Here is a 207,020-nt window from a genome sequence, read left to right as displayed (position 1 = left end):
CTGGCCCATTATTGCATCGCGGCGGGCATGCGATTCCCAGCCATGGCGTGTTCCTGGCATAGTCTGGGCCCGTTCGGACAGGTCGATCGGAAGGAAGCGCACATGTCGTCGGGAAAGGTGGCCAGCTGGGCCCATGGCGAGGAGTTCCTCGACGAGGCGCTCCTCTTCTCCGACGACGGCGTCCTCGCCCGCGCCCGGGAGCGGGGCGGCGAGCTGGGCGCGACCCCGGTCCTGCCCGGGGCCGGGGCGCTGATGCGGGTGCTCGCCGCGGCGGTGCAGGCCCGCTCGGCCGTCGAGATCGGCACCGGCAGCGGCGTCGGTTCCCTCTACCTGCTTGCGGGCATGCACCCCGACGGGGTGCTGACCACCATCGACCCGGAGGTCGAGAACCAGCGCGCCGCCCGGGTGTCCTTCGCCGAGGCCCAGATCCGGTCCCCCCGGGTGCGGACCATCGCCGGCAGCCCGCGCGACGTCATCGGCCGGCTCACCGATCACGCGTACGACCTGGTGAGCTTCCCGGCCCAGGCCCCGCACGCCCTGGACCTGCTCGAGCACGCCCGGCGCCTGCTGCGCCCCGGTGGGGTGCTGGTGGTCCCCCACGCCCTGTACCACGACCGGGTCGCCGACCCCACGGCACGCGATGAGCGGACCCGTGCGGTGCGGGAGGTGCTGCGGGCGGTCACCGCGACGGAGGACCTGGTCCCGGCGCTCACCGGCAGCGGCGACGGGGTGCTCGCCGCGGTGCTGCGGCCCGCCCGGCGCTGACGGCGCGGTCGACGCAGAACAGCCCCGCACCGACGCGGTGCGGGGCTGTCCCACGGGTGCCGTTCAACGGATCAGGACGGGATCACGCCCTTCAGCGCGTCATGAAGCTCCACGGCCTCCGACGCGGCGATCTCGACGACCAGACGGCCGCCCCCCTCGAGCGGGACGCGCATGATGATGCTTCGCCCCTCCTCCACGACCTCGAGCGGACCGTCCCCGGTGCGCGGCTTCATAGCAGCCATGGCGTGCCTCCTTGATGGTGTCGCTGCCTGCGAGGTGCTCCCCCGGACGGGGCCTCGGACAGCGCGCGTACGGTGGCTATTATCTCAGGTTCCGCGAGCGGTTCGTACGTCGGCGTCTCCGGGGGCGCTGCGGGGCCTCGATCCCGTCGCCGATCCGACCCTGGGCGAGCACCACCATGAGCACCGCGACGACGGCTGCGACCAGCAGCAGGAGCAGCACGATGGGGCTGACGGCGGTCATCGGTGCGCAGCCTCGCGGAGCACGCCGAGCGCCTCCTCGGCGGTGTCGACGACCCGCAGCAGGTCGACGTCGACGGCGTTGATCGTCCCGCCCTCGAGGACGGCGCCGCCCAGCCAGTCGAGCAGGCCCTGCCAGTAGGCGCGCCCGACCAGCACCACGGGGAACAGGTCGATCTTGTGCGTCTGCATCAGGCACAGCGCCTCGAACAGCTCGTCGAAGGTTCCGAAGCCGCCCGGCATCACCACGAAGCCGCTGGAGTACTTCACGAACATGGTCTTGCGGGCGAAGAAGTACCGGAAGTCGACCCCGAGGTCGACATATTCGTTCATCCCGTCTTCATGGGGCAGTTCGATCCCGAGGCCGACGGAGACGCCGCCCGCCTCCTGGGCGCCGCGGTTGCCGGCCTCCATGATGCCGGGGCCGCCCCCGGTGATCACGGCGTAGCCGAGGTCGACCACGCCGTGGGCGATCTCGACGGCGCATCGGTAGTAGGGATGCTCCGGTCCCAGGCGGGCGGAGCCGAAGATCGAGATGGCCGGCCCCAGCTCGGCGAGCGCCCCGAAGCCCTCGACGAACTCGGCCTGGATGCGCATCACCCGCCACGGATCGGCGTGGACCCAGTCCCCGGGCCCGGACTCCTCCAGCAGCCGCTGGTCGGTGGTGCGCTCGGGGCGCTGGGCGCCGCGCAGCGTGACGGGCCCCTTGCGATGGCGTGCTCGTTCCTCGGGCGTCATCGGCCGAGCGTATCGGCTGTGCCGGCGCTCGGCCGGCGCAGGAGCAGCACGGCGAAGCCCAGGAGGGCCCAGATGGCGCCGACGATCAGCGCCACCGGGCTGGAGGAGACCAGCACGACGATCAGCAGACCGGCGCCGAGCACGGGGATCACCAGGTGCCGCACCGGGCGCACCGCTCCCCCGCGCCGGCGCACCACGAAGTAGCCGATCACGGAGGCGTGCACGAGCACGAAGCCGGTGATGGCGCCGACGTCGACCATCGAGGAGACCAGGTTCAGGCCGTCCCCGCGGGTCGAGGCCCAGCCGGCGACGAGGACGTTGCCGGCGGAGGCCACGAGCACACCGACCACGGGCACGCCCGTGCGGGTCGACAGACGGGAGAAGACGTGCGGCAGGGAGCCGGAGCGTCCCATGTCCCAGATGATGCGGCTGGCGGCGGCCTGTCCCACCAGGGCGCTGAAGATCGCGCCGATGCCCTTGGCCAGCGACAGCAGGGCGTGCAGCAGCGGGGAGATCTCGGAGTCGACCATGGCGTAGTAGGCATCGCCCTGCAGCGAGGGGTCGGCCTGCAGCTCCGCGGTGGTCTGCGGGGACAGCAGCGCCCCGACGTAGGACTGGAGGATGAACAGGAAGCCGGCCACGACGAGGCAGACCAGCGTGGCGCGTCCGACGACCTTCGCACCCCCGCGGGTCTCCTCGGCGAAGGTGGCCAGGGCGTCGAAGCCGAGATAGGAGAGCACGGCGATGCTGACGGCGCCGAGCACGAGACCCGCGTCCAGCCCGGCCGCCCCGCCGGTGAGCGGGTCGAGCCAGCCGCGGAGCGGGCCGATGGTCGCCAGCACCCAGATCCCGACGGCGAGGACGGCGGCCAGGACCACCACCTCGACCATCACCACCACGGTGGAGACCCAGGCCGTCACGGTGACCCCGGCGAGGTTCAGCCCGGTGGAGATCACGACCGCGGCGATCACGAACACCCACACCGGGACCTGCGGGACCAGCGAGTGCAGGGCGATGCCGCTGAAGAGGTAGGCGACCGAGGGGATGAGCAGGTAGTCCAGCAGCATCATCCAGCCGCCCATGTGGCCGGTACGGCGGCCGATGCCCTCGGACGCGTAGGCGAAGACGCTGCCGGCGCGCGGCACCTCCGCGGACATCAGCGCGTAGCTGGAGGCGGTCAGCGCCATGACGATCGTGGCCACCAGGTAGACCACGGGCACCACGCCGCCCGAGACCGCATCCAGCGTGCCCCAGACGCCGACCGCGGCGGCCGGTCCGATGAAGACCAGGCCGTAGGCGAGCAGCTGCGGCAGGCCGAGGCTGCGGCGGAGGGCGCCCTCGGTGCTCGTCACCGGGAGATCTCCAGCCAGCGCCGCAGAGCCTCGAGGGCCGAGCGGAGGTCCTCGAGCGGCACGTGCTCGTCGTCGGTGTGGGCGAGCAGCGCGTCCCCGGGTCCGAAGTTCACCGCCGGGGTCCCCAGGGCGGCGAAGCGGGCCACATCGGTCCAGCCCTGCTTGGCGGCGAGGGTGACGCCCTGGCCCAGGGCGGCCAGGAAGTCGGCGGCGGCCGGGTCGGAGAGCCCGGGCAGCGCGCCCGCGGAAGAGTCGGTGACCGTGATCTCGAGGTCGAGGCCGGCCAGCACCTCGCGCACATGCGCCTCGGCCTGGTCGACGGAGGTGTCGGGCGCGAAGCGGTAGTTCAGCAGCGCGGTGGCACGATCGGGGATCACGTTGCCGGCGATGCCGCCGGAGATCCCCACGGCGTTCAGGCACTCGCGGTACTCGAGCCCGTCGATCACGGCGCGGCGCGCCTCGTAGGAGGCCAGACGCTCGAGCACCGGCGCGAGGTGGTGGATCGCGTTGTCCCCCACCCAGTCGCGGGCCGAGTGGGCGGCGATGCCGCGCGCGGTGACCGCGAGCTTCATGGTGCCCTTGCAGCCGCCCTCGACACCGGCCGAGGTCGGCTCGCCGAGGATCGCGAAGTCCGCCGCGAGGTACTCGGGGTGCTCGGCGGCGATGCGGGTCAGGGAGTTGTCCGCCGCGGCGACCTCCTCGTGGTCGTAGAACACCCAGGTGAGGTCGACGGGGGCGGTGACCGCCTCGACGGCGAGCTTCAGGAACACCGCGACACCGCCCTTCATGTCGCAGCTGCCGCGCCCGACGAGCTCCTCGCGCCCGTCGCGGGTGCGCCGGGACGAGGGCAGGTTCTCCGCCACCGGGACGGTGTCGAGGTGCCCGGCCAGCAGCACTCGTCGGTCCAGGCCGCGATGGGTGCGGGCGATGACGGTGTCTCCGTCGCGGATCACCTCCAGGTGATCGGCGTGGGTGCGCAGCGCGGCCTCGACCGCATCGGCGAGCGCCGTCTCGTTCCCGGAGACGGATTCGATGTCGACGATCGCGGCGGTGAGCTCGACGATGTCGGCGTGGGGATCCAGGACGGGCGCGGGAGCATTGTGCATGGGGCCATCGTGCCACCGTCGGCCGCTCGCCCGCGGATCACGGATCGCCCAGTGCTCCCCCGGCCCGGGCCAGGCGCAGGGCGACCGCCTCGGCGTGGCGCAGCAGCTGGGCGGACGTGCCGGGTTCGGCGGTGATCGCCGAGCCGGGCTGCGCGGTGGAGACCGGGACCCCCACCAGCAGACGCCGGTCGTAGACCGTCTCGTCCGACCCCACGGGGGCGTAGAGCCCGTCCACGGCGATGGAGCCGGTCAGCATCCGTCGGCGGCTGCCGCGGGAGGCCCAGGAATCCTTCTGGACCTCCCCCCGCTCGCGCCACGCCCCGATCAGGGCGCTGCGATAGGCGGGCAGGTCCACCGGCGGCAGGTGCGCTTCGAGCACGCCGTCGCACAGGATGGCCGGGCCGTCGGCCCCGCGCGCCGCGAAGCGTCCGGCGTCGTCGTCGATGTCCAGGTGCATGCGCGGTCCGAGGAACTGCACCAGCCCTGCTTCCTCGAGGGCGAGCAGCTGGCGCACCCGCAGCACCGGCGGGCCGGAGGCCCAGGAGGCGAAGGCGTTGCGCAGGTGCCCGTCGATGTCGCGGCGCACGGACTCGGTCGTGTAGGCCCCCAGGTCGATGAGCCGGCCCACCTGGGTGCGCATGGCGATCAGCACCCGGTAGACGAGCACCCAGGCGGGGTCGGGGTCGGTGGCCGCGTGCAGAGAGCCGCGCAGCACGTCGCGGGTGCGTCGGTGGGCTTCGGCCGTCTCGCCGCCGCGCCGGCCGAAGGGGAACAGCCAGCGGATCAGCGCCTCGTCGGTGGCGAGCCCGGCGAAGCCGGCCCCGGCGAGCGCCCGGCGCAGCTCGGCGAGGATCAGCGGCATCACCTCCCGCTCGTGGTCGACGCCGGCCGAGCGCACCGCCAGCTCCAGGACCCGCTCGCCGGTGAGGACCTGCGGTGAGTACGGGGCGGGCAGCTCGGGGCCGAGATCGGGCTTGGGGCGGTAGACCATGCCGGAGCGGGAGCCGACGACGAGCCGCGGCTCGCCGCCGCCGGGCAGGTAGCGCAGCCCCGAGGGCGCGCGGTCGTCGGGCACGAAGCGGCCCCCGGCGACGGCGGTGAGCATGCCGATCGCGTCGTAGAAGTTCAGGCCGAGGCCCTGCACGGCGATCGACTCGCGGCCCAGCAGCGCGGCGTAGTCGACCTCGAGCGGGTTGGCGGGACCGAGGTGGACCAGGCCATGACGGGCGGCGGCGTCGGCAAGCTGCTGGGAGCGGGGGCCGAGCGCGGTGGGCAGGTGGCCGAGGGCGAGGGCGACGGCGTCGGCCCGCAGCACGCGGCTGTCGCTGAGCCGCACCCGCTGGATCCCGTCGGCGGAGCCGGTGACGTCCACCGCCTCGGCCTCGTGGCGGACGATCCGCAGGCGGGCGGGGTCCGCGTCGGCCTCGGCGGTCTCGAGCACGCGGGCGAGGTAGCGGCCGTGAGCGGCACGGGAGGCGAAGTCGCCGGGACCCAGGCCCTCCGCGGCGAGGTGGTCGGCGAGGGTGTCGGTGTGCAGGGACGGCATCACCGCGTGGCAGCTGGCGTCCGGATACATCGTGGTCTGGCAGGTGGTGGTGTTCATCAGCAGCACCTCGGACTGGTCGTGCCGCCAGACCCTGCCGCCGCGGCCGACGAAGGGATCCACCAGGTGCACGGTCAGCGGTCCGTGCCAGCCGGGATCGTGGGAGGCGGCGACCAGGCGCTCGATGATCGCCGTCCCCCGCGGCCCCGCCCCGATCACGGCGACGGTGCGGGCGAGATCGGGGGCGGCGACGGTCATCCCCCCAGTATGGCGCGGACGGATCGCCCTTCCGCGCGGGCGGGGTTCTGGGACCATGGGGGCATGACCACCACGCCCCCGCCGCCGCGGCACCTCCCCCACGGTGCGCCCGACGCCCCGGGAGGGCTGCTCGCCGGGAGACGGGCCGCGCGGATCCGCGCGATCGCGAACTCGAGCCAGCTGCCCGAGGAGCGGGCGCTCGCCGATTCGATGGTGATGACGGCATGGCTGACGGCCGCCCAGCGCGCCCGCTACGCCGTGTCCCTGCGCGCGGGGTCCCAGGTCGAGGACTTCATGGAGCGCCTGGCGGATGAGCGCCGGGTGGTGCTCGAGGAGGGCGCGGATCCGGTCGAGGACGAGCTCGCCTCCGCCGCCGAGGCCGAGCGCGCCGCCCGACAGCTCCCGCTGCGGGTCCTCGAGGGCGCGCTGCTGCTGGTGGCTCTGGGCCTCGCCATCGCCCTGGTCGTCCTGGGTCTGCGGGCCGACGACCTCAGCCGCTCCTCCCTGCCGCCGTCCGCGGGGCCGTTCCTGATCGGGATCGCCGCCCTGGTGATCGTCGCGGCGGTGATCGGGACGCTCGCGAGCCGCCGCAGGGACCGGTCCCTCCTGGACTGGGCCGTGGACCGGCCGGGTCAGCTCGGACGAGGCCTGCCGATGCGTCGCCCGCTGCAGGGCGGATCGGCCGGACCCGCGATCCTGAGCTCGCTGGGCCCGGCCGTGATGGTGGGGCTGGGGATCATCGCGATCTGCGTGGGGGCCGCCGTGCTGCTGATCACGCTGCTGAGCCCGGATGCGGCCACCATGACCACGGCGGCGCTGTGGTCGCTCGGCGGAGGGGTGCTCGCGCTGCTGCTGGCGGTCCTCGCCGTCCAGCTGCGCGGTCGTCGGCTGGAGCAGGTCGTGCGGCGGGAGCGGGCCGCGGAGTGGTTCGGTGATCGTCCGCCCGCGGACGATTCCTGATCCCGGGGCTCTGTCTCCTCACTCGCCCGCGGCGAGCCCTTCGGTCCGCGCAGAGCGAGATCACACGGTACCGCCGCATCAACCGCGATGAGCACGGAAGCGACCGGGACGGGGATCCGGATTCGGACGGCGAACAGCCCGCCGAGAGCAGCGGCACAGCTCAGAACGGTGGCGGCTGATCCTCGAGTCCTCGAGCTGGTGACGCTTCACGGGTGCCGGCGCGGTCGTCCAGCAGGGGGTCGGTGGGTCCGTCCTCGCGGGCGAATCGTTCGAGTTCCCCGGCGATGACCATCGCGGTGATGTCTCGCTCGAACTCGTACTGCTCCCAGCGCGCTTGGAGGACAGCGGCCAGCTCGGGCGTGAGCAGGTCGGTGTTCGGCGCCACCGAGGCATGTGCCCCGGAGCGGGTCTTCCAGTGGGTGATCGCCCCGTCGGGACCGCGGACCGGGTCGATCAGGCCGCGAGTCTTCAGCCGGTGATGCATCCAGCACAGGTCGTGGAGGTTCTCCGGGGTGGTCTGCCCGCCCGCGGCGGGATCCGCGTGGTCATATTCCTGGATGTGGTCCGATTCCGAGCAGGTGGAGGTGGCCCGACCGCACCCGGGGACCGCGCACACGGGATCGCGCAGTCGCAGGTGCTCGCGCATCGCCTCCGGCGGCCGGTACCGCTGCGCAGCGGTGGGGAGGAAGGTCCCGTCGACCGGGTCGGTGAGCACGCGGAACCACATGCTCTCCTCCGCGGCGATCATGCGGGCCATCGAGGCGGGGATCGGGATTCGCCCATCGAGCAGGGCCGGAGCGTCCGACTCGCCCATCAGGGACATCACAGGGACCACCACGCTGAGGCGGAATGGCTCGCGCGGGACCTCGGTGCCGCCCGTGTCGAGAACCGAACGAGTCATCACCGCGTAGCGCAGGGAGCGCAGGGGCAGCGGCCGCGCGGTCGTGGCCGCCGCCGCCTCGAGGTCGAAGGGCACCGGGGCACCGTCGTCGAGGGCATGGCGCTGGGTGGTCTGCACCGCGCGGGCGGCCGCGTCGAGGCGGCGAGAGAGCGCGAGGATCTCCGGGATGGGTCCGGTCAGGCGCAGGCAGGCGGTGCCGTCGGCGACCGTGGGCAGCTCGAGGGCGACGTCGCGCTGCTCCTGCGGGGCGACCTCCGGGGCCGGGGACTGGAACCAGGCCAACAGCAGGTGCAGCGACCGGCGGTAGCTGTCCACCGGCAGGGAGTCGAGGTCCCAGGTGGAGACCCGCTCGTCGATCTGGGCGCGCTGGACGGGGGTCAGGTCCCGCAGCGCCCGCACCAGGCGGTCGAACCACTCCACGGGCATGTCGCCCGAGGCCAGGCGCGCGAAGGTCGCGGGCACCTCGGTGACCGCCATGTGGGCATCGCGCAGCAGGGTCCCGGCCCGGGCGGTCGTGGTGCGCAGCGCGAGGGCGACGGCGACGTCGGATTCCTCGCGGTCATCGCGCAGGTCCTCGTCCTCCCGCGGAACCCACAGCGCGGCGATGTCACGCAGACGCTCGGCATGGTCGCGGGAGGCGCGACGGCCCCGGGCGAGAAGCCGGGTGGCAGCACCGTGGGCGGCCGATCCCTGCTCGAGGTCGCCGCGATCGGCGAGCGAGGCCGCATCGAGGTCACGTCGCGCACGCCCGAGGGGACGCGGAGGCTCTGCCCCGCGCGGAACTGCGGCCGGCGTCATCGTCTGCGACATGCTCCCCACCTCCGCGTCCGTCACCATGACAGGAGCCCCGAGAACCAGGTTCTCCATCTCCTCCGAGCGTAGACAGAGGGTCCGACACACGACAGACGGAAGGGTCGATGGTGGACGAGCAGACCCTGGGGAGGAAGGCCCTCGCACCGTGGGGAGGAAGGCCCTCGCACCCTGAGAAGGAAAGACCCCGCACCCTGGGGAGGAAAGGTCCCGCACAGCGACCCGACCCCGCCCCTCACTCCCCGACTGCCAACCCCTCCTGACGGGCGTAGGTCTCCCACCGCGGCGCGGTGGGGATCCGGCGCAGATCCGGCCCCAGCAGCCCCACCAGCCCTCCGAGGGCCAGGACCACCGCGAAGACGAGCATGGTGGGCAGGGTGCCGACGGTGTCCAGCCCCCACCCGGCGACCGCCGGAGCCAGCGGCATCAGCGCCGAGGAGACCAGGCGCATCAGCGAGCTGACCCGTCCCTGCATCGCGATCGGCGTGATGTGGGTGAAGAAGCCCTGGCTGGAGGCGTTGATCGCGGGCAGCCCTATCCCCAGGACGCCATAGGCCGCGCCGATCCAGAGCATGCCGGGGGCGAAGGCGAGGAAGATCCCGACCCCCGCCATCAGCAGCACCGGGACGATCGCCAGCGCACCGGTCGGGACGGTGTCCACCAGGCGCGGCGCGAGGACGGCACCGAGCAGGATCGCCGCGGCCAGCACCGTGTTCAGCAGGCCGATCCTCGTCGCCGGCACCCCGTCGGACGCGAGGTCCAGCAGCACGGCGAAGATCAGGCCGTTGGCTCCGAGGTTCACGGCGGACGCGAGAGCCAGCACCTGCAGACGGATGGGCTGCGAGATCATCCAGGCGAGCGCCTCGCGCAGGTCCTCGGCCACCGACGTGCGCTCGGCGCCCTCGGTCCGCGGGAAGTATCTGCGGCGCATGGTGAGGGTCGCGGCGACCGAGCCGAGGTTGCCCAGCAGCTGGGCCAATGGCGGGAACACGAGCGACAGGCCCAGCAGCGCGCCACCGACGGGCCCGGAGGCCATCTCGACCGCGGCCTCTCGTCCCTGGTTGACCGAGACCGCCCGGGGCAGCTGGGTGGTCGGCACGATCTGCTTGAGCATGGCGTGGGAGGCGCTGCCCAGCAGCGTCTCGCGGAACCTGTCCGCGAACGCCAGCACGGCGAGCACCACGGCGCCGGCCACACCCGTCGCCAGCACGAGAACCAGCATCGCCTGGACGATCGCCCCGACCACCCCGGCCAGCAGTCGCAGTCGTCGCCTCTCGACGCGATCGGCGAGCAGCCCGCCCGGGATCAGCCCGACCAGCGCGCCGGCGCCCTGGACCAGCGCCACCAGGCCGGTGGTGCCCAGGTCATCGGTGACCATGAAGGTCACCAGGGGGAAGGCGAAGGCCCCGATGCCCGTGCCGATGTCGAGGAGGAGATCCCCCATCAGCCAGCGGAGGTACTCGGGACTACGCCGCAGCGGCGTCGTCGCCGCAGGCACGCTCATCCGCGCCCGATCCCGGGCGCCGATGTGCCGTTCGCCCCCACCGGTGCGCCCAGCGTGACCTGGAGCCACCGCACTTCGTAGACTCGGCGCATGACCACGACGACACCTGACTCCCCCGCCGTTCGGGCCTGGGGCATCGCGCTCACCACCCTTGGCGCCGACGGCTCCGTCCTGGATGCATGGTATCCCTCACCACAGCTCGGCGAGGCTGATTCCGCAGCTCTGAGCCATCCGCTGCACGCGCAGCTGACCGCCGCCGCTCGGGCCGACGACGTGCGCGGCACCACGCAGGAGGTCGTGGTGCGCGAGATCGAGCTGGCCGCCGCCCCGGCCGATGCCGCCGACGCCTACCTGCGCCTGCACCTGCTCTCCCACCGGCTGGTCCAGCCCAATGCACAGAACCTCGAGGGTCTGTTCGGCACGCTCACCAATGTGGTGTGGACCTCCGAGGGCCCCTGCGCCGTGCCCGGCTTCGAGGAGACCCGGCTGCGCCTGATCGCGGCGGGTCGCCGGCCCACCGTGCTCAGCGTCGACAAGTTCCCGCGGATGGTGGACTACGTGATGCCCACCGGCGTGCGCATCGGCGACGCCGACCGCGTGCGCCTGGGCGCGCACCTGGCCGAGGGCAGCACCGTCATGCACGAGGGCTTCGTGAACTTCAACGCCGGCACCCTGGGCTCCTCGATGATCGAAGGACGCATCTCCCAGGGCGTCGTCGTGGGCGACGGGTCCGACGTGGGCGGCGGCGCCTCGACCATGGGTACCCTCTCCGGCGGCGGCACCGAGCGCGTGAGCATCGGCCGACGCTCCCTGGTCGGGGCCGAGGCCGGGGTCGGCATCGCCCTCGGCGACGACTGCGTGGTCGAGGCCGGGCTCTATGTCACGGCCGGCACGAAGGTGGAGCTCGTGGGCGAGGCAGGTGCGCAGGCGCACGTGGTCAAGGCCCGGGACCTCTCCGGCGTGAACAATCTGCTGTTCCGTCGCAACTCGCTGACCGGTGCGGTCCAGGCGGTGGCCCGCGAAGGTCAGACCGTCGCCCTGAACGCCGCGCTGCACGCGAACTGATCGACAGCACGGACACGAGATGGCGCGCACCAGGGGCCGGCCGGGTTCGACTGCTCGTCACCTCGTGATCCCCCTGGTCATGGTGCTGATCTTCGCCGGGATAGCGGGCGGTTCCTATCTCGCCCTGCAGCGGTACGGGTCCCCCGCCCATGCGGGCACCTGCACCGCCAGCGGATTGGGCACGAGCCACCGCTATTCCACCGACCGCGCCGCGAACGCCGCGCTGATCAGCGCTGTCGCCATGGACCGGGGCCTGCCGCCGCGCGCAGCCTCGATCGCGCTGACCACCGCGTACCAGGAGTCGCAGCTGCGCAACCTCGACCACGGCGACCGCGACTCGCTGGGGCTGTTCCAGCAGCGTCCATCCCAGGGCTGGGGCAGCGAGGAGCAGATCATGGATCCGATCTACTCCACCAACGCCTTCTACGACGAGCTGGAGAAGATCGAGGGGTACCCCGCTGCGGACATCAACGACGTCGCTCAGCGGGTCCAGCGCAGCGGTCATCCGGAGGCGTACCGGGACCACGAGACCGAGGGACGGCTGTACGCCTCGGCGCTGACCGGGCAGAGCGGGGCGAACCTGGTGTGCACGCTCGGCCCCGTCGGCGCGACCGTCTCGCCCGGGCAGCTCCGCTCCGAGCTGACCCGCCAGTTCCCGCGGCTGACGGAGGCGGGAGACATCAGCTCCTCGCTGACCGCAGCCTCCCAGGCGGCGCCGCAGCTGCCGGTCGACGCGGGCGCGACCGCGCTGGTCATCGACCCCCAGGGCGACACGCGTCTCGGGTGGGCGCTCGCGAACTGGGCGGTCGCGCGAGCGGCGGACGACGGCGTGGTCCAGGTGTCCTACCAGGGTCGGGTCTGGGACCGCTCGCTGCGGGGCAAGGACGCCGCCGTCTGGTCCTCCCTCGACGGCGGCGACCCCGAGAACGTCGTCGTGCTGGTCAGCGGGCAATAGATCCCCGGGAGCCCGATGACGCCCGGGGCATCTGCTCAGTGGTCCAGTCGGTGCTCCTTGGCGAGCTGCTCCTGGTGCGCACGGCGCTCCTCGTCCAGCTCCGTCGCGAGCTGCTCGAGGCGCAGCTCGGTGGTGCCGGTGCGGGTCTCCATCGGCACGTACTCGCGCTCGGCGTGCCCGGTGTAGATCTGCCGCGGGCGGCCGATCTTCGTCTCCGGGTCGTGGACCATCTCCTGCCACTGGGCGATCCAGCCCGGCAGGCGACCGATGGCGAACAGCACGGTGAACATGTGGGTGGGGAACCCGATGGCCTTGTAGATCAGGCCGGTGTAGAAGTCGACGTTCGGGTAGAGCTTGCGCTCGACGAAGTAGTCGTCCTGCAGCGCGATCTCCTCGAGCTCCATGGCCAGCTCCAGCTGCTCGTCGTGCACCCCGAGGCGCTCGAGGACGTCGTCGGCGATCTTCTTGACGAACTTCGCGCGGGGGTCGTAGTTCTTGTAGACCCGGTGCCCGAAGCCCATCAGGCGGATGCCGTCCTCCTTGTTCTTCACCTTCTCCATGAAGGCCTTCGGGTCCAGGTCCCGGGTCCTGATCTCGTCGAGCATCTCCATCACGGCCGCGTTGGCGCCGCCGTGGGCGGGACCCGAGAGGGCGCCGATGCCGGCGGAGATCGAGGTGAACAGATTCGCCTGGGCGGAGCCGACCAGGCGCACCGCGGAGGTGGAGCAGTTCTGCTCGTGATCGGCGTGGAGGATCAGCAGCTGCTCCATGGCACGGACGACGACCGGGTCGGCCACGTATTCCTCGACGGGGAAGCCGAAGGTCAGGCGCAGGAAGTTCTCGATCAGCGAGAGCCGGTTGTCCGGGTACAGCAGGGCGTGGCCCTGAGCGATGCGGTGGGCGTAGGCGGCCATCGTCGGCACCTTCGCCAGCAGCCGCACGGTCGACAGCCGGGTCTGCTCCATGTCGAAGGGGTCCAGGGAGTCCTGGTAGAAGGTCGACAGGCCCGAGACCCCGGCCTGCAGCACCGCCATCGGATGGGCGTCGCGCGGGTAGCCGTCGAACATCCGCTTGAAGCGCTCGTCGAGCAGGGTGCGCCGCTCCACCTGGGCCTCGAAGTTCTCCAGCTGGCCCTTGGTGGGCAGCTCGCCGTTGATCAGCAGGTAGCTGACCTCGAGGAAGGAGGACTTCTCGGCCAGCTGCTCGATGGGGTACCCGCGGTAGCGCAGGATGCCCGCTTCGCCGTCGATGTAGGTGATCGCGGACTTGGCGTTCGCGGTGTTCATGAAACCGGGGTCGTAGGTGACGTCCCCGGTCTCCGTGCGCAGCGGCCCGATCGTGATGCCGGAGTTGCCCTCGACGGCGGGGATGATCGGGAGGTCGAGGGACTTCTCCCGGACCGTGAGCTGTGCAGTCGACGTCGCGTGATCCATGGGCTCTCCGTTGTGCAGTGTCGGATCGGTGGGCGCGCGCAGGGCGCGGGTCTCAGGGGCGCGCGAGGCGCCGGGCGGCGGCAGTGATCCGCTCGTCGGTCGCGGTGAGGGCGACGCGGACGAAGTTCCCGCCCCCCTCACCATAGAACATCCCCGGGGCGACCAGGATCCCGAGGTCGGCGAGGCGATCGACCGTGGCCATCGCGTCCTCGCCGAAGGTCGTCCAGAGGTACAGGCCGGCCTGGGAGCCGTGGATCGTGCCCCCTGCCGCGCGCAGGGCGGGCTCGAGGACCTCGCGGCGCCCTCGGTAGATCGCTCGCTGGCCGGTGGCCGCGGCGTCGTCCCCGAGGGCGACGGTCATCGCCTCCTGGACGGGGCCGGGGAGCATCATCCCGGCCTGCTTGCGCACCGCGAGCAGCTCTCCCACCAACGCGGGATCCCCGGCGACGAAGGCCGCCCGGTAGCCGGCGAGGTTGGACTGCTTGGACAGCGAGTACGCGCACAGCACGCCCTCCAGGGAGCCGGCGTTCACACGCGGGTCCAGCACGGAGGGGACCTCGTCGACGGTCCACGGCAGCAGGGCGTAGCACTCGTCGGACGCGACGATGATCTCCCGGGCGCGGGCCCAGTCGACGATCGCGGCCATCTGCTCGGCGTCGAGCACGTCACCGGTGGGGTTCGACGGGGAGTTCAGCCACAGCAGGCGGATCCGCGAGGCGGCCGACGGATCGGGCAGCGCGGCGTCGCCCTCGGAGGCGAGCTCGGCCAGGTCCAGCGGCAGTGCCTCGGCGCCGACGAAGCGGGCGCCCATGTCGTAGGTCGGGTAGGCGATCGCGGGGAAGGCGACGATCTCGCCGGGGCCGATGCCGAGCTGGAAGGGCAGGTGGGCGACCAGCTCCTTGGAGCCGACGGTGGGCAGCACGCCGTCGACGTCGAGCGTGTCAGGGGCGGCGCGGTGGCGACCGGCGAAGTCCACCAGGGCCTCGCGCAGCGCAGGGGTGCCGACCGTGGTCGGGTACCCCGGGCGGTCCGCGGCGGCGGCGAGCGCGGTCTGCACGGAGGCGGGTGTCGGGTCGACGGGGGTGCCGACGGAGAGGTCGACGAGGCCGTCCCCGTGCGCGGCGGCGCGCTGCTTCGCTCCGGTCAGGGCGTCCCAGGGGAAGGCGGGCAGGCGGGCGGCGAGTCCGCGGCGGGCGGTGGTGGGCAGGGTGGCGGCCACGGCTCAGGCCAGGGGGTTGGGCTGGATCGGCAGGGCCTCGATGATCGGGTGGTCCTTGTCGATCACGCCCATCTTGGCGGCGCCGCCGGGCGCCCCCAGGTCATCGAAGAACTCGACGTTGGCCTTGTAGTACTCGGCCCACTGGTCCGGGGTGTCGTCCTCGTAGAAGATCGCCTCGACGGGGCAGACCGGCTCGCAGGCCCCGCAGTCCACGCACTCGTCGGGCTGGATGTACAGCATCCGGTTCCCCTCGTAGATGCAGTCCACGGGGCACTCATCGACGCAGGCGCGATCCTTCACGTCGACGCAGGGCAGGGCGATGACGTACGTCATGATGCAGCATCCTTCCGTCCGGGAGACGTCCCCATCCTCTCATCCCCGCGCCGGAGGGGACCTGCCCTGCGCCGGCCCGCGCAGCGGACGTGATGCGAGGAACATCGGGCGCGGGCACCAGCCGCTGCCCGATAGCCTCGAGGGATGACGATCCGCGATGAGCACCGCCGGCGCGCCGGCTGGGCACCCTTCCTCCGCGCCGGGACCCGCGTGGTCCTGCGCTACGCGATCGATCGCGAGGCCTCCCCGCACGGGGAGTCGATGACCGATGCGCTGGGGACGATCCAGACGGCCGATGAGACCGAGGTGCGGGTGATGACCCGCCGTGGTCAGGTGCGCGTGCCGCGGAGACTGGTCATCGCGGCGAAGGAGGTCCCTCCCCCGCCGACGCGACCCGCGGAGCGCGCGACGCCCTGAGGATGTAGTCCCCGCCCGAGAGCACGTGCAGACCCACCGCGGTCCACACCAGCACCTGTACGGCACCGACCAGCCCCGGAGCCCAGGCCGCCGCGGCGACCAGCAGGAAGACCGAGGTCACCAGGACCGCGGTGCGGACCTTGCCGAGGATCGAGACCTCGATGCGACCGCCGAGCGCGGCCCCGGTGGCCAGCACCGTGGTGGCGAGATCGACGACGAGGATGATCACCAGCGCCGCCCAGGGCAGCAGGTCGACCAGGACGAGGGTCGCCGCGATCGCCGCCAGACCCAGGCGGTCGGCGATCGGGTCGATGATCGCTCCGGTCCGGCTGGTCTGGCCCAGGGCGCGGGCGAGCAGCCCGTCGATCCAGTCCGTGCTCGCCCACACCAGCAGCAGGACGACGGCGAGAGTGCCCGCGCCGTCCCACAGCAGCACGCACACCGGGGCGAGCAGGGCGAAGCGGGCGAGGGTGACCAGGTTCGGGATCGTCGCCCAGTCGGGCCGGCCCCGGGAGCTCGTCATCCGGGAGCTCATCGCCGCCGCTGTCGCCAGGCCCGGCCCACGGTGACGACCAGGGCGGCCAGGAAGGGGATGCCGATCCCGAGCCCCTGCACGATCCAGCCGGCGAGCTGGAGCTGACCGGCGATCTCGGCGGGCATCAGCACGCCGCCGCCGGCGCCGTGGCCGAGGAACGGCAGGGCCACCAGCCCCCACAGGGAACCGACCACGATCAGCGGCAGCCGGGATCCGGTGGCCGCATACAGGAACACGCAGGTGACGATCTGGAACGCGCCGCCGAAGATCAGGCCCACGGGCAGGTCCACCCCGCCGAGGGGCAGCTGCATCCGATGCGTGGTGAGCATCAGCAGCACCGAGAGCACGGTGAGGACGACCCCTAGGACGCCCTGGGTGATCCGGGCGCCCGGGGAGGCCGTCTCCACCACGGTCCCGCGGTGGCGCGTGTCCGTCACCGGGTCACTTCCCGGACTTGGCCTTCGAGCGAGCACGATGACGCTCGGTGGCATCGAGGATGACCTTGCGGATGCGCACGATCTCGGGAGTGACCTCGACGCACTCGTCCTCGGCCGTGAACTCGAGGGACTCCTCGAGGGTCAGCCGACGCGGCGGGACGAGGTTCTCGAACGACTCCGAGGAGGCTGCGCGCATGTTCGTCAGCTTCTTCTCCTTGGTGATGTTCACGTCCATGTCCTCGTTGCGCGAGTTCTCGCCGACGATCTGGCCGGCGTAGACCTCGGACGTGGGCTCGACGAAGAACGAGCCGCGCTCCTGGAGGTTGATCATCGCGAACGGCGTGACACTGCCGGCGCGGTCGGCGACCAGGGAGCCGGTGGACCGGAACTCGATCCGCCCCATCCAGGGCTCGAAGCCGTCGGCGTAGGAGGCGGCGATGCCGTTGCCGCGGGTCTCGGTCATGAACCGGGTCCGGAAGCCGATCAGCCCGCGCGCGGGCACCGTGAACTCCATGCGCACCCAGCCGGAGCCGTGGTTGCTCATGGTCTCCATGCGGCCCTTGCGGGAGGCCATCAGCTGGGTGACGGTGCCGAGGTACTCCTCGGGGACGTCGATCGTCATCCGCTCGACGGGCTCGTGGATCGTGCCGTCGATCTCGCGGGTGAGCACCTTGGGCTTGCCCACGGTCAGCTCGAAGCCCTCGCGCCGCATCTGCTCGACCAGGATCGACAGCGCCAGCTCGCCGCGGCCCTGGACCTCCCAGGCGTCGGGGCGCTCGGTGGGCAGCACCTTCAGCGAGACGTTGCCGACGAGCTCCTGGTCCAGACGGTCCTTGACCTGGCGGGCGGTGAGCTTGTGGCCCTTGGCGTTCTTGCCGGCCAGCGGCGAGGTGTTGATGCCGATGGTCATCGAGATCGCCGGGTCGTCGATGGTGATCAGCGGCAGGGGACGCGGGTCCGCGAGGTCGGCGAGGGTCTCGCCGATCATGATCTCGGGAATGCCGGCGACGGCGACGATGTCGCCCGGGCGGGCGGCGTCGGTCATCGGCTCGCGGGAGAGCCCCTTGGTCTCCAGCAGCTCGGTGATCTTGACCTGCTTGGTCTCGCCGTCGCGGGTGCACCAGGCGACCTGCTGGCCCTTGCGCAGCTCGCCGTTCTTGATCCGCAGCAGCGCCAGGCGACCCAGGAACGGGGAGGCATCGAGGTTGGTGACGTGGGCCTGCAGCGGCATCTCGTCGTCGTAGCTCGGCGCCGGGATCGACTCGAGGATGGTCTTGAACAGCGGCTCGACGTTCTCCTCCTCCGGGAGCTCGCCGTCGGCCGGCTGGGTGGTCGACGCGCGGCCGGCCTTGCCGGAGGCGTAGACGACCGGGACGTCGAGGACGGCGTCGAGGTCGATGTCGTCGATCTCCTCGGCCAGGTCGGAGGCCAGGCCCAGCAGGAGGTCGGTGGAATCGCTGACGACGTCCTCGATCCGGGCGTCGGGGCGGTCGACCTTGTTGACCACGAGGATCACGGGCAGCTTCGCGGCCAGCGCCTTGCGCAGCACGAAGCGGGTCTGCGGCAGAGGTCCCTCCGAGGAGTCCACCAGCAGCACGACCCCGTCGACCATGGACAGCCCGCGCTCGACCTCGCCGCCGAAGTCGGCGTGGCCGGGGGTGTCGATGACGTTGATGGTGATGCCGTCCGGCTCCCCCGCCTCGGCGGCCGACGGCCCGGTGTACCGGATCGCCGTGTTCTTCGCGAGGATGGTGATGCCCTTCTCGCGCTCCAGCTCTCCGGAGTCCATGGCCCGCTCGTCGTGCGTGTCGTGGTCGCCGAAAGCACCGCCCTGGGTGAGCATGGCGTCGACGAGGGTGGTCTTCCCGTGGTCGACGTGGGCGACGATGGCGACGTTTCGCAGGTCGGTGCGGAGGCGGGGAGTCATACGCAGGTGCTCGTTTCAGGTTGCGCGGCGGGTCGTGGACCGAGCAGCGCCCGGCCGCACGCAGGGTGCGGCCCGCTCCAGGGCCCCCGTGAGTCTATCCGCCGGGGCGGCCTCGGTCAGCGGAGTGCCGGTGAGACCTTCGACGCCTTGCCCGTCAGCCCTCCGCGCCCAGGGTGATGCCGCGGCCGGGGATCGCCTCCAGCAGGCGCCGGGTGTACTCCTGCTGCGGGTCGGTGAACACCTGCTCCGTGCGAGCGTGCTCGACGACCTTCCCGTGGTCCATCACCATCACGTCGTCGGCGATCTGGCGCACGACGGCGAGATCATGGGTGATGAAGATGTAGGACAGGTCGAGCTCGGCCTGGAGGTCGCTGAGCAGCTGGAGCACCTGGTCCTGGACCAGGACGTCGAGTGCCGAGACGGCCTCGTCGAGCACCAGCACCTCGGGCCGCAGGGCGAGCGCGCGGGCGACCGCGATGCGCTGCCGCTGTCCCCCGGAGAGCTCGTTGGGGTAGCGCTGCATGGTCGCCGCGGGCAGCGAGACCTGGTCCAGCAGCTGGCGGACCCGGGCCTCCCGCTCGGCATGCTTGGTGACGCCGTGCAGCCGCAGGGGCTCCTCGACCGTGCGGAAGATCGAGTAGGTGGGGTCGATCGAACCGTAGGGGTTCTGGAACACCGGCTGCAGGCGACGTCGCAGATTCTTGAGCTCGGCGCCCTGATAGGTCGTGATGTCCTTGCCCTCGAACAGCACCCGCCCGGACGTGGGTTGGAGGAGCTTGAGGACCATCTGGGCGACGGTGGACTTGCCGGACCCCGACTCCCCCACGATCGCCGTGGTGGTCCCGCGCTTCAGGTCGAAGGAGACCGAGTCGACGGCGGTGAACGGGGTGCTCCGCCAGGGCACGGAACCCCGGATGTCGAACACCTTGGTGAGATCCTGGACCTGGATCACCGCGTCCTCGTCGACCTCGCCGTTCCCGCGCTCCGCGGCGGCATCCCCCGTCGTCCGCTCCGGAGCCTGCTCGCGCACCTCGGCGCGCTCGGAGCGTGAGGTCAGCCGCTGGGACGCCAGCGACGGCGCCGCGCTGATCAGGCGCTTGGTGTACGGGTGCTGGGGGTTCTGGAGGATCTCCAGCGCCGGGCCGGACTCCACCACGCGTCCGCGGTACATGACCACCACGTGCTGGGCCCGCTCGGCGGCCAGGCCCAGGTCGTGGGTGATCAGCAGGACGGCGACGCCGAGCTGGCCGGTGAGCACGTCGAGGTGGTCCAGGATCTGGCGCTGGACCGTCACGTCCAGGGCGCTGGTGGGCTCGTCGGCGATCAGCAGGGACGGGCGCGCCGCGAGGCCCATGGCGATCAGGGCGCGCTGGCGCATGCCGCCGGAGAACTCGTGCGGGTACTGCTTCGCCCGCCGCTGGGCGTCCGGCAGGCCGGCTTCCTCGAGCAGCTCGACGACCCGACGGTCGGCCTCCTTGCCCTTGGCGACCTTGTTGGCGGTCAGCCCTTCCTTGACCTGGAAGCCGATCTTCCACAGCGGGTTCAGGTTCGACATCGGGTCCTGGGGGACCATGCCGATCTCGTCGCCCCGCAGCTGGCGGATGCGCTTGCCGGAGGCTCGGGAGATGTCCTCGTCCTGGAAGGAGATGCTCCCGGAGCTGACGCGGCCGTTGGAGGCCAGCAGCCCGGCGACCGCCATCGCGGTGGTGGTCTTGCCGGAGCCTGACTCGCCGACGATCGCCACGGTCTGGCCGGGATACACGGTCAGGTTCGCGCCGCGGACCGCCGGCACGTCGCCGCCGGATGTCGAGAAAGTGATGTCGAGGTCGCTGATCTCGAGCAGCGGGCGGTCCCGGTCCCAGTCGTGGACGACGCCGGCGGCACCGCCCTCGGCGGGATGGATCTGCTCGAGGTCCACCGCCGCGGCCGCGTCGTCGTCCGCCGTGCGCGGATCGACCGGAGCCGTGCGCTGCTCGTCGACGGCGTCGCCGTCGGTGTGCGGGAAGTTCGGGTCGTAGCTCATCGCTTCTTCGTCTTCGGGTCGAGGGCATCGCGCACGGCGTCTCCCAGCATGATGAAGCTGAGGATCGTGATGGCGAGTGCTCCGGAGGGGTAGAACAGCAGTTCGGGACGCACCCTCAGCGCGCCCTGCGCGGTGGAGATGTCCGTGCCCCACGAGATCGTGGAGGCCGGGAGACCGACCCCCAGGAACGACAGGGTCGCCTCGAGGACGATGTAGACGCCGAGGTTGACCATCGCGGTGACGATCACGGGTGCGATCGCGTTGGGCACGACGTGGCGGAACAGGTTCTGGGCGGAGGTGGCTCCCAGCGCCTTGGAGGCGGTGATGAACTCGGAGTTCATCACGCTCATGACACTGCCGCGGGCGATGCGGGCGATCGCGGTCCAGCCGAAGGCGACCAGGATCAGCGACAGTGTGATGGCGTTGAGCTCGAAGACCTGGCCGACGACGATCGCGGCCAGGATCAGCGGGATGGCGAAGAAGATGTCCGTCAGGCGGGAGAGGATCGCGTCGATCCACCCACCGAACCAGCCGGCCACGGACCCGATCAGACCGCCCACGACGAAGACGCCGATGGTGGTGACGACGCCGACGATGACCGAGGGACGCGCACCGAAGATGACGCGGGAGTACACGTCGCAGCCCTGCCGGTCGAACCCGAAGGGATGGCCGGGCTCCGGTCCGCCGTAGTTGTCGGCCAGGTTGCAGGCGCCCTGGGAATAGGGGTCCAGGTCGGTGAACAGGCGGGGGAAGACGGCGACGGTCACCACCAGGGCGATGAGGACCGCCGAGACGATGAACATCGGGTTGCGCCGCAGATCGCGCCAGGCCTGCGACCAGAGGGAGCGGGGCTTGACGTCGGTGTTGAGGGTGTCGACCGCGAGGAGCGGGGTCTCGTCGACCGGAGCGACGAAATGCTCCTGGCCGCGGCGCACCGTGGCGCCGCTGGTGTCACGTGCGTGCGTCATAGCGGATCCTCGGGTCGAGAAGTGCGTACAGCAGATCGATGATCAGGTTCGAGACGATGAAGATGATGACCAGCAGCGTCACCATCGAGACCATCTTCGTGCTCTCGCCGCGCTGGATCGCGTCGAAGAGGTGGAAGCCGAGCCCGGGGATGTTGAAGATCCCCTCCGTCACGATCGCTCCGCCCATCAGCTGTCCCAGGTCGACGCCGAGGAAGGTGACGACGGGGATCAGCGAGTTGCGCAGGATGTGGACGTTGATGACGCGCGGACGGGACAGGCCCTTGGCCGTGGCCGTGCGGACGTGGTCCGCGGTCATCGTCTCGGTGATCTGGGTGCGTGTCAGCCGCAGCACGTAGGCGAAGCTGACCGCGCCCAGCACCATGCCGGGCAGCAGCAGCGTCCCCCAGCTGACGTTCGCCCCGACGTTGATCGTCACCCATCCCAGCTTCACGCCGAAGACGAACTGGGCGACGAAGCCGATCACGAAGGTCGGGACGGCGATCACCAGGATGGAGGTGACCAGCAGGGTCGAATCGATCCAGGTGCCCTTGCGCAGCCCGGAGACGACGCCGCCGAGGATCCCCAGGACGGCTTCGAAGACGATCGCGATGACGGCGAGCCGCGCGGTCACCGGGAAGGCGCTGCGGATGTCGTCGATGACGGGCCGACCCGCGAAGGTCGTGCCGAAGTCGCCCTGGATCAGCCCCTGCAGGTAGAGGAAGTACTGGGTGAGGAGGGGTTCGTCGAGGTTGTACTCCGCGCGGAGACGGTCCTGCACCGCGGGCGAGAGCGGCTTGTTGCCGCCGAGCGCCGCGATGGGGTCTCCGGGCATCGAGAACACCAGGAAGTACACCAGGAACGTCGCGCCGAAGAAGACGGGGATCATCTGCAGCACGCGCCGGATGACATACCAGGCCATGCGTTGCACCTTTGCGTGGTTCGGGCGCGCCGGGACGGGCAGTGCCGTGCGGCGCGCGGGGTAATCCGGGCCACCCTAGTGCGGAGGAGCGCGCACGGCGCTCTCAGACTCCGGGGCGTCCCGGGCGGTCCCGGCACGGAGCGGGGGCGCGGTGTCGCACCGCACCCCCGCTCCGGCGAGGTAGGACGTCCTGGTCAGGCCGTCTTGGTGATCTCGTGGTACTGCGGCTGGCTGTCCCAGCCGAAGGTGACGTTCTCCACGGTCTCCGCGGAGCCGCCGGTGACGTTGTCGTTCCACAGCGGGATCGCCGGGAGGTCGCGGAACAGCAGCTCCTCGGCCGCCTGCGCCTTCGCGAAGGCGGTCTCCTCGTCGGTGGCCGCGAGGCCCTCGGCCAACAGCTGGTCGAACTCGTCGTTCATGTAGTCGCCGTCGTTGGAGCCGCGCCCCTCTGCCGCGGCCGAGCCGTACAGCGGGCCGAGGAAGTTGAACACGGAGGGATAGTCCGCCTGCCAGCCGGAGCGGAAGGCACCGGTGATCGTGCGGTTCAGGACCTCGTCGCGCAGCGCCGCGAAGGTCGGGTACGACTTGCCGCTGGCCTCGATGCCGAGGTTGTTCAGCAGCTGGTTGGTGACGGCGTCGACCCAGGCGGCGTGGTCGCCGTCGGCGTTGTAGGCGAGGGTGAACGGCCCTTCGAAGGGCTGGATCCCTTCGGCCTCGTCCCAGAGCTGCTTGGCCTTCTCCGGATCGAACTGGAGGACCTCGCTGCCCGGGATGGAGTCCGAGTAGCCGTTGACCACGGGGCTGGAGAAGTCCGTGGCCGGGGACGAGGTGCCCTGGAAGATGGCGTCGCAGATCGTCTGGCGATCGATCGCCAGCGACAGCGCCTGGCGACGCAGGCTGCCCGCCTCACCGCTGAAGTTCGGGTCCTCCATGTGGATGGTGAAGGACTGGAAGACCGCGGCCGGCTGGTTGATGGCGCGGTCTCCGAGCTCGTCCTCGAAGGTGGTCAGCGCGCTGGCCGGGATGTTGTCGATGACGTCGACGCCCGCGGAGAGCAGATCGTTGTACGCGGTCTCGAAGTCCTGGTAGAAGGTGAAGCGCACTCCCTCGTTGGCGGGCTTGCGGTTGCCGGCGTAGTCCGGGTTCACCGCGAGCTCGGCGGAGACCTCGTGCTCCCAGGAGGTCAGCGTGTACGGGCCGTTGCCGATCGGCTTCTCCCCGAAGCCCTCCGGGTCGTCGAAGAAGGCCTTCGGCAAGGGCGAGAAGGCGGCGTAGCCCAGCCGGATCGGGAAGTCGGCCTGCGGAGAGACCAGCTTGACGACGAGCGTGAGGTCGTCCTCCGCCGTCAGGCCGGTCAGCGTCGCATCGGCGGCGACGTCCTCGCCCTGCAGATCCTCGTAGCCCTCGATGGGCTCGAAGAAGTACCCGGACAGCTGAGCGTTGGAGGCGTTGGCACCGTAGTTCCACGCGTCGACGAAGCTCTGCGCGGTCACGTCGGTGCCGTCCGAGAAGGTCCACCCCTCGTTGAGGGTGATCGTGTAGGTCTGGCTGTCCTCCGTCTCGATGGACGCCGCGACCTCGTTGCTCTGGGTGCCCTCGGCATCGTAGGAGACCAGGCCCGCGAAGACGTTCTGGACGATGCGTCCGCCGCCGACCTCATTGGTGTTGGTCGGGATCAGAGGGTTCTGCGGCTCGGTCCCGTTGGCCAGGATCGGGTTGCCGCCCTCGCCGCCTCCGTCGCTGCCGCCGCCGCTGCCTCCGTCCTCGCCGCCGTTGCCGCACGCAGCAAGTGCCAGTGCGGAGACGCCGCCTGCCGCGGAGCCGAGCATCATTGATCGTCGCGAAATCGCCATGGGGTTCTCCTGTGGGTGCAATAAAGGGCACCCGGATTGCGGGTGCGCCATGATCGTAGGGCCAGTCTGCACCGTCCGGTCGCTCAGGACGCGCTCCACCGGGTCACGTTTCGATCACCAGAGCTCGGCGGACCGAGTGGCCGACGTGCTCCCGGAGGGCCACAATGGCCGTATGACTGCTCCGATCTCCCCTGCCGCCCCCGTCGACCCGACGACCACCGACGCCTGGTCAGCGCTCGAGGCGCATCACCTCGAGCAGAGCACCTCGCTGCGCGAGTGGTTCTCCGCGGATCCGCAGCGCGCCGAGCGCTTCAGCCACACCGCCGCGGACCTCCACGTCGACCTCTCGAAGAATCTCGTGACCGCCGAGACCATGGAGCTGCTGCAGCAGCTCGCCCGCGAGGTCGGGGTCGGGGAGCGCCGCGATGCGATGTTCGCCGGCGCCCACATCAACACCACCGAGGACCGCGCCGTCCTCCACACCGCGCTGCGTCGGCCCGCCGGCGCCTCCCCCGCCCTCGAGGTGGACGGCCAGCAGATCGACGCCGACGTCCAGGAGACCCTCCGGCGCGTGTACGCCTTCGCCGACACGGTGCGTTCCGGGGAGTGGACCGGCATGACCGGCCGACGGATCGAGACCATCGTGAACATCGGCATCGGCGGCTCCGACCTCGGTCCCGTGATGGTCCACGAGGCGCTGAAGCCGTGGGCCCAGGAGGGCCTGTCGGCCCGCTTCGTCTCGAACATCGATCCCACCGACGCCTACGAGTCCACCAAGGACCTCGACCCCGAGACCACGCTGGTGATCGTCGCCTCGAAGACCTTCACGACGCTGGAGACCCTCACCAACGCGCGCCTGGTGCGCGAATGGATGCTGCAGGGACTGCGGGAGAACGCGGCACTGACGCCGGAGCAGGAGAAGGAGGCCGTCGCCAAGCATTTCGTGGCCGTCTCGACCGCGCTGGACAAGGTGGCGGACTTCGGCATCGACCCCGACAACGCCTTCGGCTTCTGGGACTGGGTGGGCGGCCGGTACTCCGTCGACTCCGCGATCGGCACCGTGCTGGCCACCGTGCTGGGACCGGACGCCTTCGAGGAGCTGCTGGCCGGCTTCCACGCGATGGACGAGCACTTCGCCACCGCTCCCGCCGAGCAGAACGTGCCCCTGCTGATGGGGCTGCTGAACGTGTGGAACGTGAACTTCCTGGAGGCGGAGACCCACGCCGTGCTCCCCTACTCCCAGTACCTCCACCGCTTCCCCGCCTACCTCCAGCAGCTGACCATGGAGTCCAACGGCAAGGCGGTGCGCTGGGACGGGTCGCTCGCCGCCACCGACACCGGTGAGGTGTTCTGGGGCGAGCCCGGAACCAACGGCCAGCACGCCTTCTACCAGCTGATCCACCAGGGCACCCGGATCATCCCGGCGGACTTCATCGCCTTCGCCACCCCGAACCATGCCCTCGCCGACGGCGAGCAGGACGTCCACGAGCTGTTCCTGGCGAACTTCTTCGCCCAGACCAAGGCGCTGGCCTTCGGCAAGACCGCCGAGGAGGTGCGCGCCGAGGGCACCGAGGGCGATCTGGTCGCGGCCCGCGCGTTCTCCGGAGACCGCCCCACCACCTCGATCATGGCCCCGAAGCTCACGCCCTCGGTGCTGGGCCAGCTGATCGCGCTGTACGAGCACATCACCTTCGTCCAGGGCGTGGTGTGGGGCATCAACTCCTTCGACCAGTGGGGCGTGGAGCTGGGCAAGCAGCTCGCGAAGGACCTCGCGGGCGCCGTCGCGGGCGAGGAGTCCGCGATCGCCGCCGAGGACGCCTCGACCGCTGCGCTGATCCGCTACTACCGCGAGCACCGGCAGCGCTGATCGAGACCGGGGAGCGGGCCGCGGGGCGGATGCTCAGGCCAGGTAGTCCACCTCGCGGGTCTCCGTGCCCACCAGCAGCGCCATCAGCGTGATCCCCGCGGCGAGGGCGAGATAGGCACCGACCAGCCACAGCGAGCCGCCGAGCGCCTGCCACAGCGCGATCAGCGCGTACGGGGCGGGGGCGGCCCCGATCACGGAGGCGAGGTTGTAGCTGACGGCGCTGCCGGTGTAGCGGACGTCGGCCCGGAACATCTCCGGCAGGAACGCGGCCATCGGCCCGAAGGTCAGCCCCATCAGGGTGAACCCGACGATCAGTGCGGCCATGACCCCGACGGTGCCGGAGCTCATCAGCGGTTCGATGAGCATCCCGAACACGGCGATCGCGACGGTGACGACCAGCAGCAGCGGCCGGCGCCCGACGCGGTCGGCGAGCGGGCCGGAGACCACGGTGAAGATCCCGAAGAACACCACGCCGATGATCAGCATGGTCAGGAACTGCGGACGGTCGTAGCCGAGCCCCGGCACGAAGGAGGCCGGATCGAAGGAGTTCCCGGCGGCCTCGGCCGCGGCCCGCGCGGAGTTCTCATCGGCCGGTCGAGTGCCGACCACCATCAGGAAGGCCGTCATGAGGTAGAAGAGCACGTAGGTCGCGACCATCGCGAGGGTGGCGAGGATCAGCGGCCGCCAGGCGGTGCGGACGATGCGGGCGATCGGGACCGCGGCGACCCTCTCCTCGTCGATGACCTTCTGGAAGGCCGGGGACTCCATGAGCTTCAAGCGCACCCACAGCCCGACGGCGACCAGGATCGCCGAGAGCAGGAAGGGCACGCGCCAGCCCCAGGAGACGAACTGCTCCGGGGTGAGCCGCAGGCTGAGCACCACGAAGATCACGTTGGACAGGATGAAGCCGAGCGGGGCGCCCAGCTGCGGGAAGGTGCCGTACAGGGCGCGCTTCCCGGGCGGGGCGTTCTCGGTGGCCAGCAGTGCGGCCCCGGACCACTCGCCGCCCAGGCCCACACCCTGGCAGAAGCGCAGCAGCACCAGGATCGCCGGCGCGAGGACGGAGAAGCCCGGCGTCGAGGCGCTGGGCAGGACCCCGATCAGGACCGTGGCGATGCCCATGACCAGCAGGCTCGCCACGAGGGTGGTCTTGCGACCGACGCGGTCGCCGAAGTGGCCGAAGATCAGCGAGCCCAGCGGGCGGGCCACGAAGGCCACGCCGAAGACGGCGAAGGAGCTCAGCAGCTGGTTCGCCGGGGTCTGAGCGGGGAAGAACAGGGCCGGGAAGACCAGCGAGGCCGCGGTCGCGTAGGCGTAGAAATCGAAGAACTCGATCGTCGTGCCGACCATCGAGGCCGTGATGACGCGGCCGCGGGTGTTGGCGGGCGAGGCCGCGGGGGCGTCGGGGATCGTCTCTGGTGCAGTGCTCACGAGGGACGACCCTAGACCCGTGATCCCATCATACGGACGTGGAGGACGCATCGTGAGACGCCCTCTGATCCACGGCTCGTCCCCGCGGCTGCGCTCAGAAGTCCCCGGGCAGGCGGGTCGCGCCGATCTCGCCGAGCAGCGCCTTGGCGTAGGAGGCGTGGACGGATTCCTCGTCGGAGGGGTGGTACATCCCGGCGCGCACATCGCGCGAGAGCCGTTCGAGCTCGCTGCGCCGGGAGAACTGGGACCCGCCGCTGGCCCGCAGCACCTGGTCCACGGAACGCAGCGCTGACTCGGTGGCGCGGGCCTTGACGCCGGAGAAGTGCAGGTACCAGCGCGGGCCGTGATCGGTGATCCCGGGGCCGGTCTCCCCCGCCCCCAGCGCGTCGAGGTCCGCCAGCACCTTCTCGAGCTGGAGCACGACGCCGTCCACGCCGATCGCGGCATCGGCCAGGCGCCACCGGATGTCGGGGTCGTCGGCGTGGACGATGCCCTTGGTGAGATTGCGACGGGTGGCGGCGATGTCCGCACCGACGGCGATCGCCCGCTCGGCGATCCCGGTGTAGACGGAGGCGATCAGCAGCTCGAAGGCGCCGAAGACCCCCATCGCGAAGGGGTCCGTGTTGGGCCCGACGGGGGTCTGGGTGATGACGCGCTCGGGCTCGATCCGGGCGCCGTGCAGGCGGGTGGTGCAGGACTGGGTGGCGCGCATGCCGTGGGTGTCCCAGTCATGGCGCGTCTCGACCTCGTCGCTGCGCTCGAGCACCCCGAAGACCAGTCGCGGGGCGGTCTCGCTGGCCACGGCGACGCGCCCGTGGACCACCAGGCGGTCCCAGACCGGGGCGAGGGAGGTGAAGATCTTGGTGCCGGTCATCCGGTACCCACCACCGCCGAGGACCTCCGCGCTGGTCGAGGAGTCGAAGAGCATGGCGTCGTTGCCGGCCTCGGAGATCCCGAAGGCGAACAGGTGGCCCCGCGCCGCATCCTCCAGGATCGTGGACACGGCGCTCACGCCGAGCCGATGGGCGTGCAGGGCGGCGCCGGTGACCACCAGATGCATGTTCATCGCCAGCGCCGTCGCGGGGGCGGCCTGGGCGAGGCGGCGCTGGACCCGGGAGGCTTCCAGCAGGCTCGCGCCGAGCCCTCCGAACTCGGTGGGCACCAGCAGACGCAGGTATCCCAGCTCGCGCAGGTCGGCGAGGTCGTCGGCGGGAAAGGTGTTGTCCCGGTCGTGGACCACAGCACGTTCGCGGACGGTCCGCAGCCACGGCTCGGGGAGGAAGGTCGCGGGCTCGAGGGGGTTCATGGCCCCACGATAGAGGAGCTCTGCGGCAGGCGGATGCTCGCCACCACGCCCCGGTGGTCCGAGGCGTGGCTGCGGCCCACCTCGAGGGCCTCCACCCGGGCCCCGTCGTGCACCCAGACGGAGTCCAGGCGCCGCAGCGGCAGGCGGGAGGGGAAGGTGGCCCGCAGCGGCCGGCCGGGCAGGGCCGCGACGAGGCGCGTCACGAGGGGCCGACCGGCAAGGGGGCCGACGAGCTCCGCGGCGGCCTCCCGCCATCCGCCCGTTGCGAGGGCGACGAGCTCCGGGGCGGCAGGGTCCGTGTTCAGGTCGCCGAGCAGCACCCGGGGACCCTCCAACGCCTCGGCGGTGTCGAGGATCGCCTGCACCTGGGCGGCGCGGTGGTGCCGGTGCGCGGGGTCCAGATGGGTGACCAGCACGGTCAGGTCCGCGCCCTGCGGCGAGCGCAGGCGCACGCTCAGCAGGCCGCGCGGTTCGTGGGCCGACGGTCGCCGCGGGTCGCCGGGCAGGAGCCGCATCTCGTGGGTGAGGATCTGGCCGCGGGTCAGCAGCGCGAGGCCGTAGCGCGCGCGAGCACCGCCGGCCGACGCGGGGCGGTCGAGGGTCGCACCGAAGCATCCCTGGTACCCCAGCAGCTCGGCGAGCCGTGCCGGCTGGTCCTCGTGCGCGGACCTCGTCCCGAAGCCGACGTCGACCTCCTGGACGCCGATGACGTCGGCGTCCAGGGCGGCGAGCGCGGCGGCGGTGCGCGGCAGATCCCCCCGATCCCGGCCGTCGGCCCCGTGGTGGATGTTGTACGTCGCGACCCGCAGCGCGGTCATGGGGTCACTGCAGGCAGCCCGGGCCCAGCAACGTCTTCAGCGAGGCGTACAGCGCGGCCGACGGGGCGACCGACAGCCGCTTGTCCAGCTGCATCAGCGTGGACCGGCCCGGCTCCTGCAGACGCAGTCGCACCTCGCTGGGGCCGGGGTTGTCCTCCAGCACGCCGCGCAGCTGCTGAGCGACCTTGGTGGTGGCGCGCATCGCGGGCAGGGCGATGGTGACCGGGCCGTCGGGCCCTCCCCCGGTCTCCGGGATGGTCATCTCCATGACCTTCAGCTCCGGCATGCCCTTGGAGGTGTCCACCCGGCCCTTCATCGAGACGACGAGGTCCTCCGCGAGCTCGGTGGCGACGGTCTGGTAGGTGGAGGGGAACAGGAGGCAGTCGATCGAGCCCTCCAGGTCCTCGACCGTGGCGATCGCCCACATGTCGCCCTTCTTCGTGGTCTTGCGCTGCAGGGACGTGATCAGACCCGCGATGGTGACCATGGCGCCGTCCTCGACGGCGCCGTCGTCGGCCAGCGCGCTGATCGCGGTCGAGGAGTTCTGGGCGATGACGTGCTCGAGCCCGTACAGGGGATGGTCGGAGACGTACAGGCCCAGCATGTTCCGCTCGAAGGCGAGCTTCTCCTTGCGGTCCCATTCCGGCAGGTCGGGGACCACGATGGTGGCCGCGGAGCCGGTCGCGACGTCCTCGCCGCCTCCCCCGCCGCTGAAGACGTCGCCGAACAGGTCGTACTGGCCCTGGGCCTCCTTGCGCTTGACGTCGACCACGGAGTCGACCGCGTCCTCGTGGATGAGCACCAGGGAGCGACGGTTCGCGCCGAGGGAGTCGAAGGCCCCGCCCTTGATGAGCGACTCGATCGTGCGCTTGTTGCACACGGTCAGCGGCACCTTGTCCAGGAAGTCGGTGAAGGAGGTGAAGGCGCCCTTCTCCTCGCGGGTGGTGATGATCTCCTTCACCACGTGGGCGCCGACGTTGCGGATCGCCGACAGCCCGAAGCGGATGTCGTCGCCGACGGCGGAGAAGTACAGGTCGGACTCGTTGACGTCGGGCGGCAGCACGGTGATGCCGCGGTGGCGGCAGTCGCCGAGGTACAGGCCCAGACGGTCGCGATTCTCCTGGGTGGAGGTCAGCAGCGCCGCCATGTACTCGGTGGGGTGGTTCGCCTTGAGGTAACCGGTCCAGTAGGAGACCACGCCGTAGGCCGCGGAGTGCGACTTGTTGAAGGCGTAGTCGGCGAAGGGCAGCAGCGTCTCCCACAGCGCCTGCACGGCGGAGTCGGAGTACCCGTTGCCCTTCATCCCGGCCTCGAAGGAGACGTACTGCTTGTCCAGCTCGGCCTTCTTCTTCTTGCCCATCGCGCGGCGCAGGATGTCGGCCTCGCCGAGGCTGTACCCGGCGACCGTCTGCGCGGTCTGCATGACCTGCTCCTGGTAGACCAGCACGCCGTAGGTCTCGTCCAGGATGTGGGCGAGGGGCTCTTCGAGCTCCGGGTGGATCGGGGTGATCTCCTGCAGCCCGTTCTTGCGCAGCGCGTAGTTGGTGTGCGAGCCCATGCCCATCGGGCCGGGGCGGTACAGCGCGGAGACCGCGGTGATGTCCGCGAAGTGGTCGGGCTTCATCTGCCGCAGCAGGGTGCGCATGCCGGAGCCGTCCAGCTGGAAAACGCCCAGGGTGTCGCCACGCTGGAGGAGCTCGTAGGTCTTCTCGTCGTCGAAGGGCAGCGTCTCCAGGTCCGGCGGCGTCTTGCCGTTGCGCGCCATGTTGTCCACGGCGTCGGAGAGCACGGTGAGGTTGCGCAGCCCCAGGAAGTCCATCTTCAGCAGGCCGAGCGTCTCCAGGGTGGGGTACTCGAACTGGGTGATGATCTGGCCGTCCGAGGGGCGGCGCATCATCGGGACGATGTCGATCAGCGGGTCGCTAGACATGATCACGGCGCAGGCGTGGACGCCCCAGCCGCGGGTCAGGCCCTCCACGCCCTTCGCGATCTCGACGACCTTCTGGACGTCGGGGTCCTCGTCGTGGAGCCGGCGGAACTCCCCGGCCTCCGCGTAGCGCTTGTCCTCGGGGTCGAAGATGCCCTTGACCGAGATGTCCTTGCCCATCACCGTCGGCGGGAGCGCCTTGGAGAGCCTGTCGCCCATCGCGTAGGGGTAGTCCAGCACGCGGGCGGCGTCCTTGAGGGAGTTCTTCGTCTTCATGACGCCGTAGGTGATGACCTGGGCGATGCGGTCGTCGCCGTACTTGCGCTCGACGTACTCGATGACCTCGCCGCGGCGGCGATCATCGAAGTCGACGTCGAAGTCGGGCATCGAGACGCGGTCGGGGTTCAGGAATCGCTCGAACAGCAGACCGTGCTCAAGGGGATCGAGATCGGTGATGCGCATGGCGTAGGCGACCATCGAACCGGCGCCGGAACCACGGCCGGGACCCACCCGGATCCCCTGCTCCTTGGCCCACTTGATGTAGTCGGAGACCACCAGGAAGTACCCGGGGAAACCCATCTGCAAGATGATGCCGACCTCGTAGTCGGCGCGCTGCTGGACGGCATCCGGGATCCCCGCGGGGTAGCGGTACTCCAGACCCCGCTGGATCTCCTTGATGAACCAGGACTCCTCGTCCTCCCCCGCCGGGGTGGGGAAGTTGGGCATGTAGTTGGCGCCGTCGTCGGTGGTGCGGAACTCCACCTCGCACATCTCGGCGATGCGCAGGGTGTTGTCGCAGGCCTCGGGGAACTCGCGGAACAGCTCGCGCATCTGCGCGGCGGACTTCAGGAAGTAGCCGGAGCCGCCGAACTTGAAGCGGTCGGGGTCGTTCAGGCGGGAGCCGGAGTTGATGCACAGCAGGACGTCCTGGATCTGGGCGTCCTGCTCGGTGACGTAGTGGAGATCGTTGGTGGCCACCAGCGGCGCGCCGACGGCCTTGGAGACCTCCAGCAGGTCCTTGGTCACGCGCTTCTCGATGTCGAGCCCGTGGTCCATCAGCTCGATGAAGTAGTTCTCCTTGCCGAACATGTCCTGGTACTCGCCCGCGGCCCGGACCGCCTCGTCGAACTGTCCCAGGCGCAACCGGGTCTGCACCTCGCCGGAGGGACAGCCGGAGGTGGCGATCAGTCCGTCGGAGTAGGTCGAGAGGATCTCGCGGTCCATCCGGGGCCACTTGCCCATCTGGCCCTCGAGGGAGGCGTAGGAGCCCAGGCGGAACAGGTTGTGCATGCCCGCCGTGGTGCGCGAGAGGAGAGTGAGGTGGGTGTAGGCCCCGCGGGCGGAGACGTCGTCGCCGGCGAGCTGCTGCTCCCGGGTCCCCCACTGCTGGCGGGTGCGGTCATGGCGGCTGGTCCCCGGGGTCACGTAGGCCTCGATGCCGACGATCGGCTTGATGCCGGCGGCGGTGGCGGTCCGGTAGAACTCGTAGGCGCCGAACAGGTAGCCGTGGTCCGTGATGGCCACGGCCTTCTGGCCCTGTCGCACGGTCTCGTCGACCAGTTTGTCGATCTTCGAGGCCCCGTCCAGGAGCGAGTAATCGGTGTGGACGTGGAGGTGGACGAAGTCATCGGAGTCCGCGGGAGCCATACCCTCCAGCGTAGCCAGTCGGAGGTCTCGACGCGCCGCCGGCACGGGGTCGGTGAGGTCACCTCGGCGCGCCCGGCGTGTCGGGCGGACGGGATCCCCCGCGATGCCCGCCTACTCCTCCGCCTCCTGCTCGCGGCGCATGTCGGCCAGCAGCGTGTTCATGTAGTCGTGGACGTCCTCGTAGCTCAGCGAGCGCTCGTCACGGCGCGGGGGGATGCCGCCGACGAAGGCGCCGCCGTGCCAGGACATCGAATCGTCCGGCAGGGACGGGTCGTCATCGCGCCACAGGTCGATCGGGATCGCGTGGGCGGCCAGGTCGCGGGCGATCTCCGCAGCCTGGGCGGGATCCCCGGAACGCTGCAGCACGGAGACCAGCAGCGACTGCGCGGCCCAGGCGATGGCGTCGTCCCGGCTCTCCGCGCCGGGGTCGACGGACTCCTGGACGAGGGCGATGTAGCTGGCGGCGAGCTCGTCGGCCCCGTCCTCGTAGTGGTCCTTCGCCACCCGCAGCGCGACCTGCGGCACCAGGTCGCGGGCCTCCCACAGCACGGCCGCGCCGACCAGGGCCATGCCGACGCCGGTCGGGAAGTCGGGGTCCAGCCCCATCGCGGACTCCGGCGCGCGACCGGCGCGGCGGGCGTCGTCGGCCTCCAGGAACTCGCCCACCGTGCGGGCGATCGCCGTCCGGGCCCGGTCGTCGTCGCGCAGCGCCACCTCCGCCTCGGCGGGATCGATGCCGAGGCGGCGCGCGACGCGCGTGAAGGGGAAGTCGGGGCGGGCCAGGGCTGCGTCGCGCGTGGGGCTCAGCGCCGTGGAGGTCTGCTCGTCGCTCATGCCTCGACGCTACCGCCTGCCGGGCCCGGGGCGCGCCCGGGTCAGTCGCGCAGCGCGTCGAGCGCGGCCCCGAGGTCTCGGGGGTACTGCGAGGTGAAGGTCACCTCGCGCCCGGTGGCGGGATGGAGGAACGTCAGCTCCATCGCGTGCAGCCACTGCCGGATCAGGCCGATGCGCGCGGCGAGGGTGGGGTCGGCGCCGTAGAGCGGGTCGCCGACCAGCGGGTGGTGCAGGGCTGCCAGGTGCACGCGGATCTGGTGGGTGCGGCCGGTCTCCAGGCGCACCTTCAGCAGGGTCGCGCCGTGCAGGGCCTCGAGGGTCTCGTAGTGGGTCACCGAGTGCTTGCCGTCCCGGCGCACCGCGAACTTGTAGTCGTGGTTCGGCGAGCGGCCGATCGCCGCCTCGATGGTCCCCTCGGGCTGGTCCGGGGTGCCCTGGCAGACGGCGTGGTACACCTTGCCGACCTCCCGGGCGCGGAAGGCGTCCTTCAGCGTGGTGTAGGCGCGCTCGGTGCGGGCGATGACCATCAGCCCGCTGGTGCCGACGTCCAGGCGGCTGACGATGCCCTGGCGGTCCGGGTCGCCGCTGGTGCGGATGCTGACGCCGGCCGCGGCGAGGTGGCCGAGCACGGTGGGCCCTGACCAACCGGCGCTGGGGTGGGCGGCGACGCCGACGGGCTTGTCGATCACCACGATGTCCTCGTCCTGGTGGACCAGGCTCATGCCCGCGGCGATCTGGGGCCGCGCCTCGGCGGCGGGCCGCTCGTCGGGCAGCTGGACGTCGACCGTCGCACCGGGCTCGAGACGGGTGGAGCGGGCCGGCATCTGGCCGTCCACCTGTACGTTCCCGGCCATGACGAGGTCCGCGGCGCGGGTGCGGGACAGTCCCAGCATCCTCGAGATGCCGACGTCCACGCGCTCCCCGGCGAGCCCGTCGGGGACCAGGAGGGTGCGGGAGGTGCTCACCGGGCGTCTCCGTCCTGCGCCTGCTCCCCGTCCTGCGCCTGCTCCGTCGCCGCGGCCCCCGCGGCCCGCTCGGCTGCGTCCGCGACGGGATCGGGCGCGTGGCCGATGATCCCCAGCAGCACGACGAGGATCGCCCCGCCGACGACGGCCATGTCGGCCACGTTGAACACGGGCCAGTGCGGCAGCTCGAGGAAATCGACGACCTCGCCGTGGAACGGGCCGGGCGGACGCAGCAGGCGGTCGTGGATGTTGCCCAGCGCCCCGCCCAGGATCAGGCCGAAGGCCAGGGTGTACCAGAGCGAGCGCACGGCACGCAGGGCGAAGACGATCACGCCGAGCACGATCAGGATCTGCACCCCGGTGACCACCGGGGTGATCTCCGCGCCCAGCCCCCAGGCCGCCCCCGAGTTGTACAGCAGGGTCAGCTGCAGGAACTCGCCGAGGAAGGGCTGGGGGTCCAGCAGCGGAAGGGTCGCCTCGGCCCAGTTCTTGGTCAGCTGGTCGGCGACGGCGATCACCGCGCCGACGGCCGCCATGCCGCCGAGGACGGTGAGACGGCCCGGACGGCGACGAGCGCCGGACCCTGTGGGCCCGGCGCTCGTCGAGGAGGGATCAGCGGGGTTCACAGACCGAAGTTCGCCTGCTTGTCCTGCGTCTCGCTGGTGTCGAGATCACGCAGCTGGTTCTCGAGGTAGTTGCGCAGCCGGTTGCGGTAGTCGCGCTCGAAGTTGCGCAGCCCCTCGATGGTCTTGTCGAGCTCGGCCTTCTTGGTCTCGAGATCGGCCAAGGTGGTGCGGGACTTCTCCTCCGCCTCGCCGACGATGCGCTTGTGCTCGTCGTTGGCCTCGGTGATCATCCGGTCGCGCTCGTCCTCGCCGTTCTTGACGTGCTCGTCGTGCAGACGGTTCGCCAGGGCGATGATGCCGGCTGCGGACTGGTCCGGGCTCTCTGCCACGGCGGGAGCGACGGCCGGGGCGGCGCCGGGCTCCTCCTCGGCCGGGACGTCGTCGACGGCGGCCTGCTGGGCCGTGACGTCCTCGTCCTGCGCGGGCGTCGTCGAGACGGCGGACGTCGTCGAGACCGGGGTCTCGTCGATGACCTCTTCCGACGCGGTCTCCTCCGCCTCGTCCGGGGCGGCAGCGGCGGGCGCCGACTCGACCTCGGCGAGGCGGTTGTGCGCCTCCTCGAGCTCCTTGGTCAGTCGGTTGTTCTCGTCGATCAGCTCTTGGAGGCGCGGCAGGATGTCGTTGTCGAGGTAGTTGTCCACCTCGTCCATGTCATAGCCCTCGGAGAACCGAACCGGGGTGAACCGCTTGGACAGCAGGTCATCGGGCATCAGAGCCATGGGTCACCTTCTCGTCAGTCTGGGATCGAAATGCGCGGTGAAGCGCGGTGCCGACAGCCTAGCGGATGTCGGGGGCGCCCCACGACGCACCGGGGGCGCGATCACCCTCAGAAGGTGAAGGCGGAGAGCACGGACAGCAGGATCCAGCCCACGACGAGCAGGATCATGAGGCTCAGGTCGAGGACCACGGCACCCAGGCGCAGCGGGGGGATGATCCGTCGCAGTCCCTTCACGGGCGGATCGGTCAGCGTGTAGACGACCTCGAACAGCACCAGCACGAGCCCGCTGGGGCGGTACTCGCGGGCGAAGGACTGGATCCACTCCAGGACCAGGCGCGCGATGAGCACGATCAGATACAGCAGGACTGCGAGGTACAGCACCCCTGCGACGATCTGCACGAGAACGCTCAGCTCTGGTTGTAGAAGCTGCCCTCGTCGGCAGAGGTGTCTCCGTCGACCTGGACGAACTCCGGGGAGAGCAGGAACACCTTGGAGGTGACTCGCTCGATGGTGCCGCGCAGACCGAAGATCAGACCGGCGCAGAAGTCGACCATGCGCTTGGCGTCGCCGTCCTGCATGTCCGAGAGGTTCACGATGACGGGGACCCCGTCACGGAAGGACTCGCCGATCGCCTTCGCGTCGTTGTAGGAACGTGGATGGATCGTGGTGATGCGCTGCATCGACTCCTCCACTGCCGGGGCCATGGACACGACGTTCGACCGCTGTCGGATCGGGGTCACCTGGGCCTCCCGTTCGGGAGCGGGCTCGGGGCCGCGCTCGGTGCGGCGAGCAGGAGCGGCCGCCTCGTCCTGACGGAGCCGCTCGTCCTCGTAGTACTCGTCGTCGACCTCGTTGGCGAGGCCGAGTGCGACCATGGCGTTGCGCCAGTTGCCCATCGCAGTTCTCCCAGCTTGTTGTTCGCGCTGACCTGGGCCCCGGGGAAGCACGGGGAGTGCGCGGGAGCCCTTGCACGTTGAAAGTACCCCAGGGTTTTCCGTGACCCCGGGAGGCGGTCGGCGTGTCGTGGTCGTGTCGCACCGCTCAGGTCCGACGGATCACCCCGGCGAACCGCCCGGTGCTCGCCTGTCGGCGGTACGAGAACAGGCTCTCGTCCTCGCGGGTGCAGGGGTGCTCGGCGTCGATCGCGGCCGGTGGGACCCCGGCGGACCGCAGCACGCTGATCGCCCCGGCGCGCAGATCGAGGGCCGGGATGCCCCAGCGGGTGCGGGCGCGGGTGGCGGGCAGGCGGGTGGCGGCCTCCTCGCGCATCGCCGCGGGGACCTCGTAGCAGGCCCCGCAGATGGAGGGGCCGATGCTGGCGGTGAGGTCCTCGGGTCGGGACCCCAGCGCGCGCATCTCGGAGATCGTGGCCTCCAGCACCCCGTCCAGCAGCCCGGCACGGCCGGCATGGGCGGCGCCGACCACTCCCGCGACCGGGTCGGCCAGCAGCACCGGCAGGCAGTCCGCGACCATGATCGCCAGCGCCACGTCCGCGCGCCGGGTGACCAGGGCGTCGGCCGAGACGACGGGGACCTCTCCCGCGTCGTGGCCCCCGGTGGGGCCGGCCACGACGTGGACCTCGGCGGAGTGCACCTGGTCGACGAACACCAGGGGCGCCCCGATCGCCGCGGCCACCCGCTGCCGGTTGCGCTCGACGGCGTCCGGGTCGTCCCCGACGTGACGGGCGAGGTTCAGCGCGGCGCGATCCCCGGTGCTCACTCCCCCGGCGCGCCCCGTGAACAGGGCACGGGCCCCGCTCAGTCGCGGGGCCCGTGCCGGGAGAGTGCTCGTCACTTGAGGAAGGACGGCAGGTCGAGGTCGTCGTCGTCCGACGGCGGCTCCTCGATCCGCGGGGGCCGCGCCGGCTGCGGCTCGGGGGCGCGCGGGGCCGGCTGCGGCGGGAACTGCGCCTGCTGCGGTGCGCCCTGGGCCGGCTGCTCCTGATCTGCCTCGGTGGGCTCCATCACCTCGGTCTCCGGCTCGGCGGAGGCCTGACCCTGGCGCGACGGCGAGAAGGTCTGCTGCGGCAGCCCCCAGGCGCCCGGGGCGGCGGCCGCACCGGCGCCTGCCCCGGCGGGGCGCTGCTCCGCCGGGGCAGGAGCGGGACGCGGTGCCGGGGTGGGCTCGGGGCGCGGGGCCGGACGCTGCTGCGGGCTGACGTCCTGGCGCGGGGCCGGGCCGCCCCCCTCGAAGCCGGCGGCGATGACCGTGACGCGCACCTCGTCGCCGAGAGCGTCGTCGATCACGGAGCCGAAGATGATGTTCGCGTCCGGGTGGGCGGCCTCCTGGACCAGACGGGCCGCCTCGGAGACCTCGTACAGACCCAGGTCGCTGCCGCCCTGGATGGACAGCAGCACGCCGTAGGCACCGTCGATCGAGGCCTCCAGCAGCGGGCTGGAGACCGCGAGCTCGGCGGCCTGCAGGGCACGGTCGTCACCCCGGGCGGAGCCGATGCCCATCAAGGCGCTGCCGGCTCCCTGCATCACGGACTTCACGTCGGCGAAGTCGAGGTTGATCAGCCCGGGCGTGGTGATCAGGTCCGTGATGCCCTGGACGCCGGAGAGCAGCACCTGGTCGGCGCTCTTGAAGGCGTCGAGCATGGAGACCTGCTTGTCCGCGATGGAGAGCAGACGGTCGTTGGGGATGACGATGAGCGTGTCGACCTCGGCCTGGAGGCCGGCGATGCCCGACTCGGCCTGCGTGGAGCGGCGACGCCCCTCGAAGGTGAACGGGCGGGTGACCACGCCGATGGTCAGCGCGCCGAGGCTGCGGGCGATCTTGGCGACCACGGGGGCGCCGCCGGTCCCGGTGCCGCCGCCTTCGCCGGCGGTGACGAAGACCATGTCCGCGCCCTGGATCACCTCTTCGATCTCCTCGGCGTGGTCCTCGGCGGCCCGCTTGCCGACCTCGGGGTCGGCGCCGGCCCCGAGTCCCCGGGTGATGTCCTTGCCGACGTCGAGCTTGACATCCGCGTCGGACATCAGCAGCGCCTGCGCATCGGTGTTGATCGCGATGAATTCGACGCCCTTCATCCCGGACTCGATCATGCGGTTGACAGCATTGACACCGCCGCCGCCGACGCCGACGACCTTGATGACTGCGAGGGAGATCTGGGTTCCGGCCACGTTTGGGGTCCTTGCTCTTGTCGTTCGATGGGGAAAAGGGGCCTGCGTCGTGCCTGGTCATCGACTGCCAAAACCCTCAACCTCGAGTTGAGGTTAAGACTTCGGGGCGCCTCTTCTTTCCTTTGACGCTAGGGACGGGAGCACGCCCACGCAAATACAAAGGGCGCGTGTCGGCCGTGCAGGATCGGCAGGGTCGGGAGCGTCACGATCCGGCGGAGAAGGCGGCGCGAGAATCCCGTCACCGGGTCACGGGGGCCATCGGGGAGGAGACGTCGATCTCCGAGCCGGGCTCGGCGAGCAGGGCCTGGACCACCTCGGCCTTCAGCTCGGCGTCGGCGGCGTCGCCCCACACGACCGTGCGGGCGCCGCCGTCCTCGAGGGCGAGGGCGAAGCGGACGTCGCTCCTGCTCGAGGCGGTCACCGTCTGCACCGAGCCGCGCAGGTCCGCGGGCATGCTCGCCAGCACCTCGCTCATGGCGACCGCCGCCCCTTCGGGATCCGCGGCGCCGGGGTCGACCGTCAGCGGCACCAGATCCGCCCCGTCGGCCGCGGCCTCGGGCAGCTCCTGCCCCTGCGCGTCGACCACGGCGGTGGAGCCGTCGGGCCGTGTCAGCACCCCGACGGGCTCTGCCTCGGTGACGCTCACTCGGACGCCGTCGGGCCAGGAGCGGTCCACCTCGGCGTCGCGGACGCCGGGCACCGCGGTGACGTCCGCGGCGATGTCGGAGATCCCCAGCAGCAGCACGCTGTCGCCGCGGTAGGGCTCCACCGCGGCGAGCACCTCGTCCTCCTCGACGTAGCCGAGTCCCGAGACGGCCACCTGCTGGAGCTGGAGGGCCGGGAGGAAGATCGCCGCGGAGAGGGCGGCGAGGAGAATCAGCGCCGTGGCGGCGGCGGTCGCGAGGATCGCGCGGCGACGGCGGCGCCAGGGGCGGCCGGCGACCAGTTCGCGGAAGCGGCCGGCGGCCTGGACCACGCGGCCGCCGCCCCCCTCCGGCGCAGGGTCGGCCGGGGGCGTGGCCTCGGCGCGCGACGGGGCGGGGCTCGAGCGGCCCACGGGGGTGCTCCGCCGCGCCGCGGGGCGAGTCCTCGGCGCGGGGCCCGGGCTCGCGGGAGAGGCCGCCGGGGTCGGCGTCGGGGCGGAGGGAGCCGACGGCGCGGGGCGCCGTGGTCCGGGAGCAGCGGGGCGCCGGGCACCCGTCCGGGGGCGCGGGGCCGTGGGGCGGCGGGCCATCACCCCTGCTCCCGCGGGGTGTTCAGGACGGCCATCACCTCGGGGGTCGTCTCCACGACGTCCCCGGCGCCGAGCATGAGCAGCAGGTCGCCGGGGCGGGCGGCCTCGCGCACCGCGGCGGGGACCTGGTCCCGGTCGGTCAGGGGCCGGACCCGGTCATCGGTGAGGTGGTCGGTGATGGTGCGGGCGTCGGTGCTCGGATCAGGATCCTCGCGGGCGGCGTAGACGGGCATCACCCAGGCACGGTCCGCGCTCGCGAGCGCCGTGGCGAAGTCCGCCGCGAAGTCGCGGGTGCGGGAGAACAGGTGGGGCTGGAAGACCGCCAGCACCCGTCCCCCGCGCTGCTGCGCCTCGACGATGCCACGGGCGGCGGCGAGGGTCGCGGAGACCTCCCGCGGATGGTGGGCGTAATCGTCGACGACGGTGACGTCCCCGGCCACGCCGGCCACGTCGAAGCGACGGGCGGCGCCGGTGAACGCGGACAGGCCCGCGGCCAGCGCGCCGAGGTCCGCCTGCGGGGCGACGGCGCTGGTCGCGGCGAGCGCGCCGAGGGCGTTGAGCACGTTGTGGTGGCCGGCGACGGACAGCTCGAGGCGCAGGCGGCCGTGCGGGGTCTCGAGCTCGGTCTCGGTGCCCCCGGCGCCCCCGCGCTCGTCCAGGATCCGCCAGTCGGCCGCCGCGTCGGCGCCGTACGTGGTCACGGCGACCCCGTCGGCCGCGGCCCGCTCCCCCAGGCTGCGGGCACCGGTGTCGTCCGTGCAGACCACCAGGGTCCCGCCGGGCCGGAGCCGGGCGACCGCCGCGTCGAAGGCGGCGGTGAGGGCGGCGGCGTCGCCGTGGAAGTCGAGATGGTCGGGTTCGAGGTTGGTGACCACGAGGGAGGCCGGGGTGAAGGCGAGGAAGGAGCCGTCGGACTCGTCGGCCTCGATCACCGCGGTTCCCGCGGCGGCGGGCTGCTGCCCGAGCTCCGCGGCGGCCGAGAAGCCGGCATTGCGCCCCAGGTCCGGGACCGCGGCACCGAGCGCCCAGGCAGGATCCTCGCCGGCACCGCGCAGCGCCATGACGGCCATGCCGGTGGTGGAGGTCTTGCCGTGCGTGCCGGCGACGGCGACCAGCTCGCGGTCGGCGAGCAGACCGGCCAGGGCGGCGGCACGGTGGACGACGGGGACCCCGCGCTCGCGGGCGGCGCGGACCTCGGGGTTGTCCCCGCGCACCGCGGTGGAGACCACCACGACGTCGACGTCGTCGGCGAGAGCGGCGGCGTCGAAACCGATCGTGATGCGGGCGCCGGCGTCGCGCAGCGGGGCGATGAACTGGCCGTCCTGGGAATCGGAGCCGCTGACGGTCAGTCCGGCCTCGAGGGCGAGGCGGCCGACGGCGGACATGCCGGCACCGCCGATGCGGATGACGTGGACGGAGCGGACCTCGCCCTCGGTGGGCCAGTCGGCCCGGGAGATGACGGCCCCGGGGTGCAGGATCGTGCGCGGCGTGCGCGGCGCGGAGGGGCCGGTCGAAGGTGCGTCGGAGGTCATGGGATCACCGTAGTCCGCCGGGTTCGGCATCCTGATCAGGCTCGGCGTGCGACGCCGGTCACGACGTCCGCCATCACCTCGGCGGCGTCCGTGATGCCGAAGGCGCGGGCGGCCTCGGCCATCGCGAGCCGGCGTGGTTCGTCCTGCAGCAACGGGAGCACCTTGCCACGCAGGTGGGCGGCGTCGAGCTCGGCGTCGGGCACCATCAGGGCGCCGCCGGCGGCCACGACCTCCTGGCCGTTCAGCGCCTGCTCGCCGTTGCCGATCGGCAGCGGGACCAGCACCGCGGGCAGGCCCACGGCGGTCAGCTCGCTGACGGTGCCGGCGCCGGAGCGGGTCAGGGCGAGATCGGCGGCGGCGTAGGCGTCCTCCATCGCGCCGACGTACTCCACCACCCGATAGCCGGGGTGCTCCCGGACCCCGTCGGCCTTGCCGCGGCCGGTGACGTGGAGGATCTGGGCTCCTCCGGCGGTGAAGGCCTCGGCGGCCGCGGAGACCGCGGCGTTGAGCCGCTGGGCGCCGAGGGAGCCGCCGGTGGCCAGCAGCACGGGTCGGGCGGGGTCGAGCCCGAAGCGCGCCACGGCCTCCTCGCGGTGACTCGCGCGATCGAGATGGGCGATGCCCTCGCGCATCGGCATGCCGATGCGGCGCGCCCGGGGCAGGGGGGTGCCTTCGAAGGCCGTGAGCACGGCGGCGGCGCGGCGGGCACCCAGCCGGTTGGCCAGGCCGGGACGGCGGTTGGCCTCGTGGACCACGACGGGCAGTCGCGCCGAGGCGGCGGCGAGGTAGGCGGGCGGGCACACGTAGCCGCCGAAGCCGGCCACCACGTCGATGCCGCGCCCGCGCAGCAGGGAGCGGACGTGGCGGAGGGTGCCGCCGAAGCGCCCGGGGAAGCGCAGCGCGGCGGCGTCGGGGCGGCGCGGGAAGGGGACCTTCTCGATCGTGGTCAGCTCGTAGCCGGCGGCCGGGACGAGGTCCGTCTCCAGGCCGTCCGGGGTGCCCAGGACGAGCACCTCGGCCTCGGGGCTGCGGCGGGTGATCTGGGCGGCGGTGGCGAGCAGCGGGGAGACGTGTCCGGCGCTGCCGCCCCCGGCGAGCAGGATGCGGGGCGGGGGCTGGGTGGTCATCGGGTCCTTCGGGACGAGGAGGACGAGGCGGACGAGGAGGACGACGCCGAGGATCGACCCGTCCGACGGGTCGAGCGCTTCGACCCCCTCGCGCGCTTCGGGCGGTTCGATCCGGGGGCGCGCTTCGTGCCCTTGGCGCGGCTCGCGCGGCGGGGACGCGAGGAGGACGCGGCGTCCCGGGGGGCGGGCAGCACGCTGATGGAGCGGCGCACCGATCCCAGGCGGGCGCTGATCGCCTCCGGGGCACCGGGCTCACGGCGGGCGAAGGAGATCAGCACTCCCAGCGCCGTCATGGAGGCGAGCAGGGCGGAGCCCCCGGAGGAGATGAACGGCAGCGGCACACCGATCACGGGCAGGAGGCCGGTGACCACCATCATGTTCACGAAGGCCTGACCGAGCAGCCAGGCGCTGATGCCGGCGATGGTGATCTGCAGGAAGTGGTCGTCGATGCGGGTGATCATGCGGAACATGAGCAGCGCCAGCACCGTGAACAGGGCGAGCACCCCGAGGGTGCCGATCAGCCCGAGCTCCTCGCCGATGATGGCGAAGATGTAGTCGTCCTCGGCGGCGGGCAGGCGCCCCCACTTCTGGCGGGACTCCCCGAGGCCGACGCCCCACCAGCCGCCCTCGGCCAGGCCCATCAGCCCCTGGTCGGACTGGTAGCAGGAATCGCCCTCGCAGACCCCGTGGAGCCAGTTGCCGATGCGGGCCATGCGGTTCGCGCTGGTGACGGTCATCGCGACGATCCCGAGGGCCCCCGCCACGCCGGCCGCCATGAACCAGCGCCGCGGGACGCCGGACACCCAGACGGCGCTCGCGACGAGCATCGCCATGATCATCATGGTGCCGAGGTCATGGCCGGCCATCACCAGGCCGAGTGCGAGGACCACCCCCGGGAGCAGCGGGAAGAGCAGGTGGCCGGGCTTGTGCAGCAGCGGACGTTTGGTGGACAGCAGCGCTCCCAGCCACACGGCGAGGGCGAGCTTGAGGAACTCGGAGGGCTGCAGGGTCTGCCCGCCGATGCTGACCCAGTTGCGGTTGCCGTCCACGGCCACGCCCAGTCCGGGGACGAACACCAGGCACTGCAGCGCGAGGCCGATCCCGAACAACGGCCAGGCCGCCTTGCGGTAGAAGCCCGGGGGCAGGCAGGCGGCGACGACCAGCAGCACGAGCCCCATGGCGGCGAAGGTGCCCTGGCGCAGCAGTCCCGCATAGCCGGAGTTGCCCTTGGCGATGTTCAGCACCGCGGTCGAGGACAGCACCATCACGAGCCCGACGCTGATCAACAGGGCTCCGATGACGATCAGGCCGTAGAAGTCCAGGGCCGGGGACCTCAGCCAGGACCCGACCCCCTCGCGCATGCGGGAGCTGATGTTGCCCAGCGGCTGGTCCTCGTCGGGGCGGACGACACCGGTGGACCGTCGGCCATCCCGCCGGGTCTCCTCGATCGTCATGAGCTCGCTCCTGGCCCTCGGGTCACGGCCGCCGCGAACAGATCCCCCCGTTCCGCATAGTCACGGAACTGATCGATGGAGGCTGCGGCCGGTGCCAGCAGCACCACGTCCCCGGCCGAGGCGAGGGATCGTGCGGCCCGCACCGCGTCCTCCATGAGTCGGGAGCGCCCGGCGACGTCGTCAGTGTCACCCGGATCGACCCGGCGGACGGGGACCTCGGGGGCGTGTCGCGTCAGGGCAGCGGTGAACGGCCGCTCGTCGGCCCCCAGCAGGACCACCCCGACCAGCCGGTCGCGGACCTGGCCGACGAGCTCGTCGAGGTCCGCGCCCTTGGTGTCGCCGCCGGCGATCCACACGATCCGCTCGGCCGCGCGCAGCGAGGCGGAGGCGGCCGCGGGGTTGGTGGCCTTGGTGTCATCGACGTAGCTGATGCCCTCGATCGTGGCCAGCAGCTGGGCGCGGTGGCTGCCCATCCGGTAGGCCCGCAGCCCGTCGCGGATCGCGATCGCCTGGATGCCGTGGGCGCGGGCCAGGGCCGCGGCGGCGAGGGCGTCGAGCACGACGTGGGGGCCGGCGCCCTGCGGGCCCAGGTGCGCGAGGTCCTCGAGGGTCGCGAGCTCCGCCGCGGACGTGCGCCGCTGGGTGAGGAACGCCCGGTCGACGAGCATGCCGTCGACGACCCCGAGCTCGGAGAGCCCCGGGGATCCCAGCGTGAGGCCGACGGCGCGGGCGCCCTCGCGGACGTCGGCGTCCTCGACCAGCTCCCGGGTGATCACGTCGGCCGTGTTGTAGACGCAGGCGGTGCTCACACCCTCGAAGATCCGGCCCTTGGCGCGGGCGTACTCCGCGGCACCGCCGTGCCAGTCCAGATGGTCGGGGCTGACGTTCAGCACGGCTGCCGCCTCGCAGTCCAGGTGCTCGGTCCAGTGCAGCTGGAAGCTGGAGAGCTCGATGGCGAGCACGTCGAAGCCCTCGGGGTCCAGGGCCGCCTCGATCACGGGAAGGCCCACGTTGCCGCAGGCGACGGCGCGCAGTCCCGCCTGCTGGAGGATCGATTCGAGCATGGTGACCGTGGTGGTCTTGCCGTTGGTGCCGGTGACGGCCAGCCAGTCGGGGCCGTCGGCGCTCTGCATGCGCCGGGCCAGCTCGACCTCGCTCCAGATCGGGATCCCCGCTGCGGCCGCGGCGGCCAGCAAGGGCTGGTCGGGGCGCCAGCCGGGCGAGGTGACCACGAGGTCGACGGCGCGGTCGCTCGGCAGGACGAGGGCGTGCTCGCCGCCCAGACGGACCTCGACGCCGAGGACCTCGAGGACCTCGGCACGCTCGCGGATCTCAGGGGTCTCGGCGCCGTCGACGACGAGCACGTCGGCGCCGCGCTGCATGGTCTGGTCGGCCACCGCGTAGCCGGAGACGCCGAACCCGGCGACCAGGATCGACACCCCGGAGACGTCGAGTCCGGGCCAGGGACGATCCGCGACGGGCGCGCTCATGAGGTGAGCCTCGGCAGGGCGTCGAGGTAGAAGATGCCCAGGCCGACGCCGGCGAGGATGCCGGCGACGATCCAGAAGCGCACCACGATGGTGACCTCGTTCCAGCCCTTGAGCTCGAAGTGGTGCTGCAGCGGTGCCATCCGGAACACGCGCTTGCCGGTCATCTTGAAGCTGCCGACCTGGATGATCACCGACAGCGAGATGAGGACGAACAGGCCGCCGATGATGGCGCCGAGGACCTCGGTGCGCGAGACGATGGTCAGTCCGGCGATCGCGCCGCCGAGCGCGAGGGAGCCGGTGTCGCCCATGAAGATCTTCGCGGGCGAGGTGTTCCACCACAGGAAGCCGACGCAGGCCCCGATGATCGCGGCGCACAGGACGGCGACGTCCAGCGGATCGCGGGAGGCGTAGCAGTGCACCACTCCCCCGGCGTCGAGGTCGACGTTGCACACCTGGCGCCACTGCCAGAAGGAGATGACGAGATAGGCGGCGGTGAAGATGATGGTCGCCCCGCTGGCCAGACCGTCGAGCCCGTCGGTGAGGTTCACGCCGTTGGACCACGCGGCGACCAGGAAGTTCGCCCAGATGGCGAAGAGGATGAAACCGACCACGGTCCCGGCGAAGGCGAGGTCGAGCCACTCGATGTCGCGGACGAAGGAGATCTGCGTGGAGGCCGGGGTGTTCCCGGTGCCGTCGGGGAACAGCAGGGCGAGCACGGCGAAGGCCGTGGCGACCAGGAACTGGCCGAGCAGCTTCGCGCGGGGGCGGAGCCCCAGGCTGCGCTGCTGGGCGATCTTGAGGTAGTCGTCGAGGAAGCCGACGACGCCGAGACCCACCATGAGGAACAGCACCAGCAGCACCGAGACGCTCGGCCAGGTCTGGGTGAGCAGGTGGGAGAGGCCGTAGGCGAGCAAGGTGGCCAGGATGATGGCGACACCGCCCATGGTGGGCGTGCCGCGCTTGGTGGCGTGGGAGGTGGGGCCGTCGTCGCGGACGAACTGGCCGTAGCTCTTCTTGACCAGCAGCTTGATGAACAGCGGGGTGCCGAGGATGGACAGGGCGAGAGAGGCGGCTCCCGCGATGATGATCGCGATCATGCGTCGTCCCCTCCGTCCGCCCGTCCCTCGGGCGTCTCACATCGTCCCAGATGGTCGATGAGAGGGCGGGCGATCTGCCGGAGGCCGGCGTCCCGGGAGGACTTCAGGAGCACCACGTCGCCGGGCGCCAGGGTCTCCTTCAGCACGGTGATCGCGTCGTCCGCGGTGTCGAGGTACTCGGACTCCCCGCCGAAGCTGCCCTCGAGGCTGGCGCCGTGGTGGATAGGGGCCGCGCCGTCGCCGATCACGTACAGCTGGCCGATGTTCAGCCGCACCGCGAGACGGCCGATCTCGTCGTGCAGAGCGATGGTGTCCGGACCCATCTCCAGCATCTCGCCGAGCACGGCGATGGTGCGGCGACCGCGTCCGAGGTGGGCGAGGGTCTTCAGCGCCTGGCGCATCGAATCGGGATTGGCGTTGTAGGCGTCGTTGATCACCAGCACCCCGCCGGCGCGCAGGGCCTCCATCCGCTGGCCGGAGGCGAGCTTGGCCCCGTCGAGCGCGGCCGCGGCCGCGCCGGGGTCGACGCCGGCGCTCAGCGCGGCGGCCAGGGCGGCCAGGACGTTCGCGGCCTGGTGCTCGCCCATCAGATCGGGCCGGACGGCGAAGCGGCCGGCCGTGATCGGCGTCCCGCCCAGGGTCCGCAGGCCCTCGGGGACGACGAGGGTGAAGGCGACGCGGGCGTCGTCGTCCAGCGTGAGCTCCTGTCCGCGCACCTCACCGGTGGTGAAGCCCCATGTGAGGACGGGGGCGCTGCTGCGCTCGGCCATGGCGGCGACCAGGCGGTCCTCGGCGTTCAGGACGGCGCGGCCCGCAGGGGTCAGCGCCTCGACCAGCTCGCCCTTGGCGCGCGCGATTCCCTCGACACTGCCGAACTCCCCGAGGTGGGCGCTGCCGACGTTGAGGACCAGGGAGATGTCGGGGCGGGCGATGGCGGTCAGCTGGGCGACGTGGCCGATGCCGCGCGCGCCCATCTCGAGGACCAGGAAGCGGGTGCTCGCGGTGAGGCGCAGCACCGTCAGCGGCAGACCGAGCTCGTTGTTGAAGCTGCCGGCCGGGGCGATCGTCTCGCCGGCCGTGCGCAGGATCGTGCCGAGCAGGTCCTTGGTGCCGGTCTTGCCGGCGCTGCCGGTGATCGCGAGGACCACCAGCTCGGGGTTCTCGCCCCGGGCGCGCTCCAGCTGGGCGTGGGCGAGATCCCACAGGGCCGTGCGGACGTCCTGGACCAGCACCGCCGGGGCGGCGGTCTCCCGGGAGACCAGGGCCAGCGCGGCCCCGGCCTGCTGCGCGGCGGCGGCGTACCCGTGCCCGTCGACGTGCTCCCCGGGGAAGGCGGCGAAGAGGTCTCCGCCGACGACCTCGCGGGAGTCGATCCGGGCCGTCCCGGTGACGAGCTCGTCCCCGGTGGCTCCGGCCACCAGGCGACCGCCGGTGATGTCGGCGATCTCCCGTGCCGTGATCTGCAGCATGGTCAGCGTTCTCCGTCCGTGTCGTCGTCGCCCGTGCCGCCAGGGCCGGCCAACGCGGTGCGCAGGCGGAGACGGTCATCGAACGGATGGACGATACCGCCGATCTGCTGCCCCGTCTCGGCGCCCTTGCCGGCGACCAGGATGGTGTCGGACACGTCGGCCAGGTCGGCGGCCAGCTCGATCGCGGGCCCGCGTCCGTCGACCTCGTGGACCTGCGCATTCGCCGTGGCGGGAATGCCCGCGCGGACGGCTCGGCGGATCTCCGCGGGGTCCTCCGTGCGGGGGTTGTCGTCCGTGATGATGACCACGTCGGCCAGGCGAGCGGCGGCCTCTCCCATGGCGGGCCGCTTGCCCCGGTCGCGGTCGCCGCCGGCGCCCATGACGACGATCAGCCGGCGGGTGCCGGGCACGGCGCGCAGGGTGGTCAGGGCCTGCTCGAGAGCAGCGGCGGTGTGGGAGTAGTCGACCACGCCGCGGATCGGGGCGCGGACGACCAGCTCCATGCGGCCGGGGACCGTCCCGGCCTCACCGAGGGCACGGGCGACCTCGGGGCCGTGCCGGCCGATACCGGCCAGCAGCAGCTCGGCGGCGAGGGTGTTGGCGACGTAGTGGCGTCCGGGCAGCGCGGCGTGCAGCGTCCGCGTCCCCTCCGGGCCCTCGACGGTGAAGGTGCTGCCGTAGCCCTCGGGGACGATCTCGCGGACCCTGTGGTCGGCCACGGCGTCGGGCGCCGTGGCGTAGGTGGTGACGGGGACCCGCGCCTCGCGGGCCAGGCGCCGGCCCCACTCGTCGTCGACGCAGACGATGCCGCGGCGCGAGTGCTCCGGGGTGAACAGGCGTCGCTTGGCCTCGTAGTAGGCCTCCATGGTGCCGTGGAAGTCGAGATGGTCCTGGGTGAGGTTGGTGAAGCAGGCGACGTCGAAGACGACTTCGTCGGCCCGGTGCAGGACCAGCGCGTGGCTGGAGACCTCCATGGAGGCCACCTGGACCCGGTCCTCGAGCATGCGAGCGAGGATGCCGTGCAGCTCGGGGGACTCCGGGGTGGTGCGGACGGTCGCGATGGCGTGATCACTGCCGGCCTCGTCGCGGTAGGTGGTGCCGCTGGTGCCGATCATGCCGGCGGCGACGCCGAGGGCGTCCAGGGAGCGGGTGACGACCGTGGTCACGGAGGTCTTCCCGTTGGTGCCGGTCACTCCGAGGGTGGCCAGGCGCTCGGCGGGTCGGCCCTGGACCAGGGCCGCGGCCCGGGCGGTGGCCTCGCGCGGGTCGGCGACGACGAGGGTGGGCAGACCGGCGTCGCGGCAGCGCCCGGCCCCGGTGGGATCGGTGAGCGCCAGCACCGCTCCGCGAGCGCTCGCCTGGGCCGCGAAGTCGGCGCCGTGGGCGTTGGCCCCCGGCAGCGCGCACCAGAGCTCCCCGGGGGCGACGCTGCGGGAGTCCAGCGTGACCCCGGTGACGGTCAGGTCGGTCGAGGGGGCCTCGGCCCCGAGGGCGGCGGCGAGGGCTGCCGCGGTCGCGCCGAGGGGGCGGCGCGGCCGGGGCGGCTCGGGGGCGGGATCGCGCTGCGCGGTCATGAGGCGCTCACCACTCGTTCTCGAGTTCACGACCGGGGACCCCGGTCGGCGGGATGCCCTGGTTCTGCAGGGTGAAGGTCATCAGCTCGGAGAACGCCGGGGAGGCGGCGCGGCTGCCGGAGATGAACGAGTTCAGGCCGAAGACGAACACGCCGATGACGATGTCGGGGTCGTCCGCCGGGGCGTAGCCGATGAAGGACGCGGTGTAGGTGCCGTCGGCGACCTGCGCGGTGCCGGTCTTGCCGGCCGTGGCGTAGCCGCTCACGGCGGCGCGGTCCTTCTCCTCGTCGACGTCGTTGTCCATCATCGTGCGCATGGTCGCGGCGGTCTCGGAGGAGATCACCCGGGTGCTCTCGGGCTGGCCCACCGGCCGCACGGTGCCGTCGTCCTGCCGGACCCCGGAGACGAGGGAGGGCTGGACGCGCACCCCGTCGTTGGCGAACGTGCCGACGGCGGAGACCATCTGCAGGGCGTTGACGTTGTAGCCCTGCCCGAAGGCGGTGGTGTACCGGGTGCGGCCGTTCCAGTCCTCCGGCGGGTGCACGGTGCCGGCGGACTCGCCGGGCAGCTGCACGCCGGTCGGCTCGCCGAGCCCGAAGGCCCGCAGGTAGTCGTAGCGGACCTGCGGGGACATCTCCTCGGCGATCTGCACGGTGCCGACGTTCGAGCTGTGCTTGAGCACGCCCGCGAGGGTGAGCTGCTGGTCCGGATGGTAGTGGGAGTCCTTGATGCGCTCCCCCTCGAAGTACTGCTCGTAAGGGACCTCGTACTCGGAGTCCGGGGTCGCCGTGCCCTCCTCGAGGGCGGCGGCGAGCGTGAACAGCTTGCCCGTCGAGCCGGGTTCGAAGACGTTCGAGATCGACCGATTGCCGAGGTACTCGTCCTCCTGGGGGGCGTTGGGGTCGTAGGAGGGGTACTCGGCCAGGGCCAGGACCTCACCACTGTGCGAGTTCAGCACGACGGCGCTGCCGCCCTCGGCGCCCCACTTGTCCACGGCCCCGGCGACGATCTGCTGCGCCTTCCACTGCAGGTCGCGGTCGATGGTCAGCAGCAGATCGCTGCCGTCGACCGCAGGGGTGGTGTGCTGCTCGCCGGTCGGGATGATCTGGCCGCCGGCGCCACGCTCATAGGTCCGCTCGCCGTCGGTGCCGCTGAGCGTGTCGTCGTAGGAGTACTCGACGCCGGCCAGGGGCGTTCCGTCGGCGCCGACGAAGCCGAGGACGTTGCCGCCCACCGAGCCGGAGGGGTAGATGCGGTCGGCGACCCGGTCCGCGCCGATGCCCGGGATCTTCAGGGCGAGGGCCGCATCGCGCACCTTGGGCTCGACGTTCTTGGAGAGGTAGACGAAACCGCGGTCGCCGGTCAGCGCCTTCTCGGTGTCGCTGATCGACCAGCCGAGCACGGGGGCGAGCTCCTGGGCGGCGGCCTCGATGCCGGTGGGGCCCTCGTCGGCGCCCTGGCGGTACTGGTCGACCTGCAGCTGGTTCACCCAGAGGTCGTACCGTTCCACGGAGCTGGCCATGGTGGTGCCGTCGCGGTCCAGGATGTCTCCGCGCAGGGCGGGGATCGAGCGGGTGACGGTGCGCTGCTCGATGGCCTCCTGGGCGCGGGCGCTGGCATCGAGGCCCTGGACCCAGACCAGTCGTCCGGAGATCATCAGCACGGCGACGAGGATCATGCAGATCAGCAGGCGGTGGCGGACGCGCGGCGCCCCGATCCGGGACGTCGCCGCCCGGGTGCCGCTGCCGTCGCGCGTGCTGCCGCCGCGTGGGCGGCGCGTGCCCCCGGCGGACCGGGTCGTGCGGGACCGCGCCATGGTCAGGCTCCCTCGTTGCCCATGCCGTGGTAGGTGGTGGGCTCGTCGTAGATCTCAGCCGGCGGAACGGCCTTCTCGGCCGGGACGTCCGCCAGCTCCGGGTTGACCTCAGTCTGCTGTGCCGGAGAGGTCTCGCCGAGGATCTCGCCCGTGTCGAGGTCGATATAGGCCGGATCGGTGACCGGGACCATGCCGAGCTCCCGCGCCTGGCGCTCGAGCGACTGCGGGGTGCCCAGGCGCTCGTTGGTCTCCGAGAGCGCCTGCTTCTCCTCGGTCAGCCGCTGCGACTGGCTCTGGAGCCGGGTGATCTCGTAGCTGGTGTCGGACATCTGGATGTTCAGGTACAGCAGCGCGGCCAGCGTCGAGACCACGATCAGGGTGCACAGGAGGGTGAACGGCATCGTGCCGCCGGTGGTCCGCGGCGCCGCGACGACGGTCAGGCGCGGGCGAGGGGCGGCAGAGGATCGCGGTCCGCGAGCGGGGCGGACCGCCGGGGCGTGAACGGCTGACGTGCTGGCCATATCAGTGACCTCTCCGGGCGGATCGGGTACGGGTGAGGGCCCGCAGCCGCACGGAGGCGGCGCGGGAGTTGGTGTCCCGTTCGGCGTCGTCGGCCTTCAGGGCTCCCCGCACGAGCGGGGTGAACGTCGGGAGGTGCTCGTCGAGCTCGACCGGCAGTCCGGGCGGGGCCGAGGAGTGGGTCCGCCGCGCGAAGGCGGTCTTGACCAGGCGATCCTCACCCGAGTGGTAGGACTCCACGACGATGCGTCCGCCGACGTGCAGGCAGTCGAGGGCCGATTCGAGCGCAGAGGCGAGGATCTCGAGCTCCTGGTTCACGGCGATCCGCAGCGCCTGGAAGGTCCGCTTGGCGGGATGGCCGCCGCCGGCCTTGGAGGCGCCGGGGATCGCCCGGTCCAGCAGGGCGACCAGCTCGCCGCTGCGCTCCAGCGGCGCGGTCTCGCGCTGCTGAACGATGCGGCGCGCGATGCGGCGGGCGAAGCGCTCGTCACCGAGGTCGTGGAGGATCCGGGAGATCTCCGCCTCAGGCAGCTCCCGCAGGAGGTCCGCGGCCGTGGGGCCGTCGGAGGCGGTGTCCATGCGCATGTCCAGCGGGGCGTCGGCCGCGTAGGAGAAGCCGCGATCCGTGGTGTCGATCTGGAAGCTGGACAGGCCCAGATCCATCATCACGGCGTGGGCGCCGGACAGGTCGAGCTCCGTCAGCACGTCGGGGATCTCGTCGTAGGTGGCATGGACGAGGGTGGCGCGGTCGCCCACGCCCTCGCCGTCCAGCCGCCGCCGGGCCAGCTCGAGCGCCTGGGGGTCACGGTCGATGCCCACCAGCTGCGCCTGCGGGGCGGCGCGGAGCACGGCGGCGGCGTGCCCGCCCATTCCCAGGGTGGCGTCGACGTAGATCGCGCCCGGCTCCTGGAGCGCGGGCACGAGCAGCTCGACCGACGTGGCGAGCAGGACCGGGAGGTGTCGGTCCCGGGCCGGCGGGCCGTCCGTCGTCTCGTCCATGTCCCCCCCTGTCCTGGGTCGTTCGTGTGCTGCGGGCGAGGACCGGGTCCCCCTGCTCCTCTCGGCTCCGCCGTCCGGTCGCGCGGTGCCGTCCTGTCAGATTCCCCGTCGTTCCCGACCCGCCACCGGGGAAGTTGCATCGGGGCGGGAACGACGAGAGGTCTCACGGGACGGATGTCCGTCCGGCCGAGCTCAGAACAAGCCGGGGACCACCTCCTCGGAGGTCTCGGCGAAGCCTTCCTCCTTCTGCTCGAGATAGGTCTCCCAGGCCGGGAGCGACCAGATCTCGAGTCGATCGAGCGCGCCGATGACGGCGCATTCCCGGTCCAGGTCCGCGTACCCGCGAAGGTGGCCCGGGATGGTGATGCGGCCCTGCTTGTCCGGGATGACGTCCTCCGCTCCGGACAGCAGCACACGCAGGTAGTCGCGGGTGCGCCGGTCGGTGGTGGGCGCCCGACGGGCCTCCTCGAGCTTCTGGCGGAACTCGGCGAGCGGGTACACGGCGATGCAGTGCTCCTGCCCACGAGTCATGACCAGTCCCGAGGCGAGCTCGTCGCGGAACTTGGCCGGGAAGATCAGGCGACCCTTGTCGTCGAGCTTGGGCGTGAAGGTGCCGAGGAACATCCAGGCCCTCCTTCACTCGCCGAGACTCGCGATCCGACACCCATCTCCTCCCAACGCGCTCCACTTTACCCCACTAATCCCCACGTCGTGCTATCAGAACGGCGAAAAGACCCCTCATGGCGAGCATCACTACAGGTCAACAGGGTGGTGGGAAGTGGGGGGAATATGGCGCACGGCGCGTCGCCGGCGGAGCTCGGTCGGCGCGATGTGCCGCGCTTCCCCACCCCTCCCCCCACGGCACCCCAGGAATCTCGCAGGTCACAGCCACTCACGGCCTCTCGGAGGCCGAACGAGGGCGATGGTGGAGGGCCGGGGAGGGCTGCGGTGGAGCGAAGTGGGGGTCCCCGGGGACGATGCACCGGGGCGACCCGCGCAGCAGACCCGACGGCGCCGGATCACCGCACGGACCGCGCGGTCGGCCAGAGGCCCGTGCTGCCGGGGCCGACCGCGGATCGCCCGTGTCCGAGGGGCGGGTCACCCCCGGTTCCGGTCAGGGATCGCGAGCAGGCGGCGGGAAGGTCACCCAGGTCCGGGCACGACGAAGCCCCGGCTCGTGGGAGCCGGGGCTTCAGGGGTCGTGGTGCGGCGCGCGGGGGCGCGTCGGGGAGCTCGTCTCAGAGGCGGGGGTCGTCCCCGGAGCGCTTCTCCCATCGCGCCTCGAGCTTGCTCATGAAGTTTCCGCCGTCCGAGCCGCGCGGGGTGCTGGGGCCGCTGCCCCCGCCACCGCCGCCGTCGGAATCGGTGGGGCCCTCCTGGGAGGACGAGCTCGGGGTGGTCACCGCGAAGACGGCGCCGGCGAGCATCCCCATGAAGGCGATGACGCCCAGCCAGATCGCGGGCAACGAGACGGCCAGGACCAGCACGGCGAGGCCGACGACGACGCCGCCGAGCCCGATCGCGATCCGTCGCCCGCTGCGACGACGGTTCCTGGCCGGCGCGAACGCCTTCGCGAGATGTGGGTCGTCAGCGAAGAGCTGACGCTCCATCTCGTCGAGCATCTTCTGCTCATGGTCAGACAGCGGCATGATTCCCGCTCCTTGTCCCCGGTCCTCTCGCGCTGGTGGGCGCACCGACCGCCGATCGTGGTCCGGAGCCTCCATCGGCGTTTCCCCCAGTTTAGAGCCAGTTCCTGAGTTATGGGAACTCCGGCCGCGACGCATCACACGGACAGGCGGCTTTCAGGGCCGATCCTGGTCGGGAGAGGCCGGGGAGCCGACCCGCGGCGCCTCCTCCGGGGCCCTCTGAAGGGTGGACCCGCGGCTGAGGCTGGTGGTCCCGAACCGGTCCACGGCGCGGTCCATCGCCGCCTCGAGATCCCTCCATTGTCCCGACCGGGCGGTCAGCTCGTGCTGGTACGGGGTCGAGGCCTCGGGCTCGAGATGGGTGGCGCGCACCCCGGCCAGGCGGATGCGGTGCAGCCGGTGGCTCTCCCGCTCCCACAGCGCCACCACGTGCTCGCGCAACCGCTCCCCGCTGGCCGTCGGCTGGTCCAGGGTCGCCGAGCGGGTGATGGTGGTCCCGTCCGGGCTGCGCAGCTTGAGCACGACGGTGCGCGCGACGAGTTCCCCGCGGCGCAGCTGCCGGGCGACGTCGTCCGCCATCACCGTGATGCGGCGGCGCACCTGATCGGCGTCCGTGAGGTCCTCGTCCCAGGTGCGTTCGGTCCCCACGGACTTGTCCCGCACGCGACGGCCCAGGCCCGTGCGGTCGCTGCCCGCGGCGAGGCGAGCGATCTCCGGCGCGCGGGGACCGAGAGCGCGGGCCAGGGCGGACGGAGGGATCTCACGGATCTGGCCGATGGTGCGGACCCCGATCCGCTCGAGGGAGGCGACGGCCTTGGGGCCGATCCCGGAGACCACGGAGACCGGCAGCGGGGCCAGGAAGTCGGCCGTTCCCGCCGCCGGCACGATCAGCTGGCCATCGGGCTTCGCCCGGGCCGAGGCGATCTTGGCGACCGCGCGGGAGACCGAGCCGCCCACGGAGCTGGGCAGGTCCAGCTCCTCGCGGATCGTCCGGCGCAACAGGGCGGCGATCTGCTGGGGCTCGCCGAACAGTCGGCGTGCCCCGCGCACGTCGAGGAACGCCTCGTCGATGCTGATCTGCTCCACCTCGGCGACCACGGACCCGAGGATCTCCATCACCCGGGCGGAGGCCTCGCGATAGCGGGCGATCCGGGGAGGGACGATGACCAGGTCCGGGGCGAGGCGTCGTGCCGTGGCCATCGGCATCGCCGAGCGGATCCCGCGGGTGCGGGCAGGGTAGCTGGCGGCGGCGACCACGCCGCGGGTACCGGCTCCTCCCACCACGACCGGCAGGCCCTGCAGTCCCGGGTCGTCGCGCACTTCGACGGAGGCGAAGAAGGCATCCATGTCCAGGTGAAGGATCCCGGGGATCTCCGATGACGACTCCGCGCCCGTCCGTGCGTGCATCGGCACCTCCTTCGTGCAGGCACTGTACCCGGCGCCGGGCGGGGCGTCGCAGCGGCGGAACGGGTCATCCGGCCAGGGAGGCGACGTGGTCCGGAAGGTCGGCGAGCAGTCGGCGGGAGACCTCGTCGAGGTGCTCCGCCGTGCCCTGCAGGTGCTCGCCGAGCAGCTGCGGATCGGGGCGTGCTGACGGGTCGCGGTCCAGGCGCGCCCGCTCCGCCACCAGCGGTGGCAGGGCGCTCGCCCGCTCGGCCTCCGCGCCGCCGAGCTTCTCCAGCGCGGTCCAGACGTTCAGCGGGAGCCGGCGCCGCCGGTCGCGGTTGGCCCGGGCGACCAGGATGCCCGCTCCGCGCAGCGCGGCCCGGTGCACGAGCTCGAAGGCCTCGCGCGGATCGTCGGCGGCATCGTTCGCCTGACGCAGCAGGTCGCGGGCCCGGTCGAGGTCCGCCTGGTCCTGGTCGAGGTGCGCGAGCCGCAGGCGGAGGCTGCGGCCGTCGGCCGGGAGCTCCCGGGCCCGCCCTCGGCGGCGGGACGTGGTGGTGGCCATCGCTGCTCCTCCTTCCCTGGGTCCCGTCGCCCGCACGAGCTCGGAACCGCCTCGACTGCTGATGTCCATCACGCTAGGGGCGGGGTCCGACAGACGGCCGGGGCGAGGCCCCGATGGGGACGACCAGGTGGTGGGGAGGGCGGTCGCGGCCCGCTCCCCCGCCGACGCGTCTCGGGCCGCAGGGCGCCTTCGCCGGGAGCAGGACGTCTTCTAGAGTGGGGCGATGCCCCGTCGCGAGCGTGTGCGCCACGCCCCCTTCGAGCACCTCGGTCCGCTCGGTGCCGCCCTCCCGATCTCCACGGGGACCGCCCGCCTCACCCTCGAGAACGACGGGTCCGTCCTGCTCGAGGTCAACGGAGTGCCCTCCTCGCAGCTGCACCCCGACCCCGAGCACCTCGTCTTCGAGTACATGCGGTGGATGCTGATCGCCATCGACGCGCATCTCGGACCCGTCGAGCCCGGCCCGTCGGCGGGAGGACGCTCCCGTCCCCAGCTCGCCCATCTCGGCGGGGGCGGCTGCTCGCTGCCCCGGGCGATCGCCGCGGGCCGACCCCGCTCCCGGCAGATCGTGGTCGAGCTCGACGAGCTGCTCGTCGACCAGGTGCGCGTCTGGTTCGACCTGCCGCGCTCGCCCCAGCTGCGACTGCGGATCGACGACGCCCTCGGCGCTCTGACCTCCTGGCGGGAGGACCGCTTCGACGTCCTGGTGCGCGACGTGTTCGCGGGGGCGACGACGCCGCCACCGCTGATCTCCCGCGAGGCCGCCGAGCACGCCGCCCGGGTCCTGAAGCCCGGCGGGCTCTACCTCGCCAACTGCGCCGCTCCTGCGGGGACGGGGCTGATGGCCGACGAGGTCGCCACCCTCAGCACCGTCTTCGCCCACGTCGGAGTGATCGCCGAGCCGGCGCACCTGTCCGGCAAGCGTCGGGGCAACTGCGTACTCCTGGCCTCCGACGGGCCGCTGCCGGAGGGCATCGACCGTGGCCTGCGCTCGGACGCGGTCTCGGTGCGGCTCGCGCAGCCCTCCCAGGTCCAGGCCCTGGCACGGGCGGGCAGAGTGCTGACCGAGCACTGAGCTCCGCGGCCGCCGCCGCTCGCCCGCCGCCCGCACGGCGACGGGCCGGGCAGGAGCATTTGCTCCTGCCCGGCCCGTGAGATCTCGGGTAACCCGGAATCAGAGGGGGCGGACCTGCTCGGCCTGCGGACCCTTGTCTCCCTGGCTGACCTCGAACTCCACACGCTGACCCTCGTCGAGGGCGCGGTAGCCGTCCATGTCGATCTTGCTGTGATGCACGAAGACGTCAGCGCCGCCTCCGTCGATCTCGATGAATCCGTAGCCCTTTTCAGCGTTGAACCACTTGACCGAGCCCTGTGCCATACCTGTCACCTTCTGTGTCGTCCATCAACGATCGCAGTACGCGATCGCGGCGCCGCGTGAAGCCGTCCCCCGCCGAGGCGGGTGGCGTCAGGTGCAAGCCGTACTGCTGTGCCGAGGCACCTTCGACGGACTGTCCTGCTGGACCTGCATCACCGCAACGCCGTCATTCTCTCACGACAGTGTCCTCGTTCACACACCGATCGGCGATCAGCGGTCACGAAGCAGTAACAACTCGTCGCGCGACGCGCCGCCGAGGCGGTCCCCCGGGGCCTATGGCGAGCGGGGATCGTCCGGGCCGTCGCCCTCGTGGTCGGCCAGGAATCGCTCGAAGTGCTCGCCGATCTCGTCGGCCGTCGGCAGGTCCATGGTGGTCGCGAGCGCCGAGGCGTCCCCGCCCTCGCTCAGGGAGTCGTACTGCTCCTCCAGGGCGGTGACGATCTGACGCACCTCGCTGTTCTGCGCGAGGGTCCCCTGCAGGGCGACGGTCGCCGCATCGGTGAGGTCACCGAGGTGGACCAGCGGCAGGTCGAGCCCGGCCGCGTCGCTGACCCGGCGCAGCAGGGCGAGGGCGCCGGCCGGGAAGTCGGTCCGTGTGAGGTAGTGCGGGATCTGCGCCGCATAGCCCATCGCCGGATGGTCCGCGCGGCCCAGCTCATGCTCCACCATGGCCCCGAAGGCGGCCGGCACCACGACCTCGGAGGCCTCCTCTCCGTCCTCCGACGGACCGGTGCCCGGAGCCGGCGTGGGGCGGGTGCCGGGGCGCCCCAGCAGGGAGGGGTCGTTGGCATGGGCGATCAGCCCGATCGGGCGGGTGTGCGGAACCGCCATGGGCACGGCCTGCATGCCCACCACGCGCTCGACGTCGAAGAACTCGACCAGGTCGATGAGCGCTTCGGACAGACGCCGCCACTGCAGATCCGGCTCCGGGCCGTCCAGGAACAGGAACGGGCGGTCGGCCTCGTCGTACATGAGCGACAGGGTGAGCTCGGGGATGTCGACGCTCGCATAGGACGTGCCGTCGAACACCGCCTGCGGGCGGGATCCGCGGTAGTCCAGCAGCTCGTCCATGTCGAAGGTGACCAGGCGCAGGTGCCGCAGCTCGTCCCGGAGATAGGTGGAGGCGATCCGGCAGGCGTTGCCGGCGTCGACCAGGCCTGGCAGGGCGTGGACCAGCGTCAGCCCCGTGCGCGGGACCGCGGCCAGCACCTCGGCGTCCTCGAACCGGTACAGGTCACGTGGGTCACGCATCGGTGTCTCCTCCCTCGTGGCCGGCCAGATGTCGGGGTCCGGATGACACGCGCACCCAGGCCTGTCCACCATAATGGACCACCGTGCTTCGCCGACCCCGGGTGTTTCCTGGGCGGCGGCAGGATCAACCGTCGAAGGGGGCAGGTCCGTGGACGATGCGGAAGAGCAGATCGCCCGGGAGATCGCGCGCGAGCAGGCCTACGCCGACCGACTCTATGCTCGGCTCGACGAGCTCATCGCGCAGGTCGAGGGGAACCTGGAGGGCATCCAGGCCTCCCAGCACGCCTCCACCCACCAGAACCGGTCCGAGAGGGACTCGTTCATGGCGCTGTACGAGGACCGTCTGGCCCTGCTGCGCTCCGTGGCCCGCAGCGTCGTCTTCGGCCGACTGGACACCGATGAGGCCGCCCGGCACTACATCGGCCGCATCGGTCTGTTCACCGCCGATCGCGAGCAGCTCCTGGTGGACTGGCGGGCTCCCGCCGCCGCCGCCTTCTACCAGGCCACCAGCACCGACCGCCAGGACGTGCGCCTGCGCCGCCACCTGATCAGTCGGGGACGCACGGTGATCGGGCTCGAGGACGACGTCCTGGACCAGTCGGTGCTCGAGGGCGACCAGCACGACGTCGTCCTGCAGGGTGAGGGTGCCCTGCTCGCAGCGGTCTCCGGGCAGCGCACCGGGCGCATGGGCGACATCGTCGCGACGATCCAGGCCGAGCAGGATCGCATCATCCGCTCGTCGAACCGCGGGGTGCTCGTGGTCCAGGGCGGCCCCGGCACGGGCAAGACGGCCGTCGCGCTGCACCGGGCGGCCTACCTGCTCTACACCCATCGCCGGCGGCTCGAGCACACGGGCGTGCTGATCATGGCTCCCACCTCGGGCTTCCTGCGGTACATCGAACGCGTGCTGCCGAGCCTCGGCGAGTCCGGGGTGGTCATGCTCACTCCGGGAGAGCTCTTCCCCGGCATCGAGACCTTCCTGCACGACGTCGACGACGTCGCCCGTGTCAAAGGCGATGCGTCGATGGCCGACCTCCTCGCCCGTGCGGTCAAGCAGCGTCAGCTCATCCCGGCGGAAGACATCGAGCTGCGGATCGACGGCACCCCGGTCACGCTGACCCGCGACGCGCTCCGCGGGGCCCGACGGGAAGCCCGCGCCACGCACAAGCCGCACAACGCCGCGCGCACCGTGTTCGTCCGGGCGGCGATGGACCGCCTGGTCGAGGCGTACGAGAAGGCGCTGGTCGCACAGGGTCGCACCGTGGTGCCGGAGGACCGCCCCGATCTGCTGTCCGACCTCCGCCACGACAGCGAGGTCAAGCGTCGGCTGAACCTGGCCTGGCTGCCCTACACCCCGCAGGGCTTCCTGCGGATCCTGCTGTCACGTCCGGACCGTCTGCGCGCCGCGGCACCGCCGGCCCTCACCCGGCAGCTCGAGCTGCTGGTCCGCGCGAAGGACTCCGCCTGGACCGTGGAGGACGTCCCGCTCCTGGACGAGGTGGCCGAGCTGCTGGGCGAGGACGCCGCTCCGGCCGAGGCCCGGGCACGGGAGGCGGCCGACCGTCGGGAGGCCGACGTCGACTACGCACGCCGGGTGATCGAGAACATCGACACCTCGGGCATCGTGCGTGCCGAGGACCTCGCCGACCAGGTCAGCCAGGTCCGTGACGGCCGCACCCTCGCCGAGCGCGCCTCGGCCGAGCGCAGCTGGACCTACGGACACGTCGTGGTCGACGAGGCCCAGGAGCACTCCCCCATGAGCTGGCGGGCCCTGATGCGGCGCGCCCCCACCAAATCCTTCACCGTGGTCGGGGACGTCGCCCAGACCTCCTCGGCCGGGGGCACCTCGTCCTGGACCGATGCGCTGGGTCCCTACATCCAGGATCGCCTGCAGGTCGAGCACCTGACCGTCAACTACCGCACCCCGAGCCGCATCATGGACCGGGCCGTGGCCATGGCCAAGGCCCATCAGCTGCCGGTCACCGAGGTGAGCTCGGTGCGCGAGGGTGATCGGGACCCGTTGATCGAGCGCGACGAGGAGACCGGGCTCGTCGACCGCACGGCCGCATCAGTGGCCGCCGCGCACGCCGCCGGCACGGGCCGTCTGGCCGTGATCACGGTGACCGAGCGCGTGGACGCCGTGCTCGCGCGGCTGCGCGATCATCCGGACCTGCCCCGGGCGGGTGCGGGCTCCGCCGGCGTGGACGACGAGATCGCCGTGATGACCGCGCAGGACGCGAAAGGGCTGGAGTTCGACGGGGTGATCATCCTGGAGCCGGCCGAGCTGATCGACGCCCACGGCGCCGGCGATCTGTACGTCGCGATGACCCGGGCGACGCGGCACCTCGGCGTGGTCCACGCGCGGGATCTGCCGGAGGGGATCGGCCCGGCCTGAGACGGGGATCGGCGGCCGCGGCTTCCCCTCCGCGACCGCCGATCGGTCGTGCACTGCGAGAGTGCACGAGGGACATCTTATGCACAGCCGGCGGATGCTTCGAACCGATCGGGGCAGAATTCCCGAAACCCGCACGCTATGCCGGGATCGTCCCGGCGGCCGTCCTCAGGCCGGTGCGGAGGCCGCCTCGGCGCGAAGCCGGGCGATCTCGCTCTCGAAGTCCTCGAGCGAGTCGAAGTCCTGGTAGACGCTCGCGAACCGGAGGTAGGCGACCAGATCGAGCTCCTGCAGCGGCTGCAGGATCGACAGACCGACCTGGTGCGCATCGATCTCCGCCTGGCCGCTGGAGCGGATGGTCTCCTCGACCCGCTGGGCGAGCATCGCCAGCTGGTCGTCGCTGACCGGGCGACCCTGGCAGGCCTTGCGCACCCCGGAGATCACCTTCGCCCGGCTGAACGGCTCGCTGACCCCGGAGCGCTTGAGCACGGACAGCGAGGCCGTCTCGGAGGTCGAGAAGCGCCGCGAGCAGTTCGGGCACTGACGACGGCGTCGGATGGTCGCGCCATCATCGGACGTGCGCGAATCCACGACCCGGGAGTCAGGATGGCGGCAGAACGGACAGTGCATCCGGTCAGGATAGCGGCACGCCGGAGGCTCAGGGGGTGAGGGACCCCGCGGCCGGCAGCTCGATCTGCTGACCGGCGGTGACGCGACCGGTGGGCAACTGGTTCAGGGTGCGCACCTCGGCGATGTACTCCCTCTCGCTCATCTGCGCCGGTGCGTACTGCTCGGCGTAGCCCCACAGGGTGTCGCCGGCCTCGACGGTGATGGTCGTCGGCGGTTCCGGCTCGGGGCCCGCCAGGGCGGTGGACACGTCGAACACCAGCAGCAGGGCGCCGGCGACGAGGAGCCCGAGCAGGAAGGCGATCAGCGTCAGCAGAGCGCGGCCCCGCCGCGTGGGCTCGAGTCGAACGTCCGCTCGAGATTCTTGGACGTCGTGCTGGTCGTGATGCTGCGGGAAGGGAAGGACCGTCGCGGTCTGCGTAGCCATGTCCGAACTCCTGTTCGATCGAATCTCTGTGCGACTGTAGCCGGGAGGCGGCGCGACACGCAAGAGGAATCTCGAACACCTGTTTGGCATCCGATGCGCGCCGCCCTAGGCTGGGTGACAGGACAACGGAACCGCGAGGGTCCGACAGACGAAGCCAGGAGGCCGCACGATGACGCCGAGCACCCCCCAGCCGATCCGGTCCCGCGGCGACGCCCCGGCGGATCCCGCCACGGCCGGGCTCACCCGTCGCCAGCGCCTCGTCCTGGAGACCATCAACGACGCCGTCGCCGCTCGCGGGTACCCACCCACGATGCGCGAGATCGGCGACGCCGTCGGGCTGACCTCGTCCTCCTCGGTGTCCCATCAGCTCCAGGCGCTCGAGCGCAAGGGCTTCCTGCGCCGGGATCCGAAGCGTCCGCGGGCGATGGAGGTCGTGATGCCCGAGGACGACGGCGCCCCCGCAGCCGTGCCGCTCCCGGACATCACCCCCGAGTCGGTCACGGTGCCGCTGGTCGGCCGGATCGCGGCTGGCGTGCCGATCACCGCCGAGGAGCAGGTCGAGGACGTCTTCAGCCTCCCCTCGCGCCTGGTCGGCGACGGGAACCTCTTCCTGCTGCAGGTCGTCGGCGACTCCATGATCGACGCCGCCATCTGCGACGGCGACTGGGTGGTGGTGCGCAGTCAGCGCTCGGCCGAGAAGGGCGAGATCGTCGCCGCCATGATCGACGGGGAAGCCACCGTGAAGACCTTCGTCCAGCGCGACGACCACGTCTGGCTCATGCCCCACAACCCCGCCTTCGCCCCGATCCTGGGCGACCACGCCGAGATCCTCGGCAAGGTCGTCGCGGTGCTGCGCGCCGTCTGAGCGCCCTCCGACCCGCGGACGCCGACCCTCAGGTCCGCGGCGGCGGGGTCAGGAATCGGCGAGACGGCGCAGAGCGCCGAGCGCGACCTCGGGATCGGCCGTCGGCCACAGCGGCGGCATCGCCTCGCGCAGGAAGCCCCCGTAGCGCGCGGTGGCCAGGCGCGGATCCAGCACGGCCACCATGCCCCGGTCCTCCCGCGAGCGGATCAGGCGCCCCGCCCCCTGGGCCAGCAGCAGCGCGGCATGCTGGGCGGAGACCGCCATGAAGCCGTTGCCGCCGTGGCGGGCGATCCGTTCCTGGCGGGCGGAGGTCAGCGGGTCGTCGGGCCGCGGGAACGGGATCCGGTCGATGGTGACCAGACGCAGCGACCGCCCCGAGACGTCCACCCCCTGCCACAGCGTGAGGGTGCCGAACAGGGACGCGTCCTCGTCCTCGCGGAAGTTTCGCACCAGGTTCGCCATCGAGTCCTCCCCCTGCACCTCGATCGTGAGGTCGAGGCGGGCACGGACGTGTTCGGCCGCCAGCTCCGCGCCGCGGCGCGAGGAGAACAGGCACAGCGCTCCCCCGCGGGAGGCCTCCACGAGATCGGTCAGGTGATCGAGCATTGCCTGTGAGGGCCCCTCCCGCCCGGGCTGCGGCAGGTGCCGGGCGGTGTAGAGGATCCCCTGGCTCCGATAGGCGAAGGGGCTGCCCACGTCCAGGCCCGCCCAGGCCCCGCTGTCCTCCCCGGGCGGCAACTCGTCCACCTCGGTGCGGCCGGCCCGGCCCAGGCCCACATCCCCGGCAGCGGGGTCGAAGCGGCCGCCGAGGGCGAGGGTCGCCGAGGTGAGCACGGCGGTGCGGTCCTCCAGGATCGCCCCGCGCATCGCCGCGGCGACGCTGAGCGGGGCCACCTGGATGCTCGAGCGCCCGGTGGCCTGGGAGTGGGAGACGGAGACCACGTCGTCCTCCCCCGGCGCACCGAGCCGCTCGCAGACGTCGATGATCTCCTGCAGGTTCGCCCGGACCGTCTTGCGGGTCCCGGCCGTGGCCGCGGAACCGTCGTCGCCGGCGTCCTTCGCGTCGGAGTGGGCGGTGCGGGCCTGGATGCGCAGCTGCTGGACGGCATCGGCCAGGCGGTCGGGCAGGTCGCCGAGCACCCGGCCGTCCGGTGCGAGCTCGAGGGACTCGCGCAGCTCCTCGGCGGCGTCGTCGAGAGCGGTCGCCCCGACCCCCAGCCCGCGCAGCTCGCGCACCGCGCCCCGCAGCATGCCGGGGCTGAGGACCTCGGTCACGGCTCCCGTGACGCGGCCGGTGAGGTCGTGGGCCTCGTCGAAGACGACGACGTCGTGGTCGGGGATGATGCCGTGATGGTCGAAGGAGTCGATCGCCAGCAGGGCATGGTTGGTCACCACGATGTCGACCTCGCGGGCGAGCTCCCGACTGCGCTCGGCGAAGCAGGACTCGATCATCGGACAGGTGCCGCCCAGGCATTGGGAGCCGGTGACGGAGACCTGCCTCCAGGCGCGGTCGGAGACCGGGTCCTCGAGCGAGTCGCGGTCGCCGCTGTCGGTCTCCTCAGACCACTCCCGCAGGCGACGCACCTGATCGCCCAGGCGTTCGCCGCCCCCGCGGCCGGGGTCCGCCGAGGCCTCGGCGAACAGCGCGCCGGGATCGATGTCCACGGGATAGCCGCCGTCGATCTTGTGGCGGCACAGGTAGTTCGCCCGGCCCTTCAGCAGCGCGAAGGTCGGGGTGCGCGGCAGATGCGGAGAGAGCGCCTCGACCAGGTACGGCAGATCCTTGCGCACGATCTGCGTCTGCAGCGCGATGGTCGCGGTGGAGATCACCACGGGCCGACGGCTGACCAGCGCATGGCGCAGCGCCGGCACCAGATAGGCGAGCGACTTTCCGGTGCCGGTGCCCGCCTGGACCAGCAGATGGCGCCCGCCGGTCATGGCCGTCTCCACGGCCTCCGCCATGGCCTGCTGTCCGGGGCGCTGGGTGCCGCCGATGGCCGTGACCGCCGCGTCCATGAGGGTCGACAGTTGGATCTCGGCGGCCGCCGGAGCGGCCTCGTGAGCGGTGGCGGTGGTCATCGGATCAGGATATCCGTGCCACCGTTCCCGCCCCGTCAGGCCGCGCCGTGCAGCTCTGCGGCGAGCGCCTCGTCCACGCGGGCATGGAGGTGGGTGCCCTCCATGACGTGCTCCTCGGCGATGACCTCTCCGCTGCTGTGCACGCGCGAGACGAGATCGCCGCGGGAGTACGGCACGACCACGTCGATCTCGACCGCGGGCCGCGGCAGGCGCTCCGCGATCAGATCGCGCAGCTCCGCCGCGCCCATCCCGGTGCGGGCGGAGACGACGATCGCCTCGCCGACCTGGCTGCGCAGGCGCGCGATCGTCTCGGGCTCCGCGATGTCCGCCTTGTTGAGCACGACGATCTCGGGGACGTCGAAGCCCTCGAGCTCGCCGAGCACGGTGCGCACAGCCCGGATCTGCCCTTCGGGATCCGGGTGGGAGGCATCGACCACATGCAGCAGGAGGTCGGCGTCCCCGACCTCCTCGAGGGTGGAGCGGAACGCCTCCACCAGCTGGGTGGGCAGGTGCCGCACGAAACCGACGGTGTCGGCATAGGTGAACTCCCGGCCGTCGGGCGTCCTCGAGCGCCGGACCGTCGGATCGAGGGTCGCGAACAGAGCGTTCTCGACCAGCGCACCAGCACCGGTGAGCCGGTTCAGCAGGGAGGACTTGCCGGCGTTGGTGTACCCGGCGATGGCGACCGCGGGCACCTGATTGCGCTTGCGGTCGGCGCGCTGGGTGTCCCGGCCCGGGGTCATCGCCGCGATCTGGCGACGCAGCTTGGCCATGCGGTCGCGGATGCGACGCCGGTCCAGCTCGATCTTCGTCTCGCCGGGGCCGCGCGAGCCCATACCGGCACCGGCACCGCCCACCTGGCCGCCGGCCTGGCGGGACATCGATTCGCCCCAGCCGCGCAGACGCGGCATCAGGTACTCGAGCTGGGCGAGCTCCACCTGCGCCTTGCCCTCGCGGGACTTGGCGTGCTGGGCGAAGATGTCCAGGATCAGAGCGGTGCGATCGATGACCTTGACCTTGACGATGTCCTCGAGCGCACGGCGCTGGCCGGGGCCGAGCTCGCCGTCGGTGATCACGGTGTCGGCACCGTGCTCCGCGACGACCTCCGCCAGCTCCGCGGCCTTGCCCTTGCCCAGGAAGGTGGCCGGGTCGGGGTGGGCACGGCGCTGGAGCACACCGTCGAGCACCGTGGAGCCGGCGGTCTCCGCGAGCGCCGCGAGCTCGTGCAGACTGGTCTCCGCCTCGGCGGTGCCACCGGAGGTGTACAGCCCGGCCAGCACGACCCGCTCCAGGCGGAGCTGGCGATACTCGACCTCGGTGACGTCCTCGAGTTCGGTGGACAGCCCCGCTACGCGCCGCAGGGCCTGGCGGTCGGCGAGGTCGTACTGCGCGCCGTCGGCCTCGGAGTCGTAGGTGACGGCGGAGACCGAGGCATCGCCGCGGGAGAGGATCCGCTCGGTCAGCGGGTCCCGGCGGGACGGGGTGGTCGCGGCGTCCGTGGTCTCGGTGCGCGCCGCGGCCCCGGTCCCTCCCGTGGTGGTCCCGTCGACGTCCGTGTCGGATTCGGGTTCGGGATGGAAAGCGATGGGCACGATCGGAGCGCTCCTTGGGGTCGGGGACGAGCTGTGCTTCCAGAATCCCACGTCGTGTCGCCGCGGTCGAGCGATTTTGCGCTGGGCGGAGCAGGGGCGAGGATCCCGCGGCGGGGTCCGTATCCTGCTGGGGTGGACGAGCACTACTTCACCCCTTCCCCGGCGACCGACGACCGACGCTTCCCGCTGCCCGTGCGGCTGGCGGGCAGGGATCTCGACCTGGTCTCCAGCGCCTCGGTGTTCAGCGGGCACGGCCTGGACAAGGCCACCGCGGTGCTGCTGGCTCGGCTCGACACGCTCACCGAGCCTCCCGCCGGTGCGAGGATCCTGGACCTGGGCTGCGGCTGGGGGCCGATCGCCCTGACGGCAGCGCTGGAGCACCCCGACGCGGAGGTGTGGGCGGTGGACGTCAGCGAGCGGGCCCGGGAGCTGACCGCCGAGAACGCGGTGCGCGCCGCGGCCGGGACCGTGCACGTGGCAGCCCCCGAGGACGTGCCCGACGAGATGATGTTCGACGCGATCTGGTCGAATCCGCCGATCCGGATCGGGAAGCAGGCCCTGCACGAGCTGCTGCTGCGGTGGACGGCGCGGCTCACGCCGCAGGGCACCGCCGCCCTGGTGGTCGGCAAGAATCTGGGGGCGGATCCGCTGGCCCGCTGGCTCGCCGAGCAGCTCGACGGCCGCGACGTCGCCAAGGTGGCCAGCGCCAAGGGCTTCCGGGTGCTCGAGATCGGGCCGCGCCGCTGAGATCGGCTGCGCCCGGGGCACCCGGCCGGGCCCGCTCAGCCGCGCATGACCCCGTCGGCCACGAGCACGGCCGGGCCGGTGAGGGTGACGTCGCCCGCGGCGCTCCAGCCGACCTGGAGCCGTCCTCCCGGGACGTCGACCGTCCAGGGCTCCCCGGTCTCGTCGCCGGCGCGATGGGCCGCGGCGACGGCGACGGCGGCCACGCCCGTCCCGCAGGAGCGGGTCTCCCCCACCCCGCGCTCGAGGACCCGCATCGCGACGTGGCGGTCGCCGCGCGCCGCCACGAGCTCGATGTTGGCGCCGCCGGCGGGTGCCGGATCGAGGGTCGGGGGCCGACGCATCAGGTCGAGATCCGTCAGGTCGAGGTCCGCGGGCAGGAAGGCGACGGCGTGGGGGTTGCCCATGTCGACGTCGGTCGCCTCGAGCCGATGCCCGTCGATCTCGACGGTGCGCGCCGCGGGGACGAGATCGCTCGCGCCCATCCCCACCCGCACCGACCAGGAGGCCCCCTGGCGGGCGGGGTGCTCGAGGATCTCGACGGTGCGCACCCCGGCCCGGGTCCAGATCGCGAAGCCGTCCTCGCGGACATGACCGGCGCGCCGCAGGTGGGCGGCGAGCACCCGGACCCCGTTCCCGCACATCTCGGCGAGGGAGCCGTCGGCGTTGCGGTAGTCCATGAACCATTCGGGGGCGTCCGACGGGGCGTCGATCCCCGCCCGCCGGGTGCGGACGGCCCGGATCACGCCGTCACCGCCGATGCCGGCCCGACGGTCGGCGAGGGCGACGACCTGCTCAGGACCCAGGTCCAGCCGGCCCTCGGGGTCGTCGAGCAGCACGAAGTCGTTCTCGGTGCCGTGCCCCTTGGTGAAACGCACGCTCTCGGTCATGGCTCGAGCCTAGGGCCCCGAGCCTGGTCGGAGGGATCCGCCGTGATGCCCGCCTCGATCTCGGCCAGGGCGCTGCCGACCGTGCGACGCCGTCCGGCCGCCGGGTCCGTCGGGGCGTCGATCCAGCGCACGCGGTGATCGCGGCGGAACCAGGTGTCCTGCTTGCGCACCAGGCGGCGGGTGCCGGCGATGGTGGAATCGATGGCGTCGGGGCAGCTCATGCGGCCCTCGAGCACCGCCAGTGCCTGCTCGTAGCCGATCGCCCGACGGGCGGTCGCACCCCGGCCGAGCCCGCGGCGGCGCAGCTCGCGGACCTCCTCGAGCAGGCCGAGGTCCACCATGCGGTGCACGCGGCGGGCGATGCGGGCGTGCAGATCGGCGCGGTCGAGGCGGAGGCCGATCTGGACGGTCCGCTGCTGGACGTACTGCGGACGGGGCAGGAAAGCGGTGAAGGAGCGCCCGGTCAGCTGCCCCACCTCGAGAGCGCGCACGATGCGCCGGGTGTCCCGGGCTCCGATCGCGGCGGCGGCCTCGGGGTCGGTGCGGGTCAGCTGCGCATGCAGCACCTGGGGCCCCTCCTGCTCGGCGCGGGCCTCCAGACGGGCGCGTGTGGCGGCGTCGGTGGGCGGGAACTCGATGTCATCGAGCACGGCTCGCACGTACAGCCCGGAGCCGCCGGCCAGGATCGGGGTGCGGCCCCGGGCACGGATCGCCGCGATCGCCTCCCGTGCGGCACGCTGATAGGCGGAGACGCTCGCCTCCTCGGTCACCTCGAGCACGTCGACGAGGTGATGGGGGACGCCTTCGCGCTCGGCCGGGGGGACCTTGGCGGTGCCGATGTCCATGCCGCGGTAGAGCTGGAGGGCGTCGGCGCCCACGACCTCGCCGTCCAGGTGTCGGGCCAGGGCGATGGCGAGGTCGGACTTCCCGGTGGCGGTGGCGCCGACGATCGCGATCAGCGGCGCGGAGCCGGTTGGTGGTCCGCCACCGGGGTCCGAGGGGTCGTCCATACCCGCATCCTACCTGCGCACTCACCCAGGGTCAGGCGGATCACTCCTGGTGAGGGGCCGAATACCAGGGGGAGGGAGTAGGGTGAGCCGCGGTCCGGGTCCCCGGGCCGTCCTCATCTCCTAGTGCGATACCTGAGGTTGGAAGTGACTGCACCGAACGAGTCCTCCGCGCTGCCGGACTCGGCCGCTTCTCTGGCTCCGATGTCCCTGACGAGGGTCGAGGAGAGTCTCACCCGTCACGGGTACGCCTTCGTCGAGGACGAGGAGCACCCCGAGATCCTCCGCGCCCGGTTCGACGACTACCGCTTCCAGTTCATGCTCTCCGGCGAGGACCACGCCGTGATGCAGACGCGTGGTCGCTGGAACCACTCCGTGGACATCTCCCGCAAGGTGGAGATGGTCAAGCTGTGCAACGAGTGGAACATGAACCGCGTCTGGCCCAAGGTCTACGTGCGCCGGGAGTCCGAGGGGCTGCTGGGTGTCTACGGCGAGCTCGCCGCCGACTTCCGCGCCGGTGCCCTGGATTCCCAGGTCGACAGCGCGATCAAGTGCGGGCTGAGCACGGTGATCGCCTTCTTCCACAGTCTCGAGGAGAGGCTGGGCCCGGAGCTCGACGAGCTCGACGGCTGACGCCGGCCCCCTCCCCGTCCACGCCGCGGCCGGTGCCCTCCCGGGTACCGGCCGCTGCGCTGTCCGGGCAGGTCAGGCCCGGCGCAGGCTCGGTATCCCGAGAGTGACAGGACCCGCCGTCGCCGCGCCGCCGTGGCCGGTGCCGCAGGCGGGCCCGCTGTCGGTCCCCTGCACGCCGGCCTCCCAGGCATCCCCCGAGCGCGTGCGACGCACCGAGAACTGCTCCCGCGTCGGGGAGGCGCCGGGGGCCGGCTCGAGGGCGCTGTCGGCGATCAGGTAGTGCGGGGCGGCGCGGGTGACCGTCGCGGTCACCAGGTCGCCGGGGCGAGGGCGCCGGGACTCCGGCAGCTCGGTCGGCAGGGACAGGTGGACCAGGCGATGGTCCCGGGAGCGTCCGGAGAGGCGATGGGTGACCGCGTCACGCTCCCCCTCCCCCTCGGCGACCAGGACCTCGACGGTGCTGCCCTCGAGCTTGCGGTTCTCCTCGTAGGTGATCCGGTCCTGCAGGGCGATCAGCCGCTCGTAGCGCTCCTGGACGACGTCCTGGGGGATCTGATCGTCCATCGCCGCCGCCGGGGTGCCCGGGCGGATCGAGTACTGGAAGGTGAAGGCGCTGGAGAAGCGGGAGGCCTCGACCACGTCGAGGGTGCGCTGGAAGTCGTCCTCGGTCTCGCCGGGGAAGCCGACGATGATGTCCGTGGTGATGGCCGCGTCCGGTATGCGCTCGCGCACCCGCTCGAGGATGCCGAGGAACTTCTTGGACCGATAGGAGCGCTTCATGCGGCGCAGGACGTCATCGGACCCGGATTGCAGCGGCATGTGCAACTGGGGCATGACGTTGGGGGTCTCGGCCATCGCATCGATCACGTCGTCGGTGAACATCGCCGGGTGCGGGGAGGTGAAGCGGACCCGCTCCAGGGAGTCGATCTCGCCGCAGGCGCGCAGCAGCTTCGCGAAGGCGCCGCGGTCGCCGAACTCGACACCGTAGGAGTTCACGTTCTGGCCCAGCAGGGTCACCTCGGTGGCCCCGGTCTCGACGACGTCGCGCACCTCGGCGAGGACGTCGCCGGGACGGCGGTCCTTCTCCGTGCCGCGCAGGGAGGGCACGATGCAGAAGGTGCAGGTGTTGTTGCAGCCGACGCTGATGGAGACCCAGGCGGCGTAGACGGACTCGCGGCGGGTGGGCAGCGTGGAGGGGAAGACGTCGAGCGACTCCAGGATCTCCACCTGGGCCTCGGAGTTGTGCCGGGCACGATCCAGCAGCACGGGCAGGGAGCCGATGTTGTGGGTGCCGAAGACGACGTCGACCCAGGGGGCGCGCTCGACGATGGCCTCGCGGTCCTTCTGGGCGAGGCAGCCGCCGACGGCGATCTGCATGCCGGGGTGGACGTCCTTGCCCGGTCGCAGACCGCCGAGCGTGCCGTAGAGCTTGTTGTCGGCGTTCTCGCGCACTGCACAGGTGTTGAACACGACGACGTCGACCTCGCCGCGGCGGGCCTCCGCCTCCGGCGGGGCGGCGACGTAGCCGGACTCCTCGAGCAGGCCCGTCAGGCGTTCGGAGTCGTGGACGTTCATCTGGCACCCGAAGGTGCGCACCTGGTACGTGCCGCGGGACGCGGCTCCGCCCTCCGCGGGCGGTGCGGAGTCGGTGGGCAGGGAGCTGAGGGACATAGTGCCTCCAGAATACGGTGCGCGCCGGTCTCAGCGCAGCGCGGGATCTGCGGCCTCGCGCAGTTCGGAGGCGATGACGTGGACCGCCAGCGAGCCCGGGTAGCCCTTGCGGGTCAGCAGCGCATCGAGCCGCCGGGAGAGGCGGCGGCGGTGGCTGCCGTCGCCCTCCGCGCGCAGCCGCTGCCGGTCCCGGTGACCGATCCGGGAGCGGACCAGGTCCCGGCACCGCGTCTCCTCATCGCTCCGGCCCGTGGTCAGAGCGGATTCGATGTGCGCGGGCTCTACCGCTCGATCGCGGAGTTCTCGGCGCAGCGCCTCGTCGCCGAGTGCGCGCAGCGCGCGCCGCTGGGCGACCCAGTCCCGGGCGAATGCGGCGTCATCGATCAGTCCGGCCCGGTCGATGCGCGCCATCACCTCGTGGGCGATGTCGGTCGACACCTCACGTCGGGCCAGGCGGGTGCGCATCTCCCCCTCCGACCGCCGCCGCATCGCCAGCAGGCGCATCAGGTAGCGGCACTCGTGCACGACGGCCTTCTCGCGCTCGCGGGCTCCGGGAGCGACCGGGTCGCGGGGGGCCTCCAGGATCTCCTGGGTGCGCCGGCCGAGGTCGGTGCGGACCTCGGCGGCGGTCGGGAGGTGGCCCGGGGCGCCGGGAGCGGCTGCGGGCGCGCTGTCGCTCCCGGCGGGGCGGAGATCCGCCATGGGTCAGATGGTGGCAGGGACGTCCTCGTCGAGGAACTCGTCCTCGCCGAGCGCGTCCTCCGCGGGCGCAGCCTCCGGGGTCTCCTGCTCGGCGGCGTACTTGCCCACGCCGAGGGTGCGCAGGATCTTCTCCTCGATCTCGACGGCCAGGTCCGGGTTGTCCTTGAGGAACTGGCGGGCGTTCTCCTTGCCCTGGCCCAGCTGATCACCCTCATAGGTGAACCAGGCACCGGACTTGCGGACCACCCCGTGCTCGACCCCGAGGTCGATCAGGCCGCCCTCGCGGGAGATGCCCTCGCCGTACAGGATGTCGAACTCGGCCTGCTTGAAGGGCGGAGCCATCTTGTTCTTGACGACCTTGACGCGGGTGCGGTTGCCCACGGAGTCCGTACCGGACTTGAGGGTCTCGATGCGACGGATGTCCATGCGCACGGAGGCGTAGAACTTCAGCGCCTTGCCGCCGGTGGTGGTCTCGGGGCTGCCGAAGAAGACGCCGATCTTCTCGCGCAGCTGGTTGATGAAGATCGCGGTGGTGCCCGAGGAGGACAGCGCACCGGTGAGCTTGCGCAGAGCCTGGGACATCAGGCGGGCCTGGAGACCGACGTGGGAATCTCCCATCTCGCCCTCGATCTCGGCCTTGGGGACGAGGGCCGCGACGGAATCGACAACGACCACGTCCAGCGCCCCGGAACGGATCAGCATGTCCGTGATCTCCAGGGCCTGCTCACCGGTGTCCGGCTGGGACACCAGCAGGGCGTCGGTGTCCACGCCGAGCTTCTTGGCGTAGTCGGGGTCCATGGCGTGCTCGGCGTCGATGAAGGCGGCGATGCCGCCGTTGCGCTGGGCATTGGCGACCGCGTGCAGGGCGAGCGTGGTCTTGCCGGAGGACTCGGGGCCATAGATCTCGACGATGCGGCCACGGGGCAGGCCGCCGACGCCGAGCGCGGCGTCCAGCGCCACGGAGCCGGTGGGGATGACCTCGACCGGCGGGCGGGTGTCATCGCCCAGTCGCATGATCGATCCCTTGCCGAACTGGCGGTCGATCTGCGCGAGCGCATTGTCGAGGGAGGACCCGCGATCCTTCGCGGTGGACTTGGGGGCAGCGGACTTCGGTGCAGGCATGTGCTTCGTTCCTTCCGGGTGGCCGGGTGGGCCGACGTTGTGACCGTGCGGCCACACTAAGCCGGGCCCCCGACATTCGTCGCCGCCCCGTTCCCGATGTGGATGGCCGGGCGGTGGGGAGGATCGACGAGGTGGTGGACGTCGTGCCGGGGAGACCGTCGGACCCCACTGTACCGAACAGGCGTTCGAACACTCGACAGCGAGGGCTCCTGGCGGCGTGTCGCATGTCGCGTCCGCGGCTGCCCGGCGCGGACGCACCGGCGCCGTGCCCGATCCGAGCGGTCATCGGCCCGCCCGGCGGCGTCAGCGGCCTCAGCGACGTCGCTGCGCGAGAGGGATCTCCCAGCGTCGCTGCTCGGGAACGTCCATCGCCTCGCACAGGGCGGTCCACACCGCACGCACGGGGACCCCGTGCTCGAGGGCCTGCTCGGCGGTCATGCCGCCGACGTCCACGAGCACGAGGTCCCGGACATAGGTGCGAGCCAGGGTCGGGCCGAACACGTGGTCGGCCAGCTCCGCGAATTCGCTGCGGCGCACCTCAGTGCGCGCCGACCAGCGGGCTCGCGTCGTCGGCGAGGCCCTCGGGCACGGTGTCGGGGATGGTGACGCGCTCGGCGAGGGCGATGCGGTCGGACACCTCGCGCAGGACGAAGGACAGCGGGAGGCCCAGAGCCTCCGTCACGGAGACCAGCAGCTCGCTGGAGGCCTCCTTCTGTCCCCGCTCGATCTCGCTGAGGTACCCCAGGGACACGCGGGCGTCGGAGGACACCTGCCGCAGGGTGCGACCCTGTGAGCGGCGCGCGTCGCGCAGCACGTCTCCGAGCTCCTGACGGAACAGCACCATGGCCTTGCCTCCCTTCCTCTGATGGAACTGGTGGAACACCTCGGGGGTGCGGTGCATCGAAGTCATCATGGCGACCACAACGCCCCGGCCGCCCGGTGTGTTCCCCAGAGTCTAGTAGCTCCTCGCTCACACCTGACCGGGAGGTGTGCACGACGAGGCGCCGGAGGGCGGCACCGCCCGTGCGACGCTGACCAGCGCACCAGGTCAGAGATCGAGCGCCGCCGCCAGCTCGTCGATCGCCGCAGCGACCGTCGCGGCCCGGATGCGGGCCCTCCCGCCGGTGAGATGGAGTTCACGCGTGCGCGGGGCGCGGCCGGATCGGGCCAGCCCCAGATGGACGGTCCCGGCGGGGACGCCGCGCGCGTCGGGCCCCGGGCCGGCGACCCCCGTGGTCGCGATCGCGAGGTCGGCGGCGTACAGACCGAGCGCTCCCTCCGCCATCGCGGCGGCGATCTCGGCGGTCACCGCACCCGTCTCCTCCAGGAGCTCGGCGTCCACCCCCAGCACGCGGGTCTTCGCGGAGCAGGAGTAGCAGGCCGCTCCCCCGGCGACCACGGCGCTCGCCCCGGGGACGTCCACCAGACGGGCCACGACGGCACCGGCGGTCAGGGACTCGGCCGTGGCGAGGGTGAGCCCGCGCTCCGCCGCCCGGGCGATGACCGCAGCAGGGTCCGTGCTCACGACGTGGGGCCGGCGAGAGCCTCACGGCGCAGGCGCAGGCCGTCCTTGAGATTCACCAGGCCGGACCAGACGGTCAGGACCACGGCGAGCAGCACCAGGGCGAGGCCGATCCAGCGGGCCGGCTCCCACCACAGCTCGAACGGGATCAGACAGAACGTGATCGCGATCGTCTGCACCATCGTCTTGGCCTTCCCGGCCATGTTCGCCGGCAGCGCCCCGTACTTCAGGATCGTGAAGCGCATGACGGTGATCCCGATCTCGCGCACCAGGATCAGCACGGTCATCCACCACGGCACGTACTCCCACACCGACAGCATGATCAGGGCCGCCCCGGTCATCGCCTTGTCGGCGATGGGGTCGACGATCTTGCCGAAGTCGGTGATCAGGTTCCGGCTGCGGGCCAGGTGGCCGTCCAGGAAGTCGGTGATCATCGCCAGGACGAACACTCCGGCGACCACCAGCCGGCCCGGGACCGTGTCCGGGTACAGGATGGCGAGCACCACGAGCAGCGGGACCATCGCGCACCGCACCATGGTCAGGATGTTGGCGATGTTCCAGAGCGGGACCGGCTCCGTGCGCGGTGTGGTCATCGGTGCTCCTGCGGTGGGTGGTGGAAAGGGGTGACGTCCGCTGCGGCCGGGGCTGCTCAGCGGGCCCGGGCGCTCAGCGGCCGGTCAGGCTCCAGGCGTCCTCGCTGTCCTCGTCGTCGTCCTCGTCGAAGTAGTCGGTGGCGGGCTCGGAGCCGTCGTCGGCCAGCGGATCGCTGCCGTAGCGGTCCTCCGTCCCGTCGGACCCGTCGGTCGCCTCGGGCGCCGGCGCGCCTCCCGGGGCGTCGCCGAGCTCGACGGCCTGGTCCGCACCGTACGCCTGGTCGCCCTCGGCGACCTCCTCGCCGCGGATGCGGGCGAGCGCAGTGCCGAGCTCGTCGGGATGGACCATCACGTCCCGGGCCTTGGACCCCTCCGAGGGCCCGACGATCTCGCGGGATTCGAGCAGATCCATCAGGCGACCCGCCTTCGCGAAGCCCACGCGCAGCTTCCGCTGGAGCATCGAGGTGGAGCCGAACTGTGTGGTGACCACCAGCTCGGCCGCCTGCAGGAGCACGTCGAGGTCGTCGCCGATGTCCTCGTCGATCTGTTTCTTGGCCGCGACGACCTGCACGTCCTCGCGGTAGTTGGGCTTCATCTGGGTCTTGACGTGGTCGACGACCTTGTGGATCTCCGACTCATTGACCCACGCGCCCTGCACGCGCATGGGTTTGGCCTTGCCCATCGGATGGAACAGGGCATCGCCCTGGCCGATCAGCTTCTCCGCGCCGACGGCGTCGAGGATGACGCGCGAGTCCTGCAGGGAGGAGGTCGAGAAGGCCAGACGGCTGGGCACATTGGCCTTGATGATGCCGGTGACGACGTCGACCGACGGGCGCTGCGTGGCGAGGATCAGGTGGATCCCCGCGGCGCGTGCCAGCTGCGTGATGCGCTGGATGGACGCCTCCACGTCGCGCGGGGCGACCATCATGAGATCCGCGAGCTCGTCGACCACGACCAGCAGGTACGGGTACGGGGCCAGTCGGCGCTCGCTGCCCGGGGGCACCTGCACCTCCCCTGCGCGCACCGCCTTGTTGAAGTCGTCGATGTGCTTGTACCCGAAGGTGGCGAGGTCGTCGTAGCGCGCGTCCATCTCCTTGACCACCCACTCCAGGGCCTCGGCGGCCTTCTTGGGGTTCGTGATGATCGGGGTGATCAGGTGCGGGATGCCCTCGTAGATGCTGAGCTCGACGCGCTTGGGGTCGACCAGCACCATGCGCACCTCCTCGGGCGTGGCGCGCATCAGGATCGAGGTGATCATCGAGTTCACGAAGACCGACTTGCCGGCGCCGGTGGCGCCAGCCACGAGCAGGTGCGGCATCTTGGAGAGGTTCGCGACCACGTAGCCGCCCTCGACGTCCTTGCCCACACCCATCACCAGCGGGTGTTCGGTGCGGCGTGCGACGGAGCTGCGCAGCACATCGCCGAGGACGACGGTCTCGCGGTCGGTGTTCGGGATCTCGATGCCGATCGCCTTCTTGCCGGGGATCGGCGAGAGGATGCGCACGTCGGAGCTGGCCACGGCGTAGGAGATGTTCTTGTCCAGGGCCGTGACCTTCTCGACCTTGGTGCCCGGGGCGAGCTCGACCTCGTAGCGCGTGACCGTCGGCCCGCGGGAGAAGTCGACCACCTTGGCATTGACGTTGAACTGCTCGAAGACCTCCTCGAGCGCAGCGACGACCTGGTCGTTGACCTCGGAGCGGGTCTTGTGGGGCGGCCCTTCCAGCAGGTAGGAGGATTCCGGCAGCGTGTAGACGACGTCACCGGCCAGTTCGAGCTGCTCCCCGGCTCGCGGGAGGTCGCCCATCGGCGGCGGCACCAGCTCGGGCTTCTCCTCGGCGGCCGCCGAGCTCGGGGTCGCCTGGGTGGGCGCCGGCTTGGTGGGTCGCCCCCCCTTCGCGGCGGTGGGCATCGGGGTGGTCGCCCCGGCGGCGCCGGCCGAAGCCTCGGCGGCGGCCCCGGTGCCGGGGAAGGTCTTGGCCCGGGAGTTCTCGCCCTCCACGGCGTCGAGAGCCTGGGTGGAGTCGGTGGGTGCGCCGCGCTTCGGACCCTTCGTGCGGTTCTTCTTCGGCGTGGCCGTGGCGCCCTCCCCCTCGGCCACGCCCTGCTCGAAGGCCTCGTCGCCGGCGTAGCCGAAGTTCTCGTGATCGCGCTGGGCCGCGTCCTCGGCCTTCTCCTTGCGGCTGCGGCGGCGCGGGCGACCGGCCGGCTGCGCCTCGGTGGCCTGGTCATGGACGGCAGGGTCCGGCCGACGGGAGCGCAGACCGAGCGCGACGCGCTCGGCGTCCTCCTCCTCGCTGGTGCCGACCATCACGTCGTAGACGCCGCGCAGGCGCGCGGGGATCGACTCCACCGGGGTCGCGGTGAGCACGAGGATCCCGAAGGCGATCACGACGGCATGGAGGACGACCACGGCGACAGGGGGCACCAGGGCCTGCAGCGGGGCGGCGGCGAGGAAGCCGAGCACGCCGCCGCCGCGGGCCAGGGCGTCGATGCCGTCGGCCGGTGCGGGAAGGCGAGCGGAGACGGAGGCGATCGCCGAGATCGCGGTGAGCAGCAGGGCGATGCCGATCGCGATGCGGGTGTTGGCCCGCACGTGGTCGGGCCGACGGAACATGCGCATCGCCCAGCCGGCGGCGAGCAGCGGGATCACCATGGAGGAGATGCCGAAGGTGCCGGCGACCACGGTGTGCACGGCCCCGAAGACGGGACCGGCGGACTGCCACCACTCCACGACGGCCACCAGGGCCGCGATCAGCAGCAGGAACAGCGCGTAGCCGTCGCGCCTCTGCTCCGGGCCGACCTCCCAGCGCGCCACGCCGATGGAGCGGATGAATCCGCCGACCATGCGGGCGATCGCGAGATAGCCGGAGCGCACTGCGCGCACCGGCAGAGGGAGCGTCGACGGGTCGTGGTTCGCGGAGCCGGAGGTGCGGGACGTGCCGGCAGCCGAGGTCCGCGACGAGCCTTTCGACGCACGTGCGGGGGAAGACGTACGTGTCGCCATGGACCCCAGGGTACCGCTCCCCTCCCCTCAGCCCGAGGAGGCGGCGCGCTGCGGCCGGTCGCAGCGGGCGCATCTCACGCCCGCGCCGGACTCAGGCGTCGCTCACCTGCCAGATCTCCTACCGCTCGTCCCTCGCAGCACGTCGATCAGACGTCGCTCACCTGCCAGATCCCCTACCGCTCGTCCCTCGCAGCACGTCGATCAGGCTTCGATGACGATCGGGATGATCATCGGGCGGCGGCGCAGGCGCTGGGACACGTAACGACCGATCACCCGGCGCATGACCTGCTGCAGCTGATGGGTGTCGCGACGGGTGGGCTGGTCGGCGACGGCCTGTTCGAGGGCCGAGACGATCTCCGGGCGGATCCTCTCGAACACCGCATCGTCCTCCGCCACGCCGCGGGCGTGGATCTCGGGGCCCGCGATGAGCGCGCCGGTCTCGGAGTTGACCACGGCGAACAGGGAGATGAAGCCCTCGTCGCCGAGGATGCGGCGGTCCTTCAGATCGGCCTCGGAGATCTCGCCGACGCTGGAGCCGTCCACGTACACGTACCCGTTGGGCACCTCGCCGACGACCGCCGCCACCCCGTCCCGGAGGTCGACGACATGGCCGTCCTGGGCATGGACGATGCGCTCCGGTGGGACGCCGGTGGCTTCGGCGAGGCGCCCGTTGGCGATCAGGTGGCGCACCTCGCCGTGGATGGGCATCACGTTCCTGGGGCGCACGATGTTGTAGCAGTACAGCAGTTCGCCGGCGCTCGCGTGCCCGGAGGTGTGGACTTTCGCGTTGCCCTTGTGGACCACCTCGGCGCCGAGCGCCATCAGCCCGTTGACCACGCGGAACACGGCGTTCTCGTTGCCGGGGATCAGGGAGGAGGCCAGCACGACCAGGTCTCCCGGGCCCACGCTGACGCGGTGGTCGCGGTTGGCGATGCGGCTGAGGGCGGCCATCGGTTCTCCCTGGCTGCCCGTGCACATGATCACCACCTGCTCGTCGGGCAGGTCACCGACCTTCTTGGCGTCGATGAGGGTGTTCGGGGGGACGTCGAGGTATCCCATCTCGGCGGCGATGCCCATGTTGCGCACCATGGAGCGGCCGACGAAGGCGACCCGGCGCCCGTGGGCCGCGGCCGCGTCGAGGACCTGCTGGACCCGGTGGACATGGCTCGAGAACGAGGCCACCACGATCTTCTGCCGGGCTTTGGCGAAGATCGCGTCCAGCGTCGGGCCGATCTCCTGCTCCCCGACGGTGAACCCCGGGACCTCGGCATTGGTGGAGTCGGTCATGAACAGATCCACGCCGGCCTCGCCGAGTCGGGCGAAGGCGCGAAGGTCGGTGATCCGGCCGTCCAGCGGCAGCTGGTCCATCTTGAAGTCCCCGGTGTGCAGCACCGTCCCCGCCGGGGTCGAGACATGGACCGCCAGGGCGTCGGGAATCGAATGGTTCACGGCGATGAACTCGCAGTCGAAGGGCCCGAAGCTCTCGGTCCGCCCCTCCGCGACCGCGTGGGTGACGGGCCTGATCCGGTGCTCGCGGAGCTTCGCCTCGATGAACGCGAGGGTGAGCGCGCTGCCGACCAGGGGGATGTCCGGCCTCATGCGCAGCAGGTAGGGCACCGCCCCGATGTGGTCCTCGTGCCCGTGGGTCAGCACGATCGCCGCGATGTCGTCGAGGCGGTCTCGGAGGAGGTCGAAGTCCGGGAGGATCAGGTCCACGCCGGGCTGTGCGTCCTCGGGGAAGAGCACGCCGCAGTCGATGATCAGCAGGCGGCCCTCGATCTCGAACACGGTCATGTTCCGGCCGACGTCGCCGAGTCCGCCCAGCGGCGTGATGCGCAGCGAGCCGCTGCGCAGTTTCGGCGCCTGATGCAGTCGCTGGGAGAAGGCGGTGGTCACAGGGGTCTCCGAGCCGGGTCGCAGGAGGGGATGCCGTCCACCGCCTCCAGCGCCTCGGCCAGCGCCCGCAGCTGATCGACGTCGGCGGGGACGTGGGGACCACGCATGGCGGCGTGGGGCAGCACCCCCTGCAGGGCGAGGGCGGCCTTGGCGGCGACGGCCCCGGGGATGCGATTCATGATGGCCTCGACGATGGGGACGAGGCCGTGATGGGCGTCCCGGGCGGCGGCGAGGTCGGAGCGGTCTACGGCATCGACCATCTTCCGCTCCAGGTCACCGGCGACCTGGCCGACCACGGACACCATGCCGGAGGCGCCGATCGCCAGCCACGCCAGGTTCAGGGCGTCCTCGCCGGAGTAGTACGTCAGGTCCGTCTGCTCCATCACCAGGGAAGCCTGCTGGAGGTTCGCCTTGGCATCCTTGATCGCCAGGACCTTCTCGTGCTCGCCCAGGCGCAGCAGCGTCTCGTAGGCGAGCGGGGTACCGGTGCGGCCGGGGATGTCGTACAGCATCAGGGGCAGGTCGGTGGAGTCGGCGATCGCGGAGACGTGCGCGACGATCCCGGCCTGGGTGGGCTTGGAGTAGTACGGGGTCACGACCAGCAGGCCGTCGAGCCCGAGCTTCGCATGCTCGCGGGCGAGGTCGATCGAGTGCGCGGTGTCGTAGGTGCCCACGCCGGCGATGACCTTGATCTCGGGGCCGACGGCCGCACGGACCGCCCGCGCGAGCTCCAGCTTCTCGACGTCGGTCAGGGTGGGGGCTTCTCCGGTGGTGCCGGAGACGACGATCATGTCGTTGCCGTGCTCGGTGACGTGCACCGCGAGCTCCTGGGCGGCATCGAGGTCGATCTCGTGGGCGTCCTCGGTCATCGGTGTGACCATGGCGGTCCCCACCGTGCCGAACGGCCGGGCGGGTCGCGGGGCGGTGCTGGTCATGGTCTCCTCCCGAGAAAGATCTGTTGCACGGAGCCTAGTCCAGCCCCGTCCGCTCTCAACGCTGTGACGCGGCGCCGAGATCGACCAGGATCGCGAGCGGGGTGCGCTGGCGGCCCTGACCGAGGGGATTGTCGGCGAACGTCGCCTCGAGCCGCTCGTGCGGGACGGAGACGTCCGAGCCCAGCACGTTGCGTCCGATGTCGTTGGCGTCCATGACGACCGTGCCCACGAAGCTGTCGCGCAGCGCCACCGGGATGTCGGCCCCGCGGATCGCCGCCGAGAGCGAGGCGGACACGGCGTCGGGATCCTTCGGGGGCAGCTTCGCGGAGACGTTCGAGGGGAACGCCGAGTACGGCGTCGGCCCGTCGATCGCGCGCACGTTCGCGCCGACCACCTCGTAGAACAGCCCCTTCCTGCCGATCACCTTGCCGACCGCGCCGGCCGCGGAGGCCGCCACCACCCGCGGCAGACCGACCTCGCGGATGGCCAGCTCCATGGTGGTCGGGTCTCCCAGGCCGATGCCGGCCGGGGTGCGGGTCACGAAGCGGCTGAGCACCTTCGCGGCGGGACGCGGCGCGATCTCCCAGGTGAACCACGAGCGGCCCTGCGTGATCGCGATGATCTTCTCGCTGATCACGAAGTACCACGGGGACCCCTCGGGCACGACGTCGGCGGGCAGGGAGGCGGCGAAGCGCTCGACCCGCTCGCGCACCAGCGCCTGGAGGTCGTCGCCGCGGGCCACCAGTGCGGTCTGCAGGGGCAGTCGGCGCCAGGTGTGGCGATCGGTGTCGGAGACCAGGTCCAGCTGCTTGTCCGGGTTGGCGACGTAGTCGCTCTTGGGCTCCTCGGCCTCGGCACCCGCGGTCCCCGCTGCGGCGGTCCTGGTCTCCTCGGGCGCGGAGCTCTCGCCCGCGGCGGCGAGGGCCGCGCGCTCGTCGGCGGCGGCCTCGTCCCCCAGGGCCCGCGTGGAGCCCTCGGTGTCGTCGAAGAAGGTGCGCATCCACAGCTCGACGTTCAGCAGGCGCCAGAACATCATCGTGCCGTGATTGCCGGGGTGGGCGATGTAGTCCTCGAACAGGGCGATGACGCTGGGGGCGTCGAAGTAGGGGCGGCTCGCGAAGGACTCGGAGGCGAAGATCTCCATCAGCTCCGGGGCGATGGTGCGGAACCATTCCCCCTCCGGCGTGGTGAAGCCGATCTTGTTGCGCCGCTTGGAGATCGCGTCGGGCAGGATCCCGTCCATCGACTCGCGCAGGATCCGCTTGTTCCAGCCGTCATGGATGATCGCGGACTCGTCGAGGGAGAACAGGAACTTCAGCAGTTCCTTGTCCACGAACGGCACGCGGCCCTCGATGCTGAAGCGCATCGTGTTCTTGTCCTCGTAGCGCAGCAGCGAGGGCAGTGAGGAGCGGAAGGTGTCCTCGAGCAGACGCTCCTTGAGGTCGTCCTGGACGGATGTGACCTTCTCGGCGCTGTGCTCGGCGACGAAGCTCGAGTTCAGCAGCGCCTCGACCGGGACCGAGGTGCGCCCGGAGTACTTCGTGCGGGCGAGCTTGCGCAGGATGTCGCGCGAGCCGACGACCTCGCTCGCGAGCTCCTTGAACCGCTTCTGGCGGCGCAGCTGGCGCAGGTAGACGTAGAAGTAGGGGTTGTACCCGGCCATCATCTCGTCGGCGCCCTGGCCGTCCAGCAGCACGGTGACGTGCTCGCTCGCCGCACGCATCACCGCGTACTGCGCGTAGGGCCCGGTGGAGATGATCGGCTCCTCCTGGGTGCGCACGAAGTCGCGCACGTCCTCGAGGAAGGTCTCCGGCTGCGGATGGATCTTGTGGGAGGTGATCTGGCCGGCGTTCTCCTCCAGCAGCGCATCGACGTACCGCTCCTCGTCGTTCGAGGAGTCGGGGAACACCGCGGAGAAGGTGTTCTGCCGTGCGCCCACGGCGCTGAAGCTCTCGTCCTGGGGCTGTTCGCGCAGGTGACGGGCGATGACGGCGGCGACCGCGGAGGAATCCAGACCGCCGGAGAGCGAGGTGCCGACCGGCACCTCGGACTGCAGGCGCAGCCGCACCGCCTCACCGAAGCGCTCGCGGTACTCGTCGACCACCTCGGCGCTGTACGGGCGGCTGGGACGCGCCGCGATCTCGCGCAGCTCCTGCTGCAGGGAGGTGAAGGCCGTGATCGAGGTGCCGTCCGCGCTGATCTCGAGGACCTGTCCGGGCATCAGGCGGCGCACGCCGCGGAAGAACGTCCGGGAGTCGTCGTCCTGCACGCGGTACTTCAGGTAGCGGTAGACGGCACGATCGTCGGGCGCCGCCTCGAAGCGCTGCGCAGCCAGCAGGGCTCGGATCTCGGAGCCGAACAGCACCTGGGGGCCGTCTCCGCCGGATCCCGCGGTCTCGTCGATCCAGTAGTAGAGGGGCTTGATGCCGAAGTGATCGCGGGCGACGGTGACCGTGCCGGTGGACGCATCGTGGATCGCGAAGGCGAACATGCCGTTGAAACGGTCGTAGGCCGCGGTGCCCCATTCGGCGTGCGCCTGCAGCAGCACCTCGGTGTCGGAGGCGGTGCGGAAGGTGCGCCCGAGCCCCTCGAGCTCGGCGCGCAGCTCGAGGTAGTTGTAGGTCTCGCCGTTGTACACGATCGTGAAGCGGCCGTCGGCCGTGGTCATCGGCTGGGCGCCGTGCTCACGGTCGATGATGGACAGGCGACGGTGCGCCAGGGACGCCTGGCCGTGCGTGAACAGGCCTTCACCGTCGGGGCCGCGGTGGGCCAGGGCGCTGTTCATCTGCCGGGCGATGCCCTCGGCGTCGGCGCCGAATCCGTAGCTGCCGGAGATTCCGCACATGAGGCGAGTCCTTTCGAGGGGGCTGCTCCGATCCGCGATGACAACGCCACAGGTCGACGCAGGATCCAGGATCGGCCGCCTGAGCCTATCAACGCCGCCGCCCCCGAGAGCCCAGGCGCGACGTGACGTTCAGCTACCGCGGCGGGCCAGCACGAGGTCCTCGCCGTCGACGCGGATCTCCAGGTCGTCGAGCGAGGTGACCAGGGCGTCCGCCAGCGGGGCCAGCTCCGCGGCCGGCGTGGTGCTCGTCACGGCGACCGTGCGGGCCCCCGCCTCGGCCCCCGAGACCAGGCCGCCGACGGAATCCTCCAGGACGACGGTCTCCCCCGGCGCGATGCCCAGGCGCTCGGCGCCGAGCAGGTACGGCGCTGGGTCGGGCTTGCCCCGTCGGACCTGGTCCGCGGTGACCAGCTGGGCGGGCTCGGCCAGCCCCGTCCGGCCCCAGCGGGCCGCGAACAGCGGTGCGGTGCAGGAGGTCACGATCGCCCACGTGTCCCGGCCCAGCTGCCGGGCGGCCGCGTCGAGCTCCCGCAGGAGGCGCTCGGTGCCCGGCAGCGTCACGATGGAGTCGACGTCGGCGATCTCGAGCTGCTCGACGCGCGCATGCGCGGCGTCGAGCTCCTCCGCGTCGAGGCCGGGCAGCAGCTCGGCGAGCACCTGGCGCGCGGGGCGGCCGTGCTGGGCGTGCCCGAACTCGAGGTCGGTGCCGAGCTCGCGCAGCAGCGTGTTCCAGGCCCGCTCGACCGCCGGTCCGGAGTCGATCAGGGTGCCGTCCATGTCCAGCAGGAGAGCTCGGGCGCGCAACGGGAGCGCAGCGGTGGGCCGGGGCGCGTCGGAGGTGTCCTGGGAGGCCGTCATGGTTCTACGATCTCACACCACCCGGCGGACGCGACGACGGTGTCCGCCCAGGTGACCGTACCGTGAGGGTCATCATGTCCACCGCTTCCCAGCCCCTCGGGCGCCGCCCCCACGAGACCCCGGACCGCGTGCGCAGCGTGCGCCGCACCGGCTTCTCGATCGGGCTCGCGACCGGCCTGTACGGCATCTCCTACGGGGCGCTCGCCACCGCCTCCGGACTCGACGTCTGGCAGGCGATGGTGCTCTCGGCGGTGATGTTCACCGGTGGCAGCCAGTTCGCCTTCGTCGGGGTGCTCGGCGGGGGCGGATCCGCGCTCGGCGCAGCGCTCGCCGCGCTCCTGCTGGGCGTGCGCAACACCCTGTACGGACTGATCCTGGCCCCGAACCTCCCCCGCCGCGGGTGGAGGGCGCTGGCGCGGGTCCAGCTGACGATCGACGAGTCCGCCGCGCTCGCGGCGACCGGCGCGGACGAGGAGTCGCGGCGGGCGGGCTTCTGGTCCGCGGGGGTCTGGGTCTACGTCTTCTGGAACCTGTTCTCGCTGCTCGGTGCGCTCGGGGGCCGGCACATCGCGGACCCGGCCGCGTGGGGGCTCGACGCCGCCGCGGCCGCCGCCTTCCTCGCCCTGCTGTGGCCGCGTCTGCGGTCCCGGGACGCGGTCGCGATCGCGGTGGCGGCGGCCTTCGTGGCCCTGGTGACCACCCCGGCGCTGCCGGCCGGACTGCCGGTGCTGGCGGCGGCGCTGGTGGCGGTCGGCGCCGGTCTGATCCCGGTGCGGCGGCGCGCTGTCCGGGCCGAGGCGGATGCAGCGACCGGGGCGGATGCCGAGCGCGGAGGCGATGCCCCGCACCGAGCCGGCGAGGAGGAGATCTCATGAGCGTGCTGTGGATCGTGGTGATCGCGGCCTCGCTGCTGTCCTTCGCCCAGAAATGGATCGGCTACCAGGCACCGCCCGACGTGCTCGAGCGTCCGCGGGTCGCGCGGATCACCACGATGCTGCCGATCGCCCTGCTGGGGGCGCTGGTCGCGACGCAGGCAGCGACCAGCGGGCCCGAGATCGTGCTCGACGCCCGTCTGGCCGCGCTCGGAGTGGCCGCCGGGCTGCTCGCGCTGCGTGCCCCGTTCCTGGTGGTCGTGATCGGTGCGGCCCTGGTCGCGGCCGGTCTGCGAGCTCTCGGATGGGGGTGAGACGCGGACGCCGCGACGCTCAGCGCCGCGCGGCGTCGATCGCCCGCCGGGTCGCTCGCCGCGCCCCCGCTCGATCACGCAGGGCGTCGTAGGCCAGCGCCAGGCGGTACCAGGCGGTCCAGTCCGCCTCGCCGCTGTCCTGGACCGCGGTCCGGGCGGCCTCGAACTCGGCCCGCGGATCGCCGGGAACGGCATCGGGGGGCACCTGGTAGCGGCGCGAGAGGTCGCCCGCATGCACGCCGAAGAGGACCTCCCGCCAGATCACCCAGACGCTCAGCGCCAGCAGGATCGCGATGCCCAGGGCGAGTCCGTACCCTAGGGCGCTGCCGACGCGCAGGAAGCCCCAGGCGATCCAACCCAGGCCCCAGCAATACGCCGCGGTGATCAGCACGAGCGCGGCGACGAAGATCTTCGATCGCATCTGTCCCGCCGGCCTCAGCCGAGATCCATGTAGCCGTCCAGGCCCACGGTGAGGCCGGGGTGCGCGGCGACCTCGCGCACGCCCAGCAGCACCCCGGGCATGAAGCTCGCACGGTCGAAGGAGTCGTGACGCAGTTGGAACTGCTCCCCGGGTCCGCCGAACTGGACCACCTCGTGGGCGACGAGGCCGCGCTGGCGCACCGCGTGGACGTGGATGCCGTCGACGACCGCTCCACGGGCTCCGTCGGGGTCCTTCTCGGTGGCGTCCGGGACGGGACCGAGGCCGCCGGCGGCCCGACCGCGGGCGATGGCGGCCGCCGTGTGGCGGGCGGTGCCGGAGGGGGCGTCGAGCTTGTTCGGGTGATGCATCTCGATCACCTCGGCGCTGTCGTAGTACCGGGCGGCGATCTCGGCGAAGCGCATGGCCAGCACGGCCCCGAGGGCGAAGTTCGGGGCGATCAGCACCCCGACCCCGTCGGCCCCCTCGAGCTGGGAGCGCAGCGGGTCGAGGGACTGCTCGGTCCACCCGGTGGTACCGACCACGGCGTGGATGCCGTGCTCGACGAGCCAGCTGACGTTCTCGGCGGTGACGGCGGGGACGGTGAGGTCGACGGCGACCTGTGCGCCGGCCTCGGCGATCCTCCCGAGGGGGTCCTCGCGACCGATCCGGGCCACCAGCTCCAGGTCCGCGGCCTCCTCGACGGCGCGGCAGGCTTCGGAGCCCATGCGGCCTCCGGCGCCGAGGACGGCGACGCGCAGCGGGGTGGTGTCGGTGGGGGTCATGATGCTCTCCTGAGTGCTCGCGGTATGGGGTGGGGTGCGGTGGCCGGTGCGCTCAGGCGTCGGGGCCGATCTCGACGCGTGTGCTGAAGGACTGCCCGAGACGGCCGGCCAGCTCGCGCACCGCGGCGACATCGACCCGGGAGATCTTCGCCAGGGTCTCGTCGACGCTGGTGTACCGCCCGTGGACCAGTTCGATCGTGCCCAGGCGGCCCATGCGGCTGCTGGTGTCCTCGAGGCCGAGGGCGAAGGTCCCGGTGATCTGGCCCTTCGCCCGCGTCAGCTCGTCCTCGCCGATGCCGTACGTGCCCATCCGTGCGAGCTCGGCGGCGAGCAGCTCGACGACCTGCTCGGTGCGACCGGGGCGGCAGGCGGCGTACATGCCGAAAAGGCCGACGTCGCGGTAGCCGGCCGTGAAGGAGTACACGGAGTAGGCCAGTCCGCGCTGCTCGCGGATGTTCTGGAACAGGCGGGAGGACATGCCGCCGCCGAGGACGGACATGAGCACCGACATGGTGTGCCGGTCCTCGCTGACGGCGCTGATGCCCGGTCCGCCGAGGAAGATGTGGTTCTGCTCGGTGGGGCGGATCAGTCGGTGGGGGGAGATCGCGGCGACGTCGGTGGTCGGGTCGGGCCCGGCCAGGAGGTCACCGTCCGCGTCGGGCCGACGACGGGGAAGCGTCCCCGTCTCCAGCTCCCAGCCGCCGCGGCGCAGTCCCTCGACCAGCAGCTCGGTGAGCTCGTCGTGGTCGATGTCGCCGACGGCGGTGACGACCAGGTTCTCGGGGCGGTAGTGCTCGCGGCAGTGGGCGCGCACGTCCTCGATGTCCAGCGCGGCGACGCTCCGGGCGGTGCCGCCGACGGGCCGGCCGACGGCGGTGTCCGCGCCGAGCACGTCGGCGAGGAAGGTCTCGTAGCCGATGTCGGTGGGGTCGTCCTCGGCCATGGCGAGCTCTTCGAGGATCACCTGACGCTCGGTCTCCAGGGCCTCCGGGGTGAGGAGGCTCGCGGTGATCATGTCCGTGAGCACGTCGATGGCGCGCGGCACGTCCGAGGAGCGCACCCGGCCGTAGTAGAGGGTGTGCTCCTTGGCGGTGACGGCGTTGGAGTCCCCGCCGACCTCGTCGAAGGCGGTGGCGATGTCCATCGCGGTGCGGCGCTCGGTGCCCTTGAACAGCAGGTGCTCGAGGGCGTGGGTGGACCCGGCGTGTTCGGGGCGCTCGTCGCGCGAGCCCACCGGCAGCCACAGTCCGATGGACGCGCTGCGCACGCTGCGATCGGTCTGGGTCAGCAGGCGGACGCCTCCGGGAAGGATGCTGCGCCGCACGCCGGTGGCGGCATCGAGCATCACGTCGGAGGCGGGATCGTCGTAGGTCAGGAGGGAAGGCATCGACTGATTGTTCCACGCCGTGCGGCATGGTGATCGCGGGGTTCGTCACCGGCGGACGCCCCCGATCGGGAGACCGCCGAGGACCTCCGCGCAGCAGGACGGGGAGGCACCGTGCGGTGCCTCCCCGTCCTGGGGTGGGCGGCTCTCAGGCCGCCGCAAGGATCACTTCGCCACGGAGGAGTCCTCCTCGGCGGGCTTCTCCTCGTCCTCGCTCACGGCCAGGGAGATCTTGCCGCGCGAGTCGATCTCGCGGATCTCGACCTCGAGCTTCTGGCCGACCTGGGCGACGTCCTCGACGTTCTCGACCCGCTTGCCGCCGTTCAGCTTGCGCAGCTGGGTGACGTGGAGCAGGCCGTCCTTGCCGGGGGTGAGCGACACGAACGCGCCGAAGTCGACCACGCGCACCACGGTGCCGAGGTAGCGCTCGCCGACCTCGGGGACCATCGGGTTGGCGATGGCGTTGACCGCGGAGCGGGCGGCCTCGGCCGAGGGTCCGTCGGTCGCGCCGATGTAGACGGTGCCGTCGTCCTCGATGGTGATGTCGGCACCCGTGTCGTCCTGGATCTGATTGATGATCTGGCCCTTCGGGCCGATGACCGCTCCGATCTTGTCGACGGGGACGGTGACCGCGAGCACGCGCGGGGCGTGCGGGCTCATCTCGTCGGGCGCGTCGATCGCCTCGTGCATCACGCCGAGGATCGCCAGACGCGCCTCCTTGGCCTGCGACAGGGCACTGGCCAGCACGGAGGCGGGGATGCCGTCGAGCTTCGTGTCCAGCTGGATCGCGGTGATGAACTCGCTGGTCCCGGCGACCTTGAAGTCCATGTCGCCGAAGGCGTCCTCGGCGCCGAGGATGTCGGTCAGCGCCGCGTAGCGGGTCTCACCGTCGACGGTGTCCGAGATCAGGCCCATGGCGATGCCGGCGACCGGGGCGCGCAGCGGCACACCGGCGTTCATCAGCGCCAGGGTCGAGGCGCACACGGAACCCATCGAGGTCGAGCCGTTGGACCCGAGGGCCTCGGAGACCTGACGGATCGCGTAGGGGAACTCCTCGCGGCTGGGCAGCACCGGCACCAGGGCGCGCTCGGCGAGCATGCCGTGGCCGATCTCGCGACGCTTCGGGGAGCCGACGCGACCGGTCTCACCGGTGGAGTAGGGCGGGAAGTTGTAGTGGTGGAGGTAGCGCTTGTGCCGGACCGGCGAGAGCGAATCCAGATGCTGCTCCATCTTGAGCATGTTCAGCGTGGTCACGCCCAGGATCTGGGTCTCACCGCGCTGGAACAGCGCCGAGCCGTGCACCCTCGGGAGCACCTCGACCTCGGCGGAGAGCGCCCGGATGTCCCGCAGGCCCCGGCCGTCGATGCGGATGCCGTCGGTGAGCACCTTCTGGCGCACGACCTGCTTGGACAGGGCGCGGAACGCCCCGCCGACCTCCTTCTCGCGGCCCTCGAGCTGCTTGCCCTCTCCGGCGAGCTCCTCGGTGACCTCGGCCTGCAGCTGGTCGGTGCGCTCCTCCCGCTCGGTCTTGGCGGCGATCGACATGACCTCCGCGAGCCGGTCGGTCGCGGCCGCGGCGACGATCTCGTAGGCGTCGTCCTGATGGTCCAGGAACAGCGGGAACTCGCGGACCGGCTTGGCGGCGGCCGCGGCCAGCTCCTGCTGGGCCACGCACAGGCTGCGGACGAAGACCTTCGCGGCCTCGAGGCCCTCGGCGACGATCTCCTCGGTGGGGGCGATCGCGCCCTGCTCCTTGACGAGGTTCCAGGAATTGTCGGTGGCCTCGGCCTCGACCATCATGATCGCGACGTCGGCCTGGTCGCCCTCGCCGACGATGCGGCCGGCGACGACCATGGAGAACACGGCCTCCTCGAGCTGCGAGAAGGTCGGGAACGCGACCCACTGGCCGCCCTGGGCGGTCGGCAGCAGCGCGATGCGCACGGCGCCGATCGGGCCGGAGAAAGGCAGGCCGGAGATCTGGGTGGAGGCCGAGGCGCCGTTGATGCCGACGACGTCGTAGGCGTCGTCCGGGCCGTTGGCCATGACCGTCAGCACGACCTGGACCTCGTTGCGCAGACCCTTGACGAAGGCCGGGCGCAGCGGGCGGTCGGTGAGGCGGGCGGCGAGGATCGCGTCGGTGCTGGGGCGGCCCTCGCGGCGGAAGAACGCTCCGGGGATGCGCCCGGCCGCGTACATCCGCTCCTCGACATCTATCGTGAGCGGGAAGAAGTCGAACTGGTCCTTGGGACGGTTCGAGACGGCGGTGGCCGACAGGATCATGGTGTCGTCGTCGAGGTAGACGGAGACGGCGCCGGCGGCCTGCTGCGCGAGGCGCCCGGTCTCGAAGCGGACCTCGCGACGGCCGAAGGAGCCGTTGTCGATGACCGCGGTCGTGGTGGTGACGTCAGGGCCTTCCATGGCCATGGGGTATCTCCTTGTTCAGGGGGTGCCCCTGCCGGTGCGGCCTTCGCCAGTCACGCGCGGTGCGGTCGGGATCTTCCGACGACCGGACCGCAGGTCACTGCCGAGGACCGAACCTGGTCGGGGGCGGGGTCTGGTCCCCCGCCGGGAGGCGGGCAGACGCAACCGCCGCCCGCCCCGAGGGCGAGCGGCGGCGGGTGTCAGCGGCGGATGCCGAGGCGCTGGATCAGCGCACGGTACCGCGTGATGTCGGAGGCCTGCAGGTACTTCAGCAGGCGCTTGCGCTGACCGACCAGCAGCATCAGACCACGGCGCGTGTGGTGATCGTGCTTGTGGGTCTTCAGGTGCTCGGTCAGGTACTTGATGCGGTGGGTCAGGAGCGCGGCCTGGACCTCGGGCGAGCCGGTGTCGCCCTCGGCGGTCGCGTACTCCTTGATGATCTCCTGCTTGGTGGCGGTGTCGAAGGCCATGGCTCTCCTGGGTCGTTGCGCGGCGCACCGGGACCTGATGTCCCGGGCTCTCTGGACGAGCGTCGCCCCGTCGTGGACCGCTCGCGTCCGGGACGCGGGCAGCAGGAGGGGCGGACGAACTCTCCGCGGCCGATATTCACGGCCTGCGCAGGATATCAGTCGGTCAGGGCCGGACGGGAGCGCTCCGCGCCGAGAGTGCGGCGGGTCACCTCGACATCGCGCTGCATCTCCTGGACCAGGGTCTCGACCGAGTCGAACGTCAGGGTGGGGCGCTGGAAGGCCACGAACTCGAGCCGGACCCGGTCCCCGTAGAGATCGAGGTCGTGATCACCATGGACGTAGGCCTCGACGGTCCGTCGCGGGGCGCCGTCGACCTCGAAGGTCGGGTTCGTCCCGATCGAGATGGTCGCGGGCGCCCCGGTCAGCGGCGGGACGCCCGCGTGGGCGCGGTCCTGCTCGACGACGGTGAGGCGGCCGGCGTAGACGCCGTCGGCGGGGATCAGCCCCTCGGGCGTCGGCCCCAGGTTCGCGGTCGGGAAGCCGAGCTCGCGGCCGCGTCGATGGCCGTGGTGGACGGTGTCGGTGACGGTGTGCGGTCGCCCCAGACCCTCCGCCGCGATCTCGACGTCACCGGCGAGCAGGCTGTCGCGGATCCTCGAGGAGGAGATGCGTCCGGTGCCCTCCCCCTCCGGTCCGAGCTCCGTGACGGTGACCACCTCGAAGCCGTACCGCCTCCCGAGCTCGCGCATCGTCTCGATGTCCCCCGAGTTCCCCCTCCCGAACAGGGCGTCCTGACCGAGCACCACGCACCGGGCGTGCAGACCCTCGACGAGGAAGATCCGCACGAAGTCCTCCGGGGAGTACTGGGCGAACTCGAGGGTGTACTCGAGGTCCAGCACTCCGGTGACCCCGGCCAGCAGCAGGAGGCGATCCCGGTCGGCGTGCCCGGTGATCAGCGGAGGCTCGGCGACGCCGCGCATGACGTGGCGGGGGTGCGGCCAGAAGGTGAGGGCGACCGGGGTCAGCGAGCGGGACTCGGCGTGGCGCAGCAGCTGGTCGAGCACGAAGCGGTGGCCGCGGTGGATCCCGTCGTAGTTGCCGATCGAGACGGCCGTCGCCCCGAGATCGGCGGGCACGTCCTGCAGGGTGTGCCAGATGGGGGTGCGGGTCACGGCGCGGTCATGTCCTTCCGGGGCCGGGTGCTCTCGGGCACCCACGGGTGGCGCGGCGGTCGCACACGCGCTGCGGAGGCTGCGGTGTCAGCACGCCGCAGAACACTGTAACGCCCGCGGCGGCACGCTCGAGACCCGTGGCGTGACCGAGCTGTGACGAAGGTCGGTGCGGCGGACAACCCGCCCCGCCCGTCCTCTCCGTTACCCTGAAGGGCAATGCGGCGCCGGGGAGGGACCCCTGTGCCCTCCCGCGTTTCATGCGGGGGCTGACACGACGGCCGCTGAGAACGGATCGATGACTCATGACGAACGTGACCGAGCAGGCCGCGATGGGCGGCCCGTCCCGACCCTCCGACCGCCGCGGCCGTCGACGGGCGCTGATCATCCTGGGCGCCATCATCGCCGTCCTCGCCGTCGTCCTCACCAGCGGCGCGCTCGCCTATGCCAAGCAGTACGAGGGCAAGGCCCTGCCGGGCACCACGGTGCTCGGTCAGGACGTGTCCGGCAAGACGCCGGAGCAGATCGCCGCTCTCGTCGCCGAGCAGGCGAAGTCCGTGACCGTCACGGTCACCGCTGGTGATCAGGAGCGCGAGGTCTCGCTCGCCGATCTCGGGGTGTCCGTCGATGCCGATGCCACCGCGCAGGCGGCCGTCGACGCCGAGGAGTCCTTCGGGGATATCATCTCCTCCACCTGGTCCGGCGAGAACCCGGTCGATCCCGTGGTCACGGTCGACGAGGCCGCGGTCGCGGACTTCGCCACCGGGCTCATCCCCGAGGACAGGACCCAGCCGGTCGATGCGGGGGTCACCTTCGACGAGGACGCGCAGAGCTGGAAGGTCGTGCCCGGCACCAAGGGCCAGGGCATGGATCCGCAGGTGCTGGTGGACTCGGTGACGCAGAAGGCGCCGTCGCTGGAGGACTTCAGCGTCGAGCAGCCGGTCGAGGAGATCGCCCCGGCGATCACCACGGCCGAGGCCGAGGAGACGGTCGGCGCGCTGTCCTCCCTGCTCGAGCAGCCGATGTCGATCGAGGGTGCCGACGGTGAGACCCACGAGGTCTCGCCGGAGCGTCGCAGCGGCTGGCTCGCGGTCACCCCGGACGACTCCGGCAAGGCCCTGACGATCTCGGTCGACGAGGATGCGGTGCGCGAGTGGGTCTCCGCCCAGGCCGATCAGGACTCCGTCGAGGTCAAGGACGGCATCGAGCAGGTCGACGAGAAGGGTGAGGTCGTCAAGGTCGTCGCCGAGAAGCAGGACGGGCTGAAGATCACCAACGCCGACGCGGTCGCCGAGGAGCTGATCGCGGCGCTGAACGGCACCACGCCCCTCGAAGCGGCCTTCGAGACCAAGACGGTCAAGGCCGAGGTCGAAGAGGTCGACGCGCCGTCCACGGACGACGAGAAGGACGCCGACAAGAAGGACTCCGAGAAGAAGGGCACGGAGGAGAAGGGCACCGAGGAGGAGTCCGAGCAGGCGGCGGAGCCCACGGGCGAGAAGTGGATCGACGTCGACCTGACCAACAAGACGGTCACCGCCTATGTCGGTGACACCCCGGTGTGGGGCCCTCGCTCGATGGTCGACGGCAAGGAGGGCAATGAGACGCCCACCGGCACCTATGAGATCTACCTGCGCTACGACCAGCAGGACATGACCAACGCCGCCTACTACCCCGAAGGGCATCCGAAGTACTACCTCACCGAGGACGTGCCCTGGGTGCAGTACTTCCACAACGGCTACGGTTTCCACGGCGCGCCGTGGCGCTCGTCCTTCGGGTACTCGGGATCGCACGGCTGCATCAACATGCCGGTCTCCGATGCCAAGTGGCTGTACGACTGGGCGTCGATGGGCACCCGGGTCGAGGTCCACACCTGACCTCCCGCGTCTGATCCCGGTGGTCGAAGGCCCCTCCCGAATGCGCGGGAGGGGCCTTCGCCGTCAGGGCGAGCGCGGCTCGACGGCGGGCCGGACCCGCTGATGGCGGCTCAGCTGCGGGCGTCGGCCGGGACGACCAGCACGGGCTGCCAGTGCTCGCCCCGGGGGCGGAGCACGGCGCACAGGACGCCGTCGGGGCCGAGGGCGGCGACGAGCTCGCGTTCCTCGCTCCCGCCGCGCGGATCCGTCCGCAGACCCTCGGGGGCCGGCGAGGGCTCCGCGCGGCGCGGGATGCGCCGGCCGTCGGCGAGGTCGCGGGAGCTCTGCTCGTCCACGTCGAGGGTGGCCAGCACGCGGGCGGCGCTGTCCCCCAGCCCGTGCAGCGGCAGCTCGACGTCGTCGCCCTCGCCGCGGGCAGGGACGGGTGACCCCTCCTGCACGGCGAACGGGCCGATGCTGGTGCGGCGCAGCTCGGTCAGATGCCCCCCGACGCCGAGGGCCGCGCCGAGATCGCGGGCCAGGGCGCGCACATAGGTGCCCGAGGAGCAGGTGATCACGGCGTCGAGGTCGAGGTACGGGCCCTCGGCGCGACGCGCGGTGATCTCGAAGCGGGAGATCCGCACCGGGCGGGCCGCCAGCTCGATGTCCTCCCCGGCCCGTGCCCGGGCGTAGGCACGGCGGCCGTCGACCTTGATGGCGCTGACGGTGGAGGGAACCTGCTCGATGTCACCGCGCAGCGGGGCGACCTGCTCAGCGATCGCGGCGTCCTCGAGCCTGCTCGCCTCCACGACCTCGCCGAGGTCTTCGCCCTCCCGGTCATCCGTGGTGGTGGCGCGGCCCAGGCGGATCGTGGCTTCGTAGGTCTTGTCCAGGCCCACCAGGTGCGTGAGCAGCCGGGTGCCCTGCCCGATGCCGAGGATCAGCAGTCCGGTGGCCATCGGGTCCAGGGTGCCGGCGTGACCCACTTTCTTGGTGCCCAGCAACCAGCGGACCCGGGCGACGACGTCGTGGCTGGTGCGGCCCGGCGCCTTGTCGACCAGCAGGATCCCGTGCGGGGCGCTCACGCGTCCTCGCGGCCGCGCCCGTCGGTGCCGGGCGATTCGTCATCGCCGGCGAGATCGTCATCGGCCGGCTCCTCGTGCGGGGTGCGGTAGGGGTCTGCCTCCCCGGCGTAGGCGGCGCCCTCCTTCGAGCGGGCGAGCTCGGCATCGCGGCCACGGGCCTCGGTCAGGAGGTCCTCGATGACGCGCGCGTTCTCGGGGATCGCATCGGCGATGAACTCGAGCGTCGGGGTGAGGCGGACCCCGGTCTGACGGCCCACCTCGCGGCGCAGCATCCCGGTGGCGCTGACGAGCGCGGCGGCGGTGCCCTCCCGCTCCTCGCCGGTGCCGAAGACGGTGTAGAACACCGTGGCGTGCTGGAGGTCGCCGCTCACGCGCACGTCGGTGATGGTCACGAACCCGAGCCGCGGGTCCTTGACCCGGGTGTCGAGCATGGTCGCGACGATGACCTTGATGCGGTCGGCGAGCTTGAGGGCACGGGGGTTGTCGTTCATGGTCGGTCAGTCTCCTGGTCGGCGTCGAGAGCTGCGAGCTGCTCGAGCTGGGGGTGGTCGGTGGGGACCGCGAGCAGGACGTCGCGGTCGATGGCGTGGTCCACGCGGTGGCGGAAGGCGCCGTCGCGGCTGAGGAGCCGGAAGCCGGCGGCGGCGAGCACCTCGTCGGCGGCCTCATGGTCGAGAGTGCGCCGATTGACGGCGAGGGCGAGGCCTCCGCCGTCGCGCAGCAGGCGACGCCACCCGTCGGCGGCGCGGCGCAGCACCTCGCGCGGAGATCGCTGCCAGGCGCCGTCGGCGCGGGCGCCGTGCTGGACGCCGTAGGGAAGATCCGCCACCAGCGCGTCGACGGAGCGGGCCGGCAGCAGCTCCCCGAGGCGGGTGGTGTCGCAGCCGAGCATGGTCAGGGTCTGGCCGCGCCCCGCGCGCAGGGTCTGCTTGTCGGCGGCGAGCTCGACGTCGAGGCGGGGGCCGAGCCGCTCCCCGTGCACGGTGAGCTTCGTGGCCGAGACGGTGTGCTTGTAGCGGTGATCGCGCAGCCAGGTGGACAGGAAGGCCCGATAGGCCTCGTGGTCCGTGCGGTCGAGGTCCGCACCGATCGGGCTGAGACCGAGGCGCAGCGCCCGGTTCAGGGTGGTGCCCCGGCCGCACAAGGGATCGAGCAGGGACAGCGAGCCGTCGAACAGGCCGGACCGGCGCGAGCTCAGCGCGGCGGCGAGATTCACCAGCAACGCGGTGAACTGCTCATTGGTCTTGCCCGGGTATCTGAGGATCGTCTCCAGGTCGGAAGGATGTCGGAAAGGATCCGGCAGGGTCCGCGGTCGCAGCAACGGGGTCTCGGGATCGTCCTCGACGAGGTCGAGCACCCCGAGGGTCGTCGAGAGCGATCCCAGCAGGCGAGCACTCTCGTCGGAGGCGAGCGCGGACGCGTGGATCTCCAGGGCGTCCATCCCTCCGATGCGGCGCTCGCGCACCCGAGGGGAACTGCCGAGACGGGCGCCGAGGACCCAGCGGGCCTCGGCGCGGGCGAGCGGCCCGGCCGCCGCCGTGTAGACACGGTTGGTCGAGGGGGCGCGGAGGAGGAGGGACGTCGTCTCCATGCGTCGCTCCTCCCCCGCGACGACGCTCGGGCGAGCGGGGTCGCCCGGGCGTCGTCGGATCAGCTGCGGGGCTTCTCCTGCATCTCGTACGTCGTGATGGTGTCACCGGTCTGCAGGTCATTGAAGGACCCCAGGTTGATGCCGCACTCGAAGCCCTCCCGGACCTCGGTCACATCGTCCTTGTAACGACGCAGCCCGGCGATCTCGAGGCTCTCCGTGATCACCACGCCGTCTCGCGTGATGCGAGCCTTGGCGCCGCGCTTGATGAGGCCGCTGCGCACGATCGAACCGGCGATGTTGCCGAACTTGGAGGAGCGGAAGATCTCGCGGATCTCCGCCGAGCCCAGCTCGACCTCCTCGTACTCCGGCTTGAGCATGCCCTTGAGCGCCTGCTCGATCTCGTCGATCGCGTTGTAGATCACGCTGTAGTACTTGATCTCCACGCCCTCGCGGTCGGCGTACTGCGCGTTCGGACCCTCGGCCCGCACGTTGTAGCCGACGATGATCGCGTCCGAGGCGACGGCGAGGTTGATGTTGTTCATCGTGATGGCGCCGACGCCGCGGTCGATGATGCGCAGGTCCACGCCCTCGCCGACATCGATGCCCAGCAGCGACTCCTCCAGGGCCTCCACCGCACCGGCGGCGTCACCCTTGAGGATGAGGTTGAGGGTCTCGACCTTGCCCTCGGCCATCGACTTGGTGATGTCCTCGAGGCTGATGCGCTTGCGGGCCTTGGACAGCGACGCGGCACGCTTGGCGGCCTCGCGCTTCTCGGCGATCTGTCGGGCGGTGCGCTCGTCCTGGGCGACCAGGAACGAGTCGCCGGCACCGGGGACCGAGGTCAGGCCGAGCACCTGGACCGGACGGGACGGGCCCGCCTCGCGGACGGTGTCGCCGTTCTCGTCGAGCATCGCACGGACACGGCCGTGGCCGACGCCGCACACGATGGCATCGCCGACGTGCAACGTGCCCTGCTGGACCAGCACCGTGGCGACCGGGCCGCGGCCGCGGTCCAGGTTCGCCTCGATGGCCACACCGCGGGCGTCCTTGTCGGCGTTCGCGGAGAGCTCGAGGGCGGCGTCCGCGGTCAGCAGGACCGCCTCGAGCAGCGCCTCGATGTTCTGGTTCTCCCGGGCGGAGACGTCGACGAACATCGTCTCGCCGCCGTACTCCTCGGCGATCAGGTTGTACTCGGTCAGCTGCTGACGGATCTTCTGCGGATTCGCCTCGGGCTTGTCGATCTTGTTCACCGCGACCACGATCGGCACGTTCGCCGCCTGGGCGTGGTTGAGCGCCTCGATGGTCTGCGGCATGACGCCGTCATCGGCCGCGACCACGAGGATCGCGATGTCGGTGACGTCCGCGCCACGGGCACGCATGGCGGTGAACGCCTCGTGGCCCGGGGTATCGATGAACGTCAGGGAACGCTCCTGATCCTCGTGCTCCACCGGCACCTGGTAGGCACCGATGTGCTGGGTGATCCCTCCGGCCTCGCCGGCACCGACCGTCTCCTTCCGGATCGTGTCCAGCAGGCGGGTCTTGCCGTGGTCGACGTGGCCCATGACGGTCACGACCGGCGGGCGCGGGACACGGTCCTCCTCGCTCTCCTCGGCGAGCTCGGCATCCAGATCGATGTCGAACTGCTCCAGCAGCTCGCGCTCCTCGTCCTCCGGGGAGACGATCTCGATCTTGTAGCCCAGCTCGGCGCCGAGCAGATCGAAGGTCTCCTCGTCCAGCGACTGGGTGGCCGTGGCCATCTCACCCATCGCGAACAGCACCGTGATCAGCGAGGCGGGATTGACGTCGATGCGGTCGGCGAAGTCGGTCAGCGAGGCACCGCGGCGCAGACGGATCGGGGTCTCGCCGTCACCGCGCGGGATCGCGACGCCACCGGGCGCGGGTGCCTGGTGCTGCTGCTCGAACTCCTGGCGCTTGGCGCGCTTCGACTTGCGCGAGCGGGCGGGCTTGCCGCCACGGCCGAAAGCACCCTGGGTGCTGCCGCGGCCGCCGCGACCGCGGGGGCCGCCGGCGGGACGACCGGGGCCGCCCGTCCCACCACCGCCGCCGGGACCGGGACGTCCGCCGCGGCCGCGGCCGCCGCCGGAGCCGCCGCCCGGGCGGGCATCGGCGAGGCCGCCATGCGAGTGCTGCCGCATGATGCCGGGGGTCGGCATCCCGGGGCGGGGACCGCCGGACCCGGAGCCGGCGCCCTCGCGGGGCGGACGGCCGGAGCCGGACTGCTCGCCGCCCTGGCCCGGCTTGCGAGCACCGGGACGGGGCATGCCCTGCGAGGTGGCGAAGGGATTGTTGCCCGGACGGGGACCACCCGGACGCGGACCGCCCTCACGCGGAGGGCGACCGCCGCCGCCCTGGTCCTGCTTGCGGGAGCCGGGGCGAGGCATGCCCTGCGAGCTGGCGAACGGATTGTTGCCCGGGCGTGCGCCACCGGGCTTCGGGGCGCCCGGGCGCTCGCCACCGGGCTTCGGGGCGGTCGGACGCGCGCCACCGGGCTTCGGGGCACCGGGACGGGACTCCTCCGCCGCCGGGGCCGGATCGGCCGGGGCCTGCTCAGGCGCGGGATCGGCCGGCTTCTCCGACGGCTCCGGCCGCTCAGCGGCCGGCTTCCCGCCCGCCGGTGCGGGAGCGGCGGGCTTCTCCTCGGCCGACGCGGCGGCCGGCGCGGGCTTCGCTCCCGGCTTGGGCGCGCTGCCGGGCTTGGGGGCACCACCGGGCTTGCGCGCCGGGGACGCCTCACCGGAGCCGGTCGTGCCGGAGGCGCTCTTGCCGGAGCTGCTCCTGGAGGAGGCGTCGTCCCGGCTCTTGGCGGGGAGCTCCTCTCGCAGACGGCGGGCGACGGGCGCCTCGATGGTCGATGAGGCGGAGCGCACGAATTCGCCCATGTCCTGCAGCTTCTGCAGAACGGCCTTGCTGGGGTGTCCGAGCTCCTTGGCGAGCTCGTGGACGCGGACCTTAGCCACTTTTCTCCTGTCTCGGTCCGGCCGACAAGAGGGCGCGGACCATTAATTCCTGAGGGTGCTCATGGGTGAGTACTCATCGGATGTCCATGGGTTCTTCTACCTGTTCCACGTTCGGGTGAAATCGGGGTTCTCGAGGTCCCGGGCCAGGAGCCCGGTGTCGACCGCGCCGCGGAAGGACCGGGCGAAGCCGCCTCGCCGCAGGGCGAGGTCGAGACATGACGCGTCGGGATGGAGCCACGCGCCGCGGCCGCTGGCCGATCCGGTGGGATCGGGACGGACTCGCGGGGCGGCGCCGTCGGGAGCGGGCTCCCGGACCAGACGCACCAGCTGATCGCGCGCAACCACCTGACGGCAGCCGACGCACGTGCGTTCGGGACGGGAGGCCGAACGGTGGATGACCACGCCTCCACCTCCGTTCCGAGCACTCTCGTCGGGGCGGACACGGGACCGCGGACGGCCGGCGGAGCGCCTCGACGAACAGCCTCCCCAGTGTAGCGGACCGCCGCGACGCCCGCTCCTGCGGGAGGCGTGAGCCACACCTCAGGCGCTATTGGGCGCCTTGGCCGCCGTCGACCACCGTGCCGGCGTCCGGATCTCCCTCGGGCCTGATGTCGATCTTCCATCCGGTGAGCTTCGCGGCGAGTCGGGCGTTCTGCCCGTCCTTGCCGATCGCGAGCGAGAACTGCGCCTCGGGGACGATCGCACGGACCGCCCTGCCCACCTCGTCGATCACCGTCACGCTGGAGACCTTCGAGGGCGAGAGGGCGTTGGCGACGAAGGTCGCGGGATCCTCGTCGTGGTCGACGATGTCGATCTTCTCCCCCGCCAGCTCGTTCATCACGGCACGGACGCGCGCACCCATCGGGCCGATGCACGATCCCTTGGCGTTGACCCCGGGCACGGTCGCGTGCACCGCCATCTTGGTCCGGTGCCCGGCCTCGCGGGCCAGCCCCGTGATCTCGACGGTGCCGTCGGCGACCTCCGGCACCTCGAGGGCGAACAGGCGACGCACCAGGTTCGGATGCGAGCGCGAGAGCGTGATCTGCGGACCCTTGGGGCCGCGGCGCGCCTCGGTGACGTAGGCGCGCAGCCGGCGTCCGTGCGAGTAGTCCTCCCCCGGCACCCGTTCGTGCGGCGGCAGGACGGCCTCGACCTCCCCGAGGTCCACCAGCACCATGCGCGGGTCACGGCCCTGCTGGATGATCCCCGAGACGATGTCGTCGGCCCGGTCGGCGTACTCGCCCAGCACCGCGTCGTCCTCCAGGTCGCGGATGCGCTGGAAGATCACCTGACGCGCCGTGGAGGCCGCCACCCGCCCGAAGTTCTCGGGGGTGTCGTCCCATTGCTCGAGGACGGTGCCGTCCCCGTCGCGCTCCCGGGCGAGGACGGCGACCTCGCCCGTGGATTCGTCGATGATCACCTCGGAGTCCCGCACAGGGTGGTCGGTGTGCAGGTAGGCGGCGTGCAGAGCCGAGCGGATCGCGTCCAGCAGGACGGGCAGGCGGATGTCCCGCTCGCGTTCGAGGGCCCGCAGGGCACCCATGTCGATGTCCATCTCAGCTCTCCTTCGTGGTGGCGGTGTGGTCCGATGCGGTGTTCTCGGCGTCAGCGGTCAGCTGCGCGAGATCGGCGGGCGGGTCGAACTCGATCTCCACGCGGGCGGAGACGATATCGGCCCGCGGGATCTCGAGCCTCTCGGGGGTGCCCGCGGGGCGGCGGCGGGGACGCCCGCGGTCGTCGCGGCCGGGTTCCTGGCGCAGCAAAAGGACGTCCCCGGCGGTGAGAGCGAGCAGACGAGCCCGGTACCGGGTGCCGTCGGCGACGGTCAGCGTCAGCAGGCGCCCGCGGGCGCGGCGGACGTGGCGAGCGGCGGTGAGCTCACGCTCCACTCCGGGGGTGGTGATCTCGAGGACGGCCGGATCCGGTCCGAGCAGGGTGTCGTCGGCGTCGATCCGTGCGCTGAGCTCCCGCGAGGCCGCGGTGACGGTGTCGAGATCGACGCTGCCCAGGCTGTCCTCGGGCAGATCCACGACCAGTCGCACCTCGGGGCGCGTCCGGGGGCCCGCCACCACGATCTCCTCGAGCACGAGGCCATGGGGCGCCAGGACCTCGGTCGCCGCGTCCCGCAGGGCGGTGTGTGCCGGATGATCGCCAGGATCGCTCATCGCTCGCTCACCTCCTCCTGCCTATGAATGCTTGTGCCCACCGGGGGCGATGCCCCGCGGTGCACCCCCAGGATAGTGGCCCCGGGCCGCCGGTGCCTCCTCAGGGGGTCCCGATGCGAGAATCCTCCTGTGCACCGTCCCGTTCGCCCGTCCTTCCCGGCCCGCCCGGTCAGCCGGCGCCGCCTGCTGAGCGTGGGCACGATCGGCGTGCTCGCCCTGCCCGCCGCGCTGTCCGGCTGCGGCCCGATCCGCCTCGGCGGGCCCGAGCAGTACACGCCTCCACCCCCGGGGATCGACGACCTCTACCGCTCCGACCTGCTGACTCTGATCGAGCGGGCCGAGGCCGGACGGAACCTGCTGGCCCAGCGGGCCGATGCCGGGAGCGGAGCATCCTCCGCCCTCGACGCGGCGCTCGGGGATCTCGGCTCCGCTCTTCCCGTCCAGCGCACCGCGCTGCTGACCGGGGCGCAGTACGAGCGGGAGCAGGACGCGGCATCGGATCCCGCCGTGGCATCCACTCCCCCGCCCCCGGAGGCGCCCGAGGACGCGGCGGCACTGGTCGCCGTGCTCGTCGACCTGCGACGGACCGCGGCCGACGCCGCCCGTCAGGTCTCCGGCTCCCTCGCTCGGCCGGTGGTCGCGATCGCGGCACGGACCGCCTGGAGCGTGCACGTCCTGCAGCAGGCGGCGGAGGCGGGCGAGGTGCCCGCCCTGCGCACGAGCGAGGAGATCCGGCCGCGCCGCGAGGTCCCCGAGACGGATCCGCCGTCGATCGGGGCGGAGGTCGACTACCACTCCACGCTCGAGCAGGCCCAGCAGGAGGAGTGGTACACGGGATACGTCCACGAGGTGCTCGCGGCACGCACCAGCGGTGATGTGCGCGAGGGCCACCTCGTCCTCCGCGACCGCCACCGGCAGCGGGCCGAGACCCTCACGGCGGTCGCCGAGGAGGACGGCGGGCCGGTGGTGCCTCGGCAGGCGGTGTACGCCCTGCCGGACGGCGCGCTCGAGGAGGGGTCTGCCGCGCGCCTGCCCGCACAGCTCGCCCGCGCTCTCATGGTCGACCACGTCGCCCTGGTCGGGGCGGCGCCGTTCGCCCGTCGTCCCCTGTCCATCGTCGCCGCGATGCAGGAGGCGGAGACGCTGGTGGGCCGCGCCGGGCAGATGCGGCCGCTGCCGAGCCTGGAGGCCGAGGACCCGCCGCCGGGCGACGCGACCTGACTCAGCCGGCGCGGACCGCCGCGAGCACGGCCTCGATCGCCTCCTGATGCGGCACCTCGTCGATCGCCCCGCTCGCGCGGTCGCGGACCTCGACGATGCCGGTCGCCAGCCCCTTGCCGACCACCACGGAGGTGGGCACGCCGAGCAGCTCGGCATCCTTGAACTTCACCCCCGGGGAGACCTTCGGGCGGTCGTCGAAGAGCACCTCGAGGCCCCGGGCCTCGAGCTCGGACGCGATCCGCTCGGCCTCGTCATGCACCTCCTGGTCCTTGCCGGTGGCCATGATGTGGACGTCGGCCGGAGCGATCTGGCGGGGCCACACGAGGCCCTTGTCGTCATGGTTCAGCTCGGCGATCGCGGCCACCGCGCGGGTGACCCCGATCCCGTAGGACCCCATGGTCACCACGACGGACTTGCCGTTCACGTCGAGCACCCGCAGGTCCAGGGCCTCGGCGTACGTGCGGCCGAGCTGGAAGATGTGCCCCATCTCCATGCCGCGGGTCAGGTGCAGGGGGCCGGAGCCGTCCGGCGCCGGATCTCCCTCGCGCACCTCAGCGGCCTCGATGTACCCGTCCGGGACGAAGTCGCGCCCGGGCACCACGTCGAGCGTGTGCACGTCCGGGGCCAGGCCGCCGACCACCCAGCGGGTCCCGTCGGCGGCGCGCGGATCGATCAGCACCTTCACGCCCGAGTCGGAGTCCTCCCCCAGCCCGACCGGGCCGATGAATCCCTTGGTGAGCACGGGGTGCGCCGCGAAGTCCTCCTCGGTGAAGGGCACGGCGGTGGCGGGGGCGAGGGCGGCCTCGAGCCGCTTGGGGTCGGCGTCGCGATCGCCCGGGATCATCACCAGCAGCGGCTGGGTGGAGCCGTCGGGGTGGTGGAGCTGGTACACGAGCGCCTTGAGGGTGTCGGTGCGGTCCCAGTCCCGGCCGTCCTGACGCGGCTCGTGGCCGTTGAGGTGGTCCACGAGACTCGCGATGGTGCCCGTGCCGGGCGTGGTCACGTCCCGGGAGGGCGGCAGCGCGGCCATCGCCGCGGCGTCCAGCGGCGCGGGGCCGACGGTGGTGACGGCCTCGACGTTCGCGGCGAAGCCGCCGTCGGAGACCACGAAGGTGTCCTCGCCGACCAGCGTGGGGTGGAGGAACTCCTCCGAGCGGGAACCGCCCATCGCGCCGGCGTCGGCCCGGCAGATCACGGTGGGCAGTCCGAGCCGGTCGAAGGTGCGCTGGTAGGCGCCGCGCTGCTTCTCGTAGGAGGCGTCCAGGCCGGCGTCGTCCACGTCGAAGGAGTAGGCGTCCTTCATGATGAACTCGCGCGTGCGCAGAAGTCCCGCCCGGGGACGCGCCTCGTCGCGATACTTGGTCTGGATCTGGTACAGCATCGTCGGCAGATCCTTGTAGGAGCTGAAGAGGTCCTTCACCGTCAGGGTGAACATCTCCTCGTGGGTGGGCGCGAGCAGGTAGTCGCCCTCCCGCCGGTCCTGCAGACGGAACAGGAGGGGCCCGTACTCCTCCCAGCGTCCCGTCGCCTCGTAGGGCTCCCGCGGCTGCAGCGCGGAGAAGACCAGTTCCTGACCACCGATGCGGTCCTGCTCCTCGCGCACGATCCGCTCGACCTTGCGCAGCACCTTCAGTCCCAGCGGCAGCCAGGTGTAGACCCCCGGCGCGCTGCGGCGGATGTACCCGGCGCGCACGAGCAGCCGATGGCTGGCGACCTCGGCGTCGGCCGGGTCCTCCCGCAGGGTGCGGACGAACGACGACGACATACGGATCATGGCAGGACGGCCTCTCATCGTGGGCAGGAGCTCCAGGGAGGATCCTATCGGCGAACCGAGCGGTGCGCGCCCTTCCGCCCACCGCGCGCCGGTGGCAGGGTGGCCGACATGAGCGAGAAGACCCCTGCCCTCACCCCCGCCGAGATCGACGCAGCCGATCTCGCCGACTTCGGCCGGCCCACCCCCGTGCTCACGGCCAGCTACCGCACGAAGGACTTCGCCGCCGCGCTGGCCCTCGTGACCGAGATCGGGGCGGCCGCGGAGGAGGCGAATCACCACCCTGACCTGACGCTCGGCTACGGCTCCGTCGGCGTCACCCTGACCAGCCACGACGTCGGCGGGATCACGCAGCGCGACCTCGCGATGGCGCGGCGGATCAGCGAGCTGGCCGCCGCGGCCGGGGCCGTCGCCGAGAGCGACTGACCGACCGTCGCGGACCCGAGCACGCCACCGGCCCCGCAGTACCCTGGAGGGATGCATCGGCCAGGCCACCGGCGGACGCCCCGCTCCTCCGTCCCGGACCCCTCGACGGGGACGGAGGAGGACGCTGCGGTTCCCGAGGCCCCGTCCCGCCGTCGCGTCCTGCGCGGTGCCGGGACGCTGGCCGTCCTCGGAGCGGCCGGGGCCGGGGCCTATACGCTCAGCCGTCGACTCTCGCCTCCGGTCGATCCGCGCACGGTCGTCCCGCTGTTCTCGACCACGGTGGCCTACGACGCCTCCGGGTCCCGGCAGCTGGTAGGGGCCGACGGGGCACCGGACCGGAGGGGTTCCCCGAAACCTGGGACCCGGGTGCTGGAGACGGTCCCGGAGCAGGCACCGGTCCGCGAGCGCGCCGCGGCGTTCCTGGCCGGCGCCGCCGCGTGGACGGACCGTCTCGCCTCCGGCTCCGGCTCTCCCGCCGCACCCCCCGCGCTGCGCGAGCTCGGGTCCTCGGCGCTGGCCGACCTGTGGGTGCTCACCGATGAGCTCCCCGCCCCGGTCGCGGGCTGGAGCCGCAACTGGCGCTTCATCTGGCCGCGGGACGCGGCCTTCGCCGCGGTGGCCCTCGCCCGTATCGGGCTTCTTGACCGAGCTCTGGACGTCCTGACCCATCTGCAGTCCCTGCAGGCCGCCGATGGCTGGTACGAGGCGCGGTACGTGCCAGGGACGGGCCGGGCGCCCGATGACCGCGCCCGCCAGTTCGACGGGACCGGTCTGGTGCTCTGGGCCGCCGCGGAGGTGGCCCGCACGGCACCCGAGGATTCCCGCGCCGAGCTCGTGGACCGTCTCACCGTGCTGATCAGCACGTCCCAGCGGGTGCTGCTGGCCTCGACCGGGGACGGCACGGTGATGCCGCCGGTCTCCCCCGACTACTGGGAGGTCCATGAGCGCTCCGTGACGCTCGGCATCATGGCCGCCACGCTCGCGGGCCTGCGAGCGGGGGCGGAGCTGACCGGCCAGGACCGCGCGCGACGCGCAGCGGTGGCATTCGAGTCCCTGCTGACGGAGACCTTCGGGGCGCACGGATACCAGCGCCACCGGCGCGGCGGGGGCGCGGACTCGGCCCTGGCGTTCCTGGACGCCACCGGCTGCCACGACATCGCGCCGACCGACCGGCTCCTCTCCCTGCGTCAGGAGCTGGCCCGCCCGGCCGGCGGGATCGCCCCCGGCGCGTCCTGGAAGGCCGACGGGATCAGCTGGACACCGTCGACGAGCCTGCTCGCCCTCGCGTTCGCCCGGTCCGGGCGGACGGCGGAGGCCGAGGAGATCCTGACCTGGCTCGCCGAGCACCGCACCGGAGCCGGCTCTCTGCCCGAGAAGGTGCTCTTCGACGGGCGGCCCGCCGCGGTCGCGCCGCTGGCGTGGACGGCGGCGAACGTGCTGCTGGCGCTGGATGCGCTCAGCGGGAAGTGAGCGGACACGGGCCCGAGCAGAACCGGTGCTGAGCCGGTGCTGAACCGGTGCTGATCGACGATCGGGGTCCGGGGCTGCGCCGTCACGGCCGGTGGGCCCACGAGCAGGAACACCCGGGCCCCGATCGTGCTATCAGGGGCGGGTCCCTGGTCCGGGGATGTGCTCATCGAGGCATCGTAGACGCCCGGCCCCGGTCAGAACAGGATCGTGGACAGCTCCCCGACCTGGTGGAATCCGGAGGCGGCGTAGGCCCGCCGGGCCGGCTCGTTGAAGTCGTTGACGTAGAGGGAGACCTGCGGCGCGTGATCGCGGCGCACCTGCCGCACCAGGTCCGCCATGGCGGTCCGGCCCAGGCCGTGGCCGCGGTGGTCAGGACGCACCCACACGCCGTGGATCTGGGCGACAGGGCCGAACAGGGAACCGACGTCGGCCTTGAAGAGCACTTGGCCGTCCTCGATGACGACATAGGTGCGGCCGAGGCGGATCAGCTCCTTGATCCGAGTTCGATAGGAGCGCCCGCCGTCGCCCAGCAGGGGATCGATCCCGACCTCCTCCCGGAACATCGCGACCGCGGCCGGGAAGACCGCGCCCTCCTCCCCGGGCAGCGCGGGGCGCAGCCGGGACGCCCCGAGGCTCCCGGCCTCGCCGGCCACCAGCAGCGGCTGGCTCCAGCGGTACTCGCGCACGGCCGGGCCCCAGACGTCGGCCAGCGGTTCCCACAGGGTCTCGACCGCGCGGCGTCGGCCCACCACCGAGCTGGCCCGGCGGGAGCGAGCGGCCACGTGGCGGCCGAATTCGTCCAGCGCCTCCTCGGTCGCCGAGAGCGGCGAGACGTTCACGCCGTGCCACAGCAGACCGCTGGGCTCCTTCTCGTCGCCGATGGAGGAGAACTCCTGGGAGACGGCGGGATGGTGCCCCACCTCCCGCAGCCGAGCGCCCGCGAGAGCATTGGCCACCGGGTCCTGCAGGGCGAGCGCGAGCGCGGCATCGAGACCGCTGGGGCGGACCGGCCGGACCCGGCCACCGCGCCGGAACATCGCCCCTCAGCCTGCCGAGACCGAGACGGCACCGTGAGAGACGACCACCTCGCCCTCCGGGTCGGCCGCGGGGCACGGGGCCGCCGGCAGCGCCGTCGGCGCGGCGGGGATGCCCGGGCTCACGGAAGTCACGTCCCCATTATGGCCGTCTCGTCCTGGCGATGTGCTCATGCCGGCGGAGGTCAGGGGAACAGCGTGATGGGTTCGACGATGTCGGCGTACAGCAGCAGCACCGTCATCAGCACGAAGACGATCGCGACCGCATTGGTCAGCGGCAGCAGGCGCGACATGTCCACCGGACCCGGATCCGCTCTCCCGCGCAGACGGGCCAGGAACCGTCGCACCCCCTCGACCAGCGCTCCGGCCACATGGCCGCCGTCCAGGGGCAGCAGCGGCACCAGGTTGAACACGAACAGCGCCATGTTCAGCGAGGCCAGCATCGAGATCATGGTGCCGACCTTCTCGCGCAGCTCGAATCCGGGCTGATCGGCGGCGGCGACCTCCCCGGCCAGGCGCGAGACGCCGACCACGCCGAGCGGACCGTTCGGGTCGCGCTCGGCGCTGCCGAACGCGGCCTGGCCGACCTCGTACAGCCGCACGGGCAGGGTGAGGACCAGCTCGCCGGTCCGCGAGAAGGTGGTCCAGGCCAGCTCCGGCACGACGGCCGGGGACCGGGGCACCAGGTCGGGCGTGCCCGAGACCCCGAGGAAGCCGACCTGCTCGGTGACCAGGTCGCCCTCGGCATCGCGGACGACGGCCCCGTCCTCGTCGAGCACCGGACGGGCGTCGACGATCGGGGTCGCCTGAAGCCGCAGCGTCTCGCCGTCGCGCTCGACGACGACGGGAACGGTGCGGTCGCCGCTGGCACGGATCGCGGTGGTCACATCGGACCAGGTGCTGATCTCGTGGCCGTCGATGGACCGCAGGGTGTCCCCCGGCCGGATCCCGGCGGCGAGCGCGGGGGGGGGCCGCTCCCCCTCGCAGCTCGCGTCGGCGGGAGCCCCGGCCGGCAGCACGCACTCGGAGACCGCCTGCACCGTCGGGGTCACCGCCGGCATCCCGATGCCGCTGACCATCACCGTCATCAGCACCAGGGAGATCAGCAGGTTCATCGTCGGGCCGCCGAGCATCACGACGAGCTTCTTGGGCACCGACAGCGCCACGAAGGTGCGATGCGCGTCCTCGGCACCGTACTGCGAGGACTCGTAGGCCTTGGCGTCCTCGGACATCTCGGTCATCTGCTGGAGCAGACCGGTGGAATCCTCACGGATGGTGCCCTCGGGCTCGCCCCGGTGCGGCGGGAACATGCCGATCATGCGGATGTAGCCGCCGAGGGGGAAGGCCTTGACGCCGTACTCGGTCTCCCCCCGCGTGCGGGACCAGACCGTCGGTCCGAAGCCGATCATGTACTGGGTGACCCGGACGCCGAAGAGCTTCGCCGGGACCAGGTGCCCGATCTCGTGCAGGGCGATCGAGACCGCCAGGCCCGCGGCCACGACCAGGACGCCGAGGACGAACAGGGCCGCGCTCATCGCGCCGACCCGTCGCCGACGACGGCGTCGGCGTCGATCACGGCACGGAGGCCATCACGTCCGCGACGTGGTCCAGGTAGACGTCGACCACGGCCTCGCGGTAGCCCTCGGCCCCGCGACGGCGCCGGAAGGCGGAGCGCCGCACATCGTCGACGCTCATCGGCAGCCCGTCCGTGAAGTAGGCGACCAGCTGATCGCACAGCGCGTCGACGTCGGCCTTGTCGTAGGACGGCTCTCCCTGCGAGGCCGGGGCGAATCGGTCCCCGGCGGGACGCTCGAGGCGCTCCTTGAGGCTCTCGGCGCGCTCGGTGAGCTGGGCGACCCAGACATCCTCGCCCGTCGACGCGATGGCGTCGTCCCGGGCCTGCAGGGCGAAGGCGTCGGAGAGGCGGTCCAGCGCCTCGTCGACCACCCGCATGTCATAGCCCCCGCGCTCGGTCCCGAAGCTGGCCGACGTGATGTCCGCCCCGGAGAATTCGGGGTCGCGCCCCTCATAGGAGGTGCGGGCGCGCGCGAGGAAGTCGTCGACCTCGCGCATGTCGTATCCGACGCTGAAGCGAGAGACGCGCTCGAACGATGTGCTCACCAGTGGATCCTTCCTCGGTGCTGTCGGGGTCCCACTGTAGCGGGGTGGGAGGCGGGGTTCGGGGAGGCGGGGGTCGGGGAGGCGGACGGCACCATCAGTCGACCGCTCCGGCGACGGCCTCGACGCGCGCGATCCGCGCCTCGCGGTCCTCGCGGTGCTCATCGGTCTCGATGACCTCGGCCGCGAGCTGGCCGCAGGCGCCGTCGATGTCGGAGCCGCGGGTGTCGCGGATGGTCGCGGAGATGCCGGCATCGCGCAGCGTCCGGACGAACTGCTTCTCGACGAAGGGGTCCGACGCGGTCCACTTCGAGCCCTTGACCGGGTTCAGCGGGATCGGGTTGACGTGGATCCAGTGGGCCCCACCCTTGGCGATCAGACGGTCGGCGAGCAGCTGGGCCCGATGCGCCTGGTCGTTGATGTCGCGGATCAGGGCGTACTCGATGCTCACGCGGCGGCCGGTCGCCTCGAAGTACTCCCAAGCCGCGTCGAGGATCTCGTCGATGTCGAAGCGGGTGTTGATCGGCACCAGCTCGTTGCGCAGCGCGTCGTCGGGGGCGTGCAGGGAGACCGCGAGGGTGACCGGGATCCTCTCGGCGGTCAGCTTGCGCACGGCGGCGGCCAGCCCCACCGTCGAGACGGTGATGTGGCGGGCGCCCATGCCGAAGCCCTCGGGCGCGGGGGCGTTCAGCCGCTTGCACACGGTGGCCACGGGCCGGTAGTTCGCCAGCGGCTCGCCCATCCCCATGAACACGACGTTGGAGACGCGACCGGGGCCACCGGGCAGCTCGCCGTCGGCCAGCAGCTTATTGGCGATGCGGACCTGCTCGAGGATCTCGGCGGCCGAGAGGTTGCGGGTCAGGCCCATCTGCCCGGTGGCGCAGAAGGGACAGTTCATGCCGCAGCCGGCTTCGGAGGAGATGCACAGGGTGACGCGGTCGCTGTAGCGCATCAGCACCGACTCGACCATCGGGCCGTCGAACAGCTTCCACAGGAACTTCTGGGTCGCGCCGTGGTCCGCGGACTGCCGGGAGACGATGCTCAGCAGCGGCGGGAAGAAGCGGTCCGTGAGCTCCTGCCGACGGTCCTTCGGCAGGTCGGTGAGATCCTCGGGGTCCGTGGTGAAGTGCTCGAAGTAGTGCACGGACAGCTGCTTGGCGCGGTACCCCGGCAGACCCATCTCCTCGACCGCGGCGATCCGCTCGTCCAGGGTGAGGTCCGCCAGATGCGCCGGCGGCTTGCCGCGCCGGGCCGGGCGCAGCTGCAGCTGGCCGGGGGCGAGGGCGACCTTCTCGCCGGGTACGGCCTCCCGGGAGAGATCGGGCAGCTCCGCCCGGGTGGCGGGAGCGGTCCTCTCCGCGCGGCCGGCGGGGCCGGAGGACGAGGAGCGGCCGGCGGGGCGGTCGGCAGGGTGGTTCATGGCAGCAGGACCTCCAGCATGATGTAGGTGGTGGGCGCGGCGATCAGGATCGAGTCCACTCGGTCGAGCACTCCGCCGTGGCCCGGGAGCAGATGACCCATGTCCTTGATCCCGAGGTCCCGCTTCAGGAGCGATTCGGACAGGTCGCCGCAGGTGGAGACGATCACGAGGACCACGCCGAGGAGCACGCCGATCCACCAGGGCAGGTCGAGGGCGAGCACGCCCACGGTGGTGACGGCGGCGACGCCCATGATCAGGGAACCGGCGAACCCTTCCCAGCTCTTCTTGGGGCTGATCCCCGGTGCCATCGGGTGGGAGCCGAACAGCACCCCGGCCACGTAGCCGCCGATGTCATTGCCGACGGAGCCGAGCACCGCCAGCAGCACCAGCATCGGCCCCTGCTCGAGCCCGAACAGCAGCAGGGTGAAGCATCCCAGGAACGCCACCCAGGCCAGGCAGAACACGCCCCCGGCGACGTCCCGCAGAGCAGTCAGCCCCATGGATTCGGAGACCCGCCACAGGATCAGCACGCAGACGGCGACGGCGGTGGCCACCAGCAGGCCCTCCGTGTCGAAGACGACCGTCGAGACGGCCATGCCGATCACGCCGACCAGGAGCGGGACGGGCGGCACCTCCAGGCCGCCCTGGGCCAGCGCCCGGGTGAGCTCGAGCACCGCCAGCACCATCACGACGGCCACCAGCACGGGGAACGCCTGCGGGAGCAGGAACAGCGTGCACAGCACCACGCCGCCCAGGCCCGCTCCCACGGCGATGGCCGCCGGGAGGTTGCGGCCCGGGCCCCGTCGCTTGGCGTGCGCCGGCGCACCCGCGTCGACGACCGCCTCGACGGGGGTCGAGGCGGTCGTCGACGGCGGGGAGTCCGGGGCGATACTCACGGGGCGCGGTCAGGAGTCGGCCGAGAGGTCAGAACGTCTCGAGCTCGGTCTCCTTGAGGGCCAGGGCCTCATCGATCTGCTCGTTGGCCGTCCTGGTCAGCGACTCCAGCTCCTTCTCCGCGCGGGAGCCCTCGTCCTCGCCGATCTCGCCGTCCTTGACCAGCTTCTCGAGCGCCTTCTTCGCGTTGCCGCGGGAGCCACGCACCGCGACGTGGCCTTCTTCGGCCTTGCTCTTGGCGAGCTTGACGTAGTCCCGGCGACGCTCCTCCGTCAGCGCGGGCAGGACCACGCGGAGGGTGTCGCCGTTGTTGGTCGGGTTCACGCCCAGGTCGGAGTCCCGGAGCGCGGACTCCACCTGCGCCATGGCGGACTTGTCGTACGGGGTGACGATGACCGTGCGCGCCTCGGGGAACTGGAGCGAGGCGAGCTGGTTCAGCGGCGTCGGCGCACCGTAGTACTCGACCGTGATGCCCTGGAACATCGCGGCGGAGGCCCGTCCCGTGCGGATGGCGGTGAACTCCTCCTTGGTGACCTCGACGGACTTGGACATCTTGGCCTTGGCGTCCTTCAGGATGCTGGCGGGGTCGTCGCTCACGACTGCTCCTCGATTCTCGGGGTGTGGTGGGTCCATTGTCCCGCACCGTCAAGCCGGTGCGGGCGGGCGCGGGGCAGGTCCGGGGCCGACCGACGGCGCCGGGCGGCGATGTCGGCCGACGGCGTCGGACCGAGGGACGGTCAGTCGTGCGTGACGACCGTGCCGATCCGGTCGCCGCGCATGGCCCGGGTGATGTTGCCGGGCGCGTCGAGGCCGAACACCATCATCTGCTGCGCATTGTCCATGCACAGGCTGAAAGCGGTGGAGTCGACCACCTTGAGACCGCGCTGGAGGGCGTCGTTGTAGGTCACGTGGTCCAGCTTCACGGCGTCGGGGTGGGTGCGTGGATCCGCGTCGTAGACGCCGTCGACCCCGTTCTTGCCCATCAGGACCTCTTCGCAGCCGATCTCCAGAGCGCGCTGGACCGCGACGGTGTCCGTCGAGAAGTAGGGCATGCCGGCACCGGCGCCGAAGATGACCACGCGACCCTTCTCCAGGTGCCGCACGGCGCGCAGCGGGATGTAGGGCTCGGCGACCTGTCCCATCTCGATGGCGGTCTGCACACGGGTGGAGACCCCGCGCTGCTCGAGGAAGTCCTGCAGCGCCAGGCAGTTCATGACGGTGCCGAGCATCCCCATGTAATCGGCACGCCGACGGTCCATGCCGCGCTGGGACAGCTCGGCGCCGCGGAAGAAGTTGCCGCCGCCGACGACGATGGCGCACTCGACGCCCTCGGCCACCCCTTCGGCGATCTCCGCCGCGATGCGGGAGACCACGTCGGGATCGACCCCGACGGCACCTCCCCCGAAGGCTTCGCCGGACAGCTTCAGGAGGACTCGGCGTCCGTCCTGCTTCCGGGGGAGAACAGGGATGGGCGACGTGAACGTCTGGGTCATGAGGGTCCTTCCGCACTGGGTCCTCGGCGATGATACCGGCGCGGCCCCGCACCGATGGTGCGGGGCCGCGGGTCGGTGGCCACGCTCACGCGGGGCCGGGGGCGCCGGGCCGGGAGGTCCGGCTCCCCGAGGCGGTCTCAGCCGCCGACGCGGAAGCGGACGAATCCGCTCAGGGAGCCTCCGGCGGCCTCGACGACCGCACCGACGCTCTGCTTCGGGTCCTTGGCGAACGCCTGGTCGAGCAGGACGTTCTCCTTGTAGTAACCGTTCAGACGGCCCTCGACGATCTTCGGGATCGCCTTCTCGGGCTTGTTCTCGTTCTCGGCGGTCTCCTGAGCGATCCGGCGCTCGTTGGCGACGATCTCCTCGGGGACCTCCTCGCGCGTGAGGTAGGCCGGGGAGAACGCGGCGATGTGCATCGCGACGTCGCGCGCGACCTCGGCACCGGCCGCATCGGAGGCGACCAGCACACCGACCTGCGGGGGCAGGTCCTTGTTGGTGCGGTGCATGTAGGAGGTGATCGCCTCACCGGAGACGCGGCCGATGCGGCGCACCAGGATCTTCTCGCCCATGGTGGCGCCCGCGTTGGTCAGAGCCTCGCCGAAAGCGGTCTCGGAGAGATCCTCGGGCTGCTCGGCGCCGGAGTCGACCGCCGCGGCCACGGCCTCGTCGCCCAGGGCGACGAACTTGTCGTTCTTGGCCACGAAGTCGGTCTCGCAGTTGAGCTCCACGAGGGTGCCGGTCCGGCCGCCTTCGCTGTCGCGGATGTCGACGGCGATGAGGCCCTCGGAGGCGGTGCGCGCCTCACGCTTGGCGATGCCCTTGAGGCCCTTGACGCGGATGACCTCGATGGCCTTGGCCTTCTCGCCGTCGGCCTCGTCGAGGGCCTTCTTGACGTCGAGCATTCCCGCGCCGGTGATCTCCCGGATCTCCTTGATGTCTGCTGCCGTGTAATTGGCCATGTATGTCTCCCTCGGGGACGTGAAGTGTCGGGTCAGGCGAAACGTGCCGGAACCGGGCGGGCCCAGGGCCCGTCCGGTTCCGGACGATCACTCGGCGGAGGTGGGCTCGTCGGCCTCGGCGGACTCGGCGGCCTTCGCCTCGGCGGCGGCCGGCGCGTTCTCGGCCGGGGCAGAGCTGCCGGGAACCTCAGCGGCCGCGGGGGCCGCCGACTCGTCCGCTGCCTGTGCGGCCTCGGTGGCCTCGGCGGCGACCGACTCCTCGGCGGGTGCGTCCTGCTGCTGGACCTCGGACTGCTTCAGCAGCTCCTGCTCCCACTCGGCCAGCGGCTCGGCGGCGACGGCGGAGACGTTCTTCTCGCCCCCGTCGGCACCGGATGCCTTGGCGTGACGCTCCTGCAGGCCGGCGGCGACGGCGTCGGCCACGACCCGCGTCAGCAGGGTGACGGAGCGGATCGCGTCATCGTTGCCGGGGATCGGGTAGGTGATCTCGTCGGGGTCGCAGTTGGTGTCCAGGATCGCGACGACGGGGATGCTCAGCTTCTGCGCCTCGTCGACGGCCAGGTGCTCCTTGTTGGTGTCCACGATCCACACGGCCGACGGGGCCTTGGGCATGTCGCGGATACCGCCCAGGGTGCGCTCGAGCTTGTCCTTCTCGCGGCGCATCATCAGCAGCTCCTTCTTGGTGCGGCCGGAGGAGGCCACATCCTCGAAGTCGATCTGCTCGAGCTCCTTGAGACGGTTCACGCGCGCGGAGACCGTCTGCAGGTTGGTGAGCATGCCGCCCAGCCAGCGCTGGTTCACGTAGGGCATGCCCACGCGGGTGGCCTGCTCCTGGATGGACTCCTGAGCCTGCTTCTTGGTGCCGACGAACAGGATGGTGCCGCCGTGGGCGACCGTCTGCTTGACGAAGTCGAAGGCCTTGTCGATGTACGACAGGGTCTGCATGAGGTCGACGATGTAGATGCCGTTGCGCTCCGTGAAGATGAAGCGACGGACCTTCGGGTTCCAGCGGCGGGTCTGGTGACCGAAGTGGACGCCGCTCTCCAGGAGCTGGCGCATGGTGACGACTGCCATGGTGGTGTCCTCTGTTCTGGGCCTGGGCTCACACGACTCGCCCGGAGGCGTCCGTGGTCATCGCGCAGGACCTGTTCTCTCAGTTCTCCCCCGACACCGGTCGGTGCGGGGCCTGGTGCCCGGGTGCCGGCCGCCCCGACGATGCTCGCACCGAGGTGCGATGCGGCCGAGGACCGAGGGCCGACGAGCCCTGATGGGCACGCGAAGTCATCCGGACGGACCGGATGCTGGGGAGAGTCTAGCCGACGTCGACGCATCCCCCGGTGCTGGATGCGTCACGCCGGATACGGTGCGCCGGCGCGCTCTCGCATCCACGGGCGCCTTACGTGCACGCACCGCCCTATACCGCCCTATACGCGGCACCTTGCTCGCATTCCGCCAGTGGATGCGCATCGGCCCGACGACAGGACCGGACGGAGAACGGGCGGGGCGAGGGACGGGAACGGGTGCCGGGCGGGCCGGGCGGGGACGGGGCGGGAGGCGAACGTGAGTCGGGTGCGGGGCCGGGGCGCACGGGGATGGGGGTTGGTCGAGGAGCGCGATGCGCGAGGTCGACCGTCCTCCCCAACACCCCTGCGTCCACCGCGACGGCCCTGCCCGGGTCAGGGCTGCCGCCGCCGGGGAGGATGCCTGGATGGTTCCCCGTCATCCGTCCGCGATCACGCCGCCCCCACGCCCGGTTGTCCCGCGCGTGCTGCGCATCGTGCTGATCGTGCTGTGTGTGCTGCTCGCCCTGGCTGTCCCTGCCCCAGCAAGGGCTGAGGGGCCGGCCGGTGCCGAAGGCCCGGCGGGGGCCGAGGGGCCGCGCTGGCGATGGCCGGTCCCAGGACCGCATCCGGTGGTCCATCCCTTCGACGCCCCGGAGGATCCCTACGGGCCCGGCCATCGCGGCATCGACGTGGCCGTGCCGGGCGGCGGGACGCCCGTCCGCGCCGTCGAGGCGGGCACGGTGCGATTCAGCGGGAGCGTGGCCGGGCGCGGTGTGGTCTCGGTGCTGCACGCCGACGGGCTGATCTCGACCTACGAACCCGTCGCCGGAACGCTGGCGGAGGGCACAAAGGTCCGGGCCGGCGAGATGTTGGGCGTGGTCGCCGAGAGCGAGGCCTCCCACTGCTCGGGCCGGATGTGTCTGCATCTGGGGGCGCGTCGGGGCCAGGGATACCTTGATCCGGAGGTGCTGCTCGGGGCGCGAGGCCCCAGCGTGCTGCTGCCGTGGTCATCGGACGGACGGGCGACGGCCAGGGGCGCGGTGGCGGGGCGCACGGTCACGGAGGAGCGGGCGACGACCGAGGGACGAGCCGTCGCGGAGGAGACAGAAGCGAGGTCGGATTCGCTCTCGCACCCGCCGGTCTCCCGTCCACCGCCCCGCATCCCGCCGCGGAGCACGGACCGCGCGGCGACGACGGGTGCCGGGGCCGGTGTGCGGATCGCGCTGGCGAGATGAAGGGCACCTTCCGCTCCGGGGTCTCGGCGGTGTCCGTCAGGCGCGGGGGTGGGCCTGGTCGATCGTCCGCCGCAGGCGGTCCGCGCTGACGTGCGTGTAGATCTGTGTGGTCGCCAGCGAGGAGTGCCCGAGGAAGTCCTGGACGCTGCGCAGGTCCGCCCCGCCCTCGACGAGATGGGTGGCCGCGCTGTGGCGCAGGGTGTGCGGGGTGATGTGCTTGGCGATGCCGGCCCGGGTCGCGTAGCGATCGATCAGAGTGCGCACCGCGCGGTCCCCGAGTCGGCCGCCGCGCACGCCCAGGAACAGAGCCCCCCTCGGGTCCGGTGTCCCGCGGTTCCGTGCCACGGTCCGAGCCCGGCCGGCGAGGACGGGACGGCCCTCGAGCTCCCACCGCTGTACGGCCTCGAGCGCGGGAATCCCGACCGGGACGACGCGCTCCTTGTCCCCCTTGCCGCGCACCCGCACGGTCCGCTGGGTGCTGTCGACGCCCCGGGTGTCCAGCGCGACCAGTTCCGACACGCGCAGTCCCGAGGAGTACAGCAGCTCGAGCACCGCCGCATCGCGCAGCGCGATCGCGTGCTGCACGGGGTCCTCGCCCGGGACGGTCGCCTCCGTCGTGCCGTGGCCGCGGTGCGGATCACGATCCGGATCGCGGGCCTCCGACGGATCAGGAGCGTGGCTCGGGTCGGAGGATAGCGGTGCCTCGATCGGGTCAGGGGGCGCGTTCCCGTCGGGTGGGGCGGGGCGCTCGGGGGCGGCGGTGACCCCGTCCAGCAGGTCCGCGGCCTGGTCCCCCGAGAGCACGACCGGCAGATGACGGCCCCGGCGCGGTGCCTTCAGGCGCCCCCCGACATCCTGTGGGATGCGGCCGGTGGTCGCGAGCCAGGTGGTGAAGGTGCGCGCTGCGGCCGCCGAGCGGGCGAGCGTGCTGGCCGCCGCACCGGTCTCCGAGCGTGCCGCCAGCCAGGAGCGCAGCGCGGCCACGTCGAGCTCGACCAGATCGACGCGCTCGACGGCGGCCAGATGCTCGAGAAGGCTCGTGGCCTCCCGGCAGTAAGCCCGCACGGTGTGCTCCGAGCGCCCCCGCTCGAGACGGAGATGCTCGGCGAAGGCGGAGACCACGGCCTCGAGGGCGGGCTCCGCCTGCCCGGAAGGCTTCACCTCTCCGGAGGACTCCGACGCGGCTGTCATGGCCCCATGGTCCCTCATCCCGAGGCCGGAGCTCTCGTCACCTGCGAGGTCGGGCGCGTCGCGCACGGTCCCCCAGCGTCTCCACGAGTCCCAGCAGGGCCAGGCGTGCCAGCGCGGCGTCGACCTCCGCCTGCCCGAAACCGACCTCGCGGGCGATGCGGGCGATGGCGAGGCTCGAGCGCGGGGGCACCGCATCCAGGACCCGCCGATCGGCAGGGCTGAGCAGATCGAGCTCGTCCTGGACCGCGAAGCTCCCGTCCCCGGCGGCGGGGCCGCCGGGGAGCAGGTCCAGCAGCTCGGACGGTTCGGTGACCAGCACGGCTCCTCGCTCGCGGATGACGCGGTGGCATCCGGCGCTCGCCGCGGAGGTGATCGGTCCGGGCACGGCGCCGACCGGGCGCGAGAGCTGATCCGCGAGGCGCGCGGTGGACAGCGCCCCGGAGCGCCAGGAGGCCTCGACCACCAGCACGGCCTGGCCCAATGCCGCGATCAGGCGGTTGCGGGCCAGGAAGCGCCACCGGGTGGGGGCGGTCCCCGGCGGGGCCTCGCTGAGCACGAGGTGGTCGTCCCGGATGCGTTCGAGCAGGTCGGTGTTCCCCCCGGGATAGAGACGGTCGAGCCCGCCGGCGAGCACGGCGACCGTCGCCCCATCGGGTGCCGCGAGCGCCCCGCGATGGGCGGCGGCGTCGATCCCGTAGGCGCCGCCGGAGACGACGGTGCCACCGCGGGCGGCGAGCTCCGCCCCGAAGCCAGTGGCGGCGTCCTCCCCGTAGGGGGTCGAGGCGCGGGAGCCGACGATCGCGGCGCAGCGGGACGCGATCAGCTCGTCGAGCCGCCCCGGGCCCTGCACCCACAGGCAATGGGGGCTGGTCTCCTGCAGGTCCGCCAGGGGCGCGGGCCACTCCGGGTCCGCCGGGGTGAGGATCCGGATCCGACGGCGCCCGGCGTCCTCGAGGACCGCATCGAGGTCGATCTCGGCCCAGCGGGAGCGCCAGCGGGCCAGGGCGCGCCGGGACCGCTCGTGAGGGGCACCTGGCTCGGCGGCGTCGGCCGGGAGCTCGCCGCCGAGCCGCGTGGTCAGTTCCGTGTCGGTTCCCTCCCGGGCGAGGGTCAGGGCCTCGACAGGGCCGAGGAGGCTGCGGGCCAGCAGGGCGACGGGATCCGAGGGCTCGGCGATCAGGGACCAGGTGATCCTGGCGAGGCGGTCGGCAGGGTCATCGGCCGGTGCGGGGGTCGAGGTCGAGGGGGTCATCGCGGTTCTCCTTCGCGCAGGGTGAGGGCGAGGCCGATGTGCTCGGCGTCGGGCCGGTCCGACTCGTCGAGATCGGCCAGGGTCCAGGCCAGACGCAGGACCCGGTCGTGGCCGCGCAGAGTCAGCCGACCCTGGGCGACGGCATGGTCCAGGAGGCGGCGCTCGGGCAACCGGGGTGAGAACTCCCGGCGCAGCCGGGGCCCGGGCAGCTGGGCGTTGGTGCGCCAGGGCAGGCCCGCGAACCGCTGGCGCTGGCGCCGACGTGCCGCGGCCACCCGCTGGGCGATCACGGCCGTGGGCTCGGCCTCCGTCTCGCTGGTGCGGCGGATGTCCACCGGGCCCACCTGCACGCGCATGTCGATGCGGTCCAGCACCGGTCCGGAAAGGCGTGCTGCGTACCGCCGTTTCTGCATCGCGGTGCAGGAGCATCCTGCACCCTTGCCGAAGGCTTGGCCGCAGGGGCACGGGTTGGCCGCCAGGACCAGCTGGAAGCGCGCCGGGTATCGGGTCACCGCGCGGGCGCGGTGGAGGGTGATGTCCCCGGTCTCGAGCGGTTCGCGCAGCGCCTCGAGCACGCGGGAGGAGAACTCGGGGGCCTCGTCGAGGAAGAGGACCCCGGCATGGGCGCGGGAGATCGCTCCGGGACGGGCCAGCCCGGACCCTCCCCCGACGATCGCCGCGGTGCTGGAGGTGTGATGCGGACTCTCGAACGGGGGCGTCCGACAGAGCCCGTCGTCGGCATCGAAACGGCCGCCGAGCGAGTGGATCGCCGAGACCGTCAAGGAGTCGTCGATCTCGAGCTCGGGGAGGATCCCCGGGATGCGGGAGGCGATCATCGTCTTGCCGGCCCCCGGTGGCCCCGTCAGCAGCAGGTGGTGCCCTCCCGCGGCGGCGACCTCGGCAGCGCGGCGTGCCTGGGCCTGGCCGAGGACGTCGGCGAAGTCCGGGGGTGCGGCGGGGCCGGGTCGATCCATCGCCCCCGGACGCGGTGCGGTCAGCTGCAGGCTCTGGCGCACCGGGGAGGACGGGACGTCGGCCCCGAAGCGGTGCAGGAGGTCGGTGAGATCCTCGGCGCCGTCGACCTCGAGCCCGTCGACCAGCCGCGCCTCGGTCAGGTTCTGCTGCGGGACCACTGCCCGGGAGATCCCCAGGCCGCGCGCCGCCAGCAGCGCCGGCAGCACCCCGGGGATCGGGCGGACGCGCCCATCCAGCCCCAGTTCTCCCAGCAGCACCGTGTCGCCGGGGACGTGGACGAGGAGGTCGCCCTGGGCGTCCACGACCGCCATCGCGATGGCGAGGTCGAACCCGGACCCGCGTTTGGGCCGCCAGGCCGGTGTCATGTTCACGGTGATCCGGCGGGCGGCCAGAGGGACGCCGCTGTGGGCGGTGGCGGCCCTCACCCGCTCCCTCGCCTGCAGCGTGGAGGAATCCGGCAGCCCCACGAGGGTGAAGGCCGGCAGTCCCGGGGAGACGTCGGCCTCGACCTCGACGAGCGTCCCGTCGAGACCGGAGAGGCTGACCGAGAGCGTGCGTGCGTGGCCCATCCTCACACCGCTTCGAGATGCTCGAGGGAGAAGGTCCCGTCGAGGTGCGCATGGACACCGATCACGTCGACGCGCACGTCCCGATGCGGGGTGGACCGCTCCATGAGGTACTCCCCCGCCAGTCGTCGCAGACGTCGCAGCTTCGCGGTGGTGACAGCGGCCTGCGGCACTCCGGTGACGAACGTGCGGCGTGTCTTGACCTCGACGAAGACGAGGGTCGTGTGCGCGAGGGCGACGATGTCGAGCTCACCCTGGGAGAGCTGGAGGTTGCGCTCGATGATCTGCCATCCGCAGGCCACCAGGTGCTCGGCGGCGAGGTCCTCCCCCGCCCGTCCCAGCTCCGCGGTGGTCATCTCCCGGACCCTGCGACGCCCCGGCGGGGCGGAGGGCCCGGCGACCGGCGGATGTCCCGCCTCGCCCACCACAGGAGCCTCTTCCGACGGCGGGACCGTGCCGTCGGCGGGGCGGGGAGGACGAGGTGGAGGACTGTCGGTCGCGGGTCGCGGGGTGGAGGCGAGGGAGTTCATGCCCGCCAGCGTGGATGGATCCCGCTCGCGGCACAGCCCCGGCCGCCCGTTCTGTGGACGAGCACCCTCTGGGGAGGAAGGGCGGAGCAGACCGGCGCCGACCGGCGCTGGGCCGCCCGCCCCGAGGTCGAGGCGGTGGTCAGGGCAAGGAGATGTCCGGCTTGTTGAGCTCCTCGATGTTGACGTCCTTGAACGTCACCACGCGCACCGAGCGCACGAAGCGGTTGGAGCGGTAGATGTCCCAGACCCACACGTCGGCCAGACGCAGCTCGTAGAACACCTCGCCGCCGCCGGAGCGGACCTGGAGGTCGACCTGGTTGGCGAGGTAGAAGCGCCGCTCCGTCTCGACCACGTAGGTGAACAGGCTGACCACGTCGCGGTATTCGCGGAACAGCTGGAGTTCGAGGTCGGACTCGTAGTTCTCGAGATCCTGCGCGCTCACCGACGCTCCTCCTTGTGCTGCAGGGGCCACTGGTCGCTCCACAGTACGCCAGCGGGGCTGGGAGCAGGTGCGGGCACGGAGGTGGGCACCACCGGTGCCGCGGAGGCCGCCGGTTCCTCCGCAGCCGCGGGGGCCGGACCCACCGCGGTCAGCGCCGCCACCGGGGCCCCGGGGGCGGAGCCGAGCCGCCAGCTGCGACGGTGGTGCTCGTGGACTCCGAGCCGGTCGATGGCCTCCCGATGCGCGGCCGAGCCGTACCCCTTGTTCGACGCCCAGCAGTACTCCGGGGCGAGGCCGTCGAGCTCGACCATGTGCGCATCGCGGGCGACCTTCGCCAGCACGCTGGCGGCGGAGACGCTCGCGCAGTCCCGGTCGGCCGCGACCCGCAGCTCGACCACGGGCGCCGGTCTGTCCGGACGGACCAGCGCGGCGGAGAGCACGTCGGCGTCGCCGTCCAGCAGGATCGCATCGGGCTCGACGCCGAGACCCTCGAGGGCGCGCAGGCCGGCCCGGGTCAGTGCCCCCACGATGCCGAACTCGTCGATCTCGGCGGGACCCGCCCATCCGACCGCCCCGGCATGGACCGCCTTCAGGATCGGCTCCACCAGCGCCTCCCGGCGTCGCGGGCTGAGCTTCTTCGAGTCCCGCACGCCCTCGGGCAGGGCGGGGGTCCGTCCGTCGACGATCTCGAGCGCGCAGGCGCCCATGGCGACGGGGCCCGCCAGCGCGCCGCGACCGACCTCGTCGAGGCCGACGACGAGGCGCCGTCCCGGTCCGCAGCGGGCGGCCAGGGCGAGCTCGAGGTCGAGGGTGGGCAGTGTGACGGTCACGGCTGGTCGGGGACGTCGGTGAAGCTGTCGCGGCCGTCGCCCAGACCGCCCCACCGGGAGACGGGCCAGAAGACGACCTCGGCCTTGCCGGTGATGTTCGACTCGGGGACGAAACCGTTCTCGCCCTGGGACTCGTGCCAGGCGGAGTCCGCGGAGGCATGGCGGTTGTCGCCCATCACCCACACCCGGTCCTCGGGCACGGTGACGTCGAAGGCGACCTGGCAGGGCGAGGTGGCCTGATTGGTGTAGGGCTCGTCGAGCTCGACGCCGTTGACCGTCAGCGGTCCGCCCTGCTCCTCGCACTCGACGTGATCGCCGGGCAGCCCGATGAGCCGCTTGACCAGATGGTCCTGGGAGGGATCGGGGGCGAGGCCGACGAGGCTGAGCACCATCATCACCCGCACCCGGGGGGTGGGGTTCTCGGTCGCATCCCCGGGGATCCAGTTGTCCGGGTCCTCGAAGACGATGACGTCGCCCCGGTGCAGGTCGAACACGCCCGGGGTCAGCTTCGAGACCAGGATCTTGTCGTTCTCGAGCAGCGTGGGGTTCATCGACGCCGACGGGATGTAGAACGGCTGGATCAGGAACGTCTTGACCAGCACCGCGATGAGCAGGGCGACGACCATGGTGACCACCGTGTCCAGCCACAGCGGCATCCGGGCACGGCGGCCGGGGCGCTGAGTCGCCCGGTGCCTCCCGGGGGCATCCTCCTCCGGTGCGGCGTCCTGGGAATGGGACTCGGCACGGTGGGGCTCTTCGGACGCGTTCATCGCGGCGATACTATCCGCACAACCTGCGTGTCAGACCGTACCGCGACGCGTGAGAGGCCACACGATGCGATCGACGTCGCCCACGACCCGGTCAACAGGGATCATCCCGCCCCCCGGCGCCCCCAGCAGATGCCGCGAATCCGTGGAGTCCGAGCGGTTGTCGCCGAGCACGAACATGCGCCCGGGGGGAACGCGCAGATCGAACTCGATCTCGCTGGGAGCCGTGCCCGGGGCCAGGTAGGGCTCCTGGAGCGGTTCGCCGTCGATGGTGATCGCGCCGTCCGGGTCGCAGCAGCGCACCCGGTCGCCGCCGACGCCGATCACGCGCTTGACCCAGTACCGGCCCCCGTCCTCGGCCGACGGGGCGAAGTATCCGGTGCCGTCGAAGACGACGACGTCCCCGCGTGTCGCGGTCCCCCGCGTGGAGCGATCGGCGAGGATCACGTCTCCCGCGACGAGCGCGGGCTCCATGGATGCCGACGGCACCCGGAAGGGGCGGACCACGACATGCCGCACCGTCCCGGCTGCGACCAGGAGCAGCACGACGCAGACGGCGGCGGCCACCACCGGGTGGGGCCGCCGCCGTCCGCGCACGGGATCGCGATGCATTCCTGGATCAGGAGTGGGTGCGCTTCTCCTTGATGCGGGCCTTCTTGCCCGTGAGGTTGCGCAGGTAGTACAGCTTCGCGCGACGCACGTCACCGCGGGTGACGACTTCGATCTTGTCGACGGTCGGGGCGTGCACGGGGAACACGCGCTCGACGCCGACGCCGAAGGAGATCTTGCGGACGCGGAAGGTCTCGCCCACGCCGTGGCCCTGGCGACCGATGACGTAGCCCTGGAAGACCTGGATACGAGAGCGGTTGCCCTCGATGACCTTCACGTGCACCTTGACGTTGTCGCCGGCGCGGAAATCGGGGACGTCCTCGCGCAGGGACGCCTGGTCGAGCTCATCGAGCTTCTGCATGGTGTATCTCCAGCCCTCCGCCTCAGGTCGGACGGCGTGTTCGTCGGACGCCCCGAGATGGTCGGGGTCCGTCATGAACCGTCGATCCGGCGAGGAGCGAACTCCCCTCCCGGTGTGCTGGGCCTCTGGCGGCGACTCCCATCGCCACGGATCTGCCCGACCGCATGCTGCGTCCCTCCCCTGAGGCAGAGGAACGCACGGTGCGCACAAGGGGACATTCTGCCAGCGCAGGAACTCCTCGGCAAGCCTCGCTCCTGCCGATGACCCAGGTCAGCGCGATCCCGCGATGTCGGATCCGTCACGGCACGGCACGTCCTCCCCGGAGCTCAGTGCGGGGCATCGGGCCCGTCGGCCTCCCCGCCCGTCGGTCCGAGCAGATCGGGACGTCGCTCCCCGGTGCGCTGCACGGACCGTTCGCGGCGCCAGGCCGCGATCCTCCCGTGGTCGCCGGAGAGCAGGATCGACGGCGCCTCGCGCACGACGCCGGCGGGGTCCCTCCAGGTGGCGGGGCGGGTGTACAGCGGGTACTCGAGCAGCCCGTCGGAGTGGGATTCCTCGACCAGGGACTCAGCATTGCCGACGACGCCGGGCACCAGGCGCACCACGGCCTCGGTGATCGCGAGCACGGCGACCTCTCCGCCGTTGAGCACGTAGTCGCCGAGGGAGGCGAGAGCGACCTCGTAGCCGGTATCGGCCAGATGCTCGTAGACCCGCTCGTCGATGCCCTCGTAGCGCCCGCAGGCAAAGATGATCCACTCGCGGTGCGACCATTCCTGGGCGGTGGCCTGGGCGAACGGGGCGCCGGCCGGGTTGGGGAAGACGACCAGTGGTTCCACGTCGCCGAGCGCCTCCTGCCCGGCGGCGCGGACGCCCGCGAAGGCCTCCGCCCAGGGCTCGGGCTTCATCACCATGCCGGCGCCGCCCCCCAGCGGGGTGTCGTCCACGGTGCGGTGACGGTCGTGGGTCCAATCGCGCAGGTCGTGGACCTGCAGGTCGACGCGGCCATCGCGTCGGGCCCTGCCGATCAGGGAGAGCTCGAGCGGGGCGAGGTACTCGGGGAAGAGGGTGAGGACGTCGATGCGCATCGCGGCCTCAGCCCCGCGGGCGCTCGGGCGGCGCGGAGGTCTCGGGCTCGGGTCCCTGCTCGTCCTCGGGCAGGGCGTCGAAGAGACCGCCGGGCGGGTTCGCGAGGACGATGCCGGCCTCGAGGTCCACCTCGGGCACCAGCTGCTCGACCAACGGGAGCTGGACGCGTCGGCGGTCCGTGGCGCGCACCACCAGCAGGTCCTGCGCCGGGTAGTGCTCCACCCCCTGCACGGTGCCGAGCTCGCGACCGTCGACGTGGCGCACGGTCAGGCCTGTGAGCTGGCTCGGGTACCAGGCGTCCGGGTCCTCGGCGGCCTCGTCCTCGGCGTCCACGGCCAGCACGAGCTCCACGCCGCGCAGCGACTCGGCATCGGTGCGGTCGGAGACCTCGTCGAAGGAGACGTACCAGCGCTCCTGCTGCCTGCGGGTGCTCCGCACGGTGAGGGACCGCGGACCGGCCCCGGTGGAGACCTCGAAGCGCGCCCCTCGGCCGAGGCGCTCCTCGGGCTGGTCGGTGCGCAGGATCAGCGCGATCTCCCCACGCAGTCCGTGGGCGCGCCCGATCGTGGCGACGGTGACGTCCAGGGTGTTCATACCAGTCCTTCGCTGTCCTCGGCGGGCTCGCCGCCATCGGTCTCGCCGAGCTCGGGAGCGGCGTACCCGGCCGCGTCGCAGGCGGTGCTGAGTTCGGTCAGGGGATCCTGCAGGCCCTCGGACCAGGTGTCCCCGTCCAGGGCGTCCTGGAACGGGGCGCGCACCTGGATCAGGGCCTCGCGCACGGCCTCGTCGTCGACCGCAGCGATCTCGGTGGAGAGCAGATCGGCGGTGTCCTGCACGTCCTCCATGCGATCGGCGGGGACCGTGCGGGGAGCGCGGCCGACGAGCTTGAACATGTTCGAGGTCAGCACGTTCGCATTGGCGAAGTGGGTCAGGGTGCCCGGGGTGTCGAACACGTCCGCGCAGGTCAGTGCAGCGGGTTTCGTGCCGTCTTCGCCGGGGCCCAGGGCCCAGGTGGCGGCGAGGGAGCTGTCCGCACAGGCACCGGCCACGCCGTCCCAGGCGGCGGCGAAGGCGTCGAGGTCGGCGTCCGGCCCACGCTCGGGCTCGCTGCGGAACCAGTCCGCCAGATCGGTCGCCGCGGCCTGCGCGTCCGCGGGAGCCTCGGCGAAGGTGGTCTCCACCTCATCGCCGGTGGTGGCGTAGAAGAAGGGGTCCGACGGGCCCGCCTCGGGGGCGGTGGCGGCCCGGTCGAGCACGACGCGGGACAACGGCGCGGTGTAGTCGGGATCGCCCCAGAACTGCTGGCAGGCGGCGGCGAGCTCGGGCTCCGCCGTGGTGGTCGCATCGGCGGCGGCCGGCCCGGACTCGCCAGGAGCCGCGGTCGAGGTCTCCTCGGGGTCTCCTCCGCCGGCGACGCTGCATCCGGCCAGCAGCAGGGACGCACCGAGCAGGACGCCCGTCGTGCGCGCAGTGCGCCGGAGAGGCCTGGACGACCAGGAGCGGCACTGCCGGATCAGGACGGTGACGTCCGTCCTGTCGGCAGTGCCGCTCCCAGAGGTCGTACGAGGCACCTCAGCGCCGGTCGACGTCGACGATGTCGACGCGCACGTCGTCCTCGGACAGGGCCGCGGTGACCGTGCGCAGGGCACGGGCGGTGCGGCCGGAACGCCCGATGACGCGTCCCAGGTCGTCGGCACCGACCCGGACCTCGAGCAAGGGCCCTCGGCGCGTGGACTTCTCGTTCACGCTCACGGCCTCGGGGTCGTCGACGATGCCGCGGACGAGGTGGTCGAGGGCTTCGGCGCGGGCGCTCATCTCAGGCCTCGTCGGTCGTCGCGGCCTCGGCGTCCTCGGTGGACTCGCCCGCGGCCGGGGCCTCCTCGGAGCCGGGCTCGACCGCGGCGTCCGCGGCGGAGGGCTCCTCGGCCTTGGCCTTCTTGGCGCTCTCCCGGGAGGCGGAGGCAGCCTTGGAGGTCTCGGCGACGAGGTCCTCGGCGGACTGCTTGTCGGCGCGGGTCTTCAGCGTGCCGGCGACATCGCCCTCGCCCGTGTGCTTCGCCCAGTCACCGGTGACCTTGAGGATCGCGGCGACCTGCGGGCTCGGCTGAGCCCCGACGCCGAGCCAGTACTGCGCGCGCTCGGAGTCGACCTCGATGAACGAGGGCTCCTCGGTCGGGTGGTACTGGCCGATCTGCTCGATCACGGCACCGTCGCGCTTCTTGCGCGAATCGGCCACGACGATGCGGTAGTGCGGTGCACGGACCTTGCCCATGCGCTTCAGGCGGATCTTGACAGCCACGTGGGTGGACTCTCCTTCAATGATGTTCGGGTGAGTCCCGCCGCAGCCTGTGGGGTCATGCGGGCGCTGACGGTTCTCGGGGTGACGTGCCCGGGCGGGTAGAGGGCCGGCCCGGACGCATACAGGGAGAGATTATGCCAGGGATCCGCGCTCCGGCACCACCCGCGCCGATGTGCACCGGGGCACAACCGGCACCCGGACCCGCCGCGGGTGTGCCGAGGTGCTGCCGACGGGACGCGGGGACGCTCAGGAACCGGTGATCGCGCCGATCAGCTGCTGGATGCCCAGGACGATGAACAGCACCGCGACGACCACCAGGATCGCGTTCAGCACCCACCCGTTGCGCCACCTCTTCGGCATGTGCCGGGAGTTCAGCAGGAACAGGAGCGTCAGCGCCAGGAACGGCATGAACAACGAGCCCAGCACCCCGTAGGCGATGATCACCTGCACCGGTTTGCCCAGCAGGAGCAGGAGCATCGGCGGGAAGGTGAGCCACAGGATGTACCCGCGGTAGTACCGTCCGCCGATGCCTCGCCCGGGGTGCTCCTCGGGCAGCCCGCGCAGGTTGCCCCAGAAGTCCGCGAACATGATCGAGACGCCGTTCCACACCCCCAGCACCGAGCTGAAGGACGAGGCCCAGAAGCCCAGCAGGAACACGTACCGCATGACCGAGCCGTAGCGCTCCTCCAGCACACCGGAGAGCTCGACGAGGCCTTCGTCCCCGTCGGTGATCGCGATCTGGGCGGAGTACAGCAGCTCGGCGCCGACGATCAGCATCGAGATCACGAAGATGCCGGAGATGACGTAGGCGACGGAGTTGTCGATCCGCATGACCTTCATCCAGCGCGGGCTCGACCAGCCCTTCTCCCTCAGCCAGTACCCGTAGGCGGCCAGGGTGATCGTCCCGCCGACTCCCCCGGCGAGGCTCAGCGTGTACACGAGTCCCCCCTCGGGGATCCGCGGGACCAGCCCGGCGAGGATCTCGGGGAGATTCGGCACGGTGACGACGGCCGCGCCGACGACGGTCACGAACATCACGCCGACCAGGACCGCGATCATCTTCTCGAAGGCGCGGTAGCGACCGCTCCACACCAGGGCGGCCCCGATCAGGCCCGTCAGGATCGCCCAGACGATGAACGGCACCTGCGGGAACACGGTGTAGACGGGCAGGGCCGTCGAGCTCATGGCGGTGGCGCCGTAGACGAATCCCCACAGCAGGATGTACGGACCGAAGTAGACCGACGTCCACCGGCCCACGCGCTGCCAGCCCTGGAAGATGGTGCGACCGGTGGCCAGCGACCAGCGTCCTGCCCCCTCGACCAGGAAGATCTTGATGACGACGCCGAGGACCGCGGCCCACAGCAGGGCGTAGCCGTACTGCGATCCGGCCACCAGCGTGGCGATCAGGTCCCCGGCGCCGATGCCGGTGGCGGCCACGGCGAGGCCGGGGCCGATGAGCTTCCATCGTGCCGGAGCGTTCTGCGTTTCCCTCGGAGGTGGTTCCATAGCTGGCGATCCTAGGGTGGTCACGGACACCTTCGGCGGATGCCGTCGGGTCGGACGGCGCGTCGCGCGTATTCCTTGTCGCACCGTCCGCGTCGCGTGCCGCCCCCTACTCCTCGGCGACGACGCGTCCGCGCAGCACCACGGCCGACCGTTCGCGCAGAGCCTGATGGTCGGCGCGGGGGTCCCGGGGCAGGACCAGAAGATCGGCCGGAGCGCCGTCCTCGAGCCCGGGCGCACCGAGGAAGCGCCGGGGGGCCCAGGCGGCGGCCTCGAGGATCTCCGTGGCGCCGAGCCCGGCGAGGGCCAGCTCGTCGAGCTCGTCATGGATGATGCCGTGGCCCAGCACTCCCCCGGCGTCGGTGCCCACCAGCAGTGGGACCCCGGCGTCGTGGGCATCGCGCGTGCGCTCGAATCGGGAGGCGCGCAACCGTCGCATATGGGCCGCATAGGTGGGGAACTTGGCCTCGCCCTGGCTCGCGTAGGTCTCGAACTCGTCGACGTTCACGAGGGTGGTGACCACCGGGATGCCCGCCTCGGCGACCCGCCGGATCGTCTCATCGGTCAGGCCGGTCGCGTGCTCGAGGCAGTCGAAGCCGGCATCCAGGACGAGCGGGAGCGTCTCCTCGTCGAAGGTGTGCGTGGTGATGCGGGCCCCGGCCGTGTGCGCGGCACGGGCGGCCGCTGCGAAGTCGTCGCCGCTCCAGCAGGGGGCGAGGTCCCCGGCCCGGCGGTCGATCCAGTCGCCCACGAGCTTGACCCAGCCATCGCTCCGCTCCGCTTCGGCGGTGACGGCTGCCGGGAGGTCCTCGGGCTCCAGCTCGTGGGCGTAGCCGCGCAGGTATCGGCGGGTCCGGGCGAGATGTCTGCCGCAGCGGAACAGCTGCGGAAGGTCACCCTGCTGCTGCAGCGGGGAGTTGTCGATGATCGACCCGGCGTCACGGATCAGCAGCACCCCGGTCGCGCGGTCGGTGAGCGCCTGCTCGCGGGCTGTCGCCAGGGTGGTGCCCGCGCCGTCGTCGCCGATTCCGAGGTGGCAGTGCAGGTCCGCGAGCCCCGGGACCACGAATCCGTCGAGCGCGCGGATCTCGGCCCCGGCCGGCAGATCAGGCCGCTCGTGGAGGATCCGGCCGCCGGCGACCCAGGCCTCGGAGATCTCCTGCTCCGGGCCGAGGAGGATCGGTCCCGTGAGGTGCAGGACGGGCGCGGAGTGGTCGGAAGCGGAGTCGACGGTCTCGGCTCCGGTGGTCGCGGTCGTCATGACGGGAGCCTACCGACGCCGATGCGAGGACCCGTGGGGGCATGCCGTGTCGGCGCGGCTGGTGGCGGGAGGAGGGCCTGCCCCGGAGCACGGCAAGGGGCACGCGCAGGACCGGGGCGCGGACGCACAGGTCCCGCCGTCGCGCCCCGCGTCACTTGCCGCCGAAGAGCTTCTGCATCTCCGGGGGCAGCTGCTTGGGGTCGAAGTCGGCGGCATCCGGCGCGTTCTCGGTCGACGAGCCGCCGAAGGCGGAGCCGCCCTTCTTCTGCCCCTCGCCGGCCGCGGCCTTCCGGGCGGCCTCGGCCTGTTCGCGCGCGGCCTTCGCGGGATTCTTCGAGGCCTTCGACTTCTTGCCCTGCTTCGGCGCCTGCTGACGGCCACGGGACTTCTTGCCCATGCCCATGCCGGGGCCGCCGGGCATGCCCGGCATCCCGCCGCCACCGCCGGCCATGCCCGAACCCATGCTGCGCATCATCTGCTGCGCCTGCTTGAAGCGCTCGAGCAGCTGGTTGATCTGCTGGACCGTGGTGCCGGAGCCCTTGGCGATGCGACCGCGGCGCGAGCCGTTGATGACCTTGGGGTTGTTGCGCTCCTCGGGCGTCATCGAGCGGATGATCGCCTCGATGCGACCGATCTCGCCCTCGTCGAAGCTCTCCAGTGCCTCCCGGTGCTGACCCATGTTCGGCAGCATCCCGAGCATCTTCTTGATGTTGCCCATGTTCTTGAGCTGCTGCATCTGGTTCAGGAAGTCATCGAGGGTGAAGTCCTCGCCGGAGGCGAGCTTCGCGGCCGCCTTCTCCGCTTCCTGCTGATCGAACGCCTTCTCGGCCTGCTCGATGAGGGTGAGCACGTCCCCCATGTCGAGGATGCGGTTGGCCATGCGATCCGGGTGGAACCGCTCGAAGTCCTGGAGGCCCTCACCGGTGGATGCGAAGAGGATCGGTCGCCGGGTGACGCCGGTGATCGACAGCGCGGCGCCGCCGCGGGCGTCGCCGTCGAGCTTGGAGAGCACCACGCCGGTGAAGCCGACCCCGTCGCGGAAGGCCTCGGCGACGCGGGCGGCGTCCTGGCCGATCATCGCGTCGACCACGAACAGGGTCTCGTGAGGATTGACGGCGTCGCGGATGTCCCGCGCCTGCTGCATCATCTCCTCGTCGACGCCGAGACGACCGGCGGTGTCGACGATGACCACGTCGTGCTGCTGGAACTGGGCGGTGGAGACGCCGTTCATGGCGACCAGCACCGGATTGCCCACGCCGTTGCCGGGCTCGGGCGCGAACACCGGGACGCCCGCGCGCTCGCCGACGATCTGCAACTGGTTCACGGCATTGGGCCGCTGGAGGTCCGCCGCGACGAGCAGCGGGGTGTGCCCCTCGGACTTCATCCAGGTCGCGAGCTTGCCGGCGAGGGTGGTCTTGCCGGCACCCTGGAGACCGGCCAGCATGATGACCGTCGGCGGATTCTTGGCCCACTGCAGCTCACCCGTGGCACCGCCGAGGACCTCGACCAGCTCGTCGTTGACGATCTTGACGACCTGCTGAGCAGGGTTGAGGGCCTTGGAGACCTCTTCGCCCAGCGCTCGCTCGCGCACCCGGCCGGTGAACTCGCGCACCACGGAGACGGCGACGTCGGCGTCGAGCAGCGCACGACGGATCTCGCGGATCGTCTTGTCGACGTCCGCCTCGGACAACCGGCCGTGGCCGCGCAGCCCCTTCAGCGACGCTGTGATGCGATCGGAGAGATTGTTGAACACGAAGCGCTTCCCCTTGGTCGGACGGACCGCATCAGTGTAGTGGCCGCCCCTGGACTGAGCACGCCGGAGCGACGCCGTCGAGGCGAAGGGCACGCGGCCGGTCCGGTCCCGACGCCCGCTCGGGCTCCGGCCCCGCCTCGGTCTCCGGCTCCGGCTCCGGCTCCGGCTCCGGCTCCGGCCCCGTGATCGCCGTTCTCGTCGTCCTCAGGTCGCCGCGGCATCCATCAGCGCGGAGACGATCCTGCCCGTCGTCGGAGGGTCGAGCACACGCCCGTGCTGATCGGTCAGGTACAGCACGTCCACGGCTCGCCGGCCGAGGGTCAGCATGTGGGCGCTGCGCACCTGCAGGCCGTGCTCGGTGATCGCCGCGGCGACGTCGGCCAGCAGACTGGGGCGGTTGCGGGCGTTGACCTGGATGACGGTCGCCTCGCGGGACGCGTCGGGCAGGACGGTCACCACAGGGGTGTCCTCGGTGGTGCGCGGCGGCGGCGCCGGCGGGAGCTCGAGCACCCGGGCGTCGGGGCGGTCCCGATGGGCGAGCTCCCGATCCAGCGCGCTGCGCAGCACGGAGGGGTGCGGCAGGTCCGACGGTGCGGCCGCGACCCACCACGTGTTCAGGGCGACGCCATGCCGACTGAGGACGACGGCGCTGTGGACGTCCAGGCGCAGCCGCACCAGCACGCGGGCCATGGCGGCGAACACCCCGTCCCCGTCAGGTGCTCCCGCGCAGATCTGGGAGATGGGCTCGTCCTCGGTGTGCGCCGGATAGATCACCTGGGCGCTGCCGCTGTCGCGCACCGCGGCGAGCACCGCGTCGGCCACGCCGCGCTGCGGGGTCAGCACGGTGCGCGGCGCGGGGGCGGTGCCGCGAAGGGCATCGCGGGCCAGATCGGTGAGGTGGTCGACGAGGTCGGCGCGCCAGGTGGACCAGGCGGCGGGGCCGGCAGCGAGCGCGTCCGCCTCGGTCAGGGCGCGCAGGAGCTCGAGGGTGTCGGCGTCATGCCCCACGGCGGTCAGCAGGTCGTGCAGGGTCGCGGGGTCGGCGAGGTCGCGTCCGGTGGCCAGGGAGATCAAGGTCAGGTGCTCGCGCACGAGCAGGCCGACCGCCCGGACGTCCGGCTCTCCGAAGCCCAGCCGGCGGGCGGCCGTCTCGGCGAGCGGGGCGCCCTCGGCGGCGTGGTCGCGCCGATCGGCCCGCTTCCCGAGGTCATGCAGCAGCGCCGCGATCAGCAGCAGGTCGGGTCGGCTGACGCGGGACAGGAAGCGCTGGGCCTCGAGCACGGTCTGGACCTGATGCCGGTCCACGGTGAAGCGGTGCACGGTCGAACGCTGGGGACGATTGCGCACCTCCGCCCACCCCGGGATCCAGCGAGCGAAGATGCCGCTGACGTCGAGCGCCTCGTAGGCGGCGGCGAAGTGCTCCCCCGCCAGCGCGTCGACCAGCACGTCGCGCTGGGCGGGCGTCAGCGGCGCGGCCTCGCTCGAGGCCATGCGGGCGAGCGTCGCATCGGCGAGCGGCAGGCCCGTCGCGGCCGCATGGCGCACTGCCGCGAGGTCCCGGAGTCGGTCGGGCGAACCCGGATCGACCGTCACCTCGCCCGAGGCCACCAGCACGCCGTGGGGCAGACGGGTCAGAGCGGGGCGACGCTCGGTGCCGGTGCCCCGGGTGGCGCTGCGGGCACCGGCGGCCTCGGCGGCGCGGACGGCCCGATGCAGCTGCCAGGTCACGGCCCGGGCCGCCTCGGCGAGCACGGTGTGGTGGTCGTCGGCCGTGGCGTGCCCGGTCAGCGCAGCGACGGCGTCCTGATCGGCCCGGCCCAGTCGGGTGCCGGCGGTCCCGGTGACCGCCTGCAGGGCATCGCGGGCATCGGCCAGGGTGCGCGCCGCCGCGTCGACGATCCCGTGGTCGTGATCGGCCAGCCAGCTCTCGGCGAGGGCGCGGATGACGGTCACGTCCCGCAGACCGCCGCGGTCGGACTTGAGATTCGGCTCGGTGGAGTGGGCGAGGGAGCCGTAGCGACCGGAGCGGTCGGCGGCGAGCACGACGAGATCCCCGAGGCGCCGCCGGGCCTCCCGACGCCATTGGGCGCGCACGCGCCGGGCCGTGTCCGCGACCAGGTCGGGGTCTCCGGCGACGGGGCGCAGATCCAGCAGCGAGATCGCCGCCAGCAGATCCTCCCGGGCCACGTCCTCGCATTCGACCGGAGTGCGCACGGCGTGATCGAGGGAGGTCCCGGAGTCCCAGATCGGGTACCACAGGGCGCTCGCGAGACGCTGCGCCCCGTCCGCATCGACGGCGTCGGGGTCCAGCAGCAGCACCAGATCGAGATCGCTGCCCGGCCCGAGGTCGCGCCGGCCCAGCGAGCCGATCGCGGCGAGCGCCGCTCCGGACGCGGGCGCATCGACCGTCTCCCACAGCCCGGTCAGCCAGTCGTCGACGAGCTCGGCCTGGGCCAGGCGGCGACGGGGTCCGGCGGCGGGGTCCGCGAAACCCTCGTGGAGCACCTGGCTGATCCGGCGCGAGGGCAACGGGTCAGAGGGCATCCGCGTCGCGTTCTCCGGTGCGCACCCTCACGACGGTGCCGACGTCCGTGGTCCAGACCTTGCCGTCCCCGATCCGCCCGCTGCGGGAGGAGGCGACGACGAGATCCAGGATCGCGGCCTCGTCGGCGTCCTCGGCGAGCACCTCGACCTTGATCTTCGGGATCGTGTCGATGGTGTACTCGGCACCTCGGTAGACCTCGGTGTGCCCGCCCTGGCGCCCGTATCCGGCGACCTCGGTGATGGTCAGGCCGCTGACCCCGTACTCGCGCAGGGAGTCGGTGACGTCCTGCAGGGCGTGCGGCTGGATGATGGCGGTGATGAGCTTCATCGCGGCTCTCCTGTGGTGATGGGCCGAGTGACGGGCTGGGTGCCCGCCGCGGCGCTCCGGGGGTCCGACGGGGCCCCCGGGTCCGGGGCCGCGTTCCGCGGCTCCGTCGCGGCGGATGCCCCGGTCGACGGGTCCCTCCTCGGGGCGATCGCGCGGTCCCGACGGGCGGACGGGGCCCCGGCCAGATCGTATCCGGCCTCCGCGTGGTGGGTGAGGTCGATGCCGCTGCGCTCGTCGGCCGCGCTGATCCTCCAGCCCATCGTGTACTTCAGCGCCAGGGCGATCACGGCGGTGAGGGCGCCGGAGAGGATCATCGCCGCGGCAGCGACCAGGACCTGGACGATCAGGAGGCGCACTCCGCCGCCGAGCAGCAGCCCCCCGTCCGTGGCGAGGAATCCGATGCCGACGGTGCCGACCAGGCCGCCCACGAGGTGGACTCCGACGACATCGAGGGAGTCGTCTATCCCGAATCGGTACTTGAGCCCGACGGCGAGGGCACAGGCCGCACCGGCCGCGAGGCCGAGGACGATGGCGGTCAGCGGGGAGAGTGCGGCGGCGGCCGGGGTGATGGCGACCAGGCCCGCGACGACCCCGGAGGCCATGCCGAGGGAGGTGACGTGGCGGTCGCGGAGTCGTTCGATCGCCGCCCAGCCCAGCATCGCCCCGGCGGTGGCGACGGTGGTGTTCACCCAGGCCAGACCCGCGGTCCGGTCGGCGGTGCCGGCGGACCCGGCGTTGAAGCCGAACCACCCGAACCACAGCAGGGCGGCGCCGAGCATGACCAGCGGCAGGTTGTGCGGCTTCATCGCCTCCTTGCCGAAGCCCTTGCGCGCCCCGACCACGAGGGCGAGGACCAGCCCGGCGATACCGGCATTGATGTGCACGACGGTGCCGCCGGCGAAGTCGACCGGCTCGGCGATCGCCGCGAAGGGGCCGTCCGCGCCGAGCAGGCCGCCGCCCCAGACCATGTGCGCCAGCGGTGCGTAGACGATGAGGACCCACAGCAGGGAGAAGACCATCCAGGTGCCGAGCTTGACGCGGTCGGCGATGGCCCCGGAGATCAGGGCGGTGGAGATGATCGCGAAGGTCATCTGGAACCCAGCGGCGACGAGGAAGGGCACGCCGCTGTCGACGAGGATCGACTGCTCATCGGTCCCGGCGAGTCCGAGATGCTCCGTGGGGTTGCCGATCAGCCCGCCGATGTCGGTGCCGAAGGCGATGGAGTAGCCGGCGACCGTCCAGGCGATCGCGACGACGGCCATGGCGCTGAAGGACATCAGCATCATGTTCAGCACGGTGCGGGCACGCACCATGCCGCCGTAGAAGAGGGACAGGCCGGGGGTCATCAGCAGCACGAGGGCGGCGCTGATCAGGATCCAGGCCGTCGCCCCCGTATCGAGGGTGAAGGGCTCCATGTCGTCTCCGAACAGGAAGGGGGCCGGCCCCGGCCCGCCTCGGCGACCCGGGATCCGCGCGGCCCGACGGGTCGCGCTCACATCGTGCGACCACGGCGGCCCCTCACCGAGGCCGTGATGCCCCCGTGATCATTCCGTGATCTCACGTCCCACCGGGTGGACGCCGGGGTCCACGGGCGTGAGGTGCGCGTGGGGGCCCGACGAGCAGGCGGTGTCCGAAGCGCGGGGAGTGCCCCGGCTCGTCAGTCCCCCAGCAGCGAGTCGACGAAGCCGTGCGGGTCGAAGGGGGTCAGGTCGTCCATCCCCTCACCGAGGCCGACCATCTTGACGGGCACGCCGAGCTCGCGCTGGACGTTGACGACGATGCCGCCCTTGGCGGTCCCGTCGAGCTTGGTCAGGACGATGCCGGTGATGGCGACGGCTTCGGAGAAGACCCGCGCCTGCTGCATGCCGTTCTGGCCCGTCGTGGCGTCGATGACCAGCAGCACCTCGGCGACCTGGTCCCCGTGCAGGCCCTTCTCGGCGACGCGTCGGACCTTGCCGAGCTCGTCCATCAGGCCCTTCTTGTTCTGCAGGCGACCGGCGGTGTCGATGATGACCACGTCGACCTCCTGCTCGATGCCGGTCCTCACGGCGTCGTAGGCGACGGCGGCGGGGTCGGCCCCCTCGCGGTCCGAGCGCACCGTGTCGACGCCGACGCGGGATCCCCAGGTGGTCAGCTGCTCGGCGGCGGCGGCGCGGAAGGTGTCGGCCGCGCCGAGGACGACGCTGCGATCGGCGGCGACCAGCACGCGGGCGAGCTTGCCGACGGTGGTGGTCTTGCCGGTGCCGTTGACCCCCACCATGAGCATCACGGAGGGGAGCACGGTGCCGTCCGGGGCGTCACGCCGGGTGGCGGCCAGGCGGCGGTCGAGGGAGGGGTCGACGAGCGTCAGCAGCTCCTCGCGGAGCGCGTCGTGGACAGCCGCGGTGTCCTCGGTGCCGAGGACCTGGATGCGCCGGCGGAGGTTCTCCAGCAGCTCGTCGGTCGCGTCGGGGCCGAGGTCGGCCAGCAGCAGGGTCTCCTCGATCTCGTCCCAGGTCTCCTCGTCGACGCTGCCGCGGGTGAGCAGGCCGAGGATGCCGCGACCCAGGGCTCCGGAGCGGGAGAGGCGCTCGCGCAGGCGCACCATCCGGTCGGCGGGGGCCTCGGGCGTCTCCAGGGCGGGCGCGTCCGAGCCGGTCCCGGCGGACTCCGCCGGAGCGGTGGTGGATCCTGTGGGTGCTGAGGCGGGCTCCGCGGGAGCCGTGGCGGGCTCCGCGGGAGCGGTGGCGGGCTCCGCGGGGGCCGTCGCGTCCGACGCCGGTTCCGCGGCCGTCCCGGACTCCTCGGCAGTGCCGGGCTCCATCGTGGCAGCGGTGTCGGCCCCGGACGCTCGAGCGCCCTCGGGGGCCTCGGCCGTCGATCCGGTGCGCGCGTCGTCGCCCGTCCCGGTCGGCGCGGTCTCCGCCGCCGGCCGCTCGGCGGTCTCGGGCGCCGTGGACGCGGACGTGTCCTCCGCCGACGTCGTCGGCGGGGCCGAGAGGGTGTCGGCCCAGGTGGGCGCGGCCGGTCGGTCCTTGACGGCGGTCGAGCTCCGCGATCCCGCGGCCCTGCTCGCCGAGTCCGTTCCGTCCCGCGACGTGCCCTCGTCGGAGGACTTCTTCCTGCCGCGGCTGCGCACGTAGGCCCAGGCGCCTGCACCGATCACGAGGACGCTGCCGCCGCCTCCGGCGATCAGGGCAAGGATGTCATTGGGGTCCACGGGTCACCTCCGGGGTCGGGGAAGCCGACTATGCGGCGCGGCCATCGGTCAGTCTAGGACGCCGCGATGGGCCCCTTCTGACGGAGCCGCGTCGCGGCGACGTGTGCTCGAGGTGCAGGGCATCCTGCGAGCAGCCGGAAGATCGCCCCGGTCAGCGGCCGGTGCGTGAGGAGTGGCGGCGGGAGCGATCCGTGGTCGGCTCCTCGTCGTCCCCGCGCCCGCGCAGGTGCGGCAGCGCGACGAGGACCAGGATCCCGAGCCCGACCAGCAGGGCGATCCCCAGGAAGAGGACGGTGACGATGGGCAGTGCCATGACCACAGTGTGCACGCCGCAGATCGGGATCGGCTGGATCCTGCCCTGCGACGCGCCTCACGCGCCGGCAACCGGTAGGTCAGTCGATCTCGGGGAACCAGATGCCGATCTCGCGCGTGGAGGATTCCTCGGAGTCCGAGCCGTGCACGAGGTTCTGGATGACCGGGAGGTCGTCCTCGCAGGCGAGGTCGCCGCGGATCGTGCCAGGAGCGGCCTCGGTGGGGTTGGTGGCACCGGCCAGGGAGCGGAAGCCCGGGATCACACCGACGCCTTCGGCGACGAGCGCGACCAGCGGGGAGGCGCTCATGTACTCGACGAGTCCGGGGTAGAAGGGCTTGCCCTCGTGCTCGGCGTAGTGGGCGGCGAGCTCCTGGGCGCTCGCGGTGCGCTGGGCCAGGGCGACGATGTCGTACCCCTTGGCCTCGATCCGGCGGATGATCTCCCCGCGCAGGCCGCGCTGGACGGCGTCGGGCTTGAGCAGGACGAGGGTGCGCTGTGCGGTCATGGCACCAGGGTACCCATGACCTGCGCCGGGGCCGAACCGCATCGAGAGGGCGCCGGATCAGACGTCGTCCGGTGCTGCGGGGGCCTCTCCCTGCGCCGCGCGCACGCGGGCATCGACCGTGTCCTTCTCCCGGTCCAGCTGGTGGCCTTTGAACGCCCCGTAGACGAACAGGGCCGCGAAGGCGAGAGCGACCACCCACATCGCACCCACCCGCAGCCCCAGCAGGACCGTGGGGATCTGCAGGGCGATCCCGACCCAGTACGGCCAGGCCCCGCGCCGCAGCAGTCCCGAGCACGCCACCAGGGCCAGGGCCGTCAGCACGCCCCAGACCCAGGTGCTGACCCGCGATTCGGGAGCCAGCTGATGAGCGACCAGGACCGCGAAGAACACCACGAAGGCCTCGATGATGAGGATGGTGGCGGAGAACATCCGCTGCGCCCCGTGGGGGCGCGGCGACGGGGTCAGGTCCAGTGCCATGGTCAGTCCTCCCGCGAGACGCCGAGCAGGTCCCGCACCTCGGCGGCGAGCGTGACGGAGCCGGCGACCACCACCCCGCCGAACTGGTCACCCTCGGTCTCGGCGAGGTCGACCGCGGCCTGGATCGCATCGGGCAGGCTGCCCTGCTCGAGGACGCGGTCCTCGTCGTCGAAGACGTCCCGGGCGAGGTCGGCGAGGACATCGGTCGGGATCGCCCGTGGCGAGGAGGACTGGGTGATCACGACGTGGTCCAGCAGCGGCTCGAGGACCGCGAGGATCTCCTCCGCGTCCTTCTCCTCCAGGATGCCGACCAGACCGATGGTGCGCGTGAAGCGGAAGTTCTCCCGGACGGTCCCCACCAGGGTCAGGGCCCCGGCGGGGTTGTGGGCGGCGTCCAGCAGGACGGTCGGCGACTGCCGGACCACCTCGGCGCGTCCGGGTGAGGTGATCGAGGCCAGGGCCGCGCCCAGCATCTCCCCGTCCAGCACGGTGCCGCCGTCGCCGAGCAGCGCCTCGGTCGCCGCGACGGCGAGCAGCGCGTTGCGCGCCTGGTGCTCTCCCAGCAGCGAGAGGAAAACCTCCTCGTAGCGGCCCGCGATCCCCTGCAGGGTCAGCATCTGGCCGCCCACGCCCGGGGTGCGGGCGAGCACGCCGATCTGCTGGTCCTCGACGGCGGCCTCCGCGCCGAGGTCGGTGATTCGCTCGCGGAGCACGTCGGCCGCGTCCTCATAGGGCTGATCGGCGATGACCGCCGTGGCATCGGCGGTGAGGATCCCGGCCTTCTCCCCGGCGATCTCCGCGATGGTGTCGCCGAGGTAGTCCTGGTGGTCCAGGGAGATGGGGGTGATCACGGTGACATCGGGGGTGACGACGCCGGTGGCGTCCCAGGTGCCGCCGAGCCCGGTCTCGACCACCGCGACGTCGACCGGGGCGGAGGCGAACGCCTGGAAGGACATCGCCGTGAGGTATTCGAAGTACGTCAGCCGCGCTCCCCCGGCGGCCTCCTGCTCGGCGTCGACGATCGCGGCGAACGGCTCCACGTCCCGGTAGGCCTGGAGGAAGCCCTCCTCGTCGATGGAGGCGCCGTCGATCGCGATCCGCTCGAGAGGTGAATGCAGGTGGGGGCTGGTGGTGCGTCCCGTGCGCAGCCCGGCCTCGCGCAGGATCCGTTCGAGGATCCGCGCCGTGGTGGTCTTGCCGTTGGTGCCGGCGATGCGGATCGAGCGGTAGTCGTTCTGGGGGTCGCCCATCAGCTCCATCACGCGCGTGATGCGCGCGAGGTCCGGCTCGATCCGGTTCTCCGGGGCGCGCTCGAGCAGCGCGGCATAGACCTCCCGCAGCTCGGGTGACAGCGCCGGACGGGACGTTCCCGGGCGGGGAGAACTCGGCACGAAGGCTCCTGGGTGGGGCGAGGCGGTCGGGGGTGGCCTCAGTCTACGAGGGGCCGCGGAGGAATCGTTCCTCCCCAGGGGGTGACTGTCCACATGGGGAGTCCTCCCCATGGGCCGGCGGAGGCCCTCCTCCTAGTCTCGGGGACATCAGCAGCGCCGGGGACTCCGGCTCGAGCACGTGAGGAGGCGGCGATGCCACCGCTGACCGCCGACGTGGAGCAGGCCGCCCGCCGCGTCGCCGAGGCCTCCGTGTCGCCCGAGACGTGGAATCCCGTGTACCGGACGCTCGTCGCCGCCCCGGACCGCGCTCCCGCCGGAGCCGGGCGGGGCGAGCACGATCCTGCCTCCACCGCGCTCCTGGGTCGGCACTTCGCCTCCCCCGCCCTGCTCGTGGTCGCCGCGACCGAGGCAGACTCGACCAGCAGGCTGCGCATCGGGCTGCATCCCGACGCGGCGACGGTCGAGACCTCCCGCGACGGCTCCCCCTCGACCTGGTCCGCCGCCCCCGTGGAGCGGCTCCCGGCACTGATCGAGCAGCTTCTCACCCCGATCGGTCTCGCCGGCGGTCCAGCACGCCTCGAGGTCCGACGGGAGTCGACCGGTCTCCGGCTCACGAGGGAGGAGATCGAGCAGGTCCGGCTCGCACTCTCCCGCGGCGCGGCCCCGACGGAGGCGTTCGCCGCCGCGGACGGCATCGACCCGGATCTGCTGGACGCGCTGACCGCCAAGGGGCCGCGGGCCGCGGTCTCGCTGACGCGGCACGACCCCTCCGGGCGACATCTGCGGTCGGCGCAGACGTGGTCCCGGCTGTGGGTGCGCGGCGAGCGCTCGCTGTACCGGGTGGATGACACGCTGGCGGCTCTCGGCCCGGTCCACCCGGTGGCAGACGGGGACGTGCTGGGCAGCGTGCTGCCCGTCCTGCAGGACGGCCTGCGCTTCGCCGCGGCCCGGCCCGTCCGGACAGAGGCGCGATGAGCGGCTTCGACGGGATGGCCCCCGCCGCGGTGCGCTCGTACGCCCGGCGCCTGCACACCGCCTCCGGCGACCTCGAGGACCGACGCGGACGACTCGACGCCGCCGTGCGGTCGGTCTCCTGGACGGGTCCGGATGCCGAGGAGTTCCGCGGCCGGTGGCGCGAGGAGGCCACCGACACCCTGATCGCTCTGTGCGATCAGCTCGAGCGCCTCGGCGACCGGGCGCTCGCCGAGGCGGACGAGCAGGACGCGACCTCTGCACCGGACGACGGAGGAGCAGGGACGGCCGGCGAAGGAGCAGGGACGGCCGGCGAAGGGGCCACGATCCCGCCCGCTCCTGCCGCGGACATCGCGCGCGGCTACCGCCGGGACGACGCGCCGTGGATGCCCGACTGGCTCGAGGCTCCGCTGGAGGAGGGGCTGTCCGGCGTGGCCGGGGTGACGTCCGACGCGATCGGCTGGGGCGTCGACACGGGCATCGACCTGATCGAGGGCGGGCTGGGGTCCGTCGGGGTGAGGACCGACGGCATCGCGCAGTTCCAGCGCGACACCGACCATCTCGGCACGATCCTCGAGGACTGGGCCACCGGGGAGCGGGTCCCGACCTACGCCGAGCTCGGGGCCGCCGCCCTGGTGACCACGGGATCCGCCGGAGTGGGCGTGTACGAGGCCGTCACGGGCGAGGACACCCCCTTCCTCGACGACCGTGCCGGCGGCATCGTGACGGATGTGGTGTCCGACGACGGGCCTGCACGGTCCCCGCAGGATCTGCAGGACCTGGTCGTCGACAACGATGCGCTGCGGATGGACAACCCGGGCCAGGCCCCGCTGGAGGCGGGCCGGATCGGGATCCAGGAGGTCCGCCGTGACGCCGGCGGGCAGTCCTCCTACATCGTGCAGGTCCCGCCCACCGAAGGGGCGGCGGCGACCGACGTCCCCGAGGCGTACGGCGAGCAGGGCAATTCCCGGGACTGGGGCTCGAACCTGCGCCTGGTCGCCGGCCAGCATCCCGCGGCGATGGAAGACGTGCAGGCGGCGATGGCGGCAGCAGATGTGCCACCCGGCGCCGATGTCCTGATCGTCGGCCACAGCCAGGGAGGGATCATCGCGAACCAGCTCGCGGCGGACCCGAGCTTCAACAGCTCCTCCGGAGACCCCGGCACCTACAATGTCACCCACACCTTCTCGGTCGGCTCTCCGGTGCAGACCGTCGTCCCGGCGCAGGGCACCACCCGATCGGTGAACGTCCATCACGAGGCCGGGATCGGAGCCGATGGCTTCCGCGGCGACCTGATCGCCGCGACGGATCTCGGTGGGGCTCAACCCGGCGGGACGCACCTCGGCGCCCCGAATCGCCACGAGGTGACCCTGGACCCCTACCCGGTCACCGGTATCGATCCCGTGCCGGTGCTGGTCGCGAACCACGACTCCCTGGGACCGGGTCACGATCCGGCAGGGGGCTATTCGGGATCCCTCGCCCGGAGCACGGCGAGCGATCCCACGCTGTCCGCGCTCCAGGACGATCTCGCAGGGGTGTACCTGGGTGACGGCACCTACGTCGCACGGTCCCAGGTCGTGACCGTGGGGCGCGGGGATCCCTGAGCCGGATCAGCGGCGTGGCCCCCGCTCCCCTACTCGGCGAAGTCCTCCAGGATCACCGCGTCGAGCCGCCCCGCGGTCCGTTCGAGGTCCGGACGAAGATCCCACATGTCGTACTCCTCGCTGTCGGCGCCGAGGGCCGTGATCGCACCCACCACGCGCGAGCCCCCGGTGTCGGGGTCACCGTGCTCGTCGACCGCCGCGACCAGCGCGGACATCACCTGCCCGAAGATCTCCAGCACGTCCTCCCGTTCGGCGGCGGAGGTCTCGACCCGCCCTCGGATCGCGCGCTGGAACTCGGCGCCGCTGACGGTCTCGAGAGCGGAGACGGTGACCCCGTCGACACTCTCGGCCGCCTCGTTGAGCGTCCCCTGCAGCGTTCGTCCGCGCAGCCCGCAGCCGCTGAGGAACCCCGCCGACAGAGCAAGGCCCGCGGTGAGGAGGCGTCGTCGTCCCATCATCGTCCCTGTCCGTTCTCGACGTGGGCCGGGTCTCTCGCCGTCGCGCTCCCGCGGGAGACCGGGCGACCCGTGCGCCCCACCGGCCGCGGTCGTCGCGACCGCTGCGAGTATCCCATGCCGCGCGTGCCCGCGGCACCGGAACCCCCTCCGCTCTCCTTCCCCCGGGCCTTCCCTCGGGCGAGCTCTGCGTCATCGGTGCCATGGTCCGCTGTGGCAACGACAGCGCGGAGCTCGGTCGGTCGCGCCCGCCTCACACGGCGGCGACCGAGACGGTCACGGTCCCGCCGGAGACCGTCTCGGTCGCGGCATGGGCGCCGTCGGCAGGAGCGGCGGGCACCGCCAGCTCGACGGCCAGCACCTCCCCCGCCACCAGCTCGCGGTGCGCGGTCACCGCCTCAACGACCCGCTCGTCGCCGTCCACGGTGAGGCGGATCCGGTCCGAGACGTCCAGCCCGGCCCCACGCCGGGCCGACTGGATGGCGCGTACGACATCACGAGCGGTGCCCTCGGCCTCGAGCTCGGGGTCGAGACGGATGTCCAGCGCCAGGAAGTCGCCGCCGCGCAGCACGCCCACGGCCCGGCCCTCCATCGCGGCGGACTGCCCGGCCACGAGGTCGAGCGAGTACTCACCGGATACGAGGTCGATGCCCCCGGCGGTGACCGTGCCGGCCTCGTCCACCGACCAGTCACCGGACTTCGACCCCTTGATGACCGTCTGGACCTGCTTGCCCAGGCGCGGGCCGGCGGCGCGCGCGTTGACGGTCAGCCGCTGCTCGACGCCCATGCCCTGGGCCTGATCGCCGGCCACGTCCAGCAGGCGCACCGCCTTGACGTTGAGCTCGTCGGCGATCAGGGCGGTGAAGGGCTCGAGGGAGGTGGGGTCGTGGTGGACCACGGTGAGCTCGGCCAGCGGCAGCCGTGCCCGCAGCTGTTCCTTCTTGCGCAGGGAGTTGCCGACGCCGGCGATCGCGCGCACGTCGTCCATCTGGGCGACCAGTGCGGGGTCGCGGGGGAACAGCGAGTCGTCGGGCCAGTCCGTCAGGTGCACGGAGCGCTCTCCGGTCAGCTGCTTCCAGATCTCCTCGGTCACCATGGGCAGCAGCGGGGCCGCCACCTGGCACAGCGTCTCCAGGCAGGTCGAGAGCACGTCGATCGCCTGTTCGTCGCCTTCCCAGAACCGGTCGCGGGAGCGGCGCACGTACCAGTTGGTGAGCATGTCCAGGTAGTCCTGGATCAGCTCGGCGGCATCGGCGATGGCGAGCGCGGTCATCTGTTCGCGCACCTGTCGCACCAGATCGCCGGTGCGGGCCAGCAGGTAGCGGTCCATGACGTCGGTGGACTCGTAGCGGGTCTTCCCGCGGTAGCCCGTCGGCCGCCCGTGCTCGTCCTTCTCCCCCGCGGCGTTGGCGTAGAGCCCCAGGAAGTACCAGACGTTCCACAGCGGCAGCACCACGTGGCGGGTGGCGTCGCGGATCTTCGGCTCGTCGACGACGAGATTGCCGCCCCGCAGGATCGGCGAGCTCATGAGGAACCAGCGCATCGCGTCGGCCCCGTAGGTGTCGAACATCTCGCGCACGTCGGGGTAGTTGCGCAGCGACTTGGACATCTTCTGCCCGTCCTCGCCGAGCACGATGCCGTGGCAGATCACCGAGGTGAACGCGGGCCGGTCGAACAGCGCGGTCGAGAGCACGTGCATGACGTAGAACCAGCCGCGGGTCTGGCCGACGTACTCGACGATGAAGTCCGCCGGGTTGTGCGTCTCGAACCAGTCGGAGTTCTCGAAGGGATAGTGCACCTGCGCGTAGGGCATCGAGCCGGAGTCGAACCAGACGTCGAAGACCTCGTCGACCCGGCGCATGGTGGAGGCCCCGGTCGGGTCGTCCGGGTTCGCCCGGGTGAGCTCGTCGATGTAGGGGCGGTGGAGGTTCACCTCTCCGTGCTCGTCGCGCGGGAGAGCACCGAAGGCCTCCTCGAGCTCCGCCAGCGAGCCGTACACGTCGATGCGGGGGTGGTTCGGGTCGTCGCTCTTCCACACCGGGATCGGGGAGCCCCAGTAGCGGTTGCGGGAGATCGCCCAGTCGCGGGCGCCCTCGAGCCAGCGGCCGAACTGGCCGTCCTTGACGTTGCCGGGCACCCAGTCGATCTGCTCGTTCAGCTCGAGCATGCGCCGGCGCTGGTCGGCGACCTTGACGTACCAGGAGCTGACGGCCTTGTAGATCAGGGGGTTCCGGCAGCGCCAGCAGTGCGGGTAGGAGTGCACGTAGCTGGCCTCGCGCAGCAGGCGCCCGGAGCGCTGGAGGTTGCGGATGATCGGACGGTTCGCGTCGAACACCTGCACCCCGGCGATCTCGTCGAGCTCGGTGCCGGCGAAGTAGTCCAGGAATTGAGCACCCTCGTCCACCGAGACGATCACGGGGATGCCGTAATCGGCGTTGACCTGCTGGTCGGCTTCACCGTAGGCGGTGGCCTGGTGGACCACGCCGGTGCCGTCGTCGGTCGAGACGTAGTCCGCGACGGTCACGATCCAGGCGTTCTGCGTCCCCCACTTCTCCCGGTCCGCGGAGTAGACGGTCCACAGCGGCCGGTAGGCCATGTGCTCGAGCTCGGAGCCGAGGAAGACCCGCTCCTCGCACGCTGCGAGGGCGTCCTCGGCGCTGACGTACCCGAGCGCCTCGGCGTGGGCGCCGAGCAGCGCCGTGGCCAGCAGGTAGCGTCCCGCCCCGGCGGCGGTGCCGTCGGCGGCTCCGCGCGGGCCGGCGGGGACCACGGAGTACTCGAGCTCGGGACCGACGGCGAGGGAGAAGTTGGTGGGCAGGGTCCACGGGGTCGTGGTCCAGGCCAGCGCGCTGACCCCGTCCAGACCCAGCTGCTCGGCCTTGTCCCCGAGGAAGGGGAAGGTGACGGTGACGGTCTGGTCCTGGCGCTCCTGGTAGACGTCGTCGTCCATGCGCAGCTCGTGCGCGCTCAGCGGCGTCTGGTCCTTCCAGCAGTAGGGCAGCACGTAGTAGCCCTCATAGGCGCGGCCTGAGTCGTACAGGGTCTTGAAGGCCCACAGCACCGACTCCATGAAGGTGGCGTCGAGGGTCTTGTAGTCGTCCTCGAAGTCCACCCAGCGGGCCTGGCGGGTGACGTAGTCCTCCCACTCCTTGGTGTACTTCAGCACCGAGGCCCGGGCGGCGTTGTTGAACGCCTGCAGGCCCATGTCCTCGATCTCGGACTTCTCGGTCATGCCCAGTTCGCGCATCGCCTCGAGCTCGGCGGGCAGGCCGTGGGTGTCCCAGCCGAAGCGCCGGTCGACCTTGTTGCCGCACATGGTGCGGAATCGGGGGACGACGTCCTTGACGAAACCGGTCAGGAGGTGCCCGTAGTGCGGCAGGCCGTTGGCGAAGGGCGGGCCGTCGTAGAAGACGAACTCCTCGGCGCCCTCGCGCTGCGCGATCGAGGCGCGGAAGGTGTCGTCGGCGCGCCAGAACTCCTGGATGGCGTTCTCGAGCGCCGGCAGGTTCGGCGAGGGGACGAGCGGGGCTCCGCTGACCGGGTAGACCATGGGGACGGACCTCCGAAGAAGAACAGGGGGCGGCGGCTGGGACATCACGATGTCCGAGGACGCTTGCCGACCCGGAGATCGGCGGCGCGGTACCACCTCGGTTGATGCCCGTCCGAACCGGCGGACCGGCGCGGGGGCTTCCCCTTGTTCCTCAGCGATGACGGGCTGGTCCCGGCGGGTTCTACTGGGCCCTCCTCCGCGAGCGGACGACGGGCGGTTCTTCCCGCGGCTCTCCGGTGATGGCCGGGTCGATGCCGATACGGCCCAGTGTACGCGCCCGGCCCGAGGCAATCATCCGATGGGGAGCGGATCCGATGCGCGGATCACAGAGAACCCGATCCGCGTGCACAGCGCCAGCACAGCTGAAGCGTCTGGAATGGGTTCCTCGGCAGATCGCCGCAGTTCCCGAAGGAGGAACCGATATGGACGACGAGACCGGCAGAGCTTCGCGCCCCTCGACGGCAGCGACCGAGGTCGCGGTCTGCGCGGAGCTCCCCTCGGCGCTCGCTCCGACCCCCGAGCTCCTCTCCGGATCTCGCGGCCTGGCCGGCCGCGCCACCGCCGGAGCCGCCGCACTGGGTGCGACCGCCCTGCTGGTGCTGAGCTTCGGCCCCGCCGCTCTCGCGCTGAGCCCGTCCTCGACAGCGGCGCCGGCGCCCGCCCGCGTCTCCGCCTCCCCGGCCGTGTCCCCGACCGCGGCGATGTCGATGCCCCCGCGCTCCGAGGTCGGGGCCGAGGGCGAGGTCGGCGAGTAGGAACCCGCTGGTGAGGCGCGACTCACCCCCTGCTCTCCACCTCCGGCATGGGAAACTGGCAGTCCTGGCTGCCGCCCCGGGCGGCCCACGCAGAAGGAGCGAGGATGTCGCTGTTCGGAAAACCCTTCACGGCGAAGTGCCTCAGGTCCGGGATGACGGTCGAGGTCGCCGAGGGTCAGTCCCTCCTGCAATCGCTCCTCGATGCCGGCGTCGATATGGACTACTCCTGCGAGGGCGGGGTCTGCGGCACCTGCGTGGTGCCCCTGGTCTCGGGACAGGTCGAGCACCTGGATGAGTTCCTCATGGAGGACGAGCAGGACGAGCAGATGACCACCTGCGTCTCGCGCGGCGAGGGTGAGATCCAGATCGACGTCTGATCAGCCCGTCGCGTGGTCAGCGCGCTGGTCATGGACCGGTGCGGCTCACGGACGGGAAGCGCTCACGGGCGCGCACGGATCAGCGGATCACAGACGGGGCCCGGCCACCGCCCACGCGACCCCGACCAGACCCAGCAGCCCGGCGGCCACGGCCACCGCGACCGGCAGCGTGATGCTGGGACCGACGACGAGCAGGCCCAGCACACCGAGCGACGCGATCGCGAGCAGGACGACGAACAGGACCGGACGGCCGACGGACGGCTTGCGTCCGCGGTGATCGTGCGAGGAGCGGTCGGGGGGAATCGTCGCCATGATGACGTCCTGGGTACTCGGGTGCGGCGGTGGTCGTCCGGTCCGCGGGTCGGGTGCTGTCGCATCCGCCCTCCCGCACCGGGCGATGACCCGATCCTCCCCTCCCCGACCTCACCGCGCATCGGGCGGGAGGAGGACATCCGTCTACACCTTTGGTCGTAGTCGGGGCCTCCCCGCCCCGGCTCCCGGCACCGACCCCGGCCGGATCGGGCCGGGCCGTCGGTCGCCCGTCGGCCCCGTCCCCGATCCCGTGGCCCCCGCGGGCTCTCAGATCCCCCGGTGGCGGGCCACGCGGTGCGCGGCGGCCTGGGCGAGCGGTCGCACCGTGACCAGATCCAGGTTGACGTGGTGCGGGGCGCCCAGGGCGTAGGCGATGACGTCGGCGCAGTCCTCGGCCGTCAGCGGGTTCTCGACCCCGTCGTAGACGGCGTCGGCCGCCTCCTGGTCCCCGAGCCGGACGAGGGAGAACTCCTCCGTGGCCACCATGCCGGGCGCGATCTCGATGACGCGGATCGGTTCGCCGTTCAGCTCCAGGCGCAGGGCGGCGGCGAGCATGTGCTCCCCGGCCTTCGCGGCGTTGTACCCGGAGCCGCCGGGGTAGGCCTCCTGGCCGGCGACGGAGGTGACGAACAGCAGGTCGCCCCGTCCGCTCGCGCGCAGCGCGGGCAGCAGGGCACGAGTGACGCGCACGGCGCCGAGCACGTTGATGTCGTACATGCGCTGCCACTTGCCCAGATCGGCCTCGGCCGCGGGCTCGACCCCGAGGGCGCCCCCGGCGACGTGCACGACCGCGTTCAGCGATCCGGAGAAGAGGTCCTCGGCCCGTGCCACCAGGCGGTCGACGGACTCGTCGGAGGTGACGTCGACGCCGAGCACCTCGCAGCCGGTCTCGGCCGCCAGCTCGGCCAGTCGATCCTCGCGACGGGCGACGGCCAGGACCCGCCAGCCGTCGGCGACCAGACGGGCGGCGGTCGCGCGGCCGATCCCCGACGAGGCCCCGGTGACCACGGCGGTCAGCGGTGCGGCAGCGGGCGCGGAGGAACGCGGGGCGGGCGCGGCGGCGGTCGGGTCCATCATGACCTCAGGATACGGGGACGGTCCCGACCATCTGCGCGGCGGCTCCCTCAGACCCCCTGGACCTGCGGGTGCTCCGGGGTCCGCAGATCGCCGGAGACCCGCCCCTTCGACAGCCGCGCCATCAGCGCCGCGATCGCGCCGTCGCCGGTGACGTTGGTCGCCGTGCCGAAGGAGTCGATCGCGATGTAGGCGGCGATCATCAGCCCGACGGCCGCCTCGTCGAAGCCGAGGATCGAGGACAGCACGCCGGCGGCCGCCATGATCGCGCCGCCCGGGACACCGGGAGCGGCGATCATCACGACGCCGAGCATGAGGACGAAGCCGATCAGGGGCCCGATGGTCAGCGGCATGCCGGTGACGATCATGATGGCGACCGCGAAGGTGGTGATCTTGAGCGTCGAGCCGGCCAGGTGGATCGTCGCGCACAACGGCACGACGAAGTCCGCGATGGCGTCCGGGATGCCGTTGCGCTTGGCGCATTCGGTGGTGACCGGGATGGTCGCGGCGGAGGAGCTGGTGCCCAGTGCCGTGGCGTAGGCGGGGATCATGGTCCACAGCATCTTCAGGGGGTTGCGGCCCATGGCCCAGCCGGCCACGGCGTACTGCGCCAGCAGCACCACCACGGTCATCGCGAGCACGAGCAGGATCACGGTGAGGAAGGTGCCGATCACCGTCCAGATCTGACCGTTCAGGGTCAGGCCCAGGAACATCCCGAAGATGTACAGCGGCAGCAGCGGGATGATGATCGCCTCGATGATGCGCACGACGATCGTGCGCAGCTGTTCGAAGGACTCCTGCAGCGCGCCCCGGCGCACCAGGGTCAGGCCGATGCCGAGGCAGAAGGCGAGGATGAGTGCCGTCATCACGTCGAAGACGGGCGGGATGTCGAGCTCGACGTAGGGGGCGATCGCGGAGTCCTCGGGGTTCTCCAGCGAGGCGATGCTCTGCCCCTGGAGCATGCGGGGCAGCAGGAGCAGGGACAGGGTCAGGGCGAAGACGCCGCACAGGACCGTCGAGAGGTAGGCGATGCCCGCGGTCGCGGCCAGCATCTTTCCGGCGCCGTGGCCCAGCTCGGCGATCGCGGGCGTCACCAGACCCACGATGATCAGGGGGATGAGGAAGCCGAGGAACCCCGAGAACAGCGAGTTGAAGGTGGTGAAGACGCGGGCGATCGATTCCGGCAGCACGAGACCCAGCAGGATGCCCAGGGCGATGGCGAGGACGATGCGCGGAAGCAGGCCGAAACGCGAGCGACGCCCAGCGGCGGCTCCGGAACCATCCGGGGTCCCGGATCCGTCCGGAGTCTCGGGACCCTCCTGGCGACTCTGCGCATCAGGGGCATCCTGCGCGGAGTCCGCCTCGGGGCCCTCGTCGGTTCTGTCGGGGGCCACGGAGCGGGCGGCGGTGTTCATGAGCGATCCGGTTCTGCTGCAGGGGTCGGGACCGGGTCAGGCTAGAGCCGTGCACCGGCCGCGAACCCCGCCGCGATGGACCTTGTGACAGGCTCCACACCTCGCTAGGATCGCGCGAGTGCCCACGTACTGGTCGATCGCCTCGGCGTCCTTCCGCCAGTACTCGACCTACCGGATGGCGACCGCCGCCGGGGTCTTCACCAACACCGTCTTCGGGCTCATCCGCGCCTCGATCCTGATCGCCGCGATCACGACGGCGGGCGGAGAGCTCAGCGGGTACACCGTCGCCCAGGCCGCGACCTACGTGTGGCTCGGACAGGCCCTGCTGGCGCCGGTCGAGGCCTTCGGCACCCGCGAGGTCTCCCAGCGGGTCCACCAGGGCGATGTGGCGGTCGACCTGCTGCGGCCCACCGCGTTCCTCGGCCTGTACTACGCGCAGAAGCTCGGCCGCTCCGCGTTCCTGCTGCTGGGGCGCGGCATCCCTCCCCTGCTGGTGGGCGCGCTGGTGACGGGGCTCGCGCTGCCGAAGGATCCCCTCTCCTACCTGCTGGGGGCCGTCTCGCTCCTGCTGGCGATCACGGTGGCGTTCCTGGCAGACATGATGGTCAACCTCGCGGCCTTCTGGCTGCTGGAGACGCGGGGGCTGACCGTCGTCTACAACGGCGTGATGAACCTGCTCTCGGGTTTCCTGATCCCGATCGTGTGGTTCCCGGACTGGCTGCTGACCATCGCCCGCGCCACCCCGTTCCCCTCGATGATCCAGACCCCGATCGACACCCTCTCCGGCCGCATCCCGCCCCTCGAGGCGCTCCCCCTGGTCCTGGTCCAGGGGGCGTGGCTGGCGGTGCTCGCCCTCGCGGCCCAGCTGATGCTGCGTTCGGGTGTGCGCAGCGTGGAGGTCCAAGGTGGCTGACCCGAGGCCCCGTCCCGCCCGCACGACGCGCCCACCGCGCCGCCGCGACCCGGATCGTCCGGTCTCGACGGCCCGCATAGTGGCGACCCTGTACGGCTCGCGGATCCGCTCCCAGGCGACTTTCCGCGCCAGCTTCCTCGCCGACCTCGCCGGTCAAGTGCTCATCGTCGGCACCGAGTTCCTCGAGCTGTGGGTGATCCTCTCGCAGGTCAGCACCCTGGGCGGGATGACGCTCCCCCAGGTCGCGGTGGTCTACGGCCTCGGCGCGCTGGCCTTCGGGATCGCCGACATGCTCTTCGGGGAGATCGACGGTCTCTCGAGCGCCATCAGGTCCGGGAAGCTCGAGTCCCTGCTGATCCGACCCGTGCCGGTGCTCCTGCAGATCTCCAGCCTGGACCTGTCGCTGCGCCGCATCGGCCGGATCCTCGTGGGGCTGGCGATGTTCGTGACCGCGCTGGGGATCGCCGGCTTCCAGCCCACCGTCGCCACGGTGGCGCTCGCGATCCTGGCCCCGCCGGCCGGTGCCCTGATCTTCGGCGCCCTGTTCACCCTGGCCGGCGCCCTGCAGTTCTGGCTCGTCGACGGCCGTGAGTTCGCCAACGCCTTCACCTACGGCGGCAACTATGTCGCCACCACCCCGGGCGCGGTGTTCGCCCTGCCGCTGCGCGCCTTCTTCACCTTCGTCGTCCCCGCGACGCTGATCGCCTACGCCCCCACTCTCGCGCTGCTGGACCTGCCCGGTCCCCTCCTGGTCCCCGCATGGGCCGGGTGGGCCGGGCTGCCCGCCGCGCTCCTCGCCTGGATCGTCGCCGGCACGGCCTGGCGCGCGGGAGTCCGTCGATACACAGGAGCCGGTGGATGACCACCCCCGAACCCCATCCCTCGACCGACGCCTCCGATCCCTGCGGCGGTCCCCCGACCGCAGCGCCCGACGAGCCGGCCGTCGAGCTGAGCTCTCTGCGCCGCGACTACGCGGTGCGCTCGAGGGTGGCCGGCTCGCGCCGGCGTCGGCGCCAGATCGTGCGCGCGGTCGACGACGTCTCGCTGACCATCGCCCGGGGCGAGTCGGTCGGCTTCGTCGGCGCCAACGGCGCCGGCAAGTCCACCACCATCAAGATGATGACGGGCATCCTGCGCCCGACGTCCGGGGGCCTGCGCGTGCTCGGCCGCGATCCGGTGCCCCAGCGGCGGCACCTCGCCCGCGAGATCGGCGTCGTGTTCGGCCAGCGCTCCCAGCTGTGGTGGGACCTGCCCCTGCGGGAGAGCTACACGATCCTCGCCGCGATGCACCGGCTCACCGACCGACAGCGCGAAGCACGGCTGGATCGCCTGGTCGAGGGCCTGGACCTCGGCGGCTTCCTGGGCCGCCCGGTGCGTCAGCTCTCGCTCGGCCAGCGGATGCGCGGCGAGGTGGCGGCCGCGCTCCTGCACTCCCCCGACCTGGTGGTGCTCGACGAGCCGACGATCGGGCTGGACATGGTCTCCAAGGAGGGGCTGCGGCGCTTCCTGCGCACCGACCGCGCCGAGCGCGGCACGACGTTGTTCCTGACCACGCACGACATGGGCGACGTGGAGCGGCTGTGCGAGCGGATCGTGGTCGTCAATGCCGGCACGGTCGCCTACGACGGGGCGCTGGACTCCTTCCGCGCGCATCTCGGCGCGCCCCGGGAGCTGGTCGTCGACCTCGCCGAGCCGGTCGCCGCCCTCGCCCTGCCGGGCTCGGCCGAGACGGCGGCGGTGGAGGCCGAGGGGATCCGCCACCGCATCCGCTTCTCGGGGGCGGAGCTGACGGTTCCCGCGCTGCTGTCGGCGATCGGCGCCCAGACCACGGTGCGGGACTTGGCGCTGACCGAACCCGCCGTCGAGGACCTGGTGCGGACGATCTACGCCCGCGGCGGGATCGGCTGACCACCGCTGGGCCACCCGGTTCCCGTCCCGCGCTGTCCGGCACTGCTCCTGGCACGTGGGGGCCGCTCTGCCCGGCCCGCGCTCGCGTCCGCGCGCTGCCGTCCGGGTGCGAGAGGATGCGAGAGGATGGGGTCATGGATGAGCGCGAGAACAGCACGACGATGCACGGCGAGTACAAGGTCCGCGGCGGCAAGCTGGTCTCGGTGGAGCTGACGACCGAGGACGGTCGGATCGCCACCGCCCACGTGTTCGGAGACTTCTTCCTCGAGCCCGACGACGCTCTCGAGGATCTGAACGCCGCCCTGGAGGGGATGCCCACCCAGGCCACGGCCGCGGAGCTCTCCGCCGCCGTCACGGCGCGGCTCGAGTCCCGGTCCGATCCCGTCGAGATGATCGGCTTCGACGAGGAGGCGATCGCGATCGCGACCCGACGCGCGCTCGGCCACGCCTCCAGCTGGGAGGACCTCACCTTCGACGTGATCCCGGCGGTCTCGCTGCCGCCGGTGATGCACGTCGCGCTGGACGAGGTGCTGCCCCACGAGGTGATCGCCGGCCGGCGCCGTCCCCATTTCCGGATCTGGGACTGGGACTCCCCGCTCGTGGTGATCGGCTCCTACCAGTCGCTGAGCAATGAGATCGACGCCGACGGGGCGCGGAAGCACGGCATCGGCGTGGTGCGGCGCATCACCGGCGGCGGCGCCATGTTCATGGAGCAGGGCAACTGCATCACCTACTCCCTGGTGGTGCCCACCTCGCTGGTCGAGGGGCTCAGCTTCGAGCAGGCCTACGCCTACCTCGACGACTGGGTGATGGGGGCGCTCGCGGAGATCGGGGTGAAGGCCCATTACGTGCCGCTGAACGACATCGCCTCCGAGCAGGGCAAGATCGGTGGTGCCGCCCAGCGTCGCTTCGCCGGAGGCGTGCTGCTGCACCACGTGACGATGAGCTACGACATCGACGCCGACAAGATGGCCGAGGTGCTGAGGATCGGCAGGGAGAAGCTCTCGGACAAGGGCACCCGCAGCGCGAACAAGCGCGTGGACCCGATGCGCTCGCAGACGGGCCTGGCCCGCGAGCAGATCATCGAGGGGTTCCTGGACTTCTTCCGCGCCCGTTACGACACCGTCGACTCGACGTACACCGAGGACGAGCTGGCGAAGGCCCGGGACCTGGTGACCACGAAGTTCGCCACCGAGGAATGGACCACCCGGGTGCCGTGAGCCGCGCCGGGCGACGGAGCTCTCGCCGCACGCGGCACCAGAACTCTCGGGCCGATGAGGCCTCCGGAGCCTCGCGAGGGCGCTCACACTGCTGACGCCTGCGTTGCACCGAGGCGCAGACCTGGAACAATGGCCCCATGACCGATACCGCACCGCGCCCTGACACTGGTCCTGCCCTCCCCGATCGACCCTCCCTGGAGGGTCTCGAGGAGAAGTGGGACGGGGTATGGAGCGAGCAGCAGCTCTACGCCTTCGACCAGGACACCACCCGTGACCAGGTGTTCAGCGTCGACACCCCGCCGCCGACGGCGTCCGGATCGCTGCACATCGGCCACGTGTTCGGCTACTCGCAGGCGGACATGATCGTGCGCTACCAGCGCATGCGCGGCAAGAACGTGTTCTACCCGCTGGGCTGGGACGACAACGGCCTGCCCACCGAGCGTCGCGCCCAGAACTACTACGGGGTGCGCTGCGACCCGAGCCTGCCCTACGATCCGGACTTCACGCCCCCGCAGGAGGGCGGCTCGAACAAGTCCTCCAAGGCCGCGAACCAGCTGCCGGTCTCGCGCCGCAACTTCATCGAGCTGTGCGAGCGGCTCACCACCCTGGACGAGAAGTCCTTCGAAGAGGTCTTCCGCACCCTGGGACTGTCGGTGGACTGGAACCACAGCTACCAGACGATCGACGCCGCCTCCCGCGCGACCTCCCAGCGCGCCTTCCTCGAGAACCTCGAGCAGGGTCAGGCGTACCAGGCGGAGGCACCCACGATGTGGGACGTCACCTACCGCACCGCGGTGGCGCAGGCCGAGCAGGAGGACCGCGAGCGCGACGGCGCCTACCACCGCATCGGTTTCACCAGGATCGACGGCACCGGGGAGACGGTGTTCATCGAGACCACCCGCCCCGAGCTTCTGCCGGCCTGCGTGGCCCTGGTGGCCCATCCCGAGGACGAGCGCTACCAGGAGCTGTTCGGCTCCACCGTGACCTCTCCCCTGTTCGGCGTCGAGGTGCCCGTCATGGCGCACCCCCTCGCCCAGATGGACAAGGGCGCCGGCATCGCGATGATCTGCACCTTCGGCGACGCGAACGACGTGACGTGGTGGCGCGAGCTCGAGTTGCCCACCCGCTCCGTGGTGGGTCGCGACGGCCGCTTCCTGCCCGAGACTCCGTGGATCACCACCGCCGACGGCCGGGCCTCCTACTCCGAGCTGGTGGGGCTGACGGTGTTCAGCGCCCAGAAGCGCGTGGTGGAGATGCTCACCGCCTCCGGGGACCTGGTCGGCGAGCCGGAGAAGATCTCCCACCCGGTGAAGTTCTACGAGAACGGCGACAAGCCGCTGGAGTTCGTCACCTCCCGCCAGTGGTACCTCACCAACGGCGGGCGCGACACCTCCGAAGGAGGCCTGCGCGATGAGCTCATCGCCCGCGGGTCCGAGCTGACCTGGCACCCCGCGTACATGGAATCCCGCTACCGCAACTGGGTCGAGGGCCTCACCGGCGACTGGCTGATCTCCCGCCAGCGCTTCTACGGCGTGCCGTTCCCCCTCTGGTATGCGGTCGGTGCCGATGGCGAGACCGATTACGACACGGTGCTCACCCCGCCCGTCGAGTCGCTGCCGATCGACCCCACGATCGACGTGCCCGCCGGGTACGAGGAGTCGCAGCGGAACCGCCCCGGCGGCTTCGTCGCCGACCCGGACATCCTCGACACCTGGGCGACCTCCTCGCTGAGCCCGCAGCTCGCGGGCGGCTGGAACGCCGACGCGGCCTCCGACGGGCTCTTCTCCACGGTGTATCCGATGGATCTGCGCCCCCAGGGGCACGACATCATCCGCACCTGGCTGTTCTCCACGATCGTGCGCTCCCATCTGCAGCAGGATTCGCTGCCGTGGAAGCACGCCTCGATCAACGGCTGGATCCTGGACCCGGACCGCAAGAAGATGTCCAAGTCCAAGGGCAACGTGGTCACCCCCATCGGTCTGCTGCACCAGCACGGCTCCGACGGGGTGCGCTACTGGGCGGGCCGGGCGCGCCAGGGCGTGGACACGGCCTTCGACGAGGGGCAGATGAAGATCGGCCGACGCCTGGCGATCAAGATCCTCAACGCCTCCAAGTTCGCCCTCGGCTTCGGCACCGCCCCGGCGGACCCCAGCGGACGCCTGGCCGCGGACCCGTCGGCCGTCACCGATCCGCTGGATCGCGCTCTGCTGGCGAATCTCGCCCGGGTCGTCGACCAGGCCACGGCCGCCTTCGAGGAGATGGACTATGCCCGCAGCCTCGAGGTCGCCGAGCCCTTCTTCTGGGCCTTCTGCGACGACTACATCGAGCTGGTCAAGGAGCGTGCCCACGGCAACGGACCCGCGGGGGACGCCGGGGCGGCGTCGGCCCGAGCGGCGCTGGCGATCACCCTCGAGGTGCTGCTGCGCCTGTTCGCCCCCGTGATCGTCTTCGCCACCGAGGAGGTCTGGTCGTGGTGGCGCGGCGGCAGCGTGCACACCCAGGCCTGGCCCGTCGCGGAGCCCCTGCGCGAGGCCGCTGCCGGGCAGGACGAGTCGCTGCTGGATTCCGTCGCCCGCGCCGCGGTCTCGGTGCGGCGCATCAAGTCCGATGCGAAGGTCTCCCAGAAGACCCCGATCCTCCAGGTGAAGCTGGTGGCGCCGCAGACGTCCCTGGGGCATCTCGAGGCCGCCTCCGCGGACCTCACGGCGCTGGGCCGGATCGAGCGGTTCGAGCTCGTGGCCGGAGAGGGCGAGGACATCCTCGCCGAGGACGTCGAGCTGGGCGAGCCGCCGGTCAAGCAGCCGCGGAACCAGGGCTGAGCGAGCGGCCCGGGGCTCAGAACGGCCACTTGTCCTCGACGAAGTCGCTGGCACCCTCGAAGGCGCCCTGGGCGTCGCCGATGGCGTCGTCGAGGTTGTAATCTCCGGGCGTGATGTCGTTGACGATCTCGTTGGGGTGGATCGAGACGGCGAGGTCCGCATCGATGCCGACGGCGGCGGCGACGTCGCCGCCGACGGCCAGGCCGACCTCGTCGGTCGAGACGGTCCCGCCGTAGCTCCCGCCGATGCCGGCGCCCGCCTCGACGCCGAAGGAGCCCGAGGAGCTGAACCAGCCGCCCGGCGAGGTCGAGGAGAAGTCCGCATCGGCCTTGGCGCCCGCGAACGCTCCGGCGTCGGCCCCGAAGGTGAAGCCGTTGACGTCGCCCTCGTCGTTGCGCGTCAGATGGGCATAGGAGTTCACGTGGGCCTCGGCCCCGGCGTACCCGGTGACGCCGATCGTGTTGCTGGACCCGAAGGGGCCGTTCAAGGTGCCGTGGATGTCGCCGTAGGCGCCGGCGCCGGCCGAGGCGCCCATGCTCGCCCCGTCCGGACCCGTCGTGATCCCCGCCTCGGCGTACGCCTCCGCGCCGAGGCGGCCGTCGGTCTGGTACGACATCCCGCCGGGCAGGTTCAGCTGCTCGTCGAATCCGATCTCGGCCCCGGCGCGGGCCCCTGCGGTCCGGGTGGTGTTGCCGAACTCATCGGTCGTGGTGCTGGTGCCGGCGCTCGCGCGCGTGTTCGCGTACCCGTCGAAGTAGCCGCGCTCGTTGTCGATCTCGCGGCCGTCCCAGTGCGATCCGCCCGCGTCATTCCCCCCGACCGGGCGGGCGTTCGAGGCGGCATTGCCGACGCCATATCCGGGGTCGCCGTAGAAGCCCGGGCCTCCTCCCCCGGGGTCACCGGTTCCCAGAGCGTTGCCCAGCACCCCGAGGAGCCCCGGCCCCAGCGGAGCACCGGGGAACGCCGGCAGCGGCATCAACGGGCCGAAGGGCCCGCCGGGCAGCCGGCCGGAGACGACGTCGAAGAAGCCGCCGTCGCGGGAGGTCTCGTCCTGCTGCTCCGCGTGCTGCTCGAGCTGACGCGCCCGCTCGCGCACGTCCTCGCTGCGGGCCAGCAGCTCCTGCCGCACGGCGCCGTGCCAGCGCTCCCGGAATGCATCTGCGTCCGGGCCCTCCCAGCTCGCGCTGTCGATCGCGGACTGCGCACTCGCGACGAGGTCCTCGAGCCTCTGTGCCCCCTGTGTGCAGGCCGCGCCGTGCTGCCGCATCTGCTCGGTGTCCCCACCGTAGAATTCGGCCACGACCGCTCCCCTCGTGCTGTCCTCCGCTGACCCTGACGTGGGAGCGAGCCTACGACGATCGCTCCGTCCCGCCCATGGGGAGTACTCCCCATAGGGTGGATCCCGCAGCACCGCCGGGCGGGCTCCTCGGAGCACCACGGCCCACCCGGCACGGCCCACCACACCCCACCATCCCTCGGAGGCGCACATGCCACGGACGATCCGCGGCGCAGGATCGCGCGTGAATCTCGTCATCGGACCCCTGGTCATGCTGATCGGCATCGGCGCGGGGATCACCGCGATCGTGCTGACCATCGTGCTGGGTGCCGCGGGCTTCCTCGCCCTGTTCATCCCGGCCGCGCTCGCCCTCGCCGGCGGAGCCTTCGTGCTGCGCGGCGCGCGGCGCTCCCGCCTGCAGATCGATGCCGACGGATTCACCTGGTGCGGGTTCCTCGGGGCCGAGCGGTCCGTGCGCTGGGAGCAGCTCCATCAGCTGCTGCCGCCCCCGTCGGGCACGTCCCGCACCGTGGCGATCGCGGAGCTCCGCGACCGGTCCCGGATCGAGGTGCGGGCGCTCTGGGAGTCCCCGACCTCCCCGGGATCGCTGCTCGGCGACGCGGACCACTCCACGGCACAGAACGCGCTCCTGGCGGCGCACCGGGAGTGGTTGTCCGGGCGGCGCTGACCGCCGGCCGATCCGCCGGGAGGCGCCGGCCACCGGGGCTCAGCGCACGACCTCGCGGTGGCCCCGGTCCGGGCGGCGGGTCCAGCCGCGGGCATCCAGGTGCTCCAGCAGCGGGACCGCGATGCGCCGCGTGGTGCCCAGTGCCTGCCGGGCCTGGCTGGTGGTGAACGGCTGCGGCAGCGCGGCGAGCTCGCGCATGGCCAGTGCCGGCGCGGTGGGCAGCAGGATCACCTCCCCGGGCAGACGCAGCAATCGCCGCAGCCGGGCGGCCGCGGCGAGCTCGCGCGGTCCCAGGCCCAGCACGACCAGCTCGTCGGCCTCCGGGGCGACGAAGGGATGCTCGCCCAGGCGCTGTTCGAGCCGACGCACCGCGGGCTCGGCCGGGCCCAGGGAGTCGGCGTCGGTCGTCGCGCGGATGCGCCCTGTCACCTGGTGCAGGCCGGCGGCGGCGAGGACGGGGGCCAGCAGGTCCGGGTCGGGCAGCTCCAGGGCGTCGGCCGCCGCCTTGCGCGGCAGTCCCGGGGACAGCGCGTCGGCGTCACGGTCCGCGGCGACGAGCTCTCGCAGCCGTACGGACCAGGACTGCAGCGCGGGGGCGTCCACCAGCCAGCGCCCGTGCCGGGCCAGCGTGTCCGGGAGCTGCTCGGGCACGGCGATCCCGGCGCGGACCAGGGTGTCCTCCCGCATCGCGCCGCGGCGCGCCACCTCAGCGGCGGCGTCTCCCTGGGCCGGCATCGACGCGAGGGTCCGGGCTCGGCGCCGGCCTTCCCCGCGGCGGTCGAGGTGGGGCGGGTCGAGGTCGAGCACGACCGCGCCCCCGCGTACGGCGCGGGAGCTGGTGGCGCGCAGGACCAGGCGGTCCCCGACCGTCAGCGGGAGCGGCCGGTCGAGGGTGAGGCGCGCATGGTCCGCTCCCAGCGGCCGCAGCCGGGCCGCGACGGTCGCGGTGCCGAGGTGGACCATCAGCTGTGCCGGGGAGTTCTCGAAGCCGTCACCGCTCACGCGGCGCACGTCCAGCACGGCAGTGTGCATCCATGTCCCGGGGGTGAGCAGGGCGTCGCCGCGTCCGATGTTCTCGGCGGCCACCCCGCGCAGATTCACCGCCGCCCGCGTGACCGGGACGAGCCGGTCGGTCTGTCCGCCGAGGTGCTGAAGACCGCGGACGGTGAGCACACCCCCGCGTCGGGCCCCGGCCAGCTCGAGCCGGTCCCCCTGCGCGAGGGTCCCGGCCGGGAGCGTGCCGGTGACCACGGTGCCGGCGCCGGAGATCGGGAAGGAACGATCCACCCACAGCCGTATCCGCTGTGTCGCCGACGGCGCCGGAGCGCTGCGCACGACCTCGTCGAGCCGGTCCCGCAGCTGGTCCAGCCCGTCCCCGGTCACCGAGGAGACGGCGACGGCGGGGGCATCGGCGAGCCCGGTCCCGGCCAGCTCGGCGCGGGACCGGGCGAGAGCGGTCTCCACCCGGTCCGGGGCCAGGTCGGTGCGGGTGATGACGATCAGCCCCTGGTCGATGCCGAGCGCCTCGAGAGCGTCGCGGTGGTCGCCGGACTGGGCGCTCCAGCCCTCGTCGGCCGCGATCACGAAGCACACGATCGGGGCAGGTCCGAGACCAGCCAGCATGGTGCCCAGGAATCGCTCGTGCCCGGGAACGTCGACGAAGGACACCTCCGTGCCCGAGGGCAGGGTCATCCCGGCGAAGCCGAGCTCGATGGTCAGCCCCCGCTGCTTCTCCTCGCGCAGACGGTCCGGGTCGGTGCCGGTCAGGGCGCGGATCAGCGTCGACTTGCCGTGGTCGACGTGCCCGGCGGTCGCGACCACCTGCCTCATCGGGGCGGCTCCGCGGTCCTGCCCCGGGCCCGCGCCGCCTCGACGGCCGCGATCACCAGGTCGTCCTGATCCTCGGGGATGCAGCGCAGGTCCAGCAGGCAGGTGTCCTCCCGCACGGTCGCCACGACCGCGGGTCTGCCGGTGCGCAGGGGCCCGGCGAGCTCGGGCTCGAGGGCGACCGCCCAGCCGGGCAGCGGCACCTCGGCCCCTTCCCCGCCGCCGACGCGGCCGTCGTGGGCGACGAGCCGCCCGCCCGTCCGTCCGGCGAGGGCGGCGGTGCGCTCGCGCAGCCGGCCCTCGTCGGTGCGCAGGGCCGCGAGCACCGGCGGGGTGGGGCCCGTCAACGTCGCTTCGAGGGCGGCCAGGGTGAGTTTGTCGGCGCGGACCGCCCGCGCCAGCGGATGACGGGCCAGGCGTGCGATGACCTCGGCCGTCCCGAGCAGGATGCCGGCTTGGGGCCCGCCGAGGAGCTTGTCCCCGCTGGCGAGGACGAGGTCCGCGCCGTCACGCAGGGCGGTGGCGGCGTCGGGCTCGGCGGGCAGGAGCGGTTCGGGGGCGAGCAGGCCGCTGCCGAGGTCGGCGACCAGAGGGACACCCGCGGCGCGGCAGGGGCCGGCGATATCGGGCAGGGGGACCTCGCTGGTGAAGCCGATGACGCGGTAGTTGCTGGTGTGGATCCGCAGCACGCAGCCGGTGTCGGGTCCGAGGGCCTGTTCGTAGTCGGCCAGGTGGGTGCGGTTGGTGGTGCCGACCTCGTGAAGCGCCGCGCCGGTGGAGGTGATGAGGTCGGGCAATCGGAATCCGGCCCCGATCTCGATCATCTCCCCCCGGCTGAGCACCACGTCGCCGGACCCGACCAGGGCGGTGGTCGCGAGCAGCAGGGCGGCGGCGCCGTTGGTGACCACGAGCGCTTCCTCGGCCGCGGGGCAGGCGGCCAGCAGGGCGGCCCGGGCCCCTGCGCCGCGACGGGATCGTGCCCCGGTGGCGAGGTCGAACTCGACGTCGGTGTACCCGGCGGCGTCCTGGACCGCTTCCCGGGCGGTCTCGGACAGCGGCGCACGGCCGAGGTTGGTGTGCACGATGACCCCGGTGGCGTTCAGCACCGGGCGCAGCGAGGAGGCGGCGCCGTCGCCGAGCGCGGCGAGGACCTCGTCGAGCACCTGCTCGGGAGCGATCTGTCCGCCCCGGGCGCGGTCCTGGGCAGCCCGGACGAGGTCGCGCACCACGCGAGCGCTCATGGTCGCGCTCGCTCGCGCGATCTCAGGGTGGGCGAGCAGGGAGTCCGTGCGCGGGATGCGCCGCCGAGGGTCCTCCGTCGCCGGCCTGGGCAGCGGACCCGCAGGGCGTCCCGGCGCCTCACGGCCCCCCGGGGCCCGGCGGCTCCCCGGATCCTGGGTCACGGTGAACCTCCTCGGCGCGGCATGGCGTTGGCGGAGGCGGACGGGAATCGAACCCGCCAGACCGAGATGCTCGGTCTCACCGGTTTTGAAGACCGGGGCGCCCACCAGGACACGTACGCCTCCGCCCACAAGGTACCACCGTCCCACCTGCACATTCCTAGCCTGCTGAGTAGGCTCCGGGCATGAGCGACTCTCCGGTCTCCGAATCCCCGATCATCCCGGTGCCGACGACCCCGGCGGTTCCCGCGGTCCGCCTGACGACGATGGCCCACGGCGGCGGCTGCGCCTCCAAGATCCCGCCGGGCGAGCTCGAGGAGGTGGTCGGCGCCCTCGCCGGCCCACAGCACGAACAGGTGATCGTGGGGCTGGACGACGGGGACGACGCCGCCGCGGTGCGGATCGCGGGCGGCACCGCCGTGCTGTCGACCGCCGACTTCTTCACCCCCGTGGTGGATGACGCCTACGACTGGGGGCGCATCGCCGCCGCCAACGCGCTCTCCGACATCTACGCGATGGGCGGGGACCCGGTGGTGGCGATCAATCTGGTGGGCTGGCCGCGCGGCGTGCTGCCGCTGGAGCTGCTGCGCGAGGTCCTCGCCGGCGGGCTCGCGATCGCCCAGGAGGCGGGCGTGCCCGTGATCGGCGGTCACTCCGTGGACGACCCGGAACCGAAGTACGGCATGGCCGTCACGGGCACCGCCGACCCGGACCGCCTGCTGCGCAACGATGCCGCGCGGCCCGGCCTGCCGCTGACGCTGACCAAACCGCTCGGCGTCGGGCTGCTGAACAACCGGATGACGTCCACCGCCGAGGTCTCCGCGGCCGCCGTCGAGACCATGACCACCCTGAACCGGGAGGCGGCCCGGGCCGCCCTGGACGCCGGGGCCCGGGCCGCGACCGACGTGACGGGCTTCGGACTGCTGGGCCATCTGCACAAGATGACGCGGGCCTCCGGGGTCGGAGCGGTCGTGGACCGCTCCGCGGTGCCGCTGATCGACGGGGCCGCCGAGGCGCTGCGGGACGGCTACGTCTCCGGCGGCACCCGACGGAACCTCGACTGGGTCCGCGACCACCTGCAGGCAGGGCCCGGCATCACCGAGGACGACCTGCTGCTGCTGGCCGATGCGCAGACCTCCGGCGGGCTGCTGGTCGTCGGCGAGGTCCCCGGTCACCCGATCATCGGCGAGATCGTCGGGGGCTCGGGGCTCGAGGTGCGCTGACCCTGCCCCGTCGGTCGGCAGCCGGGCCGTGGCCGCGCAGGGTGCTCACCGCAGGCAGTGCCCGCCGCGCTCAGTATCCGCGGTTCTCCGGGACATCGGGCGCGCCCGTGTCCGGGGAGCCGGACTCGGCGGCCTCGGGCCGTGCGGGGCCAGGCCCGGTCTGCCCGGGGTCCGCCGTCTCGTGGCCCGCGGGGCGCGGGGCGGTGGTGATCGAGTCATCGGTGATACCGGCTGCGCGGCGCTGAGCGAGCCGCTCCCGCTGCGGCTCGATGACGCGGCGAGGGTCCTTGACCGATTCCAGACCGGCCTCGAGCACGCCGAAGCGGGTGAGCGCCGAGGCGCCGACCAGCGCGAGCCCGCTGACGACCGCGATCCCGCGACGGCGTCCGCCCAGCAGCGCTCCCAGACCGCCCGCGAGCGCGAGGCCCTCGGCCAGCCGGAGTTTCCGCCCCGCGCCGCCCGTCTCGAGCGGTTCGGATTCCAAGGGGTGCATCTGCCTCTTCATGCTGCGCATCCCGATCACGTCCCCCGCGGCGCCGAGCACGGCCACGATCCGAGCCGGCCCGGACTCCTGCGTGGAGGTCGTCACCAGAGCGGCCCCGCCGGCGGCGATGCTCGCCGAGGACACGAAGACGTACGCCAATCCCCTGCGGGAGGCCGCCCAGGTGGGGACGGCGGTGTCGCCGAGCAGCACGGCCGTGTAGGCGGCCAGCGGCGCGCCGAGCACCGCCGCTGTCGCTCCCCCGGCGCCCTCGGCCGCACGCAGGGGGCGTCGAAGACGGCCCAGCGGCAAGCGCTCGCCGGTCATCCGATCCAGCTCACCGGCCACGGCGAACCCGGCGGATGTGCCGAAAGCCGTCAGCAACCAGGTCCCCACGCTCATCGGCGACGTCGGTTTGACCACGCGCAGCATGTGCAGGAAGCGCTCCGGGCGCCCGAGGTCGAGGACCAGCGCCGGCAGGCCGACGCCGACCGCCCCGAGTGCGGTCAGCCGTGCATTGCGTCTCAGGCGGGGCAGACCGGTGAGGTCTCCGCCGGCGCCGAGCAGGGCGGAACCGCCCGCGAGACCGCCGACGAAGAGGTACAGGCCGATCGGCCACTCCCACGGCGGTGCCTTGACCACGGGGCGCCCGTAGTAGGAGCTGAACTCGATGTCCTCGACCATGGGCGTCTCGCGCGAGCCGTCGCCTCCGCCGGACGATCCGGACTGCCGACGGGGTCTGCCGTCACCTCGACGCTTCCGCCGCGGCGGTTCCGGCGGGCGGTACGCGTCGTACTCGGAATGCGCCGCGTGCGTCACCGACGCCCTCCGAGGAAGGCGAGAGCGGTCGCGGTGATCATCCCGAGGGCGGCGACCCCGGCCGTGCGGTACATCTGCGGCAGCGCCTTCGTGGGCACCTGCGGGTCGGGCGGCAGCCCGTAGACCTCGGGCTCGTCGAGCAGCAGGAACACCGATCCGATGCCGCCCACGCCGTCGTTCGCGTTGGCGCCGTAGAGACGCGCTTCGGTCATGCCCTGCGTGTGCAGCTGCTGGACCCGGTCCTCGGCGGACTCGACCATGTCCTCGTGGTCGCCGAACTTGATCGAGGTGGTCGGGCAGGTCTGCGCGCAGGCGGGCGTCTCGCCGTCGACCAGCCGGTCGTGGCAGAGGGTGCACTTGTGGGCCGTCCCGAGCTCGGGGACCTCCTCCGGCTCCTCGCGGGAGGACCGCGGGGAGATGGTGCCGTCGTCACGGCGCTCGATCACGCCGAACGGGCATCCGCCCACACAGGTCCCGCACCCGTTGCAGATGTCCTGCTGCACGACGACGCTGCCGAACTCCGTGCGGTACAGCGCTCCGGTCGGGCACACGTCCAGGCACCCGGCATTGGTGCAGTGCTTGCAGACGTCCGAGGACATCAGCCAGCGGAACTCGGGGGTGTCCGGCGGCGTGGTGTCCTCGCCGCTGAGGTCGTCCCCGGGCCGGCCGCCGGGGGTTGACGACGCACCGGGCCGCGGGCCGCCGGGGCGGGGGCCCACGGTGGGCATGCCCAGGTCGACGAGACGTCGGCCCGAGTCCCGGGCCTCCTCGATGCGCTCGGAGTCCTGCTCCACGAAGGCCACGTGACGCCAGGTGTTCGCGCCCAGCCCCCCGGTGTTGTCGAAGGAGGACCCGAGCAGCTCCAGATCCCCGTCGGCAGGATTGCGGTTCCACTCCTTGCACGCGACCTCGCAGGCCTTGCATCCGATGCAGATCGAGGTGTCGGTGAAGAAACCCTTGCGCGGATGCTCGTGCTCGGTCTCGGCACCGGTCCCCCGACGTCCTGCGGACTCGATCGTCGATCCCATCAGTGCTCCTCTCGCGTGGTGCGCTCGGCCTCGGGTGCCTCGTCATCGTCCTGGCCCGGGGTGTTCCCGGCCCGCGCATCCTCGGGAAGAACGGCGGGGGCGATCGCCTCGTCGCCCGTCGTCGGACCGATCCCCGCCCGACGCTGGAAGTCTGCCACCAGATCGCGCAGCGCCGGTCCGCGCGGACGACGGCCGGGGCGCAGCGCGCAGGCGACGACCTTGGAGTTCTGGATCTGCGTGTTGGCGTCGAGGTTCATCCCGACGAGGTCGTTGACCGCGTCCCCCGAGACCACCGCCTCGCTGCCCTGCGCCCAGTGGTACGGGATCCCGATCTGGTGCACCGTGCGCCCGCCCGCCCGCAGCGGGGACATGCGGCGGGTGATCAGCACGCGGGCCTCGATCGCCGACCGGGCGGAGATCACGGTCGCCCAGCCGTACGGTTCCAGCCCGACCTCGGCCGCGAGCTCCGGGGAGACCTCGCAGAACAGTTCCGGCTGCAGTTCGGCGAGATACGGCAGGAAACGGCTCATCCCCCCGGCGGTGTGATGCTCCGTGAGGCGGTAGGTGGTGAACACGTACGGATACACCTCGCCCTCGGCCGCCGTCGCGGTGATGCCCGGGGCGTTCATGTTGTCGCGGTCCGCGATCGTCCTCTGCGTGGGGTTCGCCTGCTGGGCGTACAACGGGTTGGGGATCGGTGACTCGACCGCCTCGTAGTGCGTGGGCAACGGGCCGTCCACCATGCCCGAGGGCGCGAACAGCCAGCCCCGCCCGTCGGCCTGCATGACGAACGCATCGTTGCCGGCGAGGGCGGCGGCACCGCCCTTCTCGGCATCCCCCCTGTCGTGGGGATGCTTGTCCGGGGGGAAGTCGGGAACGTCCTTCCCGGTCCACTGCTCGGCGTCCTCGTCCCACCAGACATATCTCTTGCGTTCGCTCCAGGGCCTGCCGTCGGCGTCGGCGGAGGCGCGGTTGTAAAGGATCCGACGGTTGGCGGGCCACGCCCATGCCCATTCGGCCGCCGTGCTGTCCTGTTCACTGCCGGGTTTGCGACGGGCAGCCTGGTTGACCCCGCCCGCGTAGACGCCGGCGTAGATCCAGCAGCCGCCGGCGGTGGTGCCGTCGGCCGTCATCTCCGTGTAGGAGGACAGGGGCGTGCCATCCTTCTCCCCGCCGACGTGATAGCCGTTGATCTCCTTGAGCACCGCCTCCGGGTCCGGTTCGCCGTGCTCGTCGGTCGGGTAGTCCCAGGTGAGGTCCAGCAGCGGGCGGTCCCGCGGATCCTGCGAGTCCTTCAGCCGCTCCCGGACGCGCCGACCGAGCTCGTGCATGAACGACAGCTCGCTCGTGCAGTCACCGGGCGGGGTGACGGCCCGCTCCCGCCACTGCACCAGGCGCTGCGTCTGGGTGAACGACCCGGCCTTCTCCGTATGGTTCGCGGCGGGCAGGAAGAACATCTCGGTGGCGATGTCCTCGGTCCTCAGCTCTCCCGATTCGATCTCCGGCCCCTCCTTCCACCACGTGGCCGATTCGATCATGGAGAAGTCACGCACGACCATCCATTTCAGATGCGACATCCCCAGGCGCTGCAGGCGACCGTTGGCGGAGCCCACGGCGGGGTTCTGTCCCAGCAGGAAGTACCCGTCGACGCCGTCCTCGAGCATCCGCATCGTGGTCTGGTACGTACCGTGGGCGCCGGTCAGGCGCGGCAGGTTGTCGAACGCCCAGTCGTTCTCCGCGGTCGCCGCATCGCCCCACCACGCTTTGAGCAGGTTCACCGCGTACGACTCGGAGTCCGCCCAGAAGCCCTTCTGGGTCTTCGTGCCGATCGAGTCGACGTAATCCCGGAACGCATCATGCGCTCCGACCTTGGGCATCGGCAGGTACCCCGGCAGGAGGTTGAACAAGGTCGGGATGTCGGTCGAGCCCTGGATCGTGGCGTGGCCCCGCAGCGCCATGATCCCGCCGCCCGGGCGGCCCATGTTCCCCAGCAGCAGCTGCAGCACTCCGGCGGCCCGGATGAACTGCGCGCCGCCGACGTGCTGGGTCCAGCCCACGGCGTAGGCGAAGCAGGTGGTGCGCTCCGGACCGGAGTTCTCCGTCACCGACCGGGCCAGGTACTCGAAGTCGGCGCGCGAGATGCCGCACGCCTCCTCGACCATCTCCGCGGTGTACCGGGCGTAGTGGCGCTTCAGGATCTGGAAGATGCACTGGGGATCCTGCAGGCTCTCGTCCCGGACAGGCACGCCGCGTCCCAGCTGGGGGCCGCCGGAGCCGTGCGATTCGCCGTGGGACTCGCCGTGCGTCGTCGGAGTGCCCGTCGCCCGGCTCTCGCCCTCCTCGGACGCATCCGCGTACTGCCACGAGGAGGTGTCGTAGGTGCCCGTGGCGGGGTCGAACCCCGAGAAGAGCCCGTCGAGGTCCTCGGCATCGGCGTAGTCCTCCTCGAGGATCGAGGAGGCATTGGTGAACGCCTTGACGTAGTCCTCGAACCAGAGGTCATGAGCGAGCACGTAGTTGATCAGGGCGCCGAGGAGCACGATGTCCGTGCCCGCCCGGATCGGCAGGTGCTTGTCGACGTTCGCGCTGGTGCGCGAGAACCGCGGGTCGACGTGGATGACCCGGGCTCCGCGCGACCGCGCCTCCATGACCCACTGATAGCCCACCGGATGGGCCTCCGCCATGTTGGAGCCCTGGATGACGATGCAATCGGCATGGGCCATGTCCTGCAGGTGCTGCGTGGCCCCACCGCGTCCGAACGAGGTCCCCAGACCGGGGACCGTGGCGGAGTGTCAAATGCGCGCCTGGTTCTCCATCTGGATGGCTCCCGCCGCGGTGAAGAGCTTCTTGGCGAGGTAGTTCTCCTCGTTGTCGATGGTCGCGCCGCCGAGCGATGCGATTCCCATCGCCCGCCGCAGCGGGCGGCCCTCCTCGTCCTCCTCCTCCCAGTGACGGCGTCGCGCTTCGAGGAAGCGGTCGGCGATCATGTCCAGGGCGGTGTCGAGGTCGAGGTCCTGCCAGTCCGTGGCGTACGGGGGGCGGTAGCGGACCGTCGTGACGCGGCGCGAGGAATTGACCAGCTGCTCGCTCGCGGCCCCCTTGGGGCAGAGCCGACCTCGCGAGATCGGAGAGTCAGGATCGCCCTCGATCTGGATGACGCGGTTGTCCTTGGCGTAGACCTTCTGCCCGCAGCCGACGGCGCAGTACGGGCAGACGCTCTGGACGACGGTGTCCGCCTCGCGCGTGCGGGGAGCGATGTTCCGAGTCGCCCGCGAGGTGACCGCGCTGCCCCGGCCGGACGGGTCCGCGCCGCGCAGCTGCCGGATCACCGGCCACTCGAGGAACTGGAATCCTGCCATGTGATCCAGGTTACCAGCCCACCGCCGTGGTTCAGGACCCGGCGGCCCCCTCCTCGCGGATCCGCTCGTGGTGGCGGATCACCTCGGTGACGATGAAGCGCATGAACGCCTCGGCGAAGACGGGGTCGAGGCCCGCGGTGTCCGCCAGGGAGCGCAGATGCTCGATCTGCTCCTGCTCGCGGGTGGGATCGGCGGGCGGCAGGCCGTGGGTGGCCTTCAAGACGCCGACGCGCTGGGTGTGGGCGAAGCGCTCGGCAAGCAGGTGGACGAGCGCGGCGTCGATGTTGTCGATGCTGCGACGCTCCTGGGCCAGCAGCTCGCGGGCCCGTGCGGCATCGCCGCGGTCATGCCTGCCGCGGTCGTCCTCCGCGCGGTCGGGCGCCATCAGGCGGACCGGTCCTGACGGGAGGGCTCGACCTCGCGGTCGCCGTCCTTGCCGGTGACCATCAGCGGGGCACGACCCTCGGTGATGACGCCCTCGGTGATGACCACCTTGACGACGTCGCTGCGGGAGGGGACGTCGAACATGACCTCCTGCAGCGAATCCTCCAGGATCGCCCGCAGGCCGCGCGCCCCGGTGCCGCGCTCGATCGCGCGCTCGGCGACCGCCTCCAGGGCGCTGCGTTCGAAGTCGAGCTCCACCCCGTCCAGGGCGAACATCTTCTGGAACTGCTTGACCAGCGCGTTGCGCGGTTCGGTGAGGATCCGGATGAGGGCCTCGCGGTCCAGGTTCGACACGCTCGTGATGACCGGCAGGCGACCGATGAACTCCGGGATCAGGCCGAACTTCAACAGGTCCTCGGGCAGCAGCTTGGCGTAGATCGCCTCCTGCTCGAGCGGCGTGTGCAGCTCGGCGCCGAAGCCGATGCCCCGCTTGCCGATCCGGGAGCCGATGATGTCCTCGATGCCCGCGAAGGCGCCCGCCACGATGAACAGCACGTTCGTGGTGTCGATCTGGATGAATTCCTGATGGGGGTGCTTCCGCCCACCCTGCGGGGGCACCGCGGCGACAGTTCCCTCGATGATCTTCAGCAGCGCCTGCTGCACGCCTTCGCCGGAGACGTCGCGGGTGATCGAGGGGTTCTCCGACTTGCGACCGATCTTGTCGACCTCGTCGATGTAGATGATCCCGCGTTCGGCCTTCTTGACGTCGTAGTCGGCGGCCTGCAGCAGCTTGAGCAGGATGTTCTCGACGTCCTCGCCGACGTAGCCGGCCTCGGTCAGGGCAGTGGCGTCGGCCATCGCGAAGGGGACGTCGAGCATGCGCGCGAGAGTCTGGGCGAGGTACGTCTTGCCGCAGCCGGTGGGGCCGACCATCATGACGTTCGACTTCGCGACCTCGATCTCGTCGCGGTCGCCGTCCGTCTCCTCCGCCAGGGTCTCGGCGGCGCTCTTTGCCGACGCGGGCGCATCCTCACCCTCCTGCGCCCGCACGCGCTTGTAGTGGTTGTAGACCGCGACCGCGAGGGCCCGCTTGGCAGGCTCCTGACCCACGACGTAGTCGCCGAGGAAGGTGTGGATCTCCTGCGGGGTGGGCAGCGGGGCGTGCTCCTCGGCGGCGGGCTGCGCGGCCTGGATCTCCTCGGCGATGATCTCGTTGCACAGCTCGATGCACTCTTCGCAGATGTACACCCCGGGGCCCGAGATCAGACGTTCGACCTGCTTCTGCGACTTCCCGCAGAAGGAGCATTTGAACACGTCGGCCCCATCGCTCGTGCGCGCCATCTCCGTGTCCTTTCGTCGGGCCACCATCAGTGCGTTCGTCGTCCGCCCCGGGCTGTCGACCCGGGAGCCGCGGACCGTTCCACGGTACCGTGCCCGCACCGCCCGCCGCGGGAGGCGGGCCCTGCTGGGCGCCGCCGAGTCAGCCGAGCCGCATCGCACGACCCCCCGTCCCGCGCACAGCGGGGCGAGGGGCCGCCGGGGCAGCTGCGGTAGCCGCGCACCGGGGAGCATTCCTCCGGCTGCGGCGCGCCCTCACGAGGAGATCGGCCGCCGCGGCGCCTTGCGCGACTCCAGCACCTGGTCGACCAGCCCGTACTCGAGCGCGCTGGCCGCGGTGAGGATCTTGTCGCGCTCGATGTCGGTGCTGACCTGCTCCGGGGTGCGACCGGTGTGCTCGGCGAGGGTGGTCTCGAGCCACTCCCGCATGCGCATGATCTCATTGGCCTGGATCTCCAGGTCGGAGGCCTGACCGCCGCCGCCCTCGCCGCCCATGGCCGGCTGGTGGATCAGGATCCGGGCGTTCGGCAGCGCCAGGCGCTTGCCCGGGGAGCCGGCGGCCAGCAGCACCGCGGCGGCCGAGGCCGCCTGGCCGAGGCAGACCGTGGTGATCTCCGGCTTGATGTACTGCATGGTGTCGTAGATGGCGGTCAGCGCCGTGAAGGAGCCGCCGGGGCTGTTGATGTACAGCGTGATGTCACGGTCGGGGTCCTGGGACTCCAGGACCAGCAGCTGGGCCATCACGTCGTCGGCGGAGGCATCGTCCACCTGCACGCCGAGGAAGATGATGCGGTCCTCGAACAGCTTGGTGTACGGGTCCTGGCGCTTCATGCCGTACGCGGTGCGCTCCTCGTACTGCGGGAGCACGTAGCGGGACGTCGGAAGCGGGGCCGTCGGGGCCATCCGGCCGGCCTGGGCGGTCGGCAGGGCGCCGATGGTGCGGGGATCGAAAGTCACGGGGTCTCCTTGCTCGAAACGGGTCGGGGGTGCGTCCGGGGCGGTCAGTCGGTGCCGCCGCCGCCGGTGACGTCCGCCGCTCCGGTGACGATCTTGTCGATGAAGCCGTACTCGAGGGCCTCGGGCGCCGTGAACCAGCGGTCCCGGTCCGAGTCCTCGGTGATCTGCTCGACGCTCTTGTCGGTCTGCTCGGCGATCAGCTCGGCGAGCTGGCGCTTCATGGACAGGATGAGGTCGGCCTGGATCTTGATGTCGGTGGCGGTGCCGCCGAGACCGCCGAGCGGCTGGTGCATCAGCACCCGCGTGTGCGCGGTGGCGTAGCGCTTGCCCTTGGTGCCGGAGGAGAGCAGGAACTGGCCCATCGATGCGGCCATGCCCATGCCGATCGTGACGACGTCCGGCTGGACGTACTGCATCGTGTCGTAGATGGCCATGCCCGCGGTGATGGAGCCGCCGGGGCTGTTGATGTAGAGGTAGATGTCCTTCTCGGGGTCCTCGGCGGCCAGCAGCAGGATCTTGGCACAGATCGCGTTGGCGTTCTCGTCGCGGACCTCGGAGCCGAGCCACACGATGCGATCGCGCAGCAGGCGCTGGTAGACGCTGTCGTCCAATCCCATCGGGGCGTCGCCGACCGCAGCGCGGGGCGAGGGGGGCTGGATGCTCTGAGAGGTCACAAGGTCTCCTAGGTAGCGGTATCCGTCGATGCGTCGACTCTATTGCCTGCGCCGGAAGCTGCGGTGCACTGTTCGCCGCAGGCGCATCGCCGAGGGCGCATCGCAGAGGGTGCACGGGCGGGGGCGCGTCACCGAGCGTGCATCGCGGAGGTCTCCGCCCGTCCACCGCGGCCTGGGCGCCCACCTTCCCGTGTGTCTTCCCACCCTCGGCAGCGTCAAGCTCGGCCGGGTTCTGGTCACGTGGACCCGTGATCGAGCAAAAACCCCGTCAAGTTCCGTGCCGACCTCTTCCAAGCCTCGCGACCTGGCGCCGAAGCCCTCCTACGGTGTTTCCCATCGCCCCGACGACGATCGCCCCGACAGCGGTGGTCATTCACCAAGCAGGTAGTCCCTGGCCTCCCGCGCCGGGAACGGAAGGAACGATCCGCACATCATGGCCCAGCACAATACGCACCGCACCATCGGACGCGCCCAGCTCCCGACCCACCACGCCCAGCGCGCAGCCCGCGGCTTCGGCGGCGCCGCCGTCCTCGGTGGCGTCCTGGTCGGGACCGCGTTCGCGGGCTCCGCCGCGCAGGCCGCTCCGGCCACCTCCCCCGCTCCTGCGGCCCCCTCGGCACAGACCGCCCCGGCCGCGCCGGCCACCCCGGTCGCGACGTCCCAGCTGGACACCAGCGAGAAGCTGCGCTGGGGCTCCGAGGGCTCCACCGTGGTGGACCTGCAGGACGAGCTGAACGACCACGGCGCCAGCCTCGCCGAGGACGGCATCTTCGGCCCCCGCACCTTCTCCGCGGTCAAGGACTACCAGGCCTCCAACGGCCTGCAGGTCGACGGCGTGGTCGGTCCGGAGACCTTCGGCTCCCTCAACGGCAGCTCCTCCGTCCCCTCCGGCGGCACCTCGGCCCCGGCCCCGGCCTCCTCGAGCGCCGGCTCCATCGTGGACTCCGCCCGGTCCGCCATCGGCACCCCGTACAGCTGGGGCGGCACGAGCCTCAGCGGCATGGACTGCTCCGGCCTGGTCACCTACGCCTACGAGGCGGCCGGCATCGACATCCCGCGCACCAGCGGCGCCATCGCCGACGGCGGCCGCTCGATCTCGCAGTCCGAGGCCCAGCCCGGCGACATCGTCGCCTGGCCCGGCCACGTCGCGATCTACGCCGGCGACGGCCAGATCATCGACGCTTCCGGCTCCAAGCAGGTGGTCGTCGAGCGCGGTCTCTGGGGCAACCCCAGCTTCGTGACCTACCGCTGATCCGCCCAGCACAGGTCGACGAGGGCCCGGTCTCCGCATGGAGACCGGGCCTTCGTGCATGCCGCGGCGGCCTCGAACCCGGTCACGGTGCGTCGGACCCCACCTCGCACGAGCCGGCGGCATGGGCGGCGTCCTCGTGTCGGCGGGGTCTCGTGGCGGGGACATCGCCGCCGGTGTCGACGACCAGGGCACCTCACGCACCACCACCGCGAGCAGTGACGCTGCTGTGCACGCGACGCCGCAGCCTCGACCATTGCTCAGTTGTCGCTCCGTAGCCCCGGAAGCGACGCGAACGCGACGGTGGGCTCGCCGAGTACGCGACTGCAGCGGCCGACACTGCTGATCCGGCTCCTGACACGGCGGCCCGCGCCCCAGCCCTCGCCCTCGCCCTCGCCCTCGCCCTCGATGCTCCAACTCCCCCGCGCATGCCGACGGACCGCCGCCCCGCGAGGGGGCGACGGCCCGTCGATGATTCACCCGGCGTCGGGGCCGGGCACGAGGATCACGCCTCGGTGTCGTCAGCCTTCTCGGCATCGGCCTTCTTCGCCGGAGCCTTCTTGGCCGGCTTCTCCTCGGTGTCGGCCTTCTTCGCCGGAGCCTTCTTGGCCGAAGCCTTCTTGGCCGGGGCCTTCTTGGCCGGCTTCTCCTCGGCGGCGGGCTCCTCGGCCTGCTCGGCCGTGGCCGGCGCGTCGGCCTGCTCGGCCTCGGCCGCAGCCTCGTCGGATTCGGGCGCGTCCGTGGACGCCTCCTCCTCCGGGGCTTCAAGGCCCAGGTCCAGCGTCTCGCCGGCGGCGTTCTTCACGATGACGTCCGCCAGGACGACCTCGAGTGCCTTGGAGCGCTGCACCTCGCCGAAGATCTGCTCGAGCTGGCCGGACTGGGCCAGCATCTGCAGCAGCTGGTTCTGCTCGACGCCGTACTGCGCCGACAGCTGCGTCATGTAGTTCATGAGATCGTCCTGCTCGACGCTGACCTCGCGGGTCGCGTTGATCTCGTCCAACAGGAACTGGGCGCGGACGGCCTTGGTGGTCTCCTCGCGGATCTCCTCGCCGTGGGGGTCGCCCTCCTCCTTGCCCTCGTTCTCGAGGTGAGCGTTGATCTCGTCCTGGACCAGCTGCTCGGGCACGGGGATCTCGAGCTCGTCGAGGAGCTTCTCGAGCAGGGCGTTGCGGGCCAGGGCCACGCGGTTGCCCTCGGCGTCGGCGGCGGCCTGGGCGCGCAGGTCGTCCTTGAGCTCGTCGACGGTGTCGAACTCGGAGGCCATCTCGGCGAACTCGTCGTCGGCCTCGGGCAGCTCGCGCACCTTGACGGACTGCGCGGTGACCTTGACCTCGGCCTCCTCGCCGGCGCGATCGCCACCGGCGAGCTTCGAGGTGAAGGTGGTGGTCTCCTCGGCGGAGAGGCCGATCAGGGCCTCGTCCAGCCCCTCGAGCATGTTGCCCTCACCGATCTGGTAGGACACCCCTTCGACGGTCTCGATCTCCTCGCCCTCGATGGTGGCGACGAGATCGAGCGAGACGAAGTCCCGGTCCTCGGCGGGGCGGTCCACGCCCACCAGGGTGCCGAATCGCTCGCGCAGCTCGGTCAGACGCACCTCGACGGCATCGTCGTCGACGGTGGGCTCCTCGATCTCGACCTCGAGGGTCGAGAACTCGGGCAGGTCGATCTCGGGGCGCACGTCCTGCTCGACGACGAAGACGAGATTCCCCTCGGAGGAGCCGTCCAGGCCCGGGATCTCGCTGACCTCGACCTCAGGACGGCCCACGGGCTTGATCTCGGCCTCGGCGGCGGCCTGCTGGTAGTAGTCGGGAAGCGCGTCGTTGACGGCCTCCTGCATGATCGCGGGGCGACCGAAACGCTGCTCGACCAGGCGGGAGGGGACCTTGCCCTTGCGGAAGCCGGGGATCTGCACCTGGTCGGCGATCTTCTTCGTGGCGGTCTCGACGGCCGGCTGCAGCTCGTCGAAGGGCACCTCGACGGTGAGCTTCACCCGGGTGGGGCTGAGCTTCTCGGACTCGGTCTTCACTGGTCAGGTCTCCCTGTGGATGGTCGGTCTATGGTCTGTTCTCACGGACGCCTCGGAGCTCGCACACGGTGGCGACCCGGAGACGGAGTCGGGGTGACAGGATTTGAACCTGCGACTTCCCGCTCCCAAAGCGGGTGCTCTACCAAGCTGAGCTACACCCCGGAGGGCAACCCAGGGGATATTACCCGTTCCCCCTGCCGCGCGCCTGAATCGCGCAGGCACCCTGTGAGCAGACCCATGTCTGCTGGCCCACTGCGGATGTGCCATCGCGTCGCTGATCTGGTTCAATGGTGCGGTCCGCGGGCGTAGCTCAATGGTAGAGCCTCAGTCTTCCAAACTGATTACGCGGGTTCGATTCCCGTCGCCCGCTCCAGCGCGAGAGCCGCGGCCCCTCATCGGGGTCGCGGCTCTTCTGCGTCGGGCCCCCTCGGGGTGCGGCTCATTCCAGGGTCCCGTCGCGGAGCGCCCGGAGCACGGCCTGGGTGCGATCGCGCCCCGGTCTTCTGCAGGATCGTCGAGGAGTGCTTCTTGACCGTCCCCTCCGCCAGGTGCGGGAGTCCCGCGATCTCCCGATCGCCGTACCCCTCGGCGATCAGACGCAGGACGTCCAGCTCCCGCTCGGTCAGCCGGCCGTTCGTGCCGGAGGATCAGGCGTTCTGCTGGATGCGCAGGAGATTGCCGGCGGGGTCGCGGACGGCGCAGTCGCGCAGACCGTAGTCCTGGTCGATGGGCTCCTGGACGATGTCGGCTCGGGCCGCTTCGAGGGCGGCGAAGGTCGCGTCGAGGTCGTCGGCGGCGAGGTTCACCCCGAAGTAGGAGCCCTTGGCGATCAGCCCCGCCAGCATCGCGTTCTCCTCGGGGGTGATCCCGTTGCCCTCGAACAGCGGGTGCAGCACGATCGCGGTGTCCTGCCCGGCCGGACCGACGGTGATCCACCGCATCCGTCCGCCGCCGACGTCGAGCCGCACCTCGAATCCGAGCACGTCGCGGTAGAAGGCGAGAGAGGCGTCGGCGTCGGTGTGAGGCAGGAAGCTGGAGTGGATCGAGCAGGCGGTGGCGGCGGAGCGGGGTGTCTGTGTCATACCCCGGAATCTAGACCCCGCCCGGCGGCGCCGCTTCTCGATTCCTGATCGGTCTGGTCACGCGCCGTGCGATGCACGGCGGCATCGAGTCCAGCACCTCGGCGCCCCGGACTCGGTAGGCCGACGGCGAGACCCCGAGCAGCTCCTTGAAGCGGGTGCTGAAGGTGCCCAGCGAGGAGAAGCCGACGGCCGTGCAGATGTCTGTGACGGAGCGGTCGGTGTGCCGCAGCAGGGCCATCGCCCGTTCGATCCGCCGGGTCATGAGGTAGGAGTACGGCGACTCCCCGTACTCCTCCCGGAAGCGGCGGCTGAGGTGCCCGCCGGAGAGGTGCACGGAGCGCGCGAGCATCTCGACATCCCACGGCTGGGCGTGGTCGCGGTCGATCCGGTCCCGCACCCTCCGCAGCAGCACGAGGTCCGGGGCCGGGCCCGGCAGGACGGATCTCACGGCGTCCGACGGAGCGGGAACCGCGGCAGGGATCGGCGCGGAGGCCGCAGCGGAGACCGGCGTCCTCGCGCGCACCAGGACGGTCTCCCCGTCCTCCCCGGCCACGGATCCGCATTCCGCGTAGGCACGGACCCGGCCGGCGGCGGCGAGCGCGGGCGGTGCCTGGTCGCGATGCATCTCGATCAGCAGCACCCCGCCGGGGGCGAGCCAGCGCGGTGCCTCGGTCAGCAGGTGCCGGACCTGCTCGAGTCCGTCCCGCCCCGCGACGAGGGCGGAGATCGGCTCGTGCTCCCGCGCTTCGCGCGGCATCAGGTCCCACTGCCTGGCGGGAACGTACGGAGGGACGGCGACCAGGAGATCCACGGTGCCCTCGAGTGCCGTCGGCAGCGCGTCCAGACCGCTGCCGGGGTGCACCCCGGCCCCGGGCGGGAGGTTCGCGCGGGCGTGGACGAGCGGGCGGGGGTCGCAGTCGGACGCGTGCACGCGGGCGCCGGACACGCGCCGTCCGATCAGCGCGGCGACGGGGGCCACGCCGCAGTAGGCCTCGACGACGACGGGCCGACGCCGACGCCGCGCCTCGGCGATCCCCGCCTCGATCAGCAGCGCGGTGCGCTGGCGCGGCACGAAGTCCCCGGGGCCGACGGCCAGCTTCTCCCCGCAGATGTCGACGGTGCCGATCACGTGCTCGAGGAACTCCCCGGCCTCGCGGCGGGCGCACATCCGCTCCCGTTCCTGCGGATCCGAGGCGGCCTGCTCGAGGAGTTCCGCCTCCTGCTCGGCGAAGACGCAGCCGGCGCGTCGCAAACGCTCCACGAGGGCATCGTGCGACCCGGCCGTCGTCGGCCCCGGCGTCCCGAACGTCCCCATCGTCCTATTCTCCGTCCGCGGCCGTCCCTCGCGCCAGGTCGTCCGTGCACCGGCCGACGTGACCATGCCGACCGAGCTGACGGCGCCTCCCGGCCGCGCTGTCCGTTTCCCGCTGGTGCCGCAGGCCGCGACGCGGTTCACTGGATGCATGACCACGATGACCGATGACGAGCGCTATGCCGCTATCCGTGCCCGGGACACCCGTTTCGACGGGATGTTCTTCACCTGCGTGCGCTCCACCGGCATCTTCTGCCGCCCTTCCTGCCCGGCGCGCACGCCGCAGCGCGGCGGCGTCGACTTCGTGACCTCGGCCGCGGCGGCGGTCGCCGGCGGCTATCGCGCCTGCAAGCGCTGCGGGCCGTTGGCCCCGCCCGGGAGCCCCGACGACGATCCGCAGGGCTCACTGGCCGGCCGGGCGCTGCGACTGATCGACGCGGGCGCCCTCGACGACGGGGGGACGGTGCCCTCTCTCGCCCGTCATCTGGCGGTCTCGGAGCGGACCCTGCACAGGGCTCTGATCGCGGCCACCGGGGCCGGAGCCCTCGCCCATGCGCGCCTGCGCCGGGCCCGACGCGCCCGGGAGCTCGTCGTCGGCTCGACGCTGCCGCTGGCACGGATCGCGCATGCGGCCGGCTTCGGCAGCGAGCGCCAGTTCCACGAGACCTTCACCGAGGTCTTCGGCCACGCCCCCTCGGTGGTCCGCGAGCGAGACCGGGTGCACCGCGCACCCGACGGCGCGTCGGGCGCCGCGACCCCTGCGATCCGTGCGACGACCGCGAGCTCCTCCGCCCCTGCGGCCTCCGCGCACGTCGTGGACAGCGCCGAGGTCACGGCGCGTCTGGCCGTCCGTCGGCCCTTCGACGGCGCCGGCCTCGCCGGCTGGTTCGCCCACCGGGCCGTACCCGGCGTCGAGGAGGTCGCCGGCCTGGTCTGGACCCGGGCCGTGCAGCTGCCTCACGGGCCGGCCGTGGTGCAGGTCGATCTCGGTGCCGACGGGGCGCTGCCGGTCACGATGCGCCTGGCGGATCTGCGCGATCATGCCGCAGCGATCGCCCTGCTGCGACGACTGCTCGACCTCGACGCGGACCCCGTCGGCATCGACGCCGGGCTGACCGCCGCCCTGCCGGCTCTCGCCCCCGTGCTCACGGCGCGGCCGGGGGTGCGCCTGCCGGGCACGCCGAGCCTCGCCGAAGCACTGCTGTGGGCGATCACCGGACAGCAGATCACCACCGCGCAGGCTCGCGAGCAGATCAGCCGGGCCACGGATCTGCTGGGCGCCGCGCTGCCGGTGCCGCTGCATCTGGCCGGCGTGCACCGCGCGCCCGTGGATCCCGCCGCGGCGGCCGCCGCGGCGTCGCAGTGGTTCCGCGGGCCCCGCGCCCGCCGCGACACCCTGGTCTCCGCGGTCCCGGCGATCGCCGAGGACGAGCAGGGCCTGCCCCTGGCCGGGAGCGTCGACGAGCTGCGGGAGCGTCTGCTGGCGCTGCACGGCATCGGCCCCTGGACCGCGGACTACGTCCTGCTGCGCGGCGTCCGCGCGGTCGACGTCGCCCCGGCCCGGGACGCCGCCCTGCTCGGGGCGGCCCGCGATCTCGGCCTGGCCGACGACCACGCCGCCCTGCGCCGCGCGCTCGCGGCCGCCTCCCCGTGGCGCTCCTACGCCGCCGCCCATCTGTGGCAGCACCAGGCCTCGCTGCGCGGCGCGTCCGAGTCCCGCTGATGGGAGACGCCGCTGCTGCTCACCGACCGCACCCGACCCCTCTCCGACCGCATCCATCGCCCCTCTCCCGACCCCTGGAAGGATCCCCGAGATGACCTCGACGCCCACCCCGCCCCCGAACGCGACCCACCCGCACACGACCCACCCGCACGCCGGGGAGCCGCCCGCGCCGGGGCCGCGGCACCGCCGACTCCCCACCCCGCTGGGCACCTACGTGCTCGCCGCCGACGGCGATGCCGTCATCGGCATCTGGCGCGAGGAGCAGACCCATTTCCCGGCGCTCGAGCGGCTCGGGGAGCCTGCCGCGGCGACGGATCCTCTGCTGGACGCCGCCGAGGAGCAGCTGCTGGCCTACCTGGCCGGCGAACGCGAGGAGTTCGATCTGCCGCTGGCCCCGCGCGGCACCGCGTTCCAGCAGGCCGTCTGGGCGCGATTGCTGGCGATCCCGCGCGGCACCACCACCACCTACGGCCGGATCGCCCAGGAGCTCGACCGTCCTCGAGCGGCCCAGGCGGTGGGGGCGGCGGTCGGCTCGAACCCCCTCTCGATCGTGGTGCCGTGCCACCGGGTGCTGGGGACCAGCGGGTCGCTGACCGGCTACGCGGGCGGGATCGAGACGAAACAGGCACTGCTGGTCCTCGAGGGTGCCTTGAGCGCGTGACACGATAGGCCGATGACCATGCCCCTTCCCTCCGAGCCGTACCGCTTCCCCGTCGCCGCCCGTTACGCGGGCATGGAGTCCTCGCCGCTGAAGGACATCTTCGCCCTCGCCGCCCGCGAGGACGTCGTCTCCTTCGCCGGGGGGATCCCGGACCCGGAGCTGTTCGACCTCGAGGACGTCGCCGCCTGCTACGACTGGGTGCTGACCCACCAGGGCCACCGGGCCCTGCAGTACGGGGTCAGCGAGGGTGAGGCGGAGCTGCGCGAACAGGCCGCCCGTCGGCTCTCGCGGGATCTGCCCACCGACGCCTCCCAGATCCGGGTCACCTCCGGCTCGCAGGAGGGGCTCTTCGTCGTCGCCGAGGCCATGCTGGAGCCGGGTGACGTGGTGCTCGTGGAGTCCCCCACCTATCTCGCGGCCGTCCAGGCCTTCGCGGTGCACGGCGCCCGCATGATCGGCGTCGACACGGACGACGACGGCGTGGTGCCCGAAGCGCTCGAGGAGGCGATCCGCACCCATCACCCGCGGATGGTGTACCTGATCCCCACCTTCCAGAACCCCACGGGGCGCACGATGCCCGTCGCCCGGCGGCAGGCGGTCGCCGACGTCCTGCTGCGCACCGGCGTCCCCCTCGTGGAGGACGACCCGTACGGGGCGCTCAGCTTCACGGGCAGCACCTGGGCACCGATCGCGTCCCTGCCGGGGATGGGCGAGCGCACGCTGCTGCTGAACTCCATGAGCAAGCTGATGAGCCCCGGCGTGCGTATCGGCTGGATCCGCGCCGAGGGTTCGATCCTCGACACCCTCGCCGTCGCCAAGGCCGCGATCTCGATGCAGTCCTCCGTGGTGGACCAGCTGACGGTGGCCCGCTACCTGGCCACCGCCGATCTCGACGCGCACATCGCGCGGGTCAGCGCGGTCTATCGCGAACGGCGCGATGCGATGGCGTCCGCGATCGCGCCGGTGCTGCCGGACGGTGCCCATCTGACCCGTCCCGACGGCGGCATGTTCCTGTGGGCCGCGCTCGGCGAGGGCTACGACGCCCAACGGATGCTCGCCGAGGCGGTCGCCGCCGGTGTCGCCTACCTGCCGGGCTGGTCCTTCTACGCCGACCAGGCCGATCTCTCGACCATGCGCCTGAGCTTCGTGACGCACTCCCCCGCGGTCATCGCGGATGCGGTCGCGCGCCTCGGACAGGTCATCGCCCAGCACCGACGGCACTGACGCGCCGGGGCATCCCGGGAGGTGGCGCCCGCTCCGCGCAGGCCCATCCCCCACACGAGGGATCACCCTCGCGTCGTCAGCGACCTCATGACTCCGGTGCGCTCGTCCCGGGCTTCTGCCAGCGCAGGGTCACGCGGAACCCTTCCCGCCGCCGGATGACCGCGCCGGGCAGCTGGGCCGCGGCCTGCTCGCGCAGCTCGGCGATCGACCACGCCGGGTCCCGGATCGGCTGCGGTCTCTCAGGGCCCGGCTCACGCACCGCCTGCGGGTGCTTGACCAGTCCGATCAGTGGATTGGTCAGCGCGCTCACGACGTCCCAGGCCTGGTCGGGCGCGCCCACGGGCATGGTCAGCGTGACCACCAGCAGTCGCCCGCCGGGGCGCAGGAGCTGTCGGGCCTCGGCGAGCGCGGCATCGAGCGGCATGTGGTGCAGCGAGGCGATCATCGTGATCGCGTCGTAGCTCTCGACGAGCTCGGGACGCGCGGCATGCTCGCTGAGGGTGCGACGGCGGACGCGCACGTGCGGGACGTCCTGGAAACGGGTGGCGGCGAGGTAGGCCATCTCCTGATCGGCGTCGATCCCGTCGACCTCTCCCGCGGTCCCGGCCAGGGCGGCCAGCAGCTCCCCGCGTCCGCACCCGACGTCGAGCACCCGGGCGGTCGGCCTCGGCAGCGCGCCCAGGACCCAGGGATGGAAGTGGTCGTTGTGGTTCCACGGATGTCGGGCGTTCAGGGTCCCCAGGGCGCGCCCCGCCCAGCGGATCAGAGGGTTCGGCGTGGTGCGGATGTCCATCTGTCAGGTCCTTCCCTCGTCACGAGCGCAGGGAGCGCAGGCGCCCCCGGGTCATCAGGATCATCAGCGCGGTCAGGGCGCCGGCGGCCCCCAGCGTCCAGGCCGCGCCGAGCGGGCCGACGGCCACCAGGACGGCCCCGCCCGCAAGGGCCAGCAGGACCGCATCGGACTGCCAGGCGAACATGGTGACCACCGACAGGTCCCCCTGCGCCGTGGGCATCGGGGTGCTGAGCGCGAGCGGCATCGGTCCCTTGGCGGCATCCCGGGCTCGGCCCGCGACGAGCACCGGCGCCATCACCACGGGCAGGAGAACGGCCCCGAGCGCGGCTCTCGTCCCGTCGGCCGCCAGGAGCCCCACCGCGCCGCCGCCGACGGCCCCGAGCACGATCAGCGCCAGCAGCGGGGCGATCGCATGCAGCAGGACCTGACCTCCGGCGGATTGGCCGAAAAGCTGCGGTGCCCCGAGCGTGTGCACGCCATGGCGCATGCCGTCCACGAAGGCCCCGCTCGCGGACCACAGAACGAGGGAGCCGACGAGCACCACGAACCACGCCGGCGGCCCGGTCAGGAGCGTGGCCCCGGCGAGGGCAGCCCCGGCCGCCAGCGCGCCGAGCACGCCGGTCGCCAGCCGGTCCGGGCTGCGCAGCCAGGCGATCGCGTCGCGTCGGGCGTACAGCACCGCCAGCGGGCCCGGACCGACCGCCCGCAGACGGCGACCTGTGCTGGGCAGGGCTCGTAGAAGCCCCGCGGCGCCGGCCACGTCCATGCTGGTCGCCGCCGTGGTCGCCGAGTCCCAGCGGATCGCCTGCTCCCGGAGCACGGCTCCGCGCAGCCGATCCAGCAGCGGCACGGACGCCCCGATGGCGAGGGCCCCGAGCGCCAGCGGGCCTCCGGCCCAGACCCCCGCGTGCCCCTCGGACGTCGGGTACGCTCCCCCGATTCCGAGGCCGGTGGGGAGCAGCGCTGCCGCGACCGCGGCAGCGGCGAGGACCCCGGCGAGGAGACGACGCGCGGCGTCGCCCAGCAGCTGGCCGAGCAACCAGACCACCAACAGCAGCAGGCCGGTCCCGGCGGCCGCCAGCACGAACCGGATCACGGCCCCGGTGCCCACGTGTCCGGCGGTGGCCAGGATGGCACCGATCAGCGCGGCGGGGACGATCATGGCCAGCACCAGCGCGGCCAGGGCCCGGGCGACGGGGCGCCAGAGCACCCGGCGGCGCGGGATCCCGCTCGCGGCCAGCGTCGCGGTGAAGAACGGCGAGAGCAGGGCCGGGCCGCGCACGGCACCGAGCAGCAGCAGCGTCGCTCCCCCGGCGAGGGCGAGCGCGGTGCTGATCTGCGGGGCCCGGTCCAGGAGCAGCACCGGCAGCACGTCGGGACGGGTCAGGGCGTCGGCCGCCGCCCGCAGGCCCGTGGTCCCGAAGATCAGCAGGCTGAGCACGGCCACGTACACCAGGTACAGCACGTCCGTCGTCGTCCGGGCTTCGGCGCGCTGCGCCCACACCTGCCGAACCGGACCGAGCGAACCGTTCACCGCTGCTCCTGAAGGTGCAGGCGGGAGTCGGTGAGCTCCTCGAGCAGACGGGGGCTGTGGCTGGCGAGCACGACGGCGCTGCCGGACTCGGCGCGGGACCGGATCGCCGCGATCACCAGGCCCAGGCGGTCGGCGTCCAGGCGCTGCTCGGGCTCATCCAGCAGCAGCACCCTGCAGGGGCGGGCCAGCGTGAGCGCGAGGGCGAGCAGCTGCGACTGCCCGCTGGAGAGCTCGTGGGGGAAGCGACCCCCGAGGTGGGATATCTGCAGCTCCTCGAGCAGCTGCCCTGCCCGGGCCCGGGCGGCCTTCGCCTCGGTGCCCCAGGTGGCGCCGATGAACTGCAGATGCTCGACGACGGTGAGATCGCGCGCGGTCTGCGGCGGCCCGATCAGCGCCGCCAGCGCCGTGCGGAAGGCCCGGTCGCGGTCATCGGGACGTCGGCCCTCGATGCGCACCGTGCCCTCGGTGGGCTCGAGCAGACCGGCGAGCACGCGCAGCAGCGTCGTCTTGCCGGACCCGTTGGCACCGGTCAGGGCCAGCACCTCCCCCGCCTCCGCACGACCGGTCGCCTCCCCCAGCAGCACGTTCTGGTCGAGGACGACGCCGACGCCCTCGAAGCGGACGGGTACGCGGTCCTTCGCCTCGGGGCGCGCTGCGGAGGTTCTCATCCCCTCATCATCCTCGCGGGGCCGCCCGCGGACCTCCGACTTCGGTCTGTTCCTCGCCGGCGGCCGTCGGCCTCCCGCAGCGGGTCCCGCCCGGGGACCGGGGCAGGTGTCCGCCCGGGGGCCGGGGCAGGTGTCCGCCCGTCGACCGGGCCATGTGATGCAACCGGAAACGTCACCCTCTAGATATCATGTCAGATCCATGAGATCATAGGACAGCGCTGTCGTAGGTGTTGCCACCCTGTTCCTGCAGGTCGAGCAGCACTCGAGCCGTCTCCGAACCCTCGATGCCGCGCCCGATCCGGGTCGTCGCGGCCCGGAGCGCGGCCGCCCTGGCCCTGGCGGGCCCGAGGTACCGGCGGCGCACAGGTTCGTCCAGGAGGTTTTCCCTTGTCCGTCGCCACCGCGTCCGTCGACTCCGCTGCCCCGACCCCCGGCGAGGTGCTCACCCACCCGGTCCACGGTCCGGTGCGCATCGTCTCCACCTGCACCCGCACCGTCCGCGGGACCGAGCGGGAGTACGTCGACATGGAGGTCATCGGCGACGAGATGCGGATCTCCGTGCCCGCCGACGGCAAGGACGTCATCGGACTGCGCGCCGTGCTCGAGGAGAAGGAGATCGCCGACCTCCTCGTCCAGCTCGTCGAGCCGATCGAGCCGCCGGCGAAGAAGCCCTCCTGGGCCCACCGGATCAAGTCCCTGACGATGCAGCTGCAGTCGGGACGGATCTCGGATCGCATCGGAGTCATCCGCAGCATCCTCGGCGACTCGGGCGGGACGCCCTCCAGCCTGGCGGAGCGCAATCTGCTCAAGCAGGCGATCGCCCCGCTCGCCGCGGAGATCGCGATCACGCGCTCGATCACCATCGAGCAGGCCGACCTCCTCCTGCAGGACACCGCCGAGCGCGCGGTCGCGGCCGGCGCCCCCGGCGACGCCGCCTGAGCCTTTCCCTGCCCCGGGCGCGTCGGGCGTCCGCTTCCCGCGGCCGCGGACAGCAGGGACCACGAGCCGCCCGCGGCATCGGTCGTATCCACCGGCGTCGTCTCAGCAGGCTCCGCCCCATTCGGCGGAGCCTGCTCGCAGAGCGCCAGAGGATGCGAACCCGCGGCGCGCAAGGGGTGCGGACCCGCGGTGCGTCAGAGGGCGCGAAGGCGGCCGGGCCGCTCCGCGTCCTGACCTTCCCCGGCGCTGCGGGCACCTGATCGCCGCATCCCGCCGCGGTTCACCGCGCCCGGGTCCCTCCGGACGGCGTGACCCGGGGCAGGACCCGCGACAACCAGGCTCCGCCGACGAGGCACAGAGCCCCCATCGCAGCCCCGGCCACGGTGATCGGGGCGAACACGGCGACCCCGGTGACGACCAGCGGTGCCGCGAGGCGCCCCGCCCCGAGCATCGTGTTCCACCAGGCGAGGTAGCGGGTGCGCTCGTGCACCGGGGACACGTCGATCCCCAGCGTCATGACGATCCCTGATCCCAGGCCGTTGCCGATCCCGATCAACAGGCTCGGCACCAGCAGGGCGAGCAGTGCGAGGTTCTGCCCCTGCCCGGCCCAGGCGGTTCCCAGGATCGCCAGCAGCAGGTAACCGGCCCCCATCAGCACTGCGCACGGCACCGCCACGGCGGCACGACCATGGCGGTCCATGAGGGTGCCGGCCGGTATCACCAGCAGGATCTCGAGGACGGCGCTGACGCCGAACACGATCGAGATCCACACCGAGTCCAGCCCCAGCGCCGCGCCCAGCAGCGGCACGATCACCGGGCGGTTCACCCGCGCCATCATCACCGGCGTGATGCCGAGGCCGACGACCGCCATCCGGGCCAGCACCGCACGGTTCAGCACCCTCCGCGCCGGACTGCGGGGCGGACGCTGCCCGCGCGGTCGCGTCGGGCCCGCCTGCTCCTCCCCCGGAGGGAGGAAGACAGCGATCATCACGGTGGCGGCGGCTGCGGTCGCCGCGAACAGCAGGAACACCCCGGTGTCGGAGCCGGTGGCCATGACCACCGCGCCGAGGAGCGGACCGATCACCTGTCCGATGCGGATCACCCCGCCGAACAGCGTCATCCCGCGCGCCCGCATCATCGGCGGCAGTGCCGTGCCCAGGTAGGCCTGCCGCCCCAGCTGCCACACCTGCGTGTTCGTGGCCATCACCAGCAGCAGCACCACCAGGGCGACGCGGTGGACGGGGGCGGGCCCGTCGTGGACCGCCGGCGTGAGCACCACGAAGGCGATCACGTTCGCGACCACCAGCAGGCACCCGGTGGCCACCAGGGCGCTGCGTGCCCCGATCCGGGAGATGAGGCGTCCGGCCGGGATCGGTCCCAGGAACGAGGTGAGGCCGAAGATCGTCGTCAGCGCCGCGGCCTGCCAGGCGCTGAAGCCGAGGTCGAGGGCCAGCAGCGGGATCACCGGCATCAGGGCCGCCAGTCCGGAGAACTCCAGCAGGCTGGGAACGTACACCGAGGGAGCCAGGGACCACAGCACCTGTGTCGCGGGCCTCGACCTCCCGGAGGGAGAGGCGGGCTCGGGGGTGGTCACCGAGCGAGTCTGTCACCGGATAGTGAGCCCGGGCAAACACTTCCCGGCGGGCGGACACCGGGGGTGACCGCAGCGCTGCCGGTCGCTCAGTCGAGGTACGCGCTCGTGGTCGCCCGCTCCCCCTGGCGGGCGGTGTCCTCCTCGACCCCGGCGGCGACGGCCTCGGCCGCCCACCGCACCGACCAGGCGCGCAGCAGGTCGCGTCCGTCGGGTCCGGCCAACCACGCCGGGGTCGGCGTCGGCACATCGGTCATGCACACGGTGCGCCAGCCGTCGGCGGCCGCGGCGAGCCCCAGCAGAGCGATCTCCCAGTCCACCGCCCGCAGGCCCGGTCCGAAGGACTCGAACCGCTCGCGGTCGCTGAGCGTGGTGTAGCGCAGGCGCAGCGAGGTGGTGCCGTCGTCCTCGGGGTCCAGACGGATCACCAGGGGGTCGACGGCGCCGTGCTGCTCCCAGGTCACCGAGAGCAGATGGGGCGGCTCGACCCGGAGCACGGTCCCGTGGGCATCGGGCGCGACGAAGCGTCCGCCTTCGCGGAGGTCACCGGTGACCGGCCCGAACCAGTCGGCCAGGCGTGCGGGATCGGTCAGCAGCGGCCACAGCTGGGCAGGTGACCGGGCGACGTTCGTGGTCAAGGTCGCGGTCGTGCGCACCACGGGGCGCCCGTCGACGTCCTGGTCCTGGATCTCGAGCTCGCGTCGCACGGCATCGACCACGGTCGGCGACTGACTGGCAGCCATCTTCTCCTCGGCAGGGTCGGACAGTTCCGCGCCGGCGCGGCCGTGCGGGGCGGACGCTGCGGGGGCGGACGCTGGCAGACTAGTCGACCGGCGCATCCGGCGCCACGGGGCGGGAGCGGCTGGGGACGGGCGCCCGGCGCCCGTCGGGCGAGGACCTCGCCGTACGATGGCACGCGTGACTGCTGAGGCCGCCTTCGACCCATCCGCCTTCTCCGCTCATCTGTTCGACCTCGACGGCGTCATCACGCCGACCGCCGAGGTCCACATGCGCGCCTGGGCCGACATGTTCGACGCCTTCCTCGCCGGGCGCGGGATCGTCGATCCCTACACCGACGAGGACTACTTCGCCCACGTCGACGGTCGACCCCGCTACGACGGGGTGCGCGCATTCCTGACCTCCCGCGGCCTCGAGCTGCCCGAGGGCGATGACGAGGACGCCGGCGACCAACCGGTCGGGCAGGAGACGGTCCGTGGGCTCGGCAACCGCAAGAACGACCTGGTGCTGTCCCTGATCCGGACCGAGGGCGTCGCCCCGTATCCGGGTACCCTCGCCTATCTCGACACTTTGCCCCGGCGCTCCCGTCTCGCGATCGTCTCCTCCTCGCGCAACGCCGAGGAGGTGCTGCGCGGCGCCGGACTGCTCGGGCGGTTCGAGCACGTCGTCGACGGGAACGTCGCCGCCGACGAGGGACTTCCCGGCAAGCCGTCCCCCGCCACCTTCCTCCACGCCGCCCACCAGCTCGGCGTGGACCCCGGTGACGCGGTGGTCTACGAGGACGCGGTCTCCGGGGTCCGCGCCGGGGCGGACGGCGCGTTCGGCGCCGTCATCGGGGTGGACCGCGGCGTCGGGGCCGATGCGCTCGCCGCCGCCGGTGCCACCCTCGTCGTGTCCGACCTGGAGGAGATCGCGTGACCCGCCTGCGCTCGCTGCCCGCCGACCCCGTCGACCGCACCCGCCTGCCGCTGGACGAGTGGCGGCTGGTGGAATCCCGCCCGGGCGGGGACCTGGGTCTGATGGAGACCCTGTTCAGCACCGCCAACGGATACCTCGGGATGCGCGGCACCCCGGCGGAGGGCCGGGACGTGCACAGCCACGGCACCTATCTCAACGGCTTCCACGAGACCTGGCGCATCAACCACGCGGAATCGGCCTTCGGCTTCGCCCGCACCGGGCAGACCATGATCTCGGTGCCCGATTCGACCGTCATGAAGCTGTACGTCGACGACGAACCGCTGCTGCTGTCGATCGCGGACCTGGTGGAGTACGAGCGCTGGATCGACTTCCGCGAGGGCGTGCTGCGCCGGGAGCTGATCTGGCGCACGCCGGCCGGCAAGCGCGTGAAGGTCTCCACCTCTCGCCTGGTCTCCTTCACCCAGCGACACCTGGCGCTGATGACCCTGCGGGTCACGATGCTCGACGGCTCCGCCCCGATCGCGGTCTCCTCCCAGATCATCAACCGTCAGGACATCACCGACGACTACGGGCGCGGCGTGGACGGGGCGCCGATCACCGATACCGACGACCCGCGCCGGGCCACGGCCTTCACCCATCGGGTGCTCGAGCCGCTCCAGAACTGGCACAGCGAGCGGCGGATGCTGCTGGGCTACCGGGTGGCCACCTCGGGCATGACCCTCGCCGTCGGCGCGGATCACAGCGTCGAATCGGACGCCGAGGTCGAGCGTCTGGTGGAGACCAGCGAGGACCGCGGTCGGCAGGTCTTCCGCGCGCGCCTCGAGGAGGGCGGATCACTGACCGTCCGCAAGGCGGTCTCCTACCACTCCTCCCGCTCGGTCCCCCACCGCGAGCTGTTCGACCGCTGCCGACGCACGCTGGACCGGGTGCGGGCCGACGGGTTCGAACCCCAGTTCCAGGATCAGCGCGACTACCTCGCCGACTTCTGGGAGCGCTCGGACGTGCAGCTGCCGGGCCGACCCGTCGAGCAGCAGACCACCCGGTGGTGCCTGTTCCAGCTCGCCCAGGCCGCGGCCCGCTCCGATCAATGGGGCATCCCCGCCAAGGGGCTGACCGGCTCCGGGTACGAAGGCCACTACTTCTGGGACACCGAGGTCTATGTCGTCCCCTTCCTGACGTTCACCGAGCCCCGGTGGGCCCGCAACGCGCTGCGCTTCCGCAGCAACCTGCTGCCCAAGGCACGCGAGCGCGCCCGAGAGCTCAATCAGCGCGGGGCGCTGTTCCCCTGGCGCACCATCAACGGGGACGAGGCCTCGGCCTACTACGCGGCGGGCACCGCGCAGTACCACATCAACGCCGACGTGGCCTATGCCTTCGCCCAGTACGTGGACGTCACCGGCGATGTCGATTTCCAGCATCGTGACGGGGCGCGGGTCCTGACCGAGACCGCCCGGATGTGGGCCGACCTGGGATTCTGGCGGCTGACGGCCAGCGGGGACGCCAGCTTCCACATCAACGGGGTGACGGGGCCCGACGAGTACACCACCGTGGTCAACAACAACATGTTCACCAACGTCATGGCCCGCCACAACCTGCGCCGGGCGGCGCGGGCGGTGCGCGAGCTGCGGGAGGCCGACGAGGACGCCTATCGGGTGCTGCAGGCCGAGCTCGACCTGGACGAACTCGAGCTCGAGCAGTGGGACGCCTGCGCCGAGGGCATGTACGTCGCCAAGGACGATGCCCTGGGCATCCACCTCCAGGAGGACCGCTTCCTCGAGCGCGAGGTCTGGGACCTCTCCAGCACCCCCGACGACGTCTTCCCGCTGCTGCTGAACTTCCATCCGCTGGTGATCTACCGCTTCCAGGTGCTCAAGCAGGCCGATGTGGTGCTCGCCCTGTTCCTGCGCGGCAGCGAGTTCACGGCCGAGGAGAAGCGCGCGGACTTCGAGTACTACGACCCGATCACCACCGGTGACTCCTCGCTGTCGGCCGTGGTGCAGTCGATCATGGCCGCCGAAGTGGGCCACCAGAAGGCCGCGCTGGACTATTTTCGGGCCGGGCTGTTCGTCGACCTCGGGAACCTGCACGGCAACACCGCCGACGGGGTGCACATCGCCTCCGCCGGCGGGGTGTGGAACGCCCTGGTGCACGGATTCGGCGGGATGCGGCACGATCAGGGGCGGCTCTCCTTCGACCCGCGCCTGCCCGAGGACTGGCCGGAGCTGTCCTTCCCGCTCACGGTGCGCGGCTCCCGCATCCGTGTCCGCCTGCTGCGTGAGGAGATCATCCTCACACTCGTCAGCGGACGCGAGTTCGAGGTCTCGGTGCGCGGACAGAACGTGCTCGTGACCGCCGCAGGCACCTCGGTGCCGTTGCCGGATCAGGGCCCCGTGCTCGACGATGCGGTGTTGGCCTCCCCCGTCGGCCTCGGCGACCAGCGAGCCGACGGCTCGATCATGACCTCGTTCGTCCCCAAGGACCCCGAGGACCCCTGGGAGTACCCGGCCCTGACCGATCCCGACGACATCATCGAGGAAGCCTGACCCCGACCCCTGCCTGATCCCGGCATCCGGTGCCCCGGTGGCATAGGCTCCGGGCGTCCTGACCTTCCTCCACAGCCCGGAGCACGAGCGCACGGTGACCTCATCCCGCCCCCGTCGGCCGAAGCCGGTGGTCGAGTACCCCCGGCCCCGGCTGAGCATCCTGCACGTCCTGAACCGGGTCCGGATGCGCCTGCTGGACATCCAGGTGTGGGACGTGGCGGGCACCATGACGTTCTACCTGGTGCTCTCGCTGTTCCCGGGCGCGGTCGCGGCGGTGTCGATGATGTCCCTGATCGGCATCGAGGCCGAGACCCTGAAGGCGCTGTCGGGGATGTTCCAGGAGATCTTCCCGACCCTGGACCCGCGCCCGTTCCTCACCGCCATCCACGCGGTCACCACGAGCAACGGCGGTCTGCTGGGGCTCGCGCTGGGCACCGTCGGCTCACTGTTGTCGGCCTCCAACGGGGTCGCCGCGTTCCACCGCGCGCTGCACCGGGTCTACGACACCCGGGAGGGCCGGCCGTTCCTGTGGTTCCGCACCATCGTGTTCGGCGAGACGGTGCTGATCGTGGCGGTGGTGCTGCTGGCCGTGGGCATGATCATCGTCGGCGGCGAGGCCTCCCAGCGCATCGGCGACTTCATCGGCATCCCCCGCATCGCCTTCAACGCCTGGAACCTGGTGAAGTGGCCCATCCTGCTGGTGATCCTGATCATCGGCGTGTCCCTGGCCTACTATCTGTTCCCCAACGTGCGCCTGCCCCGCTACCGGCTGATGTCCCTGGGGTCGGTCCTGTCGGTGCTGGTGATGTTCGGATCCGCCGTCGCGGCCGGACGCCTGCTCGTGTACGCGACGCGCGTCACCGAGGTGCTGACGGTGCTCAACGGGCTGATCGCGATCCTGCTGCTGCTGTGGCTGGCCAATATCGTCATCGTCACGGGTGCGGCGCTGGATGCCGAGTTCCTGCGGGCCCGACAGATCGCGAGCGGACTGTCCGCCTGGGACCACATCGTGCTGGATTCCCATGCCACGCACACCCTGGACTTCCTGGCCCGGGATGCCGCCGAGGCCGAGGAGCTCAGCCGAGAAGTGGCCGGCGCCGCGCGGGACGGGGAGAGCCTGCATCGGGCGCGCGGTCCGTGGATCGTCGACGCCCGCAATCCGCTGGCGGTGAACCCGCCCAAGAAGCGCGCCCTCTCCGGTCCCGAGCCCGAGGATCCCGCCGGGCCGCCCGATCCTCCCGCCCCCTCGAACACAGGAGACCCCGTCGCATGAGCGTCCGCCCGATCACGATCGTCGGCCATCGCGCCCTCGCACAGCGCACCCGCCGCGTCCGCGAGGTGACCGAGGACATCCGCACCCTCGTCGCGGACATGTTCGAGACGAACGACGCGGCCGACGGGGCGGGTCTCGCCGCCCCTCAGGTCGGCGCACGCTGGCGGCTGTTCGTCTACTCCTGCACCGACGTCCAGGGCATCGAGCAGCGCGGCGTGGTCCTCAATCCGCGCCTGGAGCGCTTCGGCGGGATCGAGCTCGACGAAGAGACCCTGGAGGGGTGCCTGTCGGTGCCCGGGGAGGGCTTCCCCGCCGCCCGCCACCGCGGGGCGCGGGTCACCGGGATCGACCTGGACGGGCAGGAGGTCGTCGTCGAGGACACCGGCGGGGTGCTCGCCCGGGCGCTGCAGCACGAGGTCGACCACCTCGAGGGCACCCTCTACCTCGACCGCCTCACGCCTGCGCGCCGGCGGGAGGCCCTCGACGCGGTGACGGCACGCGGCTGGCGGGCCGGGGGTCTGCGCACCTGGGACCCGCGGCAGATCGAGGCCGCGGACGTCTGAGCCGCGGCCCGACGGGCTCAGCCCCGGCGCGACCACCCGCGCCCCGCGGCGGGCCGCCACGTCCGGACCGTCACAGCCCGGTATCGGGAAGCGGCACCACCAGGGAATGATCGCTACCCTGGGGGCATGGAACGCCGTCCGTGCCTCTCTCGTCGTCACGCCCTCCTGCTGCCCGCATCCGCAGCGGGGGCGGGCACCCTGGCCGCCTGCGGACCGCAGGAGGGGGGTTCGAACAATCCCGAGCCCCTCCGCGCCGACGAGGGCTCGGTCCCTCTGGACGAGATCCCGGAGAACGCCAGCACCATGGTCAACTTCGGTGGTCAGCAGCCCTTCGTGCTGCTGGTCCGCGGCACCGGCGACGACCTCACCGCCTATTCCGGCTACTGCACCCACAACGGCTGTGCCCTGAGCCAGATCCAGGACGAGCTGGACTGCCCGTGCCACGGCTCCAAGTTCGACGCCGAGAACGGCGAGGTGCTGGCCGGCCCGGCCACCCGACACCTGCCCGAGGTCGACGTGATGGTGGAGGACGGGGCCGTCCGCCGTGCCGGCTGACGGCCGCTCCCCCAAGCCGCCGCGTGAGATCGTCTCCTTCGTCCGGCGCGGCGAGCGGCTCTCTCCCGGCCGGCAGAAGGCCTGGGACCGCTGGTCGGAGCGGTACGTGCTCGATCCGGCGCGCGGTGAGCGCGACACCGTGCCGGGCGCCGAGGCCTCCCTCGACCTCGAGGAGGTCTTCGGCCGCCGCGCGGATCTCGTCGTCGAGGTGGGCAGCGGCCTGGGCGAGAACATCGCCGCGGCCGCCGTCGAGCACCCCGAGCGGGACCATCTGGCCGTGGAGGTGTATCGCCCCGGCCTCGCCCAGACCCTCAGCCGCCTCGAGCGCGCGGACCTGCCGGAGAACATCCGCCTGCTGCCCCTGGATGCCCAGCGCAGCCTGCCCGCCCTGCTGCCGGAGGCCTCCATCGCGCAGCTGTGGGTCTACTTCTCCGACCCCTGGCCCAAGTCCCGCCATCACAAGCGACGGTTGATCAATCCCCCCTTCCTGGATGCGGTGCTGCCGCTGCTGGCCGATGGGGCCGAGTTCCGCCTGGCCACGGACTGGGCCCAGTACGCCCATCACATGCGCGGCCTCCTCGACGCCCGCGAGGAGCTCGAGCTGATCCACCCCGACGGCCCTCGTCCCGGGGACCACAGCAGCGACCCCGTACCGGAGGGGACACCCCGAACCGGCTGGGCACCACGATTCGAGGGTCGTGTGAAGACCAGCTTCGAGGCCAAGGGACGCGGTGCCGGGCGTCTAGTATGGGATCTCGCGTACACCCGGGTGCCTCGGCAGTCCGGACGCGCCTCCACCTAGATCCTCCGGACTTCGGCCGCCCCGGCGGCTCCCTGTGAGAGCGAGCCCGTATGAACGCCCCCGACGATGTCGACCTCCCGTCCGACTGGGAGGACGGCGACCAGCCCGACCCCCGCCAACGTCGCGGTCGCCGCGTCGCGCTGCTCGGCCTCGGCCTCGTCGCGGTCCTCGTGCTGGGGGTGGGGCTGGTGATCGCCAACTACCTCCACGGCTTGGGCAGCGCGTACCAGAAGCGCACGGTCGTGCAGATCACCCGGGGCGCCTCCGACGGGGAGCGGCCCGAGGAGATCGAGGGTTCCGGCCGCAACATCCTGCTGCTGGGCTCCGACAAGCGCGCCCCCGAGGACGCCGCGTCCGAGGGGGTCAGCGGCCAGCGCTCGGACGTGATGATGCTGGTGCACGTCTCCGACGACAACCAGAGCGTCTACATCACCTCCTTCCCGCGCGACCTCTACGTCGACGTCCCAGGGCACGGGAAGGACCGCATCAACTCCGCCCTGGCCTACGGCGGGGTGGGTCTCGCGGTGACCACGGTGGAGAACTATGTCGGGGTGCCGATCGACCACGTCGCGCTCATCGACTTCGAGGGCATCGAGGGACTGGTCGACACGCTCGGCGGCATCGACGTGAAGATCCCGGAATCCTTCGAGGCCCAGGGCCATCAGTTCACCGAGGGCACCCAGACGCTGAACGGCGAGGAGGCGCTGGCCTTCGTCCGCGAGCGCAAGCAGTTCTCCGACGGTGATTTCCAGCGCAACCGGAACCAGCAGGCGGTGCTCCAGGGCATCGCGAGCAAGCTGATCAGCGCCGACACGCTGAGCGACCCGGGCAAGCTCTCCAGCACCGTCGAGTCCATCTCCCCGTACCTCACCACCGATGCGAGCCTGACCGGCGGGAAGATGGTCGAGCTCGGGCTGTCGATGCGCTCGATCCGCTCGAGCGATCTCCACTACCTCTCGGTCCCGCACGGGAGCCCGACCACCACCTCCGGCGGGGCGAGCGTCGTGGCCACCGACGAGGAGGCGATGGACGTGCTGCGCGAGGCGCTGCGCACGGACGACATGGGAACCTATTACGCTCAGAACGCCGGGACCGCCTGATCGCCCGCCCCGGCTGCCGTCCCTGACCGACCGCTTGGAGGAATCCCGTGGCCAATCCACTCGTCAAGATCGCCGTGCCGGTGGCAGGAATCATCGCCTCCCAGGTCGGCAACAGAGCCGCAGCCAAGGGATGGGGCGCCGTCTTCGGGGAGGACGCTCCGACCGTGAAGGCGAACAAGGCCGCCCAGAAGGACGCCGAGAAGCGCCGCAAACAGGCCAAGAAGGACGGCCTGCCGAAGGCCGAGATCGACGCCATCAAGGATCCCGTGGACGATCAGCCGATCTGGAAGATGCTGCTGTGGGCGACCGTCTCCGGCGTCCTGCTGCAGGGACTGCGGATGGCGGCCAAGCGCGGCGCCAAGTCGGGCGCCGAGCGCCTGACCATGCGGCGCCCCCGCCCCAACCGCGGCTGAGCCCGAGCCCCCGCGACCTCAGAACTCGGAGACGTCCACGCTCTCGTGCAGGGTGTCCAGGGAGTCCCCGGTGACCAGGAAGCCGACCCGGCGCACGAGCGACACGGCATGGTCGCCGATGCGCTCGTAGAAGCGGATCAGCAGCGTGAGGTCGACGACCTGGCCGTTGGTGTACCCGTGGCCACGGGCGATCTCCCGGGAGATCTCCAGCATCAGCTCGTCGATCTCGTCGTCCTCCTTCTCCACCTGGGCGGCCAGTGCCAGGTCACGATCGGCGATCACCTGCGACGCCTCCGCCAGGGCGGCCCCCGCCAGGGACGACATCCGGGCGATCTGCTCCCGATGCTGCTCGGGGACTGCCGCCGCCGGGTGCGTGCGCCGGGCCACCAGCGCCACGTGCGCGCACAGATCGCCCATGCGCTCGAGCGAGGAGCTCATGCGCATCGCCGCGACGAGCAGCCGCAGATCGGTGGCGACGGGGGCCTGCCGAGCGAGCAGCTCGACGGCTTTGGCGTCCAGCTCGACCTGCCGCTCGTCGATGTGGGGGTCGGCGGCGATCACCCGCTCGGCCAGCCCCAGGTCGCCCTCGAGCAGAGAACGGGTCGCATCCTCGAGCGCCCTCCCGACCAGTTCTGCCATGTCGACCAGATCATCGACGATGTGCCGCAGGTCGCTCTGGTACGCCTCGCGCATGATGGTTGCTCCTTCGTCCGACGGTTTCCTCACCCGGCAGTATCGCAAGGGACGGTGAACGGGCGTCGCGCCGGGGTGAACAGGAGGCATCCTGCCCGTGAACTCCTCGCCCGCCTGTCCCGGGCGCCGCGTCGACCTGTCGGGCGGGCGCCGGGCGGGGCCTAGGCTGTCGGTGTGCCCCTGACTGCCCTCCTCCTGCTCGCCGCGGCGATCGGTCTCGTGATCGGTTGCGCGGCGACGCTGGCGTTCGTGCGGTCCGACCGTCGGCACGCCACGACCCCATCGGTCACGCAGCACGGCGTGCCCGGGGCGACCGCCGAGGTGCTCGCCATCCTGTCCTCGGCGTACGTCGTGCTCGACGCGAGCGGCGACGTGCTGCGGGCCTCGCCGCTGGCCTACTCCTACGGCATCGTGCGCGCCGCCGAGGGCGACTACCCGCGGCTGGCCAACTCCGAGCTGATGGAGCTGGCGGCCGACGTCGGGCGCAACGGCGGCTTCCGCGACGAGCGTCTCACCCTGCACCGCTCCAGCCAGCGCGACACCGATGCCGTGATCGACGTGCGCATCGGAGCGCTCGGAGAGCACGGGGCGCTGCTGCTGGCCGACGACCTCACCCGCGCCGTCCGCGTCGAGGAGACCCGGCGCGACTTCGTGGCCAACGTGTCGCACGAGCTGAAGACACCGGTAGGGGCGATCACCCTCCTGGGCGAGACCATGGAGGACGCGGCCGAGGACCCGGACGCCGTACGCCGATTCGCCGAGAGGATGCAGGTCGAGTCCCGCCGGCTCTCCCACCTGGTGCAGGAGATCATCGAGCTCTCGCGAGTCCAGGGCAGCTCGTCCCTGCCGGACGCGGAGCCGGTCGAGATCGACGACGTCATCGACGACGCGGTCTCCCTCAGCCGCAACCTCGCACTCGGCTCCAGCATCGAGCTGGCGACCGGGACGCCGAGCGGTCTGCGGGTCTTCGGCTCGGCCTCGATGCTGACCACGGCGCTGTCGAACCTGATCTCCAATGCGATCGCGTACTCGGATCCGAGGACCCGGGTCGGGGTCTCCGCGCGGCGCGACGGAGGGATGATCGAGCTGTCCGTCAAGGACGAGGGCATCGGGATCACCAAGGAGCACCTCGAGCGGGTCTTCGAGCGGTTCTTCCGGGTCGACCGGGCCCGCTCCCGCACCACCGGCGGGTCCGGGCTGGGCCTCGCGATCGTCAAGCACATCGCGACCGATCACGGGGGCGAGGTCACCGCGTGGTCGATGCCCGGCCAGGGCTCGACCTTCACGCTCCGCCTGCCGGAGATGGGCAGCACCGAGACGATCACCTCGCCGGTGCCCCTCCCCGCGAGCACCGCGGAGCCCAGGACACCGGCCGGGACGGGCGAGGACCCGACGGCCGAGAGCAGGCGCGGGTCCTCCGGGCACCGCGGAACGACACGCGCCGTGGCGACCGACCACGCGCACGGAAAGGGAAGCTGACATGACGCGGATCCTGATCGTGGAGGACGAGGAGTCGTTCTCCGATCCCCTCTCCTACTCGCTGCGCAAGGAGGGGTACGAGGTCGCTGTCGCCGACAACGGCACCGACGGCCTGCGCATCTTCTCGGTGCACGGTGCCGACCTGGTGCTGCTGGATCTCATGCTGCCCGGGATGAGCGGCACGGAGGTGTGCCGGGAGATCCGGCGCACCTCGAGCGTCCCGGTCATCATGCTCACGGCGAAGGACGACGAGTTCGACAAGGTCCTGGGGCTCGAGCTGGGTGCGGACGACTACGTCACCAAGCCGTACTCCTCGCGGGAGCTGCTCGCGCGGATCAAGGCGGTGCTGCGTCGTGGCCAGGACTCGGCCGAGGTCGAGGAGGAGGCGACGCTGACGGCGGGCGGCATCATGATGGACGTCGAGCGGCACGTCGTCCAGGTCCGCGGCGAGGACGTCTCGCTGCCGCTGAAGGAGTTCGAGCTGCTGGAGATGCTGCTGCGCAACGTGGACCGGGTGCTCACCCGCGGTCAGCTCATCGACCGGGTCTGGGGCGCGAACTACGTCGGCGACACCAAGACCCTCGACGTCCACGTCAAGCGCCTGCGCGCCAAGATCGAGGACGACCCGAAGAACCCGGCGCACCTGGTGACCGTGCGCGGACTGGGCTACAAGTTCGAATCCGCCGGGGCGGCCGGCTGAGTCACCCCGCCCGTCGCGGACACCGACGAGAACCGCCCCGCAGCCTGGCTGCGGGGCGGTTCCTGCGGCGGTCGTGGCGGCGGTGGGCCCTCGCGCGTGCGGGAGTCCCTCAGCCTGCCTCGGGCGGACCGTAGTGCTCCAGGGAGATCGGCATCACCGGAATCTTGATGGTGGTGGTCTCCCCCGCCGCGGTGACCTCGAGGTCGATGAGGTGGCCCGGCGTGGTGGGGATCTCGGTGATCGGCACCTGCTGGTTGGTCTCGGTCCGGCCGAGCTCCACGGACTCGTGCGCGGGGACGGCGACGGAGGTTGCGAAGACGGTGGTGCCGGCGGCGACGCCCTCGAGCTCGACGGTGATCTCCTCGTCGGAGTAGTTCTGCACGGTCGCCGAGAACGCCGGGTTGCCGCCGTCGGCGTCAGCGATGATGAGCGCGTTGCGCACACCGGCGTGGAGCATGCCCGCCTGCTCGATGTTGGCGTTGTTGCCGTCGCCCGACTGGTAGAACTCGTGCGTCTGCACCGGGCTGAAGTACGCGCATCCGGAGGCCGAGAGGGCGAGACCCACGGCGGCTGCGGTGAGCACGAGACGGCGAGGACGACTCACGGGGGACTCCTGTTCGGTGCCGCTGAGGACGGCGGGACGTTCCGGGGACAGCTCTGACAGGTTACCCCACCTCCGCACCGGATCCCGCCGCCGCCCCGCCGCCGCCCCGCCGCCGGCCGACCGTCACGGTCGATGCCCGCGGCCTGCCCCCGCATCACGAGCTCCCGGCGCCGCGTCACAGGCCCCCGCATCTGCCGTGAAGCGGCCATGAACAGCGGATTCGCACGAGGGCGCGGATCCTAACACGGCGCACCGGTGCTAGACTGGTCTGCGGAAAGGGGACCCACCACATGAATTTTGCTGTCGGCGAGACCGTCGTCTACCCGCACCACGGTGCCGCACTCATCGAAGAGGTCAAGACCCGCACCATCAAGGGCGAGGATCGCACCTACCTCAAGCTCAAGGTCGCCCAGGGCGACCTGACGATCGAGGTCCCCGCTGACAACGTCGATCTCGTCGGCGTGCGCGACGTCGTGGACAAGGAAGGCCTCGACGAGGTCTTCGAGGTGCTGCGTCAGCCCTACACCGAAGAGCCCACCAACTGGTCGCGCCGCTACAAGGCGAACGTCGAGAAGCTGGCTTCCGGGGACGTCAAGAAGGTGGCCGAGGTCGTGCGCGATCTCTGGCGCCGCGATCAGGACCGCGGCCTGTCGGCCGGGGAGAAGCGCATGCTGGCCAAGGCGCGTCAGATCCTGGTCTCCGAACTCGCCCTCGCGGAGAAGACCGACGAGACCGATGCCGAGTCGATCCTCGACGAGGTCCTCGCCTCCTGAGCATCCGCCGCCGGGCTCCTCGCGTGCCTGCCCGGCCGCACATGACAGAATCGACCCTCGCCGGGGTGCCGTGACATCCTGCCGATCTGCACGCCCCGGGGCCGTCGACCGTCGCCCCGCCCTCGACCGCCCCAGGAGTTCGCATGCTCACCATCGCCATCGTGTGCGGCGCGGGGATCGCCACCTCCGCGCTGGTCGCGGAGCAGGTGCGCGACCACCTCACGTCCCGTGGCCGCGACGCCCACGTGGTCCAGGCCACCGTGATGGACCTGCTCTCGGCCGATTTCCAGGCCGATCTCGTCGTCAGCACCGTCGGCCTGCCCCCCGCCCTCGGGATCCCCCAGATCTCCGGCATGCCCCTGCTGCTGGGCACCAACCCCCAGGTCACCTATGACGACATCGACCGCGTCCTGGCCCGGATCGACGGAGACACCACGGCCTGACCTGGGTCTGCGAGGAGCAGCGATGACCACCGAGAGGACCGCGATGGCCCTGACCGCCGAGGACGTGGAGGCCGCTGCGGAGCGCCTGGCCCCGGTGCTGCGGCGCACCCCGCTGCACCGCAGCGAGCGGCTCAGCGACCTGGCCGGGGTCCCGGTGTGGCTCAAGCGCGAGGACCTGCAGTCGGTGCGCTCCTACAAGCTGCGCGGCGCCCAGCTCTTCCTCGATTCCCTGGACCAGGAGTCCCGGGCGTCCGGGGTCGTGGCGGCCAGCGCCGGCAACCATGCCCAGGGCGTCGCCCAGGCCTGCCGCACCCTCGGCATCCACGGACGGATCTACGTCCCCGGCAGCACCCCGCGCCAGAAGCGCGAGAGGATCACGGCGATCGGCGGGGACCGCGTCGAGCTGGTCCTGGTGGGCGACACCTTCGATGATGCGGCCGAGGCCGCGGCCGAGGACGCCGACCGCACCGGTGCCACCCAGGTCCCGCCCTTCGACCATCCGACGATCATGGCCGGGCAGGGCACCGTGGCCCTCGAGGCCGTGGACCAGCTGCGCACCGAGCAGGGTCGCGAGGTCGGCACGATGGTCCTCCCCATCGGGGGCGGTGGCCTTCTGGGCGGCTGCGGAGCCTGGCTGCGGGAGCGGACCCCGGCGGTGCGGATCGTCGGCGTGGAGCCGGCCGGCGCGGCGTCGATGGCCGCCGCCCTGCGGGCGGGGCATCCCGTGACCCTGCAGGAGATGGACCGTTTCGTCGACGGTGCCTCGGTGCGTCGGGTCGGCGCGGAGCCGCTGCGCATGGTGCAGGCCGTCGAGCCCGAGCTGACGGCGGTCGACGAGGGCGCGGTGTGCACAGAGATGCTGGAGCTCTACCAGGTCGACGGCATCATCGCCGAGCCCGCCGGGGCCCTGGCCGCCACCGCGGTCGCCACCGGCGCGATCGAGCACCTGGGCCTGCCTGCTGCGGGGGGCCCTTCCCCCGAGGAGGAGACCGGCGACATCGTGGTGATCCTCTCCGGCGGCAACAATGACGTCTCGCGGTACCACGAGATCGTCGAGCGGTCCCTGGTCCACGAGGGGCTCAAGCACTACTTCCTGGTCACCTTCCCGCAGGAGCCCGGGGCGCTGCGGCGGTTCCTGGACCGGGTGCTGGGGCCGAACGACGACATCGTGCTGTTCGACTACATCAAGCGCAACAACCGCGAGGAGGGGCCCGCACTGGTGGGGCTCGAGATCGGTGACCGCCGCGACCTCGAGCCGCTGATGTCGCGCATGGCGGCCTCGACCATGGACATCGAGCGCATCGATCCCCACGACCCGATCTACCGCTACCTCACCTGAGGACGCGACGCGGCGCCCCGTCCCGCTCGGCCGCCCCCGGCCCTCGCCCGGGTCAGGCCTCGGGGTAGGCCTCCGCGTCGGGGGTGAGCGTCAGCGACCTGGCCTCGACCGCGGAGCGGACGATGTCGTCCAGTCCGTGCTCGGACTTCCATCCGAGCTGCTGGGCGATGCGGTCGCCCGAACAGACCAGGCGGGCCGGGTCCCCGGCGCGCCGCGGGCCGATCTCGGGGGTGATCTCGATGCCCTGGACGCGGGCGATCGCGTCGATCACCTCGAGCACGCTCGAACCCTCCCCGGTCCCGACGTTGAACACCCGGTGCGGGCGGTCCTCACCGCGCAGGTAGTCCAGCGCCGCGATGTGCGCATGGGCGAGGTCGAGCACGTGGACGTAGTCGCGGATGCAGGTGCCGTCCGGGGTGTCGTAGTCGTCGCCGAAGACGACGGGGGCCTTGCCCTGCTCGAGGCGGTCCAGGACGATCGGCACCAGGTTCATCACCGCGGTGTCGGCGAGCTCGGGCCAGCCGGCGCCGGCCACGTTGAAGTAGCGCAGCGCGACGGTGCGCATGCCGTGGGCACGCTCGGAATCGGCCAGCATCCACTCGCCCACGTACTTGGTGGCGCCGTAGGGGTTGATCGGCTGCGGGGTGAGGTCCTCGGTGACGAGGTCCACGTCCGGGACGCCGTAGACGGCCGCCGACGAGGAGAAGACCACGTCGCGCACCTCGGCGGTCGCAC

188 protein-coding genes and 3 tRNA genes (1 of these 191 running past the window's edge) are annotated in these 207,020 nt (G+C 71.9%); 48 read left to right on the top strand and 143 right to left on the bottom strand.

From position 1 onward, the window contains the following. Positions 1–102 precede the first annotated feature (102 nt). A complete protein-coding gene (locus BH708_RS19510; RefSeq protein ID WP_076810597.1) occupies positions 103–765 on the top strand; it encodes an O-methyltransferase in 663 nt (220 codons plus the stop codon). Positions 766–836: 71 nt separating this feature from the next. On the opposite strand, the gene BH708_RS19505 is transcribed toward BH708_RS19510, so the two are convergent. From BH708_RS19505 to BH708_RS19485, 6 genes are all read right to left on the bottom strand, one after another. Continuing rightward, on the bottom strand, positions 837–1,007 hold the full coding sequence (locus BH708_RS19505; protein ID WP_076810596.1) for a DUF3117 domain-containing protein: 171 nt from the start codon (positions 1,005–1,007) through the stop codon (positions 837–839). A gap of 79 nt (positions 1,008–1,086) precedes the next feature. Then, complete coding sequence (locus BH708_RS20070) at positions 1,087–1,248, bottom strand: hypothetical protein (RefSeq protein WP_172805783.1); 162 nt, start codon at positions 1,246–1,248, stop codon at positions 1,087–1,089. Continuing rightward, positions 1,245–1,982, bottom strand: a complete 738-nt coding sequence (locus tag BH708_RS19500; RefSeq protein WP_076810595.1) for a TIGR00730 family Rossman fold protein — start codon at positions 1,980–1,982, stop codon at positions 1,245–1,247. Before BH708_RS19500 ends, BH708_RS20070 begins: the two co-directional genes overlap by 4 nt. After that, positions 1,979–3,334: an APC family permease gene (locus BH708_RS19495; protein WP_083713828.1), complete on the bottom strand. Its 1,356-nt coding sequence runs from the start codon at positions 3,332–3,334 to the stop codon at positions 1,979–1,981. The genes BH708_RS19500 and BH708_RS19495 overlap by 4 nt, the downstream gene beginning before the upstream one ends. Continuing rightward, entirely contained in the window at positions 3,331–4,440 is a 1,110-nt protein-coding gene (dapE, locus tag BH708_RS19490; protein WP_076810594.1) for a succinyl-diaminopimelate desuccinylase, read from the bottom strand. Before dapE ends, BH708_RS19495 begins: the two co-directional genes overlap by 4 nt. 37 nt (positions 4,441–4,477) lie before the next feature. Continuing rightward, complete coding sequence (locus tag BH708_RS19485; protein ID WP_076810593.1) at positions 4,478–6,241, bottom strand: FAD/NAD(P)-binding domain-containing protein; 1,764 nt, start codon at positions 6,239–6,241, stop codon at positions 4,478–4,480. 63 nt (positions 6,242–6,304) lie between these two features. Between BH708_RS19485 and BH708_RS19480 the strand changes: the two genes are divergently transcribed. Continuing rightward, positions 6,305–7,201, top strand: coding sequence for a hypothetical protein (locus BH708_RS19480; RefSeq protein ID WP_076810592.1), 897 nt, complete (start codon positions 6,305–6,307; stop codon positions 7,199–7,201). A gap of 160 nt (positions 7,202–7,361) precedes the next feature. Here the strand turns inward: BH708_RS19480 and BH708_RS19475 are convergent, their stop codons facing one another. After that, positions 7,362–8,912, bottom strand: a complete 1,551-nt coding sequence (locus BH708_RS19475) for an HNH endonuclease signature motif containing protein (protein WP_157236058.1) — start codon at positions 8,910–8,912, stop codon at positions 7,362–7,364. Between the two features lie 235 nt (positions 8,913–9,147). Next, positions 9,148–10,416 (bottom strand): MFS transporter, encoded by a 1,269-nt coding sequence (locus BH708_RS19470; protein ID WP_157236057.1) that lies wholly within the window; start codon positions 10,414–10,416, stop codon positions 9,148–9,150. A gap of 90 nt (positions 10,417–10,506) precedes the next feature. Between BH708_RS19470 and dapD the strand changes: the two genes are divergently transcribed. Beyond that, the gene (gene dapD, locus BH708_RS19465; RefSeq protein WP_076810589.1) at positions 10,507–11,481 is read left to right on the top strand and encodes a 2,3,4,5-tetrahydropyridine-2,6-dicarboxylate N-succinyltransferase; all 975 of its coding nucleotides are present in this window, start codon (positions 10,507–10,509) and stop codon (positions 11,479–11,481) included. 79 nt (positions 11,482–11,560) lie between these two features. Next, positions 11,561–12,436, top strand: a complete 876-nt coding sequence (locus BH708_RS19460) for a hypothetical protein (protein ID WP_371330012.1) — start codon at positions 11,561–11,563, stop codon at positions 12,434–12,436. A gap of 35 nt (positions 12,437–12,471) precedes the next feature. Here the strand turns inward: BH708_RS19460 and BH708_RS19455 are convergent, their stop codons facing one another. Genes BH708_RS19455 through fdxA form a run of 3 tightly spaced genes read right to left on the bottom strand, consistent with a single transcriptional unit; the run spans position 12,472 to position 15,421 of the window. Further along, the gene (locus BH708_RS19455; protein ID WP_076810587.1) at positions 12,472–13,869 is read right to left on the bottom strand and encodes a citrate synthase; all 1,398 of its coding nucleotides are present in this window, start codon (positions 13,867–13,869) and stop codon (positions 12,472–12,474) included. Positions 13,870–13,921: 52 nt separating this feature from the next. Further along, positions 13,922–15,088: a succinyldiaminopimelate transaminase gene (gene dapC / locus BH708_RS19450; RefSeq protein WP_083713826.1), complete on the bottom strand. Its 1,167-nt coding sequence runs from the start codon at positions 15,086–15,088 to the stop codon at positions 13,922–13,924. Positions 15,089–15,091: 3 nt separating this feature from the next. Continuing rightward, complete coding sequence (gene fdxA, locus BH708_RS19445; RefSeq protein WP_076810586.1) at positions 15,092–15,421, bottom strand: ferredoxin; 330 nt, start codon at positions 15,419–15,421, stop codon at positions 15,092–15,094. A gap of 144 nt (positions 15,422–15,565) precedes the next feature. On the opposite strand from fdxA, the gene BH708_RS19440 reads away from it, so the two are divergent. Further along, on the top strand, positions 15,566–15,838 hold the full coding sequence (locus BH708_RS19440) for an acetyltransferase (RefSeq protein ID WP_076810585.1): 273 nt from the start codon (positions 15,566–15,568) through the stop codon (positions 15,836–15,838). Here BH708_RS19440 and BH708_RS19435 read toward each other — a convergent pair. The 7 genes from BH708_RS19435 to BH708_RS19405 form a co-directional block, all read right to left on the bottom strand. Next, on the bottom strand, positions 15,777–16,361 hold the full coding sequence (locus BH708_RS19435) for a CDP-alcohol phosphatidyltransferase family protein (RefSeq protein WP_076810584.1): 585 nt from the start codon (positions 16,359–16,361) through the stop codon (positions 15,777–15,779). The two genes, BH708_RS19440 and BH708_RS19435, sit on opposite strands and share 62 nt — an antisense overlap. An 8-nt stretch (positions 16,362–16,369) precedes the next feature. Continuing rightward, positions 16,370–16,810: a hypothetical protein gene (locus BH708_RS19430; RefSeq protein ID WP_076810583.1), complete on the bottom strand. Its 441-nt coding sequence runs from the start codon at positions 16,808–16,810 to the stop codon at positions 16,370–16,372. Between the two features lie 4 nt (positions 16,811–16,814). Beyond that, a complete protein-coding gene (gene typA / locus BH708_RS19425) occupies positions 16,815–18,737 on the bottom strand; it encodes a translational GTPase TypA (RefSeq protein ID WP_076810582.1) in 1,923 nt (640 codons plus the stop codon). Positions 18,738–18,891: 154 nt separating this feature from the next. After that, positions 18,892–20,760 (bottom strand): ABC transporter ATP-binding protein, encoded by a 1,869-nt coding sequence (locus BH708_RS19420; RefSeq protein WP_083713825.1) that lies wholly within the window; start codon positions 20,758–20,760, stop codon positions 18,892–18,894. Then, positions 20,757–21,728: an ABC transporter permease gene (locus tag BH708_RS19415; RefSeq protein ID WP_076810581.1), complete on the bottom strand. Its 972-nt coding sequence runs from the start codon at positions 21,726–21,728 to the stop codon at positions 20,757–20,759. Before BH708_RS19415 ends, BH708_RS19420 begins: the two co-directional genes overlap by 4 nt. Continuing rightward, on the bottom strand, positions 21,712–22,647 hold the full coding sequence (locus BH708_RS19410; RefSeq protein ID WP_076810580.1) for an ABC transporter permease: 936 nt from the start codon (positions 22,645–22,647) through the stop codon (positions 21,712–21,714). The genes BH708_RS19415 and BH708_RS19410 overlap by 17 nt, the downstream gene beginning before the upstream one ends. Before the next feature lie 194 nt (positions 22,648–22,841). Then, the gene (locus BH708_RS19405) at positions 22,842–24,500 is read right to left on the bottom strand and encodes an ABC transporter substrate-binding protein (RefSeq protein WP_083713823.1); all 1,659 of its coding nucleotides are present in this window, start codon (positions 24,498–24,500) and stop codon (positions 22,842–22,844) included. A gap of 172 nt (positions 24,501–24,672) precedes the next feature. Here BH708_RS19405 and pgi point away from each other — a divergent pair, with 172 nt between their 5' ends. After that, entirely contained in the window at positions 24,673–26,367 is a 1,695-nt protein-coding gene (gene pgi, locus BH708_RS19400; RefSeq protein ID WP_076810578.1) for a glucose-6-phosphate isomerase, read from the top strand. A 33-nt stretch (positions 26,368–26,400) separates the two neighbouring features. On the opposite strand, the gene BH708_RS19395 is transcribed toward pgi, so the two are convergent. The 27 genes from BH708_RS19395 to BH708_RS19265 all read right to left on the bottom strand — a co-directional run bounded on the left by BH708_RS19395 (position 26,401) and on the right by BH708_RS19265 (position 57,672). Continuing rightward, positions 26,401–27,798 (bottom strand): MFS transporter, encoded by a 1,398-nt coding sequence (locus BH708_RS19395; RefSeq protein WP_253705415.1) that lies wholly within the window; start codon positions 27,796–27,798, stop codon positions 26,401–26,403. A 94-nt stretch (positions 27,799–27,892) separates the two neighbouring features. Beyond that, the gene (locus tag BH708_RS19390) at positions 27,893–29,104 is read right to left on the bottom strand and encodes an acyl-CoA dehydrogenase family protein (protein ID WP_076810576.1); all 1,212 of its coding nucleotides are present in this window, start codon (positions 29,102–29,104) and stop codon (positions 27,893–27,895) included. Continuing rightward, a complete protein-coding gene (locus BH708_RS19385; protein WP_076810575.1) occupies positions 29,101–29,922 on the bottom strand; it encodes an endonuclease/exonuclease/phosphatase family protein in 822 nt (273 codons plus the stop codon). Before BH708_RS19385 ends, BH708_RS19390 begins: the two co-directional genes overlap by 4 nt. 4 nt (positions 29,923–29,926) lie before the next feature. Next, on the bottom strand, positions 29,927–33,496 hold the full coding sequence (dnaE, locus tag BH708_RS19380; RefSeq protein WP_076810574.1) for a DNA polymerase III subunit alpha: 3,570 nt from the start codon (positions 33,494–33,496) through the stop codon (positions 29,927–29,929). Positions 33,497–33,607: 111 nt separating this feature from the next. Further along, entirely contained in the window at positions 33,608–34,330 is a 723-nt protein-coding gene (locus tag BH708_RS19375) for a hypothetical protein (protein ID WP_076810573.1), read from the bottom strand. Positions 34,331–34,371: 41 nt separating this feature from the next. After that, positions 34,372–35,295 (bottom strand): RluA family pseudouridine synthase, encoded by a 924-nt coding sequence (locus BH708_RS19370; protein WP_076810572.1) that lies wholly within the window; start codon positions 35,293–35,295, stop codon positions 34,372–34,374. Continuing rightward, positions 35,292–35,921, bottom strand: a complete 630-nt coding sequence (gene lspA / locus BH708_RS19365) for a signal peptidase II (protein WP_076810571.1) — start codon at positions 35,919–35,921, stop codon at positions 35,292–35,294. Before lspA ends, BH708_RS19370 begins: the two co-directional genes overlap by 4 nt. Continuing rightward, positions 35,918–36,640, bottom strand: a complete 723-nt coding sequence (locus BH708_RS19360) for a DivIVA domain-containing protein (protein WP_076810570.1) — start codon at positions 36,638–36,640, stop codon at positions 35,918–35,920. The genes lspA and BH708_RS19360 overlap by 4 nt, the downstream gene beginning before the upstream one ends. 107 nt (positions 36,641–36,747) lie before the next feature. Further along, complete coding sequence (locus BH708_RS19355) at positions 36,748–37,038, bottom strand: YggT family protein (protein ID WP_076810569.1); 291 nt, start codon at positions 37,036–37,038, stop codon at positions 36,748–36,750. 8 nt (positions 37,039–37,046) lie between these two features. Next, entirely contained in the window at positions 37,047–37,535 is a 489-nt protein-coding gene (locus BH708_RS19350; RefSeq protein WP_076810568.1) for a cell division protein SepF, read from the bottom strand. A gap of 145 nt (positions 37,536–37,680) precedes the next feature. After that, positions 37,681–38,433 (bottom strand): peptidoglycan editing factor PgeF, encoded by a 753-nt coding sequence (gene pgeF / locus BH708_RS19345; RefSeq protein ID WP_076810567.1) that lies wholly within the window; start codon positions 38,431–38,433, stop codon positions 37,681–37,683. Further along, the gene (gene ftsZ, locus BH708_RS19340; protein ID WP_076810566.1) at positions 38,430–39,764 is read right to left on the bottom strand and encodes a cell division protein FtsZ; all 1,335 of its coding nucleotides are present in this window, start codon (positions 39,762–39,764) and stop codon (positions 38,430–38,432) included. The genes pgeF and ftsZ overlap by 4 nt, the downstream gene beginning before the upstream one ends. Positions 39,765–40,002: 238 nt before the next feature. Next, positions 40,003–40,821, bottom strand: coding sequence for a cell division protein FtsQ/DivIB (locus BH708_RS19335; protein ID WP_253705414.1), 819 nt, complete (start codon positions 40,819–40,821; stop codon positions 40,003–40,005). 176 nt (positions 40,822–40,997) lie between these two features. Then, the gene (murC, locus tag BH708_RS19330; protein WP_076810564.1) at positions 40,998–42,530 is read right to left on the bottom strand and encodes a UDP-N-acetylmuramate--L-alanine ligase; all 1,533 of its coding nucleotides are present in this window, start codon (positions 42,528–42,530) and stop codon (positions 40,998–41,000) included. Between the two features lie 35 nt (positions 42,531–42,565). Then, complete coding sequence (locus tag BH708_RS19325) at positions 42,566–43,657, bottom strand: glycosyltransferase (protein WP_076810563.1); 1,092 nt, start codon at positions 43,655–43,657, stop codon at positions 42,566–42,568. Continuing rightward, entirely contained in the window at positions 43,654–45,111 is a 1,458-nt protein-coding gene (ftsW, locus tag BH708_RS19320; protein WP_076810562.1) for a putative lipid II flippase FtsW, read from the bottom strand. Before ftsW ends, BH708_RS19325 begins: the two co-directional genes overlap by 4 nt. Continuing rightward, positions 45,108–46,601, bottom strand: coding sequence for a UDP-N-acetylmuramoyl-L-alanine--D-glutamate ligase (gene murD, locus BH708_RS19315; protein ID WP_076810561.1), 1,494 nt, complete (start codon positions 46,599–46,601; stop codon positions 45,108–45,110). The genes ftsW and murD overlap by 4 nt, the downstream gene beginning before the upstream one ends. After that, positions 46,598–47,698, bottom strand: a complete 1,101-nt coding sequence (gene mraY, locus BH708_RS19310) for a phospho-N-acetylmuramoyl-pentapeptide-transferase (protein WP_076810560.1) — start codon at positions 47,696–47,698, stop codon at positions 46,598–46,600. The genes murD and mraY overlap by 4 nt, the downstream gene beginning before the upstream one ends. Beyond that, positions 47,695–49,167, bottom strand: a complete 1,473-nt coding sequence (gene murF / locus BH708_RS19305) for a UDP-N-acetylmuramoyl-tripeptide--D-alanyl-D-alanine ligase (RefSeq protein ID WP_076810559.1) — start codon at positions 49,165–49,167, stop codon at positions 47,695–47,697. The genes mraY and murF overlap by 4 nt, the downstream gene beginning before the upstream one ends. Before the next feature lie 2 nt (positions 49,168–49,169). Continuing rightward, positions 49,170–50,741 carry a UDP-N-acetylmuramoyl-L-alanyl-D-glutamate--2,6-diaminopimelate ligase gene (locus BH708_RS19300; protein WP_076810558.1) on the bottom strand — a complete coding sequence of 524 codons (1,572 nt, stop codon included), beginning with the start codon at positions 50,739–50,741 and terminating at the stop codon, positions 49,170–49,172. 7 nt (positions 50,742–50,748) lie between these two features. Then, a complete protein-coding gene (locus BH708_RS19295; RefSeq protein ID WP_083713822.1) occupies positions 50,749–52,557 on the bottom strand; it encodes a penicillin-binding protein 2 in 1,809 nt (602 codons plus the stop codon). 2 nt (positions 52,558–52,559) lie between these two features. Then, positions 52,560–53,078, bottom strand: a complete 519-nt coding sequence (locus tag BH708_RS19290) for a septum formation initiator family protein (RefSeq protein WP_076810557.1) — start codon at positions 53,076–53,078, stop codon at positions 52,560–52,562. Position 53,079: 1 nt separating this feature from the next. After that, on the bottom strand, positions 53,080–54,075 hold the full coding sequence (gene rsmH / locus BH708_RS19285; RefSeq protein WP_076810556.1) for a 16S rRNA (cytosine(1402)-N(4))-methyltransferase RsmH: 996 nt from the start codon (positions 54,073–54,075) through the stop codon (positions 53,080–53,082). A gap of 192 nt (positions 54,076–54,267) precedes the next feature. Continuing rightward, positions 54,268–54,699, bottom strand: a complete 432-nt coding sequence (gene mraZ, locus BH708_RS19280; protein ID WP_076810555.1) for a division/cell wall cluster transcriptional repressor MraZ — start codon at positions 54,697–54,699, stop codon at positions 54,268–54,270. A 614-nt stretch (positions 54,700–55,313) separates the two neighbouring features. After that, the gene (locus tag BH708_RS19275) at positions 55,314–55,724 is read right to left on the bottom strand and encodes a DUF3040 domain-containing protein (protein ID WP_076810554.1); all 411 of its coding nucleotides are present in this window, start codon (positions 55,722–55,724) and stop codon (positions 55,314–55,316) included. Positions 55,725–55,877: 153 nt separating this feature from the next. After that, positions 55,878–57,128 carry a DNA polymerase IV gene (dinB, locus tag BH708_RS19270; RefSeq protein ID WP_076810553.1) on the bottom strand — a complete coding sequence of 417 codons (1,251 nt, stop codon included), beginning with the start codon at positions 57,126–57,128 and terminating at the stop codon, positions 55,878–55,880. Positions 57,129–57,192: 64 nt separating this feature from the next. Beyond that, positions 57,193–57,672 carry an SAV_6107 family HEPN domain-containing protein gene (locus tag BH708_RS19265; protein WP_076810552.1) on the bottom strand — a complete coding sequence of 160 codons (480 nt, stop codon included), beginning with the start codon at positions 57,670–57,672 and terminating at the stop codon, positions 57,193–57,195. Between the two features lie 223 nt (positions 57,673–57,895). Between BH708_RS19265 and BH708_RS19260 the strand changes: the two genes are divergently transcribed. Further along, on the top strand, positions 57,896–58,747 hold the full coding sequence (locus BH708_RS19260; RefSeq protein ID WP_076810551.1) for a spermidine synthase: 852 nt from the start codon (positions 57,896–57,898) through the stop codon (positions 58,745–58,747). Between the two features lie 99 nt (positions 58,748–58,846). Here BH708_RS19260 and BH708_RS19255 read toward each other — a convergent pair whose 3' ends face one another. Together BH708_RS19255 and BH708_RS19250 are read right to left on the bottom strand one after the other, a co-directional pair. Further along, on the bottom strand, positions 58,847–59,050 hold the full coding sequence (locus BH708_RS19255) for a cold-shock protein (protein WP_010551414.1): 204 nt from the start codon (positions 59,048–59,050) through the stop codon (positions 58,847–58,849). A 270-nt stretch (positions 59,051–59,320) separates the two neighbouring features. Continuing rightward, complete coding sequence (locus BH708_RS19250; RefSeq protein ID WP_076810550.1) at positions 59,321–60,298, bottom strand: PAC2 family protein; 978 nt, start codon at positions 60,296–60,298, stop codon at positions 59,321–59,323. Positions 60,299–60,446: 148 nt separating this feature from the next. On the opposite strand from BH708_RS19250, the gene BH708_RS19245 reads away from it, so the two are divergent. After that, complete coding sequence (locus BH708_RS19245; protein ID WP_076810549.1) at positions 60,447–62,693, top strand: ATP-binding domain-containing protein; 2,247 nt, start codon at positions 60,447–60,449, stop codon at positions 62,691–62,693. Positions 62,694–62,858: 165 nt separating this feature from the next. Here the strand turns inward: BH708_RS19245 and nrdR are convergent, their stop codons facing one another. After that, positions 62,859–63,320: a transcriptional regulator NrdR gene (gene nrdR / locus BH708_RS19240; protein ID WP_076810548.1), complete on the bottom strand. Its 462-nt coding sequence runs from the start codon at positions 63,318–63,320 to the stop codon at positions 62,859–62,861. 28 nt (positions 63,321–63,348) lie between these two features. Beyond that, positions 63,349–63,744, bottom strand: coding sequence for a peptidoglycan-binding protein LysM (locus tag BH708_RS19235; protein WP_076810547.1), 396 nt, complete (start codon positions 63,742–63,744; stop codon positions 63,349–63,351). Positions 63,745–63,913: 169 nt separating this feature from the next. On the opposite strand from BH708_RS19235, the gene lexA reads away from it, so the two are divergent. Further along, a complete protein-coding gene (gene lexA / locus BH708_RS19230; protein WP_076810546.1) occupies positions 63,914–64,609 on the top strand; it encodes a transcriptional repressor LexA in 696 nt (231 codons plus the stop codon). 48 nt (positions 64,610–64,657) lie between these two features. On the opposite strand, the gene BH708_RS19225 is transcribed toward lexA, so the two are convergent. Together BH708_RS19225 and hflX are read right to left on the bottom strand one after the other, a co-directional pair. Continuing rightward, on the bottom strand, positions 64,658–66,688 hold the full coding sequence (locus tag BH708_RS19225) for an ATP-dependent DNA helicase (protein WP_076810545.1): 2,031 nt from the start codon (positions 66,686–66,688) through the stop codon (positions 64,658–64,660). A gap of 35 nt (positions 66,689–66,723) precedes the next feature. Then, positions 66,724–68,280 (bottom strand): GTPase HflX, encoded by a 1,557-nt coding sequence (gene hflX / locus BH708_RS19220; protein WP_076810544.1) that lies wholly within the window; start codon positions 68,278–68,280, stop codon positions 66,724–66,726. Between the two features lie 132 nt (positions 68,281–68,412). On the opposite strand from hflX, the gene BH708_RS19215 reads away from it, so the two are divergent. Further along, complete coding sequence (locus tag BH708_RS19215; RefSeq protein WP_076810543.1) at positions 68,413–69,027, top strand: class I SAM-dependent methyltransferase; 615 nt, start codon at positions 68,413–68,415, stop codon at positions 69,025–69,027. 35 nt (positions 69,028–69,062) lie between these two features. Here BH708_RS19215 and dapF read toward each other — a convergent pair whose 3' ends face one another. Both dapF and miaA read right to left on the bottom strand, forming a co-directional pair. Beyond that, entirely contained in the window at positions 69,063–69,914 is an 852-nt protein-coding gene (gene dapF, locus BH708_RS19210; protein ID WP_076810542.1) for a diaminopimelate epimerase, read from the bottom strand. Beyond that, positions 69,911–70,924, bottom strand: coding sequence for a tRNA (adenosine(37)-N6)-dimethylallyltransferase MiaA (gene miaA, locus BH708_RS19205; protein WP_076810541.1), 1,014 nt, complete (start codon positions 70,922–70,924; stop codon positions 69,911–69,913). Before miaA ends, dapF begins: the two co-directional genes overlap by 4 nt. 144 nt (positions 70,925–71,068) lie before the next feature. Here miaA and BH708_RS19200 point away from each other — a divergent pair, with 144 nt between their 5' ends. Beyond that, a complete protein-coding gene (locus tag BH708_RS19200) occupies positions 71,069–71,554 on the top strand; it encodes a YbjN domain-containing protein (protein WP_253705413.1) in 486 nt (161 codons plus the stop codon). A gap of 72 nt (positions 71,555–71,626) precedes the next feature. Here the strand turns inward: BH708_RS19200 and miaB are convergent, their stop codons facing one another. The 12 genes from miaB to BH708_RS19140 all read right to left on the bottom strand — a co-directional run bounded on the left by miaB (position 71,627) and on the right by BH708_RS19140 (position 86,702). Next, positions 71,627–73,225 carry a tRNA (N6-isopentenyl adenosine(37)-C2)-methylthiotransferase MiaB gene (miaB, locus tag BH708_RS19195; protein WP_076810540.1) on the bottom strand — a complete coding sequence of 533 codons (1,599 nt, stop codon included), beginning with the start codon at positions 73,223–73,225 and terminating at the stop codon, positions 71,627–71,629. Positions 73,226–73,255: 30 nt separating this feature from the next. Beyond that, positions 73,256–73,927, bottom strand: a complete 672-nt coding sequence (locus tag BH708_RS19190) for a regulatory protein RecX (RefSeq protein WP_076810539.1) — start codon at positions 73,925–73,927, stop codon at positions 73,256–73,258. A gap of 3 nt (positions 73,928–73,930) precedes the next feature. Continuing rightward, positions 73,931–75,049, bottom strand: coding sequence for a recombinase RecA (gene recA, locus BH708_RS19185; RefSeq protein ID WP_076810538.1), 1,119 nt, complete (start codon positions 75,047–75,049; stop codon positions 73,931–73,933). A 312-nt stretch (positions 75,050–75,361) separates the two neighbouring features. Further along, the gene (locus BH708_RS19180; protein ID WP_076810537.1) at positions 75,362–75,586 is read right to left on the bottom strand and encodes a DUF3046 domain-containing protein; all 225 of its coding nucleotides are present in this window, start codon (positions 75,584–75,586) and stop codon (positions 75,362–75,364) included. A gap of 1 nt (position 75,587) precedes the next feature. Further along, on the bottom strand, positions 75,588–75,893 hold the full coding sequence (locus BH708_RS19175) for a helix-turn-helix domain-containing protein (protein WP_076811644.1): 306 nt from the start codon (positions 75,891–75,893) through the stop codon (positions 75,588–75,590). Between the two features lie 204 nt (positions 75,894–76,097). Then, positions 76,098–76,574, bottom strand: a complete 477-nt coding sequence (locus BH708_RS19170) for a CinA family protein (protein ID WP_076810536.1) — start codon at positions 76,572–76,574, stop codon at positions 76,098–76,100. Beyond that, entirely contained in the window at positions 76,571–77,164 is a 594-nt protein-coding gene (gene pgsA, locus BH708_RS19165; RefSeq protein WP_076810535.1) for a CDP-diacylglycerol--glycerol-3-phosphate 3-phosphatidyltransferase, read from the bottom strand. The genes BH708_RS19170 and pgsA overlap by 4 nt, the downstream gene beginning before the upstream one ends. Positions 77,165–77,237: 73 nt before the next feature. Continuing rightward, positions 77,238–80,168: a DNA translocase FtsK gene (locus tag BH708_RS19160; protein ID WP_076810534.1), complete on the bottom strand. Its 2,931-nt coding sequence runs from the start codon at positions 80,166–80,168 to the stop codon at positions 77,238–77,240. A gap of 201 nt (positions 80,169–80,369) precedes the next feature. Further along, positions 80,370–82,064, bottom strand: a complete 1,695-nt coding sequence (locus BH708_RS19155; protein WP_083713817.1) for a ribonuclease J — start codon at positions 82,062–82,064, stop codon at positions 80,370–80,372. Next, a complete protein-coding gene (gene dapA / locus BH708_RS19150; RefSeq protein ID WP_076810533.1) occupies positions 82,061–82,999 on the bottom strand; it encodes a 4-hydroxy-tetrahydrodipicolinate synthase in 939 nt (312 codons plus the stop codon). Before dapA ends, BH708_RS19155 begins: the two co-directional genes overlap by 4 nt. A 55-nt stretch (positions 83,000–83,054) precedes the next feature. Further along, positions 83,055–85,844, bottom strand: a complete 2,790-nt coding sequence (gene asnB / locus BH708_RS19145; protein ID WP_076810532.1) for an asparagine synthase (glutamine-hydrolyzing) — start codon at positions 85,842–85,844, stop codon at positions 83,055–83,057. A 129-nt stretch (positions 85,845–85,973) separates the two neighbouring features. Beyond that, the gene (locus BH708_RS19140) at positions 85,974–86,702 is read right to left on the bottom strand and encodes an HAD-IA family hydrolase (protein WP_076810531.1); all 729 of its coding nucleotides are present in this window, start codon (positions 86,700–86,702) and stop codon (positions 85,974–85,976) included. A 74-nt stretch (positions 86,703–86,776) separates the two neighbouring features. Here BH708_RS19140 and BH708_RS20570 point away from each other — a divergent pair, with 74 nt between their 5' ends. Next, on the top strand, positions 86,777–87,577 hold the full coding sequence (locus BH708_RS20570; RefSeq protein ID WP_076810530.1) for an AzlC family ABC transporter permease: 801 nt from the start codon (positions 86,777–86,779) through the stop codon (positions 87,575–87,577). Further along, positions 87,574–87,888: an AzlD domain-containing protein gene (locus BH708_RS19130; protein WP_076810529.1), complete on the top strand. Its 315-nt coding sequence runs from the start codon at positions 87,574–87,576 to the stop codon at positions 87,886–87,888. The genes BH708_RS20570 and BH708_RS19130 overlap by 4 nt, the downstream gene beginning before the upstream one ends. A 19-nt stretch (positions 87,889–87,907) precedes the next feature. On the opposite strand, the gene BH708_RS19125 is transcribed toward BH708_RS19130, so the two are convergent. From BH708_RS19125 to BH708_RS19100, 6 genes are all read right to left on the bottom strand, one after another. Continuing rightward, positions 87,908–88,309, bottom strand: a complete 402-nt coding sequence (locus BH708_RS19125) for a hypothetical protein (protein ID WP_076810528.1) — start codon at positions 88,307–88,309, stop codon at positions 87,908–87,910. Positions 88,310–88,323: 14 nt separating this feature from the next. Further along, positions 88,324–89,091 (bottom strand): 4-hydroxy-tetrahydrodipicolinate reductase, encoded by a 768-nt coding sequence (gene dapB / locus BH708_RS19120; protein ID WP_076810527.1) that lies wholly within the window; start codon positions 89,089–89,091, stop codon positions 88,324–88,326. 52 nt (positions 89,092–89,143) lie between these two features. Continuing rightward, positions 89,144–90,478 (bottom strand): pitrilysin family protein, encoded by a 1,335-nt coding sequence (locus tag BH708_RS19115; RefSeq protein ID WP_076810526.1) that lies wholly within the window; start codon positions 90,476–90,478, stop codon positions 89,144–89,146. Positions 90,479–90,640: 162 nt separating this feature from the next. After that, on the bottom strand, positions 90,641–92,893 hold the full coding sequence (locus BH708_RS19110; protein WP_076811640.1) for a polyribonucleotide nucleotidyltransferase: 2,253 nt from the start codon (positions 92,891–92,893) through the stop codon (positions 90,641–90,643). A 203-nt stretch (positions 92,894–93,096) separates the two neighbouring features. Next, positions 93,097–93,366, bottom strand: coding sequence for a 30S ribosomal protein S15 (gene rpsO / locus BH708_RS19105; RefSeq protein WP_076810525.1), 270 nt, complete (start codon positions 93,364–93,366; stop codon positions 93,097–93,099). Between the two features lie 155 nt (positions 93,367–93,521). Then, entirely contained in the window at positions 93,522–94,538 is a 1,017-nt protein-coding gene (locus tag BH708_RS19100; RefSeq protein WP_076810524.1) for a bifunctional riboflavin kinase/FAD synthetase, read from the bottom strand. Between the two features lie 302 nt (positions 94,539–94,840). On the opposite strand from BH708_RS19100, the gene BH708_RS19095 reads away from it, so the two are divergent. Continuing rightward, entirely contained in the window at positions 94,841–96,409 is a 1,569-nt protein-coding gene (locus tag BH708_RS19095; RefSeq protein WP_076810523.1) for a L,D-transpeptidase family protein, read from the top strand. A 110-nt stretch (positions 96,410–96,519) separates the two neighbouring features. Here BH708_RS19095 and truB read toward each other — a convergent pair whose 3' ends face one another. From truB to rimP, 7 genes are all read right to left on the bottom strand, one after another. After that, complete coding sequence (truB, locus tag BH708_RS19090; protein WP_076810522.1) at positions 96,520–97,473, bottom strand: tRNA pseudouridine(55) synthase TruB; 954 nt, start codon at positions 97,471–97,473, stop codon at positions 96,520–96,522. Continuing rightward, positions 97,470–97,964 carry a 30S ribosome-binding factor RbfA gene (gene rbfA, locus BH708_RS19085; protein ID WP_076810521.1) on the bottom strand — a complete coding sequence of 165 codons (495 nt, stop codon included), beginning with the start codon at positions 97,962–97,964 and terminating at the stop codon, positions 97,470–97,472. The genes truB and rbfA overlap by 4 nt, the downstream gene beginning before the upstream one ends. Further along, complete coding sequence (locus tag BH708_RS19080; protein WP_076810520.1) at positions 97,961–99,064, bottom strand: TRM11 family methyltransferase; 1,104 nt, start codon at positions 99,062–99,064, stop codon at positions 97,961–97,963. Before BH708_RS19080 ends, rbfA begins: the two co-directional genes overlap by 4 nt. A gap of 59 nt (positions 99,065–99,123) precedes the next feature. Next, positions 99,124–102,042: a translation initiation factor IF-2 gene (gene infB, locus BH708_RS19075; RefSeq protein ID WP_076810519.1), complete on the bottom strand. Its 2,919-nt coding sequence runs from the start codon at positions 102,040–102,042 to the stop codon at positions 99,124–99,126. Between the two features lie 96 nt (positions 102,043–102,138). Further along, positions 102,139–102,444: a YlxR family protein gene (locus BH708_RS19070; RefSeq protein WP_076810518.1), complete on the bottom strand. Its 306-nt coding sequence runs from the start codon at positions 102,442–102,444 to the stop codon at positions 102,139–102,141. A gap of 145 nt (positions 102,445–102,589) precedes the next feature. Continuing rightward, positions 102,590–103,597: a transcription termination factor NusA gene (gene nusA, locus BH708_RS19065; protein WP_076810517.1), complete on the bottom strand. Its 1,008-nt coding sequence runs from the start codon at positions 103,595–103,597 to the stop codon at positions 102,590–102,592. 1 nt (position 103,598) lies between these two features. Next, complete coding sequence (gene rimP, locus BH708_RS19060) at positions 103,599–104,207, bottom strand: ribosome maturation factor RimP (RefSeq protein WP_076810516.1); 609 nt, start codon at positions 104,205–104,207, stop codon at positions 103,599–103,601. Positions 104,208–104,336: 129 nt separating this feature from the next. Here rimP and BH708_RS19055 point away from each other — a divergent pair, with 129 nt between their 5' ends. Then, positions 104,337–105,428, top strand: coding sequence for a DUF4439 domain-containing protein (locus tag BH708_RS19055; protein ID WP_076810515.1), 1,092 nt, complete (start codon positions 104,337–104,339; stop codon positions 105,426–105,428). A gap of 1 nt (position 105,429) precedes the next feature. Here BH708_RS19055 and BH708_RS19050 read toward each other — a convergent pair whose 3' ends face one another. Continuing rightward, positions 105,430–107,202, bottom strand: a complete 1,773-nt coding sequence (locus BH708_RS19050; protein WP_076810514.1) for a proline--tRNA ligase — start codon at positions 107,200–107,202, stop codon at positions 105,430–105,432. Positions 107,203–107,310: 108 nt separating this feature from the next. Between BH708_RS19050 and BH708_RS19045 the strand changes: the two genes are divergently transcribed. After that, positions 107,311–107,625 carry a 4a-hydroxytetrahydrobiopterin dehydratase gene (locus BH708_RS19045; RefSeq protein WP_076811638.1) on the top strand — a complete coding sequence of 105 codons (315 nt, stop codon included), beginning with the start codon at positions 107,311–107,313 and terminating at the stop codon, positions 107,623–107,625. Between the two features lie 51 nt (positions 107,626–107,676). Further along, positions 107,677–109,095: a hypothetical protein gene (locus BH708_RS19040; RefSeq protein ID WP_253705411.1), complete on the top strand. Its 1,419-nt coding sequence runs from the start codon at positions 107,677–107,679 to the stop codon at positions 109,093–109,095. Positions 109,096–109,289: 194 nt separating this feature from the next. Here the strand turns inward: BH708_RS19040 and BH708_RS19035 are convergent, their stop codons facing one another. The 10 genes from BH708_RS19035 to rpsB form a co-directional block, all read right to left on the bottom strand. Then, positions 109,290–110,132 carry a DUF4081 domain-containing GNAT family N-acetyltransferase gene (locus BH708_RS19035; protein WP_076810513.1) on the bottom strand — a complete coding sequence of 281 codons (843 nt, stop codon included), beginning with the start codon at positions 110,130–110,132 and terminating at the stop codon, positions 109,290–109,292. Between the two features lie 6 nt (positions 110,133–110,138). Beyond that, on the bottom strand, positions 110,139–110,264 hold the full coding sequence (locus BH708_RS20530; protein WP_256386303.1) for a hypothetical protein: 126 nt from the start codon (positions 110,262–110,264) through the stop codon (positions 110,139–110,141). 50 nt (positions 110,265–110,314) lie between these two features. Then, positions 110,315–111,664 (bottom strand): RIP metalloprotease, encoded by a 1,350-nt coding sequence (locus BH708_RS19030; RefSeq protein WP_076810512.1) that lies wholly within the window; start codon positions 111,662–111,664, stop codon positions 110,315–110,317. 37 nt (positions 111,665–111,701) lie between these two features. Next, the gene (locus tag BH708_RS19025) at positions 111,702–112,250 is read right to left on the bottom strand and encodes a DivIVA domain-containing protein (protein ID WP_076810511.1); all 549 of its coding nucleotides are present in this window, start codon (positions 112,248–112,250) and stop codon (positions 111,702–111,704) included. 94 nt (positions 112,251–112,344) lie between these two features. Beyond that, a complete protein-coding gene (rlmN, locus tag BH708_RS19020; protein ID WP_253705410.1) occupies positions 112,345–113,667 on the bottom strand; it encodes a 23S rRNA (adenine(2503)-C(2))-methyltransferase RlmN in 1,323 nt (440 codons plus the stop codon). Further along, positions 113,664–114,563, bottom strand: a complete 900-nt coding sequence (locus tag BH708_RS19015) for a phosphatidate cytidylyltransferase (protein ID WP_076810510.1) — start codon at positions 114,561–114,563, stop codon at positions 113,664–113,666. Before BH708_RS19015 ends, rlmN begins: the two co-directional genes overlap by 4 nt. 28 nt (positions 114,564–114,591) lie before the next feature. Then, the gene (frr, locus tag BH708_RS19010) at positions 114,592–115,158 is read right to left on the bottom strand and encodes a ribosome recycling factor (protein WP_083713814.1); all 567 of its coding nucleotides are present in this window, start codon (positions 115,156–115,158) and stop codon (positions 114,592–114,594) included. A 140-nt stretch (positions 115,159–115,298) separates the two neighbouring features. Beyond that, the gene (pyrH, locus tag BH708_RS19005) at positions 115,299–116,054 is read right to left on the bottom strand and encodes a UMP kinase (protein ID WP_076810508.1); all 756 of its coding nucleotides are present in this window, start codon (positions 116,052–116,054) and stop codon (positions 115,299–115,301) included. 137 nt (positions 116,055–116,191) lie between these two features. After that, complete coding sequence (gene tsf, locus BH708_RS19000; RefSeq protein ID WP_076810507.1) at positions 116,192–117,016, bottom strand: translation elongation factor Ts; 825 nt, start codon at positions 117,014–117,016, stop codon at positions 116,192–116,194. Positions 117,017–117,103: 87 nt separating this feature from the next. Next, on the bottom strand, positions 117,104–118,090 hold the full coding sequence (gene rpsB, locus BH708_RS18995; RefSeq protein WP_076810506.1) for a 30S ribosomal protein S2: 987 nt from the start codon (positions 118,088–118,090) through the stop codon (positions 117,104–117,106). Positions 118,091–118,928: 838 nt separating this feature from the next. On the opposite strand from rpsB, the gene BH708_RS18990 reads away from it, so the two are divergent. Next, complete coding sequence (locus BH708_RS18990; RefSeq protein WP_076810505.1) at positions 118,929–119,534, top strand: murein hydrolase activator EnvC; 606 nt, start codon at positions 118,929–118,931, stop codon at positions 119,532–119,534. A 36-nt stretch (positions 119,535–119,570) separates the two neighbouring features. On the opposite strand, the gene BH708_RS18985 is transcribed toward BH708_RS18990, so the two are convergent. The 25 genes from BH708_RS18985 to BH708_RS18870 form a co-directional block, all read right to left on the bottom strand. After that, complete coding sequence (locus BH708_RS18985; protein ID WP_076811632.1) at positions 119,571–120,725, bottom strand: tyrosine recombinase XerC; 1,155 nt, start codon at positions 120,723–120,725, stop codon at positions 119,571–119,573. A 37-nt stretch (positions 120,726–120,762) separates the two neighbouring features. Next, complete coding sequence (dprA, locus tag BH708_RS18980; protein ID WP_076810504.1) at positions 120,763–121,977, bottom strand: DNA-processing protein DprA; 1,215 nt, start codon at positions 121,975–121,977, stop codon at positions 120,763–120,765. Beyond that, a complete protein-coding gene (locus tag BH708_RS18975; protein ID WP_076810503.1) occupies positions 121,974–123,521 on the bottom strand; it encodes a YifB family Mg chelatase-like AAA ATPase in 1,548 nt (515 codons plus the stop codon). The genes dprA and BH708_RS18975 overlap by 4 nt, the downstream gene beginning before the upstream one ends. 2 nt (positions 123,522–123,523) lie before the next feature. Next, positions 123,524–123,874, bottom strand: a complete 351-nt coding sequence (locus BH708_RS18970; protein WP_076810502.1) for a YraN family protein — start codon at positions 123,872–123,874, stop codon at positions 123,524–123,526. A gap of 313 nt (positions 123,875–124,187) precedes the next feature. Further along, positions 124,188–124,490 (bottom strand): DUF2469 domain-containing protein, encoded by a 303-nt coding sequence (locus BH708_RS18965; protein ID WP_076810501.1) that lies wholly within the window; start codon positions 124,488–124,490, stop codon positions 124,188–124,190. Beyond that, positions 124,487–125,320 carry a ribonuclease HII gene (locus BH708_RS18960; RefSeq protein WP_076810500.1) on the bottom strand — a complete coding sequence of 278 codons (834 nt, stop codon included), beginning with the start codon at positions 125,318–125,320 and terminating at the stop codon, positions 124,487–124,489. The genes BH708_RS18965 and BH708_RS18960 overlap by 4 nt, the downstream gene beginning before the upstream one ends. Then, positions 125,317–126,090 carry a signal peptidase I gene (gene lepB / locus BH708_RS18955; RefSeq protein ID WP_076810499.1) on the bottom strand — a complete coding sequence of 258 codons (774 nt, stop codon included), beginning with the start codon at positions 126,088–126,090 and terminating at the stop codon, positions 125,317–125,319. Before lepB (BH708_RS18955) ends, BH708_RS18960 begins: the two co-directional genes overlap by 4 nt. A 30-nt stretch (positions 126,091–126,120) precedes the next feature. Further along, positions 126,121–126,699 carry a signal peptidase I gene (gene lepB, locus BH708_RS18950; RefSeq protein ID WP_076810498.1) on the bottom strand — a complete coding sequence of 193 codons (579 nt, stop codon included), beginning with the start codon at positions 126,697–126,699 and terminating at the stop codon, positions 126,121–126,123. Between the two features lie 7 nt (positions 126,700–126,706). Further along, a complete protein-coding gene (rplS, locus tag BH708_RS18945) occupies positions 126,707–127,057 on the bottom strand; it encodes a 50S ribosomal protein L19 (protein WP_076811630.1) in 351 nt (116 codons plus the stop codon). Between the two features lie 326 nt (positions 127,058–127,383). After that, the gene (gene trmD, locus BH708_RS18940; protein ID WP_076810497.1) at positions 127,384–128,142 is read right to left on the bottom strand and encodes a tRNA (guanosine(37)-N1)-methyltransferase TrmD; all 759 of its coding nucleotides are present in this window, start codon (positions 128,140–128,142) and stop codon (positions 127,384–127,386) included. Between the two features lie 7 nt (positions 128,143–128,149). Then, the gene (rimM, locus tag BH708_RS18935; protein ID WP_076810496.1) at positions 128,150–128,737 is read right to left on the bottom strand and encodes a ribosome maturation factor RimM; all 588 of its coding nucleotides are present in this window, start codon (positions 128,735–128,737) and stop codon (positions 128,150–128,152) included. Further along, complete coding sequence (locus BH708_RS18930) at positions 128,734–129,714, bottom strand: hypothetical protein (RefSeq protein ID WP_253705409.1); 981 nt, start codon at positions 129,712–129,714, stop codon at positions 128,734–128,736. The genes rimM and BH708_RS18930 overlap by 4 nt, the downstream gene beginning before the upstream one ends. Before the next feature lies 1 nt (position 129,715). Continuing rightward, positions 129,716–129,958, bottom strand: a complete 243-nt coding sequence (locus BH708_RS18925) for an RNA-binding protein (protein ID WP_076810495.1) — start codon at positions 129,956–129,958, stop codon at positions 129,716–129,718. Position 129,959: 1 nt separating this feature from the next. After that, positions 129,960–130,442 (bottom strand): 30S ribosomal protein S16, encoded by a 483-nt coding sequence (rpsP, locus tag BH708_RS18920; RefSeq protein WP_076810494.1) that lies wholly within the window; start codon positions 130,440–130,442, stop codon positions 129,960–129,962. A gap of 246 nt (positions 130,443–130,688) precedes the next feature. Next, a complete protein-coding gene (locus BH708_RS18915) occupies positions 130,689–131,948 on the bottom strand; it encodes an Nramp family divalent metal transporter (protein WP_076810493.1) in 1,260 nt (419 codons plus the stop codon). Positions 131,949–132,054: 106 nt separating this feature from the next. Continuing rightward, on the bottom strand, positions 132,055–133,206 hold the full coding sequence (locus BH708_RS18910; protein ID WP_076810492.1) for an amidohydrolase family protein: 1,152 nt from the start codon (positions 133,204–133,206) through the stop codon (positions 132,055–132,057). A gap of 151 nt (positions 133,207–133,357) precedes the next feature. Then, the gene (gene ffh / locus BH708_RS18905; RefSeq protein WP_076810491.1) at positions 133,358–134,959 is read right to left on the bottom strand and encodes a signal recognition particle protein; all 1,602 of its coding nucleotides are present in this window, start codon (positions 134,957–134,959) and stop codon (positions 133,358–133,360) included. A 204-nt stretch (positions 134,960–135,163) separates the two neighbouring features. Beyond that, complete coding sequence (locus tag BH708_RS18900) at positions 135,164–137,503, bottom strand: HD domain-containing protein (protein WP_076810490.1); 2,340 nt, start codon at positions 137,501–137,503, stop codon at positions 135,164–135,166. Next, a complete protein-coding gene (locus BH708_RS18895) occupies positions 137,493–137,831 on the bottom strand; it encodes a P-II family nitrogen regulator (protein ID WP_076810489.1) in 339 nt (112 codons plus the stop codon). The genes BH708_RS18900 and BH708_RS18895 overlap by 11 nt, the downstream gene beginning before the upstream one ends. Then, positions 137,828–139,246 carry an ammonium transporter gene (locus BH708_RS18890; protein WP_076810488.1) on the bottom strand — a complete coding sequence of 473 codons (1,419 nt, stop codon included), beginning with the start codon at positions 139,244–139,246 and terminating at the stop codon, positions 137,828–137,830. Before BH708_RS18890 ends, BH708_RS18895 begins: the two co-directional genes overlap by 4 nt. A 242-nt stretch (positions 139,247–139,488) precedes the next feature. Next, positions 139,489–141,030: a signal recognition particle-docking protein FtsY gene (gene ftsY, locus BH708_RS18885; RefSeq protein ID WP_076810487.1), complete on the bottom strand. Its 1,542-nt coding sequence runs from the start codon at positions 141,028–141,030 to the stop codon at positions 139,489–139,491. 151 nt (positions 141,031–141,181) lie between these two features. Then, entirely contained in the window at positions 141,182–141,343 is a 162-nt protein-coding gene (locus BH708_RS19945) for a hypothetical protein (protein ID WP_157236056.1), read from the bottom strand. A 79-nt stretch (positions 141,344–141,422) separates the two neighbouring features. Then, entirely contained in the window at positions 141,423–141,848 is a 426-nt protein-coding gene (ndk, locus tag BH708_RS18880) for a nucleoside-diphosphate kinase (protein ID WP_076810486.1), read from the bottom strand. Positions 141,849–141,905: 57 nt separating this feature from the next. Continuing rightward, positions 141,906–142,325 carry a DUF4233 domain-containing protein gene (locus BH708_RS18875; protein WP_076810485.1) on the bottom strand — a complete coding sequence of 140 codons (420 nt, stop codon included), beginning with the start codon at positions 142,323–142,325 and terminating at the stop codon, positions 141,906–141,908. Positions 142,326–142,327: 2 nt separating this feature from the next. Next, a complete protein-coding gene (locus BH708_RS18870) occupies positions 142,328–143,716 on the bottom strand; it encodes a folylpolyglutamate synthase/dihydrofolate synthase family protein (protein ID WP_253705408.1) in 1,389 nt (462 codons plus the stop codon). A 192-nt stretch (positions 143,717–143,908) separates the two neighbouring features. On the opposite strand from BH708_RS18870, the gene BH708_RS18865 reads away from it, so the two are divergent. After that, positions 143,909–144,691: a hypothetical protein gene (locus BH708_RS18865; RefSeq protein ID WP_076810484.1), complete on the top strand. Its 783-nt coding sequence runs from the start codon at positions 143,909–143,911 to the stop codon at positions 144,689–144,691. Beyond that, complete coding sequence (locus BH708_RS18860; protein ID WP_076810483.1) at positions 144,688–146,292, top strand: hypothetical protein; 1,605 nt, start codon at positions 144,688–144,690, stop codon at positions 146,290–146,292. Before BH708_RS18865 ends, BH708_RS18860 begins: the two co-directional genes overlap by 4 nt. A 29-nt stretch (positions 146,293–146,321) precedes the next feature. Here the strand turns inward: BH708_RS18860 and BH708_RS18855 are convergent, their stop codons facing one another. Continuing rightward, positions 146,322–146,750: a hypothetical protein gene (locus tag BH708_RS18855; RefSeq protein ID WP_076810482.1), complete on the bottom strand. Its 429-nt coding sequence runs from the start codon at positions 146,748–146,750 to the stop codon at positions 146,322–146,324. A 250-nt stretch (positions 146,751–147,000) separates the two neighbouring features. Then, positions 147,001–150,297, bottom strand: coding sequence for an isoleucine--tRNA ligase (gene ileS, locus BH708_RS18850; protein ID WP_076810481.1), 3,297 nt, complete (start codon positions 150,295–150,297; stop codon positions 147,001–147,003). A gap of 422 nt (positions 150,298–150,719) precedes the next feature. On the opposite strand from ileS, the gene BH708_RS18845 reads away from it, so the two are divergent. Both BH708_RS18845 and BH708_RS18840 read left to right on the top strand, forming a co-directional pair. Further along, entirely contained in the window at positions 150,720–151,052 is a 333-nt protein-coding gene (locus BH708_RS18845) for a hypothetical protein (protein ID WP_076810480.1), read from the top strand. 104 nt (positions 151,053–151,156) lie between these two features. Further along, positions 151,157–151,429 carry a 2Fe-2S iron-sulfur cluster binding domain-containing protein gene (locus BH708_RS18840; RefSeq protein ID WP_076810479.1) on the top strand — a complete coding sequence of 91 codons (273 nt, stop codon included), beginning with the start codon at positions 151,157–151,159 and terminating at the stop codon, positions 151,427–151,429. A gap of 87 nt (positions 151,430–151,516) precedes the next feature. Here the strand turns inward: BH708_RS18840 and BH708_RS18835 are convergent, their stop codons facing one another. The 3 genes from BH708_RS18835 to BH708_RS18825 all read right to left on the bottom strand — a co-directional run bounded on the left by BH708_RS18835 (position 151,517) and on the right by BH708_RS18825 (position 154,230). Beyond that, on the bottom strand, positions 151,517–151,741 hold the full coding sequence (locus BH708_RS18835; protein ID WP_076810478.1) for a hypothetical protein: 225 nt from the start codon (positions 151,739–151,741) through the stop codon (positions 151,517–151,519). A 267-nt stretch (positions 151,742–152,008) separates the two neighbouring features. Continuing rightward, the gene (locus tag BH708_RS18830; RefSeq protein ID WP_076811625.1) at positions 152,009–152,815 is read right to left on the bottom strand and encodes an SDR family oxidoreductase; all 807 of its coding nucleotides are present in this window, start codon (positions 152,813–152,815) and stop codon (positions 152,009–152,011) included. Positions 152,816–152,865: 50 nt separating this feature from the next. Then, on the bottom strand, positions 152,866–154,230 hold the full coding sequence (locus BH708_RS18825; protein ID WP_083713810.1) for a dicarboxylate/amino acid:cation symporter: 1,365 nt from the start codon (positions 154,228–154,230) through the stop codon (positions 152,866–152,868). Between the two features lie 118 nt (positions 154,231–154,348). Here BH708_RS18825 and BH708_RS18820 point away from each other — a divergent pair, with 118 nt between their 5' ends. The 5 genes from BH708_RS18820 (at position 154,349) to valS (ending at position 161,090) form a co-directional block, all read left to right on the top strand. After that, positions 154,349–155,143, top strand: a complete 795-nt coding sequence (locus tag BH708_RS18820; protein WP_157236054.1) for an ABC-2 family transporter protein — start codon at positions 154,349–154,351, stop codon at positions 155,141–155,143. Then, positions 155,136–156,005 (top strand): ABC transporter permease, encoded by an 870-nt coding sequence (locus BH708_RS18815; RefSeq protein WP_253705407.1) that lies wholly within the window; start codon positions 155,136–155,138, stop codon positions 156,003–156,005. The genes BH708_RS18820 and BH708_RS18815 overlap by 8 nt, the downstream gene beginning before the upstream one ends. After that, a complete protein-coding gene (locus tag BH708_RS18810; RefSeq protein ID WP_083713809.1) occupies positions 156,002–157,051 on the top strand; it encodes an ATP-binding cassette domain-containing protein in 1,050 nt (349 codons plus the stop codon). The genes BH708_RS18815 and BH708_RS18810 overlap by 4 nt, the downstream gene beginning before the upstream one ends. A 161-nt stretch (positions 157,052–157,212) precedes the next feature. Beyond that, positions 157,213–158,271 (top strand): lipoate protein ligase C-terminal domain-containing protein, encoded by a 1,059-nt coding sequence (locus tag BH708_RS18805; protein ID WP_076811614.1) that lies wholly within the window; start codon positions 157,213–157,215, stop codon positions 158,269–158,271. Between the two features lie 137 nt (positions 158,272–158,408). Then, positions 158,409–161,090, top strand: a complete 2,682-nt coding sequence (valS, locus tag BH708_RS18800) for a valine--tRNA ligase (protein ID WP_076810477.1) — start codon at positions 158,409–158,411, stop codon at positions 161,088–161,090. 16 nt (positions 161,091–161,106) lie between these two features. On the opposite strand, the gene BH708_RS18795 is transcribed toward valS, so the two are convergent. Further along, complete coding sequence (locus tag BH708_RS18795; protein ID WP_076810476.1) at positions 161,107–162,390, bottom strand: WXG100 family type VII secretion target; 1,284 nt, start codon at positions 162,388–162,390, stop codon at positions 161,107–161,109. Positions 162,391–162,610: 220 nt separating this feature from the next. Between BH708_RS18795 and BH708_RS18790 the strand changes: the two genes are divergently transcribed. Beyond that, positions 162,611–163,054 carry a hypothetical protein gene (locus tag BH708_RS18790; protein WP_253705406.1) on the top strand — a complete coding sequence of 148 codons (444 nt, stop codon included), beginning with the start codon at positions 162,611–162,613 and terminating at the stop codon, positions 163,052–163,054. Positions 163,055–163,093: 39 nt separating this feature from the next. On the opposite strand, the gene selB is transcribed toward BH708_RS18790, so the two are convergent. From selB to BH708_RS18775, 3 genes are all read right to left on the bottom strand, one after another. After that, positions 163,094–164,884: a selenocysteine-specific translation elongation factor gene (selB, locus tag BH708_RS18785; protein WP_076810474.1), complete on the bottom strand. Its 1,791-nt coding sequence runs from the start codon at positions 164,882–164,884 to the stop codon at positions 163,094–163,096. After that, positions 164,881–166,215: an L-seryl-tRNA(Sec) selenium transferase gene (gene selA, locus BH708_RS18780; RefSeq protein ID WP_076811612.1), complete on the bottom strand. Its 1,335-nt coding sequence runs from the start codon at positions 166,213–166,215 to the stop codon at positions 164,881–164,883. The genes selB and selA overlap by 4 nt, the downstream gene beginning before the upstream one ends. Positions 166,216–166,312: 97 nt before the next feature. Beyond that, positions 166,313–166,407: transfer RNA gene (locus tag BH708_RS18775), tRNA-Sec, on the bottom strand. Between the two features lie 59 nt (positions 166,408–166,466). Here BH708_RS18775 and selD point away from each other — a divergent pair. Continuing rightward, entirely contained in the window at positions 166,467–167,504 is a 1,038-nt protein-coding gene (gene selD, locus BH708_RS18770) for a selenide, water dikinase SelD (RefSeq protein WP_076810473.1), read from the top strand. Positions 167,505–167,574: 70 nt separating this feature from the next. Here selD and nrfD read toward each other — a convergent pair whose 3' ends face one another. The 7 genes from nrfD to BH708_RS18730 form a co-directional block, all read right to left on the bottom strand. After that, entirely contained in the window at positions 167,575–168,669 is a 1,095-nt protein-coding gene (gene nrfD, locus BH708_RS18765) for an NrfD/PsrC family molybdoenzyme membrane anchor subunit (RefSeq protein ID WP_076810472.1), read from the bottom strand. A gap of 131 nt (positions 168,670–168,800) precedes the next feature. Next, positions 168,801–169,832: a 4Fe-4S dicluster domain-containing protein gene (locus tag BH708_RS18760; protein WP_076810471.1), complete on the bottom strand. Its 1,032-nt coding sequence runs from the start codon at positions 169,830–169,832 to the stop codon at positions 168,801–168,803. Beyond that, positions 169,832–173,191 (bottom strand): formate dehydrogenase, encoded by a 3,360-nt coding sequence (gene fdh, locus BH708_RS18755; protein ID WP_253705405.1) that lies wholly within the window; start codon positions 173,189–173,191, stop codon positions 169,832–169,834. The genes BH708_RS18760 and fdh overlap by 1 nt, the downstream gene beginning before the upstream one ends. Positions 173,192–173,222: 31 nt before the next feature. Then, positions 173,223–173,576, bottom strand: a complete 354-nt coding sequence (locus BH708_RS18745; RefSeq protein ID WP_076810469.1) for a chorismate mutase — start codon at positions 173,574–173,576, stop codon at positions 173,223–173,225. Continuing rightward, positions 173,576–174,916 carry an ATP-dependent Clp protease ATP-binding subunit ClpX gene (gene clpX / locus BH708_RS18740; protein WP_076810468.1) on the bottom strand — a complete coding sequence of 447 codons (1,341 nt, stop codon included), beginning with the start codon at positions 174,914–174,916 and terminating at the stop codon, positions 173,576–173,578. The genes BH708_RS18745 and clpX overlap by 1 nt, the downstream gene beginning before the upstream one ends. Positions 174,917–175,168: 252 nt before the next feature. Further along, a complete protein-coding gene (locus BH708_RS18735; protein ID WP_076810467.1) occupies positions 175,169–175,870 on the bottom strand; it encodes an ATP-dependent Clp protease proteolytic subunit in 702 nt (233 codons plus the stop codon). A 44-nt stretch (positions 175,871–175,914) separates the two neighbouring features. Then, a complete protein-coding gene (locus BH708_RS18730; protein ID WP_076811610.1) occupies positions 175,915–176,487 on the bottom strand; it encodes an ATP-dependent Clp protease proteolytic subunit in 573 nt (190 codons plus the stop codon). Positions 176,488–176,977: 490 nt separating this feature from the next. Between BH708_RS18730 and BH708_RS18725 the strand changes: the two genes are divergently transcribed. Beyond that, a complete protein-coding gene (locus BH708_RS18725) occupies positions 176,978–177,796 on the top strand; it encodes an NlpC/P60 family protein (RefSeq protein ID WP_076810466.1) in 819 nt (272 codons plus the stop codon). A 502-nt stretch (positions 177,797–178,298) separates the two neighbouring features. Here BH708_RS18725 and tig read toward each other — a convergent pair. After that, positions 178,299–179,822, bottom strand: coding sequence for a trigger factor (gene tig / locus BH708_RS18720; protein WP_076810465.1), 1,524 nt, complete (start codon positions 179,820–179,822; stop codon positions 178,299–178,301). Positions 179,823–179,910: 88 nt separating this feature from the next. Beyond that, positions 179,911–179,984: transfer RNA gene (locus tag BH708_RS18715), tRNA-Pro, on the bottom strand. Between the two features lie 137 nt (positions 179,985–180,121). Between BH708_RS18715 and BH708_RS18710 the strand changes: the two genes are divergently transcribed. After that, a tRNA-Gly gene (locus tag BH708_RS18710) sits at positions 180,122–180,195 on the top strand. A gap of 19 nt (positions 180,196–180,214) precedes the next feature. On the opposite strand, the gene BH708_RS18705 is transcribed toward BH708_RS18710, so the two are convergent. From BH708_RS18705 to BH708_RS20185, 3 genes are all read right to left on the bottom strand, one after another. Further along, positions 180,215–180,388: a hypothetical protein gene (locus BH708_RS18705; RefSeq protein ID WP_253705586.1), complete on the bottom strand. Its 174-nt coding sequence runs from the start codon at positions 180,386–180,388 to the stop codon at positions 180,215–180,217. Positions 180,389–180,469: 81 nt separating this feature from the next. After that, positions 180,470–180,904: a VOC family protein gene (locus tag BH708_RS18700; RefSeq protein ID WP_076810464.1), complete on the bottom strand. Its 435-nt coding sequence runs from the start codon at positions 180,902–180,904 to the stop codon at positions 180,470–180,472. Positions 180,905–180,914: 10 nt separating this feature from the next. Further along, positions 180,915–181,352, bottom strand: a complete 438-nt coding sequence (locus BH708_RS20185) for a helix-turn-helix transcriptional regulator (protein ID WP_253705585.1) — start codon at positions 181,350–181,352, stop codon at positions 180,915–180,917. Positions 181,353–182,367: 1,015 nt separating this feature from the next. On the opposite strand from BH708_RS20185, the gene BH708_RS18690 reads away from it, so the two are divergent. The 3 genes from BH708_RS18690 (at position 182,368) to BH708_RS18680 (ending at position 185,824) form a co-directional block, all read left to right on the top strand. Continuing rightward, on the top strand, positions 182,368–183,939 hold the full coding sequence (locus BH708_RS18690; protein WP_076810462.1) for an Ada metal-binding domain-containing protein: 1,572 nt from the start codon (positions 182,368–182,370) through the stop codon (positions 183,937–183,939). A 91-nt stretch (positions 183,940–184,030) separates the two neighbouring features. After that, the gene (locus tag BH708_RS18685; protein WP_083713805.1) at positions 184,031–184,600 is read left to right on the top strand and encodes a methylated-DNA--[protein]-cysteine S-methyltransferase; all 570 of its coding nucleotides are present in this window, start codon (positions 184,031–184,033) and stop codon (positions 184,598–184,600) included. A gap of 12 nt (positions 184,601–184,612) precedes the next feature. Next, a complete protein-coding gene (locus BH708_RS18680; RefSeq protein WP_076810461.1) occupies positions 184,613–185,824 on the top strand; it encodes a PLP-dependent aminotransferase family protein in 1,212 nt (403 codons plus the stop codon). A gap of 85 nt (positions 185,825–185,909) precedes the next feature. Here the strand turns inward: BH708_RS18680 and BH708_RS18675 are convergent, their stop codons facing one another. Genes BH708_RS18675 through BH708_RS18665 form a run of 3 tightly spaced genes read right to left on the bottom strand, consistent with a single transcriptional unit; the run spans position 185,910 to position 188,819 of the window. Next, positions 185,910–186,617, bottom strand: coding sequence for a bifunctional 2-polyprenyl-6-hydroxyphenol methylase/3-demethylubiquinol 3-O-methyltransferase UbiG (locus BH708_RS18675; protein WP_076810460.1), 708 nt, complete (start codon positions 186,615–186,617; stop codon positions 185,910–185,912). A gap of 19 nt (positions 186,618–186,636) precedes the next feature. Further along, a complete protein-coding gene (locus BH708_RS18670) occupies positions 186,637–188,151 on the bottom strand; it encodes a hypothetical protein (RefSeq protein ID WP_076810459.1) in 1,515 nt (504 codons plus the stop codon). After that, entirely contained in the window at positions 188,148–188,819 is a 672-nt protein-coding gene (locus tag BH708_RS18665) for an ATP-binding cassette domain-containing protein (protein ID WP_076810458.1), read from the bottom strand. Before BH708_RS18665 ends, BH708_RS18670 begins: the two co-directional genes overlap by 4 nt. Before the next feature lie 387 nt (positions 188,820–189,206). Between BH708_RS18665 and BH708_RS18660 the strand changes: the two genes are divergently transcribed. Continuing rightward, positions 189,207–189,758, top strand: coding sequence for a CarD family transcriptional regulator (locus tag BH708_RS18660; RefSeq protein WP_076810457.1), 552 nt, complete (start codon positions 189,207–189,209; stop codon positions 189,756–189,758). Positions 189,759–190,038: 280 nt separating this feature from the next. Here BH708_RS18660 and BH708_RS18655 read toward each other — a convergent pair whose 3' ends face one another. Further along, positions 190,039–191,352 carry an MFS transporter gene (locus BH708_RS18655; RefSeq protein WP_253705404.1) on the bottom strand — a complete coding sequence of 438 codons (1,314 nt, stop codon included), beginning with the start codon at positions 191,350–191,352 and terminating at the stop codon, positions 190,039–190,041. Between the two features lie 86 nt (positions 191,353–191,438). Beyond that, positions 191,439–192,092 (bottom strand): SRPBCC domain-containing protein, encoded by a 654-nt coding sequence (locus BH708_RS18650; protein WP_076810455.1) that lies wholly within the window; start codon positions 192,090–192,092, stop codon positions 191,439–191,441. A 166-nt stretch (positions 192,093–192,258) separates the two neighbouring features. On the opposite strand from BH708_RS18650, the gene BH708_RS18645 reads away from it, so the two are divergent. From BH708_RS18645 to BH708_RS18610, 8 genes are all read left to right on the top strand, one after another. Next, positions 192,259–193,005: an HAD family phosphatase gene (locus tag BH708_RS18645; RefSeq protein ID WP_076810454.1), complete on the top strand. Its 747-nt coding sequence runs from the start codon at positions 192,259–192,261 to the stop codon at positions 193,003–193,005. After that, positions 193,002–195,548: a glycoside hydrolase family 65 protein gene (locus BH708_RS18640; RefSeq protein WP_076810453.1), complete on the top strand. Its 2,547-nt coding sequence runs from the start codon at positions 193,002–193,004 to the stop codon at positions 195,546–195,548. Before BH708_RS18645 ends, BH708_RS18640 begins: the two co-directional genes overlap by 4 nt. A 94-nt stretch (positions 195,549–195,642) precedes the next feature. Next, the gene (locus BH708_RS18635) at positions 195,643–196,821 is read left to right on the top strand and encodes a YihY/virulence factor BrkB family protein (RefSeq protein ID WP_076810452.1); all 1,179 of its coding nucleotides are present in this window, start codon (positions 195,643–195,645) and stop codon (positions 196,819–196,821) included. Then, positions 196,818–197,384: a peptide deformylase gene (gene def / locus BH708_RS18630; RefSeq protein WP_076810451.1), complete on the top strand. Its 567-nt coding sequence runs from the start codon at positions 196,818–196,820 to the stop codon at positions 197,382–197,384. The genes BH708_RS18635 and def overlap by 4 nt, the downstream gene beginning before the upstream one ends. Before the next feature lie 126 nt (positions 197,385–197,510). Then, a complete protein-coding gene (locus tag BH708_RS18625) occupies positions 197,511–197,939 on the top strand; it encodes a ubiquinol-cytochrome c reductase iron-sulfur subunit (protein WP_076810450.1) in 429 nt (142 codons plus the stop codon). Then, the gene (gene trmB / locus BH708_RS18620) at positions 197,929–198,741 is read left to right on the top strand and encodes a tRNA (guanosine(46)-N7)-methyltransferase TrmB (protein WP_076810449.1); all 813 of its coding nucleotides are present in this window, start codon (positions 197,929–197,931) and stop codon (positions 198,739–198,741) included. Before BH708_RS18625 ends, trmB begins: the two co-directional genes overlap by 11 nt. Before the next feature lie 50 nt (positions 198,742–198,791). Further along, positions 198,792–199,841 carry an LCP family protein gene (locus BH708_RS18615; RefSeq protein WP_076810448.1) on the top strand — a complete coding sequence of 350 codons (1,050 nt, stop codon included), beginning with the start codon at positions 198,792–198,794 and terminating at the stop codon, positions 199,839–199,841. A 47-nt stretch (positions 199,842–199,888) separates the two neighbouring features. Beyond that, complete coding sequence (locus BH708_RS18610) at positions 199,889–200,254, top strand: DUF4235 domain-containing protein (RefSeq protein ID WP_076810447.1); 366 nt, start codon at positions 199,889–199,891, stop codon at positions 200,252–200,254. Between the two features lie 18 nt (positions 200,255–200,272). Here BH708_RS18610 and phoU read toward each other — a convergent pair whose 3' ends face one another. Next, positions 200,273–200,947, bottom strand: a complete 675-nt coding sequence (gene phoU, locus BH708_RS18605; protein WP_076810446.1) for a phosphate signaling complex protein PhoU — start codon at positions 200,945–200,947, stop codon at positions 200,273–200,275. 174 nt (positions 200,948–201,121) lie between these two features. Between phoU and BH708_RS18600 the strand changes: the two genes are divergently transcribed. Continuing rightward, positions 201,122–202,426: a cell wall metabolism sensor histidine kinase WalK gene (locus BH708_RS18600; protein WP_083713804.1), complete on the top strand. Its 1,305-nt coding sequence runs from the start codon at positions 201,122–201,124 to the stop codon at positions 202,424–202,426. A gap of 1 nt (position 202,427) precedes the next feature. Then, the gene (locus BH708_RS18595) at positions 202,428–203,126 is read left to right on the top strand and encodes a response regulator transcription factor (RefSeq protein WP_076810445.1); all 699 of its coding nucleotides are present in this window, start codon (positions 202,428–202,430) and stop codon (positions 203,124–203,126) included. A gap of 109 nt (positions 203,127–203,235) precedes the next feature. Here the strand turns inward: BH708_RS18595 and BH708_RS18590 are convergent, their stop codons facing one another. Beyond that, entirely contained in the window at positions 203,236–203,730 is a 495-nt protein-coding gene (locus BH708_RS18590) for a hypothetical protein (RefSeq protein ID WP_076810444.1), read from the bottom strand. Between the two features lie 290 nt (positions 203,731–204,020). Here BH708_RS18590 and BH708_RS18585 point away from each other — a divergent pair, with 290 nt between their 5' ends. From BH708_RS18585 to ilvA, 3 genes are all read left to right on the top strand, one after another. Beyond that, positions 204,021–204,503 (top strand): CarD family transcriptional regulator, encoded by a 483-nt coding sequence (locus BH708_RS18585; RefSeq protein ID WP_076810443.1) that lies wholly within the window; start codon positions 204,021–204,023, stop codon positions 204,501–204,503. A gap of 143 nt (positions 204,504–204,646) precedes the next feature. Next, on the top strand, positions 204,647–204,946 hold the full coding sequence (locus BH708_RS18580) for a PTS sugar transporter subunit IIB (RefSeq protein WP_076810442.1): 300 nt from the start codon (positions 204,647–204,649) through the stop codon (positions 204,944–204,946). Between the two features lie 22 nt (positions 204,947–204,968). Further along, entirely contained in the window at positions 204,969–206,285 is a 1,317-nt protein-coding gene (gene ilvA / locus BH708_RS18575) for a threonine ammonia-lyase IlvA (RefSeq protein WP_076810441.1), read from the top strand. Positions 206,286–206,337: 52 nt separating this feature from the next. Here the strand turns inward: ilvA and galE are convergent, their stop codons facing one another. Next, positions 206,338–207,020 carry the 3' portion of a UDP-glucose 4-epimerase GalE gene (gene galE / locus BH708_RS18570; protein ID WP_076810440.1) on the bottom strand. Its footprint extends 316 nt past the window's final position, so the window shows 683 of its 999 coding nt (coding positions 317–999); its start codon lies beyond the right edge, outside the window; the stop codon is at positions 206,338–206,340.

Origin of the sequence: Brachybacterium sp. P6-10-X1, assembly GCF_001969445.1 — a bacterium.
In the GTDB taxonomy this organism is placed as follows: Bacteria; Actinomycetota; Actinomycetes; order Actinomycetales; family Dermabacteraceae; genus Brachybacterium.
This window is presented reverse-complemented; position numbering and strand designations above follow the sequence as displayed.

Excerpts from the sequence above, each read along its gene's own strand:
- BH708_RS19510 (WP_076810597.1), top strand. The coding sequence starts at position 103 with ATGTCGTCGGGAAAGGTGGCCAGCTGGGCCCATGGCGAGGAGTTCCTC.
- BH708_RS19505 (WP_076810596.1), bottom strand. The coding sequence starts at position 1,007 with ATGGCTGCTATGAAGCCGCGCACCGGGGACGGTCCGCTCGAGGTCGTG.
- BH708_RS20070 (WP_172805783.1), bottom strand. The coding sequence starts at position 1,248 with ATGACCGCCGTCAGCCCCATCGTGCTGCTCCTGCTGCTGGTCGCAGCC.
- BH708_RS19500 (WP_076810595.1), bottom strand. The coding sequence starts at position 1,982 with ATGACGCCCGAGGAACGAGCACGCCATCGCAAGGGGCCCGTCACGCTG.
- dapE (WP_076810594.1), bottom strand. The coding sequence starts at position 4,440 with ATGCACAATGCTCCCGCGCCCGTCCTGGATCCCCACGCCGACATCGTC.
- BH708_RS19485 (WP_076810593.1), bottom strand. The coding sequence starts at position 6,241 with ATGACCGTCGCCGCCCCCGATCTCGCCCGCACCGTCGCCGTGATCGGG.
- BH708_RS19480 (WP_076810592.1), top strand. The coding sequence starts at position 6,305 with ATGACCACCACGCCCCCGCCGCCGCGGCACCTCCCCCACGGTGCGCCC.
- BH708_RS19475 (WP_157236058.1), bottom strand. The coding sequence starts at position 8,912 with ATGTCGCAGACGATGACGCCGGCCGCAGTTCCGCGCGGGGCAGAGCCT.
- BH708_RS19470 (WP_157236057.1), bottom strand. The coding sequence starts at position 10,416 with ATGAGCGTGCCTGCGGCGACGACGCCGCTGCGGCGTAGTCCCGAGTAC.
- dapD (WP_076810589.1), top strand. The coding sequence starts at position 10,507 with ATGACCACGACGACACCTGACTCCCCCGCCGTTCGGGCCTGGGGCATC.
- BH708_RS19460 (WP_371330012.1), top strand. The coding sequence starts at position 11,561 with ATGGTGCTGATCTTCGCCGGGATAGCGGGCGGTTCCTATCTCGCCCTG.
- BH708_RS19455 (WP_076810587.1), bottom strand. The coding sequence starts at position 13,869 with ATGGATCACGCGACGTCGACTGCACAGCTCACGGTCCGGGAGAAGTCC.
- fdxA (WP_076810586.1), bottom strand. The coding sequence starts at position 15,421 with ATGACGTACGTCATCGCCCTGCCCTGCGTCGACGTGAAGGATCGCGCC.
- BH708_RS19440 (WP_076810585.1), top strand. The coding sequence starts at position 15,566 with ATGACGATCCGCGATGAGCACCGCCGGCGCGCCGGCTGGGCACCCTTC.
- BH708_RS19435 (WP_076810584.1), bottom strand. The coding sequence starts at position 16,361 with ATGACGAGCTCCCGGGGCCGGCCCGACTGGGCGACGATCCCGAACCTG.
- typA (WP_076810582.1), bottom strand. The coding sequence starts at position 18,737 with ATGACTCCCCGCCTCCGCACCGACCTGCGAAACGTCGCCATCGTCGCC.
- BH708_RS19420 (WP_083713825.1), bottom strand. The coding sequence starts at position 20,760 with ATGAGCTACGACCCGAACTTCCCGCACACCGACGGCGACGCCGTCGAC.
- BH708_RS19415 (WP_076810581.1), bottom strand. The coding sequence starts at position 21,728 with ATGACGCACGCACGTGACACCAGCGGCGCCACGGTGCGCCGCGGCCAG.
- BH708_RS19410 (WP_076810580.1), bottom strand. The coding sequence starts at position 22,647 with ATGGCCTGGTATGTCATCCGGCGCGTGCTGCAGATGATCCCCGTCTTC.
- BH708_RS19405 (WP_083713823.1), bottom strand. The coding sequence starts at position 24,500 with ATGGCGATTTCGCGACGATCAATGATGCTCGGCTCCGCGGCAGGCGGC.
- pgi (WP_076810578.1), top strand. The coding sequence starts at position 24,673 with ATGACTGCTCCGATCTCCCCTGCCGCCCCCGTCGACCCGACGACCACC.
- BH708_RS19390 (WP_076810576.1), bottom strand. The coding sequence starts at position 29,104 with ATGAACCCCCTCGAGCCCGCGACCTTCCTCCCCGAGCCGTGGCTGCGG.
- BH708_RS19385 (WP_076810575.1), bottom strand. The coding sequence starts at position 29,922 with ATGACCGCGCTGCGGGTCGCGACGTACAACATCCACCACGGGGCCGAC.
- dnaE (WP_076810574.1), bottom strand. The coding sequence starts at position 33,496 with ATGGCTCCCGCGGACTCCGATGACTTCGTCCACCTCCACGTCCACACC.
- BH708_RS19375 (WP_076810573.1), bottom strand. The coding sequence starts at position 34,330 with ATGAGCGACGAGCAGACCTCCACGGCGCTGAGCCCCACGCGCGACGCA.
- BH708_RS19360 (WP_076810570.1), bottom strand. The coding sequence starts at position 36,640 with ATGGCTCTGATGCCCGATGACCTGCTGTCCAAGCGGTTCACCCCGGTT.
- BH708_RS19350 (WP_076810568.1), bottom strand. The coding sequence starts at position 37,535 with ATGGGCAACTGGCGCAACGCCATGGTCGCACTCGGCCTCGCCAACGAG.
- murC (WP_076810564.1), bottom strand. The coding sequence starts at position 42,530 with ATGACCTCCGACGCACCTTCGACCGGCCCCTCCGCGCCGCGCACGCCG.
- BH708_RS19325 (WP_076810563.1), bottom strand. The coding sequence starts at position 43,657 with ATGACCACCCAGCCCCCGCCCCGCATCCTGCTCGCCGGGGGCGGCAGC.
- ftsW (WP_076810562.1), bottom strand. The coding sequence starts at position 45,111 with ATGACGATCGAGGAGACCCGGCGGGATGGCCGACGGTCCACCGGTGTC.
- murD (WP_076810561.1), bottom strand. The coding sequence starts at position 46,601 with ATGAGCGCGCCCGTCGCGGATCGTCCCTGGCCCGGACTCGACGTCTCC.
- mraY (WP_076810560.1), bottom strand. The coding sequence starts at position 47,698 with ATGATCGCGATCATCATCGCGGGAGCCGCCTCTCTCGCCCTGTCCATC.
- murF (WP_076810559.1), bottom strand. The coding sequence starts at position 49,167 with ATGCTGCAGATCACGGCACGGGAGATCGCCGACATCACCGGCGGTCGC.
- BH708_RS19300 (WP_076810558.1), bottom strand. The coding sequence starts at position 50,741 with ATGACCGCGCAGCGCGATCCCGCCCCCGAGCCGCCCCGGCCGCGCCGC.
- BH708_RS19295 (WP_083713822.1), bottom strand. The coding sequence starts at position 52,557 with ATGGCGCGGTCCCGCACGACCCGGTCCGCCGGGGGCACGCGCCGCCCA.
- BH708_RS19290 (WP_076810557.1), bottom strand. The coding sequence starts at position 53,078 with ATGGCCAGCACGTCAGCCGTTCACGCCCCGGCGGTCCGCCCCGCTCGC.
- rsmH (WP_076810556.1), bottom strand. The coding sequence starts at position 54,075 with ATGGACGAGACGACGGACGGCCCGCCGGCCCGGGACCGACACCTCCCG.
- mraZ (WP_076810555.1), bottom strand. The coding sequence starts at position 54,699 with ATGTTCCTCGGCACCTTCACGCCCAAGCTCGACGACAAGGGTCGCCTG.
- BH708_RS19275 (WP_076810554.1), bottom strand. The coding sequence starts at position 55,724 with ATGCCGCTGTCTGACCATGAGCAGAAGATGCTCGACGAGATGGAGCGT.
- dinB (WP_076810553.1), bottom strand. The coding sequence starts at position 57,128 with ATGCACGCACGGACGGGCGCGGAGTCGTCATCGGAGATCCCCGGGATC.
- BH708_RS19265 (WP_076810552.1), bottom strand. The coding sequence starts at position 57,672 with ATGGCCACCACCACGTCCCGCCGCCGAGGGCGGGCCCGGGAGCTCCCG.
- BH708_RS19260 (WP_076810551.1), top strand. The coding sequence starts at position 57,896 with ATGCCCCGTCGCGAGCGTGTGCGCCACGCCCCCTTCGAGCACCTCGGT.
- BH708_RS19255 (WP_010551414.1), bottom strand. The coding sequence starts at position 59,050 with ATGGCACAGGGCTCGGTCAAGTGGTTCAACGCTGAAAAGGGCTACGGA.
- BH708_RS19250 (WP_076810550.1), bottom strand. The coding sequence starts at position 60,298 with ATGCGTGACCCACGTGACCTGTACCGGTTCGAGGACGCCGAGGTGCTG.
- nrdR (WP_076810548.1), bottom strand. The coding sequence starts at position 63,320 with ATGCACTGTCCGTTCTGCCGCCATCCTGACTCCCGGGTCGTGGATTCG.
- BH708_RS19235 (WP_076810547.1), bottom strand. The coding sequence starts at position 63,744 with ATGGCTACGCAGACCGCGACGGTCCTTCCCTTCCCGCAGCATCACGAC.
- lexA (WP_076810546.1), top strand. The coding sequence starts at position 63,914 with ATGACGCCGAGCACCCCCCAGCCGATCCGGTCCCGCGGCGACGCCCCG.
- BH708_RS19225 (WP_076810545.1), bottom strand. The coding sequence starts at position 66,688 with ATGACCACCGCCACCGCTCACGAGGCCGCTCCGGCGGCCGCCGAGATC.
- dapF (WP_076810542.1), bottom strand. The coding sequence starts at position 69,914 with ATGACCGAGAGCGTGCGTTTCACCAAGGGGCACGGCACCGAGAACGAC.
- miaA (WP_076810541.1), bottom strand. The coding sequence starts at position 70,924 with ATGGACGACCCCTCGGACCCCGGTGGCGGACCACCAACCGGCTCCGCG.
- miaB (WP_076810540.1), bottom strand. The coding sequence starts at position 73,225 with ATGTCCCTCAGCTCCCTGCCCACCGACTCCGCACCGCCCGCGGAGGGC.
- BH708_RS19190 (WP_076810539.1), bottom strand. The coding sequence starts at position 73,927 with ATGGCGGATCTCCGCCCCGCCGGGAGCGACAGCGCGCCCGCAGCCGCT.
- recA (WP_076810538.1), bottom strand. The coding sequence starts at position 75,049 with ATGCCTGCACCGAAGTCCGCTGCCCCCAAGTCCACCGCGAAGGATCGC.
- BH708_RS19175 (WP_076811644.1), bottom strand. The coding sequence starts at position 75,893 with ATGGTGCTGTTCCGTCAGGAGCTCGGAGACGTGCTGCGCGACGCGCGC.
- pgsA (WP_076810535.1), bottom strand. The coding sequence starts at position 77,164 with ATGACCACACCGCGCACGGAGCCGGTCCCGCTCTGGAACATCGCCAAC.
- BH708_RS19160 (WP_076810534.1), bottom strand. The coding sequence starts at position 80,168 with ATGGCGACACGTACGTCTTCCCCCGCACGTGCGTCGAAAGGCTCGTCG.
- dapA (WP_076810533.1), bottom strand. The coding sequence starts at position 82,999 with ATGACCAGCACCGCCCCGCGACCCGCCCGGCCGTTCGGCACGGTGGGG.
- asnB (WP_076810532.1), bottom strand. The coding sequence starts at position 85,844 with ATGTGCGGAATCTCCGGCAGCTACGGATTCGGCGCCGACGCCGAGGGC.
- BH708_RS19140 (WP_076810531.1), bottom strand. The coding sequence starts at position 86,702 with ATGACGGCCTCCCAGGACACCTCCGACGCGCCCCGGCCCACCGCTGCG.
- BH708_RS20570 (WP_076810530.1), top strand. The coding sequence starts at position 86,777 with ATGTCCACCGCTTCCCAGCCCCTCGGGCGCCGCCCCCACGAGACCCCG.
- BH708_RS19130 (WP_076810529.1), top strand. The coding sequence starts at position 87,574 with ATGAGCGTGCTGTGGATCGTGGTGATCGCGGCCTCGCTGCTGTCCTTC.
- BH708_RS19125 (WP_076810528.1), bottom strand. The coding sequence starts at position 88,309 with ATGCGATCGAAGATCTTCGTCGCCGCGCTCGTGCTGATCACCGCGGCG.
- dapB (WP_076810527.1), bottom strand. The coding sequence starts at position 89,091 with ATGACCCCCACCGACACCACCCCGCTGCGCGTCGCCGTCCTCGGCGCC.
- BH708_RS19115 (WP_076810526.1), bottom strand. The coding sequence starts at position 90,478 with ATGCCTTCCCTCCTGACCTACGACGATCCCGCCTCCGACGTGATGCTC.
- BH708_RS19110 (WP_076811640.1), bottom strand. The coding sequence starts at position 92,893 with ATGGAAGGCCCTGACGTCACCACCACGACCGCGGTCATCGACAACGGC.
- rpsO (WP_076810525.1), bottom strand. The coding sequence starts at position 93,366 with ATGGCCTTCGACACCGCCACCAAGCAGGAGATCATCAAGGAGTACGCG.
- BH708_RS19095 (WP_076810523.1), top strand. The coding sequence starts at position 94,841 with ATGACGAACGTGACCGAGCAGGCCGCGATGGGCGGCCCGTCCCGACCC.
- rbfA (WP_076810521.1), bottom strand. The coding sequence starts at position 97,964 with ATGAACGACAACCCCCGTGCCCTCAAGCTCGCCGACCGCATCAAGGTC.
- BH708_RS19080 (WP_076810520.1), bottom strand. The coding sequence starts at position 99,064 with ATGGAGACGACGTCCCTCCTCCTCCGCGCCCCCTCGACCAACCGTGTC.
- nusA (WP_076810517.1), bottom strand. The coding sequence starts at position 103,597 with ATGGACATCGACATGGGTGCCCTGCGGGCCCTCGAACGCGAGCGGGAC.
- rimP (WP_076810516.1), bottom strand. The coding sequence starts at position 104,207 with ATGAGCGATCCTGGCGATCATCCGGCACACACCGCCCTGCGGGACGCG.
- BH708_RS19050 (WP_076810514.1), bottom strand. The coding sequence starts at position 107,202 with ATGATCCGTATGTCGTCGTCGTTCGTCCGCACCCTGCGGGAGGACCCG.
- BH708_RS19045 (WP_076811638.1), top strand. The coding sequence starts at position 107,311 with ATGAGCGAGAAGACCCCTGCCCTCACCCCCGCCGAGATCGACGCAGCC.
- BH708_RS19040 (WP_253705411.1), top strand. The coding sequence starts at position 107,677 with ATGCATCGGCCAGGCCACCGGCGGACGCCCCGCTCCTCCGTCCCGGAC.
- BH708_RS19035 (WP_076810513.1), bottom strand. The coding sequence starts at position 110,132 with ATGTTCCGGCGCGGTGGCCGGGTCCGGCCGGTCCGCCCCAGCGGTCTC.
- BH708_RS19030 (WP_076810512.1), bottom strand. The coding sequence starts at position 111,664 with ATGAGCGCGGCCCTGTTCGTCCTCGGCGTCCTGGTCGTGGCCGCGGGC.
- rlmN (WP_253705410.1), bottom strand. The coding sequence starts at position 113,667 with ATGAACCACCCTGCCGACCGCCCCGCCGGCCGCTCCTCGTCCTCCGGC.
- pyrH (WP_076810508.1), bottom strand. The coding sequence starts at position 116,054 with ATGACCCAGACGTTCACGTCGCCCATCCCTGTTCTCCCCCGGAAGCAG.
- tsf (WP_076810507.1), bottom strand. The coding sequence starts at position 117,016 with ATGGCCAATTACACGGCAGCAGACATCAAGGAGATCCGGGAGATCACC.
- rpsB (WP_076810506.1), bottom strand. The coding sequence starts at position 118,090 with ATGGCAGTCGTCACCATGCGCCAGCTCCTGGAGAGCGGCGTCCACTTC.
- BH708_RS18985 (WP_076811632.1), bottom strand. The coding sequence starts at position 120,725 with ATGACAGCCGCGTCGGAGTCCTCCGGAGAGGTGAAGCCTTCCGGGCAG.
- dprA (WP_076810504.1), bottom strand. The coding sequence starts at position 121,977 with ATGACCCCCTCGACCTCGACCCCCGCACCGGCCGATGACCCTGCCGAC.
- BH708_RS18975 (WP_076810503.1), bottom strand. The coding sequence starts at position 123,521 with ATGGGCCACGCACGCACGCTCTCGGTCAGCCTCTCCGGTCTCGACGGG.
- BH708_RS18970 (WP_076810502.1), bottom strand. The coding sequence starts at position 123,874 with ATGACCACCGCGGAGCTGGGACGGGCGGGGGAGGACCTCGCCGCCGAG.
- lepB (WP_076810499.1), bottom strand. The coding sequence starts at position 126,090 with ATGAACGCGTCCGAAGAGCCCCACCGTGCCGAGTCCCATTCCCAGGAC.
- lepB (WP_076810498.1), bottom strand. The coding sequence starts at position 126,699 with ATGCATCGCGATCCCGTGCGCGGACGGCGGCGGCCCCACCCGGTGGTG.
- rplS (WP_076811630.1), bottom strand. The coding sequence starts at position 127,057 with ATGCAGAAGCTCGATGAGCTCGACCAGGCGTCCCTGCGCGAGGACGTC.
- trmD (WP_076810497.1), bottom strand. The coding sequence starts at position 128,142 with ATGCGCATCGACGTCCTCACCCTCTTCCCCGAGTACCTCGCCCCGCTC.
- rimM (WP_076810496.1), bottom strand. The coding sequence starts at position 128,737 with ATGAACACCCTGGACGTCACCGTCGCCACGATCGGGCGCGCCCACGGA.
- BH708_RS18925 (WP_076810495.1), bottom strand. The coding sequence starts at position 129,958 with ATGAGCGCCCGCGCCGAAGCCCTCGACCACCTCGTCCGCGGCATCGTC.
- BH708_RS18915 (WP_076810493.1), bottom strand. The coding sequence starts at position 131,948 with ATGGAACCACCTCCGAGGGAAACGCAGAACGCTCCGGCACGATGGAAG.
- BH708_RS18910 (WP_076810492.1), bottom strand. The coding sequence starts at position 133,206 with ATGACGACCGCGACCACCGGAGCCGAGACCGTCGACTCCGCTTCCGAC.
- BH708_RS18900 (WP_076810490.1), bottom strand. The coding sequence starts at position 137,503 with ATGCCCTCTGACCCGTTGCCCTCGCGCCGGATCAGCCAGGTGCTCCAC.
- BH708_RS18895 (WP_076810489.1), bottom strand. The coding sequence starts at position 137,831 with ATGAAGCTCATCACCGCCATCATCCAGCCGCACGCCCTGCAGGACGTC.
- BH708_RS18890 (WP_076810488.1), bottom strand. The coding sequence starts at position 139,246 with ATGGAGCCCTTCACCCTCGATACGGGGGCGACGGCCTGGATCCTGATC.
- BH708_RS19945 (WP_157236056.1), bottom strand. The coding sequence starts at position 141,343 with ATGGCACTGCCCATCGTCACCGTCCTCTTCCTGGGGATCGCCCTGCTG.
- ndk (WP_076810486.1), bottom strand. The coding sequence starts at position 141,848 with ATGACCGCACAGCGCACCCTCGTCCTGCTCAAGCCCGACGCCGTCCAG.
- BH708_RS18875 (WP_076810485.1), bottom strand. The coding sequence starts at position 142,325 with ATGGCACTGGACCTGACCCCGTCGCCGCGCCCCCACGGGGCGCAGCGG.
- BH708_RS18865 (WP_076810484.1), top strand. The coding sequence starts at position 143,909 with ATGCCACCGCTGACCGCCGACGTGGAGCAGGCCGCCCGCCGCGTCGCC.
- BH708_RS18860 (WP_076810483.1), top strand. The coding sequence starts at position 144,688 with ATGAGCGGCTTCGACGGGATGGCCCCCGCCGCGGTGCGCTCGTACGCC.
- BH708_RS18855 (WP_076810482.1), bottom strand. The coding sequence starts at position 146,750 with ATGATGGGACGACGACGCCTCCTCACCGCGGGCCTTGCTCTGTCGGCG.
- ileS (WP_076810481.1), bottom strand. The coding sequence starts at position 150,297 with ATGGTCTACCCGGTCAGCGGAGCCCCGCTCGTCCCCTCGCCGAACCTG.
- BH708_RS18845 (WP_076810480.1), top strand. The coding sequence starts at position 150,720 with ATGGACGACGAGACCGGCAGAGCTTCGCGCCCCTCGACGGCAGCGACC.
- BH708_RS18840 (WP_076810479.1), top strand. The coding sequence starts at position 151,157 with ATGTCGCTGTTCGGAAAACCCTTCACGGCGAAGTGCCTCAGGTCCGGG.
- BH708_RS18835 (WP_076810478.1), bottom strand. The coding sequence starts at position 151,741 with ATGGCGACGATTCCCCCCGACCGCTCCTCGCACGATCACCGCGGACGC.
- BH708_RS18830 (WP_076811625.1), bottom strand. The coding sequence starts at position 152,815 with ATGGACCCGACCGCCGCCGCGCCCGCCCCGCGTTCCTCCGCGCCCGCT.
- BH708_RS18825 (WP_083713810.1), bottom strand. The coding sequence starts at position 154,230 with ATGAACACCGCCGCCCGCTCCGTGGCCCCCGACAGAACCGACGAGGGC.
- BH708_RS18810 (WP_083713809.1), top strand. The coding sequence starts at position 156,002 with ATGACCACCCCCGAACCCCATCCCTCGACCGACGCCTCCGATCCCTGC.
- BH708_RS18805 (WP_076811614.1), top strand. The coding sequence starts at position 157,213 with ATGCACGGCGAGTACAAGGTCCGCGGCGGCAAGCTGGTCTCGGTGGAG.
- valS (WP_076810477.1), top strand. The coding sequence starts at position 158,409 with ATGACCGATACCGCACCGCGCCCTGACACTGGTCCTGCCCTCCCCGAT.
- selB (WP_076810474.1), bottom strand. The coding sequence starts at position 164,884 with ATGAGGCAGGTGGTCGCGACCGCCGGGCACGTCGACCACGGCAAGTCG.
- selD (WP_076810473.1), top strand. The coding sequence starts at position 166,467 with ATGAGCGACTCTCCGGTCTCCGAATCCCCGATCATCCCGGTGCCGACG.
- nrfD (WP_076810472.1), bottom strand. The coding sequence starts at position 168,669 with ATGGTCGAGGACATCGAGTTCAGCTCCTACTACGGGCGCCCCGTGGTC.
- BH708_RS18760 (WP_076810471.1), bottom strand. The coding sequence starts at position 169,832 with ATGGGATCGACGATCGAGTCCGCAGGACGTCGGGGGACCGGTGCCGAG.
- BH708_RS18745 (WP_076810469.1), bottom strand. The coding sequence starts at position 173,576 with ATGGCGCCCGACCGCGCGGAGGACGACCGCGGCAGGCATGACCGCGGC.
- clpX (WP_076810468.1), bottom strand. The coding sequence starts at position 174,916 with ATGGCGCGCACGAGCGATGGGGCCGACGTGTTCAAATGCTCCTTCTGC.
- BH708_RS18730 (WP_076811610.1), bottom strand. The coding sequence starts at position 176,487 with ATGGGATTGGACGACAGCGTCTACCAGCGCCTGCTGCGCGATCGCATC.
- BH708_RS18725 (WP_076810466.1), top strand. The coding sequence starts at position 176,978 with ATGGCCCAGCACAATACGCACCGCACCATCGGACGCGCCCAGCTCCCG.
- BH708_RS18700 (WP_076810464.1), bottom strand. The coding sequence starts at position 180,904 with ATGACACAGACACCCCGCTCCGCCGCCACCGCCTGCTCGATCCACTCC.
- BH708_RS18690 (WP_076810462.1), top strand. The coding sequence starts at position 182,368 with ATGACCACGATGACCGATGACGAGCGCTATGCCGCTATCCGTGCCCGG.
- BH708_RS18685 (WP_083713805.1), top strand. The coding sequence starts at position 184,031 with ATGACCTCGACGCCCACCCCGCCCCCGAACGCGACCCACCCGCACACG.
- BH708_RS18680 (WP_076810461.1), top strand. The coding sequence starts at position 184,613 with ATGACCATGCCCCTTCCCTCCGAGCCGTACCGCTTCCCCGTCGCCGCC.
- BH708_RS18675 (WP_076810460.1), bottom strand. The coding sequence starts at position 186,617 with ATGGACATCCGCACCACGCCGAACCCTCTGATCCGCTGGGCGGGGCGC.
- BH708_RS18665 (WP_076810458.1), bottom strand. The coding sequence starts at position 188,819 with ATGAGAACCTCCGCAGCGCGCCCCGAGGCGAAGGACCGCGTACCCGTC.
- BH708_RS18650 (WP_076810455.1), bottom strand. The coding sequence starts at position 192,092 with ATGGCTGCCAGTCAGTCGCCGACCGTGGTCGATGCCGTGCGACGCGAG.
- BH708_RS18645 (WP_076810454.1), top strand. The coding sequence starts at position 192,259 with ATGGCACGCGTGACTGCTGAGGCCGCCTTCGACCCATCCGCCTTCTCC.
- def (WP_076810451.1), top strand. The coding sequence starts at position 196,818 with ATGAGCGTCCGCCCGATCACGATCGTCGGCCATCGCGCCCTCGCACAG.
- BH708_RS18625 (WP_076810450.1), top strand. The coding sequence starts at position 197,511 with ATGGAACGCCGTCCGTGCCTCTCTCGTCGTCACGCCCTCCTGCTGCCC.
- BH708_RS18615 (WP_076810448.1), top strand. The coding sequence starts at position 198,792 with ATGAACGCCCCCGACGATGTCGACCTCCCGTCCGACTGGGAGGACGGC.
- phoU (WP_076810446.1), bottom strand. The coding sequence starts at position 200,947 with ATGCGCGAGGCGTACCAGAGCGACCTGCGGCACATCGTCGATGATCTG.
- BH708_RS18595 (WP_076810445.1), top strand. The coding sequence starts at position 202,428 with ATGACGCGGATCCTGATCGTGGAGGACGAGGAGTCGTTCTCCGATCCC.
- BH708_RS18585 (WP_076810443.1), top strand. The coding sequence starts at position 204,021 with ATGAATTTTGCTGTCGGCGAGACCGTCGTCTACCCGCACCACGGTGCC.
- BH708_RS18580 (WP_076810442.1), top strand. The coding sequence starts at position 204,647 with ATGCTCACCATCGCCATCGTGTGCGGCGCGGGGATCGCCACCTCCGCG.
- ilvA (WP_076810441.1), top strand. The coding sequence starts at position 204,969 with ATGACCACCGAGAGGACCGCGATGGCCCTGACCGCCGAGGACGTGGAG.